Below are 227,436 nucleotides of genomic sequence, written 5' to 3'. Positions count from 1 at the left end.
AGAGCGTTGCGATAATCACTTTATCGGCGTTAAAAAATGCCGTCACGGTGTCGCCCGGGGCAAGCTCTGCGGCATTGGCAACCGGCACCGTCGCGCACAACGTCTGACTGTCCGGCAGAGTCATCAGCACTTCGCACTGCTCGGTACCGCGTTCAATATGATGAATCGTCCCCTTAAGCTGATTATCCGCCGCCCGCGCCACGGCCTCATCCTGGGTAAGGCCGACCCACGGCGCTTTCAGCAAAACGAGCACCTCTTTGCCCTCGTTAAGCCCCAGGCGCTCGCCGCTTTGCGCGGTAATCGCCGCCTTCAGCCGGGTTTCGCCATCGGCCAGCAGCACCTCAATATGCTGCTGTACCTGGTCGCGATCGCGGGCGGTGACCGTACCGAACCACTGGTTACGGGCGCTGGTTTGCAAAGAAAAACGGGAAATGGCGGCCAGCAGACTATTCAGCGGTAACGCGTCGTCGTCGCTCAGCACGTCGAACGCTTTTTGCTGGATTTGCGCCAGCAGATCGTAGAGCTGGATCAGACGCTGGCCGTAACGGGTTAACACCGCGCCGCCGCCGCCCTTGCCGCCGGTCGCGCGTTCCACCAGCGTCTGCTCGCTGAGCTGATTCATTTCGTTAATCGCGTCCCAGGCGCTTTTATAGCTGATGCCCGCGTCTTTTGCGCCCTGACTTATGGAGCCGGAAAGCGCGATATGCTTGAGCAAAGAGATGCGTCGGGGGTCGGCGAACAGTTTCTGCTGGAGTTTCAGGGTCAGAAGGATTTCGGCTTGCATAACAAGATCCTGGTAAAAAGACTATTGTGACGGAAAACCCGGCGTGCGCAAAGCCGACCGCACAAAAGGGGAGTGCTTTTCTCCGGGATGCCGTTAGAATACTAAAAGAACTGAATCAGGAGATGACCATGTTAGAGTTATTGAAAAGTCTGGTATTCGCCGTAATCATGGTACCCGTGGTGATGGCCATTATCCTGGGGCTGATTTACGGTCTGGGTGAAGTGTTTAACCTTTTTTCCGGCATCGGTCAGAAAGACCGATCCAGGCAGAACCATTAATTTCCCTGAATGCCCGCACAGTCGGGCGTTTTCTTCTCTACATTCTTCCGGACAGCCACACGCCATCGCGTATTGTTGCTCAAGTTCCCGCGTTTCCTGCCGATAATTTCCAGCGTCCGCCCGAATGGGTAACATTAAGCGCTGGGAAATGCCTCGAATAATCGTTATATTATTGCCTACATAACGATACTCACAGGAGCATTACAATGGCACGTTCATGGCTACGCCTGTTTGCCGGGGCAACACTTTCTCTAACGCTCGCCGGACACGCTCTGGCGCAGGAGACAAAAATCACCGTTTTTGCGGCGGCGTCGCTGACCAATGCGATGCAGGATATCGCCGCCGCCTACAAAAAAGAGGCGAACGTTGATGTTGTTTCTTCCTTTGCCTCTTCGTCTACGCTGGCGCGCCAGATAGAGGCTGGCGCGCCGGCGGATCTGTTTATTTCTGCTGACCAGAAATGGATGGATTACGCGGCGGATAAAAAAGCGATCGACGCCGGTTCGCGTCAGACACTGCTGGGTAACAGTCTGGTGGTGGTGGCGCCGAAAGCGAGCGCGCAGCAGGATTTCAACATCGATGCAAAAACCAACTGGACCCGCCTGCTGAACGGCGGACGTCTGGCGGTGGGCGACCCGGAGCACGTTCCGGCAGGCATTTACGCCAAAGAAGCCCTGCAAAAGCTGGGGGCGTGGGAAACGCTGTCGCCGAAGCTTGCGCCTGCCGAAGATGTGCGCGGCGCGCTGGCGCTGGTGGAGCGTAACGAAGCGCCGCTGGGCATCGTTTACGGTTCCGACGCCGTCGCCAGTAAGGGCGTGAAGGTGGTGGCGACCTTCCCTGAAGATTCGCACAAGAAAGTGGAATACCCCATCGCCATTGTCGATGGACATAAAAATGCGACGGTTAGCGCCTTTTATGATTATCTGAAAGGGCCGCAGGCCGCCGGGATATTTAAACGTTACGGATTTACGACCAAGTCATGATATTGACCGATCCTGAATGGCAGGCTGTTCTGCTGAGCCTGAAAGTGTCTTCCCTGGCTGTGCTGTTTAGTCTGCCGTTTGGGATCTTTTTTGCCTGGCTGCTGGTGCGCTGCCGGTTTCCGGGTAAAGCGCTGCTGGACAGCGTTCTGCATCTGCCGCTGGTACTGCCGCCGGTCGTGGTGGGGTATCTGCTGCTGATCTCAATGGGACGGCGGGGAGCTATCGGTCAGTGGTTGTACGACTGGTTTGGCGTCACCTTTGCCTTCAACTGGCGCGGCGCGGTGCTGGCGGCGGCGGTGATGTCCTTCCCCCTGATGGTGCGCGCCATCCGTCTGGCGCTGGAAGGCGTGGACATGAAGCTGGAGCAGGCCGCCCGTACGCTCGGCGCCGGACGCTGGCGCGTGTTTTTCACCATCACCCTACCGCTGACGCTGCCGGGAATCATTGTCGGCACCGTGCTGGCGTTTGCCCGCTCGCTCGGCGAGTTTGGCGCCACCATTACCTTCGTTTCCAATATTCCTGGTGAAACGCGAACCATACCTTCGGCGATGTACACCCTGATCCAGACCCCCGGCGGCGAAAGCGCGGCGGCGCGGCTGTGCGTCATCTCCATTGTGCTGGCGCTGATTTCATTGCTGATTTCTGAATGGCTGGCGCGCGTCAGCCGCGCGCGGACGGGGCGATAAACATGCTGGAACTTCATTTTAGCCAGACGCTGGGCGCCCACTGCCTGACAATCGACGAAACGCTGCCCGCCAGCGGGATCACCGCCATTTTTGGCGTTTCCGGCGCCGGGAAAACATCGCTGATTAACGCCATCAGCGGCCTGACGAAGCCGCAAAAAGGGCGCATCGTGCTTAACGGGCGGGTGCTCAATGATGCGGAAAACGGCATCTGCCTGACGCCGGAAAAGCGGCGGGTGGGCTACGTTTTTCAGGATGCGCGTCTGTTTCCGCACTATAAAGTGCGCGGCAATCTGCGCTACGGCATGGCGAAAAGCATGGTCAGCCAGTTCGATAAGCTGGTGGCGCTGCTGGGCATTGAGCCGCTGCTCGACAGGCTGCCGGGCGGTCTCTCCGGCGGCGAAAAACAGCGGGTGGCGATTGGTCGCGCGCTGCTGACCGCCCCGGAACTGCTGTTGCTCGACGAACCGTTAGCCTCGTTAGATATTCCACGCAAACGCGAGCTGCTGCCCTATCTGCAACGGCTGGCGCGGGAAATCAATATTCCGATGCTCTATGTCAGCCACTCGCTGGATGAAATCCTCCACCTGGCGGATAAAGTTATGGTGCTGGAGAACGGGCAGGTTAAAGCGTTCGGCGCGCTGGAGGAGGTCTGGGGCAGCAGCGTGATGCATCCGTGGCTGCCGAAGGAGCAGCAGAGCAGCATTCTGAAGGTCAGCGTACTGGAACACCATCCGCATTATGCGATGACGGCGCTGGCGCTGGGCGATCAGCACGTATGGGTCAATAAGCTTGATGAGCCGTTGCACACCGCGCTGCGCATCCGCATTCAGGCATCAGACGTCTCGCTGGTGCTCCAGCCGCCGCAGCAGAGCAGCATTCGTAACGTTTTGCGCGCTAAAGTGGCGAACTGCTATGACGTTGACGGCCAGGTTGAGGTCCAGCTTGAGGTCGGCGGGAAAACCCTGTGGGCGCGGATCAGCCCGTGGGCCAGGGATGAACTGACCATCAAGCCCGGCCTCTGGCTGTACGCGCAAATCAAGAGCGTATCGATAACCGCCTGACTACAGCAGGTGGGTATAGATAAAGCGGGCGATGCTGTCGGTGGTGTTGTCGCCAATCACAACGTTAGCGTGGGCTTTTACCGCCTCGTCGGCATTGCCCATCGCCACGCCGGTGCCCGCCGCTTCCAGCATACTGATGTCGTTGTAGTTATCGCCAAAAGCAATAACATTTTCCATCGATCCGCCCTGTGATTCGATCCACTGCTTCAGGCGCTTGCCTTTGCTGTTGCCCCGACGGGCGATGTCGACCTGATCGTGCCACGACCATTCACACTCCAGCCCCAGCTCAAGGTCAACCTGCCTGCTGAACTGCTGGAGCCGGGTAATATTTTCATCCGTCAGCGCAAACTTCCATACCGCGTTGACCTCACGCGCCGCCTGCGCCAGTGAAGGCACCTGGGTAAAGACCGGACGCTGCTCCGGCGGCAGCGTTTGCGCCCAGTTGGCGGTGCGGATCACGTGTCCGGTCGGGCGTTCATACAGCATGGCCTCATCAACGTACATCAAGCCGTGGATCTGCTGTTCATCCAGCATGTCGATCAGTTGCAGCGCCTGATCGACGGGCATCGGGTCGGCTTCGATGACGCTTTTTGCATGATAATTATACAAATAGGTGCCATTACAGCAAATTGCAGGTGTATCCAGCGCCAGCGCCTGATAAAAAGGATGAATCGCAACGTGATGACGTCCTGTGACGATGATAAGTTGATAGCCCGCGTCTCTGGCCCGTGAGAGCGCTTCAAGAGAAGAGGGGAGCAGAGTTTTTTGCGGAGTCAGTAAGGTTCCATCTAAATCAAGGGCAATTACGCGCGCAGTCATAAACTTATCCAGATAAATGTTGAGAATGTCGTCTGCCCGAATGGTACACCGGGACGGGAAGCGGACAAATTAATTCAGCATTTCCTGACAAAACCGACTACGTTGGTAAATTGCAGACGTTGCCAAAAGCCAAGGAGTATTCATGAAGCAAACAGTTTATACCGCCAGCCCTGAAAGCCAGCAGATCCACGTCTGGAGCCTCAGTCATGACGGCGCGCTGACGCTGGTTCAGGTTGTGGATGTCCCCGGACAGGTTCAGCCAATGGTGGTCAGCCCGGATAAACGTTATCTGTACGTTGGCGTGCGTCCTGAGTTCCGCGTGCTGGCCTATCGTATCGCTCCGGATGACGGCGCGCTGACCTTCGCCGCCGAATCCCCGCTGCCGGGGAGTCCGACCCATATCTCAACCGATCGTCATGGCCGTTTTGTTTTTGTCGGCTCGTATAACGCGGGCAACGTCAGCGTCACGCGTCTGGAGGAGGGGCTGCCCGTCGGCGTTGTGGAGGTGATTGAAGGGCTGGAAGGGTGTCATTCGGCCAATATTGCGCCGGACAATCGCACCCTGTGGGTGCCCGCGCTGAAGCAGGATCGCATCTGCCTGTTTACCCTCAGCGATGACGGCAGGCTGCAGGCGCAGGAGCCAGCGGAAGTCATCACCGTAGAGGGCGCCGGTCCGCGCCATATGGTGTTCCATCCAAACCAGCAGTATGCCTACTGCATAAATGAGCTGAACAGCTCCGTTGACGTCTGGGAGCTGAAAGATCCGCATGGCAAAATTGAGTGCGTCCAGACGCTGGATATGATGCCCGCCGATTTCGCCGATACCCGCTGGGCGGCGGACATTCACATTACGCCGGACGGTCGTCACCTGTATGCCTGTGACCGTACCGCCAGCATTATCACCGTGTTCAACGTTTCAGAAGATGGCAGCGTTCTGAGCAAAGAGGGCTTCCAGCCCACTGAAACGCAGCCGCGCGGCTTTAACATCGATCACAGCGGTAAATACCTGATTGCCGCCGGGCAGAAATCGCACCATATCGCGGTATATGAAATTAGCGGCGCGCAGGGATTATTAACCGAAAAAGGGCGCTATGCGGTAGGCCAGGGTCCGATGTGGGTCGTGGTTAACGCGTTTTAAGCCGCGTAAACGGGCCGGGAGGGACTTTCCTGGCCGAATAAACGCGACAATGCGGAGTGGATTGGGCGCTGCCGCCATCCGGCAGGGGCGCTCACTCCGAAACCGGACGCCATAGCAGATCGCTCTGGTCGGTCCATAAGTTCAGCAGCAGGGTAAAAAAGCGCTCCGCAGGCGGCGAGAGAACCGCGTCTTTACGGCGAATGATGCCCAGCGTGCGACGGATGACCGGTTCGACCAGCGGAATGCCGAGCAGCGTCGGGTGCGGCATCTGCGGCATCGCCAGCCCCGGCAGTGCCGACACGCCAAGCCCCGCTTCGACCAGACCGAGCGAGGTGGACAGATGGCGAACCTCATAAAACCACTCCAGCTTCCAGGGCTTGTCCGCCAGCTGTTGCTCTATCAGCAGCCGGTTTCCGCTCGACGAGCGCACGCCGATCAGCGTGTGATTCACCAGTTCCTGCCATTCAACCAGCTGTCTGCTGGCGAGGGGATGATCGCGCCGACATGCCAGGACGAACGGTTCGTTCACCAGCGGGGTAAAGTCTATCGATGAATTTGTGATGTTGTTCATGTTTATGCCGAAGTCAGCCTCATTGCAAAGAACGGACTCCATGCAATTATGCGTACCCTGTTCCATAATGCGCACATTAATATTGGGGTATAACTCATTAAATTTCCCTATGGCCTGCGGCAAAAAATAGAACACCGCCGTCGGAATACAGGACAGGGTGATTCTGCCTCGCTGATGTGTATTCATTTCGCGAATATTAAATAACATTTCATCAAGTTTTTTAATTATCTCCCGCGCTTCCGGTAACAGCATTTTGCCCGCTTTTGTTAACGTAACTTTACGCGTTGTCCGTTCAAAAAGAATTACCTGTAAATCTTCTTCCATCTTTTTTATTCTGCGCGTTAATGCAGGTTGCGTAATATTAAGTAATTTTGCAGCATTGTTAAAAGATTCTGACTCTGCCAGCGTGACAAACGCTTTCATACTTGATAGTTCGTGTTTCATTGCCACTCCACAAATAAAAAAGCCGGCGTCGCCAGCCCGGGAACAGGCCTCAGTTTACCTTTAGTCCACGCAGGATGATTAATAAATAAAAGTCACTAATAGGAAAATCAAAGTCATTAGCCAGGCCGTTTTTCACGTGTAATTCTGTTTTGCGTAATAATTATTGAGGACACTGACGTGAAAAAAATACCCTGCGTAATGATGCGTGGAGGAACCTCGCGCGGCGCATTTTTACGGGCTGAGGATCTGCCTGAGGATACGGCTCAACGCGACGCGGTATTAATATCGATTATGGGATCGGGAAATGAGCTGGAGATTGACGGTATCGGCGGGGGAAATCCCCTGACCAGCAAGGTTGCCATCGTCAGCCGCTCCGCCGCCCCTGATGCCGATATCGATTACCTGTTTGCTCAGGTGCTGGTCCATGAGCAGCGCGTCGATACCACGCCAAACTGCGGCAACATGCTCTGCGCCGTCGGCGCATTTGCTATAGAGCAAGGGCTGGTTGCCGCCAGTACCCCTGTTACCCGGATACGCATCCGCAACGTGAATACCCATACCCTTATTGAAGCGGACGTACAGACGCCGAACGGCGCGGTGAATTATGAAGGAACGGTCAGAATCGACGGCGTACCGGGAACCGCGGCCCCCGTCGCGCTGACTTTCCTCAATGCCGCCGGGGCGAAAACCGGCAGGCTTTTCCCGACCGGTCAGCCGCTTAACTATTTTGACGCGGTGCCGACCACCTGCATCGATATGGCGATGCCGGTAGTGATGATTCCCGCCGACTATTTAGGTAAAACCGGCTATGAAACGGCGGCGGAGCTGGACGGCGATGCGCAGCTTCTGGCGCGAATCGAGTCTATTCGTCTGCAGGCAGGGCTGGCGATGGGGCTGGGCGATGTCGCGGATAAGGTGATTCCGAAACCCGTATTAATTTCTCCACCACAAAAAGGCGGCACCCTGAATGTGCGTTATTTCATGCCGCACGCCTGCCATAAAGCGCTGGCGATAACCGGCGCGATTGCTATCGCCAGCAGCTGCGCGATTGCCGGTACCGTAACCCGTCAGATCATTCCGTTCCCCGGCCACGGCAAAATTACCCTCGAGCATCCGGGCGGCAGCCTCGATATTCAGTTAAGCAATGAAAGTGACGATCCAACAACGCTTCGCGCTTCCGTTATTCGCACCGCAAGGAAAATATTTTCCGGAGACGTTTATCTTCCGTAAGTGCCAAAACACATTTCGTTGTGATTAAGGAAAGTCGAACAGACAGCTGTCTATTTCTGTACAGATCCATCAGGACATAAAAATGAATGTGAAATCATTATGGAAGCTAATAACGATATTAGCGATCCCTTGCGTGATAGGTTTACTGCCTGCGCCTGCCGGTTTAAGCGAGCTGGCCTGGGTGCTGTTTGGCATTTATCTGGCGGCGATCGTCGGGCTGGTCATTAAACCTTTCCCGGAGCCAGTTGTGTTATTGATGGCCGTTGCGGCATCAATGGTGGTGGTCGGCAATTTAGGCGCCGGTCAGTTTAAGACCAGCAGCGTGCTGAGCGGTTATGCCTCCGGCACGACGTGGCTGGTGTTCTCCGCCTTTACCCTGAGCGCCGCTTTTGTCACTACCGGGCTGGGTAAACGCATCGCCTACATCCTGATCGGTAAAATCGGCAACACCACGCTGGGGTTGGGCTACGTCACTGTTTTTCTCGACCTGGTGCTCGCTCCGGCGACTCCGTCAAATACGGCGCGGGCAGGGGGGATTGTCCTGCCCATTATCAACAGCGTGGCGGTGGCGCTGGGATCGGAACCTGATAAAAGTCCGCGTCGCGTCGGGCATTACCTGATGATGACGGTATATATGGTGACCAAGACCACCAGCTATATGTTTTTTACCGCGATGGCGGGAAATATTCTGGCGCTAAAAATGATCAACGACATCTGTCACCTGCAGATCAGTTGGGGCGGATGGGCGCTGGCAGCTTTGCTGCCTGGGATAGTAATGTTGCTGTTAGCGCCGCTGGTTATCTATTTCATGTACCCGCCGGAAATTAAGAAAGTAGATAATAAAACCATCGCCCGGGCGGGACTGGAGAATTTAGGGCCGATGAAAGTGCGTGAAAAAATGCTGCTGGGCATTTTCGTTCTCGCACTGCTGGGATGGATCTTCAGTAAAAGTCTCGGTATTGATGAATCCACGGTGGCTATCGTGGTGATGGGGGCGATGCTTCTGCTGGGCGTGGTGAGCTGGGACGACGTGGTCAAAAATAAAGGCGGCTGGAATACCTTAATCTGGTACGGCGGCATTATTGGTCTGAGTTCATTATTATCGAAAGTGAAATTTTTTGACTGGCTGGCCGAGCTTTTCAAAAATAATATTTCCTTTGATAACCACAGCAATATCGCATTTTTTATCATTCTGTTTCTCAGCATTATCGTGCGTTATTTCTTTGCCTCCGGCAGCGCCTATATTGTGGCGATGATGCCGGTCTTCGCCATGCTGGCAAACGTTTCTGGCGCGCCATTAATGTTAACCGCGCTGGCGCTGCTTTTTTCCAACTCCTACGGCGGCATGGTAACCCATTACGGCGGCGCTGCCGGCCCGGTTATTTTCGGCGTGGGATATAACGACATTAAATCGTGGTGGCTGGTTGGCGCCATGCTGACATTCTTCACTTTCCTGGTTCATATCACGCTGGGCGTCTGGTGGTGGAACCTGCTTATCGGCTGGAACATGCTGTAATCACTAATAGCGGTACGGAGTTTGTAATGATTAAGTTATATGAGAAAGGGATCTATCTCAGCGACAATAACGCGATAATTGCTGAAGAACACTATTCCGGCGCAGTCCGTAAAGACGATGCTAAAAAAGGCACTATCGCCTGGTCGATCCTGGCGGCGCATAATACCTCCGGCGACATGCGCAAGCTCAAAATTAAATTTGATGCGCTCACCTCTCATGATATTACCTTTGTCGGCATTATTCAGACGGCGAAGGCCTCCGGTATGGAGCGGTTTCCACTGCCCTATGTTCTGACCAACTGCCATAATTCACTGTGCGCCGTCGGGGGGACGATAAACGGCGACGATCACCAGTTTGGCCTGTCGGCGGCGCAGCGTTATGGCGGTATTTTTGTGCCGCCGCACATCGCGGTCATCCATCAGTACATGCGCGAAATGATGGCCGGCGGCGGGAAGATGATCCTCGGTTCAGACAGCCATACCCGCTATGGCGCGCTGGGGACGATGGCCATTGGTGAAGGGGGCGGCGAACTGGTTAAACAGCTGTTGAATGACACCTGGGACTGCGATTATCCGGGCGTGGTGGCGGTCTGGCTGACCGGTAAACCGGCGCCGGGCGTCGGCCCGCAGGACGTGGCGCTGGCGATTATTGGCGCGGTGTTCAAAAACGGCTACGTTAAAAATAAAGTGATGGAGTTTGTCGGGCCGGGCATCCGCAACCTCTCCGCAGATTTCCGTAACAGCGTCGACGTCATGACCACGGAAACGACCTGTCTCAGCTCCGTCTGGCAGACCGATGAAGAAATTCAGCAGTGGCTGGCCCTGCACGGACGCGAAGAGGCCTATCGGCCGCTGGCGCCGCAGCCGCTTGCCTATTATGACGGCTGCATCTCGGTGGATCTGAGCGCTATCAGACCAATGATTGCCTTGCCTTTCCATCCGAGCAACGTCTATGAAATAGCAACGTTGCAGGAGAACTTAAGCGATATTCTGCACCAGGTTGAAGTTGACGCGCAGCGCATTGCGCAAGGGAAGGCCGGGCTTTCGCTGCTTGATAAAATCGAAAACGGTCGTCTGAAGGTGCAGCAGGGGATCATTGCCGGCTGTTCCGGCGGCAACTATGAGAATGTGGTGGCTGCCGCCAACGCGCTGCGCGGACATTCATGCGGGGACGACGCCTTCTCGCTGTCCGTTTATCCCTCCTCACAGCCGGTATTTATGGCGCTGGCGAAGCAGGGGATGGTCAGCGATCTGATGGGCGCAGGCGCGATTATTCGCACCGCCTTCTGCGGCCCCTGCTTTGGTGCGGGCGACACGCCGGTGAATAACGGACTCAGCATTCGTCATACCACGCGTAACTTCCCCAACCGCGAGGGCTCGAAACCGGGCAACGGTCAGATGTCCGCCGTCGCGCTGATGGACGCACGTTCCGTGGCCGCCACCGCGGCGAACGGCGGCGTGCTCACCGCCGCAACGGAGCTGGACTGCTGGGATAACGTACCGGCCTACCGCTTCGATCCTGCGCCCTACCAGAATCGCGTCTATCAGGGCTTTGTGAAAGGCGCCACCGCGCAGCCATTGATCTACGGGCCGAACATCAAAGACTGGCCGGAAATGGGCGCGCTGACCGACAATATTCTGCTGAAGGTGTGCGCGAAAATCCTCGACGAAGTCACCACTACCGATGAGCTTATTCCGTCCGGCGAAACCTCTTCTTATCGTTCAAATCCGGTGGGGCTGGCGGAATTTACCCTGTCGCGCCGCGTCCCGGAGTATGTGGGCAGAAGCAAAGCGGTCGCCGCGCTGGAGAAACGGCGGCGGGCGGGAGAGACGGACGAGCTGGCCCCGGTATTTGCGGGTATACGGCAAATCGCCGGTCAGGAGCGGGTGGTTGCGGCTGAAACCGGTATTGGCAGCGTGATTTATGCCGTGAAGCCCGGCGATGGCTCTGCGCGCGAGCAGGCGGCAAGCTGTCAGCGCGTGATTGGCGGGCTGGCGAATATTGCGCAGGAATATGCCACCAAACGCTATCGCTCAAATGTGATTAACTGGGGAATGCTGCCGCTGCAAATGGCGGAAGCGCCGTTGTTTGAGGTGGACGACTATATTTATATCCCCGGCATTCGCGCGGCGCTGGAGCGCTGCGGCGAAAAAATGACGGCATGGGTCATTCGTGATGGTGCGCCGGTGGGCGAAATCAGTCTGTATATGGAAAGTCTCACCGCCGAGGAGCGCGAAATCATCAAAGCCGGCAGCCTGATTAATTTCAACCGGGCGCGTCTGACGCCATGATGTGAAAACGGGTCGTCACGGTAAGGTGACGACCCGCAGGTCTGCTATGCGTAGCGTCATCAGGCCGGTCTTATCCGGCCTGCGTTTTTACTGCTTTGGCTCCGCCAGTACTTTGCTGCCCACGCCGCGGTTATTGTATTCCCACATGCGGTTAAAGCTGGCGTCGTTCAGATTACGCTGAATCTCGCCTTTCTCATCCTGCGTACCGGTGTTACCGGCGAACGGACGGCCAGAAATCACTGCGTCCGCCCACGGCTTCGCCAGGTTAAAGCCTTCGTTGATCACGCTGTCGCGGATAACCACCTGGCCGTTGGTATTGCTGTCGACATCCAGCGAGCGGCCCAGCTGCGCGACGCCATCGCCAGCGGCGGTAAAGCGGCTGTTGGTGGCGAGGAAACCGTAATAGATGTTCGACAGCGTTGCCGGGGCGAACACATACGCTTCCTGCTGAGTACGGGAGTTGACCACGCGGAAATCGGTGTTATCAAACACCACTGCGCCGCGACCGGAAACGATATCGACATCGCCTTCGATATAGCTGTTGGTCACCAGAGTGCGCGTCTGGCGATCGTTCACCAGACGGTTCTGCACGCCGCTGTTGGTGACAAAGAAGGTGTTCTGGCGACCGAGGATATTGACGTTGTTGATCTGCACTTTGTCGCCATCGCTGCGCAGCGCTACCGCCGGATGGTTGCCGGCGTCCACGCTGTCGCCCAGATTGTTTTCAACGGTCAGGTTCTGCAATTGCAGGCCGTTATTCTGCGACCACAGCACCGCGGAACACATCATGCCGATGCTGGCGCTGCGTTTACTCTGGCAGCTGTCGAACATATACCAGGCCGGTTTGCCAGGCATATATTTCCCGCCGGGATTCACCACCCGACGCCAGTCAGAAGTCCCCATCTGACCATCAATCGCCGCGCCAATTTTCACATCCAGCGGCTTATCGCCGGTGCCGTACAGCGTCAGACTGCCCGGCGCAGCGGGGATATACACGGTACCCGGATATTCGCCCGGCATAATCGCAATATACAGACGTCTGTTGGTGCGGGTGGTGATTGCCGCGTCTACCGCAGCCTGAATAGTGGTATGGGTCACCCCCGACGTCCCGGCCGGGCCGACGACAAAATCAGGCTGCGCAGGCAGATTAATCGCCGATGGCGTCCACGGCGCGGTATTCGGCGTCAGCGAGGAAAAATAGTGCTTCGCGACAAAATTCTGCGCTTCGCTGGCCGACAAAATCGGGCGCGAGGCAGTACCCGGCGCGGTCTGATCGGACGGAATTTGATCCGGCGGGGTTGAGCTACAGGCGGTCAGCGTCACGCCAAAAGCCAGTGCCAGCGCCAGACGGGAAACTGATGATGTGTTCACGAGTTGCTCCGGGCTAAGAAAGTGTTCCATTAAAGCCTGCTTTTTTATACTAAGTTGAGCGAAACGGGAAGGCGTAAAGCCAAAAAGTTGTTTTTTAACTCAGCATTAGCAGACTCTTCGCGTTTCAGCGTCACAATTAAATAACATTTTTGCCGTTACGCATTGACTTCACCCGCCCGATCTCAAATAAATGTCTATACAACCTAAGACAAGTGGGGAAAGTATGCCGCAACTGTTACCCGACGATACGGTCTGGCGAAATATTCGCCTGGCTACCCTGAATCCGGACATCACCGTGCCGTATGGCCTGCTTGAGGATCACGCGCTGGTGGTTCGCGGCGAAACGATCGTCGCCGTTGTCCCGCAGGCGCAACTGCCGACAAGCCACGCGAATACGCGCGATATGCAGGGACGGCTGGTGACCCCCGGCCTGATTGACTGCCATACGCATCTGATTTTTGGCGGCAACCGCGCCAGCGAATGGGAGCAGCGACTGAACGGCGTCTCCTATCAGCAGATCAGCGCGCAGGGCGGCGGCATCAACGCCAGCGTGTCAGCGACCCGGAAGGCTTCAGAAGATGAACTCTACCGCATCGCCAGACCAAGAATGCAGCGCCTGGCAGGCGAAGGCGTGACGCTGCTGGAGGTGAAATCCGGTTACGGCCTGAATGTGGCGAACGAAGAGAAAATGCTGCGCGTCGCCGCCCGGCTGGCCGCAGAGAACGTCATGGAAATCAGTCCCACGCTGCTGGCCGCTCACGCCACGCCGACAGAGTATCGTGACGATCCGGACGGTTATCTCTCCCTTGTCTGCGACACCCTGTTGCCGCAGCTGTGGGAAAAAGGGCTGTTTGAAACGGTCGATCTGTTCTGCGAGAGCGTCGGCTTTAGCGTGGCGCAGAGCGAACGCGTCTTTCGCGCGGCGCAGGCGCTGGGCATCCCGGTTAAAGGGCACGTCGAACAGCTGTCGCTGCTCGGCGGGGCGCAGCTGGTCAGTCGCTATCGCGGACGTTCTGCGGACCACATTGAGTATCTGGACGAGGCGGGGGTGGCGGCGATGAGCCGCAGCGGCACCGTTGGCGTGCTGCTGCCAGGGGCGTTTTATTTCCTCAGAGAGAAACAGACGCCGCCCATCGATCTGCTTCGCCGCTACCGGGTGCCGATGGCGGTTGCTACCGATTTTAACCCCGGCACCAGTCCGTTTATCAGCCTGCATCTGGCAATGAATATGGCCTGCGTGCAGTTTGGCCTGACGCCGGAAGAGGCCTGGGCGGGCGTGACGCGCCATGCCGCATGCGCTCTGGGGCGCGAGGCAACGCACGGTCAACTGGCGGCGGGCTATGTCGCAGATTTTAACGTCTGGGAGGCGGCGCATCCGGTGGAGATCGTTTACGAACCGGGCCGCAACCCGCTGTATCAACGCATTTATCGGGGGCAGGCAGGATGACGCAATGGCAGGCCGTTTCTCCTGAACTCTGGCAGGGGCGTGACGACAGCGCCGAGGCCGCCAGCGCGCGGCGTCTGTTTCAGACTGTCGCCGTCAGCAGCGCTTTCGCCCCTGAAGATTATCGCGACAGGATAGCCCTGCTGGGCTTTGCCTGTGATGAAGGCGTAAAGCGTAATCACGGACGCCCCGGCGCGGCGGCGGGGCCGGACGCGCTGCGTAAGGCGCTGGCGAATCTTGCCAGCCATGCCGGGCACGATCGGCTGGTGGATCTCGGCAACCTGCTGGCGCCATCGCCGGATCTGGAAGGCGCGCAGCAGGCGCTGCGTCAGGCGGCGCAGCGCTGTCTTGAGGCCAGCGTGCGCACCTTTGTGCTCGGCGGTGGACATGAGACGGCGTTCGGTCATGGCGCAGGCGTGCTCGATGCCTTCCCGTCCGCCCGGGTCGGCATTATTAACTGCGATGCGCATCTGGATCTGCGTTATGCCGAACGCGCCACCTCCGGTACGCCGTTTCGTCAGCTGGCGCAGCTCTGCGAGCAGCAGCAGCGCGAGTTTCATTACGCCTGTCTGGGCGTCAGCCGGGCGGCGAACACTCTGGCGCTGTGGGAGGAGGCGGCAAGGCGCAGAGTGACGATTGTCGAAGATCTGCACTGCGATAACGCGCAGGCTGCGCTGGCGGCGTTTATCGGGCGGGTGGATAAACTCTATCTGACCGTCGATCTCGACGTGTTGCCTGCCGCGGAGATGCCAGCGGTGTCGGCGCCCGCTGCGCCAGGCGTGCCGCTGTTAACGCTGCTGCGGCTTATTGAACCGGTTTGTCGCAGCGGCAAGCTTCAGGCAGTGGATATGGTTGAATTTAATCCACGCTTTGATAATGATGGCAGAGCGGCGCGCGTTGCGGCGCGGCTTGCCTGGCAGATAATTCACTGGTGGCAATAACGCGCCCGGTCAGCGGCGAACGTAGGCCGGATCGGTCGCCTGCGACGCCATCCGGCGCACCTGGTTTGACGAAAAGGGAAATGTACGCATGACACTCCTTCGATCCCGTTCCGCCCCCGCGCCGTTTTATGAGACGGTGAAACGGGAGATCAGCGAAAAAATCGCCAGCGGCGTCTGGCAGCCGCACGACAGGATCCCGTCGGAGGCGGAGCTGGTGGCGCAGTATGGCTTCAGCCGGATGACCATTAACCGCGCGCTGCGCGAACTGACCGATGAAGGCCTGCTGGTGCGGCTTCAGGGCGTCGGCACCTTCGTCGCCGAGCCGAAGGGCCAGTCCGCGCTGTTTGAAATTCGCAGCATCGCCGACGAGATCGCCTCCCGTTCCCATCAGCATCACTGCGAAGTGCTGGCGCTGGAGAAAACCCGCGCTAACGTCATGCAGGCGGCGGCGCTTGGCGTGCCGGAAGGAACGGCCATTTTTCACTCCGTGATGGTGCATTTTGAAAATGCGCTGCCGGTACAGATTGAAGATCGCTGCGTGAATGCGCAGAGCGTGCCGGATTATCTGGCCCAGGATTACAGCCAGACCACGCCGCACGCCTGGCTGTCGCAGGCGGCGCCGCTTTCGGAAGGGGAGCACATTGTCGAAGCGGTCCGCGCCACGGCGCAAGAGTGCGCGTTACTGGACATCAATGAGAACGAACCGTGTCTGTTGATTCGCCGCACCACCTGGTCCGCCGGGCAGATTGTCTCCCACGCGCGGCTGCTCTATCCCGGCTCCCGCTACCGGTTGCAGGGACATTTCACCTCCTGATTCCAGCTGGCGAAAAGCGTGATTGCTGACGCAATATAACAAAAATGTATCTTTTTTGTTAAATGCATCCTTGTTATGTCTTGTATAGACAAGTATATGTTTACTCCTCATCTCAATCATTCCGCAGATCGGATAAGCGACAGCGCCATCCGGCATTCCAGTGAGGAGCGATTATTATGTCACATAGCAAGTACCGCCAGCAGACGATCCGCGCCCCGCGTGGTCCTGGCTTAACTGCCAAAAGCTGGCTGACCGAAGCGCCGCTGCGTATGTTTTTAAACAACCTTGATCCCGATGTCGCAGAAAATCCGCATGAGCTGGTGGTATACGGCGGAATTGGCCGCGCCGCCCGCAACTGGGAATGCTTCGACGCCATTGTTAAGGCGCTGACCGGGCTTGAAGATGATGAAACGCTGCTGGTGCAGTCCGGCAAACCGGTTGGCGTGTTTAAGACCCACAGCAACGCGCCGCGGGTGCTGATCGCCAACTCCAATCTGGTGCCGCGCTGGGCGACCTGGGAACATTTTAACGAACTGGATGCGAAAGGGCTGGCGATGTACGGCCAGATGACCGCCGGTAGCTGGATCTACATCGGCAGCCAGGGAATCGTGCAGGGCACTTATGAAACGTTTGTCGAGGCGGGACGCCAGCATTATCACGGCGATCTGCGCGGACGCTGGGTGCTGACCGCCGGGCTCGGCGGCATGGGCGGCGCCCAGCCGCTGGCGGCGACGCTGGCGGGGGCCTGTTCGCTGAACATTGAATGCCAGCAGAGCCGTATCGATTTTCGTCTGCGCACCCGCTATGTCGATGAGCAGGCCGCCTCGCTGGACGACGCGCTGGCGCGTATTGAAAAGTACACAGGCGAAGGCCGGGCGGTATCTGTCGCTCTGTGCGCCAACGCCGCGGATATTCTGCCGGAGCTGGTAAAACGCGGCGTGCGTCCGGATCTGGTCACTGACCAGACCAGCGCCCACGATCCGCTGCACGGCTATCTACCCTCCGGCTGGCGCTGGGAAGAGTATCAGCAGAAGGCCGTTACCGATCCGCAGGGCGTCACAGAGGCCGCGAAACGTTCGATGGCGAAGCACGTGCAGGCGATGCTGGCGTTTCATCAGATGGGCGTGCCGACCTTTGACTACGGCAACAATATCCGTCAGATGGCGCAAGAGATGGGCGTGGAGAACGCCTTTGCCTTTCCCGGCTTTGTACCGGCCTATATTCGCCCGCTGTTCTGCCGCGGCATTGGCCCGTTCCGCTGGGTGGCGCTCTCCGGCGACCCGCAGGATATATATAAAACCGACGCCAAAGTGAAAGAGATTGTCGCCGACGATCCGCATCTTCATCGCTGGCTGGATATGGCCCGCGAGCGGATCAGCTTTCAGGGGCTTCCGGCGCGAATCTGCTGGGTGGGCCTGGGGTTGCGGCAAAAGCTCGGGCTGGCGTTCAACGAGATGGTGCGCAGCGGCGAACTTTCGGCGCCGATTGTCATTGGCCGCGATCACCTTGACTCCGGCTCCGTCGCCAGTCCGAACCGTGAAACCGAAGCGATGCGCGACGGCTCAGACGCGGTGTCCGACTGGCCTTTGCTGAATGCGCTGCTTAATACTGCCAGCGGTGCGACCTGGGTTTCGCTGCATCACGGCGGCGGCGTCGGGATGGGCTTTTCGCAACATGCCGGGATGGTGATCGTCTGCGACGGCAGCGATGACGCGGCGGCGCGGATTGCCCGCGTGCTGCACAACGATCCGGCGACGGGGGTGATGCGCCATGCCGATGCCGGTTATGACATTGCCGTGGAGTGCGCGGTTGAACATCACCTTAACCTGCCGATGGTCGCGGCTACTCAGGGGAAACGCTGATATGAACACCATGACCTTAATGCCCGGCCATCTGAACTTCACCCAGCTGCGCGAGGTCTGGCAACAGCCTGTCAGACTGCGGCTGGATGCCAGCGCTATCGACGGCATTAACGCCAGCGTGGCCTGCGTGGAAACCATTGTCGCCGAAGGGCGTACCGCCTACGGTATTAACACCGGCTTTGGCCTGCTGGCGCAGACGCGCATCGCCAATGAAGACCTGCAAAATCTTCAGCGCTCGCTGGTGCTTTCCCATGCCGCAGGGGTTGGCGAACCGCTGGATGAGGCGATGGTGCGCCTGATTATGGTGCTGAAGATCAATAGCCTGGCGCGCGGCTATTCCGGCATTCGCCTTAGCGTGATTGAAGCGCTGATCGCCCTGGTGAATGCCGACGTCTATCCGTATATCCCGGCCAAAGGTTCGGTGGGCGCTTCCGGTGATTTAGCGCCGCTGGCGCATATGTCGCTGACCTTACTCGGCGAGGGGCTGGCGCGCTGGCAGGGGGAATGGCTCCCGGCGAAAGCGGCATTGCAGAAAGCCGGGCTGACGCCGATCGCTCTGGCGGCGAAAGAGGGGCTGGCGCTGCTTAACGGCACTCAGGCGTCGACGGCCTTTGCGCTGCGCGGCCTGTTTGAGGCGCAGGAGCTGTTTGCCTCCGCCGTGGTCTGCGGGGCGTTGACCACCGAAGCGGTGCTGGGATCGCGCCGTCCGTTTGACGCGCGCATTCATGCCGCACGCGGCCAGCGCGGGCAGATTGATGCGGCGGCGCTGTACCGGCATCTGCTGACGGACACCAGCGCGCTGGCGCAGTCGCATCGTAACTGCGATAAAGTGCAGGACCCTTACTCGCTGCGCTGTCAGCCGCAGGTCATGGGCGCCTGTCTGACCCAGATGCGGCAGGTACAGGAGGTGCTGCTGGCGGAAGCGAATGCCGTATCCGATAACCCGCTGGTCTTTGCGGCGCAGGGCGAAGTGATCTCCGGCGGCAACTTCCACGCCGAGCCGGTGGCGATGGCGGCGGATAATCTGGCGCTGGCGATTGCCGAAATCGGTTCGCTCTCCGAACGACGGATAGCGCTGATGATGGATAAACATATGTCTCAGCTGCCGCCTTTCCTGGTGAAAAACGGCGGCGTGAATTCCGGCTTTATGATAGCCCAGGTGACGGCGGCGGCGCTGGCCAGCGAAAACAAGGCGCTGGCGCATCCGCACAGCGTCGACAGCCTACCGACCTCGGCGAATCAGGAAGATCATGTGTCGATGGCGCCAGCGGCGGGGCGCAGGCTGTGGGAGATGGCGGCGAATACCCGCGGCGTGGTTGCCGTCGAGTGGCTGGCGGCCTGTCAGGGGATTGATTTACGTGAAGGGTTAACGTCCAGCCCGCTGCTTGAGCAGGCGCGGGCGACGTTACGCGAACGGGTGAGCCATTACAGCGACGATCGTTTTTTCGCCCCGGATATTGCATGCGCCACCGAACTGCTGGCGCAGGGCGCGCTGCTGCGCTTAGTACCGGCGTTTTTGTGAGTATTGCCGGACGGCGACGCGAATGCGACTTATCCGGCTTACAGACTAATTCCTGTTTTGCAGGCCGGGCAGGGCGTTTTACGTCGCCACCCGGCACAGAACAGATTAACTGAACATCGCGGTTAACGATGCGCTGGCCAGCGAATGAAAATGGACGTTGAAGCCGACCATCGCGCCGCTGGACTCCTCATCGACCTCAATGCGTTCCACGTCCAGCGCATGCACGGTGAAGATATAGCGATGGGTTTCCCCTCTCGGCGGCGCCGCGCCGCCGTAGCCCGCTTTGCCGAAGTCGGTGCGCGTTTGCACCACGCCGTCCGGTACGGCCACCAGACCGGAACCGAAGCCCTGAGTCAGCACGCGGGTATCGGCGGGCAGATTCGCCACCACCCAGTGCCACCAGCCGGATCCGGTTGGCGCGTCGGGGTCGAAGCAGGTGACGACAAAACTTTTGGTTCCCGCCGGAACCTCATCCCAGGCCAGATGCGGCGAAATGTTGTCGCCCTCGTAGCCCATACCGTTAAAAACGTGGCGCAGCGGAAGTTTATCCCCGTCGCGCAGATCGTTGCTGATTAGTTTCATGCGCTCTCCTTCATTAACGTAAAAAGTGTAGCGATAAAGCGTACAGCTTACCGCTGTTTAAACGCTAAAAAATGTTTCCTCGCGCACAGCTTCATTGACGGCCTGCGTCAGACGGCGCAGCTGTTCCGGTTGGATGATGTAGGGCGGCATCAGGTAGATAAGCTTGCCGAACGGGCGGACCCAGACGCCCTGGCGGACAAAGAACTGTTGCAGCGCCGCTATGTTTACCGGACGGGTAGTTTCCACCACGCCGATAGCCCCCAGCACCCGCACGTCCGCCACCTGGGGCGAATCTGCCGCGGGAGCTAATTCTTCGCGCAGTTGCGCTTCAATCGCCGCCACCTGCCGCCGCCAGTCGCCGGATTCCAGCAGCGTCAGGCTGGCGTTCGCGACGGCGCAGGCCAGCGGGTTGCCCATAAACGTCGGGCCGTGCATAAAGCATCCGGCTTCGCCGTTGCTGATGGTTTCCGCTACCTGGCGGCTGGTGAGGGTGGCGGAAAGGGTCATCGTGCCGCCGGTGAGCGCCTTGCCCAGACAGAGAATATCCGGCGCAATCCCGGCGTGCTCGCAGGCAAACAGCCTGCCGGTACGGCCAAAGCCGGTGGCGATCTCATCGGCGATCAGCAGAATTCCCTCCCGGTCGCACATCTGGCGGATGCGCTGCAGCCACTGAGGATGGTAGATGCGCATTCCGCCCGCCCCCTGGACGATTGGCTCAAGGATCACCGCCGCGATCTCATGGCGGTGAGCGGCCATCAGGCGGGCAAAGGCGACCATATCGCGCTCATCCCATTCGCCGCCCATCCGGCTTTGCGGCGCAGGGGCAAACAGATTTTCCGCCAGATAGCCTTTCCACAGGCTGTGCATTGAATTGTGCGGATCGCAGACCGACATCGCGCCGAAGGTATCGCCGTGATAACCGTTACGAAACGTCAGGAAACGCTGACGGGATTCGCCTTTCGCCTGCCAGTACTGCAAGGCCATTTTCATCGCCACTTCCACCGCCACCGAGCCGGAATCGGCAAGGAATACGCACTCCAGCGGCGCGGGCGTCATCGCCACCAGCTTCCGGCACAGCTCAATGGCCGGCGCATGGGTGATGCCGCCAAACATCACGTGCGACATGGCGTCAATCTGCGTTTTCATCGCCGCGTTGAGCTGCGGATGATTGTAGCCATGAATTGCCGCCCACCACGACGACATGCCGTCAACCAGGCGTTCGCCGCCGGATAAAATCAGTTCGCAGCCTTCCGCGCGCTCGACCGGAAAGACCGGCAGCGGCGAGGTCATGGAGGTGTAAGGGTGCCAGATATGGCGCCGATCGAATGCGAGATCGTCCGTTGTCATAATCGACTTGTAAACCAAATTAAAAACATTTAGGTTTACGAGTCTACACGGTTCTCACAACAAAACGTAGAAAATTATGACCAATCATTCTCGCTGGACGCTGTCGCAAGTCACCGAATTATTTGAAAAACCACTGCTGGAACTGCTGTTTGAAGCCCAGCAGATCCACCGCCAGCACTTCGACCCGCGTCAGGTGCAGGTCAGTACCTTGCTGTCGATTAAAACCGGCGCCTGTCCGGAAGACTGCAAATACTGCCCGCAAAGCGCGCGCTATAAAACCGGGCTGGAGGCCGAGCGGCTGATGGAGGTGGAGCAGGTGCTGGATTCGGCGCGCAAAGCAAAAAACGCCGGTTCGACCCGTTTCTGTATGGGGGCGGCGTGGAAAAATCCCCACGAGCGCGATATGCCCTTTCTCGAGCAGATGGTGCAGGGGGTGAAAGCGATGGGACTGGAGGCCTGCATGACTCTCGGCGCCCTGAGCGAATCACAGGCGCAGCGGCTGGCGGCGGCCGGACTGGATTACTACAACCACAATCTCGATACCTCGCCGGAGTTCTACGGCAATATCATCACCACCCGCACCTATCAGGAGCGGCTCGACACGCTGGATAAGGTGCGCGACGCCGGGATCAAGGTCTGCTCCGGGGGCATTGTCGGACTTGGCGAAACGGTGAAAGATCGCGCCGGATTGCTGCTACAGCTGGCAAATCTGCCGACGCCGCCGGAAAGCGTGCCGATCAACATGCTGGTGAAGGTCAAGGGCACGCCGCTGGCGGATAACGACGATGTTGATGCTTTCGATTTTATCCGCACCATCGCCGTGGCGCGCATCATGATGCCCGCCTCGTATGTGCGTCTCTCCGCCGGTCGCGAGCAGATGAATGAACAAACCCAGGCGATGTGCTTTATGGCCGGCGCGAACTCCATCTTTTACGGCTGCAAGCTGTTGACCACGCCGAACCCGGAAGAGGACAACGATCTCCGGCTGTTCCGCAAGCTGGGGCTGAATCCGCAGCAGACCGCCGTGCTGGCGGGAGATAACGAACAGCAGCAGCGGCTGGAGCAGGCGTTGAGGACTCCGGACACCGACGCTTACTACAACGCGGCAGCAGTATGAGCTGGCAGCAGAAGATCGACGATGCGCTGGCCGCGCGTCGCGCGGCGGATGCCCTGCGCCATCGCTGTACGGTGGAACAGGGGACCGGACGCTGGCTGATTGCCGGTCAACGCCGCTTTCTCAATTTTTCCAGCAACGACTATCTGGGCTTAAGCCGCCATCCGCATATTATCCGCGCCTGGCAGCAGGGAGCAGAACGTTTTGGCGTCGGCAGCGGCGGTTCCGGCCACGTCAGCGGCTACAGCGTGGCCCATCAGCGGCTGGAAGCGGCGCTTGCGGACTGGCTGGGCTACCCGCGCGCGCTGCTGTTTATCTCCGGCTTTGCCGCCAATCAGGCGGTGATTGCCGCGCTGATGGCGAAGGATGACCGCATCGTCGCCGATCGCCTGAGCCACGCCTCGCTGCTGGAGGCGGCAAACCTCAGCCCGGCGCAGCTTCGCCGTTTTACGCATAACGACCCGCAGCATCTGGCGCGCCTGCTTGACGCCCCCTGCGCCGGACAGCAGCTGGCGATCACCGAAGGGGTGTTCAGCATGGATGGCGACAGCGCGCCGCTGGCGGCGATTCATCGCGCCGCCGGGCAGCGCAACGCCTGGCTGCTGGTGGATGACGCCCACGGGATAGGCGTCTGCGGCGAAGAAGGGCGCGGAAGCTGCTGGCGACAGCAGGTTAAACCCGAACTGCTGGTGGTGACCTTCGGTAAAGGCTTTGGCGTCAGCGGCGCGGCGGTTTTGTGCGCGGAGAGCGTGGCGGATTACCTGTTGCAGTTCGCCCGGCATCTGATTTACAGCACCAGTATGCCGCCCGCCCAGGCGCAGGCGCTGAGCGCCGCGCTGGCGGTGATTCGCGGCGAGGAAGGCGATGCGCGCAGGGCCAGGCTTTCGGCGCTGATCGCGCGTTTTCGCCGCGGCGTCGACCATAGTCGCTTCCGGCTGGCGGAATCAGACAGCGCCATTCAGCCGCTGATAGTAGGTGATAACGCGCGGGCGCTACAGCTGGCGGATGCCCTGCGCGGCAAAGGGTTCTGGGTGACGGCCATCCGTCCGCCGACGGTGCCGACGGGCACCGCGCGTCTGCGCCTGACCCTCACCGAAGCGCATCAGCCTGCTGACATTGACCGTCTGCTGGAGGCGCTGCATGACGCAGGTGAATAAACAGGCCATTGCGGCGGCGTTTGGCCGCGCGGCAGGTCAGTATGAGCAACATGCGCAGCTCCAGCGCCTGAGCGCGGAAGCGCTGCTGGCGCTGTTACCGCAGCGAACCTATGAGCAGGTGCTGGACGCCGGATGCGGCCCCGGTCTTCTGAGCCGCTACTGGCGCGCGCGGGGAAGCATGGTCGCCGCGCTGGATTTGTCATCGCAGATGCTGAATGAAGCGCGTCGACAGAACAGGGCGCATTACTATCTTGCCGGGGATATCGAGTCGCTGCCGCTGGCGGAGGCGACCTTCGATCTGGCATGGAGCAATCTTGCCGTCCAGTGGTGTAACGATTTGCGCGGCGCGCTGAGCGAGCTTTACCGGGTGGCGCGGCCCGGCGGCAAGGTGGCGTTTACCACACTGGCGAACGGATCGCTGCCGGAGCTGCGCCAGGCGTGGCGGGCGGTGGATAACCAGCATCATGCGAATCGCTTTTTGCCGCAGACGGCGCTGCACGATGCCCTGCGCGGCTGGCGCAGCGAGAGCCGTTTGCAGTCGATCACCCTGTGGTTTGACGACCCGCTCAGCGCCATGCGGTCGCTGAAAGGCATTGGGGCGACCCATCTTCATGGCGGACGGGAAGCGCGCGTCCTGAGCCGCGCGCAGCTGCAAACGCTGCGGCTGGCCTGGCCGCAGAGGCAGGGGAAATATCCGCTCACTTACCATTTTTTTGCAGGAGTCATTGAACGTGACTGAACGCTATTTTGTTACCGGAACCGACACCGAGGTCGGAAAAACCGTCGTCAGCTGCGCCTTGCTGCAGGCGGCAGGGCGAGCAGGACTGTGCACGGCGGGCTATAAGCCGGTCGCTTCCGGCAGCGACATGACGCCGCTGGGGCAGCGCAATAGCGACGCCCTTGCGCTCCAGCGCCGCAGCAGCCTGCCGCTGGAGTACGCAGCGGTGAATCCTTATACCTTCGCCGAGCCGACCTCGCCGCACATTGTCAGCGCCGAAGAGGGCAGGCCCATCGAGGCGGGCGTGATGTCGGCGGGGCTGCGCGCGCTGGAAACGCAGGCGGAGTGGGTGCTGGTGGAGGGGGCGGGCGGCTGGTTCACCCCGCTGGCGGCGAACTTTACCTTCGCCGACTGGGTGCAGGCGGAACAGTTGCCGGTAATACTGGTGGTCGGCGTGAAGCTGGGCTGCATCAACCATGCTCTGCTGACCGCGCAGGCCGTCCGCCAGGCGGGGCTAACTCTTGCTGGCTGGGTCGCTAATAATCTCCAGCCGCCGGGAAAACGCCACCGTGAGTACATGGCGGCGCTCAGCCAGATGATACCTGCGCCCCTGTTGGGCGAAATCCCGTGGCTTGCGGTCAATGCGGAAAGCGCCGCCACAGGACAATATCTCGATCTTAGCCGTCTGAGCGGCAAATAAAAGGCGAAATTGCGAGCCAGCTCTCGCCTCAGCGGACCGTTTCGTTAGCTGATTAAAATCAAAAATTAGTGATAATTTTTTTTTATCGCCGCCGAAATGCTCTGCGGGGCGAAATTGCCAGGCGGCGGGGCATACGGGCTGGAAGCAGTTATCCACTATTCCTGTGGATAACCTTGTGTATTAGAGTTAGAAAACGCAGGGTAAGCGAGAGAACACGCGGCTTCCAGCCAAATTGACGCGAAAGACGCCTTTGTTAAATATTATTTAAATTTCAATTGGTTAAATAAAATCAATGGCTGTCAAGAAACCGTCATTGAGTGCAATAAAAGTTTCATGACAGGACTTGACAATGTTAATGAAACAATTGGTCTGGGGATAACCCCGCTGACCAGTGTATTATCTTGTTGGCGCTGAAATTTTATCCGCCTTCAGTTTGCGGTGTCGGCGCGTAACACAAATTCGCCCATGCGCTACTGTTTTTTCATCCAGTATTTTTTACTGGCAATATTATCCTCTGCGAGTAAAATTACAATCCTGCCCGCCCATTGCTTCAGGTAGCCGCTCATGAGTAAACCGTTCAAACTGAATTCCGCATTTAAACCGTCAGGCGATCAGCCCGAGGCGATCCGCCGCCTGAAAGAGGGGCTGGAGGATGGTCTGGCGCATCAGACGCTGCTTGGCGTAACGGGATCGGGGAAAACGTTCACTATCGCCAACGTGATCGCGGATCTCCAGCGTCCGACGATGGTGCTGGCGCCGAACAAAACCCTGGCGGCGCAGCTGTACGGCGAGATGAAAGAGTTCTTCCCGGATAACGCCGTCGAGTACTTCGTCTCCTACTACGACTATTACCAGCCGGAAGCTTACGTGCCCAGCTCCGATACCTTCATCGAAAAAGATGCGTCGGTAAACGAGCATATTGAGCAGATGCGCCTGTCGGCGACCAAAGCGCTGCTGGAACGTCGCGACGTGGTGGTGGTGGCCTCGGTGTCGGCGATCTACGGCCTGGGCGATCCGGACCTGTATCTGAAGATGATGCTGCACCTGACGGTGGGGATGATTATCGACCAGCGCGCCATCCTGCGCCGTCTGGCCGAACTGCAATATACCCGTAACGATCAGGCTTTCCAGCGCGGCACCTTCCGCGTGCGCGGCGAGGTGATTGATATCTTCCCGGCGGAATCCGACGACATCGCGCTGCGCGTGGAGCTGTTTGACGAAGAGGTGGAGCGGCTGTCGCTGTTTGACCCGCTGACCGGGCATGTGGAAGGCACCGTTCCGCGCTATACCATCTATCCCAAAACGCACTATGTGACGCCGCGCGAGCGCATTTTGCAGGCGATGGAAGAGATTAAAGACGAACTGGGCGAGCGGCGGAAAAGCCTGCTGGCGAATAACAAGCTGCTGGAAGAACAGCGCCTGAGCCAGCGTACCCAGTTTGATCTTGAGATGATGAACGAGCTCGGCTACTGCTCGGGGATTGAAAACTACTCGCGCTATCTCTCCGGGCGCGGGCCGGGCGAGCCGCCGCCGACGCTGTTTGACTACCTGCCGGCGGACGGCCTGTTAGTCGTTGATGAATCGCACGTGACCATTCCGCAGATTGGCGGTATGTACCGCGGCGACCGGGCGCGTAAAGAGACGCTGGTGGAGTACGGTTTCCGTCTGCCCTCCGCGCTGGATAACCGTCCGCTGAAGTTCGAGGAGTTTGAGGCGCTGGCGCCGCAGACTATTTACGTCTCCGCGACGCCGGGGAACTATGAGCTGGAGAAATCGGGCGGCGACGTGGTGGATCAGGTTGTACGTCCGACCGGCCTGCTGGATCCGGTGATCGAGGTGCGTCCAGTGGCGACCCAGGTGGACGATCTGCTCTCTGAAATCCGCGCCCGCGCGTCAATCAACGAGCGCGTGCTGGTCACCACCCTGACCAAACGGATGGCGGAAGATCTCACCGAGTATCTGGAGGAGCACGGCGAGCGGGTGCGTTATCTGCACTCGGACATCGATACCGTTGAGCGGATGGAAATTATTCGCGACCTGCGCCTGGGCGAGTTTGACGTGCTGGTGGGGATCAACCTGCTGCGGGAAGGTCTCGACATGCCGGAGGTGTCGCTGGTAGCGATTCTTGACGCCGATAAAGAAGGGTTCCTGCGTTCCGAACGTTCGCTGATTCAGACCATTGGCCGTGCGGCGCGTAACGTTAACGGTAAAGCGATTCTGTATGGTGATAAGATCACCGCGTCGATGGCGAAGGCGATTAGCGAGACCGAGCGTCGTCGGGAGAAACAGCAGCAGTACAACGCCGAACACGGTATTACGCCGCAGGGGCTGAACAAGAAAGTGGTCGATATTCTGGCGCTGGGGCAGAACATCGCGAAGACCAAAGCGAAGGGCAGGGGCAAGTCACGCTCTACGGCGAAGGCGGATAGCGTCGAGATGGATATGTCGCCGAAGGCGCTGCAGCAGAAGATCCACGAGCTGGAGGGGCAGATGATGCAGCATGCGCAAAACCTCGAGTTCGAAGAAGCGGCGCAGATCCGCGACCAGCTGCATCAGCTACGCGAGCTGTTTATCGCGGCCTCGTAATCAGTTGTTTCGCAGGAGTATCAGGAAAAGCCCGGCGAGGCACATGCCGGATGGCGGGGTAAACCCCCTTATCCGGCCTACGGCCTGATATCTGGCATCGTGCACCGCCGGATGGCGGGGTAAACCCCTTATCCGGCCTACGGTCTGATACCTGGCATCGTGCACCGCCGGATGGCGGGGTAAACCCCTTATCCGGCCAGCCGTAAATCATTAACTCATACGATTAACCCAGCGCCTGGACCGCTTTTTCCAGCGCGCTGTGCAATAGCTGGCGATCGTGGCGATAGGGAATGTCGCTGGCTTCGAGCACCGCCTGAATCACCACTCTGTCGCTGACCGCGGATACATCCACCTTCGGCCCGACCACTACGGCATCAATGACGCGCTTACCTACGTACTGCTCCATAATCGCCAGCTTATCGGCCAGCGTCAGGCTGGCTGCCGGCAAGCTCAGTTCGCGTCCCAGATTGCCGATATAGACCATCGGCGCCTGGGTACGGCGCAGCGCCTGCGCCAGATCGCTTACCAGCAGGATCGGCATCAGGCTGGTATAAAAACTGCCGGGACCAATCAGGATTAAATCCGCTTCGTTAATCGCCTGCACCGCTTCCCGCGTTGCAGGCACGTTTGGCGACAGCATCAGCTCCTGCGGCCGGGCAGTCAGCTGATCGATATTCACCTCGCCGTAGACTTCATGTCCCTGGTCGTCAATGGCCATCAGGTCAACCGGCAGCTCCGACATCGGAATTAAATGCGCGTCCACCTTCAGCAGATTGCGAATTAAATTGATTGCCTCCAGAGGCCGCACGCTCAGATGGTCCAGCGCCTTTAACATCAAATTTCCGAGGTTATGGCCGGAAAGTTCGCCGTTACCGCCAAAACGGTACTCAAACATCGCCGAGGGGACGCTCGGTTCGGTGATCAGCTGGTTAAGACAGTTGCGCATATCGCCCCAGGCGATGCCGCCTTCCGCGCGGCGAATGCGTCCGGTGGAGCCGCCGTTATCGGTGGTGGTGACAATACCGGTCAGGCGTGAGCTCAGTGAAGAAAGAGAGGAGAGAACGCGTCCTAATCCATGCCCTCCGCCGAGAGCGACGACACGATCCAGGTCAGCCAGCGTACGATTGCGCATAAAATTTCCTGAAGTCAGATTTACCCCGCTACAGTAGCGCAAATCGCCGGTTTGCAGCAATTCACACACGACGGGGAAGGAAAATAAATTCTTTCCGACTACCTCTTTAGGATGAAATGCGGGTTACGCTGAGATGATGTATATCAATGCAAAAATGCGATTTTCGCTTATTCTGTAGCGAAATAGCACGATCGTGACGCTATATATAAGTTTATATAGCGTAAGGCGTAAATGGCAAAGTGGTCGTTTACGCGCTAGTATCGGCTTATAATTTAAAAACACTCTAGCCTCTGCACCTGGGTCAACTGATACGGTGCTTTGGCCGTGGCGGCGCAAAGGCGCTGTCACCAGGGTGCAGGAAGAAATGACTGCGCCTCCCGTACTGGAAAGGTGTACATGGCCTCACAACTGACCGATGCTTTTGCGCGCAAGTTTTACTACCTGCGCCTGTCAATTACCGACGTGTGTAACTTTCGTTGCACCTACTGCCTGCCGGATGGCTACAAGCCCGGCGGCGTCACCAATAACGGTTTTCTCTCCGTCGATGAAATTCGCCGGGTTACCCGCGCTTTTGCTAACCTCGGCACTGAGAAAGTTCGCCTCACCGGCGGTGAACCCTCACTGCGTCGCGACTTTACCGATATCATCGCCGCCGTGCGCGAAAATGCGGCGATCCGCCAGATAGCCGTCACCACCAACGGCTATCGCCTGGCGCGCGATGCCGCGCACTGGCGCGACGCCGGACTGACCGGCATCAACGTCAGCGTTGACAGCCTCGATGCCCGCCAGTTTCACGCCATTACCGGGCAGGATAAATTTCAGCAGGTAATGGCGGGTATTGACGCCGCTTTTGACGCCGGTTTCGATAAGGTCAAAGTCAACACCGTGCTGATGCGCGACGTAAATCATCATCAGCTCGACACCTTCCTCAACTGGATCCAGACGCGACCCATTCAGCTGCGCTTCATCGAACTGATGGAAACCGGCCAGGGCAGCGAGCTGTTCCGCAAACATCATATCTCCGGCCAGGTCCTGCGCGATGAGCTGCTTAAGCGCGGCTGGATCCACCAGCTGCGCCAGCGCAGCGACGGACCGGCGCAGGTCTTTTGCCACCCCGACTATGTGGGTGAAATCGGCCTTATCATGCCGTATGAAAAAGATTTCTGCGCCACCTGCAACCGTCTGCGCGTCTCCTCCGTCGGCAAACTGCACCTGTGTCTGTTCGGCGACGGCGGCATAAGCCTGCGCGATCTGCTGGTTGAAGATAACCAGCAGGCTGCGCTGGAAGCGCGTATCGCTCTGGCGCTGCGTGAGAAAAAGCAGACCCATTTCCTGCATCAGAACAATACCGGTATTACGCAAAACTTATCGTACATTGGCGGATGATCGCTAAAGGAGTTTTCCATGAGTCAGGTAAGCGCTGAATTTATCCCGACCCGTATCGCTATTCTTACGGTTTCGAATCGTCGCGGCGAAGAGGATGACACCTCCGGCCATTTTCTGCGTGACGCCGCGCAGGAGGCAGGCCATCAGGTGGTGGATAAAGCCATCGTTAAAGAGAACCGCTACGCCATTCGCGCCCGGGTGTCCGCCTGGATTGCCAGTGAAAATGTGCAGGTGGTGCTGATCACCGGCGGAACGGGGCTGACGGAAGGCGATCAGGCGCCGGAAGCGCTGCTGCCGCTGTTCGACCGCGAAGTTGAAGGCTTTGGCGAAGTGTTCCGAATGCTGTCATTCGAGGAGATTGGCACCGCGACGCTACAGTCGCGCGCGGTTGCCGGCGTCGCCAATAAGACGCTGATTTTCGCCATGCCGGGCTCGACCAAAGCCTGTCGGACTGCCTGGGAGAATATCATCGCGCCGCAGCTTGACGCGCGCACGCGTCCGTGTAATTTCCACCCTCATCTGAAGAAATAACCATGTCGCAACTGACCCACATTAACGCCGCCGGCGAAGCGCATATGGTAGACGTTTCCGCGAAAGCGGAAACCGTCCGCGAAGCGCGCGCCGAGGCTTTTGTCACCATGCGCAGCGAAACGCTGGCGATGATTATTGACGGCAGCCACCATAAAGGCGACGTGTTCGCCACCGCGCGCATTGCCGGTATCCAGGCGGCGAAACGTACCTGGGAGCTGATCCCGCTGTGTCATCCGCTGCTGCTGAGCAAAGTTGAAGTGCAGCTACAGGCCGAGCCTGAGCACAACCGCGTGCGCATTGAATCGCTGTGTCGCCTGACGGGAAAAACCGGCGTAGAGATGGAGGCATTAACGGCGGCATCCGTCGCCGCGCTGACCATTTACGACATGTGTAAAGCGGTACAGAAGGATATGGTGATTGGCCCGGTTCGCCTGCTGGCGAAAAGCGGCGGCAAATCCGGTGATTTTAAGGCGGACGCTGATGATTAAGGTTCTTTTTTTCGCCCAGGTTCGTGAACTGGTGGGTACTGATACGCTGGAAGTAGCGGACGATTTTCCGACGGTTAGCGCGCTGCGTCAGCATCTGGCGGCCAACGGCGGGCGCTGGGCGCTGGCGCTGGAGGATGGCAAGCTGCTGGCGGCGGTTAATCAGACGCTGGTCAGTTTCGATCATCCGCTGTCGGCAGGGGATGAAGTGGCCTTCTTCCCGCCGGTGACAGGGGGCTGAGATGGCGGAGACAAAAATTGTTGTCGATCCTGCGCCGTTCAGCGTTGGGGAAGAGTACCCGTGGCTGGCGGAGCGTGACGAAGACGGCGCGGTGGTGACGTTTACCGGAAAAGTGCGCAACCATAATCTTGGCGACAACGTAAAGGCGCTGACGCTGGAGCACTATCCGGGGATGACCGAGAAAGCGCTCGGCGAAATCGTTACCGAAGCCCGCGCCCGCTGGCCGCTGGGACGCGTGACGGTGATTCATCGCATCGGTGAACTGTGGCCGGGCGATGAGATCGTCTTTGTCGGCGTCACCAGCGCGCATCGCAGCAGCGCCTTTGAAGCCGGACAGTTTATTATGGATTATCTGAAAACCCGCGCGCCGTTCTGGAAGCGCGAGGCGACGCCGGAGGGCGAGCGCTGGGTGGAAGCGCGTGACAGCGATCGGCAGGCAGCAAAACGCTGGTAGCAGAATGTGATACGCTTATAATAGTGTCACTTTTTAACCAGGAGATTATCATGGACAGATTTCCACGATCCGATTCAATCGTGCAGACGCGTTCCGGTCTGCAAACTTATATGGCGCAGGTATACGGCTGGATGACCGTCGGACTGCTGCTGACGGCGTTTATTGCATGGTATGCGTCGCATTCCGCTGCTTTTATAGAATTACTTTATACCAACAGGCTCTTTTTCTTTGGCCTGGTCATTGCCCAGCTTGCCGTCGTCTTTGTACTGTCCGGTCTGATTAACCGGCTCAGTGCCGGAGTGATGACCACGCTGTTTATGCTTTACTCGGCGCTGACCGGGCTTACGCTCTCCAGCATTTTTATCATCTATACCGCATCCTCTATTGCCAGCACCTTTGTGGTGAGCGGCGGAATGTTCGGCGTGATGAGCCTGTGGGGTTATACCACCAAACGCGACCTGAGCAGCTGGGGGAATATCCTGTTTATGGCGCTGATCGGCATCATTCTGGCGTCGCTGGTTAACTTCTGGCTGAAGAGTGAAGCGCTGATGTGGGCGGTGACCTATATCGGGGTGGTGGTGTTTGTGGCGCTGACCGCCTATGACACCCAGAAGCTGAAAAATATCGGCGAGCAGATTGACGTGCGCGACAGTTCTAACCTGCGCAAATACTCCATTCTCGGGGCGTTAACGCTGTATCTGGACTTTATCAACCTGTTCCTGATGCTGCTGCGCATTTTCGGCAACCGACGTTAACCGTGCAGCGCCGGATGGCGGTTGCGCCTTATCGGCCTGCGGGTTGTCATGATGCCGGATGCCGGATGCCGGATGCCGGATGCCGGATGCCGGATGCCGGATGCCGGATGGCGGCTACGCCTTATCCGGTCTACAGATTTTCATGTTGAAAGATGGCGTGTAGGCCTGATAAGCGAAGCGCCATCAGGCAATGCAATGCGAATGCATACTACTTCGCCATCGCCTTCTCGTTTTTCGCCCGCAGCTTCTTCGCCCGACTCTCCAGCACCAGATAGCAAATCAGCGCCAGCAGCAGCGGAATGAAATAATAGAGCACGCGATAGGCGAGCAGGGCGGCGATAATGGTTCCCTGTGAGGTACGCTCGCCCGCCAGCAGCGCGATGAATACCGCTTCCAGCACGCCAATCCCCGCCGGAATATGGACGATTACCCCGGCGATACTGCTGACCAACAGTACTCCCAGCACAAAGAAATAGTTTACGCCCTGGCCCATCAGCAGCCAGATAATCAGCCCCATCGCCATCCAGTTGGCGCTGGATATAACCATCTGCACCAGCGCGAACTTCCAGGACGGCAGCACCAGCTTTTGCCCTTTAATGGTCATATGCCGACGTTTGGCAAAGGCGCAGAACCACAAATAGACGGCGATCATCAACAGCAGCACGACGCCGAGAATACGCAGTGTGCTTTCGTCGATGTACCAGTGGGCGGGCAACTGGACAACGCCAAAGGTAAAGATGATGCCACCCAACAGAATATAGCCCAGCCAGTTAGTGGTGATGCTCAGCGAGAAGATGCGGGTGATGGTGCTCCCCGGCAGGCCGAGGCGCGAGTAGAGACGGTAGCGCATCCCAATACCGCCGACCCAGGTGCTGAGCGTCAGGTTAAAGGCGTAGCAGATAAACGATACCAGCATTACCTGGCGCTTCGCCAGCTTATGGCCGCAGTAGGCGCGTCCCAGCAGGTCATAGCAGCCGTAAAGCAGATAGCTGACGATCACCAGGGCGACCACGCTCAGCAGCGCGGTCCGGTTATAATCGCGAATAACCGTCCAGACATCTTCCCAGTTAACCTTTTTGGCATAAATGACCAACAGGACAATCACGGCAATAAAAAACAGCCAGGTGAGGATCTTTTTTGCCAGCCGCCAGCGTGGATGTGATTTCGCCATCAGGATTTTGCTCCGGTATCTTGCGCTTCAACGCGGTCCTGCGTTTCCATTTCGGGCTGCGCCGGCGGGTCAACCTGCGCCAGTCGCGGGGTATGCGCCGGCAGCCAGCCTACCAGCGCCGGGAAATGGCGTAAAAAGTGGAACGCCAGCACGCTCTTGGTGAGGTTCCACCAGGTGCGTTTGGGCAGCATCGTCTCATCCACCTGCTTACAGTCCTGGCGGATGATGGCGTTGAGGTTGTCGCGCAGGGTCTGGTTAAACTGGCGATCGTGGATAATCAGGTTAGCTTCCAGATTGAGCGACAGGCTGAGCGGATCGAGGTTGCTCGACCCTACCGTCGCCCAGTGATCGTCCATCAGCGCGACTTTGCCATGCAGCGGTTTGCGCCGGTATTCGTACACCTGCACGCCGCCTTTCACCAGATAGTTATACAGCAGGCGCGCGCCCACCTTCACAATCGGCATATCCGGTTCGCCCTGCACAATCAGCTTCACGCGCACGCCGCGACGCGCCGCGTTGCGCATGGCGTGGAGCAGACGATAGCCGGGGAAGAAATAGGCGTTGGCGATAATCACCTCCCGCCGCGCCTGGGTGAGCATTTTCAGGTAGTGGCGTTCAATGTCATCGCGATGTTCTTCGTTATCACGCCAGACAAACAGCACCTGCGCTTCGCCTGGCTGGTGGTTCTCCACCGCCTGATGGTATCGCTTCCACCAGCGCCGCGTTGCGCTCTGGCCGGGCAGATTTTCCACCTCAAACTGCAAAATATCGGCCACAATCGGCCCTTCGACGCGCACCGCGTAATCCTGCTTGGCCTCCGGACCATAGTCGGACATATGTTCGTCGGAGTAGTTAATGCCGCCGACAAACGCCACTTTGCCGTCTATCACCACAATTTTGCGGTGCATACGGCGAAAGACGTTGGTGCGCATGCCAAAAACCCTGGCGCGCGGATCGTAATAGCGGAACACTACGCCCGCTGCGGTCAGTTCGCCGACAAATTCGTCGCTCAGATCCGGCGAACCGTAACCGTCAAGCAGCACTTCCGCCTGCACGCCGCGTTTCGCCGCCTTCAGCAGCGCCGCATGCAGCTGTTTGCCGACGTTGTCCTCAAACCAGATAAAGGATTCCAGAATGATCCTCTGCTCGGCTTCAGCAATGGCTTCAAATACGGCGGGATAAAATTGATCGCCGTTTTCCAGTAGTTGGATCTGGTTACCTTCACGCCAGCCACATTTCATAGATGGATCTCCGCGCTAAGGGGGGCATGATCGGAAAGATGTCGCCAGCTGCGCAGCGGCAGCACCGTGGGCGAACTGGTGTTGGCATTTTTTACGTAAATGCGATCGAGAGGGAGCAGCGGCAGGCTGACCGGAAAAGTCCGTGCCGGACGACCGTGGGCGTGGGTAAAGATCTCATCCAGTCCGGCCGTCTTTTTCAGCGGCAGGCTGGCCTTCTGCCGCCAGTCGTTAAAGTCGCCCGCCACCACGACCGGTTCGCCGTCGGGCAGGGCGTTTACCCAGTCCGCCAGCATTTTGAGCTGCGCCTGGCGATGCGCTTCGCGCAGGCCAAGATGCACGCACATTACATGAATCGGACGGTCAAGCTGCGGCGGCACAATCCGGCAATAGAGCACGCCGCGCTTTTCGCCGCCTGCCACTGACACATCGCGATTCTCATAATGTTCAATGGGATAGCGCGACAGCACCGCGTTTCCGTGGTGCCCTTCCGGGTAGACTGCGTTGCGTCCGTAGGCGTAGTCGCTCCACATGGTATCGGCGAGAAACTCGTAGTGCGTGGTATCCGGCCAGTTCTCGACGTGCAGCGGATGCACTTCATGCGCGCCGAGTACCTCCTGCAGACAGACGATGTCAGCGCCGACGGTGCGCACGGCGTCGCGCAGCTCCGGTAAAATGAAGCGCTTATTAAAGGCGGTAAACCCCTTGTGCGTATTTATGGTGAGCACTTTGAATGAAAATCGCTGCGTTTGACCGGTCATAGTTCTCCTGTCGGCGTCACTATCCTGTGTAAATAGTGTAGTCGTCGTCACAAAAAGGTGCGTTGTTACGGAATTTTCCGTAAAGTTCGGTACTCTGAGTTATTAGACAAAAATCCTTCAGGAGAAGAGCCATGAAGTGGCAACAACGAATTCGTGTCGCAACGGGATTAAGTTGCTGGCAGATAATGTTGCATTTACTGGTAGTGGCGATGCTGGTAATGGGCTGGATGAGCGGCACGCTGGTGCGCGTCGGCCTCGGATTATGCGTGGTGTACGGCGTTACCGTACTGCTGATGCTGGCGTTGCAGCGTCATCATGAACAGCGCTGGCGGGATGTCGCCGACGTACTGGAAGAGCTCACCACCACCTGGTATTTCGGCGCGTCGCTGATTGTGCTGTGGCTGCTGTCCCGCGTGTTGCAGAACAATTTCCTGCTGGCGTTAGCGGGCGTCGTCATCCTTGCCGGGCCCGCTGTGGTATCGCTGCTGGCGAAAGACAAAAAGCTACATGACTTTGCGTCTAAACATCGCATACGCCGCTGATCCTGTCGTGGCCGCTATCACCAGCAGCGGCCACAAACTTCCCCAGACAATCGACAAACTCGCATCCTTCAGATAGATCTGCTTGGTGATATCGGTAAAGTGGCGAATCGGGTTTATCCACGTCAGGTTCTGCAACCATACCGGCATATTTTCCACCGGCGAGACGTAACCCGAAAGCAAAATCGCGGGCATCATAAAGACAAACACGCCGATAAACGCCTGCTGTTGCGTTGCGCAGAGTGAGGATATCAGCAGTCCAAAGCCGACCAGCGACAGCCCGTAAATCACCATCGTGAAGTAGAACAGCGCCAGCGACCCGGCAAACGGGATCTGATACGCCCAGATGCCAATGCCCAGCACGATAGTCGCCTGAAAGGTGGCGACAATCAGCGCCGGTACCGCTTTACCGACAAAGATTTGCCAGGTGGTGAGCGGGGAAACCAGCAGCTGATCGAGCGTGCCCTGTTCGCGCTCGCGCGCCACCGAGAGCGAGGTGACGATCATCACCCCGATAGTGGTGATCATCGCGATCAGCGACGGCACCACAAACCATTTATAGTCGAGGTTCGGGTTATACCAGTTGCGCACCACCAGCTCGCTATTGTTCGGCTGCGGTTTACCCTCCATCAGCTCCTGCTGGTAAACCTTGATGATTTGCTGGAGATAGTTGGCGGCGATCTGCGCGCTGTTGGAGTTGCGCCCGTCAAGGATTAACTGCATCGGCGCGGGCTGGAAGGTGTCCAGATTGCGGGAAAAATCCGCCGGGAAGCGCACCAGCAGCAGCGCTTTTTGCGTGTCGATGGTCGGCTGAATCTCCTGCGGGCTGTTCAGCAGCAGCACATGGGTAAAGGCTTTGGCGCGGGCGAAGCGCTGGGTCAGCTCCACCGCATGTTTACCGTTGTCTTCGTTATACACGGCGATGGTGGCGTTGGTCACCTCCAGCGTGGCGGCAAACGGAAACAAAATGACCTGAATCAGCACCGGCAAAATTAAAATTGCGCGCGTCTGCGGCTCGCGCAGCAGCGACTGTAGTTCTTTGCGGATCAATGTCCATAAGCGATGAAACATCTTGTTATCCTCATGCCGGACGAAACCTGGAAAACTAATCCAGCCGACGTTTGGTTTTCATCCACGTCAGGCCGATAAACATCACCGCCGAAGCGATAAGAAACAGCACGTTCACCAGCAGCACTACCGGAATATTCCCCGCCAGAAACAGGCTTTGCAGGGTGCTGACGAAATAGCGCGCCGGAATAATGTAAGTCACCGCGCGGATCACCGCGGGCATACTGTCGATCTGGAAAATAAACCCGGACAGCATAATCGACGGCAAAAAGGCGGCGTTTAGCGCCACCTGGGCGGCGTTAAACTGGTTGCGGGTGATGGTGGAGATAAGCAGCCCCATCCCCAGCGTACTGAGCAAAAACAGACTGGTGATTAAAAACAGCAGCAGCAGCGAGCCGCGGTAGGGCACGCCGAGAATAAAGACCGACACCAGCATACAGAGCAGCATCGCCAGCATTCCCAAAAAGTAATAGGGAATCAGCTTGCACAGCAGCAGCTCCAGGCGGGTTACTTCGGTGGAGAGCAGCGCTTCCATCGTTCCGCGCTCCCACTCGCGCGCCACCACCAGCGAGGTGAGAATCGCGCCAATGACCGTCATGATGATGGTCACCGCGCCGGGAATGATAAAGTGCTGGCTGATGGCCGCCGGGTTAAACCAGTAGCGGGTCTGCACGTCAATTAACGGCTCGAAGGTTTCACCTCTGTCTTCGGCGCGCTGCATTTGCCAGATCTGCCAGATGCCCTCCACATAGCCCTGTACAAAGTTGGCGGTGTTGGGTTCGCTGCCGTCGGCGATCACCTGAATCGGCGCCGTATCATCGGCGCGCGCCATCTTTTCCGCAAAATCCACCGGGATCACCACCAGACCGCGAATGCGTCCGGCCTGCATTTTTTCGATCAGCTCATGGCGGTTATCGCTGATGGTGGCGTCGATGTACGGCGAACCGGTCAGCGTGTGGGTAAAATCCAGCGCCTCCTTACTTTGCTGTTCGAGCAAAATGCCTACCCGCAGCCGACTGGAGTCAAGGTTAATGCCGTAGCCGAAGATAAACAGCAGCAGCAGTGGGATCACCACCGCAATCAGCCAACTGCTGGGATCGCGGACGATCTGCCGCGTCTCTTTTACGCACAGGGCGCGCACCCGGCGCCAGGAGAGAAGAGAATTACCCATGCCCGTGCTCCTTATCCCAGTCGTGAATCAGGGTGATAAAGGCCTGCTCCATCGTCGGATCCGGCGTCTGGTCATCGGCGGCCTGCGCTTTCAGGTCGTCCGGGGTGCCGCTGGCGATCAGTTTGCCGCGATACACCAGCCCGATGCGATCGCAATACTCCGCTTCGTCCATAAAGTGGGTGGTGACCATTACCGTCACGCCTTTTTCCACCATGCTGTTTATATGCAGCCAGAACTCGCGGCGGGTGATGGGGTCGACGCCGGAGGTCGGTTCGTCAAGAAACAGGATGTCCGGCTCGTGCATCAGCGAACAGGCCAGCGCCAGACGCTGCTTAAAGCCCAACGGCAGCGCGTCGGTGGCCTGGGAGGCGATGCTCTTCAGGCCAAACGCCTCGCTCATGCGGGCGATTTTTTCGTTCTGCGCCCGCCCGCGCAGGCCGTATACGCCGGAGAAGAAGCGCAGGTTCTGCTCGACCGTCAGGTTGCCGTAGAGCGAGAATTTCTGCGCCATATAGCCAAGATGCTGGCGCGCCTTGCCGGAGCTGACCTTCAGGTCCATGTCCAGCACCAGCGCTTTGCCCGAGGTGGGCACCAGCAGGCCGCACATCATTTTAAAGGTGGTCGATTTGCCCGCGCCGTTTGGTCCCAGCAATCCAAAAATCTCTCCGCGCCGCACGCTGAAGTTAACGTTATCGGTAGCGGCAAAGTCGCCGAATTTTTTGGTCAGCGCTTTCGCTTCAATCACCGTTTCGCCGGGTGTGCCTTCCACGGTGTGCAGAATTGCGCCCAGCGGCGACTCAGACGTCGCAGCGCCGCCCAGCAGATCGATAAACGCATCTTCAAAGCACGGGGCGGTTTCGTTGATCCCGATTTCCGGCATACCGTCGCCGCGACGAATATCCTCCGCCGTCGCCTCTTTTTTGACGATCAGGCGAACCGATCTGCCCTGGATCATACCGTCGCTCACCTGCGGCAGCTTCAGCGCCCGCTGAAGCAGTTTGCGGTTGCCCTCCTGCGGGCTATGCATCAGAAAACTGCGTCCGGCCATGGTTTTAGTCAGCTGCGTCGGATCGCCCTGGTAGAGCAGTTCGCCTTCGTTCATCAGCAGCACGTCGCGGCACTGCTCGGCTTCGTCGAGATAGGAGGTGCTCCAGAGGATCAGCATCCCGTCGCCCGCCAGTTCGTGCACCATCTGCCAGAGTTCGCGCCGCGAAATCGGGTCCACGCCGACGCCCGGCTCATCCAGCAGCAGCACTTTCGGCTCGCCGACCAGCGTACAGGCCAGCCCCAGTTTCTGCTTCATGCCGCCGGAAAGCTTACCCGCCAGCCGTTCCGTAAATGGCCCCAGCGCGGTGAACTCCAGCAGGCGGGCGAAGGTTTTTTCCCGCGCTTCGCCGGTGACGCTGCGCAGATCGGCATACAGATTGAGGTTCTCCATCACCGTGAGATCCTCATACAGGCCAAACTTTTGTGGCATATAGCCGAGCACCGCGTGCAGCGCACTGTCGTTTTTGATCGGATCGCAGCCGATCACCGTCGCGCTGCCGTCATCGGCTTTCAGCAGCCCTGCCAGCATACGCATCAGGGTGGTTTTACCCGCGCCGTCCGGCCCGACCAGTCCGGTCACGTAACCGGCGTGGATAGTGCAGTCGAGCGGGGCGACGGCAGGCTTATCCATTCCCGCAAAGCGCTTCGTCAGTCCTTTCAGCGTAATGACGGCGTCATTCATGTCCTGCCTCGTCGCTGAACCGCAGCGTTACCGGCATCCCCTGACGCAGCGCGTCGTCGGCGTCGGTTACCACGATGCGCAGGCGGTAGACCAGATCGGTGCGCAGGTCCGGGGTCTCCACCGTTTTCGGGGTGAATTCCGCGGTGGGGGAGACAAAGCCGATTTTGCCGTGATACGGCTTATCCGGACGGCCATCGGTATAGAGCAGGATTTCGCGACCTGGTCGCGCCTGGTTCAGGTTGCGCTCATCAACGTAAGCGCGCACCCACACCGGACGGGTGAGCGAGAGCGTCAATACGGTACTGCCCGCATTAAGCATACTGCCGGGTTCCACCGCGCGGGTCAGCAGGGTGCCGCTGGACGGCGCCACTAGGGTGGTGTCCTGAAGATCGAGTTCGGCCTGCGCCAGCTGCGCCTGTGCCTGCTCGAGGCTGGCCTTAGCCTGAGCGATATCCTGTTCACGGTTACCGGAGCGGTACTGGTTCAGTTTATCCTGCGCCGATTTGAGCGTCGCCAGCGCCTGGTCGCGCGAAGAGCGGGCATTTTCCAGATCGTTGGCGGAGATAGTGCGGCTTTTCCACAGGCCCTGCTGGCGGTTGTAGAAGTTTTGCGCATAGTCATACGCCGCCTGCGCCTGTCGCACCGAGGCGGCGGCCTGGGCAATCTCTTCTTCGCGGTAGCCCGCCAGCATCAGGTCATACTGGGCCTTCGCGACTGAGACACCTGCTTTCGCCTGCATCAGCGCGTTTTGATAGGGCGCATGATCCAGTTCGCCTAATATCTGTCCGGCCCTGATGGCGTCGCCTTCATCCACGGTCAGGGAGGCGAGCCGCCCGCCGACGCGGAAGCTCATATTGACGGTGCGGATATCGACGTTGCCGTAGAGGGTCAGACCGTTATCCTGCCGACTCTGATACCACCAGGTTCCACCGGCAATCACGGCGATCAGCGCCGCGACAGCCAGCCCGATAACAACAGGTTTTTTCATCAGTCCAGACTCCTTTGCGATAAACCTTGCAGAATAAGATCGATATGGCAGGTCACCGTCCCGGCGATCAGCGCCGCTTTTTCGTCGTCAAACTGTGACCAGCCGGTACGTAACAGGATGGTTTCTTTACCGATGCGAAATGCCAGCACTTCGCCGAGCAGGGCGTGGCTGTGCAGAATAGTGCGCGTGTCGTCGGCGTCGCAGCCGGTAAAGGCGGCGATCAGGCGCGTCAGATGCCGGTGCAACGGGTCGATCACCTGGGTGTGCACCAGCTGATAGGCGGCGGTTGGCGAGAGCTGTTCACGGGAAATAAACTTGCTCAGGTTAACCGTATCGTCCTGGGTCAGCAGCATGATCATATTGTTGCAGGCGCGGTGGATCAGCTCGCGTATCGCCGCACGATCCGGCGTTGGTTGTGCAAGCAGCAGCTCCGCCTCTTCGGCAAGGGGACGAAACTGTTCACCGATAAAATCGGCGATCCACTGGGCGCAGGCGAGGTAGAGATCCTCTTTCGAGCCAAAGTAGTAGGTGATGGCGGCAATATTCTGCCCGGCCTGCGCCGCAATGTCGCGGGTAGTGGCGTGCAGCCCGTACTCGCCGAACTGCGCCAGCGCCGCGGCGATCAGCTGGCTTTTCGCCTGCTCGCCCTTGCTGGTCATCGTGGGGGTATTCATCGCGCGACCCATTTTTTAATCAATCGATTGATTAAAAATAGTCTGCAGCTCCGGTTCTGTCCAGCGCCGGTTTAAATCTGGAAACCTGCGGCGTCGAGTTCCTCAGAGATCCACGCGATAAAGGCTTTCACTTTCGCTTTTTGCTCGCTGGTGTGCGGCATCACCAGATGGTGGGCATTCACCGACATGCTGACATCGTCGGCAAAGACTGGCCGCAGGTGCTGCTTGCGCAAGCTTTCGCCAGCCAGCAGATTACTTTCAAGGATCACGCCCAGTCCCATCCTTGCAGCTTCGATGCTCATATACGAGCGGTCAAAATTAAAAATAAAATTTTTATTGAAGCCGCGCACCTTGTGCCACGAGAACCAGTTGTTCCAGTTAATCAGGGTGCTGTCTGAGTGGATCAGATCGCATGACAGCAGATCTTCCGGGGTTTGCAGCGGATGGCTTTCCAGCCAGGCCTGGGAGGTGTAAGGAAGCATTCTTTCATTGCGAATGGTTTTGACCACCAGCGTCGGCCATTGCGCCAGGCCGTGGCGAATGTCGATATCAATATTGTCGCGGGAAAACTGGATGCTCTCATAGGAGCAGGTCAGGCTGATTTTCAGCTCAGGCCACGCCTGGCGAAAGCGGTCAAGCCGCGGCATCAGCCAGAGCAGGCCAAAGCTGGGCGCGGAGTGGATGCGTAAATAATCCTGATGAATGTCATGAATCACCTGGTTAGTGGCCTGGCCAATCATATTTAGCGCGCCAGACACTTCTTTCAGGTAGCGTTCGCCGATGGTGGTCAGCTTTACGCCTTTACTGCTGCGGGAAAATAATTTTTTGCCCAGAAAATTCTCCAGACTCGCAATCTGATGGCTGACGGCGGAAGCGGTAATGTTGAGATTTTCCGCGGCAGTATTAAGGCTGCCCGTATCGGCCACTTCAATAAATGCCTGGATGTTGCGTAGTGACGGAACCGGCAACATTTTATTAGGAACGGGAGTGGGCATGACGCAATTCCTGAAAAAGCCAGTGGGAAGAACAGCAAAACAGCAACGCAACGATTAATCAAATTTTATTGGGTAATACCCCTTTTATCAGCAAGTTAAAACAATGAAATGTGAGGCTTGTCGCATTTTAATCCAGCGAATCTGGCGCTTTCAATAAGCCGCTAATTTGAATGCAGTCACGAATCAAAATTTTCTCAACGTGAATTGAGGTTATTTAAATTCTATTTTTAGAACGCGTTGTTATATTCGCAACCGAAGGACTGAAAAAGCGTGTTGCGACGATGTTCGCGAAAAAGATAAAACAATAAAGAGGATACCCTATGTCACGTATAGATACCGTTGTCTGTACCGACACCAGGAAAACGAAGTATCGTTTTGTCGTTTTAACGATGATTTTTCTGGTTTATGCCATCAATTATGCCGATCGCACCAATATTGGCGCGGGTACTGCCGTTTATCATTGATGAGTTCCATATCAATAATTTTGAAGCTGGCGCCATTGCCAGTATGTTCTTTCTGGGCTACGCCGTAAGCCAAATCCCGGCAGGCTTTTTTATTGCGAAGCGCGGAACGCGCGGGCTGGTTTCATTATCTATTTTTGGCTTTTCCGCGTTTACCTGGCTGATGGGCACCGTCAGTTCGGTGTTCGGCTTAAAGCTGGTGCGGCTTGGCCTCGGCCTGAGCGAAGGTCCCTGTCCGGTAGGGCTGGCTTCGACGATCAACAGCTGGTTTCCGCCGAAAGAGAAGGCCACGGCGACGGGCGTCTATATCGCCGCCACCATGTTCGCGCCGATCATCGTCCCGCCTTTAGCGGTATGGATTGCGGTAACCTGGGGCTGGCGCTGGGTATTCTTCTCTTTCGCCATTCCGGGTCTGGTGGCGGCGATCGCCTGGTATGTGCTGGTGAAAACCAAACCTTCCGAGAGCCGTTTTGTTTCGGCAAGCGAACTGGAGGACATTCATGCCGGTCATCATGATCATACCGGCAAACGAGAAAATATCGTTATTGACGATAAATTTCGCTGGCTGGATAAAATTATCCGGGTCAGAAAACGGGCGCCGGTTGATACGGCGAAAGGATTATTTACCTCTAAAAATATCCTCGGCGATTGCCTGGCCTATTTTATGATGGTCAGCGTACTGTACGGTCTGCTGACCTGGATCCCGCTTTATCTGGTAAAAGAAAAAGGCTTCGACTTTATGAGTATGGGGCTGGTCGCCAGTATGCCGTGCATCGGCGGATTTGTCGGCGCGATCGGCGGTGGCTATATTTCCGATAAATTATTGGGGCGCCGACGCAAGCCGACAATGATTTTTACGGCGATCTCTACCGTTATTATGATGCTTATTATGCTGAATATTCCGGCCAGCACCGCGGCGGTTTGTACGGGATTATTTTTTGTCGGCCTGTGCCTGAATATTGGCTGGCCTGCCTTTACCGCTTACGGTATGGCGGTTTCCGACGCCAGAACCTATCCCATTGCCTCCTCCATTATTAACAGCGGCGGCAATCTGGGCGGATTTGTTTCCCCGATGGTGGCCGGTTTTTTACTTGATAATACCGGCAGCTTTAATTCCGTGTTTACCTATTTTGGTATCTGCGCAGCAATTGGATTAGTGGTGATTCTTTTTATTGATGAACCACAGTAAGAAATAATTATCCCGTCAAATAATATGACGTAATGTCATGGAGTAAAAATATGTTATTAAAAAATAAAGTCGCTATTGTGACTGGCGCGGCTTCCGTACGTGGTTTAGGTTTCGCCACCGCGAAGTTATTTGCCGAAAACGGCGCAAAGGTTGTGATTATCGATCTGAATAAAGAGGCCAGCGCGGCGGCGGCGAAGTCGTTAGGCGACGAGCATCTTGGGCTGGCGGCAAACGTTGCGGATGAAGCGCAGGTAAGCGCCGCGATGGAGCAAATTGTGGCGAAATATGGCCGCGTGGATGTGCTGGTCAATAACGCCGGTATCACGCAGCCGATTAAATTAATGGATATTAAACGCGAAAATTACGACGCGGTGCTGGATGTCAGCCTGCGCGGTACGCTGCTGATGTCGCAGGCGGTTATTCCGCTGATGCGTAAGCAGAAATCCGGCAGCATCGTTTGTATCTCCTCCGTCTCCGCCCAGCGTGGCGGCGGTATTTTCGGCGGTCCGCACTACAGCGCGGCGAAGGCCGGGGTGCTGGGGCTGGCGCGGGCAATGGCGCGCGAGCTGGGGCCGGATAACGTGCGCGTGAACTGCATTACTCCCGGCCTTATCCAGACCGATATCACCGCCGGAAAACTGACCGATGAAATGACCGCCAACATCCTGGCAGGCATTCCGATGAACCGTCTCGGCGACGCCGTGGATATTGCGCGCGCCGCGCTGTTCCTCGGCAGCGACCTCTCTTCCTACTCCACCGGCATCACTCTGGATGTTAACGGCGGCATGTTAATCCACTAAGCGAGGGCAGTCTGATGAATATGACAGAAGTTCAGAAAGTGGCGGCGGCGGCCTGGCGCATTCGTCGCTATGCCCTGCGCATGGGGGAAGTTCAGGGGCAGGGGTACATCGGTCAGGCGCTGGGCTACGCCGATGTGCTGGCGACCGCTTTCAGCCACGCGATGACCTGGCGCGCGCAGGATGCGGAGTGGGAAGGGCGCGATCGCTTCCTGCTGTCTCACGGTCACTATGCCATCGCCTACTATGCGGCGCTGCTGGAGGCCGGGATCATTCCTGAGGCGGAGCTGGAAACCTATGGGTCGGACGACAGCCGTCTGCCAATGTCCGGCATGGCGACCTATACGCCGGGGATGGAGATGTCCGGCGGTTCGTTGGGGCAGGGGCTGTCTATTGCGGTAGGGATAGCGCTGGGGCTGAGGCAGAAACAGAGCCCGTCATGGGTGTATAACTCGATGTCAGATGGCGAACTGGATGAAGGTTCCACCTGGGAAGCGGCGATGTCGGCGGCGCACTACGGGCTGACCAACCTGATCAACATCGTTGATGTGAACAGGCAGCAGGCCGACGGCGATTCGCGCAAAATCCTCGGCTTTGAGCCGCTGCACGAAAAATGGGCGGCTTTCGGCTGGTACGTGCAGCGCATCGACGGCAACGACGTCGCCGCCGTGGTCAATGCGTTTGATAACGCGAAAAATCATCGCGGCGAACAGCCTCGGGTCATTATCTGCGACACGCTGATGGGTAAAGGCGTTCCGTTCCTCGAAACGCGCGATAAGAACCATTTTATTCGTGTTGATGCTGACGAATGGCAGAAAGCGATAGCCGTGCTCGATGCCAACAAACCGGAAGGAGTGCTGTAATGAGCCAGACAACCCCAAAAACCCGTTTAAAAACGTCAGCGATGATTGCCTCCATTGCTGATGAAGGCCAGGTCACCGTACCGGCGCCTTTTGGCGTCGCGCTGGCGAAACTGGCGGCGCAGCGCCCGGAAATCGTCGGTATGACCGCCGACCTGTCGAAGTACACCGATCTACATATTTTTGCCCAGGCGTTCCCGGATCGCTTTTTCCAGATGGGGATGGCGGAACAGCTGCTGATGGGCGCGGCGGGCGGAATGGCAAAAGAGGGTTTTATTCCGTTCGCCACCACCTACGCCGTTTTTGCCACCCGTCGCGCCTATGACTTTATTCATCAGGTTATTGCCGAAGAGCATCTCAACGTGAAGATCTGCGCGGCGCTGCCGGGTCTGACTACCGGCTACGGCCCCAGCCATCAGGCGACGGAAGATCTGGCGATTATGCGCGGCATTCCCGGCATGACCATCATCGATCCGTGCGATGCGCTGGAAATCGAACAGGCGGTACCGGCGATGGCCGATCATAACGGTCCGGTGTATATGCGTCTGCTGCGCGGCAAGGTGCCGCTGGTGCTGGACAAATATGACTATAAGTTTGAGCTGGGCAAGGCGAAGCTGCTGGAGGACGGCAACGATGTGTTGATTATCTCTTCCGGGCTGATGACCATGCGCGCGCTGGAAACCGTGGAAAAACTGCGCGCCGACAACATCAGCGCCGCGGTGTTGCACGTGCCGACCATTAAGCCGCTGGATGAGAAAACCATCGTTGAACAGGCGTCGAAGCCGGGGCGTTTAGTGATCACCGCGGAAAACCACACCTGCATCGGCGGACTTGGCGAAGCGGTTGCCGCGCTGTTGATGCGTAAAGGCGTGCGCTGTGAACTGGACACCATCGGCCTGCCGGATGAGTTCCTGCTGGCCGGGGCGTTGCCAACCCTGCACGAACGCTACGGCATTTCGACCGCGATGATGGTCGAGAAAATCAAAAATCGCCTGCGTTAAAGGCTTTCGCCGTCGCGTTCTGCGGCGGCGCTTTTCACTTTCTGTTTGAGGTTTCCATGTCGATTAATTCCATTGAAGAATTAAACGCGCTGGTGGCGCGCGTCAAAAAAGCCCAGCGTGAATATGCCAGTTTCAGTCAGGAGCAGGTCGATAAAATCTTCCGCGCCGCCGCTCTGGCCGCGGCAGATGCCCGCATCCCTCTCGCTAAGATGGCCGTTGCCGAATCCGGTATGGGTATCGTTGAAGATAAAGTGATCAAAAACCACTTTGCTTCCGAATACATCTATAACGCTTATAAAGATGAAAAGACCTGCGGCGTGCTGTCCGAGGACGACACCTTCGGGACCATCACCATTGCTGAACCAATCGGTATCATCTGCGGTATCGTTCCGACCACTAACCCGACCTCCACGGCTATCTTCAAATCGCTGATCAGCCTGAAGACCCGTAACGCCATCATCTTCTCTCCGCACCCGCGTGCTAAAGAGGCCACCAACAAAGCGGCTGACATCGTACTGCAGGCGGCTATCGCTGCCGGCGCGCCGAAAGATCTGATCGGCTGGATCGATCAACCTTCCGTTGAGCTCTCCAACGCCCTGATGCATCACCCGGATATCAACCTGATCCTCGCGACAGGCGGCCCGGGCATGGTGAAAGCGGCCTACAGCTCCGGTAAACCGGCGATCGGCGTGGGCGCAGGCAACACCCCGGTGGTCATCGACGAAACTGCCGATATCAAACGTGCCGTCGCGTCCGTGCTGATGTCCAAAACCTTCGATAACGGCGTTATTTGCGCATCTGAACAGTCGGTGATTGTTGTAGATGCCATTTATGATGCGGTAAAAGCGCGTTTCGCCAAAAGCGGCGCTGTTATTCTCAATAAGAAAGAGAAAAGGGCGACAGGCGACATTCTTCTGAAAAATGGCGCGCTGAACGCCGCTATCGTGGGTCAGCCGGCGTATAAGATCGCTGAACTGGCGGGCTTCTCCGTGCCGGAAAACACCAAGATCCTGATTGGCGAAGTCACCGTTGTTGATGACAGCGAGCCGTTTGCTCACGAAAAACTCTCCCCGACGCTGGCGATGTACCGCGCGAAAGATTTCGAGGACGCGGTCAGCAAAGCCGAGAAGCTGGTGGCGATGGGCGGTATCGGCCACACCTCCTGCCTGTACACCGACCAGGACAACCAGCCGGAGCGCGTCGCTTACTTCGGCCAGATGATGAAAACCGCGCGTATCCTGATCAACACCCCGGCTTCCCAGGGCGGTATCGGTGACCTCTACAACTTCAAGCTGGCCCCTTCCCTGACGCTGGGTTGCGGCTCCTGGGGCGGTAACTCCATCTCTGAAAACGTCGGTCCGAAGCACCTGATCAACAAGAAAACCGTTGCTAAGCGAGCTGAAAACATGTTGTGGCACAAACTTCCGAAATCCATCTACTTCCGCCGCGGCTCCCTGCCTGTCGCGCTGGACGAAGTGATTACCGACGGCCACAAACGTGCGCTCATTGTGACCGACCGTTTCCTGTTCAACAACGGTTACGCTGACCAGATCACCTCCGTGCTGAAAGCGGCCGGCGTTGAAACCGAAGTGTTCTTTGAAGTGGAAGCCGACCCGACCCTTTCCGTGGTGCGTAAGGGCGCTGAGCTGGCGAACTCCTTCAAACCGGACGTGATCATCGCGCTGGGCGGCGGTTCCCCGATGGACGCCGCGAAAATCATGTGGGTGATGTACGAACATCCGGAAACCCACTTCGAGGAGCTGGCGCTGCGCTTTATGGATATCCGTAAGCGTATCTACAAGTTCCCGAAAATGGGCGTGAAAGCGAAGATGATCGCCGTCACCACCACTTCCGGCACCGGTTCCGAAGTCACGCCGTTTGCGGTGGTCACCGACGATGCAACCGGGCAGAAATACCCGCTGGCAGATTATGCGCTGACGCCGGATATGGCGATTGTTGACGCCAACCTCGTGATGGACATGCCGAAGTCGCTGTGTGCGTTCGGTGGTCTGGATGCGGTCACCCACGCGCTGGAAGCCTACGTTTCCGTACTGGCCTCCGAGTTCTCTGACGGCCAGGCGCTGCAGGCGCTGAAACTGCTGAAAGAAAACCTGCCGGCGTCCTACAACGAAGGGGCGAAAAACCCGGTAGCCCGTGAGCGCGTGCACAGCGCGGCCACCATCGCCGGTATCGCGTTTGCCAACGCCTTCCTCGGCGTCTGCCACTCGATGGCGCACAAGCTGGGCTCGCAGTTCCACATTCCGCACGGCCTGGCGAACGCCCTGCTGATCAGTAACGTGATCCGCTATAACGCCAACGACAACCCGACCAAGCAGACGGCATTCAGCCAGTACGACCGTCCGCAGGCGCGCCGTCGCTACGCGGAAATTGCCGACCATCTGGGTCTGAGCGCGCCGGGCGACCGCACCGCGGCGAAGATTGAGAAGCTGCTGGCGTGGCTGGAAAGCCTGAAAGCCGAGCTGGGTATTCCGAAGTCCATCCGTGAAGCTGGCGTGCAGGAAGCGGACTTCCTGGCCCACGTTGACAAGCTGTCTGAAGATGCTTTCGATGACCAGTGCACCGGCGCCAACCCGCGCTACCCGCTGGTATCGGAACTGCGTCAGCTACTGCTGGCCAGTTATTATGGCAAGGAATTCAGCGAAGGCTAAACCCGGGATCCCCGTTCGCGGGGATCTGTTGCACAGGCGCAGAGGCATCCCGAAAACCCGCGCAGTGGGATAATTTATGCGCTCTGTCACAAAAAATGCTACACTCCGCCCCTTCATGACATTGTGGTTTTTGTCATCCCCAAATTGTATGTATCTCCCTGAAAACGACACCGGGAACGGTCGGGGCGGTTCGGAGTAGTTATGTCTTTTGATTCTCTGGGTTTGAACCCTGAAATTCTGCGCGCCATTGCCGAGCAGGGTTACCGTGAACCTACCCCTGTCCAGCAGCAGGCGATCCCTGCGGTGCTGGAAGGCCGTGACCTGATGGCGAGTGCGCAGACCGGCACCGGTAAAACCGCGGGCTTTACGCTGCCGCTGTTACAGCACCTCATCACTCAGCAACCTCATGCGAAGGGGCGTCGTCCGGTACGGGCGCTGATCCTGACCCCGACCCGCGAACTGGCGGCGCAGATTGGTGAAAACGTCCGCGATTACAGCAAGTATCTGAACATTCGTTCGCTGGTGGTGTTCGGCGGCGTAAGCATTAATCCGCAGATGATGAAACTGCGCGGCGGCGTGGATGTGCTGGTGGCGACGCCGGGACGTCTGCTGGATCTGGAACACCAGAACGCGGTGAAGCTGGATCAGATTGAAATTCTGGTGCTCGACGAAGCTGACCGGATGCTGGATATGGGCTTTATTCACGACATCCGTCGCGTGCTGGCGAAGCTGCCGGCGAAGCGGCAGAACCTGCTGTTTTCCGCCACCTTCTCTGACGACATTAAGCGGCTTGCCGAAAAGCTGCTGCATAATCCGCTGGAGATTGAAGTAGCACGCCGCAATACCGCCTCTGAGCAGGTGACGCAGCACGTCCATTTCGTCGACAAAAAACGCAAACGCGAGCTGCTGTCGCAGATGATCGGCCAGGGCAACTGGCAGCAGGTGCTGGTATTCACCCGCACCAAGCACGGCGCTAACCATCTGGCGGAGCAGCTGAATAAAGACGGCATTCGCAGCGCGGCGATCCACGGCAATAAAAGCCAGGGGGCGCGTACCCGCGCGCTGGCCGACTTTAAATCCGGCGATATTCGCGTGCTGGTGGCGACCGACATCGCGGCGCGCGGCCTGGACATCGAAGAGCTGCCGCACGTGGTGAACTATGAGCTGCCAAACGTGCCGGAAGATTACGTACACCGTATCGGGCGTACCGGCCGCGCTGCGGCGACCGGCGAGGCGCTGTCGCTGGTCTGCGTTGATGAGCACAAGCTGCTGCGTGATATTGAAAAGCTGCTGAAGAAAGAGATCCCGCGCATGACCACGCCGGGCTACGAGCCGGACCCGTCAATCAAAGCGGAGCCGATTCAGAACGGTCGCCAGCAGCGCAGCGGCGGCGGTGGTCGCGGTCAGGGGCAAGGACAGGGCGCAGGTCGTGGCCAGCAGTCGCGTCGCCAGGACGGCGGCGCGCCGAAAGCCAAACCGCGTAGCGGCGAAGGTAAACCGGCGGGCGATAAACCGCGTCCACCGCGCCGTCCACGCCGCATCACCCCGGCGCAGTAATTTTCTTTACCGAATGGCGGCTGCGCCTTATCCAGGCTGCATGAGCTGTAGCCTGATAAGCGCAGCCGCCATCAGGCATTACCCCTGCATCCATATTGCGAGCCGTTTTCCAGAACCGGCAAAAAAGGTACTGCCAGCACCTGAAATGTGACACAATAGTGGCTGTTTATACAGTGTTTCAGGTTTTCTCATGGCATTAACCGCCGCGCTGAAAGCGCAAATCGCCGCCTGGTATAAGGCGCTTCAGGAACCGATCCCCGACTTTATTCCCCGCGCGCCCCAGCGGCAGATGATTGCGGATGTCGCAAAAACGCTGAGTGGGGAAGAGGGACGGCACCTGGCGATCGAAGCGCCCACCGGGGTGGGGAAAACCCTCTCTTATCTTATTCCCGGCATCGCCATTGCCCGCGAGGATCAAAAAACGCTGGTGGTCAGTACCGCTAACGTGGCGCTGCAGGATCAGATCTACAGCAAAGACCTGCCGCTGTTGCGCAAAATTATTCCCGATCTGCGCTTTACCGCCGCGTTTGGCCGTGGCCGCTACGTCTGTCCGCGCAACCTGGCCGCGCTTGCCAGCAGCGAACCCAGCCAGCAGGATCTGCTGGCCTTTCTCGACGATGAGCTGACGCCCAACAGCCAGGAAGAACAAAAGCGCTGCGCAACGCTTAAAGCCTCTCTCGACAGCTACCGCTGGGACGGCCTGCGCGACCATACGGATATCGCCATTGACGACGATCTCTGGCGGCGGTTAAGCACCGACAAAGCCAGTTGTCTGAACCGCAACTGCCACTACTACCGCGAATGTCCGTTCTTTGTCGCGCGCCGCGAAATCCAGGAAGCGGAAGTGGTGGTGGCAAACCATGCGCTGGTGATGGCGGCGCTGGAAAGCGAGGCGGTGCTGCCTGAACCGAAAAACCTGCTGCTGGTGCTGGATGAAGGACACCATCTGCCGGATGTCGCCCGCGACGCGCTGGAGATGAGCGCGGAAATTACCGCCCCCTGGTATCGGCTGCAGCTGGATCTGTTCACCAAACTGGTGGCGACCTGCATGGAGCAGTTTCGCCCCAAAACCACGCCGCCGCTGGCAAATCCCGAGCGCCTGAACGCCCACTGCGAAGAGCTGTATGAGCTTATCGCCTCGCTGAATAACATTCTTAATCTCTATATGCCAGCTGCCCAGGAGGCGGAACACCGCTTTGCGATGGGCGAGCTGCCGGATGAAGTGATGGAGATATGTCAGCGGCTGGCGAAGCTGACCGAAACGCTGCGCGGGCTGGCGGAGCTGTTCTTAAACGATCTCAGCGAGAAAACCGGCAGCCACGATGTGGTTCGCCTGCACCGGGTGATTTTGCAGATGAACCGCGCGCAGGGGATGTTTGAAGCACAAAGCAAACTGTGGCGGCTGGCGTCGCTGGCGCAGTCTTCCGGCGCGCCGGTCACCAAATGGGCCACGCGGGAGGTTCGCGACGGACAGATCCACGTCTGGTTTCACTGCGTCGGCATTCGCGTGAGCGACCAGCTTGAACGGCTGCTGTGGCGCAGCGTGCCGCATATTATCGTCACCTCCGCCACCCTGCGTTCGCTGAACAGCTTTTCACGGCTCCAGGAGATGAGCGGACTGAAAGAGAAAGCCGGCGACCGCTTTGTCGCGCTTGATTCCCCGTTTAACCACGTTGAACAGGGAAAAATCGTCATTCCGCAGATGCGCTATGAGCCGTTAATCGATAACGAAGAGCAGCATATTGCCGAGATGGCGGCCTACTTTCGGGAGCAGGTCGAAAGCAAAAAGCATCTCGGCATGCTGGTGCTGTTTGCCAGCGGCAGGGCGATGCAGCGCTTTCTTGACTATGTCGCCGACCTGCGTTTACTGCTGCTGGTGCAGGGCGACCAGCCTCGTTACCGGCTGGTGGAGCTGCATCGTAAGCGGGTGGCAGGCGGCGAGCGCAGCGTGCTGATCGGCCTGCAATCTTTTGCCGAAGGGCTCGATCTGAAAGGCGACTTACTCAGCCAGGTGCATATCCACAAGATAGCCTTTCCCCCCATCGACAGCCCGGTGGTCATTACCGAAGGGGAGTGGTTAAAAAGCCTTAATCGCTACCCGTTTGAAGTGCAAAGTCTGCCGGCGGCGTCGTTTAATCTTATTCAGCAGGTGGGGCGACTCATTCGCAGCCATCAGTGCTGGGGCGAAATCGTTATCTACGATAAGCGCCTGTTGACCAAAAGCTACGGCAAGCGTTTACTGAATGCGCTGCCGATATTTCCCATTGAGCAGCCTGCGGTGCCAGAGGTTATCGTCAAAGCGAAAGAAAAAGCAAAACCCACGCGCCGTCGTCGGCGTTCATGATGTAAGCACGAGGCAAGGAGTTTTCGATGGATTATCGCAAAATTATCAAAGAGATTGGCCGCGGTAAAAACCATGCCCGCGATCTTGATCAGGATACCGCGCGCGGCCTGTACAGCCAGATGCTGAGTGGCGAAGTGCCGGAGCTGGAGATGGGCGGCATTTTGATTGCGCTGCGCATAAAAGGGGAAGGCGAGGCCGAGATGCGCGGCTTCTATGAGGCGATGCGAAACCACACGATTACGCTTACCCCGCCAGCGGCGAAGCCGATGCCTGTCGTCATTCCCAGCTATAACGGCGCGCGCAAACAGGCCAATCTGACGCCGCTGCTGGCAATCCTGCTGCATAAGCTGGGCTTTCCGGTGGTGGTGCACGGCGTCAGCGAAGATCCCACCCGCGTACTGACGGAAACCATTTTTGAACTGATGGGTATTGAGCCGGTGCGTCACGCCGGACAGGCGCAGGCAAAGCTCGACAACCATCAACCGCTATTTATTCCGGTGGGCACGCTCTGCCCACCGCTGGAAACGCAGCTGGCGATGCGCTGGCGGCTTGGCGTGCGCAACAGCGCGCACACGCTGGCGAAGCTGGCGACGCCGTTTGCCGAAGACGCCGCGCTGCGTCTCTCCAGCGTCTCTCACCCGGAATATGTGCCGCGCGTGGCGACCTTCTTTAGCGAGATCGGCGGACGCGCTCTGCTGATGCACGGAACGGAGGGGGAAGTGTATGCCAGCCCGCAACGTTGTCCGCAAATCAGCCTGATTGACAGCGCAGGCGTGCGGGTATTGCAGGAGCGGCAAAGCGAGACGCCGGACCAACCGGTGCCGCTGCCAGCGGCAAAAGATGCGCCAACCACCGCGCACTGGATTGAACGCTGTCTTGCCGGCAGCGAGCCGGTGCCGACCTCGTTAAAGCTTCAGATGGCCTGTTGCCTGGTGGCAACCGCTGAGGTGGAGACGCTGGTGGAGGGGCTGGCGCGGGTTAACGCCACCTTTTAAACGCCGCGGATAAAAAAAAGCCCGTCCGGTGGCGGACGGGCAAATAAGGGTAACAATGGTTCAATGAGGGTCAGAGCAGTGTGTCTGTTGGCAAACAGACGGGGAAAACTTATTTGTAGATAACAGCGGTGCCGCTCATCTTGTTGTTATTGGTGGCGGAGGTGATGCTGTAACCGCTTGCGCCAGCTGCTGCGGCTTTTTCCGCCAGCTGTGCTTCCAGGCCGTCGAGCGTAGTAGCGCCATCAGCGGAAACGACACCCATTTTATTCATGGTTTGCGCCTGGGTCGCCGTAACGGGTTCGGCAGCGAAAGCGCCAAAAGAGAGAGCGGACAGGGCAACGGCAGCAACAGCGTATTTAATGTTTTTCATTATTTATTTCTCGCAGGTGATTTTTTAAGGGAGACGATGTTTCGTCGATGTGATGAGTATCACGCTTTTTGCCGAGAGATAAAATCGAATAGAATTGACCACATTCATCAAATAAATTGAATGACAAATAACTTATTGATTATTAATTAATTCAGCAGATGAATTTACGCTTTTGCGCCATTGCCTTTACAGAGCGGCGGTTAACGGCACAAATTGCCACGCAAAATGCCGTTTTTACGGCGCGTAAGCGAAACGGCGCGCCAGGACGGATAAGCGTAAGGAAAGGTTAACGTAACTGGCTGTCCTTGGAGCCTCTGCGGTTATAGCCTGCATGCCCTGAACTATGCGCATCTTTCTCCTGCTGGCAGGCGAGACATAATCTGACGCCGGGCACCGCTTTACGCCGCGCCTCAGGAATAGGTTCGCCGCACTCCGCACATTCATACAGGCTATCGCCGCGCGGAATTTCACCGCGAGCCCGGGCCACGGCGTCTTCAATCGTACTGTTGATCTGCTCGTTTACCGCGTCGTCATTTGCCCAACCGGAGGCCATATGCATTCCCCTTAGCGAGTTTTCATCCCTTCATTATAACGGCTATTGCCGCTACGGGCTGGCGGGAAGCACACTTATCGCCGTCACAACGCGCGCTTTTCCTTTAACACAGGTTTACCGCGCTGCGTTATGCGGGTATCTTACGCCGCTGTAAAAAGGAGAAAGCTATGTCCGCGTCCCCCCAGAAACCGGGTTTACACCCGCGTAATCGTCACCACAGCCGCTACGATCTGCCCGCGCTCTGCAAGGGCACGCCTGAATTGTCGCAATACCTTATCCGTACTCCGGCTGGGGAACAGAGCGTCGATTTTGCCAGCCCTCAAGCGGTCAGGGCGTTGAATAAAGCGCTGCTGGCGCATTTCTACGGGGTAGCGAACTGGGATATTCCTGACGGCTTTTTATGTCCGCCGGTGCCGGGGCGGGCGGATTATATTCACCATCTGGCCGATCTGCTTGCGGAAACCGCGGGTAGCGTGCCGACAAATGCCTCCATTCTGGATATTGGCGTCGGCGCTAACTGTATTTATCCGCTTATTGGCGTTCATGAATATGGCTGGCGCTTTACCGGCAGCGAGACGAACGAGCAGGCGTTAGCCAGCGCCCAGGCCATTATCAGTGCCAATCCTGGCCTGACGCGCGCGATTCGCCTGCGTCGTCAGAAAACGCCCGCGGCGATTTTTAACGGCATTATTCATAAAAATGAGCAGTATGACGCCACGCTGTGCAATCCGCCGTTCCACGATTCGGCGGCCTCCGCGCGCGCCGGCAGCGAGCGTAAACGCCGCAATCTCGGGCAGGATAAAGACGAGGCGCTGAATTTTGGCGGCCAGCAGCAGGAGCTGTGGTGCGAAGGCGGGGAAGTGGCCTTTATCAAAACCATGATTGCCGAAAGCCGCGCCTTTGGCCGCCAGGTGATGTGGTTTACCACCCTCGTATCACGCGGAGAAAACCTGCCGCCGCTGTACCGCGCGCTCACTGATATCGGCGCGGTAAAGGTGGTCAAAAAAGAGATGGCCCAGGGGCAAAAGCAGAGTCGCTTTATTGCCTGGACCTTTATGGATGACGACAAGCGTCGCCATTTTCAGGCGCGTAAACGCTATAGCGTCGGTTCGGCGGGCGGCTGCGGCGCTGGCGCGGAAGGTATCGTCGCTGAAAGCGTCGGCGCAGGCAGGAGCTGATACATTTGCACCGGCGCCCGGACTCCGGCCAGGTCGAAATGCTTTTTCACCTGGCTGTCCAGCGCGAAGCGTACCGTCCACTGCTTCAACGGCAGGGTGGTAAACGTCACGCGCAGCGTAAAGGCGTTGTTCGTCAGCCCGACAATCCCGGCAAAGTTCGGCTCGCCGATAATGAGTCCCCGTATCTCCTCGTTCTGCATCACGGCGGCAACGGCATCTTTCAGCGCCTGGTTGGCCTTGTCGGCGTCTTCCTGGCGATCCACATCGTAGTTGGCGACCACCGAACCAATACCGCGCACAAAGTTGGCGAAGGTGGTAATCGATGACCAGGGGATAATATGGTACGCCCCGGTATCCTGACGCACGCCAACGGAGCGAATTGACATCCGTTCCACCGTACCGGTCAGCGGCCCGATGGTCACCAGATCCCCGGTATTCATACCGTTTTCAAACTGAATAAACACCCCGGTAATAATATCTTTCACCAGCGTCTGCGAACCAAAGGAGATCGCCAGCCCCAGCGCGCCGGCACCGGCCAGCAGCGGGGCGATATTCACGCCGATCTCAGACAGCACGATCATGATGGTGATGGTGCTGATGATCACCGCCAGCGCATTGCGAAATAGCGTCAGCAGCGTACGGGTACGGGCGCTGGGCAGAGGGCGGCCATGAATATCCGACGCCAGCCGGTTTTCGATCAGGCTGGCGAGTATGGTCCAGCCCACCGCCGAGAAAAAGAGGATTAGCGCAATACGGATCAGGATATCCACCGTTTTTTCACCCGCGCCGTTATGCAGCCAGTTCCAGAAATCGAACAACCCCCAGGCGTTCAGCAACAGCATAATAGCGACGCATACCGTCAGGAAGCGCGCCACTTTCAGCGCGGTAGAGAGCCAGCCGTTGAGCCGCTTTTGCAGCTCGGGATAATTGCGCTGCGTATGCGGAGAGAGGGTGATCGTTTTTGCGATCCAGCGGGAAAACATACCGGAAACAAAAGCGGCAATGCCGATAATCGCCAGGCTATGCACCGTTGCCCCCATCATAAATTTGAGGCTGTTCCCCGGATCGAACAGGGAGAAGAAAAACAGCACGATAAAATAGGCGCTCGCCAGCCAGTGCCAGACCAGCGCGAAGGCGCGGATAAACAGGCTAAAAAAGGCCAGCGAGTGCTCCGCCAGGTTCAGCAGATGCTGGGTGATATCCTTTTTGTTGTGAAAGATCAGATACAGCGCCCAGACGGTAATGCCCAGCATGATAATCACATTGGCCATTGCGCCGACCTGCACATTGACCTGATTAGAGATGATGGGGACGGCGACGATCAGGCCGTAGCCAATCAGACTGCTCAGCGAGCTTAATCGCCGACTCCAGTAGTGCGCGTTCGCATCCTGGATGGTAAAGGGACGCAGTTCCGGGACGTTGGGGCAGAAAATCAGCCGCAGGATGGCTTTAAAGAATTCGATGAGCGCAAAGGCGTTGAGAAACAGCCCCTGCTGAAAGGCGATAGTCCGGCTATCGGCGTTCAGCCTGTCGCTCAATAGCTGGCCGAGGAACAGCGTCAGCGCCAGAAGCAGCAGATCGATGATAAATGCGCCGACGATCATCGCCGGAAGCTGAAGCCAGTTACGCCGTTCGCGGTTTTTTTTGCGCGCCCAGTTGCCCATTTTACGGTACAGCGGCAGCGCGCAGAGGCGTATCAGCCAGTAGAAGCCAAACACCGCAGCGGCAAGCATCAGGAAATGGGTAAGCGCATTGGTAAACGTGGTGCTGTTGAACGGCTTGTGCGGCGCGTCGGTAATATTGCGGTACAGCTGGGCAAAACGCTCAGCGAAGGCGGCGCCGTAGCGGCGGCTGACGTCGGTGACGTTTTCCAGCACCGTTTTCTCTTCCACCACCGCTGGCGGGACGATTTTCACCGCCGGCTGTGACGGCGGCGCGGCGGCGACGCTGCGCAGCTGGTCAATCAGCTCCTTGCGCGACGTTTCATTTTCCAGCACATCGGCCAGCGCGGCATAGGCCGCTTTCTTTTGTTCGGCGTCGGGCTCGGCGGCAGGTGTGGTTTTCGCCTCTGTCGCCGGGCTTGCGGTTACGCCGGGAATCTCCACCGCGTGGGCAGGCGCCCCCGCCAGGCAAACGAGGATAAACAGGATCCACCGCATGACTCCTCCAGTGAGAAAATTGAGCAAAAAGATAAGTATAGTTGCTGCAGGCGCGAGGATTCAGTTTGAGAGGAGTCGCAAAGAACCTCCCTTCCGGGCGGAAGGGAGGCAAGGGGTCAGGAAACGTGCTGCAAAAACTCCTGCAGGCGCTGGCTGGGCGGATTCTCAATCAGCGCCTGCGGGTTGCCGTCTTCGGCAACCCGACCTTTGTCGATGAAGATCAGGCGTGAGGCCACTTTCTCGGCGAAGCCGATTTCATGAGTGACGATAACCATCGTCATGCCTTCTTCCGCCAGATCCTGCATGACTTTCAGCACCTCATGGCGCAGTTCCGGGTCAAGCGCGGAGGTGGGTTCATCAAACAGCATCATTTTCGGCTTCACCGCCAGGGCGCGGGCAATCGCCACGCGCTGCTGCTGTCCGCCTGAAAGCTCAGAGGGATAGTGGTGCGCGCGTTCAGCGAGGCCGACTTTCGCCAGCAGCGCTTTGGCCTGTTTTTCCGCCTCTTGTTTGTTGGTCCCGCGCACGCGTAGCGGGCCAAACATCACGTTTTCCAGCGCGGTGAGGTGGGGGAACAGATAGAACTGCTGAAACACCATACCGGCTTCCTGGCGGATCAGGCGCTCATCGACCTTCGGATCGTTAACCTTCAGGCCGTCGACGATCAGCTCGCCGGCGGTGATCTCTTCCAGCTTATTAATGCAGCGCAACAGCGTTGACTTACCGGAGCCGGAAGGCCCGATAATCACCACCACTTCGCCCTGGTTAATCTTCAAATCGATGTTATGCAGCACCTGGGTTGGCCCGAAGTGCTTGGAGACGTTTTTAAATTCAATCACAGGATTTTCATCCTTCTTTCCAGACTGCGGAGCACAATGTTCAGAACCTGGGTGATGATCAGGTAGACCACGCCGACGGCGGTCCAGATTTCCAGCGCGCGGAAGTTACCGGCAATAATCTCCTGGCCGCTGCGGGTCAGTTCCGCCGCCCCGATCACGATGAACAGTGAGGTATCTTTAATGCTGATGATTAACTGGTTGCCGAGCGACGGCAGCATCCGGCGCAATGCCAGCGGCATAATGACGTGGCGAATGGTTTCACGGCGCGAGAGTCCGAGCGCCAGGCCAGCTTCGCTGAATCCTTTATGAATGGACAGCACGGAGCCGCGGGTGATTTCGGCGATATAGGCGCCGGAGTTGATCATGATGGTGATCACCGCCGCGCTGAAGGTGTCGATGCGCAGGTCCGGAAACGCCATCGGCAGCGCAAAATAGATATACATCACCTGCACAACGATAGGCGTGCCGCGGATGATTTCAATAAACACGAGGGCGACATGATTGGCGATCCAGCCGCCGTAGGTGCGGGCGAGCCCTGCCAGCAGGCCAATGACGATTCCGCCAGCCAGGCCGAGAATCGAGATCCACAGGGTCATCTTTGCGCCCTGAAGCAGGATCGGGATGGCGGGCCAGATGGCACTCCAGTCAAACTGCATATGATATTCCTGTTACCGTGGTGAAACAGCCGATCGGGCGATGGCTAAAATTGCAGGCCCGGTAAGCCTCTGCGCTACCGGGCGTGACAGTACCTGATTGTCAGGCGGATTTATTTCGGTTCAGTACCGAACCATTTTTTATAAATTTCGTTGTAGGTGCCGTTGTCGCGCAGGGTTTTCAGCGCGCCGTTAACTTTCTCACGCAGGTCGTCGCTGCCTTTCGGGAAGGCGATACCGTACTGCTGCGCTTCCAGCGACTCGCCAACCGCCTTAAACTGACCGTTGCCCGCCGTTTTAATAAAGTACAGGATGTTCGGCGTATCGTGCAGAACCGCATCGGCGCGATTCGTGCCCAGCTCCATATAGGCGTTATCGATGTTCGGGAACTGACGCAGATCTTTGGTTTTGATGTTCGCTTTCGCATAATCAACAGAACCGGTGCCGCTCTTTACCGCCAGCGTTTTACCGTCCAGATCCTTCACGCTTTTGATGTCGTTATTGTTCGCTTTGACCATCACTAACAGGCCGCTCTTGTAGTAGCCGTCGGAGAAATCAATCGCTTTTTTACGCTCGTCGGTAATGGTGATGCCAGCCAGCGCCAGGTCGACGTTTTTGGTTTGCAGCGCCGGGATAATGCCGCTGAAATCCATCGGTTTGAGTTCATAGTCCAGCTTCAGCTCTTTGGCGACAGCCGCCCACAGATCGATATCAAAACCGACGTATTTATCGCCCTGTTTGAATTCGAACGGAACGAACGCGGTATCAGTTGCGACAACCAGTTTCTTATCCGCGGCGTGAGAAGATACTGCAAAAGCCAGGGTAAGTGCAGCCAGTGAAACTTTTAATACAGACTTCATAGCATTTCCTTTTCTATCCACGGGGCGATCCCCTGCAAGAACACTAAGCGTAATGAAAAAAGCGTGCCAGTTTTGCAACCCCTTGTTTTCACAAGCAGCGCGGGCTTCTTCCTGCACCGTCAGCAGGGCAAAGAACGCCCATTGCTCCATAATGGGGCGCTGTTTTGGTGCAATGGCGACGCGGCACAAACGCTTTGCCTATTAAGCGCAAATATTGCTGAGAAAACAATCTTTCATTAACGATTGTGTGAGGTGATTATTACAAAAAATTTACTTTATCGCGGCGGGAAGAAAAGCTGTTGCACCACAAAAGTGCAAAACCCCCGCATAGCGTAATGCCGTTCACTTAAGCGGTGCGGCATTGCGTTTCACCGGATAACGGGTTTTTGATATCTTAACCGCCCTCGGCCTTGATGGTCGGGGGCGTTTTGTTATGAACACCGCTTCCAGAGCCCCCCGCAGATGCTCCAGCCGTTTCGGGATGGTCCCCGGTGACACCGTATTTCCCAGCACTATCATTTCTGTGGCGATAAACTGGAACGCGAACTTAAAGCTGATTTCCGACGCCGCTTTTTTGTGTTTCTCCGTTGCTTTTGTTGCCTCACGCCGTATCAGATTATAAGCCAGCAACATGCCCCACACCTCCTGTTCCAGCAACTCAACCTTCCGGCTTCTCAGTACCAGAGCGTTATTCAGCAGGCTGCTTTTCAGGTTTCTGAACCCGACTTCGATTTCCCATCTTGAGTGATAAAGCTCTGCCACCTCTCTGGCCTTATAACGGTCTGCCTGAAGTGACGTCAGGACCGTTTTTTCCACTCCGTTCAGTTCATAAGTTACCGCCCGCGCATACCAGTATTCCGGCAGCGAAGGATTCTTTTTCCTTGCCTGTGGTGACACTTTCAGTTTCAGAAGCCGGTCTCCGGGACCGTAACTTTCTTCCGTTTCTGCTGCGATATTCTTCCAGGCGGGCAGCAGACAGTGGCGGTTACAACCCTGCCGGTTCAGCGACAGCAACAGGTCTGCGCTGTAGAACAGCTTGTCAAACAGCGTAATGGAGTTATCCGGAATGGTGACGAGCATTGAGTGGGCCAGCAGGGTTTCGCTCCGTCGGTAAGGCGCGGTCGCGGCATCCAGCAGAATGTGACTACCCAGGTTCATTAAAGCCACCAGACGCATTACCGGGTATGCGCTTTGCCGCTCAGTGGATGTGTTGGCAGAGCCATAATGTTCACGCAGCTCAGGTTCATCAGGTGTCCTGAACTGTGCGCCATCGATGGCAAAAAGTTGCAGGCCATGCCAGTCATCTTTCTGGTAACGCTCAGTTCCCCATGTCTGCGCGGTCTGGCGGAAAAGCCATTCCACCGGTGCAGCACCCACGCGCTGACGCGCCTGGGTGACAGCGCTGCGGGCCAGCAGGTTCATCCCCGCTTCACCATCCGCGCTCAGGTTCAGACGACGAACCACATCGGTAATCGACTCATTACGGAAGAAGGCCATAGCCACGACCATCCAGATAACCATGTCGCCAGGTAAACGACGGCGGCGAACGGTCGCATGTGCAGAAAGAGTCAGGCAGTGTTGTATCCATTCGACGGGAAGATGCTGAGCAAACAGTTGTGCAGAAGGGGGCGGCATCAGCGGATGGTCGCTGAAATCGAGCAGGTCATTGAGAAGTGGCATAAGAAAACGGCTCCCTGTTGTGGAAGCCGTTATAGTGCCGCAGATTAAGGATCGGTCAACCGATCCTTAACTGATCGGCATTACCGCATAGCGAGGGTTTTCAGACGAAATCGCGATGACGCGATTATTCGATGTTGGACTCGATGAACCACAGGAATTTATCGAGATCGCGTGAGGCGGCGGTAAAGATATCAGCAGTATCTTCATCTTTCGCTTCGCCAATCGCTTTACGCACATCGTTTGCTACTACCGCATAACGATCCGCCAGCTCTTTCAGGTGATCCTGAACGCTGTGAATATCCAGCGGATAGCTTTTCAGCGGGGTTTTACTGTTAATGACCTGAGTTGTCCCTAATGCCACGCCACCCAGCTGAACGGCGCGTTCCGCCATCGTATCCAGGTGATCGGTTAACGCAGTACGGAAGCCATCCAGCATTTCATGTACGGCAATAAAATTAGCACCGCGCATGTTCCAGTGGGCCTGTTTGGTAATCAAAGACAGGTCGATAAACTGGATCACCTGACGATTCAGCAATTCAACCGTGGCTTTTTTATCGCTGTCGGAGACATCGTTGCGGGTATAAAGCAGATTGGACGCTTTTGTTTTTACCAATTTTGCGGTACTCATAATTTCATATCCTCTTGATGTTATGTCCCGGTAATTTACGCAACTAAGTATAGCACCGGTTATGATTCCTGCTTTTCTGGCTCTCCCTATCGCTTTAATAGCGCAGATCCATGCTGGCGAAAAATTGCATTATTATTCAGTATGTTGCTAATTTAGCGTGACAGGATAAAGCGCAGTTTAATTGTGGCGGAAAAACGTAACAGTTGGGCGAATTAAGATAAATCGGGGATAAGCAGCCAGGCAGAATAAACGCATGACAAAACTGGAAAATATTCTGCATGGTTATGCAGCGCCATGCAGAAATGTAAATTTAATTTACGTCGAGCTTTTTTATCTGGCTGTCGCGGCGAAGGGTTAACGTCGATCCCATCGACGCGGCGATAATCGCCCCGAGCGCCAGCAGCTGGATGAACGTCAGCGTTTCGCCGAGGAACAGGATCCCGGCCACCGCCGCCAGGGCCGGCTCCATACTCATCAGCGTGCCGAAGGTGCGCGTCGGCAGGCGGGTTAAGGCAATCATCTCCAGCGAGTAGGGCAGGGCGGTGGATAACACCGCGACGGCCAGCCCCAGCGGAATGACCGACCAGTGCCAGAGTGCTTCGCCAGCCTGCGCCGCGCCCAGCGGAACGAAAATAATGGCGGCAATGAGCGAGCCGACCGCAACGGTTGCCGGGCCGTGTTCCGCTCCGGCGCGCTGGCCGCAGAGAATATAGATAGCCCAGCAGGCGCCAGCGCCCAGCGCCATTGCGGCGCCCGCCAGATCGACGTGCGAGACGTCCTGACCCAGCGGCAACAGGAACCACAGCCCCAGCACCGCCAGCACCACCCAGATAAAATCGATTGGCCGCCGGGAAGCAAACAGCGCGACCGCCAGCGGCCCGGTAAATTCAAGGGCGACGGCGATCCCCAGCGGTACTGTCTGAATCGACAGATAGAACAGATAGTTCATGCCGCCCAGCGACAGGCCATAAAAGAGCAACGGCAGCCGCTGCTCTCTGGCGAAGCGCAGGCGCCAGGGTTTAAAAAAGATAACCAGAATAAGCGTGCCCAGCGCCAGGCGCAGCGCCGTAACGCCGGGTGCGCCCACCAGAGGAAACAGTGATTTTGCCAGCGAAGCGCCGCTCTGAATTGAGCACATGGCGATAAGTAAGACTAAAATAGGCAACCATACGGGAATTTTGCGTGACGACCCTGGCATCCGTTCTCCTGACAATGCATGTTCAGCCACTCAATGCCTGCGCCTGACTGTCCGCCAGTCTGTCGATTGAGTGTATAGAAAAGTAAAAGAGGCAGTGTAATGGAAATAACCCTTGCCGGTTGAGTATTTGTTGAAAAAAATTGCCGTAAAGCCGTAAAATGCCCCCGGATTGATGGATTAATAAGCTGTGTGATTAGGAATAATCTGGATGAATGTCCGTTGTTATGCGCGTAATAATGTGCTGAATCTCCGGAAAAGTGATGTTATATGAAAGAGATAGCGGGCTGTGGAAACGTTCTGTTACATGAAATGGCCCGTTAGACATCGCGAATCGCAAAGAGTTTCCCATCAATTTTTGATATATTTAAAACTTAGGACTTATTTGAAGCACATTTGAGGTGGTTATGAAAAAAATTGCATGTCTTTCAGCACTGGCCGCTGTTCTGGCTTTCACCGCAGGTTCCGCTACCGCTGCGACTTCTACCGTTTCCGGTGGTTATGCTCAGAGCGATGCTCAGGGCGTAGCGAACAAAATGAACGGTTTTAACCTGAAGTATCGCTATGAGCAGGACAACAACCCGCTGGGCGTAATCGGCTCCTTCACCTACACCGAAAAAGATCGTACTAACGGTGCGGGCGATTACAACAAATCTCAGTACTACGGCCTCACCGCTGGTCCGGCTTTCCGTCTGAACGACTGGGCAAGCATCTACGGTGTAGTGGGTGTTGGCTACGGTAAATTCCAGCAGACTAACTACCCTGGCTACAAAGATGACACCAGCGACTACGGTTTCTCTTACGGTGCGGGCCTGCAGTTCAACCCGATCGAAAACGTCGCTCTGGACTTCTCCTACGAGCAGAGCCGTATTCGTAACGTTGATGTTGGCACCTGGATTGCCGGCGTAGGTTACCGCTTCTAATCACTCCGGTGATGTAAAAAATCCGCCTTTCGGGGCGGATTTTTTTTATGCCTGTAGCCTGACTGCTGGGTTTACTTCGTCGAGAAAATGTCTGTCCCCAGATGGTTATAGTCCACCTGCTGCAATTTGAAGTTGGTGATGTAGACCGGCCCGGTTTTCTGTCCGGAAATAAAACGGTAGCGGTTCTTTATCTCTTTCGCGCGAATCCCCGTCCACTGTGAGAAAAAGCTCAGGAAGTCATTGGCTGAACGGCGGGCGTTAATCAACTTATGCGCTTTGTCATCGCTGGAGAGCACCATAAACGGCACCTGGAAATTTTGCTGGAACCGATCGTCGTGCGCCAGATATTGCACTTCCTTCCCGCGTTCTTTAAAGGCCAGACCGTGATCGGAGAAGTAGACCAGAGAAAAACTGTCTCCGCTGTTGCGTAACTGATCGTACAGCTGACGCAGCAGATCGTCGGTTTGCGTCATGGTGTAGAGATAGCATGAGGTTTCCTTCGACTGCACAAATGTCTCGTACTTCCCGTGCGTGCGGTCGCAGGCCTGCGGGTGAGAGCCCATTAAATGCAGGACAATCAGCTGCGGCTGGCTGCGTTCGCTCGCCAGCACTTGGGCGGTCAGTTTCAGCAGGGCGCTGTCTTCGGTATTCTTATCCGCTTCGAAATCGCCGCTTTTCAGGAACTGCACCTCGTCGGCGCGTCTGGCGATGCTGGCGATGGCGGTGTCATATTCGCCGATTTGTCCCTGATTGGAGAACCACCAGGTCTGGAAACCGGCGCGGTTTGCCAGCGTGACAAAGTTATCCTGATACTGCGGCTTGCCCTCCACCACCCGGTTGAGGGTCAGGTCCAGCGATTTTTGCGTGGAGCCGCTGGCGGCAACGTAGTCCATAAACAGGTATCCGTTGACGCTGCTGGCAAAGGGCGTGTTGTCCCAGTGGCCGCCAAAGGCCCCCAGCGCGTCGCGTCGGGCGCTTTCGCCAATCACTACCACATAGGTGTGATACTTCGGCTTCACGGCGGTGACGGTCCAGGTGTCTTTCATACCGGCGAGCATCGCCATGCGCGCCTGCTCATCAATCACTTCGTTGTTATTGACGATGATATCTTTTGCGAAGCGGAAGACCGGATAGCCGGTATCCTGCAGCTTGAACACGCCGCCCCACGCCAGATTCTGGATGGGGGCGACGAAAAAAGCGGCCACGCTGAACAGCAGGCACAGGCTGTCATACCGGTTCCAGCGCGGTTTTACCGCTTCCTGGCGACGGCGCACGGCAATAATCCCAAGCGCAAAGATGAACAGTCCCACCAGGTAGCTGTACCACGGGAAGATGGTGAGGATCTCCGTCGACTCCTCCATATTCGTCGAGTGCAGCGCCAGCAGGGTATTAAAGTTGGGCGCGCCGTAGGCCTGGCCGAACGGAAAATAGAGCGCCGCGGTAAGCGAACAGAGCCCCGTCAGCACTTTTTGCGCGCGAGGCGCGGTGCGCCACAGCAGCAGCAAAAGACAGGTAAAGGCGGCGGTATACAGCAGACTAAAGGGATAGCCCAGCGCCAGATTTATCAGTAACGACTGCAAAAAATAGAAACCAGTCCACGGGCTGATGGCCCGACTGCGCGCAATAAGGGATTCTTTGAGGGTTAAATTCATAAGCCACTATCACAAAAACGCCATGTGCTTACCCTGGCGCCAAGGGTCATCGCCTGCTGAGTGCGCGTAAAGAGGGAAAGAGGTCCGCATCTGCGAGCCGCAATATAGGCAGGGCTGCAAGAAGATAGAGCGTGTGAATGATTAGGTCAACCGGCAGTAATAATTTGTTTTGCGAAGAAGTCAGCAAATCCGACAAAAAGAAGGGCTATTCTGGCGCGCAGCGCCCGGTAAGCGGCAAAAATGACCGCCGGATGAAGCGGCGTCCCGCGACGCCGTGTTATTTTTCTGCCGGTTTATCCTGCTCGGGTTTGCTGTTGATCATATCGCACAGCATCGAGAGCAGCATTAACCTGACTTTAAAGGGAGAGTGACTGAACACGCGCATACACCTCTTGAACTCATTCATATTGACCTCCTGACATTCGATCCCTTCGATCCATGAAAGGCGCCTGCATTACATACAGATATAGCACAGGCTATATTATATAGCTATTGCTAAAACGTTAATTTTTTGTGCCACGACAACTCTGGTTTACAATAAACGCTCTCCAGAACGATGCGGTCAATGCGTCACAGGAATGAGGAAGCAGAATGAGTCGTCGCGCAGGTACGCCAACAACAAAAAAAGTGACGCAGTTAGTGAACGTTGAGGAACATGTCGAAGGGTTTCGTCAGGTCAGGGAGGCACACCGCCGCGAACTGATCGACGATTATGTGGAGTTAATTTCCGATTTAATTCGGGAGGTCGGCGAAGCGCGCCAGGTGGATATGGCGGCGCGTCTGGGCGTGTCCCAGCCCACGGTGGCGAAGATGCTTAAGCGGCTGGCCTCGGTGGGGCTAATCGAAATGATCCCCTGGCGCGGCGTCTTTTTAACCCCGGAAGGGGAGAAACTGGCGCAGGAGAGCCGTGAACGCCATCAGATTGTCGAAAACTTCCTGCTGGTGCTGGGCGTCAGTGCGGAAATCGCCCGTCGCGATGCGGAAGGGATGGAGCACCACGTGAGCCAGGAGACGCTGGACGCGTTCCGCGCGTTTACGCAGCAGCACGGAACGTTATCTGAATGAGCCTGCCTTTCTTTCGGGCGCTGAAACGCGACCGTTTTTTCCATCTGTTGCTCATTGTGGGCGCGGGATTAAGCCTGTTCGTTCCGTTCCGGCCGCAGAGCTGGCCCGCGGCGATTGACTGGCATACGATCATTACCCTGAGCGGCCTGATGTTGCTCACCAAAGGCGTGGAGCTGAGCGGTTATTTCGACGTGCTGGGGCGCAAAATGGTCCGCCGTTTTGCCAGCGAGCGCCGTCTGGCGATGTTTATGGTGCTGGCGGCGGCGCTGCTTTCCACCTTCCTGACCAATGACGTTGCGCTGTTTATCGTGGTTCCGCTCACCATCACTCTGAAGAAGCTGTGCGCCATTCCGGTCAACCGGCTGATTATCTTTGAGGCGCTGGCGGTTAACGCCGGTTCGCTGCTGACGCCCATCGGCAACCCGCAAAATATACTGCTGTGGGGGCGATCGGGGCTCTCCTTTGCGGCGTTTATCGCGCAGATGGCCCCGCTTGCCGCCGCCATGATGCTGACGCTGCTGATAATGTGCTGGCTGTGTTTCCCCGCTAAGCCGCTCGTCTATCATACCGGAACGCGCGCCCCGCAGTGGCAGCCGCGGCTGGTGTGGAGCTGCCTGGGGCTGTATATCGTCTTTCTGACGGCGCTGGAGCTGAAACAGGAGCTTGCCGGTCTGGCGATCGTGACGCTGGGCTTCCTGCTACTGGCGCGTCGCGTGGTGCTGAACGTGGACTGGACGCTGTTGCTGGTGTTTATGGCGATGTTTATCGACGTCCATTTGCTGATCCAGCTTCCGGCGTTGCAGGGCGCGTTAAATCAGGTTGGCGGGCTTACGCAACCGGAGCTGTGGCTGACGGCGATCGGCCTGTCGCAATTTATCAGCAACGTGCCTGGCACCATTTTACTGCTGAATTACGTTCCGCCGACCATGCTGCTGGCCTGGGCGGTCAACGTCGGCGGCTTTGGGTTGCTGCCCGGTTCACTGGCGAATCTGATTGCTCTGCGAATGGCGAACGATCGACGCATCTGGTGGCGCTTTCACCTTTATTCGCTGCCGATGCTGATATGGGTGGGGGTGGTAGGGTACGGACTGCTGCGGGTGCTGTGATTGGCGCTTATCGGGCCTGCTGTGCGGGTACTGCAGGCCGGGTAAGGCGTAAGCCGCTACCCGGCGCTGTCAGATAATCAGTTCAGACGAACCGGCATCCCGGAACGGCTCTGAATTGCCTGTTCCACTACGGCCTGGTCAACGTCGGCCTGATCGGTGACGCTCTTAACCGTTTTCGTCAGCGTAATCGGCACGATCTCGCCGCCTTCGAACTGTTCTTCAGTGGTCGACAGCGGGTTATGCACTTCAATGTAGCGGCTGCCATCCGGTTCGGTAGTGGCTTTTACCGGCTCATCGATAAACTGTACGCGGGTGCCGACAGGTACGTTTTCGAACAGGAACTTAATGTCATCATTACGCAGGCGCACGCAGCCGTGGCTTACGCGCAGGCCGATGCCGAAGTTCGCATTGGTGCCGTGAATCGCATACAGGCGGCCAATGTACAGCGCGTACAGACCCATCGGGTTATCCGGGCCTGCCGGAACCACTGCCGGCAGCGGTTCGCCTGCCGCCCGGTATTCAGCATGCATTTTCGCCGTTGGCGTCCAGGTCGGCCCCGCTTTCTTGCGCTCAACTTTGGTGGTCCAGTTAATCGGCGTGTCTTTGCCTAACTGACCGATACCGATCGGCAGGACGATAACGGTATTCGTCCCCTTCGGGTAGTAGTAAAGGCGCATCTCCGCGCTGTTGATAATGATGCCTTCATGCACGGTGTCCGGCAGGATCAACTGCTGCGGGATGTTCAGCACCGTACCGCCTTTCGGCAGAAAGGTGTCCACGCCCGGGTTGGCTTCCAGCATGTTGGACAGACCCATCTGGTATTCAGCGGCAAAATACTCCAGCGGCTGAGTGTTGCCTTCCGGGATGGTGATAACCTGGTTCTGGCCGATCAGACGGCTACCATCAGTTGGCAGAGGATAAGTAACGGCTGAGGCGCTGCTGCAAAAGCCTACTACAGCGAGAGCCGCTGCGAAAAACGTTGTTAATTTCATATTCATGTTATACGAGATTCATTGCCTGGCAGGCGTTGGGTTGAGAATTCTGTCATGTTGGGAGCGCATTATATGTGCATTCCCGTGCACAGGGAATTCAGATGTGTACGAAATCACATTTTTTGCTGACCCTGACCTGAGTCACAGTGTAGCCGTTTACCGCGGGACGGGATCTTATTTAAGACTTATGGCATAATAAGCGGTTTGTCACATCTTCTTTAGGATACGTCCGTGTTAGTTTCCAGCAACGTCACCATGCAGTTCGGCAGTAAGCCGCTGTTCGAAAATATTTCCGTCAAATTTGGCGGCGGCAACCGTTACGGCCTGATTGGCGCCAACGGTAGCGGTAAATCCACCTTTATGAAGATCCTCGGCGGCGATCTTGAGCCGACGCTGGGCAACGTTTCCCTCGATCCGAACGAGCGCATCGGTAAGCTGCGTCAGGATCAGTTCGCCTTTGAAGCGTTCTCCGTACTCGACACCGTCATCATGGGCCACAGCGAACTGTGGGAAGTGAAGCAGGAGCGCGATCGCATCTACAGCCTGCCGGAAATGAGCGAAGAAGACGGCTACAAAGTGGCCGATCTGGAAGTGAAATATGGCGAGATGGACGGCTATTCCGCCGAATCGCGCGCGGGCGAACTGCTGCTCGGCGTCGGCATTCCGGTGGAACAGCATTACGGCCCGATGAGCGAAGTCGCGCCCGGCTGGAAGCTGCGCGTGCTGCTGGCGCAGGCGCTGTTCTCCAATCCGGATATTCTGTTGCTCGACGAACCGACCAACAACCTCGACATTGATACCATTCGCTGGCTGGAGCAGGTGCTGAACGAACGTGACAGCACCATGATCATCATTTCGCACGACCGTCACTTCCTGAACATGGTCTGCACCCACATGGCGGATCTGGATTACGGCGAACTGCGCGTTTATCCGGGCAACTATGATGAATACATGACGGCGGCGACCCAGGCGCGTGAACGCCTGCTGGCCGATAACGCCAGGAAGAAAGCGCAGATTGCCGAGCTGCAATCCTTTGTCAGCCGCTTCAGCGCTAACGCCTCTAAATCGCGTCAGGCGACCTCCCGCGCGCGCCAGATCGACAAAATTAAACTCGACGAAGTTAAAGCGTCGAGCCGTCAGAACCCGTTCATCCGTTTCGAGCAGGACAAGAAACTGTTCCGTAATGCGCTGGAAGTGGAAGCCCTCAGCAAAGGTTTCGATAACGGTCCGCTGTTCAAAGGCGTTAACCTGCTGCTGGAAGTGGGTGAAAAACTGGCGGTGCTCGGGACCAACGGCGTCGGTAAATCGACGTTCCTGAAAACGCTGGTCGGCGATCTGCAAGCCGATAACGGCAGCGTGAAATGGTCTGAGAACGCGCGCATTGGTTACTACGCGCAGGATCACGAATATGAATTCGAAAATGACCTGACGGTGTTCGACTGGATGAGCCAGTGGAAGCAGGAAGGCGATGACGAACAGGCGGTGCGCAGCATTCTCGGACGCCTGCTGTTCAGCCAGGACGACATCAAAAAACCGGCGAAAGTGCTTTCCGGTGGCGAAAAGGGGCGGATGCTGTTTGGTAAACTAATGATGCAAAAGCCAAACATTCTGGTTATGGACGAACCGACCAACCATCTGGATATGGAATCTATCGAATCGCTGAATATGGCGCTGGAAATGTATCAGGGCACCCTGATCTTCGTTTCACACGACCGTGAATTCGTCAGCTCGCTGGCGACCCGCGTGCTGGAAATTACGCCGCAGCGCGTTATTGATTTCACCGGTAATTATGAAGATTATTTGCGCAGCAAAGGCATCGAATAGTTTTCCCGTCGTCTTTCACGCTACAGGCGCGTTGGCTGCGCCTGCTCACCCCGGTCACTTACTGATGTAAGCTCCCGGGGATTCTCAGCCTTGCTGTAACGCGAAATTTTCAGGGATAACTGCTTATTATCCCTGTAGCGGTTTTAATCTGAAAGAGAGTGAGTAGTGATGAAACTTAGACGCAATTGCGGCTAATATACTTCCGGTTTCTTTTAACAAGAACAGGGAAGAAAATATGCATCAGCCGGGAACGACCTCTTTAGCCAGTCTTAAAGCGCAGTTATTAAACCTGAATGCCAACAATCAATATCCTTTTATTCTTCGGGAAGAGGGCGATGAAATTATTGCCTCCTGGAATATCGTTGATGCCAGATGGCGGGAAATTTTAGGTAAAGCGGGCCTGAAGAAACAGTACGAGCTTCGGCTGTTTTTCGATGAAAGCAAAAAGCAGGTTCGCTATCACGAAAAATCTACCGACGTGGAATGGAGCGCCAGCCCCGGCGGCTTAAAATTCAGCAAGTCAGCGCGTCTCGGTAAGCAACTGGAATTCTCAACGGGCAGCGCCTGGGGCGCCAAAGATGATGGCAGCGTTGGCAAAATTTATGGTTATAAATTTGTCTCAACAGAAATAACCGATCCCGTTTTTGAGATTGTCCGCAATGCCGGTTGGCAGGTGCAGGGCATTCTGGCAGACAAGAAAAAAAGAAGACTTGCGATCGCTGGCGTAATTGGCGCTGCATTGATTATCATAGTCGGTATCGCTTCAATCCTCTTTGTTTCATTAGGCGGCGTAAAAAACGCAGCCCGCGCGGAAATAGAACTGTTGCGCAACGGGCAATATTCCGAAGCCTGGCGGGCGAGCGCCTATGCTATTCAGCGAAAAATGACGGAAGAGGAATTTATTCAGGCTACGAAGTTCCTTAACTTCCCTGAAATTGAGGACTATTCGTTTAATAACATCAGCGTTAAGAACAATGTCGGCACCTTATCGGGCAAAGTCACGTTCAAAAATGGCGCGCCGGGGAGGATTACCGTCACGATGTATAAAGAAAATGAGCAGTGGAAACTGGCAGGGGTTTCCGTCGATTAAGGAATATCCGGTTTTCTTTCTGCTGAAAGAAAACCGGAATAACTGGCGGCGGGCGTTACTCCATCCCCAGCGCCCGTCTGCCGTGGATGTTCAAATCAGCCATCGTAAAGCGTCCTTCCCAGTTTGCCTCGTAATCCTCCCGCGGAAAGTCCCCCGGCGACGCGCCTGTCTCCAGCGCGGCTTTCACCTTACGGGCGTAGGCCAGATTCTTCTCACACATCGGCGCGGCGGGAATGTACATCACGTTTCCCCAGCCCTGCTGATTTTCAACCGGCGCCACTGAGTGAATCACATCGCAATGCCACCAGACGGAATCGCCCGCTTCCAGCTGCGGAATACTGGTCAGCGCCTCTATTAACAGCGGATGCCACTGTTCTGAAACAGGTAACACTCTGCCCGGCGCCACGCCGCACAGCTCATCTTCCGGTACGTAGTCCAACAACGGTCGCAGTAATATATACGCCATCGCTTCCGGGATCGGTACAACGTGCAGTAGTCCCTGACCGGGCAGCATATCGGACAGCGCGGTCCAGCCCTGGAAGGTGCGGAACACCGAGCATTTGGTGGTGTTATCGACGCTGTACTCCTCCACTTCGTTACGGTGCGCCGCGTTCCACGGATCGTACTTCGTCAGATTACCGTTAAAGACATTTGCGAACACGCGCTGATAAGCCGGAAGCAGCCAGCGCTCCAGTGCGCCGGAATCGGTATGCGCGCCAAGCCCTTTCGATGTCGTTCCTGGCGGACGGCGGCGGATACGATCCGGGTAAATCACGCTGACGTCCGGGTTAAACCACTGTCTGCCTTCGCTTTCGAAGGTCCACAGGCGGTTAAGGAAAGACTGCACATTTGCCATCTCCTCGCTTTGCCGCGCCTGCATCTGCGCCTGCGACCAGTAGATGGGATAGATCTCGGGACGGGAGGCGGTTAGTGTGCCGAAGAAGTTATCGCCCGGCCCCTTGTAAACCGCGTCAAAGTGGTTGCGATCCAGATAGTCGAGCATAGACCGATCCCAGTCCAGCGCCTGCTGGCGGGGAAAATGGCCTTTGATAACCGCGCAGCCGCGGCGTTTGATCTCTTCGCGCTGCTGCGCCGTAATCCTGCCCGCGCGGATATCGGCATAGGAAAGTTCCGGCCACACCGCTTCTCCCTGGGCTTTCAGCGCATTGATTTCCGCCACCCTGGCAGCAATGGTCTCGCTAATCCGATCAAAAACGGCCTGCACATCCCCCAACTGGGCGCGCAGCTCCCGCTTCATCTGGCGGATCGCCGCTTTGTGATCGGCAGGCAATGTCTCGCTTGTGAAGGTAAAAACCATAACCACCTCGCATATCCTTCATTCGAAAGTTAACTTAATTACGAGTGATAATATAAGTTATAAATAAGTTAATGCAAGTTTAAAATTATGAGTACTGAAGCGACTGGGTGGGGGAATTGCTGCATTTGCGCAGATGCAGGAGGAAAACGCAGACGCTGCAAAACGGCCAGGCGTAGCTTTGTCCTAAATCTTGAGGGCGGGATGGTGTCGTGATATCAGTGCCGGATACTCCTCTCTATAATACGCAGCGAAACCATTCGCTGACGGATGGTTCGAACTTTTCACGATATGCAGGCGGTTATCCCAGGGAGGGGATGATGGAACAGAAAAAAATTTGGCGCCTTTTTATTATCCCTGTTTCGCTGGTTTGCTACGCGCTGTGGTTATGCGGGCGTGTTGCAAATACCTTTTATGACGCGGCATTCAGCGCCGTTACGCGCGGCTACCTGTCTGTTCTGGCCCTCGGTCTGGCCGGTGGGGCGCTCATCCTTACCGGCGCAGCCGTGACGATTTGCGTAACGAGCGCGCGAGCCTCACGCCAGTCGCAGGAGGCGCTGGTACAACGATTCAGCCTGTGTCGGCGTCTGCTGCCCGTTTTTATGGTGGCGCAGATTGTTTTGTGCGGTCTGTCGGTCATTTCCCTGGCGCTGGCCGAAGGTCTCTGGCTGGTGTTCGCTGTCGGCGGGGAAGCAATCATCAAATTTGTGATGATACTCCTCTTCTTTATCGGCGTGATTGTATGGATGTTGGTTAAAAGTCTCGCCTCCATCAGAAAATGTTTTGCGCTTTTCGAACCTGAAGACATGACCATCAGCGGCATCACTGTCAGTGAGGCGAAGGCGCCGCAGCTCTGGCAGTGGGTACGTGAACTGAATCAGGAGGGGCGGCTCATTGTGCCCGATAATATCGTGGCAGGCTTCTTCGATTGTTTTTACGTGACGGCAAACCCTGTTCAGATAAGCGCTGGCGAACGCCTTACGGGGAATACGCTTTATCTGCCGCTGACCTACATGGCCCTGCTGGAACGGAATGAAATCGCCGCCGTTCTCGGCCATGAATTGGCTCACTTTTCGGGCGCAGATACCCAGTACAGCTTACGTTTTTTGCCGCTGTATGCCGGGATGCAAAACAGTCTCGAAAGCATGGCGTGCAATTCGCAGGGCTATTCATGGCTTGATTACCTTGTGCTCAGACCCGCCCTGGAGATGGGGATGTGGTTTTTAAGCCAGTTTCACGAATCGGTCATCCACTGGGAGCGGATTCGTGAATACGCAGCCGATGCAGACGGGGCGAACGTCTCTTCTCCTGCCGCGCTGGCTTCGGGGCTGTTGCGTATGACGGTGCTTGAACCGGTAATCAACCGCCATCTGGAGGATATTTTTTACGGTCGTGTGGTGAGTGAAAACTGGATCGCCAGTCTGATAACCACAGTGCAGCCATTGGGTCGTTTCGCACGGCCTGACAGCATTAACAATGAAATGCCGCATCCGATGGATAGCCACCCGACGACTCTTCAGCGTATTAACGCGCTGAACGTGCCGCTTGATGATGAACTCTGGGCGCGCGCCCTGCGCCCTGTGGCGCAAGAGTATACGGCCTTTTTCGAAGCGCTGTTCGTCGATGCCGCTGAAGTCTGTTCATTCCTGTCACGGGACATCTCGGCGGAAACTGCGCCGCGACGGGAGGCGTATCGTCAGGAACTGGAGACTAAGGCAGCGGAGGGAAAGGCGTCTGTCGTTTTCTGGACGAGCAGGAAGACAGCCTGGTTTTGCGCGCCGGTGAGCCTGCTTCTGCTGGCAGGTGGCAGTTATCTTCTTATTGCTGAGTCGTTTAGCGCCTGGTTCTGGCTGTTGCCCGTTCTGGGTGTGATTGTCGGTATGGCCAGCGTTGTCACCGTTCAGCGTTCGCGACGGCCAATGTTTACGCTGAACGAAGATTTTTTGACCAGCCCGTGGGTGTCGCAGTCGTTGCCCCTGAAGCAGGTCGTCGATTACAGCCTGCTCAGTATCAACAGTTCGACGACCATAAAACTGGCGCTTGATGAGGCGTTTCAGCCGCAGATGACAACAAAGTGGTTTATGCAACCCGTCCGCTATAATCCCCGCCGGCACGAAGTGGTGATTATCATTTCGGGCGCGCTGTACCGTGAGCAGGAGGGCAGGAAAGTGAAACTGGAAATTGAACAGGTGGCCGAACTGATCGGGCAATATCTGGTTGCTGCCCATGCGCGCGCCGAACTGACTCAGTTTTAGCTACGCCCGGAATACCGGAGCAGGGCGCTCCGGTCGAAAACATCAGAGGTTAAACGGGGAGCGGTTATCCAGCACGGCCTGAATGACGTTCAGCGCGCCCTGATGATTATTGTCATCCGTGCGGAAGCGGGCAATCGCTTTGATCGCGTCGGCGGCGTTGGCCATCGCGAACGAGTAGCCCGCCATTTTCAGCATTTCAGCATCGTTACCGCTGTCGCCAATCGCCACCACATTCTTCGGCGAGAGATCCCAGCGCTTCAGCAGGCGGGTGATGCCGTTGGCTTTATGCAGTCCCGGAATAATCAAATCGATAAAGCCAAAGCCGCTGGTGACCGGCTTCATAATGCCGTCCAGCGAACGGAGCAGCGCCTCCATCACCAGCGGGATCTGTTCGTCCGGCAGGTTCAGCGAGATCTTAAACAGGACGTCGTCGATATCGTGATAGTTCTTCACTGGCTGAAGGCGGTGATAATGTTTCGCCATTAAGGCGACGAACTCCGCAGGCGCGCTTTCGCTGACGTAGGCGCTTTTAAGGCCACAGGCCACAAAGTTGAGCTGTTTGTCTTTCAATAACTCGCCAATAACCACCTGCGATTCATGACGGGTCAGCTCGCCGTGAAACAGCTGTTTGCCATGCTCAAATACCAGCGCGCCGTTTTCAGCAACGAAGGAGATTTCGTCTTTGAGTTCAGGGAAGAAGGAGATGAGCTGGTAATACTGATTGCCGCTGGCGACGACAAACTCAATATTGCGTTTTTTTAGTTCCTGATACTGCGCCATAAAGCGGGTACGATCGTACTTTTTGGCGTCATCAAGAAACGTACCGTCCATATCAGTGACGATAACGTTGACTGTCATATAAGTGCTCCTGGCTCAAAACTGCGACCAGAAACATTTTAATAACAATGTGACCTAAACCACAAATTTATTTCGAATGAAAGGGGACAGGCCGGATGGCGCTTGCACATATCCGGCCCGCAGGGGATTACAACATATGTTCGGTACGGGCGATGATATCGTCCTGCGCATCCGGTGAAAGCGCGGTAAAGAAGGCGGAATAGCCCGCCACGCGCACCACCAGGTCACGGTACTGATCCGGATGCTTTTTCGCTGCCAGCAGAGTTTCGCGGGAGACGATGTTGTACTGAATGTGCCAGCCTTTGTGATCCTCAAAGAAGGTGCGCAGCAGAATCATCAGCTTCTGCTTATCAGACGCATTCTCCAGCGTGGCCGGATTCAGCTTCTGGTTCAGCAATACGCCGCCGAGAATCGAACCGGTAGGCAGTTTGCCGACCGAACCAATGACCGCCGTTGGCCCAAGATGGTCCGTACCGGACGCCGGGCTTGCCCCTTCCGCCAGCGGCGTATGCGCTTTACGGCCATCCGGCGTCGCCATCGTCGCCGCGCCAAACGGCACGTTGGCCGAAATAGACGAGGTGCCCGCATAGTAATTGCCGCCGACCGGACCGCGGCCATAGCGCGGGTTATGGTACTGTTTCAGCTCGTCAATATAGGTCTGGTACGCCCGCGCCAGCAGGGTATCGACGGAATCATCATCATTGCCGTACTTCGGCGCGCCGTTGATTAACCGCTGGCGCAACTGCTCGTGGGTCAGGCCATCGAAATCCGCCGCCAGCGCCGCCGCAAGCTGCTGTTGACCAATTACGCCCTGTTCGAACACCAGCTTTTTCACCGCCGCCAGGCTGTTGCCGAGGTTGGCGATACCCACCTGCAAACCGGACACCCAGTCATATTTCGCGCCGCCTTGCTTGATGCTCTTTGCCCGCTCGATGCAGTCATCCACCAGCGCTGAGCAGAGAATATCGTGTACGTTCTCTTCCAGCATCGTATCGACGACATATTCAATTTCGATCGATTTACGCGTGTAGTAGCGGATCTGGGTATCCCAGGCCTCCAGCACCTCGTCAAAGCTGCTGAAATTACCGGCGGAGAGCGCTTTTTCCTGCGGCAGGAACACTTTCCCGCTGGTGGCGTCGCGGCCTCCTTCCAGCGCTGCCAGCATCACCCGGGCGAAGTTGATAAAGCTCATCCCGGTGCAGCGGTAGCCCCACTTGCCGCCGACCGCGGTTTCGATACAGCCAATAGCCGCGTAATCGTAAGCGTCCTGCGGTTCAATGCCGAGTTTGATAAATTCTGCAATGACAATTTCATCGTTGTTAAACGCGGGCATGCCGAAGCCGCAGCGGATCACCTGCACGCAGGCGTCCAGGAAATCATTGCTCATCCCGGCGTGATAACGCACGCTCAGGTTCGGCTGGGTGGAGCGCAGGCGGCCGCAGGATTCGAGGATCGCGTAAGAGAGCGGGTTTACCGCATCCATCGGCTGGCCGTTCACCAGATTCTGGCCGCCAATGGTGACGTTCTGGTACAGTGGGCTACCGGCTGAGGCCTTAGAATGCGAACCGGAGCGGATTTTGTTCACTTCCAGCAGCTTCAGCCAGCAGCTGTGCAGCAGTTCGATGGCGTGTTCGCGATCCAGCGACTGATCCAGCTCCACGTCGCGGCGGTAGTATGGGTAAAGATACTGGTCCATACGGCCAAACGATACCGAATGACCGTTAGACTCAATCTGCAGGATCAACTGGATGAAATAGCACAGCTGTAGCGCCTGCCAGAAAGTCTGCGGCGGCTGATGAGCGATGAGATCGCAGTTTTCCGCGATTGCCAGCAGTTCATCACGGCGGCTTTCCCGCGATTCTTCACCGGCCATTTTGCGCGCCAGCCCGGCGAAACGCGTAATATGGTCGCTGACCGCAGCCAGGACGATATCAATCGCCTTCAGGAACTGCTCGCCGTGCAGATCGTCAAGCACGGTCAGGTTAATGCGCGAACGGCGTTCCGCCACTTTTTCCCGCAGGCCGTCCAGCCCTTTGGTCAGCAGCAGCGGGAAGTTGACCGCCAGATGCGCATCGCCGGAGGTCATGTTGCCTTCGGCTTTGATAATGCCGGTTTCCAGCAGCGCTTTTTGTTCATCGGTAAACATACCGTAGCAGCGATCCTGTACCGTCTGGCCGCGCCACCAGGGGCAAATCTCATGCAGTACGCGCTTATTCTCTTCGCTGACCGCAAAGCCCGCCCCCGGCCTGTCCGCCAGAGAGTCGATCTCTTTTTCAATCCACGAGACGGTATACTCCGGGAAGATCGGCGCGGCGCGCACTTCGCTTGCCTGGTTGCCGACGATCAGCTCATCATGCTTGATCCAGATAGTGCGCTCCGCCAGATGGTGCGCCAGCGCCAGCGCGCGGCGTACCGGAATCGGTTTGTCGAGATGCTGCTTATACATCCTGGTATAGTGCTGCGCGCGTTCGGTACACACCGGCGGTTTGACAATATGCACCAGTGCAGTTTTGTGCGCTTTAATGCGTTCGCTGAGCGTATCCAGTTTCAGTTGCGTCATAAGTCTATCCTCGTAAAGTCGCGGTTAAACCTTTTGCGCAGGCGTACTGCTGGGCGAAAGCAAGCAGTTCTGGCGCATCCAGCGGTTTTTCCGGCGCGTGGTAGGGTTGATTGAGTAAGTGGTATTTATTTATGCCCAGCGTGTGATAGGGCAGGAAGTGGATCTCTGCGACGCGCAGTTCGTCGGCGGCAAAATCGGTAATCGCCCTGATGGCCTCTTCATCGGCGTTAAAGCCCTGAATCAGCGGGACGCGGATAATCATCTGCTTACCTGCCGCAGCGACTTTTTTCAGATTGCCGAGCACACGTGCGGCGCTGCCGTCGGTCCACTGTCTGAACGGCGCATCGGCGACGTGCTTCAGATCGGCAAGAAACAGGTCGATATAAGGCAGCGAAGGCGCAATATATTTCCACGGTACGTGCAGGCAGGTTTCGACTGCGGTATGTATTCCGGCCTCATGGCTGGCTTTAAACAGCGCCGCCGCCAGTTCCGGCTGCATAAAAGGCTCGCCGCCGGAGAGCGTAATACCGCCGCCGCTGCGGTCGTAAAAGGGTTTATCGCGCAGGACGGTGGACATGATTTCATCCACGTTCCGCACCTCGCCGCAGACGGTCAGCGCCTGAGTGGGGCAGCAGTCGGCCAGCGCGGAAAAATGACTTTCGGTGAGCTTCTCCCGGTGAATAAGAAGGCCGTTCAGCGCCCGTTCAATCACGTCGGGAGCGGCCTGCGCGCACAGCTCGCAACCCTCCAGACACAGCCGCGCATCAAACAGGATATCCTGTGTACGGGCGCGGCTTTCCGGATTCTGACACCAGCGGCAGCCGAGCGAGCATCCTTTAAGAAACACCACGGTACGGATACCAGGGCCATCATGTGTGGAGTAGCGCTGAATATTGAAAATCATTATCGGCCTCTCTTGTTTCGTATAAAGATTAAATAACCTTCGAATGAAAGTTGTGTTGATGTGCGTCAACTAACGAAGAGGTTTTGCCGTGATATCTTTATTTCATGCTGACGATTCGTTTTGAGGAATGTGTATGGAACTCTATCTGGATACCTCCGACGTTCAGGCCGTTAAGGCGCTGGCGCGGATTTTCCCGCTGGCGGGCGTGACCACCAACCCGAGTATTGTGGCGGCGGGTAAAAAGCCGCTGGAAGTGTTATTGCCTGAACTACGTGAGGCGATGGGCGGGCAGGGGCGTCTGTTTGCCCAGGTGATGGCGACGACGGCGGAAGGCATGGTCAGCGATGCGCGTAAACTGCGCGGGATAATCCCGGATATCGTCGTAAAAGTGCCGGTGACGGCGGAAGGGCTGGCGGCGATTAAATTGCTAAAAGTTGAGGGCATTCCCACTCTGGGAACGGCGGTGTACGGCGCGGCGCAAGGGCTGCTTGGCGCGCTGGCCGGGGCGGAGTATATCGCGCCTTACGTTAACCGCGTGGACGCGCAGGGCGGCGACGGGATTCAGACCGTCACCGATCTGCAAAAACTGCTGAAGATGCACGCCCCGCAGGCCAAAGTGCTGGCGGCTAGTTTTAAAACGCCGCGTCAGGCACTGGACTGTCTGCTGACCGGCTGTGAGGCCATCACCTTACCGCTGGATGTCGCGCAGCAAATGATCGCCTACCCGGCGGTGGATGCTGCGGTCGCCAGATTCGAGCACGACTGGCAGAGCGCGTTCGGTCACACGGCAATCTGATACCTGAGCCGGAGGGCGGCGTTGCGTTATCCGGCCTGCAAATTCCTTTCTTTTTTGCGTGGTGGTTTCCTGGGGAATGCAACGTCTTCAGCGACGGAGAATTAACCTGGAACAGCGCCCGCACCGTCAGAAATTCAGGGGTGCCCGTTAAGGCCTTTACGCATACAGTTCCGTCATCTTGAAAAAGGGTGACGGACTGCCATGACCACATCGACGCCGCATGATGCGATTTTCAAAACGTTTTTAACACATCCGGAAACCGCGCACGATTTTCTCTCGCTTCATCTTCCATCCGGCCTGCGCAAACTTTGTGATTTGCATACGCTGAAGCTGGAGTCCACCAGCTTTATTGAGGAGCGCCTGCAGGCTTATTACTCTGATGTTCTCTGGTCGCTGAAAACCACGGAGGGTGACGGCTATATTTACGTCGTGATTGAGCATCAGAGCCGCCCCGATGCGCATATGGCGTTTCGCCTGATGCGCTACGCCATCGCGGCCATGCAAAACCATCTTGATGCCGGACATAAAACGCTACCGCTGGTGGTGCCGATGCTGTTCTATCATGGTGCCGTCAGCCCTTATCCGTTTTCGCTGTGCTGGCTGGATGAATTTGCCAACCCGCTTATGGCGCGCCAGCTTTACAGCGCGGCGTTTCCCTTAGTGGATATTACCGTTGTGCCGGATGATGAAATTATGCAGCATCGCCGCATGGCGCTGCTTGAGTTCATCCAGAAGCATATCCGTCAGCGCAATCTGATGGGGCTGGTCGATAAGCTGGCTTCGCTGATTGTTAGCGGGAGCGCTAATGACAGCCAGCTGAAGGCGCTGTTTAATTACCTTCTGATACAGCACGGACATAAACCCCGATTCGGGCAGTTTGTCCGCGCAATTGCCAACCAGGTGCCGGAACACAAGGAGAGTTTTATGAACATTGTTGAAAAGATCCGTCGCGCAGGGCAGAGAAAAGGGAAGCGTGAAGGTATGCAGCTTGGGCTGGAACAAGGGTTACAGGAAGGGTTACAGAAGGGGCGGCGTGAAGAGGCGCTACGCATCGCCCGCGCAATGCTCGAAAATGGCGTGGAGCGGGAGTTTATTGTGCAGATGACCGGCCTTTCGCAGGATGAGATCGCCCTGCTGCGACATTAAGACGACGCCATCCCGGAGCGCCGCAGCGTACCGGGACGAGCGCTATTCTCCGCAGACTTCACAGTTAGGGTTACGCATCAGCTTCATTTCGCGGAACTGGCAGGTCATGGCATCGTAAATAACAATTTTACCGCGGGCGGGCTGCCCGTACTGCGCCAGCAGCTTGATCGCCTCCATTGCCTGGAGTGAGCCGATGACGCCGATCAGCGGCGCCATAACGCCCGCCTCCACGCAGGTCAGCGCGTTGTCGCCGAACAGGCGGCTCAGGCAGCGATAGCAGGGTTCGCCTTCCTGATAGGTGAACACGCTGATCTGGCCCTCCATGCGGATTGCTGCACCCGAAACCAGCGGAACTTTCGCTGCAAAGCACCCGGCGTTGAGCTGGTTGCGAACCGCGACGTTATCGGTGCAGTCCAGCACCAGATCGTGCTCAGCAATCAGCGCGGCAAGGGCGGCATCATCCAGCAGAGCGTTGACCGGCGTAATGGCGATATATGGGTTAATACGGCGCAGCGCGTCGCGCGCCGAGTCGACCTTGGCTTGGCCTACCGTTGTGTCGCTGTGCAGCGTCTGGCGCTGCAGATTAGACAGCGATACCGTGTCGAAATCGAGCAGCGTCAGCTGACCCACACCCGCGCTTGCCAGGTACTGCGAGGCGGCGCAGCCCAGCCCGCCGAGGCCGACAATCAGCACTTTCGCCGCTTTCAGCGCCTCCTGTCCGTCAAAATCGAAGCCGCGCAGGATGATTTGACGGTTGTAGCGCAGCATCTCCTGGTCGCTGAGTTCCGCCATTACAGGCCCCCAAACAGCGCGTTAAACGGTTCCACTTCCACCCATTCGCCCGCTTCCACGTTCCCGCGATCGCGCTCCAGCACGATAAAGCAGTTCCCCAGGCTGAAAGAACTGAAAATATGCGAACCCTGATGCCCGGTGGTGGTGACTTCCAGTTCGCCGTCAGCGGTACGCTGTAACACGCCGCGCTGGAAATCGAGACGTCCCGGCGTTTTTTTCAGGCGTGAGGCGGTGCGCACCCGCTGGCGCGGCGGCAGGCCGCTGGCGCGATTACCGCTCAGCTTCGCCAGCAGCGGCTGTACCAGCTGATAGAACGTCAGGGCCGCTGAAACCGGATTGCCCGGCAGGCCGCAGAACCAGCTGTTGCTGAGTTTACCGAAGGCGAACGGTTTACCGGGCTTGATCGCCAGCTTCCAGAAGGCGATTTCGCCGAGTTCTTCGAGGATGGTTTTGGTGTAATCCGCTTCGCCGACCGACACGCCGCCGGAGCTGATCACCACATCGGCCTGGCTGTCGGCTTCGATAAACGCCGCGCGCAGGGCGTGCGGGTCATCGCGAATAATGCCTAAGTTGATCACCTCACAGCCCAGCTGTTGCAGCATCAGATGAACGGTCAGACGATTAGTGTCATAAATCTGCCCTTCACCGAGCGGCTGGCCCGGCAGCTGTAGCTCATCGCCGGTGGAAAACAGCGCGACCCGCACTTTACGCACTACCGGCGCTTGCGCGATGCCGAGCGACGCCAGCACCGGCAGTTCAGCGGTAGTCAGACGCGTTCCGGCGGCAAAAACGACCGCGTTTTGCGTGATATCTTCCCCGCGCCGACGAATATTTTGCCCGGCTTTGACCTCTGCGGTGAAGCGCACGCCGCTTCCCGAGGTTTCCGTTTGCTCCTGCATTACTACCGCCTCGCAGCCTGCGGGCACCGGCGCGCCGGTCATAATGCGAATGCATGAACCGACAGGCCATTCCCCCTGGAACGGCTGACCGGCGAACGCTTTACCGGCGACCGGCAACGGCTGGCCGGAGGCGAGATCGGCCAGGCGTACCGCATAGCCGTCCATCGCGGAATTATCAAAGCCCGGCACGTCCAGCGGCGAAACGACATCATGCGCCAGAATACGACCAAAACACTGCGTTAACGGCAGCGTCTCAACGGCGGTTAGCGGGGTAACGCGCGACAGCATGTCGGTAAGCGCCGTTTCCAGCGGCATCAGTCCGGTGGTAAATTCCATCAATACACTCCTGCGGGGCAAAATCGAATCCGCCTATTATGTCAGAAAACGGCTGGGGACTGTATGCCACCTGTGACGTAGGCGACGAGCCGAACCTTTACATGCCTGACGCATCTTTCTATATTCAAAAATCGAATCAATAACTCTTCAGAATTCTGATATTTGTAGTGGACGGACGGCAAACATGGGTAAAGCAGTTATTGCAATTCACGGCGGTGCAGGCGCGATCGCCCGCGCACAGATGAGCCAGCAGCAGGCGTTACGCTATAGCCAGGCGCTGTCTGATATTGTCGGGGTCGGGCAAAAAATGCTGGAGGCGGGGGAGAGCGCGCTGGACGTCGTCACTGAGGCCGTGCGGCTGCTGGAGGAGTGTCCGCTGTTCAACGCCGGGATCGGTGCGGTCTATACCCGCGACGGAACCCATGAGCTGGATGCCTGTGTGATGGACGGCAATACCCTGAAAGCGGGGGCGGTGGCGGGCGTAAATCAACTGCGCAATCCGGTTCTCGCCGCCCGGCTGGTGATGGAGCGTAGCCCGCACGTCATGATGATTGGCCCCGGCGCGGAACAGTTTGCCTTCGACCAGGGAATGGAGCGGGTCTCGCCTGAGATTTTCTCCACGCCGGAACGTTATGCGCAACTGCTGGCGGCGCGCGCCAGCGGCGAGACGGTGCTCGATCACAGCGGCGCGCCGCTGGATGAAAGGAAAAAGATGGGCACCGTTGGCGCGGTGGCGCTGGATTTACAGGGCAATCTGGCGGCGGCGACTTCGACCGGCGGCATGACCAATAAGCTTCCAGGGCGCGTCGGCGACAGCCCGTTGGTGGGCGCGGGCTGCTATGCCAATAATGCCAGCGTGGCGGTCTCCTGTACCGGTACGGGGGAAGTCTTTATCCGCGCGCTGGCCGCCTATGATATCGCCGCGTTGATGGAGTATGGCGGTCTGAGTTTATCCGAAGCCTGCGAGCGGGTGGTCATGGAAAAATTACCGGCGCTGGGCGGCAGCGGCGGCCTTATCGCCGTCGATCATGAGGGTAATGTCGCTTTACCTTTTAACAGTGAAGGCATGTATCGCGCCTGGGGGTATGCCGGCGATACGCCAACCACCGGAATCTACCGGGAACAGGGGGACGCCGTTGCCACACAGTGATGAGCTTGACGCCAGCGATGTGCTGACGGTCAGCAATCTGAATATCGCTTTTCATCAGGATCGCCTGCGTTTTCCGGCGGTGCGAAACCTGTCGTTTCGCCTGAAGCGCGGAGAGACGCTGGCGATTGTCGGCGAATCGGGATCGGGAAAATCGGTTACCGCGCTGGCGCTGATGCGGCTGATTGAGCAGTCCGGCGGCGAAGTTCAGAGCGAGCGGATGCTGCTACGTCGGCGTAACCGCCAGGTGATTGAGCTGGGCGAGCAAAGCGCCTCGCAGCTGCAGCGTATTCGCGGCGCCGATATGGCGATGATTTTCCAGGAGCCAATGACCTCTCTTAATCCAGTATTTACCGTCGGCGAGCAGATTGCCGAGTCTGTCCGTCTGCATCAGGGGCTGGGGCGGGAAGAGGCGATGGCGCAAGCCAGACGAATGCTCGAACAGGTGCGCATTCCGGAAGCGAAAATGGTTTTGTCACGCTATCCGCACCAGCTTTCCGGCGGGATGCGCCAGCGGGTAATGATTGCGATGGCGCTCTCCTGTCGCCCGGCGGTGTTGATTGCCGATGAGCCCACCACCGCGCTGGATGTCACTATCCAGGCGCAGATCCTGCAACTGATTAATGTTCTGCAGCAGGAGATGTCGATGGGGGTGATCTTCATCACTCACGATATGGGCGTGGTGGCGGACGTCGCCGATCGCGTGCTGGTGATGTATCAGGGGGAAGCCGTGGAAACCGGCGACGTACAGCAAATCTTTCGCGCGCCGCAGCACCCCTACACCCGGGCGCTGCTGGCGGCGGTGCCGAAGCTGGGGGCGATGAAGGGGCTGCCTTATCCGCGCCGTTTTCCGCTGATTTCCCTTAATGAACCGGAAAAACGCGAGCCGCAGACGGATCAAAATACGGTGGTGGAGGGCGAGCCGATTTTGCAGGTGCGCAACCTGGTAACCCGTTTTCCGCTGCGCAGCGGCATTCTGAACCGGGTGACGCGGGAAGTGCATGCGGTAGAAAACGTCAGTTTCGATCTCTGGCCGGGCGAGACGCTGTCGCTGGTCGGCGAATCCGGCTGCGGCAAATCCACCACCGGACGGGCGCTGCTGCGGCTGGTGGACACCCAGGCTGGCGAGATTATCTTTCAGGGCCAGCGAATAGATAATCTGCCTGCCCGCCAGCTGCAGTCTTTACGGCGCGATATCCAGTTTATCTTTCAGGACCCTTATGCCTCGCTCGATCCGCGCCAGACGGTCGGCTATTCCATTATGGAACCGCTGCGGGTACACGGGCTGCTGAACGGTGACGCGGCGGCAAAAAGAGTGGCATGGCTGCTCGAGCGCGTCGGCTTACTCCCTGAACATGCGTGGCGCTATCCGCATGAGTTTTCCGGTGGTCAACGCCAGCGTATCTGTATCGCCCGCGCGCTGGCGCTGAATCCAAAAGTAATTATTGCCGATGAGGCGGTTTCTGCGCTGGACGTGTCGATTCGCGGGCAGATTATTAATCTGCTGCTCGACCTGCAGCGGGATCTCGGCATAGCGTATTTGTTTATTTCCCATGATATGGCGGTGGTTGAGCGCATCAGCCATCGCGTCGCGGTGATGAACCGGGGACGTATCGTCGAGATGGGACCGCGCGCCGCGCTGTTTGAGAATCCGCAGCATCCCTACACGCGTAAGTTAATGGCGGCGGTTCCGGTCGCCGATCCCGGACGGCCGCGCCCGCAGCGGGTGCTGTTATCGGACGAGCTTCCCGGCAATATTTACCGGCGTGGGGAAGCGGTGGCGCCGGTTTCATTGCAACAGGTCGGCCCCGGACACTATGTCGCACCAGCACAACAAGAGAATGCGCTGTCGCGCTTATAACATTCAGGCAGGGTACAGGAGAAAAAAGATGATAAAATTCGTTCCCCGACATGGGCTACTGGCGTTTGGCGCGGCCTGCGCGCTGGCGGCTTCCCCGGCATTTGCGGCAAAAGATGTGGTGGTGGCGGTAGGCTCCAGTTTCACCACCCTCGATCCTTACGATGCAAACGACACCCTGTCGCAGGCGGTGGCCAAATCGTTTTATCAGGGGCTGTTCGGCCTTGATAAAGAGATGAAGCTGAAAAACGTGCTGGCGGAAAGCTACACTGTCTCCGATGACGGTCTGGTCTATACCCTGAAACTGCGTCAGGGGGTAAAGTTTCAGGACGGCAGCGACTTTAACGCTGAGGCGGTTAAAGCGAACCTTGACCGCGCCAGCAATCCCGATAATCACCTCAAACGCTACAACCTGTACAAGAATATTGCGAAAACCGAGGCGGTCGATCCGGCTACCGTAAAAATCACCCTGAAGCAGCCGTTTTCGGCGTTTATCAACATTCTCGCGCATCCGGCAACCGCGATGATCTCGCCGACGGCGCTGAAGAAATACGGTAAAGAGATTGGCTTCCATCCGGTCGGCACCGGTCCGTACCAGTTGGAAACCTGGAACCAGACCGATTTTGTAAAGGTGAAAAAATTCGCCGGCTACTGGCAGCAGGGCCTGCCGAAACTGGACAGCATTACCTGGCGTCCGGTTGCCGATAACAACACTCGCGCGGCGATGTTGCAGACCGGCGAGGCGCAGTTCGCGTTCCCGATCCCTTATGAGCAGGCGAGCCTGCTGGCGAAAAATAAAAATCTGGCGCTGGTGACCAGTCCTTCGATCATGCAGCGTTATATCAGCATGAACGTGACGCAAAAACCGTTCGATAACCCGAAAGTGCGTGAAGCGCTGAACTATGCCATCAACCGTCAGGCGCTGGTGAAGGTGGCGTTTGCCGGCTATGCGACGCCTGCGGCCGGCGTGGTGCCGCCATCTATCGCCTGGGCGCAAACCTACAAGCCGTGGCCTTACGATCCGGCAAAAGCGCGTGAACTGCTGAAGGAGGCGGGTTATCCGGACGGCTTCAGCACCACGCTGTGGTCATCGCATAACCACAGTACCGCCCAGAAAGTATTGCAGTTTACCCAGCAGCAGCTGGCGCAGGTTGGTATTAAGGCGCAGGTGACGGCGATGGACGCCGGGCAGCGCGCCGCGGAAGTTGAAGGCAAGGGGCAAAAAGAGAGCGGAGTACGGATGTTCTATACCGGCTGGTCGGCGTCAACCGGGGAGGCGGACTGGGCGCTGGCGCCGCTGTTCGCCTCGCAAAACTGGCCGCCGACCCTGTTTAATACCGCCTTCTACAGCAACAAACAGGTTGACGACGATCTGGCGCAGGCGCTGAAAACTACCGATCCGCAGGAAAAGGCGCGCCTGTATAAAGCGGCCCAGGATACCATCTGGAAAGAGTCGCCGTGGATCCCGCTGGTGGTGGAAAAGCTGGTCTCGGCGCACAGCAAAAAGCTGACCGGCTTCTGGATTATGCCTGACACCGGCTTCAGCTTTGACGATGCCGATTTGCAATAAGCCATGCCGGGAGCCTGATGCTTAACTATATTCTTAAGCGCCTGCTGGGGTTAATTCCGACCCTGTTTATTGTGGCGGTGCTGGTGTTTTTATTCGTGCATCTGTTGCCGGGCGACCCGGCGCGGCTGATTGCCGGGCCGGAAGCCGATGCGCAGGTAATTGAACTTGTGCGCCAGCAGCTGGGACTCGACAGGCCGCTGCTGGTGCAGTTCTGGCACTACATCACCAGCGTCCTGCAGGGGGACTTTGGAATGTCGATGGTCTCCCGGCGGCCGGTTTCTGAAGAGATCGCCAGCCGTTTTATGCCGACGCTGTGGCTGACCCTGAGCAGTATGTTGTGGGCGGTTTTGTTCGGAATGGCGGCGGGTATTATCGCCGCCGTCTGGCGCAATCGCTGGCCTGACCGCCTCAGCATGACCATCGCCGTTACCGGCATCTCGTTTCCGGCCTTCGCGCTGGGGATGCTGCTGATGCAGGTTTTCTCCGTTCAGTTAGGCTGGCTGCCGACCGTGGGGGCGGACAGCTGGCAGCACTATATTCTGCCGTCGCTAACGCTTGGCGCGGCGGTGGCCTCGGTGATGGCGCGCTTTACCCGCGCCTCGTTTGTCGACGTGCTGGGTGAAGACTATATGCGTACCGCGCGGGCGAAAGGGGTAAGCGAAACGTGGGTGGTGCTTAAGCACGGACTGCGCAACGCGATGATCCCGGTCGTTACCATGATGGGTTTGCAGTTCGGCTTTCTGCTCGGCGGCTCAATCGTGGTGGAAAAGGTCTTTAACTGGCCGGGGCTGGGCCGACTGCTGGTGGACTCCGTCGAGATGCGCGACTATCCGGTGATTCAGGCCGAAGTGCTGTTGTTTTCACTGGAATTTATTCTTATCAATTTAGTGGTGGACGTCCTGTACGCCGCCATTAATCCGGCTATCAGGTACAAGTAAGGATGCGATTACTTAACTGGCGTCGCCAGGCGATATTAAATGCCATGCCCCTGGTTAAACCCGGGCGGGTGCGGACTCCGTGGTATGAGTTCTGGCGGCGCTTTCGTCGCCAGCATGCGGCGCTGATTGCCGGTATCTTCGTGCTGGCGCTGATTATAGTGGCGATCTTCGCCCGCTGGCTGGCCCCCTTCGATGCGGAAAACTATTTCGATTACGACAGGCTGAATGAAGGCCCGTCGGCGCAGCACTGGTTCGGCGTGGATTCGCTGGGCAGAGATATCTTCAGTCGGGTGCTGGTTGGCGCGCAGATTTCGCTGGCGGCGGGGGTTTTTGCGGTACTGATTGGCGCGGCTATCGGTACGCTGCTGGGGCTGCTGGCGGGCTACTATGAAGGCTGGTGGGACCGGCTGATTATGCGCGTCTGCGACGTGCTGTTTGCCTTTCCCGGCATTCTGCTGGCGATTGCGGTGGTGGCGGTGCTCGGCAGCGGTATCGCCAACGTGATTATCGCCGTGGCGATCTTTTCGATTCCGGCGTTCGCCCGCCTGGTGCGCGGCAATACGCTAGTGCTGAAGCAGCAGACCTTTATTGAGTCGGCGCGCAGCATCGGCGCCAGCGACGCCGCCATTATCTTTAACCATATTTTGCCGGGCACCGTTTCGTCGATCGTGGTGTTTTTCACCATGCGCATAGGCACTTCGATCATTTCCGCGGCAAGCCTGTCGTTTCTCGGCTTAGGCGCGCAGCCGCCGACCCCTGAGTGGGGGGCGATGCTCAATGAAGCGCGGGCGGATATGGTGATGGCGCCGCACGTGGCGCTGTTCCCGGCGGTGGCGATATTTCTGACGGTGCTGGCGTTTAATCTGCTGGGCGATGGATTGCGCGACGCGCTGGATCCGAAAATCAAAGGGTGAGCCGCAGGCCTGATAAGACGCGTCAGCGTCGTCATCAGGCATTGCCGGATGGGGCATAAATGCCCTGTCCGGCTGCGTGGCTGGGAGTTAAACGCGCGAACCCCACAGATCGTACTCGTCGGCGTTTTCCACCTTCACGCGGATCACGTCGCCGGGTTTGACCCTGGTCTCACCGTTCAGATAGACCGCGCCGTCAATTTCCGGCGCGTCCGCCATACTGCGGCCAATTGCTCCTTCTTCATCCACCTCATCGACGATGACCAGAATCTCGCGGCCCACTTTCTCCTGCAGCCGTTCGGCGGAGATCTGCTGCTGCAACTGCATAAAGCGGTTCCAGCGCTCTTCTTTCACCTCTTCCGGCACCTGATCCGGCAATTCGTTTGCGCCAGCGCCTTCCACCGGGCTGTACTTAAAACAGCCGACGCGGTCAAGACGCGCTTCTTTCAGGAAGTCGAGCAGCATCTGGAAATCTTCTTCGGTTTCACCCGGGAAGCCGACGATAAAGGTCGAGCGCAGGGTCAGTTCCGGACAGATCTCGCGCCACTGTTTGATACGCGCCAGCTGGCGATCCACAGAGCCCGGACGCTTCATCAGCTTGAGAATGCGCGGGCTGGCGTGCTGCAGCGGAATATCCAGGTACGGCAGGATTTTGCCTTCCGCCATCAGCGGGATAACGTCGTCGACGTGCGGATACGGATAGACGTAGTGCAGACGCGTCCAGATGCCGAGCTTAGACAGCTGTTCGCACAGGCTGACCATGCTGGTTTTCACCGGTTCGCCGTTGTAAAAGCCGGTACGGTGCTTCACGTCCACGCCGTAGGCGGAGGTGTCCTGCGAGATCACGAGGATCTCTTTTACGCCCGCATCCACCAGGCGTTTCGCCTCGCTCAGCACATCGCCGATCGGACGGCTGACCAGGTCGCCGCGCATCGACGGAATGATGCAGAAGGTGCAGCGATGGTTGCAGCCTTCGGAGATTTTCAGGTAGGCGTAGTGGCGCGGCGTCAGCTTAACGCCCTGTTCCGGCACCAGGCTCAGGAACGGATTGTGCTGTGGCTTGGGAACGTAATGGTGAACGTGTTCAAGCACCTGCTCATAGCTGTGCGGGCCGGTGATCTCCAGCACCTTCGGATGGACTTCGCGGATCTGATCCTCTTTCGCGCCCAGACAGCCTGTCACAATCACCTTGCCGTTTTCGCTCAGCGCTTCGCCAATGGCTTCCAGCGATTCCTGCACCGCGCTGTCGATAAATCCACAGGTGTTAACGATCACCATGTCTGCATCGTCATAGCTCGGGACGACGTTGTAACCTTCAGTACGCAGCTCGGTCAGGATGCGTTCAGAATCGACAAGGTTTTTCGGACAGCCAAGGGAAACGAAGCCGATTTTCGGCTGATGGGTTAGTGTTCTGGTTTGTGACATGCTGATTTACTCACATTGCATCAATGGCGCGGGATTTTAACGGCATAGCGGCGGAAATTATACAGGAATGTGTGCGTCCCGACAGATTAGTTGCCAGCGGCGGCGAAAAGGCCATAGCTCAGCGTTGCTGATGGAGTACAAATGAATTATTAACATTGTAAATAATGTTAATTCCCGGTGAATTATTGATCTTTGGCAGCTTTTTGTACAAAAAACGACCATACTATTAAATTGCACTATGGCTGTAAAAAAAGGAGGAACGAAGTATGTTCGTTGACAGACTGAGAACCGACCTGCTGAACAGGCTGATCGACGCCAGGATTGACCTCGCTGCGTATCTGCAGCTACGGAAGGCGAAAGGATACATGTCAGTCAGCGAGAATGATCATCTGCGTGAAAACTTTTTTGAACTGAACCGCGAGCTGCACGATGATTCGCTGCGCCTGAATCTGCATCTCGATCAGGAAGAGTGGGAGGCGCTGCACCGCGCTGAAGGGGCATTAGCCGCTGCGGCCGTATGCCTGATGAGCGGACATCACGACTGCCCGACATTCATTGCCGTCAACGCAGATAAGCTTGACGCCTGCCTGACAACCTTAACGCTGAGCATCCAGAGTCTGCAAGCGCATTCGTCGCTTGAACACGCCTGACACAAGGGGGAGAGCGCTCCCCCTTCATCTGATTAAGTTTGTGTAAAAATTCCGGCGTTGCGCCCCTCGCTGTCTACGCTTTAAGCCAGAGTCAACAAGGAGGCGTTATGCGTCGTGTGCTTATTCCGCTCGTCCCGCTGCTGTTGGCGTCACCGCTTGTTCAGGCTGAAACGGCGGCGGTGAATGTCGAAGTGCTGCAAACCAAACTGGATCATCCGTGGGCGCTGGCGTTTCTGCCGGACGACAACGGGATGCTGATCACCCTGAAAGGCGGGCAACTGCGCCACTGGCAGGTGGGGAGAGGGCTTTCCGATCCGCTTAGCGGCGTGCCGAAGGTCTGGGCGAATGGTCAGGGCGGCCTGCTGGACGTTGCGCTTGCGCCGGACTTTGCGCAGTCGCGGCGGGTCTGGCTGAGCTTTGCCGAAGCCGATGCCGAGGGGAAAGCGGGCACGGCGGTTGGCTATGGCCGACTTAGCGATGACCTGTCGCGGCTGGAAAACTTCCGCACCGTCTTTCGCCAGACGCCGAAACTCTCCACCGGCAACCACTTCGGCGGACGGCTGGTTTTTGACGGCAAGGGGTATCTGTTTATTGGCCTCGGCGAGAACAACCAGCGACCGACGGCGCAGGCGCTTGATAAGCTGCAGGGCAAAGTGGTGCGTCTGACCGACGAAGGGAAAATTCCGCCGGATAACCCTTTTGTGAACCGGGACGGGGCGCGACCGGAAATCTGGTCATACGGCATCCGCAACCCGCAGGGGATGGCGATGAATCCGTGGAGCGACGTGCTGTGGCTGAACGAGCACGGCCCGCGCGGCGGCGATGAAATCAATATTCCCGCAAAAGGTAAAAACTACGGCTGGCCGCTGGCGACATGGGGAATTAACTACAGCGGGCTTAAGATCCCGGAAGCGAAGGGCGGCGAGGTGGAGGGCACCGAGCAGCCGATCTTCTACTGGCAGAAGTCGCCTGCCGTCAGCGGAATGGCTTTTTATCACGCCAGCACCTTCCCACAGTGGCAGCAAAAACTGTTTATCGGCGCGCTGAAAGATAAGGACGTGATCGTAATGAACGTCAATGGCGACACGGTCAGCGAAGAGGGGCGTATTCTGGGCGAGCGCGGGCAGCGGATCCGCGACGTACGCGTCGGACCCGACGGTTATCTGTATGTCTTAACCGACGAGTCCGACGGCGAACTGCTGAAAGTCAGCCCGCGCCGTTAGCGCATAATGCGCCGCAGCACGCGGTTAGCCTGTTGCTCAAACTCGCTGGCCGCTTCATCGATTGTCGCTTTGCCGTGATCGATTTTCTCTCTGGCGGCGGTAAACAGGGCGATAATTTGCGGATCTTCCAGCCACGGCATAATGACCGAATGGTTCGGCAATGATGCCGATTGCTGTAAGCCTGTCACCACCGGATCGTCGTCTTTCAGTATCCCGGCTTCTCGCAGTATTTTCTCACCCGCGGCGCTGAGCGGAACGCCGCGTTCCAGCCCTGTCGCCAGCACGCCTTCCGGCTGACTCATCAGGAAATCAATCAGCATTGCCGATTCCTGCGGGTGCTTGCTGTGCTTGCTGATGGAGAACATCAGCGCGGTTTTATTAAATTGCCCGGCATCTTTCGCGCCGGCGTGCATCGGGTAGGGGCCCATCACCAGATCGGACGGCCTGGCCAGGTTTTGCGATTCCGCCGGGTACAGCACGTTCCAGTTGTAGATGCCGCCCCATTCGCCGTTGATCCACGGTTTCATCTCGTAAAGGACCCCTTTGCCATAGGCGGCGAGCTTTTTGGCGTCGGGGATCACGTGCTGTGTGGTCAGCTGCTTATAGAACGTTAACGCCTCCACCCATTCCGCGTGGCTCCAGGCGATTTTGCGCTGCTTCTCGTCAACCATCGGCTTTTGATATTTCTGGTACATATAGGAGCGCACCAGCAGCAGGGCGTCCTGCTCAGAGAGGATCAGCGGATAGTAGTTTTCGCCGAGCTTCTCTTTAAATATCGGCCCGGACTTTAACAATTCTTCCCAGGTGTTGGGAAACGCAACGCCCGCTTTTTTCCAGGTCGCCGCATTGTAGTAAAACAGCATGACGTTCGATGAGACGGGAATCGCGTTGATTTTGCCATTGACGGTGGTGGTAGCCAGCGCCGCCGGAGAAAACTGGTTCAGGCCGATCGGGCCGCTGACCTTTTTGAGATCGTAAAAGCCATCGCCGTTTTTCGACAGCAGCGTCAGCCAGTTCCAGTTGGTTTGCAGTACGTCGGCTTCCGTCCCGCTGTTCATCTGGGTGGTGAAACGCGAGTAGTAGCCATCCCAGCCGGTATACTCCGCTTTCACTTTGATATTCGGGTATTTGGCCTCAAAGGCTTCCAGCGCCTTCAGGGTTGCCTGGTTGCGCACTTTTCCGCCCCACCAGGAAAAACGAATCTCCACCGGATCGGCGGACCAGGCGCTGGTTGTGGCGCTCAGGCCGCAGCAGAGAAGCAGAAATAACAGTGATTTTTTCATCGCGGAAATCCTCCCTTATGATTTACGTCCGCTTATGACCCCGCAGAAGGCGATAGTCAGTCAGGTGTTTCACCAGCCGCATTTCATCGTCGCACCAGGGGGTGCCGTCCGCTTTCAGGACATCGTGAAACCACAGAGACTGCGGCTCGGGATGGGTTTTATTGACCCCCGGCCACGGAAGCCAGGTTTGCGTTTTGCCCTGCACCAGGCCCCAGTGGTAGCAGCCGCTATCGAAGGCGCAAAACAGCGGAAGCTGCTCGCTGAAAATAGAGTGGGTATGGCGGGACAGCCATTCGGTGCACAGCACCGGACGCGCAAAGCGGGAAAGGTCATGCAGAAGCCGGGCCTGCTTCGCCGCCGGCACGTAGGCGTGGTAGCTGACAATATCTGAAAGCTCAATGGCGGCGACGTCGATGGGATGTTCAAGCGTGCCCCAGACCTCATGATCCACATGCCACGCGGCGACGGTCAGCGGCTGGGAAGGGAAGACGCTACGCGCCCAGCTAAAGACGCAGCGCAACAGGCGTAAGGCATACTCTTCCAGCTCCCCGTCCACTTCGGCGTATTCGGTGGGAGAAACGAATACCCCCCGGTTGCCAGGCTCGTTGTACAGATCCCAGATGGCGATGCGGCGGTCATCGGCAAAACAAGTGATAATATCGCGCACATACTCTTCCACCTGCGGCCAGCGGGCGGGGTCCAGCACAATCTTTCTCCCCGGGCTGGCAGCGGCCTGGCTGTTATGCACGCCGGGCCGGGGCGCCTTTTGCGGGCCATACCACGGCTCGTCGCCGGAAAATCCGCAATCGTCCAGCAGGGTCAGCATGACCTGAATCCGGTGACGCGCGGCGACGTCAAGAAAGGCGTCGATACGTTGCAGTAACCCGTCCCGGTCATGTAGCCAGACGACGAAGGGCAGATTGGTGCGCAGCGCGTTATAACCATAACTTTCCGCCCAGCCAAGTTCCTCTTCAATCACCGCTAAATCAAAGGTGTCGGCCTGCCACATTTCGGTCCAGTTGACCGCCGTTCGCGGCAGATAGTTGAATCCGCAGGCCCAGCCATGATGTTCGTACCATGCCTGCGCCTGCGGGATAGTCCATTGTTGTTGCATGATTTTTCTCCTTGCTAATAATATTAGCTAATTTTCATTAGCTTCAGAATTGATGCAATGGAAAAACGAGGAAACTGTAAAGGCGTTCACAAATTAACGGTGCGGGGAGTGTGGTATAGTCTGGCGAGGCAGAAGGAGTTGATATGCAAAAGAAGAATAAGATAACCATGAGTGATATTGCCCGCGAAGCCGGGGTGTCGCAGGCGACGGTTTCGCTGGTGCTGAATAACAGCCGCACGATTCGCTTAAGCGACGCCACGCGGGAGCGGGTCTTCCAGGCCGCGCAACAGCTGGGGTATCAGAAAATGATCGTCGCGCACCGTCTGGAAGGACAGGAAGAAATTGCGCTACTGGTCAGCGGGATGCCGGGCTACGATCCTTTTGTCGATGCGCTGAGCGAGGCCAGCAGTACCGCCTGGCATCACGACATGCTGCTGTCGGTTTATGACTATAGCGATGATATCGAACTGGCGCGGCTTATTCTGCAACAGCTTGCCCAGCGTCACTGCGCCGGGGTTATCTTTGCCAGCCCGGTGACGCGGATCTTTGACTTTTCAGCGCTGGAAAACGCAGTCCGGATGCCGGTGGTGCTGCTCAACCAGTACGATCCGACGCGTCCGCTATTGCCGACCTTTTTGCCCGACGATAAAGCCAACGCCAGCCAGGTCACCCGCCATCTGCTCGATCAGGGCGTGACGCGCATTGCGCATATTATGGGCGATGAGTGGATGGACGCCAGCCGTATGCGTCTGGAAGGCTATCAGGAAACGCTCCTTGCGGCGGGGATCGCGCCGGATGAACGGCTGATTCGTCAGACCGACTGGTCGCTGAACGCGACCTACCGCGCGACACAGGAACTGATGCAGTTGTCCGAGCCGCCGGAGGCGATTTTTTGCGCCAGCGACTGGATGACGCTGGGCTGCTATCAGGCGCTGGCCGCCGCCGGGGTGCGTATTCCGCAGGATGTGCTGGTGTGCGGTTATGACGATCAGCGCATTTCGCATCAGCTGACGCCGCAGCTTACCAGCATCCAGCTGGCCTATAACGAACTGGGCAAAATGGCGGTTGAGTATCTGTGCCAGGGCGATGATAACGCGACGCACTGTAAGCTGGTGGGCAAGCTGCAGGCGCGCGGCAGTAGCCAGCGCGCCTGATGGATGGCCGGACGGCGCAGCAACGCCGGTTCCGGCCCGAGGGCGATTAGCTGACCGGGATCATCACTATTTTGCGAAACGCCGGGCGTTCGGTAAGCTGCTGATACCAGCGTGTCAGATGCGGACGCGGGGTCCAGCTCAGGCCAACGTTAAACAGGTTATAGATGAACGGCGCGATAGCGATATCCGCCGTGCCGAACTCTTTCCCGGAAAACCAGGGCTGATTTGCCAGTTCAGCGTCGAGAATGGCAAACAGCTCATCGCAGCGTCTGGCTCCGGCGTCGATAGCGGCCTGGTCGCGCTGTTCCGGCGGGGTGCGCACCAGTCCCAGCAGGATGACGCGATGCGCCGGGCTTAAGGTCTGGTTGGCCCAGTCCATCCATTTTTCGCCTTCAGCGCGGCGCGCCGGTGACTCGATCCACAGGCGCTTCTGACCATACTGCGCCGCCAGAAAACGCACGATAGCGTTCGACTCCCATAGTACAAGGTTGTTCTCATCATCACGCAGTAGCGGCACCAGCCCGTTTGGATTCATCGCCAGGTAATCGGCGTCCTGATTGCCTCCGTACTGACCGCCCGCCAGGATATGTTTAAACGGCAGTTCCAGTTCTTCGAGCGTCCACAGCACTTTCTTCACGTTGGTTGAGTTATTCCGGCCCCATAGCGTAATCATCGTTCCTCCCAAAAAAATGGACAGCCTCAGGCTGCGTTCACCTGACATGGTGAGATAAAGCTGACTTTTACGCAACAGGGAACAAAAAAAAGCGGCTGCCTGCAGCGTAGCGGGGCGTTATTGCATAAACTTTAAAAACTTTACCAACATACGGTTCCCATACGCATCTTAGTGCGTTATTACTCACCGCACTTATTATACGGTGGTAAAACGTATATTTTTTGAATGGATACTCGGGTGGCATTTATGACGCATTTCTCTACTTCCCTTCGTAATATCGCAGCGGGTTCAGCACTGTTATTTCTTTTCGCGCCGGCGGTCATGGCGGCGGAGCAAACCATCGCCGCGCCGGCGGTGGAGGCGCGCGCATGGATTTTAATGGATTACGCCAGCGGTAAAGTGCTGGCGGAAGGTAACGCTGATGAGAAGCTGGACCCGGCCAGTCTGACGAAAATCATGACCAGCTACGTTGTGGGGCAGGCGCTGAAAGCGGATAAGATTAAGCTGACCGACATGGTAACCATCGGTAAAGATGCCTGGGCGACCGGCAATCCGGCGCTGCGCGGTTCGTCGGTCATGTTCCTTAAGCCCGGCGATCGGGTGGCGGTTGCCGATCTGAACAAAGGGGTAATCATTCAGTCCGGTAACGATGCCTGTATCGCGCTGGCCGACTACGTTGCCGGAAGCCAGGAGTCCTTTATTGGCCTGATGAACGGCTACGCGAAAAAGCTGGGGCTGACCAACACCACCTTCCGTACGGTTCACGGCCTTGATGCCCCCGGTCAGTACAGCACCGCGCGCGATATGGCGCTGCTCGGCAAGGCGCTGATTCATGACGTGCCGGAAGAGTATGCCATCCATAAAGAAAAAGAGTTTACCTTCAACAAGATCCGTCAGCCTAACCGTAACCGACTGCTGTGGAGTTCGAATATCAACGTCGACGGCATGAAAACCGGCACCACGGCGGGGGCGGGCTATAACCTGGTCGCCTCGGCCACGCAGGGCGATATGCGTCTGATATCCGTGGTGCTGGGGGCTAAAACCGATCGCATTCGCTTTAACGAATCGGAAAAACTGCTCACCTGGGGCTTCCGCTTCTATGAAACCGTTACGCCGATCAAACCGGACGCCACCTTTGTCACCCAGCGCGTCTGGTTCGGCGACAAGAGCGAAGTGAATCTGGGCGCGGGCGAAGCCGGTTCAGTGACCATTCCTCGCGGCCAGTTGAAAAACCTGAAGGCCAGCTTCACGCTGAGCGAACCGCAGCTGACCGCGCCGCTGAAAAAAGGCCAGGTCGTCGGCACCATTGACTTCCAGCTTAACGGCAAATCGATTGAGCAACGTCCGCTGATGGTAATGGAAAACGTCGAAGAGGGCGGCTTTTTCAGCCGGATGTGGGATTTCGTGATGTTGAAATTCCATCAGTGGTTCGGCGGCTGGTTCTCTTAAGCTGTCAGGGCGCCGGAGGGCGGAAATACCGTCTCCGGCCAGCTTCAATACATCAATTTGATGTCCTGCGCTTTGGCGAAGTCGACAAACTCATCGTCCGGGCAACGGTCGCTGATCACCGCGTCAAAGCGCGTTAAGTCGCCCATCCGCGCCGGGCGCACTTTGCCGAATTTGCTGTGATCCGCCACCAGCGCATGATACTGCGCCCGCGCCATCGCCCAGTGCTTCACCGGTAACTCTTCGAGATTAAAGCAGGTCGCGCCTTTGCTGAGGTGAATGCCCGCGGCGGAATAAAAGGCGATATCCGGGCAGATATGGCTGAGCGTTTCTTGGGTATCGAGCGGTTTGAAAATCGCGTTGCTGGCGTGAAATTCGCCGCCGGAGAGAATGGCCCGGCACAGCGGTTTTTCCTGCAAGGCCAGAAATGTATTCAGGGAGTAACACACCGCGGTGAAGGGCATATCATTATCGATCGCTTCGATGATCCACGGCGTGGTGGTGCCGCAGTCAAAAAACAGCGTCTGATGCGGCTGCACCAGCGTGGCCGCCAGCTGCGCGGCGCGACGTTTCTCTTCGACCAGGCGGGACTTCTGGTCGCTTAACAGATAGTGGCTGGCGCCGCGCGGCTCCAGTACGATGTAGCCCCCCAACAGTACCACCGGCGCGCTGTGGCTATTCAGGTCGCGACGAATGGTCATTTCAGAGACGCCGAGCAGGGCCGCTGCCTCTTTCAGATGGAGTTTATCGCTGCGCTTCAGCGCCTGCAGCAGTTGACCAATACGCTCATCGCGACGAGTTTCCATAGTTCCCCTGGACGAATAAATAAGCCTTCTGCACACCGCAGAGCGCTTAATATTACTCTTTTTTCCTCGGGTTAGTCACGCACCCAGCCTTTACGAATCGGCAGGGCGAAGCAGATGCGATAGGCGCTTTGCAGGCCGCGATAGAGCGGGGCTCCCAGTTTTTGCCAGAACATCTGCGCGCTCAGACAGCCGATCATCGCCGCCAGCAGGCCGCCAAGCATATCAAGCGGCCAGTGAACGCCGAGATAGACCCGCGACCAGGCGATAATCAGCGCCAGCGCCAGCAGAATGAGGCCGGACCACAAGCGATACCAGCATAAAAATGCCAGCGCGAAGGTGAAGATAACCGTGCCGTGATCGCTCGGATAGGAATCATCCGCCGCATGGGGAAGATAGTTATAGCCCACGCCTGCGGCAAACGGTCGCTGATGGGGGAACAGGTGCCCCATCAGCCAGGAAACCAGTAGGCTGACCACCAGCGCGATCGCCATTTTGACAATCAGCTGGCGTTGGGCGCAGAGGCGATCGCGTGGCCCCCACAGCCAGAGCGCAACCGCCAGCGTCGGTACGATAAAGATCATGTCCCTGGCGATAAAAATCGCGAGGGAAATCATCCATGACGCCGAGTCCGGCGTAGCGTTAAGTAAAGCGAATAGCGAAAAGTTAATATTTTCCAGCATAACATCCAGACTCAGTGCGAGATTTAATGCCCCGTGCAGAGGCGAGAGTAAAATCGCCGCGCCTGCGGGTAAAGCGGCATTGTCTTATTCACCTGTTAAATGAGACGTTTTAAGACAAAAAACCTTATTCCGCTAATCCTACTGTCGGCAATGTAGACTAACCTTAAACCAGATGCGGCCGTTATCGTAAGAATGTAAAAATGTGCGCATTTTCCTTTCACAACACATAATTCGCTATCTCAGACGACGCAGTTTCATTACACTTTGCGCGTTTTTTTACTGGCGATGAAATTGCATGCAAAACCGATTACAACAGGGCGCCCGGCTTGGACGTCAGGCGTTGCTATTCCCTCTCTGTCTGGTGCTTTACGAATTCTCAACCTATATCGGCAACGATATGATCCAGCCCGGTATGCTGGCGGTGGTGGAGCAGTATCAGGCGGGCATCGACTGGGTGCCGACCTCCATGACCGCTTATCTGGCGGGCGGTATGTTTTTACAGTGGCTGTTAGGCCCGCTGTCGGACCGCATCGACGCCGCCCGGTCATGCTGGCGGGCGTGGCGTGGTTTATCGTCACCTGTCTCGCCACGCTGCTGGCGCAAACCATTGAACAGTTTACCCTGTTGCGCTTTTTGCAGGGGATCAGCCTCTGCTTTATTGGCGCCGTTGGCTACGCGGCGATACAGGAGTCATTTGAAGAGGCGGTATGCATCAAGATCACCGCCTTAATGGCAAACGTCGCGCTGATTGCGCCGCTGCTGGGTCCGCTGGTCGGCGCGGCCTGGGTACATGTGCTGCCGTGGGAAGGGATGTTCGTGCTGTTTGCGGCGCTGGCGGCGATTGCTTTCTTCGGCCTGCTGCGCGCGATGCCTGAAACGGCGACGCGCATTGGCGAAACGCTGTCGCTGAAAACGCTCGCAGTCGACTACCGGGCGGTGATGAAAAATGGTCGTTTTGTCGCCGGCGCGCTGGCGCTCGGTTTTATCAGCCTGCCGCTGCTGGCCTGGATCGCCCAGTCGCCGATTATCATCATCAGCGGCGAACAGCTCAGTAGCTATGAGTATGGTCTGCTTCAGGTGCCGATTTTCCGCGCGCTGATTGCCGGTAACCTGGTGCTGGCGCGGCTGACCTCCCGCCGTACGGTGCGTTCATTGATTATTATGGGCGGCTGGCCGATTGTGCTGGGGCTGATTCTCGCCGCCGCGGCGACGGTGGTTTCTTCTCATGCTTATCTGTGGATGACCGCCGGGCTGAGCGTGTATGCGTTTGGTATTGGCCTTGCGAACGCCGGACTGGTGCGTCTGACGCTGTTTGCCAGCGACATGAGCAAAGGCACGGTTTCCGCCGCGATGGGGATGCTTCAGATGCTGATTTTTACCGTTGGCATTGAGCTGAGCAAACATGCTTACCTGAGCGGCGGCAACGGGCTGTTCAGCCTGTTTAACCTCGCCAACGGCGTTCTGTGGCTGCTGCTGATGTTTATCTTCCTGAAGGATAAGCGGGTCGGGAATACGCGGGAAGGGTAAACTATATTGCCGCCATCCGGCGCTATGGCGCCTGATGGCGGCCTGTCATCAGGCATTAATGGAACGGCGCCTCGTTGTTTAAGACCTTATCGATAACATCCAGTACGCCTTCTTCATTATTCGAACCCGCGCGATATTTGGCGGTGGCAACCACCACGTCAGCCGCATGATCCATCGCAAAGCTATAGCCCGCCTGACGCAGCATTTCGATATCGTTGCCGCCGTCGCCGAAGGCCACTACTTCGTCATCGCTAATGCCCCAGCGCGCCTGAAGCAGCCGCAGGCCGTTGGCTTTATGCACGCCAGGAATAATTAAATCGATGCTGCCGTAGCCGGTATGAACAGGCACCATAATATCGCCGATAGCCGCATGCAGCGCGCGCTGGACTTCCGGAATCCGATCGTCCGAAATATTCAGCCCGAACTTAAAGAAGATATCGTTGATATTGTCGAAGTTGTCGACAAATTCGAGGCGATGGTAATACATACCCGCAACCGCCTTCATTTCGTCGCTGTAGGTTTTCAGGGTGTAGGCGCTGTTTTTACCGCAGGCGATAATCTCTACCTCCGGGCGGGTCAGCAGATGATCGACGATGGCGGCAAAATCGCTTTTCGTCAGTTCGCCGTTAAAAATATCTTCACCTTCGCTGACCACCCAACCGCCGTTCTCGGCGACGAAAGCAATCTCATGGGCAATTTCAGGAAAGAAGGAGATAAGCTGGTAATACTGGTTGCCGCTGGCGACGGCAAAACGTATTCCCCGCGCCTTCATCTGTGCGTACTGCGCCAGAAAACGTTCGCGATTATAGCTTTTCCGATCGCTCAGAAAGGTGCCGTCCATATCCACAGCAATTAATTTAATAGCCATTTATCCCTTCTCCATTGCAGTTTGCGTTGTTGATTCCGGTCTGGCAACGGCCCGGGCGACAACGGCCGCCAGCAGCACCAGCGCCAGCACTACCAGCATGGCGCTGCGCAGTCCGTAATGCTCGCCGAGGTAGCCTAACAGCGGCGGTCCGACGAGGAACGCCAGGTAGCCGGTGGTCGCCACCACGCTGACCCGCGTTGGCGCGTCGGGACCGGTATCGCTGGCGGCGGAGATGGTTAACGGGAAGCCGAGCGACGCGCCGAGGCCCCAGAGGATAACCGACACGCCCGCCACCCAGGCGCTGTCGACAAAAATGATTAGCCCGATGCCGAGCGCGCCCATCAGCGCGCTGGCGCGCACCACCGCCACACGGCTGTAGCGATCGATGAACCAACCGCCGGCGAAGCGTCCGACGGTCATGCCGAGGGTGAAACCGGCGTAGATCAGCGAACCGGAAGTCGGGCTGAAGCCGTGACCGTCGACCATCAGCAGTGGCAGCCAGTCGTTCGCGGAGCCTTCGGCAAAAGCCATCGCCAGCACCACCACGCCTATCAGCATAAGCTGCAGATCGCGCCAGAAGGGCAGACCTTTTTCATGCTTTTGCGAACCGTCGTTGACGTTTTTACCGGTGCCCTCGGGAATGGCCCGGATGGCGATAAAAATCGGCGCAATGACCACCAGCGCGGCCAGCAAAATATGGCTGGTCGCCGCCACTCCGAAGGCGGTTAACGCCATTCCCACCCCAGCGCCTGCCAGCGTGCCGAGGCTGTAAAATCCATGCATCATCGGCAGTACGGTTTTGTTCATTTCACGTTCCACCGCGGCGCCTTCAACGTTAATGGCGACTTCCGCAGAGCCAAAGCTGGCGCCGAATACGCCTAATCCCAGGGCGAACAGCCAGGGCGAGGCGAGCCACAGCGCAAGGCAGAGCACCAGCATTCCGAGGACCGCGAAAGACATGGTAGTGCGGATCACCTTTCGGGTGCCAAATCGTTTCACCAGCCAGGCCGAGCAAAGGATACCGCTCATCGAACCGATGGACAGGCCGAACAGCACCGCCCCCATTTCCGCCGTCGAGACGGAGAGCGTGTCGCGAATCGCAGGCGTACGCGTGGCCCAGGAGGCCATCAGCAGTCCGGGGATGAAGAAGAACATAAACAGCGCCCCGATACGTCGCTGCAGAGCTTTACGTGAAGAGTTGGCAGTCATAAATCCAGGTCTGCGTAAAGGAGAAGAAGACAACAGTAGCAAGTTTGTGTACATTTGTACATAAACCCGTTCAGAGGAATTAATGTGCGACGCGCCAACGACCCGCAGCGGCGAGAGAAGATCATCACCGCCACGCTTGAAGCGGTAAAAGAGCACGGCATCCACGCGGTCACTCATCGCAAAATTGCGGCGATTGCCGATGTGCCGCTCGGTTCGCTGACCTACTATTTTTCCGGCATCGACGAGCTGCTCAGCGAAGCGTTCAACTGCTTTACCGACGTTATGTCCGCGCAGTATCAGGCTTTTTTTAGCGGCGTGACGGACGCGCAGGGCGCGTGCCAGGCGATCGCTGAGATGATCGACAGCTCACAGGTGACCACGCCGGAAAACATGGCGTTGATGTATCAGCTTTACGCCTTCGCCAGCCGCAAACCGGCGTTAAAAACCGTTATGCAAAACTGGATGCAGCGCAGCCAGCAAACGCTGGAGCAGTGGTTCGACCCCGGCACCGCCCGCGCGCTGGATGCGTTTATCGAAGGGATGACCCTGCACTTCGTCACCGACCGCGCGCCGCTTTCGCGAGAAGAGATACTGCTGATGGTGCGGCGGGTGGCGGGGGAAGAAGTAAGAGAATCTGACTGTTTAACGTCAAGCTTTCAGCAATAACTCAGCTAAAATGTATTAGCTCAGACTTAATCTGGTATTTTTAATATTCTGAACCTGGGCTTAGCATGTCAGTAGGTTGTCAATCGTTACGGGATATACTTTGGATTACACTCGTAGCCCATCCACACTTAATTGCGGCAGACTTATCACTGTTTTAATGCATGTCTCGATGCAGTTAATGATGGATTCGCGTGGCCCGTAGCGCCAGTCAGTGCTCGCGTAGAAGGCATCAAGAACAGCATTCATATTTTCAGCACTTTCAAAAGCTCGAATGAGATAGTAGCAGTCGAGATCGTGCAGAGAATTACCAAACGACACAACATCGATTCCGTGGCGTTGATGAAGGGGAACGCTGATTTCCTGCATGATGGCGTGGAAATCAGCACCGGTGCCTTTGCGCAATGTGTATTGTAGTATCTCGACTGTTTTTTTCATAAATATTAATCCAATGTTGGCTTTCCGTAAAAAGCCAGTTGTCCGATTTTATCGTGTAAGAACGTAGGCAAAACAGCATCTGTACAACGCAATCGCCAATTTGTCGCCATCGAACGAGGGTTCCTGATATAAGTCATTATTTGTTAAGTATAAAATAAAAGACAACAAAAAACCCATCAACCTTGAACCGAAACGGCGGGGTTGATGGGCTCCACAAAATGGGGACATCAAAGAAAAGCAGTGGCACTAGTTATGACTGACGTCCGGCAGAAAAGTTCTGTCGCAGTGCAAAAAATTTTCATTTAGGGCGCAACTTCAGTTTTATCCGAGTCCCGGCCAGACAATAACGATCAGCGTCCCCGCCAGCGTCAGCAGTACGTTTGCGATGGCGTAGGTGCCGGCATAGCCAAGCGCCGGAATGTTGCTGCGCGCGGTATCGCTGATGATCTCCATCGCCGGGGCGCAGGTGCGCGCGCCCATCATCGCGCCAAACAGCAGCGCACGGTTCATGCGCAGAACATACGCGCCGAACAGGAAGCAGATGATGACCGGCACCAGGCTAACGATCAGCCCGGCGAGCAGCATCTGTCCGCCAATGGCGCCCAGACCGTTGCCGATGCCGCTGCCCGCGCTTAAGCCGACGCCCGCCATAAAGACCATCAGGCCGAACTCTTTCACCATATTCAGCGCGCCCTGCGGAATATAGCCAAACGTGGGATGGTTGGCGCGCAGAAAGCCGAGCATAATGCCGGCGAACAGCAGCCCGGCGGCGTTACCGATGCCAAAGCTGAAGTTGCTGAACTGGAAGGTGATCATGCCGATCATCAGGCCGATAATAAAGAACGCGCAGAACGCTAACAGATCGGTCACCTGGCTGTGAATCGAGATAAAGCCAATGCGGTCGGCGATGGTTTTTACCCGCCGCGCGTCGCCGCTGACCTGCAGCACATCGCCTTTATTGAGCACCACGTTGTCGTCGATAGGCATCTCAATCTGCGAGCGGATAACGCGGTTCAGGAAGCAGCCGTGGTCGGTGAGCTTCAGCTGGGCGAGACGGCGTCCGACCGCGTTGTGGTTTTTCACCACAATTTCTTCGGTGACGATGCGCATGTCGAGCAGATCGCGATCGAACACCTCTTTTCCGTTACGAAAACTTGGGTCGAGGCGGGCGTGCGCATCCGGATAGCCTACCAGCGCGATCTCATCGCCCATTTGCAAAACCGCGTCGCCGTCCGGATTCGCAAGGATGCCGTTACGACGGATCCGCTCGATATAGCACCCCGTCTGGCGGTAGATGCCCAGCTCGCGCAGGTTCTTCCCGTCAGTCCACGCCACCAGTTCCGGGCCAACCCGGTAAGCGCGAATCACCGGCAGGTAAACCTTACGGTTGCTGTCGGCGTCAAGGCCGCGCTCGCGGGCAATCTGCTGGGCACAGGTCTGCAGATCCTGATGCTGTAGCTTCGGCAAATAGCGCGCGCCGACGATCAGGCTGACCAGGCCGATAAGATAGGTCAGGGCATAGCCCAGACTGAGGTTATCCAGCGCGCGGGAAAGATCTGCGCTCGCCATGCCGAAATGGCGCAGCGTATCGCCAGCGCCGACCAGCACCGGCGTCGAGGTCATCGAGCCGGCCAGCATACCGGCCGTCAGGCCAATGTCCCAGCCGAACAGCTTACCCAGTCCCAGCGCTATCAGCAGCGCGCTGCCGACCATCACCAGAGCCAGCATCAGGTAATTTTTCCCGTCGCGAAAAAAAATGGAAAAAAAGTTTGGCCCTGCTTCGACGCCGACACAAAAAATAAACAGCATGAAGCCCAGATTGAGGGCGTCGGTGTTAATACTGAAATGCTGCTGCCCTAATAACAGAGATACCACTAAAACACCAATGGAATTACCCAGTTGGATGGGACCCAGGCGCAATTTACCGAGGCACAGGCCGAGAGCCAGTACCACAAATAATAACAGGATGTAATTCCCATTTAACAAATCAGCGACGTTTATATTCACGGAGACTAACTTCTTGTTTACGAGTAAGCTGTTGAAAGAAATGATAATTTACGCTACTGTTTTTGCTATTAAATAAGGGTGAACGCGTCATATTCATCACCTATATATAAACAGCGCAACAATATATTTGGCTAGTTTAATCTCATTACGTACTAACGGCTATAAGAATCGTGTGGGCGTAATTTTGCATGGAATGCTGATCGGCTTTATCTGACTGGACGCCAACGGCGAAAAGTGTGTTCGATAGAGACAGTGTCAGGAGAAACGATTGAAACATAAACGAGGTTGGGCAGGCGTGGTCTGCTGCTTTGTGCTCTTTGTGGTGGTCTGTCTTTTTTTGACGATGGATATGAAAGGAGCATTTCGGGCTGCCGGTTATCCTGAAGTTGGGCTACTGTTTTTTACGCTGCCAGGTGCTGTCGCCAGCTTTTGTTCTCACCGTCGGGAGGTCATCAGGCCGCTCCTCGGCGCAATGCTTGCCGCACCCTGTTGTCTGGTGCTGATGCGCCTTTTCTTTACCCCCACCCGTTCGCTGTGGCAGGAGCTGGCTTGGCTGTTCAGCGCCGTATTCTGGTGCGCGCTGGGGGCCTTGTGCTTTTTGTTTATCAGCAGCCTGTTTCGTCCGCGGCAGCGCAAAAAACAGTAACGCCCTCGCGAAGAGGGCGTTTCACATCAATCAGCCTTTATGCCGCCGTCAGGCGAACAGATTCAGGTTCTCTTTCGCCCAGGCTTCGAAATCGGTGTAGCCGCCGATATGCTGCTGATCGACGAAGATCTGCGGGACGGTTTCCACCGGCTTACCCACGGTCTTTTCCAGATCCGCTTTGGTGATGCCTTCGGCGTGGATATCGATATAACGGTAATTGAAATCATCGCGCTCGTTGCTGAGCTTCTCTGCCAGCTCTTTCGCGCGTACGCAGTAAGGGCAACCCGGGCGACCAAAAATAACGGTGAACATCTGTTTCTCCTTCAACTTTGAGCCTGACGGCGAATAGTCGCTATGATGCCGTTTATTCTTCTTTCTGAACAGTAGTCAGCGCCTTTTGCTTTAATATCTCTAAGCTATATCTGTTAAGCGCACCGAATCACAACGCGTTACACTAGGCTTTATCACGCTTATTTCCGTTCAGACAGAGAAAAACGTAATGACTCCAACTATTGACCTGCTACGCGCTCACCGTTCCATTCGCCATTATACCGACCAGCCGATTACCCGCGAGCAGCGGGAGGCGATCCTCGCCAGCGCCCGGGCGACCTCCAGCTCCAGCTTTTTGCAGTGCACCTCTATTATCCGCATCACCGATACGTCGCTGCGCGAAGCGCTGGTGCCGTTAACCGGTGGGCAACAGCACGTTGCCGACGCCGCTGAGTTTTGGGTTTTCTGCGCCGATTTCAACCGTCACCTGCAAATCTGCCCGGATGCCCAGCTTGGCCTCGCGGAACAGCTGCTGCTGGGCGTTGTCGATACGGCGATGATGGCGCAGAACGCGCTGACGGCGGCGGAATCGCTGGGGCTGGGCGGCGTCTATATCGGCGGACTGCGTAACAATATTGAGGCGGTGACCGATCTGCTGAAGCTGCCCAGACACGTTCTGCCGCTGTTTGGCCTGTGCCTGGGCTGGCCTGCGGATAACCCGGATCTGAAGCCGCGCCTGCCGACGGCAATTATCATGCACGAAAACGCTTATCAGCCGCTCGACCAGCAGGCGCTGGCCGACTATGACGAACAGCTCGCGCACTATTACCTCACCCGCGGCAGCAACAACCGCCGCGATACCTGGAGCGATCACATTCGCCGCACCCTGATCAAAGAAAATCGTCCGTTCATTCTGCAATATTTGCACAAACAGGGGTGGGCCACGCGCTAAACCGCTCGCCGCTGTGTATGATACACGGGGTTTTGATCGGGTTTTGCAAAGAGGTACAGGGTGAAGATTGCCATATTGTCCCGCGATGGAACGCTCTATTCGTGCAAACGCCTGCGTGAAGCGGCAATGAAGCGCGGTCATCTGGTTGAAATTCTCGATCCGCTCTCCTGTTATATGAATATCAATCCGGCGGCCTCCTCAATCCACTATAAAGGCCGTCGGCTGCCGCATTTTGATGCGGTCATTCCGCGTATTGGTTCTGCTATCACCTTTTATGGCACCGCGGCGCTGCGCCAGTTTGAACTGCTGGGCAGCTATCCGCTGAACGAATCGGTGGCGATCACCCGCGCGCGCGACAAACTGCGTTCGCTACAGCTGCTGGCGCGTCAGGGCATCGATCTGCCGGTGACCGGCATTGCCCACTCGCCGGACGATACCAGCGATCTGATCGACATGGTCGGCGGCGCGCCGCTGGTGGTGAAGCTGGTGGAAGGGACCCAGGGGATAGGCGTGGTGCTGGCGGAAACCCGTCAGGCGGCGGAAAGCGTGGTGGACGCCTTTCGCGGACTGAACGCCCATATTCTGGTGCAGGAGTACATCAAAGAGGCCAAAGGCCGCGATATTCGCTGTCTGGTGGTGGGTAATGAGGTGGTTGCCGCCATCGAACGGCGGGCGAAGGAGGGCGATTTTCGCTCTAACCTGCATCGCGGCGGGGTGGCCTGCATTGCCAGCATTACGGCGCGGGAACGGGAGATTGCGGTGAAGGCGGCGCAGACGCTGGGCCTTGACGTGGCGGGGGTGGATATCTTACGTGCCGATCGCGGCCCGCTGGTGATGGAAGTGAACGCCTCGCCGGGGCTGGAGGGGATAGAGAAGACCACCGGCGTGGATATCGCCGGGCGAATGATCCAGTGGATCGAGCGTCACGCCACACCAGAATTTAGCCTGAAATCCGGCGGCTAATCTTATTATCGCCGATGATCGTGGCATGCCGTGCACTTTTTGCGTAAGCTGTGCCGGTAATTTTTATCGTAAGAGGTAGCACATTATTATGACATCACTGGTCGTTCCCACTCTGGATACGTTGCGTCAATGGCTTGACGACCTGGGCATGAGTTTTTTTGAATGTGATACCTGTCAGGCGCTGCATTTACCCCACATGCAAAATTTTGACGGCATCTACGATGCAAAATTAGATCTGGTGGATAATACGCTGCTGTTCTCCGCGATGGCGGAAGTCCGGCCTTCAGCGCTGCTGCCGCTGGCTGCGGATCTGTCGGCCATTAACGCCAGCTCTCTTACCGTCAAAGCCTTTCTCGATATGCAGGACGACAATCTGCCAAAGCTGGTGGTTTGCCAGTCTTTATCCGTAATGCGCGGCGTGAGTTATGAACAGTTTGAATGGTTCGTGCGCCAGAGCGAAGAGCAAATTTCGATGGTCATTCTTGAAGCGGGCGCGCACCAGATGCTGTTTACCGCCGAAGAGGATGCGCAAAAAAACAACGGTGAAATCCACTTTCTGCATTAATTTCCCTTCACGGAATGCTGCGTAAAGCGCAGTCGCTGCCAGCGCGGCTGCTTATTTCAGACATTCCTGCTGGTTTTAACCTTTCATTAAAGAGCTATTCACCTCCTTTCCCGCCAATTCGCTTTATCACATAGACATAAATTGCATAAAAAATTGATAAAAGGCGTTTTTTAATCTGGGCTATGGCCTGAAATCCTGGCTAAAGTTATTCTTGCGATGCGCTGTAACATCGAGCAATAACGGCCAGGTTTCGCTGTGTGTGCCGGGTGACAAAGTATGCACGATTATTGCATAGCTTTGAGTGCAACTTTTTTGGTTCATTTGTTAACGAACCCCTATAAGGAAAGAGATTATGACCGCCTTAAATAAAAAATGGCTATCGGGTCTGGTTGCGGGTGCTCTGATGGCCGTCTCTGTCGGCACGCTTGCAGCGGAACAAAAAACGCTCCACGTTTATAACTGGTCTGATTATATCGCCCCGGATACGGTGGCGAATTTCGAAAAAGAGACCGGGATTAAAGTGGTCTATGACGTGTTTGATTCTAACGAAGTGCTGGAAGGCAAACTGATGGCGGGCAGCACCGGGTTTGACGTGGTCGTGCCGTCGGCCAGCTTTCTGGAACGTCAGCTGACCGCTGGCGTTTTCCAGCCGCTGGATAAAAGCAAACTGTCGGGCTGGAAAAACCTCGATCCGGAACTGCTGAAGCTGGTCGCTAAGCACGATCCGGACAATAAGTTCGCCATGCCCTATATGTGGGCGACTACCGGCATCGGCTATAACGTCGATAAGGTCAAAGCGGTGCTTGGCGCGGACGCGCCGGTGGACAGCTGGGATCTGATTCTGAAACCGGAAAATCTGGAAAAACTGAAAAGCTGCGGCGTCTCTTTCCTCGACGCGCCGGAAGAGGTTTTTGCTACCGTACTGAACTACCTGGGCAAAGACCCGAACAGTACGGATGCGAAGGACTACACCGGGCCGGCAACCGATCTGCTGCTGAAGCTGCGGCCGAATATCCGCTATTTCCACTCCTCGCAGTACATTAACGATCTGGCTAACGGCGACACCTGCGTGGCGATTGGCTGGGCCGGGGACGTCTGGCAGGCGGCGAACCGCGCGAAAGAGGCGAAGAATGGCATCAACATCTCTTTCTCCATTCCGAAGGAAGGGGCGATGGCGTTCTTTGATGTCTTTGCGATGCCTGCCGATGCGAAGAACAAAGAAGAGGCTTATCAGTTCCTCAACTATCTGCTGCGTCCGGACGTTATCGCCCATATCTCCGATCATGTGTTCTATGCCAACGCCAACAAAGAGGCCACGGCGCTGGTGAGCGCGGAAGTACGGGATAACCCTGGCATCTATCCGCCGGCTGAGGTGCGCGCGAAAATGTTCACGCTGAAGGTTCAGGAGCCGAAAATTGACCGCGTGCGTACCCGCGCATGGACGAAGGTGAAGAGCGGTAAATAACCTTTCGTCAGTCTGACTGAGGCCGGGCTGGCGTGCGCCGCCCGGCTACAGACGCACCGAAAGGGGGCGTCTGCACGATTTTTGTTTTATGCCGGAGAGCACCCCGTGAATGATGCCACACCTCGCCCGCAGGCGAAAACCCGCAAAGCGCTGACGCCGCTGCTGGAAATCCGTAACCTGACCAAATCTTTTGACGGTCAACACGCGGTGGATGATGTCAGTCTGACAATTTACAAAGGCGAAATTTTTGCCCTGCTGGGCGCATCCGGCTGCGGAAAATCGACGCTGCTGCGTATGCTGGCTGGCTTCGAACAGCCTACCAGCGGGCAGATTATGCTCGATGGCGTCGATCTGGCCCACGTTCCGCCCTATCTGCGTCCCATCAATATGATGTTTCAGTCCTACGCGCTGTTTCCCCATATGACGGTGGAACAGAATATCGCCTTTGGTCTGAAGCAGGACAAACTGCCGAAAGCGGAAATCGCCAGCCGGGTCGAGGAGATGCTGGGGCTGGTGCATATGCAGGAGTTCGCCAGACGCAAGCCGCACCAGCTTTCCGGCGGCCAGCGTCAGCGCGTGGCGCTGGCGCGAAGCCTGGCGAAACGGCCAAAACTCCTGCTGCTCGACGAACCGATGGGCGCGCTGGATAAAAAGCTGCGCGACCGGATGCAGCTAGAAGTGGTGGATATTCTGGAGCGCGTGGGCGCGACCTGCGTCATGGTGACTCACGATCAGGAAGAAGCCATGACGATGGCCGGGCGCATTGCGATCATGAATCGCGGCAAGTTTGTGCAGATTGGCGAGCCGGAAGAGATTTACGAGCATCCGACGACCCGTTACAGCGCGGAGTTTATCGGTTCGGTCAACGTTTTTGAAGGCGTACTGAAAGAGCGCCAGGAGGACGGGTTGGTGCTCTATTCGCCGGGGCTGGTGCATCCGCTGAAGGTCGATCCGGATGCGTCGGTGATGGACAACGTGCCGGTATATGTGGCGCTGCGTCCGGAAAAGATCGAGCTCTGTGAGGAACCGCCCGCCGATGGCTTTAACTTTGCCATCGGGGAAGTGGTGCATATCGCCTATCTTGGCGATCTCTCCATTTACCACGTTCGCCTGAAAAGTGGGCAGATGATCAGCGCCCAGCTACAGAACGCCCATCGCTACCGTAAAGGGCTGCCTACCTGGGGCGATGAGGTGCGGTTGTGCTGGGATGCCGACAGCTGTGTGGTGTTGACGGTTTAAGGAGCGAAAATGAGTACACCTGAACCTTCGATGCGCGGAGTCACAGCGGGCGGTTTCCGGCTGTGGCTGGCGCGCGCGCAGATGAAGCACGGACGCAAGCTGGTCATCGCCTTACCCTACGTCTGGCTTATCCTGCTGTTTCTGCTGCCGTTTTTGATTGTCTTTAAAATCAGTCTGGCGGAGATGGCGCGGGCGATCCCGCCGTACAGCGAGCTCATGTCCTGGGCCGACGGCCAGCTGGCGCTTACCCTCAATCTCAATAATTTTCTGCAACTCACCGACGATCCGCTCTATTTCGAGGCCTATTTACAGTCGCTACAGGTGGCGGGGATCTCCACGTTATGCTGCTTACTGCTGGGCTATCCGCTGGCCTGGGCGGTGGCGCACAGCAAGCCGTCGACGCGCAATATTCTGCTGCTGCTGGTGATCCTGCCGTCGTGGACTTCGTTTCTTATTCGCGTGTATGCCTGGATGGGGATCCTGAAAAATAACGGCGTGCTGAATAATTTTCTGCTGTGGCTGGGGGTCATCGACCAGCCGCTGACCATTCTGCATACCAACCTGGCGGTCTATATCGGTATTGTTTATGCCTATCTGCCGTTTATGGTGCTGCCGATTTACACCGCGCTGACGCGAATCGACTACTCGCTGGTGGAAGCGTCGCTTGACCTCGGCGCGCGTCCGCTGAAAACCTTCTTCACCGTGATCGTGCCGTTGACTAAAGGCGGTATCATCGCCGGTTCGATGCTGGTGTTTATTCCGGCGGTAGGGGAGTTTGTGATCCCGGAACTGCTCGGCGGGCCGGACAGCATCATGATTGGCCGCGTACTGTGGCAGGAGTTCTTTAATAACCGCGACTGGCCGGTGGCCTCGGCGGTGGCGATTGTCATGCTGCTGCTGCTGATCGTCCCGATCATGTGGTTCCATAAGCATCAGCAGAAAAGTGGAGGAGCGCACGGATGAACAACTTACCGGTAATACGCTCGCCCTGGCGCATCGCGATCCTGGTGGCGGGCTTCACCTTTCTCTATGCGCCGATGCTGATGCTGGTAATCTACTCTTTCAACAGTTCTAAACTGGTGACGGTATGGGCGGGTTGGTCGACGCGCTGGTACGGCGAACTGTTTCGCGACGATGCGATGATGAGCGCCGTCGGCTTAAGCCTGACGATTGCCGCCTGTGCGGCGACGATGGCGGCGATCCTCGGCACCATTGCGGCGGTGGTGATGGTGCGCTTTGGCCGTTTTCGCGGCGCTAACGGCTTTGCGTTTATGATCACCGCGCCGCTGGTTATGCCGGACGTCATCACCGGTCTTTCCCTGCTGCTGCTGTTTGTCGCGCTCGGTCATGTCATTGGCTGGCCGTCGGATCGCGGCATGTTGACCATCTGGCTGGCGCACGTCACCTTCTGTACGGCGTATGTGGCGGTGGTGATCTCCTCGCGCTTGCGCGAACTGGATAGCTCTATCGAAGAGGCAGCGATGGATCTGGGCGCCACGCCGCTGAAGGTGTTCTTTGTGATTACCTTGCCAATGATTATGCCGGCGATTATTTCCGGCTGGCTGCTGGCGTTTACCCTGTCGCTTGACGATCTGGTGATTGCCAGCTTTGTTTCCGGTCCCGGCGCGACCACGCTGCCGATGCTGGTCTTCTCCAGCGTGCGGATGGGCGTGAACCCGGAAATCAACGCCCTCGCCACGCTGATCCTCGGCGTAGTCGGTATTGTCGGTTTTATCGCCTGGTATCTGATGGCGCGTACGGAAAAGCAGCGAATCCGTGATATCCAGCGTGCAAGACGCGGATGAAGCAATTACACTTTCCGGTGAAGTGCCGCGCCTGACGCAGCACTGTTTTTCAGGGAAGTATGACAGTGGGATTGTTAAAGAAAACACATCATTCGCACGCACGACCTAACGTCCCTGCGCTGGTGCAGGTGGCGGCGCTCGCCATTATCATGATCCGCTGTCTCGACGTGCTGATGATCGTCAACACGCTCGGCGCCCGCGGTTTAGGCGAGTTCATTTACCGCAGCGTACAGACATGGAGCCTGACGCTGGTGTTTCTCAGCAGCCTGGCGCTGGTGTTTATCGAAATCTGGTGCGCCTTTTCGCTGGTGAAAGGGCGCAACTGGGCGCGCTGGATTTATCTGCTGACTCAGGTTACCGCGGCGGGCTATTTATGGGCGGCCTCGCTGGGCTACGGTTATCCGGAGCTGTTCAGCATCGCCGGAGAGTCGAAGCGCGAGATACTGCATTCGCTGGCGATGCAAAAGCTGCCGGACGCGCTGGTGCTGTGTCTGCTGTTTGTCCCCGCCGCGAGCCGCCGGTTTTTTCAGCTTCAGTAACGCTGACGTAATGGGCCGGACGGCAGTGTGTATGCCTTATCCGGCCTGCAAAAGCGCGAATAATGTGTATAATCGTCGCCCCGATCGTTTCAAGGTTTTTGTATGCATTGCGCACTTTATGACGCTGGCCGCTGCCGCTCCTGCCAGTGGCTCACGCAGCCGCCAGGCGAGCAGCTCTCCGCTAAAATGGCCGATCTTCACCATCTGCTTGCCGGTTTCCCGGTGGCGGAGTGGTGCGCGCCGGTCAGCGGCCCGGAGCGGGCCTTTCGCAATAAAGCGAAAATGGTGGTCAGCGGCAGCGTAGAAAAACCGCTGCTCGGGATGCTGCATCGCGACGGAACGCCGGAGGATCTGTGCGACTGTCCGCTGTATCCCGCGTCCTTTGCTCCTGTTTTTGCCGCGCTGAAGCCGTTTATCGCCCGTGCGGGGTTAACGCCTTATAACGTGGCGCGCAGACGCGGCGAGCTGAAGTATCTTCTGCTGACCGAAAGCCAGCTGGATGGCGGGATGATGCTGCGCTTTGTTCTGCGCTCGGAAAATAAGCTTGCCCAACTGCGCGCCGCGCTGCCGTGGCTACAGGCGCAGCTACCGCAACTGAAGGTAATCAGCGTCAATTTGCAGCCGGTGCATATGGCGATTATGGAAGGGGAGAGAGAAATTTTCCTGACCGAACAGCAGGCGCTGGCGGAGCGTTTTAACAATGTGCCGCTGTGGATCCGCCCGCAAAGCTTCTTCCAGACCAACCCGACGGTGGCGAGTCGGCTGTACGCCACGGCGCGTGACTGGGTGCGTCAGCTGCCGGTTACGCATATGTGGGATCTGTTCTGCGGCGTCGGTGGCTTTGGTCTGCACTGCGCCACGCCGGAGATGCGGCTAACCGGCATTGAGATCTCCCCCGAGGCGATTGCCTGCGCGACGCAATCTGCCGCTGAACTGGGATTAACAAATTTGCAGTTTCAGGCGCTGGACTCCACCCGGTTCGCCACCGCGCAGGAAAGCGTGCCGCAGCTGGTGCTGGTTAATCCGCCGCGTCGCGGCATCGGCAAAGCGCTGTGCGACTATCTCGGTAAAATGGCGCCGCAATTTATTATTTATTCCAGCTGCAATGCGCAGACGATGGCAAAAGATATCGCCAGTTTGGCGGGCTATCGCATCGAACGCGTTCAGCTTTTCGATATGTTCCCCCATACCGCGCATTATGAAGTATTGACGCTGTTGATCAGAAACTAATACACCTCGCAAATACAACCTTCCCGACTATTCAGATCTAATAATAATCATGATCGATCGGTGAAAATATCCGATCGATCATGATTATATATTGCTCTATTTTTGCAAATGAAATCACAAATAAGCAATAAAAATCTTTTAATGACATAATTTGATTATTAGAGTGCAGTAACAGCAGCGACACGGAAATATTAACGCACAGGAAAAAGGGCTTTCACGAAGCAGTCAGACATTTCAGCAAAGGGCATATGAATTGACGATAAGAAATTTCGCTTACGGAGGGCGAGGGGATAATGTTTGCTAAAATTATAGATGTCATCCAAGACGTTTTTAACGGAACCTGCAATATTAATTGGTCTACTGGTGGGTATCGGCTATACCCTCGATAAAAAATCGCCCATCAAGATAATTACCGGTATGGTCAGCGCAATGGTCGGCCTGATGATGGTTTTATTTGGCGGGTTTCAATTTTCCGCCACGTTTAAACCTGTTGCCGAAGCGGTAAGCAAAGCGTATGGCGTTCATGGTTATTTAATGGATTCCTATGCCATGAAAGCAGCGACGCAAATTGCCCTCGGCGATAATTTTGGCTATGTCGGCTACGTTTTTGTCCTGGCCTTTTTTACCAATCTCTTACTCGTTTTATTCGGCAGGTTTACCGGAGCGAAAGGGATATTCTTAACCGGCAATACTGGCGTGTCGCATTCTCAGGCGGTGCTGTGGCTGATTGTCTTCTGGCTCGGTTTTGGCTGGGTACAGTCGATTATTATCGCCGGTATCCTCACCGGACTATTCTGGGCGTTTGCCACCACGCTTATTGCCGGTCCTGTGGCGAAAATTACCAATAATGCGGGGTTTACAATCGCCCATAACCAGATGCTTGGATTATGGTTTTTTTCAAAATTCGCGCATAAATTTGGCGATCCGCAAAAGCACGACGCGGAAAATTTAAAGCTGCCGGGCTGGTTAGCAATCTTTAACCATAATGTCACGGCTATCGCTATTGTTATGACCCTGTTTGTCGGCGGTTTTCTGCTGTCCACCGGGACGGATAACGTTCAACTGATGGCGAAAGGGAAACCCTGGTACATCTACATTATCAACCTCGGCCTGCAGTTCTCAATGTATATGGTTATTCTGCTGCAGGGCGTACGCATGATGGTGGGTGAAATCAACGGCTCCTTTAAAGGCTGGCAGGATCGCTTTATTCCCAATGCGATACCCGCCGTTGACGTCGCGGCCTTACTGCCGTTTTCACCGAATGCAGCCACGCTGGGCTTCGTTTTTTGTACCTTCGGTACGATTTTCTCGATGGGAATATTGTTGCTGGTCCATAGCCCGATTATGGTGTTGCCGGGTTTCGTTCCGCTCTTCTTTTCCGGTGGCCCCATTGGCGTGTTAGCGAATCGTCTCGGCGGTTATCGCTCCGTTATTATCTGTACTTTTCTGTTAGGTATTATTCAGACGTTTGGAACGGTTTGGGCTATTCCGTTGAGCGGACTGGCTAAAGACGGTGTCGGCTGGACCGGTATTTTCGACTGGGCAACGCTATGGCCAGCCGTATGCGAAGTGCTGAAGTTTATTGCCTCAACTTTCCAGCTTGGGCCTTTTGCGGGCTAATTCACGCGATTAATTATTAAGGAATGAAAATGAAAGATAATATCAATGTTTTATTTGTCTGCGGTTATGGAGTTGGCAGCAGCGTGATGCTACAGACGGTAGTGAAAAAAGCGCTGGCGAAATATGACTTTAAATGCGATATGGAACATACGGCAGCAGGCGAAGTGGGTGGTTTTACCGACTGGGCTGATATTTATGCCATTTCGAAAAAACTTTTAGACGTGGTCAGTCTGGACCCGAAGCAGGGGCAATATCTTATTCCCATTGAAAATATTATGGACGGAGAAAAAATCGCTCAGCAAATTTATGATGTGGTAAAGGTGCATTTTCCTCATCTGATAAAAAGTTAAGGTTAACGCATGAAAGCCATAATTCTTTTATTTGATAGTCTGAATAAAAAATACTTACCTGCCTATGGCGACAGATTAACGGTTGCGCCAAATTTTCAGCGTCTGGCGGAGCATTGCGTAACGTTTGAAAATAGCTATGTTGGCAGTATGCCTTGTATGCCCGCCCGGCGGGAAATACACACCGGGCGCTATAATTTTTTACACCGGGAATGGGGGCCGCTGGAGCCTTTTGATGATTCAATGCCGGAGCAATTGAAGCAAGCCGGAATCTATACGCATTTGATCAGCGATCATCTGCATTACTGGGAAGATGGCGGCGGTAATTATCATAACCGCTACAGCTCATGGGAAATTATTCGAGGTCAGGAGGGGGACCACTGGCAGGCTAGCGTCGCGGAGCCGCCTGTTCCACCCGTGTTGCGGGTGCCGCAAAAGCAAACCGGCGGCGGCGTCTCCGGGCTGTGGCGGCATGACTGGGCGAACCGCGAATGTATTCAGCAGGAGGCAGATTTTCCGCAGACCAGAGTGTTTGACGCAGGTTGTGCTTTTCTGGAAAAAAATCATGGCGAGGATAACTGGCTGCTGCAGGTGGAAACCTTCGACCCGCATGAGCCGTTTTATGCTCCGCAGGCGTACCTTTCGCTTTATGAAGATAGCTGGCAGGGGCCGCACTACGACTGGCCACGAGGTAAAGTATGCGAGAGTGAAGAGGCGGTTGAACATATCCGTTGTTGCTATCGCGCGCTGGTTTCGATGTGCGACCGAAATTTAGGGCGCATTCTCGATCTGATGGACAGGTACGATCTCTGGCGCGACACCCTGCTTATTGTCGGTACGGACCACGGCTTTTTGCTGGGCGAGCATGGCTGGTGGGCGAAAAACCAGATGCCGTATTATAACGAGGTGGCTAACAATCCGCTGTTTATCTGGGATCCACGCAGCGCGGCGCAGGGCGAACGCCGACAGGCGCTGGTGCAGATGATTGACTGGGCGCCGATGCTGTATGATTTCTTTCAGCAGCCGATTCCCCCTGATGTACAGGGACATTCTCTTGCCGCAACGTTTGCCAGCGACAGGCCCGTGCGCGACGCGGCGCTGTTCGGCGTATTCAGCGGGCATGTGAACGTTACTGACGGGCGCTACGTTTATATGCGCGCGGCGCTGCCGGGGCGCGAGCATAGCATAGCGAACTACACCCTGATGCCCACTAAAATGAACAGCCGCTATTCGATTGAGGAGTTGAAAGTGCTGGCGCTTGCTCCGCCTTTTCGCTTTACCAGGGGGCTACCGATATTGCGCATCCCTGCCAGAGAAAAATATCAGGGCGTTAACGAGGTCGGCCATCTGCTGTTCGATCTGCACAACGATCCTCAGCAACTCAATCCCATTAAGGATGAGGCAATTGAGGCCAGAATGATCGCGCGACTTATTCAGCTAATGAAGGAGAGTGATGCCCCTGAAGAACAGTATTACCGCTTAGGGCTGGAGATGGCGTAAAAGAATCGCCTGCGGATGCAGGCGATATATTGCTTACTGCGGGAACCACTGGTCGTTGATTTTCTGCCAGGTGCCGTCAGCTTTAATGGCCGCCAGCGCGCTGTTCAGCTTCTCTAACAGCGCCTTGTTATCCGGGCGCACCGCAATGCCCAGGCCGGTGCCGAAATATTGCGGATCGGTCACTTTCTCTGTCGCCGCGCCCAGCTGGGGGTTGGTTTTTAACCATTCGTTGACCACGGCGGTATCGCCGAACACGCCATCAATACGGCCATTTTTCAGGTCGATAATCGCATTCTGATAGCTGTCATAAGCCACGGTTTGTACTTCCGGATGCTTATCATGCAAATATTTCTGGTGCGTGGTGCCGTTTTCCATCCCGATGCGTTTACCTTTCAGGTCGGCAAAGGTTTTATAGGCGTCTTTTTTGGCAATCACCAGCGCGGAGTTAGCGTAATACGGGTTGGTAAAGGCGACCTGCTTGCTCCGCTCCGGGGTGATATCCATACCGGAAATGACCGCGTCATATTTTTTGAATTTCAGCGCCGGGATCAGGCTGTCGAAAGCATGGTTAGTAAATGTACATTCTGCCTGCATCTGTTTGCACAGGGCTTTTGCCAGATCGAGGTCGAAGCCGACGATCTGGTTACTGGCGTCCAGTGATTCAAACGGCGGATAGGTGGCGGAAACGCCGAAGCTGATTTTTTCTGCGGCAGAGGCGCCGACAGCAAAAGAGGCAAGTAATGCGGCCAGAACTAACTTTTTCATGATTTGACTCCCGTTATGATTAGGCGCCGTTTCTGCGGCATGGGTTAACAATGCCAGTAAATGAATTTATATGCAATAAAAATGATTAAATATTAGTTATCGACCTAAAAAAAACGGACAAGTGAGTGGCTTGTCCGTTTCCGCTATTGGATGTTATGCATTCGCAGGCCGGTTAATTCCGCCGCTCGAAGGCCAGCGCTTTACGCTCTATCAAACGCATCATCAGCGTCAGCAGCCCGTTGACGATCAGGTAAATCACCCCTGCCGCGCCGAACACCATCACGTCGTACGTGCGGCCATACAGCAGCTGACCGTAACCCATCACCTCCATCAACGTGATGGTGTAGGCCAGCGAGGTGCTCTTGAACACCAGCACCACTTCGTTGGAGTAAGAGGAGAGGGCGCGCTTAAACGCATACGGCAGCAGAATCGCCAGCGTGTCTTTTTTGCTCATCCCCAGCGCGCCGCAGGACTGCCACTGGCCTTCCGGAATAGCGCGAATCGCGCCGTAGAACAGCTGAGTGGTGTAGGCGGCGCTGTTCAGCGACAGCGCAATCAATGCGCACAGCCACGGCTCAGAGAGCAGGTGCCACAGCACCGGATACTCCTGCAACGTCGGGAACTGCCCCGGCCCGTAGTAGATCAGGAAGATCTGCACCAGCAGCGGCGTCCCGGTAAACAGCGTAATGTATCCGCGCACCAGCCAGACCACGCCCGGCGTTTTCAGCGTCAGAATGATAGTGAAAATCAGCGACAGAATGAGGGCAACGACAATTGAGGCCACCGTCAGCGTCAGGCTGGTATGCAGCCCTTTCAACAGTTCAGGTAAATACTCAAGCATCAGCCTGGTCTCCGCTCAAAACGTGTCGCGCGCAGGTCAATGCGTCTGAGGATGTACTGGCTGATCAGGGTTATCACCAGATAGATCGCCGCAGCGATGATGTACCAGTTAAACGGCTCCTGGGTACGCGTGGCAATGCTTTTGGTTTGCAGCATCAGATCGTTAACGCTGATCAGACTCACCAGCGCGGTGTCTTTCAGCAGCACCAGCCACTGGTTGCCTAAACCGGGCAGCGCGTGGCGCCACATCTGCGGCATCACCAGGCGAAAGAAGATTGCCGTTTTCGACAGCCCCAGCGCCTGGCCCGATTCCCACTGGCCCACCGGCACCGCTTTCAGCGCGCCACGCAGGGTTTGCGACGCATACGCCGCATAGAGCAGGGAGAGGGCAATCACGCCGCACAGAAACGGGCTGACGTCGAAGTTTTCGATCGTCATCTGTACCGGGATCTGTACCACGCCCAGATTAATGGTAAAGCCATCAGAGAGCAGCAGCAGAAGCTGCGAGGAGCCGAAATAGATAAACAGCACCACCAGAATCTCCGGCAGGCCGCGTAAAATCGTCACCAGCGCTGAACCGGCCCATGCCACCGGACGCCATTTTACCGACTCCCAGACGGCAAAAAGCATCGCCAGCGCCAGGCCGAGGATCAGCGCGCAAACGGCAAGGCCGACGGTCATCCCGGCGGCGCTTGCCAGAGGAAAGAATTCGTTCATCAAGGCTTACTTCTGGAACCATTTGTTATAGATGGTTTCGTAAGTGCCATCCTTCTTCACTTTTTCCAGCGCCGCATTGAATTTCTGTTGTAGCTCGGTGTTGCCCTGACGGACGGCGATGCCCAGACCGGTGCCGAAGTAGTCTTTATCCGTTACTTTATCGCCCACCGGCGCCAGCTTCGGATTATCTTTCAGCCACTCCGTCACCACCGCGGTATCGCCGAATACGCCGTCAATACGGCCATTCTGCAGATCCAGCTTCGCGTTCTGATAGCTGTCGTACGGAACGGTGGTGATTTCCGGATGTTTATCCATGATGAATTTCTGGTGGGTGGTGCCGTTCTGCACGCCCACTTTCTTGCCTTTCAGTTGCTCAACGCTGGTGAATTTGCCCTGCTGGCCGATAAACAGCGCCGAGTTGTCATAGTACGGAGTGGTGAACAGCACCTGTTTTTCACGCTCAGGGGTGATGTCCATCCCGGCCATTACCGCGTCGAAACGACGAAATTTCAGGCTGGGGATCAGGCTGTCAAACGCCTGGTTGGTGAAGGTGCAGGTGGCGTCGATCTCTTTACACAGCGCGTTAGCCAGGTCGACGTCAAAGCCAACAATTTTGTTGTTCGCGTCCATTGATTCAAACGGAGGATAGGACGCTTCGGTCGCAAAACGAATGGTCTGTGCTGCTGTAGCAGAAAGGCTAAAGCCAGCGATAAGCGCGGCAATCAGAACTTTTTTCATTGTCGTTGTCCCGAATCTTAGTGAGAGAGATAGTTTTTAAACGCTTCGGTTTGCGGGTTGGCAAAGCAACCTGCATCGCCAAGCTCGACGATATGACCGTTTTCCATATACACGACGCGGCTGGCGGTTTTACGCGCCACTTCGACTTCGTGGGTGACGATCACCTGAGTAATATTGGTTTCCGCCAGTTCACGGATAATGCTGACGATTTGCGCGGTGATTTCCGGATCCAGCGCGGCGGTCGGTTCGTCAAACAGCAGCACCTGCGGTTCCATCATCAGCGCGCGGGCGATGGCGACACGCTGCTGCTGGCCGCCGGAAAGATGAAGAGGGTAGCGATCGCTGTAGGGCTTCAGACGCAGACGCTCCAGCAGCTTTTCCGCACGGGCCAGCGCCTGATCTCTCGACAGGCCCAGTACGCGGCAGGGCGCTTCGATCAGGTTTTGCTGCACGGTCAGGTGCGGCCACAGGTTGTATTGCTGAAAGACCATGCCGACGTTCTGACGCAGGTCGCGAATGGCTTTGTCGGACGGCGTTTTACGGAAGTCAAAATGGTTGCCCGCAATATCCAGCGTACCGGAACGCGGCATCTCGAGCAGATTAAGTACGCGCAGCAGCGAGCTTTTTCCCGCCCCACTTGGGCCAAGCAACACCAGCGTTTCGCCCTGCGGGCAATCCAGCGTGATATCGAACAGCGCCTGATGCGCGCCGTAGAAGCAGTTAATGCCGTTTAATTGAATACTCATTGATACTCGTATACTGGCCGTCTGATAGCTATTGAAGCCGCAGATAGTACCTTTGGCAGAATAGTTATGCAATATTTATGCTTTAAAAGTTAAATATAGCGCGCATTTACCGTTAAACATAGCACAAAATAACGAGGGTAATTGGGGGTAAGCATGATTGTCGGCATCCTGGAGAGAACGCCGGACAATTTACGGGAAAGAAGCAGGCCCGATAAGGCGCTTGCGCCGCCATCCGGCATGTCGGGCGGCGCTTCGCTTATCCGGCCTGGGAGTAAATTAACGGTTTTCCACCGACTGGCGCAGGGTGCCTGCCGGGGCGTGTACGCTGCCGCCGAGGTAGCGCACGTCGTCAATCACCCAGCACTGGCCTTCGTGGATCATTAACACTTCATCCTGCCAGCGTTGCTCACCCTGTTTCAGCTCCACGCGCAGCGGAATATTACGCGCGTCTCTGTTGGGAATGGTTGAAGCGCTGGCGACGCTGGCGCTGTCCGGCAGAGTGGCGCGGCTGGAGAAAGGATCGCTGCTCAACAGCTGGCGCTGCTGACCGTCGCGGCTGGCGTCAGCCAGCAGTTTTGCCAGTTTGTCGCTCAGATAAGGGCGCAGGGCCGTAAGATCATTGCTGCGATTCTGGATGCGGTAGTCATAAAATTGTTGTGCCACGCTGTCCGGGCCGCCCTCTACGCAGGCGCCAGCGCGCGGGCCATTGTCTTTATAGGCTGGCGTGACGGTGGTGCAGGCGCTGAGCAGCAGCGCGCAGGGGGCAAGCAGGGAGAGTTTCGAATAGCGCATAGTGATTTCCTTATAAGCTTGTGGCAATAGTCTTCTACATTATTCGGTTATAACCTTTCAATGATAGTGTATCGGTCCGATAATGCTTTAACGATCGTGCGCTTATCCCTGTCATACTTCGGCTTGCCTGCAAGGCAATGATTCGGGATACAGGCCCGCGATCCCCTGTGATTTTGCGTATCGCTCAACAAAGGAGAGTCAACGTGCAATATTCAACCACCCCTACTCTTGAAGGACAAAGCATCGTGGAATACTGCGGTGTGGTCACCGGCGAAGCTATCCTGGGCGCTAACATCTTCCGCGACTTCTTTGCCGGTATCCGCGACATTGTCGGTGGTCGTTCCGGCTCTTATGAAAAAGAGCTGCGCAAAGCGCGGGAGATCGCCTTTGAAGAACTGGGCGATCAGGCGAAAGCGCTGGGCGCGGATGCGGTGGTCGGCATTGATATCGACTACGAAACCGTTGGTAAAGACGGCAGCATGCTGATGGTCAGCGTGAGCGGCACGGCGGTGAAAACACGGCGATGAGAGCGTTGCTATGGCTGGTGGCCGCTGCGCTGCTGCTGACGGGCTGCGCGGGCGAACAGGGGATTATTGACAAACCGGAATACCAGCTCGACACCCGTCATCAGGCGCAGGCGGCCTGGCCGCGAATCAAGGTGTTAGTTATCCACTATACGGCGGATGATTTCGACACCTCGCTGGCGACCCTGACGGGAAAAAACGTCAGTTCGCACTACCTGATCCCGGCGGTGCCGCCATTGCACCGCGGCAAACCGCGCATCTGGCAGTTGGTGCCGGAAGAGGAGCTGGCCTGGCATGCCGGGGCCAGCGACTGGCGCGGCGCGACGCGAATCAACGATACCTCGATTGGCATTGAGCTGGAGAATCGCGGCTGGCGGAAATCGGCGGGCGAGAAATATTTTGCGCCGTTCGAACCGGCGCAGATCCAGGCGCTGATCCCGCTGGCGAAAGAGATTGTTGCCCGTTATCAGATTAAACCGCAGAACGTGGTGGCGCATGCCGATATCGCCCCGCAGCGTAAGGACGATCCGGGGCCGCTGTTTCCCTGGAAGCAGCTTGCGCAGCAGGGGATTGGCGCCTGGCCGGACGCACAGCGGGTAAACTTTTATCTCGCCGGACGCGCGCCGCATACGCCGGTTGCGCGCGAGTCGGTGCTGGATCTGCTGTCGCGCTATGGCTATGAGGTCAAAGCTGACATGAGCGAACGCGAGCAGCAGCGGGTGATCATGGCTTTCCAGATGCATTTCCGCCCCGCGCTATGGAACGGCGTTGCGGATGCGCAGACGCAGGCGATCGCCGAGGCGTTGCTGGAAAAGTACGGCCAGGAGAGGTAGTGCGGGGAAGGCGCAGCCGCCCTCCGGCCAACGGTCATGCTAGCGAAGCAGCGTTCCGTGATCGCGCAGCCAGGCGGCGGTTTTGATAATCCCTTCATCCAGCGTCACGACCGGCTTATAACCCAGCTCATTTTCGGCCCGCGTGATATCCAGCGTAAAATCGAAATTCAGTTTCGACACGCCGTAATGGGTCAGCGCGGGCTCTTTGGCGGATTTGTTGCCAAAACGCTCCATACTGCGGGCGATCATATCCAGCATCGGGTAGGGAACGGAGCGGATCCGGCAATGGATGTTCAGTTCATCAATGAGTTTCTGCACGATGCTGCGCAGGGTTTTCGGTTCGCCGTTGGTGATGTTGTAGGCCCGCCCGGACGGCAGATTGTCGCAGCTTTCCTGGCTGGCCAGCCACATCGCATGGATGGCGTTTTCGTAGTAGGTCATATCGACCAGCGCGCTGCCGCCGTGCGGCAACAGGACGCTGCCGTAGTGGTGCATCATATGTGCCAGTCGGGGAATAAACACCTTGTCGTGCGGGCCAAACAGGCTCTGCGGACGCAATACCGTAAAGCGCGTCTGCGGGTTCGCCTGCGCCAGCAGACTAATCACCTCTTCACCCGCCGCCTTGCTGCGGGCAAACTCATTGGCGAAGCGGTGAGGGCGGAACTCCTCTTTGATAGCGCGATGGTGGTGATAATCGAAATAGAGCGACGGGGATGAGATATGAATAAAATTACGCACGCCCCAGGCCACCGCCCATTCGCCCAGCCGACGGGTTGCGCGGACGTTGGCCAGATCAAAGGCTTCCTGGGTGCCCCACGGCGAGGTAAAGCTCGAGCAGTGCCACAGCGTGTCGATGCCAGCCAGCATGACTTTCGCCTGCGACGAGACCAGCTCGGTCAGATCCGCATGGACAAATTCAGCGCCCATTTTTTCGAGCAGCTTCCCCATCGCCTCATTGCGACCGGTGGCCCTGACGCTGATGCCTTTGTTGCGCAAAAACTCAACCGCGTTTCGACCTAAGCCGCTGGTTGCGCCGGTAACCAGTACCTTCATATCAATCCACTGTATTTATAAAACGTCTCGCGCATTCTTCCGTGAATTACGTCGGTATGCAATGGGAAACGTGAGACAATACAGCAAGTTTTTACGAATTATCTGTGATTTGTTCTGCAAGGCTGGCGATTTTTTTCGCCATACCCCGGAAGATAAACAGGTGCGCCGGGATCATCAGCAGCCAGTAAAACAGGCCGGGCATCCCGTGCGGGTGCCACCAGGCGCGCACGTCAAGCTGCCGGTGGCTTCCTTTGTCTTCCAGCGTGAAGCTCAGACGACCAAGTCCCGGCGCCTTCATGCCAAACAGCAGCGTCAGCTGTTTTTCCGGCTCGACGATGATCACTTTCCAACTGTCTACCGTATCGCCGGGCTGAAGATAAGGATGGGCGGGACGGCCTTTCGCCAGCCGGTGACCGACCAGCAGATCCAGCGCCGCGCGGGTTTTCCACAGAACATTACCGAAGAAATAGCCCTCTTTGCCGCCGAGACGGTTAATCACCTGCCACAGCGCCTTGCGGCTGGCGGAAGTGTTGACGGTGAATCCGGCCTGTTTCGCGAAAAAACCGTATTCGGGACGCCAGCGGGCGAACGCCTGCGCGTCGTAACCCCAGTCGCTGGAGTTGACCAGCTTCTCTTCCTCCTTCAGCGTGCGGCGTACCGCATCGTCAAAGGCGATCAGCGTTTGCGGGATCAGTGCGCGCAGCTCCCGGTCGTCGGCCAGCAGATCGTGTTTCAGCCCCTGGATCAGCGCCTTTGCGGTGGTCGGTGGGACGGAGGTAATGACGTTTAAGAACCAGACCGAAATCCAGCGGGTCGGGAAGGGGATGGGGATCAGCGGACGGCGCTTGCCGCTGACCGCCATGAAGTGTTCAAACTGTTGCTGATAGCTGAGCACCTGCGGCCCGGCGGCTTCCAACACCCGATGCTCATGGGCAGGGTGATCCAGCAGCGCCACCAGATAGTGCAGCAGATTTTCCAGCGCGATGGGCGTGGTGCGCGAACGCACCCAGCGCGGCGGCGTCAGCACCGGCAGGTTATAGACCATATCACGCATCACTTCGAAGGCTGCGGAACCCGCTCCGACGATAATCCCGGCGCGCAGTTCGGTGAGCGGCACCCCGGACTCGCGCAGGGTGTCCGCCGTCAACTGCCGCGCGCGCAGGTGATCCGACTGCTCATGTTCCGGCGCCTGCAACGAACTGAGAAATATCAGCTGGCCGACCGGCGTTTCACGCAGGGCGTCGCGGACGTTCAGCGCCACCTGCCGTTCGTGGGCGATAAAATCACCGCCTTCGCCCATGCCGTGCACCAGATAGTACAGCGTATCCACCTGCTCCAGCAGGGCGGGCAGATTGTGCGGCCAGTTGAGATCGACCTTATGGCAGCTGACGTTCGCCAGCTGCATTTTTTCCAGCCGCTCCGTGCGCCGTGCCGCCGCCAGCACCCGATGCCCCCGCTGGCTGAGCGCCTGCACCAGGTGCTGACCAATGTAACCACTGGCGCCAAGAACCAGAATGCGTTGCGGCACGGTCATCTCCTTAGCGGGTCAGGAAGGCGCGCCAGTGGGCGACGACATCGGCAAGCTGTTCGCGCGAGACGTCCAGATGGGTGACCAGACGGACGACTGGCGAGGCGTTAATCAGCACGCGGCGCTCTTTGAGATACGCGCCCAGCGCGGCGGCGTTTTCTTCGCCAACGCGTACAAACAGCATATTGGTATCGTGGCGCATTACCTCCGCGCCCGCTTCACGCAGCTGCTGCGCCAGCCAGGCGGCGTTATCATGATCCTCCTGCAGACGCGCAACGTTATTTTTCAACGCATACAGCCCGGCTGCCGCGAGGATACCGGCCTGACGCATACCGCCGCCGGTCATTTTCCGCCAGCGCGTGGCGCGTTTGATGTAATCATGGCTGCCGACCAGCAGCGATCCGACCGGCGTTCCCAGCCCTTTCGACAGGCAGATGCTGAAAGAGTCGCAATACTGAGTAATTTCTTGCAGTTCGCAGCCGTAGGCGACGACGGCGTTAAAAATGCGCGCGCCGTCGACGTGCAGCGCCAGCCCGTGCTGGCGGGAGAAGGTCCACGCTTCTTTCAGATATTCGCGCGGCAGCACCTTGCCGTTATGGGTGTTTTCAAGGCTAAGCAGCTTCGTGCGGGCAAAATGGATATCGTCCGGCTTGATTTTCGCCGCCACCTTATCCAGCGGCAGCGTACCGTCAGTCGCCGCGTCGATCGGCTGTGGCTGAATGCTGCCAAGCACCGCCGCGCCGCCAGCTTCGTACAGATAGTTATGCGCCCCCTGGCCGACGATATACTCTTCGCCGCGCTCGCAGTGGCTGAGCAGCGCCACCAGATTTGCCTGGGTGCCGGTGGGTAAAAATAGCGCCGCCTCTTTGCCGCTCAGTTCCGCCGCATAGCGCTGGAGTTGGTTAACGGTGGGGTCATCGCCGTACACGTCATCCCCGACCGGGGCGGCCATCATCTCTTCGAGCATGGCGCGACCCGGTCGGGTAACGGTATCACTACGTAAATCAATCATTTCACATCCCTTTCATTTAAGAGGTAATGTGAGATGTTTTACCTGAGCCAGTTGGTTTTTGCCAGTTCGATCACTTCATCGCCGCGCCCGCTGATGATCGCGCGCAGCATATAGAGGCTGAACCCTTTGGCCTGCTCCAGCTTAATCTGCGGCGGGATTGCCAGCTCTTCTTTTGCGACCACCACATCCACCAGTACCGGGCCGTCGATGGCGAAGGCGCGCTGGAGCGCTTCATCAACGTCGGTGGCTTTTTCCACGCGAATTCCCGGAATGCCGCACGCTTCGGCAATCCGCGCAAAATTGGTGTCGTGCAGTTCGGTGCCGTCGGTAAGATAGCCGCCCGCCTTCATCTCCATCGCCACGAAACCGAGCACGCTGTTGTTAAAGACCACGATTTTCACCGGCAGCTTCATCTGCGCCACCGAGAGGAAATCGCCCATCAGCATACTGAACCCGCCGTCGCCGCACATCGCCACCACCTGACGGTCCGGCGCGGTGGCCTGGGCGCCCAGCGCCTGCGGCATGGCGTTAGCCATGGAGCCGTGGTTAAACGAGCCGAGCAGGCGCCGTTTGCCGTTCATCTTCAGATAGCGCGCCGCCCATACCGTCGGCGTGCCGACGTCGCAGGTGAAGATGGCGTCATCGGCGGCAAAGTGGCTGATCCGCTGCGCCAGATACTGCGGGTGTATCGCTTTGTCACTCGGTTTTGCCAGATCGTCCAGCCCCTTACGCGCGTCGCGGTAATCGCTGAGCGCTTTATCGAGGAATTTACGCTCGGTTTTTTCTTCCACCAGCGGCAGCAGCGCCGTCAGGGTCGCTTTAATATCGCCGACCAGCGCCATATCGACTTTACTGTGCGCGCCGATGCTCGCCGGGTTAATGTCGATCTGAATGATTTTGGCATCGGTGGGATAGAACGCGCGATAGGGGAACTGGGTGCCGAGCAGCACCAGCGTGTCGGCGTTCATCATGGTGTGGAAACCGGACGAGAAGCCGATAAGCCCGGTCATCCCCACGTCGTATGGGTTGTCGTACTCCACATGCTCTTTGCCGCGCAGAGCGTGGACGATGGGCGCTTTGATTTTGGCGGCGAATTCAACCAGCTCTTTATGCGCGCCCGCGCAGCCGCTGCCGCACATCAGGGCGATATTGCTGGAGTAGCGCAGCAGCTGCGCCAGTTTGCGTAACTCTTCTTCCGCGGGCGTGACTATCGGCAACGGCGCATGATACCAGTGGCTGCTGGCGCCTTCCGGCGCCGGTTTCAGCGCCACGTCGCCCGGCAGCACCACCACCGACACGCCGCGATTGAGCACCGCTTTGCGCATGGCGATCGCCAGCACCTGCGGGATCTGCTCGGGGCTGGAAACCAGCTCGCAATAGTGGCTGCATTCACGGAACAACTCTTGCGGGTGGGTCTCCTGGAAGTAACCGCTGCCGATCTCGCTGGAGGGAATATGCGCGGCGATGGCCAGCACCGGGACGTGGTTGCGGTGACAGTCAAACAGGCCGTTAATCAGATGGAGGTTGCCCGGTCCGCAGGAGCCGGCGCATACCGCCAGCTCGCCGGTTAACTGGGCTTCCGCTCCGGCGGCGAACGCCGCGACCTCTTCATGGCGGGTCGACATCCACTCAATCGTTCCCATGCGATTGAGACTGTCGCTCAGACCGTTCAGCGAATCGCCCGTCACGCCCCAGATCCGTTTCACGCCAGCCTGTTCCAGCGTTTTCGCAATAAAAGCGGCAACCGTTTGTTTCATGGTTCTCCATCTCCTTAACATTGTGATAACGGTTACAAGTCTAGTCGAAGATGATGGGGGCGTTTGTCACTTTGGGCTGCGGGGAAGAAAGGAAAAAGCCGGATAAGGCATATCACCGCCTTATCCGGCCAGAGGGTATTGTCAGGCCGGAGCGCTATCCGGCCAGGTCTTTACGCGAGCACCAGATCGCCCTGCGGATGGCAGGAGCAGGCCAGCACGTAGCCTTCGGCGATTTCCGCGTCGGTCAGCGTCATGGTGCTGCTGACCGTATACTCGCCGGATACCACTTTCGTTTTGCAGCAGCCGCAGACGCCAGCGCGACAGGCGACGGTCACCGGCACCTTGTTGCTTTCCAGCGCCTCCAGCAGCGTGGTGCCAACCGGGGCGTAAAACTCTTTGGCCGGTTGCAGTTTGGTGAACTTCAGCCCGCTGTTCGCCGCCGCGGCGACCGGGGTGAAGAACTTCTCTTTAAAGAAGCGCGTCACGCCCAGCGCTTTCACTTCCTGCTCGACCAGATCCATATACGGCGCGGGGCCGCAGGTCATTACGGTACGTGAGGCCAGATCGGGCACCTGCTGCAACAGTTCGCTGGTCAGGCGACCGGCGACAAAGCCGTGGCTGGCGTTGTTTTCCGCCACCAGCGTGACCGGATACTGCCGCCACTCCTGCGCGAAAATCACATCCTGCGGCGAGCGCACGTTATAGATCACCTGCACATCGGCCTGCGGGCGATACTTCGCCAACCAGCGACGCATCGACATGATCGGCGTGACGCCACAGCCGGCGGCCAGCATCAGGAACTTATCCTCTGCTTTATCGTCGCAGGTGAATTCGCCCATCGCATCGGACAGCCAGATATAGTCGCCGCGCTTCACGTCACGGGTTAACCACTGGGACCCGGCGCCTTCATCAATGCGGCGAACGGTCAGGGTAATGTACTCGCTGACGCCCGGCGTTGACGAAAGGGTGTAGGCGCGCAGCGTATCCGCTGAGTTACGCACGCTGACCAGTGCATACTGCCCGGCGCGATACGGATAATAGTCGTGGCACAGCAGCGCTATCGTCCATACATCCGGCGTCTCCTGATGGATGTGGTGTACCTGCATCCGCCACGGGCACTGATTGGTTGGCATTGTCATCGCTTTACTCCTTACGCGCTCAGCAGTTGCTTCATATCTTCTTCAACGGTGGTGACGGAACGCAGGCCGAATTTTTCGTTGAGGATCGCCAGCAGGTCAGGGGTGAAGAAGCCAGGGGCCGTCGGGCCGGTGACGATATTTTTCACGCCCAGCGAAAGCAGGGTCAGCAGAATGACAATCGCTTTCTGTTCGAACCAGGAGAGCACCAGCGACAGCGGCAGATCGTTGACGCCGCAGCCCAGTTTTTCCGCCAGCGTGACCGCCAGAATGATCGCGGAGTAGGCATCGTTACACTGTCCTGCATCCACCAGGCGCGGAAGACCTTCGATATCGCCGAACTCCAGCTTATTAAAGCGGTATTTACCGCAGGCCAGCGTGAGGATCAGGCAGTCGTCCGGTACGCTGGTGGCAAAGTCGGTGAAGTAGTTACGTTCGCCGCGCGCGCCGTCGCAGCCGCCGACCAGGAAGATGTGACGCAGTTTTTCGCGGCTCACCAGGTCAATCAGGGTATCCGCCGCGCCAAGCAGGGTCTGACGGCCAAAACCGACGGTGATCAGGTGCGGAATTTCGCTGTACGGGAAGCCCGCCATCTGCTGCGCCTGGGCGATTACCGGAGCAAAGTCGTCGCCTTCAAGATGGCTGACGCCCGGCCAGCCGACGATGCTGCGGGTCCAGATACGATCGTCATAGGCGCCGACCGTCGGGTCGATGATGCAGTTCGAGGTCATCACGACAGGGCCAGGGAAACGGGCGAATTCCACCTGCTGGTTCTGCCAGCCGCTGCCGTAGTTACCGACCAGATGTTTGAATTTACGCAGCTCCGGATAACCGTGCGCGGGCAGCATTTCTCCGTGGGTGTAGACGTTGACGCCGGTGCCTTCGGTCTGCTCAAGCAGATTGTAGAGATCTTTCAGGTCGTGGCCGGAGATCAGGATGCACTTCCCTTCGGTGGCTTTTACGTTAACCTGAGTTGGCGTCGGGTGACCGTATTTGGTGGTTTCACCGGCGTCCAGAATGCTCATTACCTTAAAGTTCATCTGGCCGATTTCCATCGCGCACTCGAGCAGCGCGTTCATATCGGAAGGCCAGGTGCCCAGCCACGCCATGATTTTATGGTACTGGGCGTAGATATCATTATCGTACTGGCCGAGGACGTGGGCGTGTTCCATATAGGCCGCCGCGCCTTTCAGACCGTACAGGCACAGCAGACGCAGGCCGAGGATGTTTTCGCCGATAGCGGCTTTATCTTTGTTCGGGGTGAACTCCGCCGCTTGGCGCTGAAGCTCGCCCAGATCGTCGCTTACCAGTTGCAGATCGGCCATCGGGTTAGCGACCCTGGCGCTGGCGTCCTGTTGCAGACACTGCGCTTTCAGCGCTTCACGCATGGCGATGGCTTCGCGGGCGTAGCCGACGATGCGCGGAGAATCGAAGTTGACGTTAGTCAGCGTGGAAAAGAACGCGCGCAGCGCAAAATTATCCACCTCATGGTTGATAATACCGTATTCGCGGGCTTTTACCGCCCATGCAGAGAGCCCCTGAAGGGAAGCAATCAGCAGATCCTGCAAATCGGAGGTTTCAGCCGTTTTACCGCACATACCCTGCGCATAAGAGCAGCCGTTTCCTGCCGGAGTACGGATGGTTTGTTCACATTGCACACAAAACATGGTCACACCTTTTAAAGTTATATTTAATATACATGTTTAAGGTTATGCCTCTGTGTAACCAGAGAAAAGGAATTTCTGCCACAACTTACAGGGAGATTGATTTAGCGCAATTTTGACGGCAGAAGCCTACCGCCAGAGAGGTATTATGCGGAGAAAAAGGCCATCAGAATCGGCACCAGCAGGCTAAGAACAAAACCGTGCACAATGGCGGCGGGGACTATCTCCAGCCCGCCCGTGCGTTGCAGCACCGGCAGGGTGAAATCCATAGAGGTCGCCCCGCACAGACCGAGCGCGGTGGAGCGGCTGCGGCGTACCAGGCCCGGAATCAGCATAATGGCCAGCAGTTCGCGCGCCAGATCGTTAAAGAACGCGGCGCTGCCAATCACCGGGCCAAACGATTCGGTGAGCAGAATACCGGAAAGGGAGTACCAGCCGAAGCCCGAGGCCATCGCCATCGCGGTTTTTATCGGCAGATCGAGAATAAAGGCGTTGATTATCCCGCCAGCCAGAGAGCTGACCACCACCACCACGGCGACAATCATCCCCCGGCGGTTGAGGACAATCTGCTTTAAGGTCATTCCGCTGTTACGCAGCTGAATACCGACCAGCAGCAGTAACAGAATCAGGGTATATTCGCTGGCTTCGGTGGCGTGTTGCAAAAGCGAAAAGCCGCTCAGCCCGAGCAGAAAACCGGCAACGACCACGCCGCACAGTTTCAGCGATTCAAGCGCCATCGCAATACGCGAAGGCAGTTTTTCCTGCTGATGATGGTGTTGCCAGGGCAGGGCACGCTCCAGCCACAGGAGCGCGGCAATATTACACAGTAAAATAACCGTAATGCTGACCGCGGAATAATGAAAAATTGCGAGCAGATTACTCGCCAGATTATCCAGAAAGGCCAGGCTGATCCCCATAAAAAAGAGAATCAGATAAACCATCCAGCTCAGTAGTTGATTGATGAGTTTTAATGCCGCGCGATGCCGGAGCGGAATAAGATAACCTGCAATCAGCGGAAGCAGGATGATAAGAAGTCCTGAAAACATGAACAGCCGGGTCCTTGTAAAAATGTGTTTGCCGTTAAAGACACTATCCAGAAAAGGCTGTCAGGTAAAGGAGTAAAAAAAAGGCCGGGTTATCCCGGCCTGTCTGCGCTACGGATATTGAGGTCGGGTAACGTGTAACCGCCACCCGACACCGGTTATTAATCGCGTTTTTCCAGCAGCGTGCGATAAATAAGCCCGCCGGCGATCCCGCCAATAATCGGCATCACCCAGAACAGCCACAGCTGTTCCAGCGCCCAGCCGCCCTGGAAAATAGCGACCGCGGTGCTGCGCGCCGGGTTGACGGAAGTATTGGTCACCGGGATGCTAATCAGGTGAATAAGGGTTAACGCCAGACCGATAGCAATGGGCGCGAAACCTGCGGGCGCGCGTTTATCAGTTGCGCCATGAATGACCAGCAGGAAACCAGCCGTCAGGATAATCTCAATGACAATGGCGGAGAGCATTGAATAACCGCCCGGCGAATGTTCGCCATAGCCGTTGGCGGCAAAACCGCTGGCCGCCGCGTCAAAGCCTGCTTTACCGCTGGCAATCAGATACAGCGCCGCTGCCGCAATAATACCGCCGATCACCTGTGCGATAATATAGCCAATGACCTCTTTCGTCGCAAAACGACCGCCAGCCCACAGGCCCAACGTTACCGCCGGGTTAAAATGACCGCCGGAAATATGCCCTACCGCGTAGGCCATGGTTAATACTGTCAGCCCGAATGCCAGCGCCACGCCCGCAAAGCCAATTCCCAGTTCCGGAAATGCTGCCGCCAGAACGGCGCTCCCGCAGCCACCAAAAACCAGCCAGAATGTACCAAAACATTCAGCTGCTAATTTTCTCAACATAACCACCTCTGATAACAAATAACCACAATCGTGGTCTCAACAATTATCGTCTACAGTACGACGACATAAATAAAGCGCGCTATTTTAAAAATGAACGTCGCCGTTTCTCCAGTTAAATAAATCCAGTTCGTTTGACTCAGGGCAAAGAGTTGCTATTCCTTGTTGAGATTGAACTTAATTCGAGTGTACCGAATTTTCAGCGACAATCGAGCATCCAAAATCCGAATTTCATGATTGAAAAATCTGTTTTTATGGCGCCGTGCAGGCGCGAAGCGTCGCGCGGGTTTGCTCAGCAATTATCCGCTTAACCGGCTGAATACTAACCCGGTCACGCCCGTCGCCGGGTTTTGCAGTTATACTGCGAGAAGTTAAAGGAAACGGAATGATTTTCTGGAGGAAACATGATTCTCGAACGCGTTGAGATTGTGGGTTTTCGCGGTATTAATCGGCTGTCGTTAATGCTTGAGCAAAACAACGTGCTGATTGGCGAAAACGCCTGGGGTAAATCCAGTTTACTCGACGCGTTAACCCTGCTGCTCTCCCCGGAAATCGAGCTGTACCATTTCCGGCGCGATGATTTCTGGTTCCCGCCGGGCGATGTCAACGGGCGCGAACACCACCTGCATATTGTGCTGACCTTTCGCGAATCGAAGCCCGGACGCCATCGGGGGCGCCGTTACCGGCCGCTGGAGGCGTGCTGGTCGCCGTGTCACGACGGCTATCGGCGTATCTTTTATCGTCTGGAAGGCGATTCTGCGGAAGATGGCAGCGTGATGACGCTGCGCAGTTTTCTCGACGGTGACGGGCATCCGCTGCCGGTTGACGATATTAACGATCTGGCGCGGCATCTGGTGCGCTTAATGCCGGTGCTGCGGCTGCGCGACGCGCGCTTTATGCGCCGCATCCGTAACGGTACGGTGCCGGAGGTGCCGGACGTGGAGGTCACCGCCCGGCAGCTGGATTTCCTCGCCCGAGAACTGGCGACGCGTCCGCAGAACCTGACGGACGGCCAGATTCGGCAGGGGCTTTCGGCAATGGTGCAACTGCTGGAGCACTATTTTACCGAGCAGGGAACCTCGGCGCACTCCCGCCACCGGCTCATGCGCCGCCGCTCGACGAACGAGCAGCGCAGCTGGCGCTACCTCGATATTATCAACCGGATGATCGACAAGCCCGGCGGACGCAGCCATCGGGTGATCCTGCTGGGTCTGTTCTCGACGCTGCTACAGGCGAAAGGCACCGTCCGGCTGCATAAAGACGCCAGGCCGCTGCTGCTGGTGGAGGATCCGGAAACGCGCCTGCATCCGATTATGCTGTCAGTGGCCTGGCAACTGCTGAACCTGCTGCCGCTTCAGCGCATCACCACCACCAATTCCGGCGAACTGCTGTCTTTAACCCCCGTCGAACATGTCTGCCGCCTGGTGCGGGACTCGTCGCGCGTGGCGGCCTGGCGGCTGGGGCCGGGAGGGCTGAGCGCCGAGGACGGGCGGCGGATTGCTTTTCATATCCGCTTTAACCGCGCCTCTTCGCTGTTCGCCCGCTGCTGGCTGCTGGTAGAGGGCGAGACGGAAACCTGGGTGATCAACGAGCTGGCGCGCCAGTGCGGCCATCACTTTGATGCGGAAGGGATTAAGGTTATCGAGTTCGCCCAGTCCGGACTGAAGCCGCTGGTGAAGTTCGCCCGGCGGATGGGCATCGAATGGCATGTGCTGGTTGACGGCGATGAGGCAGGCAAAAAATATGCCGCCACGGTGCGCAGCCTGCTGAATAACGACCGCGAGGAGGAGCGCGAGCACCTGACCGCGCTGCCTGCGCTGGATATGGAGCATTTTATGTACCGGCAGGGCTTCTCTGACGTTTTCCACCGGGTGGCGCAGATCCCGGAAAATGTGCCGATGAATACCCGTAAAATCATCACTAAGGCGATCCATCGCTCATCGAAGCCCGACCTGGCCATTGAGGTGGCGATGGAGGCCGGGCGGCGCGGGGTTGATGCGGTGCCGGTGCTGCTGCGCAAAATGTTTTCCCGCGTGCTGTGGCTGGCGCGCGGCAGAGCCGATTAATTTGTAAACTGCTGCGCGACCTGTTCCACCACGCTGTCGAGCAGCGCGTAGCGGCGGCGGTACTCTGCGCGCTTCTTGCTGGCGATCTCCGCTTCGCTTTTTCGCGCAATGGATAACGGCAGGGAGAAGTAATCGCCGTCGGTCTTTTCGCCGCCCAGCGACGCCCAGAATGCATCGTAGTCGGCATGCATCTGCGTTTTTTTGTCCATATAGCGCCAGCAGCGATAAACGTGTACCGCGTTGCTGACCGCCAGGATCTGTTCCGCCTGCGCCACCCGGGCAAACTGGCACAGCGCTTCCATCACAATCCTTTTCGGAAAGAGTCCATAACAGTTTTTTGTCGCCTGCTGTATAACCTCATGCGCAACATCATTCGCCGCGCCTTGTAAACCACCGATAAACAGCGTGCGCTTGCCGTGTAAATGGCAGAAGGTGAAGGTTATTTCCGCCAGAATACGTTTCTGCTCATCGCGAATAACGACCGTGCTCTCTCCCTCTTTATCCAGAGAAACCAGGCTGACTAAATCCAGCTGGAACGGCGTATCGTTTTTCGCCGTCATTTGCGCAAGGTTAAGGCCGTAATGGCTTAAATAACTCGCCTGCTGTTCCCGGCTTAACAGATTACGCATCGTTTCATAATGCGTACAGAGCGCGTTTAAGGCGGTGTCGCGTTTGATATTCACCGCCATATAGGGACGATGCAGACGAATTGGCAGGCGCGGCTGGCGCGTCAGGAGCGTATCCAGCTCCGGCCATTGGGTCAGATTACCAAGAAGCTGGCTGGTTGCCCGCGGCATTAATAGTGAACGAAGTAAAAACTTCCGCCGGAAGCTGGCCTTGCGCCAGAATTTACCCAGCAGTAGCTGGCCGCGCGCCAGACGCATAAATAATTGTAAAGGGGAGCCAACGTCAGACGTGTACCAGGTATTATCAGTAATCTGTGTCATGATCGAAATCCGCAACGCGATGTTTGCGAAAATTGAAACATGCCAAATCTTAACCAATCGTCAATGTCCGCCGCGCGCGTCTTTGCGTTTACGATTTGTTTAGTTAAGGTTGAATGTCGGCTGGAAATCTATCATCAGGATTAATATGGGTATCAAGGGAAATAAAATTAAAAAGCGCTATCTGCTGGTTATATTCATTCTTATCCTGGGGGGCGTTGCCCTCTGGCGGACGCTGAACGCGCCGCTGCCTAATTACCAGACGCTGATTGTGCGACCGGGCGATCTGCAACAGAGCGTACTCGCCACCGGTAAACTGGATGCGCTGCGTAAGGTTGACGTCGGCGCCCAGGTGAGCGGACAGCTGAAAACGCTGTCGGTGGCGATTGGCGATAAAGTGAAGAAAGACCAGCTGCTTGGCGTCATCGACCCGGAACAGGCGGAAAACCAGATCAAAGAGGTGGAAGCGACGCTGATGGAACTGCGGGCCCAGCGCCAGCAGGCCGAAGCCGAGCTGAAGCTGGCACGGGTCACATATGGCCGCCAGCAGCAGCTGGCGAAAACCCAGGCCGTTTCGCGCCAGGATCTGGATACCGCCGCGACGGAGATGGCGGTAAAACAGGCGCAAATCGGCACCATTGATGCGCAGATCAAGCGCAATCAGGCCTCACTGGATACCGCCCGTACCAACCTCGACTACACCCGCATCGTCGCGCCGATGGCTGGCGAAGTGACGCAAATCACCACTCTGCAAGGGCAGACGGTGATTGCGGCGCAGCAGGCACCGAATATTCTGACCCTGGCGGACATGAGCACCATGCTGGTGAAAGCGCAGGTTTCGGAAGCTGACGTAATCTATCTTAAGCCGGGGCTGAAGGCGTGGTTTACCGTGCTGGGCGACCCGCAGACCCGCTATGAAGGGGTACTGAAAGATGTGCTGCCAACGCCGGAAAAAGTGAACGACGCCATTTTCTATTACGCCCGTTTTGAAGTGCCGAACCCGAAGGGCATTCTGCGGCTGGATATGACCGCCCAGGTGCATATCCAGTTGACCGACGTGAAAAACGTCCTGACCATTCCGCTTTCCGCGCTGGGCGATCCGGTCGGCGATAACCGCTATAAAGTGACCCTGCTGCGTAACGGCGAAACCCGCGAGCGCGAAGTCGCCATCGGCGCGCGTAATGACACCGACGTCGAGATTGTTAAAGGACTGGAAGCGGGCGATGAAGTGGTTATCGGCGAAGGTAAACCGGGAGCGGCGCAATGACGGCGCTGCTTGATCTGAGTAATATCCGCCGCAGCTATCCCTCCGGAGAGGAGCAGGTCGAGGTGCTCAAAGGCATCAACCTGCAAATTAACGCCGGGGAGATGGTGGCGATTGTCGGCGCTTCCGGTTCCGGTAAATCGACGCTGATGAATATTCTCGGCTGTCTCGATAAACCCACCAGCGGCACCTACCGGGTGGCGGGGCGCGATGTCTCAACGCTCGACCGCGATGCGCTGGCGCAGCTGCGCCGGGAACATTTTGGCTTTATCTTCCAGCGCTATCATCTGTTGTCGCACCTGAGCGCGGCGCAGAACGTCGAGGTGCCGGCGGTATATGCTGGCGTCGAGCGTAAACAGCGGCTGGCGCGGGCGCAGGCGCTGCTCCAGCGTCTGGGGCTGGGAGAGCGCGTGGAGTATCACCCCTCGCAGCTTTCCGGCGGCCAGCAGCAGCGCGTCAGTATCGCCCGCGCGCTGATGAACGGCGGACAGGTGATCTTAGCCGATGAGCCGACCGGCGCGCTCGACAGCCGATCCGGCGAAGAGGTGATGGCGATCCTGCACCAGCTGCGCGATCGCGGTCATACGGTGATTATCGTCACCCACGATCCGCAGGTTGCCGCACAGGCTGAGCGGGTGATCGAAATTCATGACGGCGAGATCGTGCGTAATCCGCCGTCGCGGCCGGTCCCGCAGGGGAAAGGCATTCAGGAGCCGACGGTGACAACGGCGTCCGGCTGGAGCCAGTTCGTCAGCGGTTTTCGCGAGGCGCTGACCATGGCCTGGCTGGCAATGGCGGCGAATAAGATGCGCACCCTGCTGACCATGCTCGGGATCATTATCGGCATCGCGTCGGTGGTGTCGATTGTGGTGGTGGGCGATGCGGCGAAACAGCTGGTGCTGGCCGATATTCGCGCCATCGGCACTAACACCATTGATATCTATCCCGGCAAAGATTATGGCGATGACGATCCGCAGTATCAGCAGGCGCTGAAGTATGACGATCTCATCGCTATCCAGAAACAGCCGTGGGTAACGTCGGCGACGCCCGCCGTCTCGCAGAACCTGCGCCTGCGTTACGGCAATATCGATGTGGCGGCCAGCGCCAACGGCGTGAACGGCGACTATTTTAACGTCTACGGCATGACCTTCCGCGAAGGGAACACCTTCAACCGCGAGCAGCTTAACGGACGCGCGCAGGTGGTGGTGCTCGACAGCAATGCCCGGCGTCAGCTGTTTCCGCATAAGGCCAGCGTGACAGGCGAGGTGATCCTGGTCGGCAATATGCCCGCGACGGTGATTGGCGTGACGGAAGAGAAGCAGTCGATGTTCGGCAGCAGCAAAATTCTCCGCGTCTGGCTGCCTTACAGCACCATGTCGGGGCGCATCATGGGACAGTCCTGGCTGAATTCGATCACCGTGCGGGTGAAGGACGGCTTTGACAGCGCCCAGGCGGAGCAGCAGCTTACCCGCCTGTTAACCCTGCGGCACGGCAAAAAGGATTTCTTTACCTGGAATATGGACGAGGTCTTGAAAACGGCAGAAAAGACCACACGTACTCTTCAGCTGTTCCTGACGCTGGTGGCGGTGATTTCGCTGGTAGTCGGCGGGATTGGCGTTATGAATATTATGCTGGTGTCGGTGACCGAGCGGACGCGGGAGATCGGCATCCGCATGGCGGTCGGCGCGCGGGCCAGCGATGTGCTGCAACAGTTTCTGATTGAAGCGGTGCTGGTTTGTCTGGTGGGCGGGGCGCTGGGTATTGGCCTGTCGATGCTGATTGCCTTTACCCTGCAACTATTTCTGCCGGGCTGGGAGATTGGCTTCTCGCCGATGGCGCTGCTGACGGCGTTCCTGTGCTCGACCTTTACCGGGATTCTGTTCGGCTGGCTGCCGGCGCGTAACGCGGCGCGGCTGGACCCGGTCGACGCGCTGGCGCGGGAATAAGGCGCGCGCAGGCCGGATAAGGCGAAGCCGCTGTCCGGCATTGCCGGAGGTAAAACAGAAAATAAAAATGCCAGCCGATCGGGCTGGCATTTTGTCTGCGGGATGTACACAATGAGACAGTAGAGCTATGCAACAGCTTCTGCCTCGATGGGCACGATGACGCTGGCATGATTGCCTTTTGGCCCCTGGTGCACATCGAACTGGACAGGTTGTCCGGCTTTTAGCGTTCTGTAACCATCCATCTGAATGGTGGAATAGTGAGCGAAGATATCTTCGCCGCCGCCTTCAGGGCAGATGAATCCAAACCCTTTTGCATTGTTGAACCACTTAACAGTACCCGTTTCCATGCTTCGACATCCTTCGTGAATCTTATAAGTAAGATGGAATGAACCGGTGGTGGAGTGGGAGCTGTATAAAACCTCGCCAACTCTCAAAACTACAATTTAGAGAAATCAGGCAAGGCGTCAAGCGTTTGACGGGGGGGAGCGGGTAAAAATGAATCAAAAATTTGAAGCAGTTAACGCTATTTGCCGTAATGTGACAGATGTCGCGGATGCCAGTGATAGATGATAGTTATCTGTTAATTGAGGTAGATTGAATATGCAAATCTGCTCCCGTCAGCGGCAGCGCAGACTGCCGGTAACCGTAACCGAAGATGACGACTGACAATGGGTAAGACGAACGACTGGCTGGATTTTGACCAGCTGGCGGCAGATAAAGTGCGCGACGCGCTAAAACCGCCATCTATGTATAAAGTGATATTAGTCAATGATGATTACACTCCGATGGAGTTTGTTATTGACGTGTTACAGAAATTCTTTTCTTATGATGTAGAACGTGCAACGCAACTGATGCTTGCGGTTCACTATCAGGGTAAAGCCATCTGCGGCATCTTTACCGCAGAGGTCGCGGAGACCAAGGTGGCGATGGTGAACAAGTATGCGAGGGAGAACGAGCATCCGTTGCTGTGTACGCTGGAAAAAGCCTGAATGCAGGCATAAAAATTGGGGGAGGTGCCTATGCTCAATCAAGAACTGGAACTCAGTTTAAACATGGCTTTCGCCAGAGCGCGCGAGCACCGTCATGAGTTTATGACCGTCGAGCACTTGTTACTGGCGCTGCTCAGTAACCCCTCGGCCCGCGAAGCGCTGGAAGCGTGTTCCGTGGACCTTGTGGCGCTCCGTCAGGAACTCGAAGCCTTCATTGAACAAACCACACCCGTTCTGCCTGCCAGTGAAGAAGAACGCGACACGCAGCCGACGCTGAGCTTTCAGCGCGTTCTGCAACGCGCGGTTTTCCACGTACAGTCTTCCGGACGCAGTGAGGTGACTGGCGCTAATGTGCTGGTCGCTATCTTTAGCGAACAGGAGTCTCAGGCGGCCTATCTGCTGCGTAAGCATGAGGTCAGCCGTCTTGATGTGGTCAACTTTATCTCTCACGGCACGCGCAAAGATGAGCCGGGTCACGCTTCCGATCCGGGCAATCAGCCGGGCAACGAAGAACAAGCTGGCGGGGAGGAACGTATGGAGAACTTCACCACTAACCTGAACCAGCTTGCCCGCGTTGGCGGCATCGACCCGCTGATTGGCCGGGAAAAAGAGCTTGAGCGCGCCATTCAGGTGCTGTGCCGTCGGCGTAAAAATAACCCGCTGCTGGTGGGGGAATCCGGCGTCGGTAAAACGGCGATTGCCGAAGGGCTGGCCTGGCGCATCGTCCAGGGCGACGTGCCGGAGGTGATGGCCGACTGCACTATCTACTCGCTGGATATTGGTTCGCTGCTGGCGGGCACCAAATACCGCGGCGACTTCGAAAAACGGTTTAAAGCGCTGCTGAAACAGCTGGAGCAGGATACCAACAGCATCCTGTTCATTGATGAGATCCACACTATTATTGGCGCCGGCGCGGCATCGGGCGGCCAGGTGGATGCGGCGAATCTGATTAAACCGCTGCTCTCCAGCGGCAAGATCCGCGTGATTGGCTCCACTACCTATCAGGAGTTCAGTAATATTTTCGAAAAAGACCGCGCGCTGGCGCGCCGCTTCCAGAAAATCGATATTACGGAACCGTCGGTGGATGAAACCGTGCAGATCATCAACGGCCTGAAGCCGAAGTATGAAGCGCATCACGACGTTCGCTACACGGCGAAAGCGGTTCGTGCGGCGGTGGAGCTGGCGGTGAAATACATTAACGACCGTCACCTGCCGGATAAAGCGATCGACGTGATCGACGAAGCCGGCGCGCGTGCGCGGCTGATGCCGGTCAGCAAGCGTAAGAAAACCGTCAACGTGGCGGATATCGAATCGGTGGTGGCGCGGATCGCGCGGATCCCGGAGAAAAGCGTGTCGCAGAGCGATCGCGATACGCTGAAAAACCTCGGCGATCGGCTGAAAATGCTGGTCTTTGGTCAGGATAACGCCATTGAGGCGCTGACCGAAGCCATCAAGATGAGCCGCGCGGGGCTGGGGCACGAGCATAAGCCGGTCGGGTCGTTCCTGTTCGCCGGTCCAACCGGGGTCGGGAAAACCGAGGTGACGGTGCAGCTTTCGAAAGCGCTGGGTATTGAACTGCTGCGCTTTGATATGTCCGAGTATATGGAGCGCCATACCGTGAGCCGCCTGATTGGTGCGCCTCCGGGCTACGTGGGCTTCGATCAGGGCGGTCTGCTGACGGATGCGGTGATTAAGCATCCTCACGCGGTGCTGCTGCTTGACGAGATTGAAAAGGCGCACCCGGACGTCTTTAACCTGCTGCTGCAGGTCATGGACAACGGGACGCTGACCGATAATAACGGGCGCAAGGCCGATTTCCGCAACGTGGTGCTGGTGATGACCACTAACGCCGGCGTGCGTGAAACCGAGCGTAAATCAATTGGCCTGATTCATCAGGACAACAGCACCGACGCGATGGGTGAAATCAAGAAGGTGTTTACGCCGGAGTTCCGTAACCGTCTCGACAACATTATCTGGTTCGAGCACCTCTCTACCGAGGTGATCCATCAGGTTGTCGATAAGTTCATCGTCGAGCTGCAGGTTCAGCTGGATCAGAAGGGCGTTTCTCTGGAAGTCAGTCAGGAAGCGCGTAACTGGCTGGCTGAGAAGGGCTACGACCGGGCGATGGGCGCACGCCCAATGGCCCGCGTGATTCAGGATAACCTGAAGAAACCGCTGGCTAACGAACTGCTGTTCGGTTCGCTTGTCGATGGCGGACAGGTGACCGTCGCGCTGGATAAAGAGAAAAATGCGCTGACCTATGGCTTCCAGAGTGCGCAGAAGCACAAGCCGGAAGCGGCGCATTAATTCTCTTTTGCATAATGAATAACCGGGCGTGAAGCCCGGTTTTTTTCGTCTGCCTGAAGGCTGGTGGATTACCGCTCGCGCAGCGCCTCGCGGGCGCGGTTCAGCGGTTTGATTAAATATTCCATGATGGTTTTACTGCCGGTGTGGATGTCGGCGGTGGCGATCATGCCCGGATAGAGCGGGAACTGTTTGCCCAGCTGATTGGTCAGATAGTCCTTTTCGGTTCTGACATAGACCCGGTAATAGTACCGATCGCGGTGCACCTCATCCTGAATCGTATCCGGCGAGATAAAGACCACTTTGCCTTCCAGTCCGCCGTAGATGTGGTAGTCATAGGCGGTAAGCTTCACCTTCGCTCTCTGACCCGGCGTAATAAAGGCCACGTCGCGCGGCGAAATCTCCACCTCCACCAGCAGGCGATCGTCGATCGGCACGATCTCCATCACGTTGCCGCGCGGCTGTACGACGCCGCCGATGGTGTTGACCTCAATATTTTTGACGATCCCCTTCACCGGCGCGTACAGCGTGGTGCGCTTAAGCGAGTCGGCGCGACCGCGGATCACCGACTTCTGTTCTTCCACCTCGGCGGCGGCCTTCGCCAGCTCCTCGCGCGCCTTGACGATATACTGGTTGCGGGTGTCGTCAATCTTCGACTGCAGATCGTTGGCCTGGCGCCGCAGACGCAGTACTTCCACATCGCTCGCCGCCCCTTTAGCGACCAGCGACGCCGTCAGGCGCAGCTCTTTATTGACCAGCGCCAGCCCGTCCTGCAGGCCGCTCAGCGACGCCTTCAGGTTATTCTGCCGTGAATGGTACAGCGACGTTTCATCCTCCAGCAGCTGAGGAAATCCCTTCAGCTCCGGTGGAAACATTAGCGGCGTGCCATCCACTTCGGCGTGTAGGCGGGAGAACATCGCCAGCGCCGCGCGCAGCTTCCCTTGCGCCTCATCCACTCCCGCGCCCGCGATGGTCGGATCGAGCCGCGCCAGCACCTGGCCTGCCTGCACGATATCGCCTTCCTGTACCTTCATTTCGGTGAGGATCCCGCCTTCCAGCGACTGAATCAGCTGCTCGCGGGCGCTGGGGATAATTTTACCGGTGCCGGTGGTGACCTCGTCGAGACGAAACATGCAGGCCCACAGCCAGAACAGCCCCAGCAGCAGTACGCATAGCCAGATAACGCTCTGTCCCATGCCGAAAAAGTGTCGTCGCAGCCAGCGCAGTCCGCTGCCTACTTTGTCGAATCCGTTCATCACGCCACCTCCTGGGATTTCACCGTCGCCGGACGCGGCGATGGGCGCAGAATCTCCTCTCTACTGCCGTCGCGCATGATTTTGCCGTTATCGATAAACAGCACGCGCTCCGTCAGCTGCAATACCGCCGGGCGATGGGTGGCGACAATCAACGTGCGTTGTCCCAGCCACTGCTTCATCCCTTCGACGATGTGCTTCTCCATGCCATCGTCAAGCCAGGCCGTCGGTTCGTCCAGAATCAGAATCTGCGGATCGCGCAGCAGGGTACGGGCCAGCAACAGCTGCTGGCGCTGGCCGCCGGACAAGCCGCGCCCCCCTTCCATCAGCAGGTAGTCGAGCCCTTCCGGCAGGCTACGCACGCAGTGGATAGCGCCGCTCAGCTCCAGCGCGGCGAGGATCTGCTCATCGCTGGCGGTAGGCGCGCCGAGCAGCAGGTTCTGCTTGACGGTGCCGTAGAACAGCGCCGACTGTTGGCTGAGGTACGCCACGTCGCGGCGCACGCACTGCGGATCGATGGAGGCCATTTTCACTCCGTCGAGTAGCAGCGTGCCTTCACGCGGGTGCAGCAGACCGCAGAGCAGTTGCAGCAGCGTTGATTTGCCGGAGCCGTTGCGTCCGAGAACCGCCACCTTTTCGCCGGGGCGGATGGTCAGCGAGGCGATATCCAGCACGCTGGCCGACGACTCTTCGTCGTAGCGATAGCGCATATCTTTGATGACAAACTCGCCATGAATTTTGCTCAGGGCTATCTGGCTGCCGTTTTCAGGCGCGTCCACTTCGCTTTTCAGCAGACTTTCGACGCCTTCGCGGGCGACTTTAGCCTGCTGCCAGCGGGTCATCACCATCGCCAGCTGGGTGAGGGGGGTCATAATGCGCGACGCCAGCATGGAGCAGCCGATCAGCACCCCGGTGGAGATCTCCCCCTCCATCGCGAAAAAGGCGCCAATCAGGATCACCGTGACATAGGCGAGGGTCTGGACCTCGGCAGTCCAGTTGATCAGCAGGCCGCTGACGAAGCGCTGGCGGCGGGCGGTATCGCCAATGGTCGCGGTCAGGTGATTCCACTGGTTCTGAAAGTAGGGTTCGGCGCGCAGGGATTTAATGTCGTCCAGCGCCTGCGCCGACTCGACCAGAATCGCATTACGCAGCGCCGACTCGCGCATGGTTTCCCGTGACAGCTTCGCCAGCGCCGGCTGCAGCAGTTGTCCCGGCAGCACGATCAAGGGGATCGCCACCAGCGGCACCAGCGCAAGCCAGCCGCCCATCAGCCACAGCAGGGCGAGGAACAGCAGGGAAAAGGGCAGATCGGCTATCGCTCCGATGGTGGTGGAGGTAATAAGCTCGCGGATCTGCTCCAGTTCGCGGATCTGGGCAATAAAGGAGCCGGTTGATTTAGGCCGCGCTTCGCTGCGCAGCCGCAGGGCGTGGCCGAAGACGCGATCCGAGATGCGCACGTCGGCGCGCTTGCCGAGGGTATCGGAGATCCACGTCCGCGCCATGCGCATGACGTAGACGAAGGTCATCGCTATCGCCACGCCGCTGAACAGCACCCACAGCGTTGGCGTCGACTGGGCTGGGATCACCCGATCGTACACCTGCATTGAGAACAGCATCGCTGACAGGGTCAGCACGTTCGCCACCAGCGAAGCCGCCATCACGTTGATGTAGCCGGGCCACTCCTGAAGGATGGTGCGCCGCAGCCAGTTCTCTTCGTAAGGCTTAATGTAATCGTCGACGCGGGCATCCGGCACCGCCTTTTCCGGCTTGACCCGTACCACCCGTTTTGCCGCCTCGCAGACCTGCTGGCGGGTAAGGCGGGTCGCCAGCGGCGTTTCGCCGCTGAAGCGCACTTCGACCTCGCCGTCGGCGGAGATCGCCTCAATCACGCCCAGCCCCCGCTCGCCGAAATCGACGATCATCGGCAGCCGCCACGGGTCGAGCAGCCCTTCGTTAAAGCGATCGAAGATGGCGCACAGCCCAAGATGGCGAGCCATCATCTCCACCAGCGCCTCTTCCTTCATCTGCGTATGCCGCCATTCGGCTTCGCCGCGCACCCGCTCGGCGGAGCCGTCGATGCGGTAGAAGCGGGCGATCAGCAGCAGTAGTTCCAGCCAGTCGTTGTAGTGACGCGGCGGCGCGCCGCCGGCGTCCGTGCCAGCCTGTTTATGTGTCATATTTATCTCCTTTCTGGCTGCGCGGCTTCAATGGTAAAACCACCGAGGCTGCTGTTTTCCAGGCCGAAATAGCGCCTGGCTAATCCTGACGACGCCAGGTAGCCGATCTCCGCGCTCCACAGATCGTGGCGGGCGTTGATCAGATCCTGCTGCGAACTGCTGATTTCCTGCTCAGCGTTAAGCAGATCCAGCACGTTGCGCGTGCCGAGCGACAGGTACTGCATTTTGTAAAGCTCACGGGTGCGGGTGATGGTGTCCAGCCGCCCGTTGAGGATTTCAATATTGCGCTGGAGTCCGTCAATGCTGGTCAGGTAGCCGCGCTGCTCGTCGGCGATGCTGAGACGGACCTTTTCAACGTTAGTTTGCGCCGCGGCCAGCGCGCTGGCGCTGGCGTTCTGCTGCGCCTGCAGCGCGCCGCCCTGGTACAGTTTGCCGCTGACCGACACGTAGACGTTGTTATAGTGGTCGTGGCTCTGGTAGTTAGAAATATCGCCCAGATAGCGGTTGGAGTTCATCTCCAGCGAGACGGTGGGGTAGTTCTGCGCTTTGGCGTTGCGCAGTCCCGCCTGCGCTACCGCCAGCCCGGCCTGCGCTTTCAGCAGCGTCGGGTTGAGCGAGGCGTCGGCATCGGTCGGCAGCGCGCGGGTAAAGACCTCTGTCGGCGAGGGGATGGCCTGCGCCGGCTGGCGATAGCCGAGCAGAAACGCCAGGTGATCCTCCTGCTGTTGCAGCTTAATGGCCGCGTTGTGCGCTCCGGCCTGCGCCTCTTTCACCCGCGCTTCGGCCTGTACCGGATCGATACTGGAACTGGCGCCCGCTTCGGCGCGAAGTTGGGTCAATTGCCAGACGTCGTTTACCGCGAGCACGTGCTGTTCGGCAATGTCGAGCAGCTGGCGGTAGCGGTGCGCTTCGTTCAGCGCCAACGCAGTCTTACGCACGATGTCGTCAATTTGCTCCAGCACGCCGCTCTTTTGCTCGATGTACTTCGCCGTGGCCTCATCAACGGCGCTGCCGGTTTTCCCGAAGTCATAGAGCATTTGCGACAGGCCGACGGTGGCGATATGGCCGGAGGCTTCGTCCTGCTGGCGGTCGGAGGTAACGCCGGCGCTGAGCGTCGGCAGGTAACCGGCGGCCGCCACGTCAATATTAAATCCCGCCGCGTCGAGGGTGGCGATTTCGCTGCGAATCGACGGGTGATACATCACCGCATCGTGGATCATGCTCCACCATGCGTTATCATTTATGCCGTTATGCTGGTTGCCGATCCGGCGGGTTGCCGGTGTGCTGACCAGGCCGTCGTTATCCGGCGCGGTGACGGCTTTGCCGCCATCAGGCTGATAGTTATTAAACGCGCCCCAGAATCCGCTGGCGCCTTCGTTGGTACTGTTGATGTCCCGACTATATGCGCTGACGGAAAGCGTCAGCAAAGCGGCGATAAGCGTTATTTTATTTTTATTCATCACATCCACATTTAATGAGTGCACCGTGGCGCTTAAGACCACGGCGCTCGGTCAATACTCACGCTGAAAGAGGCTGGCCCGCAGGCCAGCCTTCTCAGGTTTAACGCTTAGCTAATGCCAACATCGTCGTTAATGTACAGCTGCACCTGCGAACCGTCGGTAGCGGTCGCGGTGTAGAGGTTGTAGCTGATGCCATTGACCAGTTGAACCCCCGACGACTGCCAGCTTCCGTTCAGCGTTACCGTGTCGCCGTTTCCACCGTCCACATAGAGGGTGTTTTGGCTGTCGGTGACGTTGAGCACGCTCTGGACGCTGACGTTCAGCGAATCATTCACGCTGTTGTCCAGCAGGTCGATCTTCTCGATATTCTTCACCTTCGCGGAGATGGTGCTGAGATCGAGAGGCTGACTGCTGTGCCAGCTCAGCGTGTCGCTGCCGTCATCGCCGTTGAGCATCACGAAGTCGGTGTCATAGACGTCGAACACATCGTCAGCCCGGGAGCCGTTGAAGACCAACTCGCCGCCTTCGCTACCGTCGACGTTAATGCCGGTGGTGAACGTCAGGGTCGACGTCGTCCCGTTGGAAAGCGTGTAGCTGTAGCTTTCCGATACGCCAGCGTGTTCCGCGGACGCGTTCGGGGTCCAGGCATAGTTACCGTTGCTGTCGATGGTGAAGGTGCCCCAGTTACCGGTGATGGTGGCGCCGTCGTTGCCGACGACGGTCTCCTCGCCGTTAAAGCTGACGGAGGCAACCGTGACATCGCTGCTGTTCGGCGTGACGTCGCCGGTGACGGCGTTAGCCACCTCGACGAAGGTCACGCCTCTCTCGACGTACAGGTTCACCACTGTGCCGTCCGGCTGGGTGTGGGTCCACAGCACGTAGTCGATGTTGTTCAGCGTCGTTTCGCCGTTGCGTTCCCAGACGCCCTGCAGCGCGATGGTGTCTTCGCTGCCGCCGCGCACATACAGCGTGTTGGCGTCATCGGTCACTCTGATGATGTCTTCCGCCGCCAGGGAGAGCGTTGCCGCGCTGCCGTTGTGCTGCAGATTAATCAACTCAATGTCGTGCACCCGGCTGGCGACCTCGTTGAGATTAAGGTTGCCGCTGCCGTTCCACACCAGCGCGTCGTGACCATCACCTCCTTTTACAACCTGGAAGTCGGTGTCGTAGATCGTAAAGCTGTCGTCGCCGACGGTGCCTTCAAGGATCAGCTCGCCGCCCTGTTTACCGTCTACCGCCACGCCCATCGTCAGCGTCAGGGTGTGGGAGCTGTTGTCAGACAGTACGTAGGTGAAGGTATCCTGGCTGCCGCTCAGCTTAATGGTCGAGTCGGCTTTCAGGGTGTAGGTATAGGTGCCGTCGTTATGCAACGTCAGCGTGCCGTAGGTCCCTTCCACGGAGGCGCCCGCCGCAGTGACGATCACGTAGCTGGCCGCACCGGTGACGATGCCTGCCGTCAGCGATTTCACCAGCAGCGAGTTGTCCGTGGCGTTGTCCATCACGCTACCGCCGATGCTGGAGCTGCTGGTCACCGTGTAGGCAGTGGTGCTGACGATGTTCGCCGAGACGTTGTAGTTCAGGCCGTTGTAGGCTGTCCACAATAAATTCTGGAAGCCGCTCTGGGTGGCATCGACTACCACCCGGTATTCGCCCGCGTTCAATCCGTTCAGGCTGACCGACAGGTCATTGCCGTCGGCGATCGCCTGCGTGCCGTCCTGCACCGTCTCCCACTGGTAGGTGACGGTGTTGTAGTGCTGCAGGGACCAGTTGACGTTAACGCTGTTAGCACCGTTGACGCCGCTGCCGCTGACATGGATGGTGATATCCTGCAGATCGCTCGCCGCGCCAACCGTAAAGGTATCGCTGGTGAACGAGCTGGTTGCCGCTGCCTCCAGCGCCCCGGCGTTAGCGATGCTGTCGTGTTGCAGCGTCACCTGGGCGGTGATGTCAGCATCGTTGGTTTCCGATGCGCTTTCGCTTCCGGTCGTGGTCAGTCGTCCCGCTACGATCGGAACATCGACGTACAGATTGACCGTCGTGCCGTCCGGCGCGGTGCTGGTGTAATGGGCGTAAGCGACGGTGTCGACTATCTCAACGCCCACCGCAAGCCATGTTCCGGAGAGCGTGATGGCGTCTGCGCTTTCGCCTCTCAGCCAGAGCGTGTTCTGCGCGTCGGTGATCGCCGCGACTGACGCCGCATCAATAATCACCATATCCGCCGCGCCGTCCTGACCAAGATCCAGCACCTCGATGTTCGACACCTTACCGGCGATATCCGCCAGCGTCAGAGTATCGCTGCCTTTCCATACCAGCGTATCCTGACCGTCGCCGCCGTCGATCTGCTTAAAGGCGGTATTGTTGACGTTAAAGACATCGTTAAGCTCACTGCCAACGGAGATGGCGTCGGTCACGACGTCAATACCCCCCGTCACGGTCTGCGGCGAATACATGAACGAGACGTCTTTCGGAATATTCAGCCAGACCTGCGTGCCGTCTTCAGTGGTGCTGACGTAGCGGTCGTAGAACACGCTGTCAATCACCTCCGTCGAGACGAAGGTCCAGTTACCGACCGTCGTCACGGTATCGTCGCTCTGGCCGCTAATGTACAGGCTGTTACTCTCGTTGGTGATTGCCGCAACCGATTCTGCGTCAACCACCACGTTGCGGGCAACGTCGTCCTGGCCGAGATCGATAGCTTCAATATTGCTGACCTTCTGCGCAACATCGCTCAGTACCAGATCCGTGCTGCCTTTCCACGCCAGAGTGTCATAGCCGTCCTTGCCGTCCATTGACGTGAAGGTGGCGTCATACACCTCAAACACGTCGTCAGCAATGTTGCCGTCGAACACCAGCGGGCCGCCGCTGACGCCTTCAATGGAGACGCCGAGGTTAATGGTGACGGTTGCTGTCACCACTACGCCGTTGGCGCCTTTCAGGGCATAGGTAAAGACATCCTGCGCGCCTTCAGACACCTGGGTCGCCGTCGGCTGATAGACATATTCGCCGTTGTTGTAGATGGTCAGCGTGCCGTACTGGCCCTCCACCTTTACGCCGCTCTCGGTGACCAGCGTGTAGTCCGTGAGGCTGGTATCGGCGGTGGTATCGCCCGCCTGGACATACATCAGCGTATAGATCGAACTCAGATGGTCGATGGTGCCGTCGGTTCCTTCATCGCTCAGCACGTTGCCGGTGGCTTCGGTGTAGCTTTTCACCACATAGTCTGTGGAGTTGACCACGGTGGCGTTCATGACTAAGTCGAGGCCTGCCGTCGCACCCACTAAGTTCCCCGTCTGCTCGGTGGTGATTGAGTAGCGGTAGGTGCCTTCGCTCAGGTTCAGCGTCGAAAGATCGATCGCCAGGACCTGGCCGCCGTCCATCGCAATGGCCGGGATCACCACGCTGTCGCTGTAGCGTGTGCCCCAGCTGCCATCCGCGTTCAGTTGTTGCAGAACGTAGTTGATGGTCATGGCGCTGGCGTTGACGGTGATCCACTCCGCGTAGGTTGACAGGGTCAACGAACCGGTAACGAAGTCGCCTGCGTCCACGGTGAAAGCGTCAGTGGTTGTGGGCGTTCCAACGCTAACGGTACCGGTAGTGTTGGTCGTTTCTGATTCAAAGGCCAGGGTGATAGTCGCATCCGCCTCGTTGCTGGATGCGGTATCCAGTATTGCGTTATCAGACGGTTCGAGATTATCCCACACCACCTCCAGATCGGCGTTGTCGCTATTGATATGGATGTAGAGGTTGGCCGAGTCGGTGTTGCCGGTGGCGGCATCGGTCAGCGTATAGGTAAAGCTGTCCGATTTACCGATGGCGGATTGATGCGCCGCGCGATAAATGCGCCCCAATCCGTGCGATAAATGGCATCGCTGCGGCGTTTCAAAAGCGGTAAAAGAATTACAATCCTGCCTTACCTCATCTCTCCGCCTCAACTGGAAAATATCGGTAAAGTGTCGATAGCCCCACATCATAGATAATAGATAGCTGCTTTCGGGTATGCCCCTTATCAAGCAAGCGGGCAATCTGCTCCCGTTCGTGGGGTTGTAACGCCTTTGGCCTTCCACCTGTGCGGCCTTTAGCCCTTGCTGCCGCAAGACCAGCCACAGTCCTTTCAACGATCAGCTCTCTTTCCATCTCAGCCAATGCCGACATCACATGGAAAAAGAAGCGCCCCATGGCACTGCTTGTATCAATACTGTCTGTTAAAGAGCGGAAATGGGCACCTCGCTCATGGAGTTCCGATATCAGCGATACCAGGTTCTTCACGCTTCGTCCCAACCTGTCCAGTTTCCACACAACCAGGGTGTCTCCGCTATTAATGCGCTTTAAAGCGCGTTTGAGGCCGGGACGGTTGGCCACCTTGCCACTCATTCGGTCTTCGAAAATATGGTCACAGTTTGCGCTGATGAGCGCGTTACGCTGTAAATCGCTGTTCTGGTCAATTGTTGATACCCGGATATAGCCAATAACGGCCATAGCAAATCCTCCTCTGTGTCTCAGGGGATGGATTTTTACAGATTCCTCTATGTGTAACAGCGTTACCAAAAACCTCGGTTTGGGAGAAGCGGCGAAACGGGATATTGGGACAGGGGCAAACCAGATACCCGATATGAGTGCATTCGCTTCTGGAGGTTCTTCGAACGCAAGGTATACGAAACTGCCTGATGGAACGGTTATTCAGCGTGGTAATGCATCAGTGCCGTATGGAGGAGCAACAATAACGTTACCAACCGCTTTCCCGTCCTCAAACGTAAGCGGCTCGCCAGAACCGTATTGATATTTACTGAGAGCTCAGATCAACTTTCCAGGGCAACAGATCGCGTACCCGATTTGCCGGCCAGTCCTGGATATGCTCAATGACGTAACGCAGCCATTTTTCTGGCTCCACATTGTTCAGACGGCATGTGCCGATCAGCGAGTACAACACCGCCGCATGTTCGCCACCGCTGTCAGAACCCGCGAACAGCCAGTTTTTCCGGCCTACGGCCACTCCCCTTAAGGCGTTCTCTGCGATGTTGTTGTCGATTTCCATCCAGCCATTACTGCAGTACACGTTCAGGCTATCCCACTGTTTCAGCAGGTATGCGAACGCTTTTGCCGTATCCGAGTGACGCGACAGTGTTTTCATCTGAGTCTGTATCCAGTCATACAGTGACTGCATCAGTGACGCAGCTCTGGCTTTTCTTGCCGCCAGACGCTGTTCTGCTGAACATCCCCGGACTTCTGCTTCGATGGCATACAGTTCACCGATACGCTGCAGGGCTTCCGTGGTGATATCGGTTGGCGCTCTTGCATGCACATCGTGGATTTTTCTCCGGGCATGGGCCATACACGCGGCTTCCGTTATTCTGCCGGATTCGTATAACGCCCGGTAGCCACCGTAAGCATCGGCCTGAAGCACTCCGCTGTAACCGGACAGGTGATTCTGTGGATGTATGCCTTTCCGGTCCGGGCTGTACGCGAACCAGACCGCCGGGGGCATCTGTGAACCGGCGTTACGGTCATCACGGACGTAGACCCACAGCCGGGCTGTCCGGGTTTTACCGCTGCCCGGCTCCTGGACCGGGACGGGGATATCATCAGCATGGACTTTACCGGGCATCAGCACATACTGGCGCAGGACGTCATACAGCGGCTCCAGCAGTTCAGCAACAGCACCTGTCCAGCGCCCCAGTGTGGCACGGCTCAGCTCCACTCCCTGACGACGGTATATTTCTGACTGGCGGTATAACGGCAGATGGTCTGCATATTTCCCGGTGACAACATGGGCCAGAAGCCCCGCTCCGGCATAACTGCGTGCAATGGGTTTTGAAGGTACTGGTGCCTGCACGATATGGTCGCACCGGCAACAGGCCAGTTTCGGACGTTGTGTTTCGATAACCTTAAAGGCGCTGCTGATAAGCTCCAGTTGCTCTGACACATCACATCCCAGAGAACTGAGTTCACCACCACAGGCAGGACAGCATTCCTCTTCCGGCCGGATAACCCGGGTTTCACGGGGAAGTGAGGCCGGTAACGGTTTACGGGCTGAAGACTGGCGCAGGGCGGATGGCAGTGCCGGGTCATATTGCTCACCCAGCGTTTCAGCCATTTCTTCCTGAAGTGCGCTGATTCTCTCCTGTGCATCCTGTATCTGCCGTTCGGTTTTTGCGCGAAGTTTTTCTGAGCTTTTACCGAACTGCATACGTTGCAGTTTCGCAACCAGCGCCTTCAGCCGGTTGATTTCGGAAGCATAAGCCGCCACCCGCTGTGAGAGCAGGCGGTTGTATTCGGCCATCTGGCGGATGGTGTCCTGTTGCGTCTGCAACAGTGCCCGCAGGCGGGCGTTCTCATGAGCAAGTGAGGTGTCCATATCCTCACTTTACAACGGGTTATATGCGGATTCCAGCGCGTTCCGTTCGTTTCGGGTGCTTCCAGTTGATACCTTCAAGAAGCATGGATAACTGAGCCGGAGTAAGGTGCACCTTGCCGTCACGGGTGACTGGCCAGATGAAGCGGCCCCGCTCCAGGCGTTTGGTGAAGAGGCACAGTCCGTCACTGTCAGCCCACAACACTTTTATCTGGTCACCCCGGCGTCCGCGGAAGATGAACAGGTGTCCGGAGAACGGGTCATCCTTCAGGACGTTCTGAACTTTTGATGCCAGGCCGTTAAAGCCATTTCGCATATCGGTGATACCTGCAACCAGCCAGATACGCGAACCTGCAGGGAGAGATATCATCAGTGGCTGCTCCCTTTTATTTCGCGGATAAGTGTCTGTAATAACGCCGGCGTCAGTTTACCTTTAAGCCTGAGAGTTCCGGCCGGCAGAACCAGCTCACAACACAGACTGTCGGACGGTGTATTTATCTGCTCTGGTTCCTGTGCGGGGGCCGGGATTTTATTATCCGGCTCCGGCGTTAACGTCACGGGAAGCAGTGCCGGCATATTTTTTCCGGAAGGCAGCAGGCCACCTTTCCGGTATTGATGGCGCCAGTTGAAGAGCAGGTTATCGTTGATTCCGTTTTCCCGGGCGATCTGCGCCACACAGGCTCCGGGCTGCAGTGACTGCTCCACTAAGGCGATTTTAAACTCATAAGGGAAGTTGGGCCGCCGGGGACGTTTTTTTACCACGGGGGTTTCGGATATAACGGTGCTTTCAGGACGTACGACTGGTACCGTGGAAAATTGTCCGTAAAGGCAGGCATCAAGTTCCTGCTCCGACATGCCTGCGGGCAAAGGCCACGAAAGGCCAGCTCTCCGAAAGCGCACGAACATACTACAAACTGTTGATTTTGGTACACCCAGGCGACGTCCGGCCACAACCCGAGGTAAATGTTCTTCGAAGTGAAGGCGTAAAGCTTCAGTAATCCAGGTCCGGTATTCCATACGATAGTGTCCACTAAAAATGATGGACATTATTTTTGTGGAGCCGGAGGAAACAGACCAGACGGTTTAAATGAGACGCTTACCCTCAAACTATATTATTGTCGCTATGGATCTGGACGGAACTGTGGGGAGCGGGGGTATGCTGGCAGGCTCCCCGTTGACCCCCACAACAATGCATTTGCATGGTATTAACTGGAATAATGGAACAACTAATGATGGCTCCCCTGGGGCTATGTGCTGGATGGCGGTATCACTATGAATAAAATTTATTTCTCTCAAGACCCGGTGGGTTTTTATATCGAAGGTGTGTCTGCGGTTCCCTCCAATGCTATTGAAGTTAGCGCGGATATTTATAATGAGTTTGCCGGAGTGGCGTGGCCTGATGGGAAAGTACTAGGTGCTGATGATTCAGGATATCCGACATGGATTGATGCTCCGCCACCCAGCCATGATGAATTGATTGCACAAGCGGAAGCCGAAAAACAACGGTTGATTGATGAGACCAACGTCTGGATAAACGGGCAGCAATGGCCGTCTAAATTAGCGCTGGGCCGCCTCTCTGAGGATGAAAAAGCGCAGTTTAACGAATGGCTGGACTATCTGGACGCGGTGAGTGCCGTAGACACCTCCACCGCGCCAGATATTGAGTGGCCTACGCCACCGGAGCAACCGGCCAGTTGATGTCCGGCGATGCATCGGTATCAACGGTTTGCAGCTCTTTGATATACGACAGCCAGCTAATCAGGCTGGCTTTGTCGTCATCACTGATAATGCCCAGCTGTAGCTCGGTTTGCCAGATGCTGATCGTGTCCTGGGCTGCTGCCAGCAGTGCGGTTTTCTGATGCTCTGCGGCGGCCACATCAGCGGCGTGCTGAGCGTCAGTATCGGTAACCCACTTTTCCCCGTCCCACTCATCATACGGCGTTGATGGGAACAGTGTAGTGGTGCCTGCCGGATAGTCTCCCGGTGCGGTGATTTCCACCGGCTCGCCATTCTCTATGCGATAGACGGTTTCACCGCGATGATCTGCGACAGATTCCCACCCATCACCGGCGGCGTTGCGACAAGTTGCCTTACCTTTCTTTTTAGCCGGTGGTTCATCCACAGCGGAGTTTGCCGGAATTCCCACACCCATTGCCAGATATTCAACCGATGACGAAATATATTCACGGGTGACACCGTCATAATTATAAACAGTGATGTTTCCCGCCTGCGTGGCAATATTATTTTTATCCAGAATAGCGTCGCTCATTATGCAGCCCTCACGATGTAATTAAATGCGATGTTTCTCGGTCGGGTTTCTGAGCCACCAACGGAAACAGTTGATCGGGTTGGCTGGTTAACTATTTTCCCGTTGATGTCCGCCGTAACAACATCGTAACCAGCAGTAGCATCAAAGTTTTCTAGCCCCCATGAGCGATCAAAATTATGGCTGTGGGACCTAAACGCATCTCCCTGACTGGACAGCAATGACCGCCCATTATCCGCACCGCGCCCGTCATCCCACCCACGAATAAACTCGCCTCGCAAATCCGGCAATTTCCCTGACGGGTATGCCAGCCCCAGTTTCGGATATAACGAGGATGAAAACGTAGCGCCATTGCATTTCAGCCATCCCTCCGGCGGTGTCGCTGACGGCCACGGAACAGGTACCCCAACCGGCAGCGCGGAGCCTTCTCCCAAACCGAGGTTTTTGACAAACGCCTCCGGGTCGGGAATATCCGCGCCGTTCTGCTCCTGTGACAGCTTGCCTGAGACAGTCTCAGTCAGTGCTGAGATGATTCTGGCCACAAACTCCGTCGTCGCCAGCTTCTTGCTGTTGTCGCTGCTGGCAGGCGTGGGCGCTGTCGGTGTACCTGTGAATGTAGGGCTTTCCTTCGGCGCGTACTGGGTATGTGGGTCGTCCGCCGCGATATGGTCAGCCAGGTCAGATACCCCTTGTTCCACCTGCTGCTTCAGGTACAGCGTCCTGCTGGCCAGTTGCTTGGCTGGACGGTTGGTAATCCCGTCAGGCCCGCCGAGAACGGGATCGGAGACCTCAATCTGGTAGATGCCATCTTCCCACTGCGGGGGTTCGGGTAGGTTTGCCATAATTAACTGCTCCCGTGGTTATAGCTGCCGTCATAGTTGACGGTGTTGTTGTAGCGAATGGCGACAGACTGATACTCCAGACTTGCAAGATGGCAGCGGGCCGGAGCAAAGGCGGCCAGCGTCTGACGTAACAATGCCGCCTGATCGTTAGTGATGGGTTGCCGGAGAATGACGCGGTAAACGGCCCACGACTCAGCGTCACCATGAACAAAAAGGCCGTTGTAACTGTGCTTGCCGTCGTAGCCGATCTGCCCGGTGCCCTCAATCAGATCCACTTCGCCGAAGCCGAAGCGGCGGATAATTTCCCGGATAGACCACGGCGTTCCTTTGTAGCGGTGCAGCTCGATGGCGGATTTAATCAGCGTGCGCCGCACATCATCTGACTCTGCCAGCTCCCAGCCATCGCCAAACAGCGAGAACTGCTCGCCCAGCCAGGGCAGCGCGGAACTGTCGACGATATCGACCAGATAGACCATCAGCACGCTCAGGTCGATGTTATCCAGCCGTCCGGCCAGCCTGCCCAGCGTTCTGAAGCTGATATCGCCCTCAAGCGGCGGCGGAAGCAACAACGGCTCAGTCATCAGATACCCCGGTCATGTTGAGGGTGATGCCAGAGCAGTTTGCCCACTCGTTTTCCGCCACCACGCGCAGCACCGGTGTCACCAGTTCGACCTGGTACACTCCGGCGACAGACAGCACGCTGATAATCTGGCTGGGAACGATATCGCGGCCCAGCGCGGCGGTACGGGATGCCACCCAGTTCTGTATGGCGCTGTTGGCCGCGTCCTTAACTGAGTTCGCGTCCTGGTCACGGTAGATCATAATGTTGGCTTCAATGGCGTAATCCACCTGCATAGGCGTTCTGGCCCGCACGGTATCCGTGAGCGGCCTGACTTTTTCATCCGAGCAGAAGCTCTCTACCAGCGTCAGAATGCTGTCATCCGGCAGACCGGTGCTGAGCAGCGGATACAGCTCTACGGTGCCCGGTACCGGGGACAGCACCGCGACATCGACGATATTGGGGTGGGCCTGCATGGCATGAAAGCGGTATGCCATACGGCTTCCGGCGTTGGTGAATGATTCCGGGGCCAGTTTGATACGCTCGCGGAGCCTGTCATTGTCCTCCTGCTCTGAACCGCCAGCGCTGGCCGCCAGATTGGTCACCTGCAGGTCGACGTTATCAATCTCATCGAGCAACTGGCTGACCTGTGCAGGCTGCCAGCCGTTGCCAGCGGCCCCCGGCTCGGTACAGGTGGCGGTGGTATTGACCAGCAGCAGCCCGGCCTTCAGCACCACGTCAGTATCGGTGGCAAAAATAATGCTGTCAGAGGCGCTGACGCGGGTACCCGCCGGAATCAGCACATCAATGGCCAGTGCCTCATCCACGGAGAACTGGAGCGTGGTGGTGGCCGGTTGCGCGGCCAGACGGTATACCCCGACCAGCTCACCGAGATAATCAATCATCGGCTCACGGGCAAAGGCGACCAGATTCTGTTTGGCTGTCTCCTGCGCCGCCACCCTGACCAGCATTTCACGGTAGGCCCACAGGTCAATCAGCAGGCGTTCAGCCTGTGCCGGGTACAGCGTTTTCCCTGTTGTTTTCTCATACCAGGCAATCATTTCAGCCGTAATTTTGTCGGCATCGCGTTCAATAAAATCGGGTTCTGTCAGCGCCATAGCAACTCCTGAGTCCGGGCCTGTCCGTCAGAGCCTTTCCAGCTCACCCGGAGCGTAAGATGTTCGCCGTCGACGACGGGTTTAACCGACATCAGCTGGCAGCGAGGCTCCCAGCGGCGGATGGCGTCGACGGATTCGCGCACCACATGCGGAATGGCCCGCTCGATGGGCCAGTCGATATAACGGTGCAGATTGCTGCCGAACTCCGGGCGATGCGGGTCGCTGCCACGAGGAGTACGCAGGATGATTTGAATGGCCTGCCAGATATCATCCAGCCCCCGGACGATTTCGCCGGGAGCCTGCAGGGCCGGTTGCCAGAATACTGAGGTCGTTTTCATGGGGGCAGTATTGCCCCCGGAAGGGAATGCCGATATTAAAGGCGTTTAAGAAGGTTCAGTGGGAGTGGTGATTGGAGTTCTGGCCATCGGCCAGGATGTTGCCCGCAGCGTGAGCGTTGCCGTTGATTTCCAGGTCACCATTGAGCGTCGTGTTGCCGTTGATCGTGGTATTTTCCGCTGTGAGGTCGATGTTTTTCCCTGTCAGCGAGATATCGGCGGCGACTTCCACCACAATACGCTCAATACCGCCCCTGACTGTCAGCGTATGGGTGGCGCGGTTATAGCTGAACTCTGCGCCGTCCGCGTATCTCGTGCCGCGAACGTCTTTGTCGCTGAACGGCGGTGTATCGACGTCCGAGTAAACCGCCCCCAGAATAACGCCGTCCTCGCCGTTGGCATCGAGCAACACTTCAACCTGCTCACCGACGTCGGGGAGCCAGTAGTCCTTATTGTCCTGGGTGTTGCGCTGCAGCACGCTGAGCCAGTTGGTACGCATGTTATCGCACTCAGGCAAACGAACGCGGGCCTGAACCCTGTCGGCGTCGATGGCGCTGACCGTACCGACCTGACGGGTGACGCCTGTCATTACTTCTTCTCCTTTATTACCGTTGATGTGCTGCCGTCCGGTTTATAGACGGTCAGCGTCTGTGTTTTGCCGGTCTTTTTGCCTTTCTTCGCCTTGCCCTGCGTGACCGGCCCCCGCGCCACCTCCAGCTCGGTGATGTAGCCGCCGTTACGATCAAACGTGTGCCGGGCCATGGTTATCAGCCACTGTCCCGACATCTGGCCAAAGCCCGCCAGCTCGATCTTGTTACCCGCCGTCAACTGCGGCGTCCCCATCAGCGTCAGGGAGCCGTTCTGCTGGTACTCGTTGTGTCTGGCCAGTGCCGAATCCGCCTTAATCCGGGCGCTGTCCGGGTCACTGACGCGGCTGTTGACCTTAAGAGAGTCGGCGCTGGTGACCTTACCGCCTTTGGCCTGTTTGTCGCTGTCGCTGGTACCTCCATCGGCTTCATAGACGATCAGCTTTTTACTGCTGCTCTTCTGGTGCTTCACTTTTGCAGACTTATAGACCCGGTTGATGGTATCGCGCAGGGAAAAGCTGGCCACGTCCTGTGGCGAAAGCTGCCTGACTGGCGCCTGGCTGCGAAGCGTGGCCAGATGGGAGAAAACCAGCTGGTCGCTGACAACCTTTACTGCATAACCGTACTCGCTGGCCAGGCGGCGCAGGAAGGCAACGTCTGTTTCGGCATACTGGGTCACCCGGTCTATTTTGATGGCCTCAATACTGCCTGCCAGCTTCAGCTTGTGCTTTTTGGCGATACGCCCGGCAATGGCCGCCAGCGTGGTGTTCTCAAAACCACGACTGGACTTTGTCCGCAGGGCATTATTGACCGAGGTGGCCACGCCCCGGATGGCGACCGCAGACGGCGGTGAACTGACCTCAATCTCATCGAGCGAGAACGTACCGCAGGAGAGCAACTTCTCTCCGCTGTAACCCAGTTTCAGCGTCAGCGTGTCCCCCTTGCCCGGATACCACTTATCCATCCAGCGGCCATCTGTGTCGTCCAGCTCCACCTCAATGGTATCGGACTCGCTCTTGATGTTATCGCTGTAAGTCACGCGGGTGACATACGGCGCAATATCGGTGGTGATATTCTTCTGCAGATACCACAGAGTGAATACCGGACTCAGCACATCGCTGACGCCGGTCAGCGATGATGCAGCCTGTGCGGTGCTGTTTATCTCAGCCATGGGGCGATATCCTCTTCTGTGGTGGCGTCGGCGGCCTCAATAACCGGAATCAGTAACAGCAGGCCGGAGGGCAGCACCGGCGTGATGGCCACGTGTGGATTAGCCGCGATAATCCGGGGATAGCCCAGCGGGTCGCCGTAATACTTCCATGCGAGGGAATCCCAGCGCTCCCCGTCACGGGTGACATGCTCAAGAAACATTACACGCTCCTTGCCAGTATTCTGGCGGCCATGGTGCTTAACCCCGGCGACATGCGGGTGAAGGTGGTACCAGCGGAATTCAGTTGCCCTGAAACGGCATCCAGCGCCGCTGCAATATTGCTGCTGTCCACATTGCTCAGTGACGACTGCGCCTGCTGTACATACGTGGCCGCCTCACTGGTGGCTCTGGCCAGACTGATGGCATCAGGCATGGATTTGGCCAGTGCATTGAACGCCGGAACGCTTTGTCCCAGCGCCCCGGACACGTTACCCAGACCACTCATCAGCCCCGGCACGCGGGTCAGTGCGACAGTGGGGTTATCCTTCATCTTCTGGGCAACCCGGACGGCACTGATGGTGGTCTGAAGAACGGACTGTGCCTGTTTGGCATAATTGACGCCGTCGCGGACGTACTTTGCCACCCCGGACGGCGAAGGAACGGCTCCGGAGACCGTGCCTGCGCCGGGTACCTGGGTGCGTATGGCGGGCGGCTGCAGCGGATTTTTGGGGTCGCCGATATACTCCCGGAGCGACACGGTGGCATTGACGGCCAGCACGTTACCGGTGCTGTCGGTCTGTTCGCTGGTTGCGGTCACGTCTGTAATCACAAACCAGCCGCGATAGTCACCATTACCGAAAACCAGCGCCAGCGCCTGATGGGCTTTCATGGCCGTTCGCAGGCGTGCCAGCTCCACGTCGGGCACACAATAATGCTGATGGAAGACCAGGCTAATCTGGATTTCGTCCAGCTTATCGCCAACGAACTGCAGACCGGGCTTACCCTCAATTCGGGGATGTTCAGCGTAATCGACGCCGAACGTCGCCTCGAAGCCGTCCCAATATGTAATCAGTTCAAACTCAATATCACCCAGAACCGCAAACATCAGCTGTACCTCCGGCGTTGTTGCTGTGCCAGCAGGCGCTCCAGCATTTTCTCAAGTTCATGCACGCTCATATTGAGCGCACCAGTCAGCCCGGCAGGCGTCGACGTCTCTTTACCGCTGAGGTAGAACTGAGGGTTGAAGTTCACCTGGATACCGCCAGACGCACCACCACTGGCTGCAGTACCGGCTCCACGTCCGCTATACCCTGCCGCCATAATCTCTGGTGGGGGAAGGCGAGGCACGTCCGGGGTCATTTCTTCAGCCAGTCGTTGCCCGGCGAGCGCCGCAAGTGGTGTGGTTCGCTGCAGGCCAATAGCAGCACCCTGCGCTATGTTGTCACCAAAGCCCATAAACACCCGGCTCGGCGAGTGGATACCCAGCTTTTCTTTAAACCAGCCGCCGACGCTGTCGCCCATATCGGTGACAGTGGTTTTGAGCGACTCCCATTTATTTTTGATGCCATTTATCAGCCCATCAATAAGATGACCACCGAAGTCAGTGAACTTCGCAGGCAGGTCAACGCCGAGATACTTCAGTGCAGCCGCAAAGGTTTTATAGAGCAGGCCCACCGGCGACCAGTTAATCAGCAGCCTGCTAATTCCTGCGATACCGCCGTTAAACGCCGTTTTAATATCAGCCCAGCGCTGCTTAAACCAGCTGCTGACCGCTCCCCAGTTGCGATAGATAAGATACGCCGCTGCGGCGATGGCGGTGATGGTCAGACCGATGGGGTTCATCATCAACGCCCGACCAATCCAGAGAACGGCTCGCCCGGCGAGCATGATGCCGCGAACCAGCCCACCCGACAACACGCTCCCCAGTGTTCTGGCTCCTTTAGCGACAGTGCTGAAGCCTGTTACCAGCCAGCGAAGCTTACCGCCTTCACCCAGTGCCAGCGTCAGGCGAAGCCAGCTGGACTGCAGGAGGACGATATTTTTCCAGACGCTGACGAAGGGAGAGATAAGCAGATTAATACTCAGCTTAAGACCAATGGTGGCCATCTTAAAGGCCAGTAAGGCACCGACTACTTTGATCGTACCGCTCACCAGTTGCGGGTTTGCTGTAATCCATTTACCAACGCTGTCCATTAACGGGATAAACGTTTCTCCCAGTTGGATCAACGCCGGGCGCAGGGATTCACCAATGCTGATAGCTGAATCATTAAAGCCGATCTGCGTTCTGCGCCAACGGCCTTCCAGCGTATCGTTCTGTTTCGCAGCATCCTTATCCAACGTGGACATTGCAGATGGCGTGTTCATTTCCTGCTTGTTGGAAAGATATTTATCCCATCCCTGACGCATCGATAGCAGGTGATTAACGGTCTGGATATCAGTGAACACCTCTGCCAGTCCAAAGGATTCCATCAGTTTCTGCTGGCCTTCCTGATCGCCTCTTGAACCTGCTGCTTTCCACTGCTGTAAAAACGCTTTACCTTTCCCGTCAATAAAGCGATTGGCAATCATCAGAGAAGATTCGTACTGGGAAAACCCCTGGGCGACATAGTTCTGCATCGACCCCTGGTAATCCACTCCGGCTTTGGCGTACTTCTGGATAGTGTCGCCACGCCCCATAGCCGCCAGCCAGTTGGACATATTGGTGACCGCTTCTTCAGCTGAGCCACTGCCCTTACCAACCTCCAGACTGGCTACGATCTGGGTAATGGCCTCCTTACCGTAAATCCCACGGGCCGCGAAGGCTTTGGCCATGCCGGGCAATGCTTTTGCCATATCCTTCAGCTCAAATGAACCCAGCTTGGCGCCCGTTGCCGCAATACCAAACGCCTGCTCCAGCTCTTTGGCGTCGGTAATTCTGAGCGCATCGCTGAAGGCATAGGTCATTTTTGCGAGATCGGTCATATCGGCTTTGGTCGCTGTAGCCGCTTTACCCAACAGTCCGGCAAATTTGGCCGCCTGCTCCGGGTTCATACCATCAGCAACCAGTTGACCGACACCGCCCAGCAAAGATTCCTGCAGTTGGTTAACTCTGAGCGACGCCTGGCGAATGGCAGTGCCGATAGCCTGCTCCTGCCGTGCATCCAGGTCACCGGTAATGCTGATATCGCGCAACTGAGACTCAAACGACGTGTACTGTCTGACGGAGTTCATAACCGGCGCACCCAGCGTTCGGGCGATGGCATAGGTCTCAGCCCCCTGGCCGTACAACGCCATACGGTTGGCTTTCAGTGCATCACTGGTGGCCGATACTGCCGATAGACGGCGCTGCTGGCGTTCAACGCGCTCCATCGTTCGACTGACCTGCAGCAGGTCGCTGTTCAGGCGCTGCATCCGGGAAGAACCCAGTTGGCCATAACGTTCAGTCGCACGGGTTAAGGTATTCTGGCGCTCCTGCAGGCGGCGTGAGGTATTGCTCAGGGAGTCGAGGGCGCGTCGGGTGCCGCTCATCGCTGAGCGGAAGGTGCTGCCAATCATACCGCCAATAACAACACCGACGGAAAAGTTACTGGCCACGGGATATCCTCCGGGTGGTATATAAAGGAAGAAAGCAGCCGTTACCGGCTGCTGTCATGTTCATCAGTTTCTGTCGCCGTCGCCATACTCGCTTTTGATTTGCTCTTCAGCCTGCTCCAGCCACATCTCCAGATCGTCAGTATCGAGCGCCTCAATCTCCCCCGGCTGGAACCGGAACCACCTCGCCAGCAGCCCCTGCGCCTTTGTCAGCGCTGTCATGTTTCTTACCCAACCCTGTGATTTTTTGAAATCGGTCCTGCAGCTCCAGATAGTCAGCCAGATCCATATTGTCCAGGTCTTCCGGCAACAGGCCGGTACTGCGGGAAATCAGCGGCTCATCCCAGTCTGTCGGGTTTTTGTGGGTCTTCTTGATCTGCTTGAGGTCTTTAACCGTCAGACGATTGAGCGTGAGTTGAGCGATCGAATTACCCGCTGCGGTGGTGAAGGGATATTTCAGTGTGAAGATTTCGGCTTCAGTTTGAGTCTGTGACATGTTCATGCTCCTGTGTAAGTTCAGGGCAGTATGTCTGGTGGAGAACGTGGCGGATATTAAAGGGGATTAAGAAGAAAGGGGCCGCAGCCCCTGTTATCAGTGGGTACGAAACCCCTTGCAGTTACGCAGGAAAGCGATGAGAAGTGCTTTTCCTTCAACTTTGCCGATGCCGGTGAACCAGTGCGGGGGTGGCTCCCATGCCTCAATCAGGTCGGCCAGCTTCCGGGCTTTGGCGCGGGTACAGTCAATCGGATCGTTGGTTTTCTGGGTGTTAAACAGCTTTTCCACCCCCGGAATATCCAGAATAGTGAACCAGGTAACATTTGCCATCCCGATGCCACCGCAGTTCCTGCCTTTGTCTTCAATCTCAACGGTCACCCTGGCTCTCCGTTGTCTGCTGCGACTTCAGCTTGTACCCCTCAAACTGCCACAGTGCTTCCGTGGCATTATGCTGCGCTTTGGCGATGGCCAGCTTCCTGCCAGTCTCTTCATCGAACAGTCCAGGATGCGCCGTTGCACTGAAACCGCTGCTGACCATGAAACCATCGGGCATCAGGGCAACGGCGATAGTCAGCGTGGTGCCCGGAAAGTGATGGGGCTGATAGTTCAGCGATGCCACCAGGTCGTCTACCGTTTTGCGATCAACTTTGGGTACCATCATGATTATCCCCCGATATTGATACGGAAGTCAGTCAGCTGGTCAACGCCACCGACGCGGAAGATGTTGGCCAGATAATCCAGCTCCAGCAGCTCTTCGCCGTCCAGCACCTGCTTGATGTACGTGCAGGTGAAGCTGCTGGAGAACTCGGCGTTCTCGTGCTGTTTGAACGACCCCAGCGGGTTCTTCTTGAACATGATCGTCAGGAAGGTGACCAGCGGAATCTCATCAATCAGTCCCTGCGAACTGTAGCGCTGGACGCTGGAGCGGCACTGCAGCGCCAGCGACTTATACGGGTTCGCGGCAGACAGCATCGCGTCGCGGTAAAAGCTGTTCCACTTGATCTCGCCCTCAAGCTTGTCGAAGCCTGCCGGGAGTTCCACCTTGCCCACCATCCCCAGTGCCTTATGCTCCTGCATGGTCATCGACACGTCAGGCAGTTTGACCTCCTCGGCCCGGCCCAGCAGGTTAGCACCATCCAGATAGATGTTGGCATTGGTGATGCGGTTGATCTCAATCTTGGCCATCAGCTATTCCCCTTCAGGGTTAACAGGTATTCCGAGGTGATCTCGGTCTCAAAGGTCAGTCGCTCCAGCGGCGGGGGCGGCGTGTATTTGTAGCTCAGCAACAGGTGACCGGCAGCCAGCTCAGTCTCTTCGTTACGGGCCGGGTCAAACCAGCAGCTGAAGCCCAGCAGCGCACCGTCGCCAATCAGTTTGCGTCCGTAGGCGTTGACCGATTCCGTCAGTGCATCAATCAGCGCCTGGGTGATGGGCTGGTCGATGTATTGCTGGCTGAAGTAGCGCAGGGACTCGTTGATCACATCGCCGGTGCGCCTGACGTTCTCAAAGTTGCGCATATGGGTGACCGTTGGCCAGGCCGCCATCCGGTTGCCCCACAGACGCAGGCCACTGCCGTAGCTGCTGAAGACCGTGGTGATGCCCTGTTCGTTGAGCAGGTTCACCTCACTCTGTGGGTCGTCAATCATCGCTGACAGCTGGCGCTCCACGCCGGTGATACCCAGAATCTCCTGATTGGAGGACGACCACCAGTAGCCCTTATCCAGGTCGACTTTGGCACGCAGACCTGCAGCCCGCTGGCTCAGCGGCTCCAGTCGCTCGCTATTGGTGGCCGCGTCGTACACTTTGACATGCGGATAGCACAGGCGGGCACGGTCAGAGCTGGTATTGAAGTTGATGGTGCCTTCCGGGCCACGCCCCGCCAGTGCCTGAGCAAAGGTGGTACCGATTGGGGCATCGATGTAGGTCACCGCACCCAGCTTTTCAGCCATGGCGATAAGCTCTACCGAGACGCTGTTCTGGGTACAGAACACCGGCGCAATCAGGATTTTGGCGAAATAGCCGAACAGGTTGAAGCTGTCGTTAAGCAGCTTCATGCCGGTACGGTTGCCTGCGGCGTTAACGGTACCGATGATATCAGCCGGAGTGACTTTGGTCGGATCGGCATAGTTATAGCTGGCCTTCACTGTTGCATCTGCAGCAATGCTCTTACCGAGGTTGGTAATCGCCCCTGTCTGTGCATCAAGCGAGTAGTCCTGACCTTCCACATAAGGCTGACCGTCGCTGTCCGGTTTCAGTACCAGTTGCGCGACCACCGGATTAGCCAGCTGTGCTTTGCCCGTCGCCTTGTCGAACGTTACGTCTTCATCGGCTACAGCGGTTTTATGCACAGCAGGATCAAGCACGTTAATGACCAGAACGGTGCCTGCGCCATGGTCGTAGATCGCATCCAGTGCCTGCGGAATGGTAAAGCCGGTGAGCTGGCTGCCAAACGCCGCTGCATCTTTCTCAGACAGGCACTGCACCAGCGTATTGACGTCGCCCATCGGGGCGGTACCAATCAGGCCAATGACGGCAGACTTCACCGTCTTAACCGGGCGGGCACCGTTTTCCACCTCAATAGTTTCGACACCATGCAGATAGTTAGCTGCCATGGGAGTCCTCCGTTTTCACATCGCTGTCGCCGCCGTTCCTGCGCTTTGGTGACTGCACAACCGGTGTGCTGGCGGGTTTAGTCTCTTCAGATACCGGCGTCAGATGCTTCAGCGCCACCAGTACCTTCACATAGTCATGTTCCTCTGGCAGGGAAACATTCTTCCCCGGCCAGAGCAGGATTTCGGTTCCGTCCGACAGCGTGACGCCGCTGGCCGGGCCGGAATAGCGGTATTGTTTCATCACTCGCTTTCCTCATAGTTCACTTCGGTTAACAGCGGGCCGGACGGTAAATCGCTGTCTTCGATAAAGACGCTTTCTGTCGCAAAGTCGAGGGCGTACTGCCACAGCCCCTTGACCTCACCGATAAACACTTCTCGGGTCAGCCAGATACGACGGCGGCAGTTCGGTGGGGTGTAGCCGCCGAGGATGCGGCGGACTGCATCCAGGACGTCTATCGCGCCTCTTTTGCCGTTGAGCTGGCGGAAGACCACCGTGACGCAGAGCTGGATGGTCTGGGGCTGAAGCACCGCGCCAATATCATCCGGTTTATCAAAGCGCGACCCGGCATAGCTCACCAGTAGCGCCCCCACAGAGTGATTCAGGCGGTATTCAGCCGGTTTCTCCGGGAAATATTCCACTGCCAGCGACGGGAGCTTTTCCCTGAGACGGGCTACAACCGCATCGATAACGGGCAGGACGTTCATCAGTATTTCTCCAGTAAGCCATCGCGCCCGCCAAAGGTGGGGCGGCGTGCCCGCGCCCGGATTTCACCGGACTCGGGCACATCTTTCTGAGTGGACTGCAGCCCCAGCGTGAGCTTTCCGTCACGGATGGCTTCCAGTTGACGGCGTGCCTCTTTATTGTCGTCCTTGACAGTGTCAGGCAGGTCGCCTTCAGGTCGACGAGCGTACAGGCGATAACGGGCCAGCGTGATGGCAATATCCCGCAGAACAGTCGGTACCTCCGCCAGCGGCAGGGTGTAGCGGCCACGCAGATGCGCATCAATCAACTCATCGGCGTAGCGAATGCAACTCTCAACCACGGCAGCGTTGACCGGGGGGGACTCATCAAAACCAACCGACTCATTGGTCAGCTCAATGAGCGTCCGCTCCGGCACCTGCTCCAGTAAGTCCGCCAGGGTGCAGTACATGTCACACCCCGCGCAGGATGCGGATAACGTCACCTGCAGCCAGTGCCTCATCCAGCGCAATCCCGGCAGAAACACCCGCCGGGGTGTCTTCCGTGGCGGCTGTCTGGGGCACGGCGCAGGCGTTAGCATCCGACTGAACGATCTGCCCTTTGGCAATGGCGGCTCCGACCTCGACGGCAACGATGCCCAGCACATTGACCGGGGTTAAATCACCGGCAGCGGCATCCACCTCCGCCACGCCGAGCGCCACGGCACCGGCCTGACAGGGCGCGTTATCGGCCCCGACAAAGCGCTGTTGCGTCAGCGCCGCGCTGGCCGTCACGGTAGTGGTCAGAATGACCTGCTGAGTTGTACCCATGACCATTTCCCCTTATTTAATGATGTTGGTGACGAGATACCCGGCATCGCCACCGACCACGGCGACTTTGTAGATATCGGTATAGCGGCAATACTTCACCTTGCCGCCGACGCCGTCGTATTTATCCGCTACCGGCATTCCTTTACGGCGCAGGGTATAGCCGAACGACGGCTCGTTTTCGTCGGCGCTGTCGGTGCCTGGCTGCGGCTTGCTGACGTAATGCAGCATCAGGTTGTCAGCCCAGATATCCGTCGGGACTTTGTCCTTGTTCTGCGCGTCTTTCATGGACGTCAGGGAGACCGGCTCGCCGACCACCACGTCGTCCATCTGGAAAAGGTCTTTCAGAATTTCCAGGGTGATGCGCTTACGCTCGTTGGCACCAATCGCTGCCTGAATCGCCGGATGGAACTTCAGAACCGACATCACGCTGGCCCCGATGGTCATCAGGTTGGGACGCAGGCCGGTGGCTTTACGTACCGCGTCAATCCCGCCTTCAATGATGCCAATCGGATCGCCCTTACCGCCGACCCAGCGTTCCGCAGCGGCCAGCGCTTTGACGTTAGCCGCCAGGTAGACGCTCTTGTCCTGGGCCAGTCGGGCCGCATACAGCTCACGCCGCAGATTGACACCACTGGTTGCACGACGGATGGCTTTGGCCTCTTCGTTGAACATCGACTCGGCCTGCTCGCGGTAGTCCACCGGCGCGGCCAGATCGTGCTCGTTGAGAACCAGATCCAGTTTGCCGGTTTTCTCACGCACCAGAACGTTACTGTCGGCCCCCACGGCACGTTCGGTGTCGTACTCCACAAAAGCGGACTTGCCAAAGGTCGGCACGCTGACGCCTTCCTTGTCGGTTTGTACGATGGGGAAGATTTTCTCGCCGATGAACGCGGCATTTTTATAGCCGCGAGCGATGCTGGTCAGCACCGGATCAACGACGCGCTTACCCTTTAAATAATCAGACATGCTCTCTCCTTAATCACAGGCAGCGTGCGACAGCAGCGTCATAGCTGATGCCTTCTTTTTTCGACAGTTCCTGCGCTTTCTGATGCAGCGCCAGACGTTCAGGATCGGACTCGGCAAACTCAGCCGGGGCCGATTTAACCGCAGGCACGTCAGCGCGGTCTTTGGTCGCGTGCTCGCTGAAATTCAGCACCGGCTCAGTGCTGTCCAGCAGCGTCCTGAATGCCGTGGCCAGCGGTGTGCGAATGTCGCCTTCAGCAAATTCGACGGGTTTATCGCCCGCAGAAACCGCGTCCAGAATGGCCACGACAACGGACTTCGCTTTGGGAGCCAGACGGCCATCGCCGACCAGTTTCTCGGCAAAGGAGACGTTTTCGGCATGCAGTTTGTCCTGCTTCGCCTTCGCTTCCTGCTCTGCACGCTGAGTGGCTTCCGCCTTCAGACGGGCGTTTTCCGCCTGAAGCGCTTTGATTTCTTCTTCAGTCATGGTGCTTTTCTCTTGTTGAGGGTTGGGATTGTCTTCACTGAATGCCGGTTCATCCTTGTCCGTGTCGCGGTACGCCTTCTCGCGCAGGGACTCGACCTGCCACGACGGGATCACCTTTTCCGTCTCATCCAGACCAAACTGGCCAATCAGAAAATCGCGCAGGCGGCCCCACAGAGTGGCATTGGTCACGTCGTTCCAGTCGGCGAACTCGACGACACCTTCTTCCTGCTCGCCGAACGACACCTGCTTCAGCCCCTTAATGGACGGCGGCTGTGCGCCCAGAAAGCCGACGTGACGCAGATAAAGCGTGCCGGGCTTCGGGTTGTTCGGGGAGTCAGGGAGATAGAACGAGGCCGAGACCTTCTTGAAGCGTCCGTTGTCCACCAGTTCGGCAAACTGCGGGTCAAGCTGATCAGGCTCCGCCAGCAGATCACCGCCGTTGAGAGACAGGGATTTCACCCAGCCCCATGCCGGGTCTTCCGTTTTGGGGTGACCGATGACGAGCGGTGCTTCGTGGATGGTCGGGTCGTAGGCTTTCACGCAGGCGGCCAGGTCGCTTTGCGTGAACGGCAACTTCTTGCCGTGCATATCGGTATGAGTACCGGCTTTAAAAATGTGAATGGCTGACATTTTGCTGTCCCGCGTTACGTTGTCGGGAACAGTGTGTGGAAAAGCCGCCAGCAGTGCTTTTAATCTGCTTTAGAAAAAATCGTGGGGGAGGAAAGACAGCGGAGGGAAACAGCGACGATTAAAGCGGCAAACGAGGGGGCTGTAAACCTTTATAAAGGCTCCGGGGCGGTTAACACGGTAAATCACCCGCCCCGGAGGGTAAAATTCAGCGACGGGCCGCAGATTCAAGATGCCGGACAACGGTATCCAGAACCGACTTTTCCGCCTCTGGCTGCAGTTCGCCATCGCCGGTGATGGGTAAATAAGGGCGGGCCTCCAGTTCAACGGATTCATTACGGCCAGTTTTGCCGCCGAACTGGTGAATGGCTCCGTAAACGACATTGGTACCTACCGCAGCCTGCCTGTCATCATAGTTTGTCGATACCGACCCCATCAGACGCCCGGTAAGCTGCAGCGTCTGGCCATCACGCTCTTCAGCCGCCAGCGAGGGTGTCCAGGCCGGGCGGCCCTCATCCATGAAGTTAAGCTGGGTCTCCGTCAGCAGGGTTCCGGCGATTTTACGCATCGCGGGTGTCAGGTCTGTCGCCGCCAGCTCCAGCGCATTCAGGCTCTGACGCAGCGATTTATCATTAATGGTGATATTGACCAGATTATCTGAAGCCATCGTTATCCTCTCAGTTCCTGCTGTGCCAGCGGTTTAAGGGTACCCTGATAGCGGGCAAGGTCGGGACGGTAAGCCGCGCCCGGCGCATAAGACCAGCCGACGTCGGTGGCCACCTTAGTGGTACCGGTGTTGAAGGTGGCGACGTTCTGCATCTCGCCGGTTTTCTCTGAGACCAGTTTCAGCTCCCACCCCATAGCATTGCTGGAGTTCACGACCTTCAGACCACGGGCGTGAACCTCCGCTGCACTCAGAGCAATCACCCCGCAGCGACAGCGCCAGCCGTTCGGTGGGTAGAACGCCTGCCAGAACGGGTCATCATAGCGCAGTACCAGACCATGCAGCGCCAGATGGCTCTTGCGGGTATGGCTGTCGTTGATGCCGGTATACATCCAGTACGGCCTGTCGTCGACGTTCTCCATCTGCTCAGCCCAGCGACCGGCGCTGTAGAGTACGGACATATTGGTGCGAAAGATGGTGTCGAGCCGCCACGGGCTGCCCTGCTGGATGGTGACCGGCTCGCCCGTTACCGGGTCGGTGGTGTCACGTGGCCCCCACCATCCCTTACGCTGCAGCTCCGGCTCCAGCTCCTGCCGGAACCAGCGGCCTGTTTTTCCTTCATCGACAGCCTGCTGCAGTGCCCCGCGAATATCTTCTAGGATATCCAGACGGGTCACTTTGGCGACGGTAAAGGCGCGGGCATGGGCATCCTGCCACATTTCCTCCCAGTCCCAGGTGATTTTGTAGCCCTTTGATCGCAGGTAAGCGATAGCCCGCTTTGGGGGTAATGTCATGCAGTAGGCCAGTTCAGTCGTGGTTACGCTCATGCAGACGCCCCCAGAGACTTGCAACAAAGATAACCCTGGCCAGCCGCTCCTGCAGATCTTCAGCGTTCATCTGCGGGTACAGCTCGGCCAGTTCGCCCAGCAGCTCAGACGGGTTGACGCCGTTTTCAACCCGCTTAAACAACGGTGCCAGTACCGGCTCCAGCGTGCCGTTTAACGAGCCTCCGTTCATCAGAATATCCAACGCGTCGTCCAGGGCCTGCTGAGCCTGAATATCGGCATCCACCGCCTCGGCGAACGACAGTGGCAGTCCGTTATTCTGGCGTTCTGACGGGGGTGTTTCGTCAATATCCCCGTCCTGGAGCTGGTACTCGCGCTTGAAGTATTGCGGGGTGAAGACCACACCGGCGCGGCTGAGCTTCTCGTCGCGGGTCGCCTGGGTATCGTCAACCGTTCCCTGCTCCCACATCTTCCAGACGGGGCTGGCCACATCCCCGAAGTTCAGCGACACCGCCATTTTGATGGCCTGATTCACCGCGCTTTCCACAATATCGGCATCCGCGTCTCGGATATCATCCGTAACCTCCAGCCCGGCCTGCGCGGAGGCGCGGTTACTGTTGGCCTCGGTGGTCTGGTTCTGCCCCAGCAGGGCGATGGAGATTTCACTGCGGGCCAGCGTAATCAGGTTCTGATAAATATCGCTACTGTCCGCTTTGCCTGCGGCCTCCTTGATTTCGATGGAGGAATCATCGGGGATGGCCGCCACCGCGTCTTCCACCATTGCCTCCATGGAATCCAGCAGCAGGTCAATCTCACCCTGAGCGGTACCGCGCGGATGCTTGCCGATAACCCACGGTGAGCCGTATTTCTCGGCAAAGCGCACCCAGAACTTCATGCCGCCTTTTTTGAAGGTCACGGGCCAGAAGCACATCGACAAATCAGGGAAGCCATACGGGTTGTCGTAGGTCGCATCCTGACGCGGTACCACGAACTTGTTCAGCGGTACCGGCTCGCCTTCCAGCCCGGCGTCTTTAGCACGAAAGCGCAGCAGGTTGTCATTGTCGAACTGGAACCATTCGGGCGGTTTCCCCACGATATCAGCGATAGCCCAGGACTTTACAGAGCGGCCCCACATGATTTCGCAGGGCTGATATCCGTAGAGAACGGCGTCGGTCATCTCGCCGATAATGCGGGAGATATCCAGATCGTCGAGCATATCCCGGATGAAGCTGAATACCCGCGCTGGGGCATGGCCACGCTCCAGACCCCGCTCCAGCGATTTAACCGCCGCCTTACGCCTGCGGATACAGCCACCGACCAGCGGGTCGGTACGCAGCTCGCGATAGATACGGATATCGCGGCCCTGAGACTTGAGAATAGGGTCGGGGTTGGGCAGGTACATCCCCAGCCCGAAGAAGTCGATGGAACGGCTGCGCGAGGCAATCTGCTCCGTCAGTGTTTTAGTGGGTTCAGCAAATTTGACGAACTCACTGGGTGAAACCCAGAGACCTCTGGCCATCAGTATCCCTCCAGCATACGGGCAGACTGGCGGCGACGGCGCGAACTCGCCTTCACCGGCCCTTTGTTAATTTCACGGCTGGCAAACCAGGCCAGTGCCACTGCAATGGCGGAGTCACCGTGGCGTTTACCGCCGTCAGATTTGGCTTTTGAGCGCTGTTCCGGTACGCGGGGGACGCCGTTTACCACCTGTACGGCCCGCAGATCGTCCAGCGTGTCTTCATCCTTTGGTAAATCCACCAGGTTACCGTCTTCCAGCGCAGCTTTAACCGGCGGCATATGCTCCCGGTACCAGCCCTCGGTTGGCATCACCTGCTTAACCCGGCTGGAGCCATAGCGCTGCATGGCATATTCAGCAAGGTAAGCGCCGTTGCCACGAGCGTCGAACGCGGCACCCAGCAGGCCGGGCAGGCCGTCCATCAGATACCAGGTGATTTGCTCCTGCTGTTTGAACGGCACGTTGCGCAGCTCCATCACGAACGGCACCCGGCGTACCAGGTTTTTCTCCTGCAGCAGGGGATAGTCCACCGACAGATCACCGCTGCGACCAAAGTCGCGCCCCAGGAAAGAGCGGGCATCAGCGGGTAGTGCCTCCAGCAGCGGCTTCAGATGTGTGTCCAGCCAGTCCTGCGTCTCGCTCCAGCGCACCTCGTCAGGCAACAGCTCGTAGCCCTCCGGACAGGTCAGACGCAACACCGGCGTATCAGCGGACATGCGGGACTCAATCAGGGCACGGGACAGCCAGGCGCCGCTTCCGTTGGCCGGGATACAGTCAAGCTCCTCGGATGCACCGGCACCGTAGAATTTGTACACCGACGCCATCCACGCCTGTTCAGCGGCCTCCGTCCATTCCTGCCCGGTGCGCAGACAGACGCGGTGGAACAGCCCTTCGGCCACGGCTTCTTTGAAGGTGATGCGTTGTACGCTACCGCCCTGACGCCCGGCGCGGATGTCGGTGATCGTCGTGTTAAATTCATTGTCATCACCGTCATGGGTGGAGATAACCCGCACCTTACCGCCCCAGATCAGCATCGCCATTGCCGCTTTCAGCAGCTCTTTCAGTTGCTCATGGAATGCGGCTTCATCAATGACGATAACGCCCTGACGGCCACGCAGGTTAGACGGGCGGCTGGAAAGCGCGACAACACGGAAGCTGGAGTCGGGAAACTTGATGGTGTAGGTCTTGATGTGTTTGTCTTCTTCCTCCTCTTCCCAGAAGCCTTCTTCGATTTCGCTGGCGGCATAGTTGAACGCCCGCGCCCACATGGCACAGGCCTGGATATATTCAACGGTCATGTCCTGGTTATAGGCGATGTAATACACGTTCATCCCGCCCGCAGCTGCCGAGGATGCGGCGGTCAGCACGTTATCGGAGGCTTCAGCCCAGGTGATACCGGTACGGCGACTTTTCTCCATAACCTTGAACGGCGATGTATCAGCCACCCAACGCTGCTGGTAGGGCAGCAGAACGGGAGGCGCGTCATAACCGGAGGTATCGGGTATTACTGGCGCAAGCTGACTCATGTGGCAATCCCCAGAATTTCACGGCGCAGCGCCTGTACCGCGTCGGCTGACAGGCCACCCTTGCGGGCAATTTTCTCGGCGTTGCTGGCCGCCTGTTGCGCTCTGGCGCGGACTTCAGTCTGGAACTTCTTCAGGTTGACGGACGCGCGGGACAGCGTGGCCACGTTCTTCGCCACCTTTGACAGCAGCGCCACGCGCTCTTTGGGGTCGACGTCGCCTTCTTCCGCTTCCTGCAACTGGACAATGCTCTCGAACAGCTCGGTCTGAATCAGGGCGATCACCGCCTCCGAACGCGCATCCTGATCGTCAGCCGCACCCTCGGTCAGCATCCGGGCTGCTTCTGTGGCCGCCCGGATGGCACCATAGCGGCGCTCAATCTTCTGGCCATAGCGATGAATGGCGGATTTGCTGATGACATACCCCTGCTCACGCAGCAGGGACTCCAGCTCGGTATACCCGCTGAAGCCGGATTCAGTCAGCGCCCGCTCCAGCCAGCGACGCACGTCTTCCGGCAGCTTTTCTATCGTGCTGCGTCTGGCCATCATTCACTCCAGTACTTTTCCGGGCGGGCGATGCCGGGGCCGCATTCCACGGTGTATTCCACCAGGTCAACGCCAAGGCGGGTCAGGTCAGCAAACCAGTCGCCGGAGGGCTTCTTCTCCAGATCAACCATCCTGCGGTCTGACAGATAATCCAGCTCCCGGCGCAGCTCCAGCGGCGTGGTATCCGGGTAGATGGCGAGGGCCACGTCCAGCAGCAGCGTTTCGCTGGCGGTATACGGACGGGTTTTGTTCAGGGCAACCAGCAGACTCCAGCGCAGGGACTCCCGGCGCACGCGGGCGATATCAACCATTGTGACCTCCTGTATGGCGGTACCCCTGTACCACTTCCAGTTTGTTATAGAGCGCGTCCAGCTTGGCCTCGATGACCGTCTGTCCCCGGATGTAGTCCTCGCGGCGGACGTAGTTCAGGGGCAGTTCAGCCCGGAAGCGCATGAACTCTTTCTCCAGTTCACCCCAGTTAGAGGTGGACTGTTGCAGCGACTGTTCAAGGGAGGCGAAACGCGCCGCCTGACGCTCCTCCGCCTTGCTGAACAGCCACTTCGCAATACCACCGACAAAGCTCATGAAGGTGATGAGAAAACCCACCACCGTCCAGAATTCAACCTGCAACGTCATTTCTGTAATCCTTCCCGTTCGTCCAGCAGCCGGTTTATCTGGCTGCGCCAGATGCGGCACTGCTTCGCGTTGTCGATGATGTTGGCGAGGACGTCACGCTGGGTGACGCCTGAGTCGCGTAACCAGGCACCAGTGGTTTCAGGCTGCCCGGGCGCTGCGCCAGTGCCGGTGCCAGCGGCGGCAGTTGTGTCTGAATGACCGGTGTCGACGGATGCGTCGTCATACCCGAGTGCGGCGTTGTACTGGCGCACGAAACCGCGAGTAAACACGCACTCAATGGGATGGCTCTTACCTTTTTCATCAATCCAGCGCTGTGTGACATCGTTAACCTGCCTCTGTAGTTGTTGGTTCCGGCTCTCCAGCCGGGCTATCTGCTCCAGGTAACCGGCTTCTGCTTGGTGCCCGGTTGCAACCTGTTCCTGATAACGCTGTGCCCAGGCCTTCAGCGCAGCGTTCTCACGCGTTGCCTGCTCCGCTTTGTACGTATCGAACGCTGACTGCAGCTGGCTTATCGCCTTATCTCCATCACGTGAGGCATTTTCATGCCCACTCCGGTAGCCCAGGTAATAAAGCCCAATCAGAAAGGCGTTTATGACTACCGCCAGCAGCAGACTGCGCCACGGCAGGTTTTTCAGCAGGCTAGTCCACACAGCTGCCGCCTCCCCAGGTGAGATAACGGGGAGCCAGCTCCCGCAGGATGCGCTGCGGGTAGTGGCGGTTCTCGCGCCAGTTGGCGGCGCTTCGCCCGGCATTAACCGTGGCGACATGACCGAACCAGCGGGTGCCATCCAGCCCCTGTTGCGTGGCCAGACGCTTGTCACGCTGCACCCAGCCCAGACCGCCGTTGTAGCCTGACATCGTCATGGCCATACGCTCGCAGTTGTCGGCGGCGCTGACGCGCTGCCACAGCCAGCGGTCATAGCTGACCAGCGCCCGAATAGCCCAGGCGGGGTTAAAGGGTTCACGGCTGTTAAGCCCTGGTACCAGTTGGCTTATCCAGTCGGCGGTGGCGGGCATAAACTGTGCCATTCCCTGAGCGCCCACCGGCGAGATGGCATCAGGTCGCCAGCCGCTTTCCTGATGCAGCTGTGCCGCGAAGTCCGCCACCGGCGCGGAGAGTCCCCATTCCAGCCGGGCATTGCGGATCACATCATCGCGATATTGCAGCGCGGCCTGCGGCGGCTGGGCGGCGCTGGCCTGACGGAAGAAACCACCACTCCAGAGCAACCCGGCCACAAGGGCTGTAGCAGACAATTGCCACCAGAAGCTGTGCTTCCCCGTGCGGGGCTGACCGTGACGGGCCAGCTCAATACCCAGTCCCAGTAGCACCATTACGGCCCAGATAACCTGGGGCCAGTACATGTAGAGAGTCATCATCACAGCCCCGTCGCTACGGCAAGACAGACCGCTGCAACAATCAGCGCCCGGCGGATCAGAGCCGCAGAAAACACCAGATGGAGGCCGGTCTGGACAGGGAAACGACCACTGGCCATCAGCTTTTCATCATGCTTCAGATACTGACCGGGGCGTGCCTTGGGGAACAGCGAACGGTCAAGCCAGTAACCGAGCACTGCCGCCAGCGTGATAAGCGACAGCTTGTACACCACCACCGGCAACTGTTGGGGCGAGACCAGACCGATGGTGCCGAGCAGCAGCACGGCAGTCAGCAGCCAGCCGCTGAGACGGGGCTTTTTAACAGGGGGAATGAATTTTTTAATGGTTTTCATGGTGCGTCTCCTTGTGTAGTGGAGACAGCATCACAAATGTCAGGGGAAAGGGATTTTAAACAGCGTTAATAGTGAGGCGATGGGTCAGCGCCGCATCATGGCTTTGAAAGAACGACCAGCCCGGTGCGGCGAACACCGGGCTGGTCATCAACCCACAGGTATACGCTGTGAGCCGACCAGGGTTCAGTCAGTCTCGCGAGACCGGACTAGCCTGCCATATTTTCATTGATTGCAAAAGGCTTACGGATAATGAAAGAACAATCTTTACCCATCGTTCCATGGATTGGCGGCAAACGCCGTCTGGCTAAGCATATTTTGCCGCTGTTCCCGGCCCATACCTGCTATGTGGAGCCGTTCTGCGGCGCAGCTGCGCTTTACTTTCTCAAGGCACCCAGCAAGACCGAAGTCATCAACGATATCAACGGGGAACTGGTGAACCTCTACCGGGTGGTGAAGCATCACCTGGAGGAGTTCGTCCGTCAGTTTAAATGGGCGCTGGTCAGCCGCCAGATTTACAAGTGGTTGCAGGACACCCCGGAAGAAACGCTCACTGACATTCAGCGGGCGGCCCGGTTCTACTATCTGCAGAAGCAGGCATTTGGCGGTAAGGTGGCCGATCACACCTTCGGAACCTCCACCACCAGTGCGCCGCGCTTTAACCTGCTGCGTATCGAAGAAGAACTGTCGATGGCGCACCTGCGCTTGTCCAGAACGCTGATAGAGCATCTGGACTGGAGCCAGTGTATCGAACGCTATGATCGCCCGCATACGCTGTTCTATTGCGACCCGCCATACTGGGGAACGGAAGGCTATGGCGTGGATTTTCCACCAGGCAATTATATCCGCATGGCAGCGCTGGCCCGGAGCATTAAAGGGAAGATGGTAATATCGGTGAACGATATCCCTGAAATGCGGCAGGCGTTCAACGGTCTGAACATTCAGACGGTGGATATCAGCTACAACCTGAAAGTGACTGGAAAAGCCACCCTGCGGAAAGAATTGGTGATTTGTAATTTTTGATGGGTAGATGGGGGTAGCTCAGGTGGAGCTGCTTATGCAGCACCACCTGAATGTTTAGCCCTGTCTCGGGCATGACCAATAGTCATTATCAGGCTCTGGCGAGAAAACTTTCAAACAACCTGTCCTCGGGGCTTTACCATCGGCGGTCATAGGCACATGTTCCTTGTCCAGTTTCACGGTCAGGTCTCCTCCGGGAACATCGGTTTTATCGAAAAAAACAGCCTGACATGCTGATTTAGATATTTTCACTTCATGGACACTATTTGATATGAACAAAAAACAATTATGGCCAGAGGCCATGTAATCACTCGGGATATTATTCTCATCTTTGATATGAAACTGAACCGTTGTCACCGAGCGTACGCTATCCTCAGATACTTCGAATTTTTCAAAGCTTCCCGCGTACTTATCTAAACCGGGAAGTTGTTGACGGATAAAAGGCAATTCACGCTTTACAACTGGATTATTAGTTTCAACGCTAAAAACCTGCTGCTCCTTAGCTGGAGTGGAGATATCAGTAGGATCAACATTATCTCCACACCCAGACAAGACAAATACCAACGGTAAAAATAATTTGCGCATAGTCATATCCTTATACCTTTAATGTTCTTAATGGGAACAGATTAACCCGTATTTTTCAGGCGTTCTAACTTGGCAGACAACTCCTTAAGCTGTCTTTCCATTTCAATTACTCGCTGTTTTTCTTCAGCGCCTCGCATAAGGTCTCGTCGAACCTCGGGATCTAACTGGTTAAGTAGCTCAAGCATTTTGAGGTCGGCTTGGCTTAGGTTTTGAGTAGCAGGTTCAGCTTCCTTCGATGTGTCATCCCCCTTGCCAGCGAGCAACCAATCTAAAGATACCCCTCTTTCCTCTGCGAGATTTACGCAAATTGAATAAGGCACAGAATCCCGCTTTCTCCAGCTGGCTAAAGTTTGTCTGTTAACGTTCAGTGCCCGAGCCAGCTCACTATCGTTATCGACCTGGAACAGTGACATGAGTCTCAGAAGCACGGCATCAACGGCCTTTTTATTCATTTTAAATAAACCTTGCTTGAGTTATTCATTCTGAATAAGTACACTTATTCATATTGAGTACATCATAACCTAACAGGAACACGGTGCATATGAACAAACAACAAGTTCGGGCACGTCTGATTGAACGCGGTAGTAGCCTGCGCCAGTTCGCGCTTAATGCAGGCTATGAACCGCGAACGGTAACCCAGGCGGTAAGTCGCTGGGCAGGCAAAAGCGAACTCCCCCGAGGTCGTCTGACCTATCGAATTTTGCGCGATCTCTCCGTCGTAATAGGAAAAGAAGTTACCCCTGGCATCCTGAAGGAGGCGTCATGAGTAAACCTAATACATCCAGTTCCGGCGCACGAATCTTGCGCGTCCTTAAAGCGCTGCGCGGTCACGCGCTGAACGGTGTTTCTAACGGTGAACTGGCATCGGCTCTGGGTGAATCCCCCGCCAACATCAACCGGGCGCTAAATACCCTTATCGAAGAAGGGCTGGCGATGAAGCTGGATAACGGGCGCTTTGCCCCTGGAGTACAGCTTTTACAAATCGCCATGGCACACAGCAACGAGATGGCGCGGGCGCAGGATCGTATCAATGAAATTAACCAGCGTGTTATGGCTGGCAGTCGTTAAGGAGTTGAAATGGGACGTACAAAATCACAACCAGCTGAATTCGTGGAAGATGCGCCGTTGAGCGATGGTCTTAATGTTAGTCTTAACGCCATGACCGAACATCGCCTTGAAATCATGCAGCAGTTTGGTGAGGGCCTGCCTTATGAACGCGATCGTATCGTTCATGAGACTCGTTTCTACATGGCACAGAGTGCTGAAGCTATGCTGGAAGCAGGTAAGCGACTGATTATCCTAAAAGAGAATGAACCTCACGGCGACTTTATCAATATTCTTGAGAATGATCTTGGCCTAGAACCTCGGGTTGCACGTCGCATGATGCAGGCCAGCGTAAAATTCTTGGGGAATAGTGATGAACCCCAAAAACGGACAGCGCTGACCGTTTTAGGCAAAACCAAGTTGTATGAGTTGATGGTTCTGGATGACGAAGAACTTGATGCTTTAGCGGATGGTGGAACCGTCGCCGGGGCAACACTTGACGATATTGATCGCATGACCAGCCGCGAACTTAAAGCCGCCCTGCGTGAAGCCCGAGAAACCAACGCAGCGCAGCAGCGTGTTCTTGCCGATAAAAACGAGAAAATCGACGCACTCTCCACAAAGCTGGAGAAAAAATCTCGTATCAAGCCCCCCAAACCAGATGAAGAGGTAAAGAAGATTCGGGCGGAAGTGACAGCAATAGCCACTGAAGCAGAGGCCGCCGTCATTGTCCATCTGTCCAATGCCTTCAGTACGCTTAGTGCCTATTGTGACGAGCATCAGTTGGATATCCCGAAAGACTTTATGTCCGGCCTGGTCTGTCAGGTGGAACGAGGTATTCATGCCCTGCGTGAAACATTCGATCTCGAAGCAGCTCCTACTGGCAACGCCGCCCCCTCATGGCTGACTGACCCAGAACCCCAAATTACCCATAACGCGGGGGAATAACGGATGAGTGCCGCCCTGACTGAACGACTGGTTTCTGTTGCCCGCGCGGCACGTGACGCGGGGCATGGTAAGCGCGGTGCGATATACAACGCCGCCTGCGCTGAACTGGGTATATCCCGCGCCACCCTGCTGCGCAAGCTGAAGGAGGTATCAGTGACTGACAAGCGTAAGAAACGCGCCGATGCCGGACGCAGTGCCCTGAACCGCGACGAAGCCGCGTTGATATCCGCCACGCTGCGCGAGGCCACCCGTAAGAACGGTAAGCGCCTGTATTCCATCGCCGACGCCGTGGAGACCCTGCGGTCAAACGGCTTTATCACAGCAGGAAGAACGGATGAGACGACAGGCGAGTTTTTCCCGTTATCGGAAGATGCCATCAGCCGCGCCCTGCGCAACTATGGTCTACACCCGGAACAGCTGGACGCACCGACCCCGTCCTGCGAAGTGGCCAGCCTGCACCCCAACCACGTCTGGGAAATCGACGCTTCACTTTGTACGTTGTACTACCTGAGCAACGGCCATAAAGGGCTGCAGGTGATGGACAGCGCGAAGTTCTACAAGAACAAGCCTGCCAATATCGCCCGTATCGCCAGTGACCGCGTGTGGAGTTACGAGATTACCGACCATACCAGTGGCTGGATTTACGTTGAGTACGTGATGGGGGCGGAATCAGGTGAAAACCTCTGTTCTGTTCTTATCAACGCCATGCAGGAACGCGGTGGTGCCGATGTGCTGCACGGTGTGCCGAAAATACTCTATCTCGATCCCGGTTCGGCGAACACCGCAGGCATGACGAAAAACATGTGTCGCTCGCTGGGCATCGACCTGATAGCACACAAGCCGCATAACGCCCGCGCCACCGGGCAGGTGGAAAAGGCCCGCGACATTATCGAACGTAAGCTGGAGCCAGGCCTGAAATTCCAGCCGGTTCACAGCCTGGACGAGCTGAACGCGCTGGCCGTTAAATGGCGCAGCCACTTTAACGCCACGGCTGTCCACAGCCGCCACGGTAAAACCCGCACCGATATCTGGCTGAAAATCACCGCTGAACAGCTGAAGAAAGCGCCATCCGTTGAGGTATGCCGAGAACTGGCGGTGGCTGCGCCGGAAAGCCGCAAGGTCACATCAAAACTGCGTGTACCGTTCCGGGGAACTGAATTTGATGTTTCGACGGTGCCGGGCGTACTGGTCGGCGAAAAACTGATGATTACCCGTAACCCATGGCGCAGCGATGTGGCGCAGGTGGTACTGACCGGCGAGGATGGCCACGAGACGTTCTTCCTGGTCGAAGAGGTCAGAAAGAACGAGTTCGGCTTTGCCGAAAGCGCAGCGGTGTTCGGCCAGAACTATAAGGCTCTGCCAGAAACTCCGGCGCAGACGGCGGCAAAAGAGATCGAAGAGCTGGTTACCGGTACGGATAACGCCGCTGACGCAGCTGCCGCACGTAAGGCGAAGGCGCTGCCGTTCGGCGGGCGACTTGATCCGTACAAACATATCGACGACACCACGCTTCCGACCTATATGCCGAAGCGCGGTCAGGCTTCAGACGTGCGCGGGCCACGTATTGAGCAGCGTCCACTGACCCATGTGGAGGCTGCGAAAGCCCTGCGTGAGAAGTTCAGCGCTAGCGGCCATACCTGGACGCCGGAACACTACCGCCAGTTGACAGCGCAATACCCGGATGGCGTACCTGAAGCCGCGCTGGACGACGTGATGACAGCGCTGGCTGGCCCGGCCCGTAACGGCATTATCAGCATCGTTAACGGCAACTGAGGAGGAAAACATGCTGGTACTGAAGCAGCAGCTTAAAGAGGCCCGCATCCCACAGGCGGTGGTGGCAAGAGCCGTCGCCGTCTCTGAGGCCACCCTGGCCCAGATTGTGAACCATAACGAGTGGCCCCGAACCAGCCCGGAGGATGTGCGCCAGCGTCTGGCGTCGTTTCTGGCAAGTAAGGGGATTGATACAGCGAAGAGTTTTGATGCTGCACAGGGCGCTGCCACGCCCCGTACAGCGGGTACTACCAACCTCAGTGAGGAAGAGAACATGTTACTTAAAAAGCAGGTGTTATTTCCAGCAACCAAAAAAGCGTTTGGCCTGTTCCGCGACCCGTTCGCCGATGACGCCATGCAGGGCGCGGACGATGTATTCACCACGCCGGATATCCGCTATGTGCGTGAGGCGTTATATCAGACGGCCCGCCATGGCGGCTTTATGGCGGTTATCGGTGAGTCCGGCGCGGGTAAATCCACGCTGCGCCGCGACCTGATTGAACGCATCAACCGCGAGAACGCGCCGGTGATTGTTATTGAGCCGTACATCATCGCCATGGAAGACAACGACGTGAAGGGCAAAACCCTGAAGGCTGCAGCCATCGCCGAAGCCATCATCAGCACCATCGCGCCACTGGAGAACATCAAGCGCAGCCAGGACGCCCGCTTCCGCCAGCTGCATCGCGTCCTGAAAGACAGCTGTCAGGCAGGCTTCAGTCACGTTCTGGTGATTGAAGAGGCCCACAGCCTGCCCATCCCGACACTGAAGCACCTCAAGCGCTTCTTTGAGCTGGAGTCCGGTTTTAAAAAGCTGCTGTCCATCGTGCTGATTGGCCAGCCCGAACTGGCCACCAAGCTGTCTGAACGCAACATGGAGGTGCGCGAAGTGGTACAGCGCTGTGAGGTGGTGGAACTGCTGCCGCTGGACAACAGTCTGGAAGAGTTTCTGACGTTCAAACTGCAACGCGTCGGTAAACAACTGGCCGACATCATGGACGCCAGTGCGGTGGATGCCATCCGCGCCCGCCTGAGTAACCCTGGCAGCAGCCGCAAGAATCTGGTCAGCCTGCTGTATCCGCTGGCCGTCAGTAACCTGGTGATAGCCGCCATGAATCTGGCCGCTGAAATCGGGGTTCCGCAGGTCAATGCTGACGTTGTTAAGGGAGTTTAACCATGAAATCTATCATCAATATCAACCAGCAGATGAGTAATGTTTGTTCCGCTATTGCGGCGCTTAACGCCATGAATACCACGGTGCAAAGCGTCATGATTGCGGGCAGTAAGCCGGTCATTCGTATTGCTCGCAACGGTTATTGCGCCCGCCTGCTGGAGCAGGGAAAAGCGAGTTATACCCATATGGGGCATGACGGTTCAGGGCGCTTTAAACAGGGCGTCTTCGAATTGCATGGCTGCCGTATTACCTGGTCAGAGTCATTACATTAACCATAAGGTGAACAGAGATGAGTGAAGTAAATAAAGAAGACTATATGAAAGACCGCAAGGGGCGCCTGGTGCCGGTTGACCAGGTGTCTGACTATGACCTTGCGATGGATACTTTCGTTAAGGAACAGGTTGCTGCTGCGAAGGCTAAACGCGATGAGCTTGCCTACTTCAAGCGCCGCGCCTTTGACGAGTGTTATGCCTGGCTTGACCTTGTGGCCGAGAAGTACGGCAGAACGCGTGGGGGTGCCAAAGGCAACGTGACCTTTAGCAGTTTCGACGGTAGCCAGCAGATCACCATTCGCGTACAGGAAACCCTGACCTTCGGGCCAGAGCTGCAGATTGCCAAAGACCTGATTGACGAGTGCGTCACTGAATGGTCTGAGGGCGCGAACGCTAACCTGCGGGCCATCATCAGCGATGCCTTCCAGGTGGATAAAGAGGGCCAGTTGAATACCGGGCGTATCCTTTCCCTGCGCCGGGTCAAAATCCAGGACGAACGCTGGAATAAAGCGATGGAGGCGATATCGGAATCACTGCAGGTAGCGATGTCCAAAACCTATATTAATTTCCGGGAGAAAGATAAAAACGGGAAGCTGGTAAATATTCCGTTAGATATCGCTGCCATCTAATTTTAATTCATTTTCGTTTTATTTCGGCGTCAGCGCCGTGGGCTTCTGCACGCCGAAAACAGCATTGAGGAATAAATCATGTCCATCAAATGTTCCAACTGCAAGAAAGGTATCACCACGCTGAAGTTCAGCGAAGCCAGCATCATCATCTCCGGGAAACAACATGTCCCGGCTGTCCTCATCACGCTGGTATGTCCGCACTGCAGCCAGCACTACTACTCAGAAGTTCCGGCAATGGAATTTATCCCCTGCGAGGCCAAGCAATGATTACTCCGAAGGAAGCCGAAAAGCGTACCCGTGAAATTGTCGCGGAATATATCAGTGTGTGTGGCTGTGAAAACCCAAACCATATTCGACAGGTGTTAATCAAATTAATCAGCATGGCTTCACATGCCATCGTCGCAACCAATGGTCTGGATCAGGCCATTTACGCTCTTCACGCAACCAGTGACCACCTGAGAAAACTACCGCCACTGTATGAACTGGAAATTACTGAGGAAGGCCACGTCAGGATCATCGGCGTATCACGCCATTAATACGGGGAAAGAAGATGAAAGGTATGAAGTTATACAACCGCTCAACGATCTACCATCTGGCCCTGAAAACCTTCGGGCCGGAGGCCCAGGCACTGAAGCTGATGGAAGAGTCTGCTGAACTGGCCGCTGCGGCGGCCCGTAATATGAACGGGCTGGGCAACGAGGTTGACCTGGCTGGTGAGATGGCAGACGTCGAGATCATGATCGAACAGTTCCGTATTAACGGAATGGATAAGCTCATTGACTTCCAGAAGCAGAAAAAGCTGGAACGTCTTGCCGAACGCCTGGGGGTAACTTATGCAGCAGAATAATGAGAAGGTGCTGGAGAAGTTAAAGAAACTGCTGGCGCTGGCTAAATCCGATAACCCCCACGAAGCAGCGCTGGCACTGCAACGCGCCCAGAAGCTGATGCTGGCGTATAACATCACCCAGGATGATTTGGCACTCAGTGATATTGATGAAAGCATCAGCGGCTACTGGGCCGCAGGTAGCGTTAATCCACCTCGTTACATGCTGGGCCTGCTGGGTATTATTCAGGATGCTTTCGGCGTTAAGTCTATTATTCATTCTGGTTTTAAACCCAGCGTCGGCTTTTACGGTAATAAAGACCGGGTTGAACTCGCGTCATATACATGGGAGGTACTGGCCAGACAATTAGTTTCAGCACGTAAAAACTATATCCGACAGCAGAATAAAAGAATCAAAAATACGACCAAAACCAGCCGTGGTGACAAATTTGCTGAAGGCTGGGTGCTGGCTGTAAGTAGAGAGGTTCACCTTTTCGCCATGTCACGGGAGGAGCAGGAACTGGCCAAATTATGGCTGTCCCAGAAATACCCTGATACAGAAACAACAACAGGCCGTAAAACCGGGAAATCCCGTGACTCGGACATGTCCCGCCACCTGGGTTACAAAGAGGGGAAAAACGTCCGACTGCATCAGCCGGTTAACGGCCAGGAACGGCAGAAACTGGGGGCGGCTTATGATGGCTGAAACTATTGTGTGTGGCCTGTTCTGGTATTGTTTTGTGGGCTGGTGTACGGCTGAATTGCACCGCCATACCGGCTTTTATTCACGATACAGCGGTGCCTGGTGCTGGATTAGTTGGGCCGTTATATTCCTGTGCTGGCCTGTAGCCCTTCCTCTGTATGTTGACTATATCGGTGGTACCGGTAAAAGGAGTGGCGATAATGAATAAACAGCGTCTTATCCAACTCATTCATATTGCCCGCAATGACCTCCAGATGGATGAGGACACCTACCGCCAGATGCTACAGGGCCTGACGGGAAAAGCCTCAACAAAGGGCATGGACATGACCCAGCTTAACCGCGTACTGGAATCCATGAAGAAGAAAGGGTTCCGTATTAAGCCTGCCGGGAAAGCGAAGTCCGGGATACCGCTGGATAGCCACCCTCAGTCGAAGAAAATCCGGGCGCTATGGCTGGAAATGGCCGACGCGGGGGTTATCCGTGACCGTTCGGAAAAGGCGCTGACGCTTTGGGTTAAACGGGAAACGGGCATCAACGCGTTACGCTGGCTCAACGCTGAGCAGGCCAGCAGCGTGATTGAAAAGCTGAAGAAGTGGCAACGCAGGGCTACGGGGGCAAAGCGATGAGCGACATGAGTCAGTTTCGTAGCAAGGGGCCAGAGCTGCTGGTTGAGCTGGCACAACACACCTCAGAGACCGTCCGCGAGATTATTGATATTGATCCCGCCGTTTCCGACCAGATTGGTCAGGCGGTTGCTAACCGCATGATGCAGGTCTGGGGCGGGCAGAACGTCTATTTTCCGATGGGGATGGTCTGGAAGGTCAGCCAGCGCGATCGGGAAATTTTCCAGGAGTTCGACGGGCGCAACCACCACGAGCTGGCCCGCAAGTATGGCGTTTCGCTGCAGTGGATTTACAGCGTGGTCAAGCGGGTAAAGAAAGAAGAACTGGATCGGATGCAGGGTAAGCTGTTTGATGGTGAACCTGATGCCGATACGGGGAAAAAGGGGTAACATCTGCAATCAGGCTGGTGCGAGTGCTGTTTTTTTCGGGCCGGTCTGATTTTCACATACTGTAAGGCTATTGCATAAACCATCCAGTCTCTTCCCACATCGACCCGGTTCTTCCCACAATTATCTCACTCGTTCCCTGTCATTTATCTCATGTCTAATCAGCGGATATCGCATAGTTCGGCTCATAAACGTAGTCACCGTTCGCTGAGATGGTCAGCTTACCGTACAGCCCATCAATCACCGTAGCGCCGGAGGCGTTAACCGCATAGCTGACGACGCTGCCGTCCGCGCCGGTAACCGAAACCGAGGTTACCAGGGTCTGCGCCGGATGCGGAACGCCGTCCTGGCCGGAGAGGGCGTCAACGTCATTCATCACATTGCCAGCGGCGGTTTTGTAAGTGGTAATGGTCGGTTCAGCCGCCAACTGGTAAATCGTCTCCTGGGTGGCGATACTCATGTTGGTGCCGAGGTTCAGGCCGCCAATGCTGAGCTCCAGACGGTAGTCGCCCGCCGTCAGGCCCGGCAGCGTAATGTCCGAGGTCTGCACGCCGAGGCCGAACATGCCGAACAGGTTGCTGGCGCCGTTAGAGGTGAGCGCTTCCCACTGTCCGGTGCTGGAGTTGTACTTACTCAGGGTCAGCGTGGTTGAGCTGAAGATGTTAAGCAGCGCGGAGCTGGTTGCCTGTACGTAGAGGTCGACAACGGTGCCGTCATTGACGTGGAAGGTGTGGGTACCGCTGTTAACCACGTTACCCTCAGCGCCTTGCTCCGTTGGCCAGGTAAAGCCGATCGCCGCTTCGGTATTGATGTTGTCCGCTGCGGCAAAGGTCACCGAAGCCACTTCCATTGTCAGGGATTCCGACGGGGCGCTGGTGTTGCCAGCCGCATCGGAAACGGTGAAGTGGATGTCGTGCCCGCCATCGCTTAACCCTTCCTCAGTGGTGAACTGCCAGGCGCCGTTCGCGTCCACGGTCGTTTGACCAATCACCCGATCGCCGTCGTAAACGGTAACCGTTGTGCCGGCTTCCAGCTTGTTGCCGCTGAAGGTCAGTACGCTGTCGGCCTGGGTCGCACTGGCGGTGACATCTTCGCCCGCTTCGTTGCTAATAACCACGCTGGAGAGATCGACGCCGTCTGGCGCAACGGTATCAACCGTTACCGCTACCGGTGCCGATTCTCCTCTGCTGTTGCCAGCGGCATCAGCCACTTCATAAGTCAGGCTGTGTTCACCTTCTGCCAGCGTTTTTGCCGGGGTGACGGTCCAGTTGCCCTGATCGTCCACCGTTACTCTGGCGATTTCGCTGCCTTTATCACGTACGATTACCGTACTTCCCGGCTCTGCATCGCTGCCGCTGAGCGTCGGCGTGGCGTCGTTGATTGGGCTACCGATATCAAGCGTCTCGCCCGCATCGTTAGTTATCACGACGTTGGCCGGATCGATCGCCTCTGGCGCATCGCTGTCGACCGTCAGCGTAACCGTTTCGGACTCGCCGCTACCGTTGCCTGCCGCATCCACCGCTTCCCAGGTCAGGCTGTGTTCGCCGTCGGTCAGTGGCTGTTCTGCGGTAACAGACCAGTTGCCGTTTTCATCCACCACGGTGGAAGCGATAACGTTGCCGTTATCACGCACGACTACCGTACTGCCTGGCTCAGCGTCGCTGCCGCTGAAGGTCGGCGTGGCGTCTTTGACCGGGCTGTCGGCATTGAGGGTTGTGCCGCTGTCATTGGTTATCGCGACTTTGGATGAATCAATTCCCACTGGCGCATCGGTATCAACCGTTATCGCAACCGGCGCAGATTGACCGCTACTGTTGCCTGCGGCATCAACCATTTCCAGGGTCAGGCTGTGCTCGCCGTCGGTCAGCGGTTGTTCCGGGGTGACGGACCAGTTGCCATTGCTATCCACCACGGCAGAGCCGATAGCGGTGCCGTTATCGTAAACGTTCACCGTGCTGCCCGGTTCAGCGCCGCTGCCGCTGAGTGTTGGGGTGGCATCGTTGATCGGGCTACCGGCATTAAGCGTATCGCCCGCGTCGTTGGTCATCACGACCGCAGACGAGTCGATACCTTCTGGCGCAGTGGTATCAATGTTAAGAGTAACATCGCTGCTGTTCAGCGAACCATCCGGACTGGTGATCTCAGTGGTGATGGTGTGCTCACCGTCGGCCAGCGGCTGCTCCGGTGTGACGGACCAGTTACCGTCCTCGTCGACAACAGCGGAACCGATAACGGTATTACCTTCCTTAATGACCACTTCCGCGCCCGGCTGCTCACCGCTGCCGCCGAAGGTCGGGGTGTTGTCATTCGTGGTGGCGCCGTCGGCGATGGGGTTGCCCTCATCGTCGGTCATCTGCGGCGGGGTAACCGGCTGCGGTTCAGCGCCGGTATCGACAACCAGGGTGGTGTCGCTGCTGGTCTGCGAGCCATCCGGACTGGTGATCTCGGTGGTGATGGTGTGTTCCCCGTCGGCCAGCGGTTGCTCCGGGGTTATGGACCAGTTGCCCTGATCGTCGACCACGGCCTCGCCGATGACGGTGTTGCCGTCCTTGATAACCACCTGCGCGCCCGGCTGCTCGCCGCTGCCGCCGAAGGTCGGGGTGTTGTCACTGGTGGTGGCGCCGTCGGCAATGGTGTTGCCCTCGTCGTCGGTCATCTGCGGCGGAGTGCCCGGCTCTGGTTGTGGCTCAGGTTCAGGTTGTGGCTCCGGCTGCGGTTCAGCGCTGGTATCGACAACCAGGGTGGTGTCGCTGCTGGTCTGCGAGCCGTCCGGACTGGTGATCTCGGTGGTGATGGTGTGCTCACCATCGGCCAGCGGCTGCTCCGGGGTGACGGACCAGTTGCCCTGGTCGTCGACCACGGCTTCGCCGATGACGGTGTTGCCGTCCTTGATAACCACCTGCGCACCCGGCTGCTCACCGCTGCCGCCGAAGGTCGGGGTGTTGTCACTGGTGGTGGCGCCGTCGGCGATGGGGTTGCCCTCATCGTCGGTCATCTGCGGCGGAGTGCCCGGCTCTGGCTGTGGCTCAGGTTCAGGCTGCGGTTCAGCGCTGGTATCGACAACCAGGGTGGTGTCGCTGCTGGTCTGGGAACCATCCGGGCTGGTGATCTCGGTGGTGATGGTGTGCTCACCGTCGGCCAGCGGCTGCTCCGGGGTGACGGACCAGTTGCCCTGGTCGTCGACCACGGCTTCGCCGATAACGGTGTTGCCGTCCTTGATAACCACTTCAGCGCCCGGCTGCTCGCCGCTGCCGCCGAAGGTCGGGGTGTTGTCATTCGTGGTGGCGCCGTCGGCGATGGTGTTGCCCTCGTCGTCGGTCATCTGCGGCGGAGTGCCCGGCTCTGGTTGTGGCTCAGGTTCCGGCTGCGGCTCGGGTTGAGGCTCCGGCTGCGGTTCAGCGCTGGTATCAACAACCAGGGTGGTGTCGCTGCTGGTCTGCGAGCCGTCCGGACTGGTGATCTCGGTGGTGATGGTGTGTTCCCCGTCGGCCAGCGGTTGCTCCGGGGTTATGGACCAGTTGCCCTGATCGTCGACCACGGCTTCGCCGATAACGGTGTTGCCGTCCTTGATAACCACCTGCGCACCCGGCTGCTCACCGCTGCCGCCGAAGGTCGGGGTGTTATCACTGGTGGTGGCGCCGTCGGCGATGGGGTTGCCCTCGTCGTCGGTCATCTGCGGCGGAGTGCCCGGCTCTGGTTGTGGCTCAGGTTCAGGCTGCGGCTCGGGTTGAGGCTGCGGCTGCGGTTCAGCGCTGGTATCGACAACCAGGGTGGTGTCGCTGCTGGTCTGGGATCCATCCGGACTGGTGATCTCGGTGGTGATGGTGTGTTCACCATCGGCCAGCGGCTGCTCCGGGTGACGGACCAGTTGCCCTGGTCGTCGACCACGGCCTCGCCGATGACGGTGTTGCCGTCCTTGATAACCACCTGCGCACCCGGCTGCTCGCCGCTGCCGCCGAAGGTCGGGGTGTTGTCATTCGTGGTGGCGCCGTCGGCGATAGGGTTGCCCTCATCGTCGGTCATCTGCGGCGGAGTGCCCGGCTCTGGTTGTGGCTCAGGTTCAGGCTGCGGCTCGGGTTGAGGCTCCGGCTGCGGTTCAGCGCTGGTATCGACAACCAGAGTGGTGTCGCTGCTGGTCTGCGAGCCGTCCGGACTGGTGATCTCGGTGGTGATGGTGTGCTCACCGTCGGCCAGCGGCTGCTCCGGTGTGATGGACCAGTTGCCCTGATCGTCGACCACGGCTTCGCCGATGACGGTGTTGCCGTCCTTGATAACCACCTGCGCACCCGGCTGCTCACCGCTGCCGTCGAAGGTAGGGGTGTTGTCACTGGTGGTGGCGCCGTCGGCAATGGTGTTGCCTTCATCGTCGGTCATCTGTGGAGGAGTGCCCGGCTGCGGTTCCGGCTCGGGTTGAGGTTCCGGCTGCGGTTCAGCGCCGGTATCGACAACCAGGGTGGTGTCGTTACTGGTCTGGGATCCATCCGGACTGGTGATCTCGGTGGTGATGGTGTGCTCACCGTCGGCCAGCGGCTGCTCCGGGGTGATGGACCAGTTGCCTTCGTCATCCACCACGGTTTCGCCGATCACGGTGTCGCCGTCCTTGATAACCACTTCAGCGCCCGGCTGCTCGCCGCTGCCGCCGAAGGTCGGGGTATTGTCACTGGTGGTGGCGCCGTCGGCGATAGGGTTGCCCTCATCGTCGGTCATCTGCGGCGGAGTGCCCGGCTGTGGCTCAGGCTGCGGTTCCGGCTGCGGTTCAGCGCCGGTATCGACAACCAGAGTGGTGTCGCTGTTGCTCTGCGAGCCGTCCGGATTGGTGATCTCGGTGGTAATGTTATGCTCGCCGTCGTCCAGCGGTTTCTCAGGGGTGATGCTCCAGTTGCCGTTCTCATCAACGATGGTTTCGCCGATGACGGTGTCGCCGTCCTTGATAACCACTTCAGCGCCCGGCTGCTCGCCGCTGCCGCTCAGCGTCGGGGTGTTGTCATTGGTGGTGGTGCCGTCGGCGATAGGGTTTCCTTCATCGTCGGTCATCTGCGGCGGAGTGCCCGGCTGTGGCTCAGGCTGCGGTTCCGGCTGTGGCTCAGCGCCGGTATCGACAACCAGAGTGGTGTCGCTGTTGCTCTGCGACCCGTCCGGATTGGTGATCTCGGTGGTAATGTCGTGCTGACCGTCGTCCAGCGGCTGCTCCGGGGTGATGCTCCAGTTGCCGTTCTCATCAACGATGGTTTCGCCGATGACGGTGTCGCCGTCCTTGATAACCACTTCAGCGCCCGGCTGCTCACCGCTGCCGCTCAGCGTCGGGGTATTGTCATTCGTGGTGGCACCGTCGGCGATGGTGTTGCCCTCATCGTCGGTCATCTGCGGCGGAGTGCCCGGCTCTGGTTGTGGCTCGGGTTCAGGCTGTGGCTCGGGTTCAGGCTGCGGCTCGGGTTCAGGCTGCGGCTCGGGTTCAGGCTGCGGCTCGGGTTCAGGCTGCGGCTCGGGTTCAGGCTGTGGCTCGGGTTCAGGCTGTGGCTCGGGTTCAGGTTGTGGCTCGGGTTTAGGTTGTGGCTCGGGTTCAGGCTGTGGCTCAGGTTCTGGTTGCGGCTGCGGTTTTTCGCCAGCGCCGGTATCGACAACAATCGTCGTATCGTTATTGCTCTGCGAGCCGTCCGGATTGGTGATCTCGGTGGTAATGGTATGCTCGCCGTCGTCCAGCGGTTTCTCAGGGGTGATACTCCAGTTGCCGTTCTCGTCAACGATGGTTTCGCCGATCACGGTGTCGCCGTCCTTGATAACCACTTCAGCGCCCGGCTGCTCGCCGCTGCCGCTCAGCGTCGGGGTGTTGTCATTGGTGGTGGCACCGTCGGCGACGGGGTTGCCGTTATTATCGGTCATCAGCGGCGGGGTGCCGTTATTGCCCGGTTTTACACCGGTTCCGGTATCAACATCAGAAGCGTTGTCTCTGTTGCTGTGCGAGTTATGACTTGAGTTAAGGGCAACGCCTGCTGATATGGCGCCCACCGCAACTGCGCCGATGCCAAGCAGCATATTGGTACTGCTTTCTGCCACCACGCTCTCTTCGACGAATCCGGGGAGGGAATAAACGCCGGTACTGGTATCCAGCGCATACGTATAGGTTCCCGTCTCACCCATGGTGGTGACGGGCGGCATTTGCTCCGGAGCCATATTTTCAATAACGACGTCATAGCTGACGCTGCCTTCATCGACAATATGAAGTTCTGTCGCATCACCAGCTTTCTGCGCCTTAAAATATTTAATGGTGCGGCCAGAGCTGTTTTGCAATTCAAAGGAGGTCCCGGGAGGAGGAGCATCTAAGTACAGAGGATGCTGTTTCTCTAACACATATTTTGAAACCAACTTCCCGTCGTGATCCTTAACGAGTAAAATGACTGACATATGTTATTCCTTGAGCTACTGTTTTGGTAAAATCTGCCTGAGTATTACCAATGGGATAAAGTGATGTGATGCAATCGTGCGACCTCACACTGAAGAGGCATTAACAGCTTTTTCAATTTGGCCAATATCCGCAAACGACTCGTCCTGGCCGATTGAGTTAATGAAGTTATATAGTCTTACATTTCCTTTTGTTCCTATTCTCTGCATTATCCGATACTTATGAGCATGAATGGTTTTGGCTGATACGTTCATCAATTTCGCAATACGTTGAACGTTATATCCTTGTCTCATGTACTGGATCACCTGTAGCTGTTTTTTGGATAACCGGCAGTGGCGACAGCTCAGATAATCCCCTGGAGTACAAGAGATATCCTCCATACTCACGGCCTTGATTGTTTGCTCCAGCCGTGTGCGAATGAGTCCGATAGGTTTTTTATGGTTGAGCAGCAGGACGCCGCTATTACAAGCGGCGCATGTGTGGGAGCGAAAGTTCGAATGCCTGTCATTGAAAACAATGACAAGGCTATGCGGCTGGCGAAAACGAAAGTTTGGTAAACACAAGCATGGCAGAGCTGGTGTCGAACTCATGATAATAATGTCTGCCCGCCGTACCCCGGATATAGAATAGTCTCCGCTAACAATAATATTTTTATCCGGTCCAAGGATGGTTTTCATCATCGTGACCAATCCATAGACAAAAAAGTAATTATTGTTGCGCAGTAAAATATGTATGTTCTTGTGATTATGCATGAGTTAATAGTGCCTCAAATTATCGTAGCTAATGTTGCTTTAAACCATCCCCATTCCGGAATCGACCGTTATCAAGTTTTAGTTCGCCCCGATCTTTTAGTTCTTTCAGGACCCGACAGATTGAGCTCCTGGAAAGCCAGGAGCTATTTTCAATAAGGTAAAGAGCTGAAAATCGTTTTTTTAAATGCGAAGGCAACCTTTGCCATCGTTCAATTAACGAAATGACCTGCTCGTACGAGCTGCTTTTGCTTGTCGTGATATAATTTAAGAGATCAGAGTAATGACCTGAAAGAATCGACATCGTATCATCAAGCAAATCCTTTTCTCGCACCAGTTGCCAAAATCTATCGTAACTAAGAGAGTGAACCCTACCGTAATCCACCCGTTCGAGATAAAGAGGAAGAGCGTCAAGTGCTGGAGTTACGTCAACCACATAGGGCGCAGACAGTATATTCAGCATTTTTTCTTCATTCTTAACTCGCATTTTTAGTAAAAAATCACCTTCCAGGATAAAAAAAATGCGTCGCGAATGCTCATGGCTCAAATTGTAGCGCCGCTTACCTCGAATGATGCTATCAGGTTGAGCCAATGTGGAATGCTCGCTTAAAGAGGTAATAATTTTGTCATGGTTTACTATTACTCTATGCACTCTCTGTGCTCCATATTTTCCGTCTTCTCTGAGCGAATAATAAAAAATGACCCATGCAACAAGATCGCCGTCCATACTCCATTAACGGTTAAATTGGGGGGTAATATTCACCATAACTGCCTGACCTGCTTATCGTTCCATTTTTAATTCCGGAGTCAGGAGCACACCACAAAATTAAGTTAAATTACGTATACCGACTTGGGTCATAGTAATAATCTGTAAATATATTTCAATATTTTAAGACGATCCCCTGGTGGGCTATAAATCCAGCGGATGAGAATTTTCCGAGATATATATCTGTGTTAATTGTTAAAAGCAATGCAATTCTCTGTTAAACAGAGGATGCGCTGGCATTCAAACTGTTTTACCTCTTCTCTGTTTTTTCATAACCATTATGGCACTAGTGTTATTGTTTTGTTTGTTTTTTGCGTAAAACGCCTCTTTTTAAGGCTAAATTTAATGTTTAAGAAACCTTGGTTCTCATAATGGAATCAATGTTGCTAAATAAGCTAAGTGTAAATTTTCTACAACTGTCGCACGTTGCAAAACGTATGGTCGTATTCCTGGTTAAAAACAGGATAAAAAATAACCCTGAATGTGATAGCTTCATCGTTACAATTCCTTATGTTTTCCTGTCATTCAAAGCCATATGAATGTCAAAGTTTATTCCCTTGCTATTGCGTCTTTTTTCTTTGGTGGGCGATATCCTTTTAAATATGACTATTAAGAATTTTCCATAGTATAGGTTCGTGTTAAGTAAACCATGAATAAACAAAGATGAGGTTTGGCAGGTCATGTTCAGGAATGTTTTAGGTTATATGATCTTATCCACGAAAAGGGGAGCGGCTCTAAAGCCCGCCCCCCGTCTGGCGCGGCAGAGGGCCTGAACAAAGTAGCCCGAATAAGGCGTTTTCGCCGCCATCCGGCAATAATCGCGGTGCATTTGGTGGAACGGCCTGATGGCGCTGCGCTGATCGGGCCAGGGAACGGGGAACTGTAGGGCTGACAGGTGATATTTGCGGGTAGGGTGTTGCTGCGTCCGGGGGGATTGACTCGCTGCGCTCGCCCTGCGGGCAGCCCACTCACTATGTTCGTGGTCTGTCCAACTGGCTTTGCCAGTTGTCGAACCCCGGTCGGGGCTTCTCATCCCCCCCAGTATGGGGCTATAAACAAAGAAGCCTGCACTTGCGTGCAGGCTTCTTTGTAGAAGATGGCGGTGAGGGGGGGATTGACTCGCTGCGCTCGCCCTGCGGGCAGCCCACTCACTGCGTTCGTGGTCTGTCCAACTGGCTGCGCCAGTTGTCGAACCCCGGTCGGGGCTTCTCATCCCCCCTGTCTTTGGGATGAAAAAAAAGCTCGTACTTTCGTACGAGCTTTTTCTCGAAGATGGCGGTGAGGGGGGGATTCGAACCCCCGATACGTTGCCGTATACACACTTTCCAGGCGTGCTCCTTCAGCCACTCGGACACCTCACCATATTGTATTGCTGCCTGACCGCTTGGGGGGCAACGGGGCGCTACTATAGGGAGTTGCGCGAATACGGTCAAGCAGTATTTACGCTTTACTTCTCGTTTGGTTACGCATTGAGCATCTTCCACGAACAGCTTCCGCGATTTGCTGTTTTGACTCCATCACAAACGGAACGTAACCCACGACAGGCTCATTGAGCGCTTCGCCTGGAAGCAGTCCGCAGGGGGATTATTTAACGGCGGAATATGCGGAATAGGGTAGGAGGGCGCAACAAAAAAGGCCGGATAAACCGACCTTTTATTATCTGTACGCCATTCGGGCGTGAAAACAATCAGCGACTACGGAAGACAATGCGGCCTTTGCTCAGGTCGTACGGGGTCAGCTCAACAGTCACTTTGTCGCCCGTCAGGATGCGGATGTAGTTTTTACGCATTTTACCGGAGATGTGTGCGGTAACCACGTGACCGTTTTCTAATTCTACGCGGAACATGGTGTTAGGCAACGTTTCGAGAACGGTACCTTGCATTTCAATATTGTCTTCTTTGGCCATCTAATCCTCTGGGGTATCACTACCGTAATTTGAACCGGCAAGATAATGCCGAAGTTCTTTAAATAAGTAAAGATTTGTACGTTTAAAACGCAGCAAACAAGTTTTAGCGCATTACGCCGTAACGCTTTCCACACACGCAGCAAAGCCGCACGTAAAGCGCATCGTATAAGGGAGCGAAGAGATAAACGATGGGGCGTTACCTGACGCGAATCGGTTCCTTAACGGCAGCGGGGTAATGGGCTAAACCAACTCTGCGACGCAATTATAACACCCTGACAAAAAATGTACCGAAAACATTCACTCCCGAGGCGAAAATAACGTCCGCGGCACCCAAAAATGGCTGGGTAAACGTCGCTGACGTAGGGCATCAAGATGATCCAGATACGTTCTGCGCGGAATTTCGACAGCGCCCAGCGATGCGGTATGATCGTTCAGCACCTGGCAATCCATCAGTTTGCCCCCCGCGCGGAGAAATTCTGCGCAGAAGACCAGCAGGGCGGTTTTTGAAGCGTTCTCCTGACGGCTGAACATCGACTCCCCGCAAAACAGAGCGCCTTGCGATACGCCATACATGCCGCCAACAAGCTCATCGTTGCGCCACACCTCAATCGAATGAGCGTGCCCCAGTTCATGCAGGCGGTGATACGCTTCCACTACCGCAGGCGTGATCCACGTCCCTTCATCACGATCGCTTGCGCAGCCTGCGATCGTTTGATCAAAGGTGTAGTTCAGCGTCACGCGATAGGGCGAGCGTTTGTGAAAACGCTTCATGCTGCGACTGATGTGAAAGGCGTCCGGCCAGAGCACCGCGCGGGGATCGGGCGACCACCACAGGATCGGGTCGCCAGGTGAAAACCACGGAAAAATGCCGCGCTGGTAGGCCATTAACAGGCGCGCCGGGCTGAGATCGCCGCCGAGCGCCAGCAGGCCGTTTGGTTCACGTAAAGCGCCTTCCGGGGAAGGGAAGGCCAGAGAGTGACGAGAAAGCTGGACCAGCCGCATGACAGCAGAACTCCACTACGCGTAAGATCGTTAAATAATAGCTTACAGACCTTGCTTAAACTGGTAATAACGACCCTGCATGGCTAACAGATCTGCGTGATTACCTTGCTCAATTATTTGCCCGTTGTCCATGACTATGATGCGATCGAATCGCGCGAGTCCGCGCAGGCGGTGCGTCACCATCAATACCGTTTTTTCACGCATAACCGCGGCCAGCAGTTCCAGCATCTGGCTTTCGGTTGTGGCGTCCAGTCCTTCCGTTGGTTCATCAAGCAGCATCAACGGCGCGTCGTGCAGCAGCGCGCGGGCGATGGCCAGACGACGCAGCTCGCCGCCGGACAGCTGGCGACCGCCTTCGCCGAGCCAGCTGTTAAGCCCGCCGTCGCTGAGCAGCTTCTCCAGTCCCACCCGACACAGGGTTTCGGTAAGCCTCTCGTCGCTGGCTTCCGGCGCGGCCAGCAGCAGGTTATCGCGCAGGGTGGCGCTGAACAGATGCACGCGCTGCGGCACGACGCCGATGGTTTTGCGCAAGGTTGATTCGTTAAATGCCGAAAGAGGATTATCGTTAAGCAGAATCTCACCTTGCTGCGGGTCCCAGGCGCGGGTCAGCAGTTGCAATAGGGTGGATTTACCGCAGCCGGTGCGGCCCAGAATGGCAATATGTTCGCCCGGACTCACCTGTAGCGAAAGCGAGTCCAGCGCTTTCTGCGCCTGTCCCGGATAGCTGAAAGAGAGATCCCGCAGAGTCAGCGCGACCCGTTTCGGGACGCTTAGCTCGCTGTCCGGAAAAGTCACTTCCGGCTTTTGCTCCGTCAGTTCGCTGATGCGCAGCGCAGAGGCGATGACCTGTCCGAGGTGCTGAAAAGCGCCGGTAACGGGGGCCAGGGCTTCAAACGCCGCCAGCGCGCAGAACACAAACAGGGCGATCAGCGCGCCGGGCTGTGAATTACCGCCCACGCCGCCGGATGCCATCCACAGCATCAGCAGGACAGCAACAGCGCCAGTCAGCAGCATTAGCGCCTGTGAAAGCGCGGTTAGTTCAGACTGACGGCGCTGCGCTTCGTGCCACTGCAATTCCGTGTTTTCCATCTGCGCGCGATAGCGGTCGCTTGCGCCGAAAATCGTCAGCTCGGCCTGGCCCTGGAGCCAGGCAGTGAGCTGCTGGCGATATTGTCCGCGCAGATGCGTCAGGTTCTGCCCGGTGGTTTTCCCGGCGCGATAAAAGACCGGCGGCATAATAAACAGCGTCAGCAGCATAATGCCGCCAAGCGTGCAGGCGAGCGTAAAATCAAACACGCTCAGGCCGAGGGTGACCACCATGATCACCACAAACGCGCCTGCCAGCGGAGAAATCACGCGCAGGTAGAGGTGATCCAGCGTATCAACATCCGCCACCACCCGGTTGAGCAATTCGCCCTGGCGATAGCGCGCAAGGCCAGCAGGGGAGAGCGGGAGCAGTTTGCTGAAAGTGTGAACGCGCAGATGTTGCAGTACCCTGAACGTGGCGTCGTGGCTGACCAGCCGCTCAAAGTAACGTCCGGCGGTACGGGCGATTGCCGCGCCGCGAACGCCAGCGGCAGGCAGCATATAGTTAAAGCTGTAAATCCCAGCCACGCCCGCCAGAGCGGAGGCGGAGAGGAACCAGCCGGAGAGCGTCAGCAGACCGATACTGGCGAGCAGGGTGAGGATCGCCAGCGCAATCCCCAGAGTTAACATCCATTTATGACGTTTATAGAGCGTCAGATAAGGCAGCAAAGCGCGCATTTAAATTTCCTCCTGACGGTGAGCCAGCAGGGTGGCAAATGCCCCCTGCGCCGCGCTGAGTTCGGCCCAGGAACCCTGTTCAATGATTTGTCCGTCCTGCATCACCAGAATGGTGTCCCAGTCGGCAAGGTCTTCCAGCTGGTGAGTCACCATCAGCGTCGTCTGGCGGGTCGATGCCGCTTTCAGCGCCTGCATGACCCGCTGTTCGCTATGGGCGTCGAGGCTGGCGGCCGGTTCGTCAAGCAGCAGCAGTTTGCAGGGATTCAGCAGGGCGCGGGCGACTGCTACGCGCTGCGCCTGACCGACGGAAAGGCGCGCGGCCTGATCGCCCAACGGCGTATCGACGCCCTGCGGCAACAGCGGCAGAAATTCGCTGACCCAGGCGCTGTCGAGCGCGGCGCGCAGTTCCTGCTCGCTCGCTTCGGGACGCGCCAGCAGAACGTTTTTGCGGATCGTCGCTGCCGGCAACTGTGGGTTTTGACCTACCCAGGAGAGCTGGCGACGCCATGCCTCCGGCGATAAATCGCGCAGCTCCACGCCGTTAATACGTAGCGATCCCTGATAGGAAAGGAAACCGGAAAGGACGTTCAGCAACGACGTTTTGCCTGAACCGCTGCGGCCTACCAGCACCGCGCGCTGACCGGCGGAAAGGGTAAAGTTAAGCGGACCCGCCAGCGGTTTACCTTCCGGCGAAGTAATGATCAGCTCTTCCGCCGTGATGGCGAGCGGATCTTTTGTGGTCAGTTCCGCCTCACCGCGCACCGGATGGGCGAGCGGCGTTTCCATAAACGTTTTCAGACTGTCAGCCGCGCCGACCGCCTGCGCTTTGGCATGATAAAAGGTGCCGAGATCGCGCAGTGGCTGGAAAAACTCCGGTGCCAGAATCAGGGCGAGAAAACCGGCGGTCAGCGTTACGCCCGTACCGTAATGACCGAAATTGAGTTCGCCGAGATAAGAAAAACCGAAGTAAACGGCGACCAGCGCAATAGAAAGCGAGGTGAAAAACTCCAGCACGCCCGACGATAAAAAGGCAAGACGCAGCACTTCCATTGTCCTCTGGCGAAAATCCTGCGATGCCGCGCGAATATTCTCCGTTTCCGCTGCGCCGCGGCCAAAGATGCGCAGAGTTTCCATACCGCGTAAGCGATCGAGAAAGTGCCCGCTCAGACGCGCCAGCGCCTGAAAGTTACGCCGGTTGGCATCGGCGGCGCCCATGCCGACCATTGCCATAAACAGTGGGATTAGCGGCGCGGTGCCGAGCAGAATGAGCGCCGCCGCCCAGTTAGCGGGGAAAATCGCGGCCACGATCAGTAACGGTACGCAGACCGCCAGCGCCATCTGCGGCAGATAGCGCGCGTAGTAATCATGCATGTCGTCAATTTGTTCCAGCACCAGCGTGGCCCAGCTTCCCGCCGGTTTGCCCTGGATCCACGCCGGGCCTGCCTGCTGCAGACGGTCGAGCACCTGACGGCGGATCTCAAAGCGGATATGCTGACCCGCATGGAAGCCGACGCGTTCCCGCAGCCAGACCACCCACGCGCGCAGGACAAAAACCAGCACCAGTATGACAAAAGGCGTCAGTAGCGCCTCGCGCGGGATGTTATCGACGATCATATGTTGCAGAATGCGCGCCATAAGCCAGGCCTGGGCGACGATCAGCACGCCGCTGACAAATCCCAGCAGACGGGAGATCATCAACCAGCGTTGGGAAATGACACTTTGCTGTTTTAACCAGCGGGTTAGCTCTTTTTGACGGGTTTTATTCATTGCGCGCTTTGCAGGTGAGTTGTCAGTATTTTTCGGCAGGGCAATGTTACAACGGGGCAAAAATAAAGGCGACCTATAGTCGCCTTATTTACTTTTGTTACTGATTTGTAAAAGTTATTTGCACGCGTCGGCTAAACCGTCGAGGTAGCGTTCCGCGTCGAGTGCAGCCATACATCCCGTGCCAGCAGAGGTAATGGCCTGGCGGTAAATGTGGTCCATAACGTCGCCAGCGGCGAAGACGCCAGGAACGCTGGTCTGCGTCGCGTTGCCGTGAATACCGGACTGCACTTTAATGTAGCCGTTTTCCAGCTCCAGCTGGCCTTCGAAGATTGCCGTGGTCGGGCTGTGACCGATAGCGACAAACAGACCCGCCACGTCCAGCGCTTCGATATTGTCGGCATTCTGCGTATCGCGCAGACGCAGACCCGTTACCCCCATCTGATCGCCGGTCACCTCTTCCAGCGTGCGGTGGGTGTGCAGCACGATATTGCCATTCTCTACTTTATCCATCAGACGCTTAATCAGGATTTTTTCGGCGCGGAAGGTATCGCGGCGGTGGATCAGGTGGACTTCAGAGGCGATGTTCGCCAGATACAGCGCTTCTTCTACCGCGGTGTTGCCGCCGCCGATGACCGCCACCTTCTGGTTGCGATAGAAAAAGCCGTCGCAGGTTGCGCAGGCGGAAACGCCGCGGCCTTTGAACGCCTCTTCAGAAGGCAGCCCCAGGTAGCGTGCGGAGGCGCCGGTCGCGATAATCAGCGCATCGCAGGTATATTCCGCGCTGTCGCCGGTCAGACGGAACGGACGGTTTTGCAGATCCACTTTATTAATGTGATCGAAAATAATTTCCGTTTCGAATTTGGTTGCATGTTCATGCATACGTTCCATCAGCAGCGGGCCGGTCAGGTCGTTCGGATCGCCAGGCCAGTTCTCCACTTCCGTCGTGGTGGTCAGTTGGCCGCCTTTCTCCATACCGGTGATGAGCACCGGCTGCAGGTTTGCGCGTGCGGCATAGACCGCTGCGGTGTATCCCGCCGGGCCGGAACCCAGGATAAGCAGTTTACTGTGTTTGGTCGTGCCCATGAGATCCTCATTGTTGTTGGCAGGCAATGGGCTGGATTGTAGGGAATTTACCGGCGTAAAAAAAGAGTACAGCGATTTTGTTAACAATTTGTGTAATAGGGGGCATCAATGGGCGAATAGAAATCGTCGCAGCGATATAAACAATTTTACTTAAAGCAGCTGAGTTATAAGGTGAGAAAATGACGATTTGACGCTGTTGGCAATGAATAACTGGCATGTTGTACTAAAAATCGATGTTTTGCTTTGACAATCACCTGTTGTTTTGCGAAAACATTCGAGGAAGAAAAAAACAGTGTTATCTGTGTGTCGCATAATCATGCATGTTAATACCATGTTTACCGGGCTAGCGAAATCTACGCATGGTGTGGACAGACGCCATTCGTGATGTCGATAGCTGCCGTCAGGCAACGGTCTTCTCACTATAGATCAGGCTTGCGCGCCGTGACCCCCTCTGGGATCGGTCTATTGTGATGGGCATCGACTCTGAACATGATGTTTATAGAGTCAGGCAGGAATAGGGAAGGAATAAAGAGAGACAATAATAATGGTAGATAGCAAGAAGCGCCCTGGCAAAGATCTCGACCGCATCGATCGCAACATTCTTAATGAGCTGCAAAAGGATGGGCGTATTTCCAACGTCGAGCTTTCTAAACGAGTAGGACTTTCCCCGACGCCATGCCTTGAGCGTGTGCGTCGTCTGGAAAGACAAGGGTTCATTCAGGGCTATACAGCACTGCTAAACCCGCATTATCTGGATGCGTCACTTCTGGTATTTGTTGAGATTACTCTGAATCGTGGCGCACCGGATGTGTTTGAACAATTTAACGCCGCCGTGCAAAAACTTGAAGAAATTCAGGAGTGTCATCTGGTTTCCGGTGATTTTGACTACCTGTTGAAAACGCGCGTACCGGATATGTCAGCGTACCGTAAGCTGCTGGGAGAAACCCTGCTGCGCCTGCCTGGCGTAAACGACACACGGACCTACGTCGTTATGGAAGAAGTCAAACAGAGCAATCGTCTGGTGATTAAGACGCGCTAATCGCTAATACGGAACAGGTGCAAAATCGGCGTATTTTGATTACACTCCTGTTAATCCATACAGCAACAGTGCCGGGGCAACCCGGTGCTGTTGTCCGTTTTAGCACCGGGCAGGAAAAGCCTGAAACCTGGAGAGCCTTTCTTGAGCCAGGAATATACTGAAGACAAAGAAGTCACATTGACAAAGTTAAGCAGCGGGCGCCGTCTTCTGGAGGCGTTGCTTATCCTTATCGCTCTTTTCGCCGTCTGGCTGATGGCAGCCTTACTTAGCTTTAACCCCTCGGATCCCAGCTGGTCGCAGACGGCCTGGCATGAGCCTATCCATAATCTGGGCGGCGCGCCCGGCGCGTGGCTGGCTGATACCCTGTTCTTTATCTTCGGGGTGATGGCGTACACCATCCCGGTGATTATCATCGGCGGATGCTGGTTTGCCTGGCGACATCAGGCGAACGATGACTATATCGACTATTTTGCCGTTTCCCTGCGTCTGATTGGCGTGCTGGCGCTCATTCTTACCTCCTGCGGCCTGGCCGCGATCAACGCCGATGATATCTGGTATTTCGCCTCTGGCGGCGTGATTGGCAGTCTGCTCAGCACCACGTTGCAGCCGTTGCTGCACAGCAGCGGCGGCACCATAACCCTGTTATGTATCTGGGCGGCAGGTCTGACCCTGTTTACCGGCTGGTCGTGGGTGACCATCGCGGAAAAAATCGGCGGCTGGCTGCTGAATATCCTGACCTTCGCCAGCAACCGCACCCGTCGTGACGACACCTGGGTGGAAGACGACGAATACGAAGACGACGACTACGAAGACGATGCAGACGGTGTGAAACGCGAATCCCGTCGGGCGCGTATTCTTCGCGGCGCGCTGGCGCGGCGTAAACGTCTGGCCGAGAAATTTATTAACCCGCATGGCCGCCAGACCGATGCGGCATTGTTCTCCGGCAAACGCATGGATGATGAAGATGACATTCTTCTGAGCGCCCGAGGCGTCGCCGCCGATCCGAACGATGTGCTGTTCTCGGGCCATCGCGCGACGCCATCGGAATATGATGAATACGATCCGTTGCTCAACGGTCATTCGGTCACCGAACCGGTAGCGGCCGCCGCAGCAGCTACTGCCGCGACTCAGGAGTGGGCGGCGCCCGCTGACCCTGTGATGCAAACGCCGCAGGTGCCGGGCGCAGAACCCATCCCGACGCAGCCAACCGTGGAATGGCAGGCTGTTCCCGGGCCGCAGACGGGAGAACCGGTAATTGCCCCTGCGCCGGACGGTTATCCGCCGCAGAATCACTACGCTGCGCAAACGGCGGCGCATTACGCGCAGCCGCAGCCCGTTCAGCCTGAGCCGCAGCCGCCATATTATGCGCCGCCGGTTACGGAAGCAGACAATGTGCAGCCTGCTCTGGCACAGCCTCAATGGCAATCTTCGCCACCCGCCGTGGAGCCATCGTGGCATGAGGAACCTGCCCTGCCACAGGAACCGGTACAACAGCCGACTTATTCGCAGAACCCAACATATCAACAACAGTCTGCCTTACAGCATGAGCAGACCTTCCAGCCGCAGCCTGCGTTTCAGCAGCCGGATGTCGCGCAACCTGCGGCAGAATCTCAACCCGTCGTGGAAGAGAGTAAACCTGCGCGTCCGCCGCTGTACTATTTCGAAGAGGTCGAAGAAAAGCGCGCGCGTGAACGCGAACAATTAGCCGCGTGGTATCAGCCGATCCCTGAGCCGGTAAAAGAGCCGCAGCCGGTTAAACCTGCCGTCTCCGCGCCGTCAGTTCCGCCGGTAGAAGCCGCCACCGTTACCCCCGATGCGGCGGGCGTAAAAGACGCTGCCTTATCAGCAGGCGCTGCGGCAGCCGCAGCTGCGCCGGTATTTAGCCTGGCGAACGGCGGCGCGCCGCGTCCGCAGGTGAAAGAGGGGATTGGTCCGCAGCTGCCGCGACCGAATCGCGTACGCGTTCCTACACGCCGTGAACTCGCCTCGTATGGTATTAAACTTCCTTCCCAGCGTATGGCTGAGGAGAGGGCGCGCCAGGCAGAGCAGCGCGATGCGCAATACAGCGATGAAGAGATCGATGCTATGCAGCAGGACGAACTGGCCCGTCAGTTCGCCCAGTCGCAGCAAAATCGTTATGGTGAGGCGTATCAGCATGACGTCCCGCAGGGCGAGCATGAAGATGCCGCTGCGGAAGCGGAACTGGCGCGCCAGTTTGCCGCGTCGCAGCAGCAGCGCTACTCCGGTGAACAGCCGGCAGGGGCGAATCCGTTCTCGCTGGATGATTTTGCCTTTTCTCCAGTGAAGGCGTTAGTTGATGATGGTCCCCATGAGCCGCTGTTTACGCCGGGCGTGATGCCGGAACCGACTCCGGTTCCGCAGCCGCAGCAGTATCAACAGCCGCAGCAGCCGGTCGCACCTCAGCCGCAGTATCAACAGCCGCAGCAGCCGGTTGCATCGCAGCCGCAGTATCAACAGCCGCAGCAGCCGGTCGCACCGCAGCAGTATCAACAGCCGCAACAGCCGGTCGCACCTCAGCCGCAGTATCAGCAACCGCAACAGCCGGTCGCGCCGCAGCAGGAAAGCCTGATTCATCCGCTGCTGATGCGTAACGGCGACAGCCGACCGCTGCAAAGGCCCACTACGCCGCTGCCGTCGCTGGATCTGCTGACGCCGCCGCCGAGCGAAGTCGAACCTGTCGATACCTTCGCGCTGGAGCAAATGGCGCGTCTGGTTGAGGCCCGCCTGGCTGATTTCCGCATCAAAGCTGACGTAGTGAACTACTCTCCGGGTCCGGTTATCACCCGCTTTGAGCTGAATCTGGCGCCGGGCGTCAAAGCGGCGCGTATTTCTAACCTCTCGCGTGACCTGGCGCGTTCGCTCTCTACCGTGGCGGTACGCGTGGTAGAAGTGATTCCGGGTAAACCTTACGTGGGCCTCGAACTGCCGAACAAAAAGCGTCAGACCGTCTACCTGCGTGAAGTGCTGGATAATGCGAAATTCCGCGAAAACCCCTCGCCGCTTACCGTGGTGCTCGGCAAAGATATCGCGGGCGATCCGGTAGTGGCGGACCTGGCGAAAATGCCGCACCTGCTGGTCGCGGGGACCACAGGTTCCGGTAAGTCGGTCGGCGTCAACGCCATGATCCTCAGTATGCTGTACAAAGCGCAGCCGGAAGACGTTCGCTTTATCATGATCGACCCGAAAATGCTTGAGCTGTCGGTCTATGAAGGCATACCGCATCTGCTGACCGAAGTGGTTACTGATATGAAGGACGCGGCCAATGCGCTGCGCTGGAGCGTGAACGAGATGGAGCGTCGCTACAAGCTGATGTCCGCGCTTGGCGTACGTAATCTGGCTGGCTACAACGAAAAAATCGCCGAAGCGGCGCGCATGGGCCGTCCGATTCCGGACCCGTACTGGAAACCGGGCGACAGTATGGATGCGCAACATCCGGTGCTGGAAAAACTGCCGTATATCGTGGTGCTGGTGGATGAGTTCGCCGACCTGATGATGACCGTCGGCAAGAAAGTTGAAGAGCTGATTGCCCGTCTGGCGCAGAAAGCGCGCGCGGCCGGTATTCATCTTGTGCTGGCGACGCAGCGTCCGTCGGTAGATGTGATTACCGGGCTTATTAAAGCCAACATCCCGACCCGTATCGCTTTTACCGTCTCCAGTAAAATTGACTCGCGCACCATCCTTGACCAGGGCGGCGCGGAATCCCTGCTGGGGATGGGGGATATGCTCTATTCCGGCCCGAACTCCACCATGCCGGTGCGCGTTCACGGCGCGTTTGTTCGCGATCAGGAAGTTCATGCCGTGGTGCAGGACTGGAAGGCGCGCGGTCGTCCGCAATATATTGACGGCATCACCTCCGACAGCGAAAGCGAAGGCGGCGGCGGTGGTTTTGACGGCGGCGAGGAGCTGGATCCGTTATTTGACCAGGCGGTTAATTTTGTCACGGAGAAACGCAAGGCCTCTATCTCCGGCGTTCAGCGTCAGTTCCGTATCGGCTACAACCGCGCGGCGCGTATTATCGAGCAGATGGAAGCTCAGGGCATCGTCAGCGAGCAGGGGCATAACGGTAACCGTGAGGTGCTGGCGCCGCCGCCGTTTGAATAAGCCCGGGGCCGGGCAGAGGGTAAACCGCTGTCCGGCTAAAAAAGAGAGAATTCAGTTTTATCTTCTTTTCTCACGCTGATTTTTGGCCTGGAATGAATAGCAGAGGGATCTCCCGCTCGGGAGTGACGTATTTTGAGGAATAACAATGAAAAAAATTGCCATCACCTGTGCTTTGCTCTCAGGGTTCGTCGTCAGTAGCGTTCAGGCGGATGCCGCGGGCGATCTGAAGAGTCGTCTGGATAAAGTCAGCAGCTTCCACGCCAGCTTCACCCAGAAAGTCACTGACGGCAGCGGCGCCGCGGTGCAGGAAGGACAGGGCGATCTGTGGGTTAAGCGCCCGAATCTGTTCAACTGGCATATGACGCAGCCTGACGAAAGCATCCTGGTGTCCGACGGGAAAACACTGTGGTTCTATAACCCGTTTGTCGAACAGGCCACCGCGACCTGGCTGAAAGACGCAACCGGCAATACGCCGTTTATGCTGATTGCCCGTAACCAGTCCAGCGACTGGCAGCAGTACAACATCAGGCAGAACGGTGATGACTTTGTGCTGACGCCAAAAACCGGCAACGGAAACCTGAAGCAGTTCACCATCAACGTGGGGCGCGACGGAACTATCCATCAGTTCAGCGCCGTGGAACAGGACGACCAGCGCAGCAGTTATCAGCTGAAATCTCAGCAAAATGGCGCGGTGGACGCAGCGAAATTTACCTTTACCCCACCGCAAGGCGTAACGGTAGACGACCAACGTAAGTAGAGGTCTGAGTGAGCAATCTGTCGCTCGATTTTTCTGATAATACCTTTCAGCCCCTGGCCGCGCGGATGCGGCCAGAAAATTTAGCGCAGTACATCGGCCAGCAGCATCTGCTGGCTGCGGGAAAACCGCTGCCGCGCGCTATTGAGGCCGGACACCTGCACTCCATGATTTTATGGGGGCCGCCGGGCACCGGTAAAACCACGCTGGCCGAAGTGATTGCCCGCTACGCCAACGCCGACGTCGAGCGGATCTCGGCGGTAACTTCCGGGGTGAAAGAGATCCGCGAAGCCATTGAGCGCGCCCGCCAGAACCGTAACGCCGGGCGGCGCACTATCCTGTTCGTTGATGAAGTCCATCGCTTCAATAAGAGCCAACAGGATGCCTTTCTGCCCCATATTGAAGACGGCACCATCACCTTTATCGGCGCGACCACTGAAAACCCGTCATTTGAGCTGAATTCCGCACTGCTGTCGCGCGCCCGCGTCTATTTACTCAAGTCGCTGACCGCTGAGGATATCGAACAGGTTCTCTCTCAGGCGATGGAGGATAAAACCCGCGGCTATGGCGACCAGGATATCGTGCTACCGGACGAAACGCGCAGGGCGATTGCCGAACTGGTGAACGGCGACGCCCGCCGGGCGCTGAACACGCTGGAAATGATGGCCGATATGGCGGAGGTGGACGACAGTGGCAAACGCGTGCTGTTGCCCGCCCTGTTGACCGAAATCGCCGGGGAGCGCAGCGCCCGGTTTGATAACAAAGGCGACCGCTTCTACGACCTTATCTCCGCGCTGCATAAGTCAGTACGCGGCAGCGCGCCGGATGCCGCGCTCTACTGGTATGCGCGCATCATTACCGCCGGGGGCGATCCGCTGTACGTCGCGCGCCGCTGTCTGGCCATTGCCTCGGAAGATGTCGGCAATGCCGACCCGCGAGCGATGCAGGTGGCGATCGCCGCCTGGGACTGCTTTACCCGCGTGGGGCCAGCCGAAGGCGAACGCGCGATTGCGCAGGCGATTGTCTATCTGGCCTGCGCGCCGAAAAGCAATGCGGTATACACTGCCTTCAAAGCGGCGATGTCAGACGCCCGCGAACGTCCGGATTACGATGTGCCAGTGCATCTGCGCAATGCGCCGACGAAGCTGATGAAGGAGATGGGCTACGGTCAGGAATATCGCTATGCCCACGATGAGCCCAATGCTTACGCCGCCGGTGAAGAGTATTTCCCCGAGGAAATGGCGCAGACGCGCTATTATCATCCGACCAACAGAGGTCTGGAAGGTAAGATTGGCGAAAAGCTCGCCTGGCTTGCCGGACAGGATCAAAATAGCCCCATAAAACGCTACCGTTAGCGCAGACGTTGCGGTAATGTTGGCACTGTATCCCTGTGACCGCAGGCTGTGGTCACATTTCCTCTTTTAATTCGATAAGCACAGGATAAGCATGCTCGATCCCAATCTGCTGCGTAATGAGCCAGACGCAGTCGCTGAAAAACTGGCACGCCGGGGCTTTAAGCTGGATGTAGATAAGCTGCGCGCTCTTGAAGAGCGTCGTAAGGTCTTGCAGGTTAATACGGAAAACCTGCAGGCAGAGCGTAATTCTCGATCGAAATCCATCGGCCAGGCGAAAGCGCGCGGGGAAGATATTGAGCCTTTACGCTTGGAAGTTAACAAGCTGGGCGAGGAGCTGGATGCGGCGAAAGCCGAGCTGGATGTACTGCAGGCTGAGATCCGCGACATCGCGCTGACCATTCCTAATCTGCCTGCTGACGATGTGCCGGTGGGAAAAGACGAGAACGACAACGTTGAAGTCAGCCGTTGGGGAACGCCCCGTCAGTTTGATTTCGAAGTCCGCGATCACGTGACGCTGGGCGAAATGCATACCGGCCTTGATTTTGCCGCCGCCGTGAAGCTGACGGGCTCTCGTTTTGTGGTGATGAAAGGGCAGATTGCCCGGATGCATCGCGCTCTTTCCCAGTTCATGCTGGATCTGCACACGGAGCAGCATGGCTACAGCGAAAATTACGTTCCGTACCTGGTCAACCATGACACCCTGTACGGCACCGGTCAGTTGCCGAAATTCGCCGGCGATCTGTTCCATACCCGTCCGCTCGAAGAAGAAGCCGACAGCAGCAATTATGCGCTGATCCCGACGGCGGAAGTGCCGCTGACCAACCTGGTACGCGACGAGATCATTGACGAAGATCTGCTGCCGATCAAAATGACTGCGCATACGCCATGCTTCCGTTCTGAAGCCGGTTCGTATGGCCGCGATACCCGTGGCCTGATTCGTATGCACCAGTTCGACAAAGTGGAAATGGTGCAGATCGTTCGTCCGGAAGATTCAATGGCGGCTCTGGAAGAGATGACCGGTCACGCCGAGAAAGTATTACAGCTGCTGGGCCTGCCGTACCGCAAGATTGTTTTGTGCACCGGCGACATGGGCTTTGGCGCCTGCAAAACTTACGATCTGGAAGTATGGATCCCGGCGCAGAATACCTATCGTGAAATTTCCTCCTGCTCGAACGTCTGGGATTTCCAGGCGCGCCGTATGCAGGCTCGCTGCCGCAGCAAGTCCGACAAGAAGACCCGTCTGGTTCACACCCTGAACGGTTCTGGTCTGGCGGTGGGACGTACGCTGGTTGCGGTGATGGAAAACTATCAGCAGGCGGATGGCCGTATTGAGGTGCCGGAAGTGCTGCGTCCGTATATGAACGGACTGGAATACATTGGCTGATTCAGCCTTTCATAAAAAAGCGCCTGCGGGCGCTTTTTTTGTGCCTGTTTGATACGGGACAATAATTGTTACTCCTTCAGGAGTAATACTACCCGCGAACGAAAATCAGCATCTTACGCTGTCTTCCTGCAAAATCGTTGTATCAATGACTATACAACGTCAAATTCATACTCAAATAATAATTTTTATTTTGCCTTTTACTGTGAGCAAGCAGAGTGAGCCATTATGAAAACTAAGATCTCCGATGCCGTGATGGCAACAGAGGTAAGTCGCCGTGGTTTGGTAAAAACAACGGCGATAGGCGGTCTGGCATTGGCCAGCAGCGCGTTTACCCTGCCATTCACCCGCATCGCGAACGCCGCGCAGGCCATCAGCCCGGCGCAGGCCAGTGAAAAAGTCATCTGGAGCGCGTGTACCGTCAACTGCGGCAGCCGCTGCCCGCTGCGTATGCACGTCGTGGATGGCGAAATCAAATATGTGGAAACAGACAATACCGGCGACGATAACTACGATGGCCTGCATCAGGTGCGCGCCTGTCTGCGCGGACGCTCCATGCGGCGTCGCGTCTATAATCCGGACCGCCTGAAATATCCGATGAAGCGCGTTGGCAAACGCGGCGAAGGAAAATTTGAGCGCATCAGCTGGGATGAAGCCTACGATATTATCGTCAGCAATATGCAACGGCTGATCAAAGAGTACGGTAACGAATCTATCTATCTCAACTATGGCACCGGCACGCTGGGCGGGACCTTAACCCGCTCCTGGCCGCCGGGAAAAACGCTGATCGCCCGCCTGATGAACTGCTGCGGCGGCTACCTCAACCATTACGGCGACTACTCTTCCGCCCAGATTGCCGCGGGTCTGAACTACACCTACGGCGGGTGGGCCGACGGCAACAGCCCATCCGACATTGAAAACAGTAAACTGGTTGTGCTGTTTGGCAATAACCCCGGCGAAACCCGTATGAGCGGCGGCGGGGTAACCTATTACCTTGAGCAGGCGCGACAGAAGTCTAACGCCCGGATGATTATTATCGATCCGCGCTATACCGATACTGGCGCAGGTCGCGAAGATGAGTGGATCCCGATTCGTCCGGGAACCGACGCCGCGCTGGTGAATGCGCTGGCGTATGTACTGATTACCGAAAACATGGTCGATCAGCCGTTCCTCGACACATACTGCGTGGGCTACGATGAAAAAACGCTGCCCGCCAGCGCGCCGAAAAACGGCCATTACAAAGCCTATATTTTGGGGGAAGGTAAAGACGGCATCGCCAAAACCCCTGAATGGGCGGCGCAGATCACCGGCATTCCGGCAGACCGCATCGTCAAACTGGCGCGTGAAATCGGCAGCGCTAAGCCTGCTTATATCAGCCAGGGGTGGGGGCCGCAGCGCCATGCGAACGGTGAAATCGCGACCCGTGCGATCTCCATGCTGGCGATCCTGACCGGTAACGTCGGCATTAACGGCGGCAACAGCGGCGCGCGCGAAGGCTCATACTCGCTGCCGTTTGAGCGGATGCCTACGCTGGAAAACCCGGTTGAAACCAGCATCTCCATGTTTATGTGGACCGATGCGATCGAACGTGGCCCGGAAATGACCGCGCTGCGTGACGGGGTGCGCGGCAAAGACAAGCTCGACGTGCCGATTAAAATGATCTGGAACTACGCGGGCAACTGCCTGATTAACCAGCACTCTGAAATCAACCGCACCCATGAAATCCTCCAGGATGACAAGAAGTGCGAAATGATTGTCGTCATTGACTGCCACATGACCTCATCGGCGAAATATGCCGATATTCTGCTGCCGGACTGCACCGCCTCTGAGCAGATGGACTTTGCGCTGGATGCCTCCTGCGGCAACATGTCCTACGTGATTTTTGCCGACCAGGCGATCAAACCGCACTTTGAGTGTAAAACCATCTATCAGATGACCAGCGAACTGGCGAAACGTCTGGGCGTTGAGCAGCAGTTTACCGAGGGGCGTAGCCAGGAAGAGTGGATGCGCCATCTGTACGAGCAGTCGCGTAAAGCTATCCCCGATCTGCCGACGTTTGAGGAATTCCGTAAGCAGGGCATCTTTAAACAGCGCGATCCGCAAGGGCATCACGTGGCCTATAAAGCCTTCCGCGACGATCCGCAGGCGAATCCGTTAACCACGCCGTCGGGCAGGATCGAAATCTACTCGCAGGAGCTGGCAGAGATTGCCGCCAGCTGGGAACTGCCGGAAGGGGATGTCATCGATCCGCTACCGATCTACACGCCGGGCTTTGAGAACTACAACGATCCGCTGACCAAAGACTATCCGCTGCAGCTGACCGGGTTCCACTACAAGTCTCGCGTCCACTCGACCTATGGCAACGTCGATGTCCTGAAAGCGGCCTGCCGCCAGGAGATGTGGATCAACCCGCTTGATGCGCAGAAGCGCGGGATCGCTAACGGCGATAAGGTGCGTATCTTTAACGGTCGTGGCGAACTGCACATCGAGGCGAAAGTCACGCCGCGTATGATGCCGGGCGTAGTGGCGCTAGGCGAGGGAGCCTGGTATGACCCGGATACGAAACGTATCGATCGGGGGGGCTGTATCAACGTTCTGACCACCCAGCGTCCGTCTCCTCTCGCCAAGGGGAACCCGTCACATACGAACCTTGTTCAGGTTGAGAAGGTGTAAGGAGTAACCGATGACAACCCAGTATGGATTTTTTATTGATTCCAGCCGTTGCACCGGTTGCAAAACCTGCGAACTGGCCTGTAAGGACTATAAAGATTTAACCCCGGACGTCAGCTTCCGCCGTATTTATGAGTATGCGGGGGGCGACTGGCAGGAGGACAACGGCGTCTGGCAGCAGAACGTTTTTGCCTATTATCTCTCCATTTCCTGCAACCATTGCGCTGATCCGGCCTGTACCAAAGTGTGCCCGAGCGGGGCGATGCATAAGCGGGAGGACGGCTTTGTGGTGGTGGATGAAGAGGTCTGCATCGGCTGCCGTTACTGCCATATGGCCTGCCCGTACGGCGCGCCGCAGTATAACGCCGCGAAGGGGCATATGACCAAATGCGACGGCTGCCACGATCGCGTTGCCGAGGGTAAGAAACCGATCTGCGTGGAATCCTGTCCGCTGCGCGCGCTGGACTTTGGCCCCATTGACGAACTGCGTAAAAAACATGGCGATCTGGCCGCCGTCGCCCCGCTGCCGGGCGCGCATTTCACCAGACCTAATATCGTTATTAAACCTAACGCCAACAGCCGCCCGACGGGAGACACCACGGGTTATCTGGCCAATCCGAAGGAGGTGTAAGATGGGAAGTGGATGGCATGAATGGCCGCTGATGATCTTCACGGTCTTTGGACAGTGCGTGGTGGGCGGCTTTATCGTTCTGGCGCTGGCGCTCATGAAGGGCGAACTGCGGGCGGAAACGCAGCAACGCGTTACAGTCTGTATGGTGGCGTTATGGGTGCTGATGGGGATCGGTTTTATCGCCTCGGTGCTGCACCTGGGGTCGCCGATGCGCGCGTTTAACTCGCTTAACCGCGTGGGTTCGTCGGCGCTGAGCAATGAAATCGCCAGCGGTTCGATTTTCTTCGCCGTTGGCGGTATCGGCTGGCTGCTGGCAGCGCTGAAAAAGCTCTCACCGGCGTTGCGTAACCTGTGGCTGATTGCCACGATGATTCTGGGCGTGCTTTTTGTCTGGATGATGGTGCGCGTGTATAACAGCATTGATACCGTGCCGACCTGGTACAGCGTCTGGACGCCGCTGGGCTTCTTCCTGACGCTGTTTCTGGGGGGACCGCTGCTTGGCTACCTGCTGCTGCGCGTGGCGGGCGTTGACGGCTGGGCCATGCGCCTGCTGCCGGCAATTTCTTTGCTGGCGCTGGTGGTGAGCGCCATTATGTCGGTGATGCAGGGTGCCGAGCTGGCGACGATTCATAGCTCCATACAGCAGGCGTCCGCGCTGGTGCCGGATTACGGCACGCTGATGGCCTGGCGCATTGTGGTGCTGGCGGTCGCGATGTGCTGCTGGATTGTCCCGCAGCTGAAAGGTTATCAGCCGGCGGTGCCGCTGCTGTCGGTGGCGTTCATTCTGTTGCTGGTGGGCGAACTGATTGGCCGCGGCGTGTTCTATGGCCTGCATATGACCGCAGGCGTGGCGGTAGCCAGCTAGCGTGCTGTTGATTGCCTGATGGCGATACGCTTATCAGGCCTACAGGATCTGCGTAACTTCTCCAGGCCGGATAAGGCGCTTGCGCCACCCTCCGGCAAAGAAAGATGGCCGGGGCGGTTGCCCCGGTTATTTACTTCTGTTTCGTCAGGGTATCGTAGCTGGTCATCAGGTTGCGGTAATCAGGGATATGGTTGGAGAACAGCGTCGCCAGCCCTTCAATATCATTACGCCAGTCGCGGTGAAGTTCACAGGCTACGCCAAACCACGTCATCAGCTGGGCGCCTGCCTGCGACATCCGATCCCACGCCGAATGGCGGGTTATTTCATTGAATGTGCCCGACGCATCGGTCACTACAAATACGTCAAAACCTTCTTCAATCGCTGAAAGCGCAGGGAACGCCACGCAAACTTCGGTGACCACGCCAGCAATAATCAGCTGTTTTTTTCCCGTCGCTTTGACGGCGTTGACAAAGTCTTCGTTATCCCAGGCGTTGATGTTGCCCGGCCTTGCGATGTAGGGAGCATCGGGAAACTGGGCCTTGAGTTCAGGCACCAGCGGACCGTTCGGACCCGTTTCGAAACTGGTCGTCAGAATGGTCGGGAGGTTGAAATATTTGGCTAAATCGCCGAGGGCAAGCACGTTATTTTTGAATTTATCGGGGTCGATGTCCCTGACCAGGGAGAGCAACCCGGCCTGGTGGTCCACCAGCAGAACCGCAGCATCATTTTTATCAAGACGAACATAAGGCCTGGCCATTTATTCTCCTTAAGAGAGTCAGCTAAGCACCCAACACCGATCGGGTGCGGAAGGGTCATTCAAAGCATAGAACGAAAAAAAATTGTCGGCAGGACTATGAGATTTTTCATCCAAACGAAACGCGCATATTTTTCGTGAGATCAATAAAAACAGGCACCTGAATTCGGTGATCTGCCGCTAATATATTTTCTTAATCAATAAATTGAATCGAAGTGGAAAAAGGGCCGCCGCGCCTCGGTTTCAGCCGATTGACAATGTTTTTGTTGGTGGCATGATGCGCGTGAAATTTTGAACTTCCTCACGGTTTATACTCATGTCCACCTATACCCGGCCCGTCCTGCTTTTGCTGTCTGGCCTGCTTTTGTTGACCCTGGCGATCGCGGTGCTGAACACGCTGGTCCCGCTCTGGCTCGCCCAGGAAAACCTGCCAACCTGGCAGGTGGGTATTGTCAGTTCGTCCTATTTCACCGGTAATCTGGTCGGCACGTTACTGACGGGATATTTAATTAAGCATCTCGGATTTAACCGCAGCTATTATCTGGCGTCGCTGATTTTTGCCGCGGGCTGCGTCGGGCTGGGCGTGATGGTGGGCTTCTGGAGCTGGATGGCCTGGCGCTTCGTCGCCGGCGTGGGCTGCGCGATGATCTGGGTAGTGGTCGAAAGCGCGCTGATGTGCAGCGGCACCTCGCGCAATCGCGGTCGCCTGCTGGCGGCCTATATGATGATCTACTACGTTGGCACCTTCCTCGGCCAGCTGCTGGTCAGCAAAGTCTCTACGGAGCTCATGAGCGTATTGCCGTGGGTCACTGCAATGGTATTGGCGGCGATTTTGCCGCTGCTCTTTGCCCGGATCCTGCACCAGAGCGAAGAGCAGAACACCACGCCGGTATCGTCGATGCTGAAACTGCGTCAGGCGCGGCTGGGCGTCAACGGCTGTATTATCTCCGGGATTGTGCTCGGCTCGCTGTATGGCCTGATGCCGCTGTACCTCAAACACCAGGGGATCGGCAATGCCAGCATCGGCTTCTGGATGGCGGTGCTGGTCAGCGCGGGCATCCTGGGGCAGTGGCCGATTGGTCGTCTGGCCGATAAATTTGGCCGACTGCTGGTGCTGCGCGTGCAGGTGTTCGTGGTAATTGTCGGCAGTATTGCGATGCTCAGCCAGGCGGCGATGGCGCCGGCGCTGTTTATTCTCGGCGCGGCGGGCTTTACGCTCTACCCGGTGGCGATGGCGTGGGCGTGTGAAAAAGTTGAACAACACCAGCTTGTCGCCATGAATCAGGCGCTGTTGCTGAGTTACACCGTGGGCAGCCTGTTGGGACCTTCTTTCACCGCGATGCTAATGCAGAATTATTCCGATAATCTGCTGTTTATTATGATTGCCAGCGTATCGTTTATTTATTTACTGATGCTGCTGCGTAATGCCGGGCATACGCCGGATCCAATTGCTCACGTTTAATACAGCGCAAACGGTAAGCACGCTTTTTTTGCATACCGTTTGCGTATATATGCGGGAAAATAATTAATTCCCCACCGTCTCTTCTGCCGCCTGAAAAATAAAATGTGCAGGCGGTTGGAGTTTTTCACTCCGCCAATATCGCTTTTCTCTTTTACCGCGCATAATCCTCCGCCTGATTTTTTAATATAAAAGCTTTCACGAAGGATTGCGTTATGGCGGGTGCACAGGAAAAACAGTTGCGATGGTACAACATTGCGCTGATGTCATTTATCACGGTCTGGGGTTTTGGCAACGTAGTGAATAACTATGCTAACCAGGGACTGGTGGTGGTTTTTTCATGGGTGTTTATTTTTGCTCTCTATTTTATTCCTTATGCCCTTATCGTCGGCCAGCTTGGGTCTACCTTTAAAGATGGCAAAGGCGGTGTCAGCACGTGGATAAAACATACGATGGGGCCGGGGCTGGCCTATCTCGCCGCCTGGACCTACTGGGTGGTGCATATTCCGTATCTGGCGCAAAAACCGCAGGCGATTTTAATCGCGCTGGGATGGGCGCTGAATGGCGATGGTTCGTTAATTAAAGAGTATACGGTTGTGGCGTTGCAGGGACTCACGCTGGTTCTGTTTGTTTTCTTCATGTGGGTGGCCTCCCGGGGGATGAAATCGCTGAAGATTGTCGGTTCAGTGGCGGGTATCGCGATGTTCGTGATGTCCATTCTTTATGTGGTAATGGCGGTAACGGCTCCGGCTATTACCCATGTGGAGATTGCGACAACCAACATCACCTGGCAAACGTTTATTCCGCATTTTGACTTCACCTATATTACAACCATTTCCATGCTGGTTTTTGCCGTCGGTGGAGCGGAAAAGATCTCGCCCTATGTTAATCAGACGCGAAATCCGGGAAGGGAATTTCCCAAAGGAATGCTGTTCCTGGCGGTAATGGTGGCCGTTTGCGCGATCCTTGGTTCTCTGGCGATGGGAATGATGTTCGATTCAGGAAATATCCCTGACGATCTGATGACCAATGGTCAATATTACGCCTTTCAGAAGTTAGGTGAATATTACCATATGGGTAATGTGCTGATGATTATTTACGCCGTTGCCAACACGTTAGGTCAGATTGCCGCGCTGGTATTCTCTATTGATGCGCCGCTGAAAGTGCTGCTGGGGGATGCGGACAGTAAATATATTCCGCAGCGTTTATGTCGGACTAATGCATCCGGGACGCCGGTAAACGGCTATATTCTGACGCTGGTGCTGGTGGCGATTTTGATAATGCTGCCCACGCTTGGTATTGGCGATATGAATAATCTTTATAAATGGCTGCTGAATCTGAATTCCGTGGTGATGCCGCTGCGCTACCTGTGGGTGTTTGTCGCCTTTATTGCCGTAATTCGTCTGGCGCAGAACTATCAGCCGGAGTATGTGTTTATCCGCAACCGGCCACTGGCGCTGACCGTCGGCATCTGGTGCTTCGGTTTTACCGCCTTTGCCTGCCTGACCGGCATCTTTCCCAAAATGGACGCTTTTACCCCTGAATGGACCTTCCAGCTGACGCTGAATATTGTGACGCCCTTTGTGCTGGTCGGTCTTGGGTTGATTTTCCCGCTGCTGGCGCGCAGAAAGGCCTTATGAACCGTGGGCGAAAAGCACGGCGTGTAGCTGCGCCGGGCTGCTGATTTGGGTTAATTGCGCCAGGCGCTCCGCTTTGTCCAGCCAGCATACCAGTCGTTGGATCGTAGCAATATGACCAGTGCTGTTGGCCGCCGCCAGCACGATGATCAACCGTATATCCGGGTGATCGGGAAAGTCGACTCCCTCCTGCAGGCTCAGCAACGAGAGGTGGGTTTCGTCGCAGATGACGCCTTCTTCCGGGCGGGCGTGCGGTAGCGCGAAACCGGGGCTGAGAATGTACCACGGCCCCAGTTTCTCCGTGGCGTTGACGATCTGATGGGCGTACAGCCCGTTAATCACGCCTTGCTCCGCAAGCGGCAGGCAGGCCAGCCTGACGGCCTGCTGCCAGCTATCGCACCGCTGCTGAAATTGCCAGGCGGAAAACAGGGAATGGGTCATCGTGTATCTCCTTTTACCGCAGGCAGGCCGTGAACGGCCTGCCTGATTCCCTTAGCGAAGCGCCTCAACCACCGCTGCAGCGCAAATGCCATATTTCTCTTTTAACTGACGGCTGTTGCCCGATTCGGTAAAAGTGTCGCGGGTGCCAAGGCGCGTCAGCCGGGCGCTCCCTCCCGTTTCCGCCAGCACTTCGGCAACTTGTCCGCCCAGCCCGCCGTTAATGGTATGGTTTTCGAGCGTAACGATGCGCGGGCAGTTGGCGATCAACTGCAGGAAAAGAATATGGTTAAACGGCTTCAGGGTGGCGACATGGATCAGCTTGCCGCGCTTGCCCTCCGCCAGCAGTTGCTCATAGCCGCTCGTCGCCTGTTCCAGCACGGTGCCTTCGTAGACAATGGCGAAATCGTCACCGGTATCGGCGACCGCAGCGATGTCGGTCACCCGGGGCACCGCCGATTTATCACGAACCGGCATGGGCTCGCGGGCGACACGGATATACACCGGGCCGATAATCTTTGCCGCCTGCTCAAACGCCGCTTCGATCTCTTCGGCGTCCGCCGGGGTTAAAATGGTGATCCCCGGCAGTACCCGCGTTAAGGCAAGATCTTCCAGCGCATGGTGCGACGCCCCGTCCGGGCCATCATCCATTCCGGGGTGACTACCCACCAGCTTGATGTTCACTTTGGCATAGCAGGCCTGGCGCAGCTGAGTCCACGCGGTGCCCGTGACAAACATGGCGAAGTTGACATAAAACGGGATGTTTCCCTCCAGCGCCTGGCCCACGGCGAAGCTCATGGCCGAACCTTCGGCGATACCCATTTCAAAAAATGCGTCAGGCCAGGCCTGCTGAAACTGATCTGTACGGGTGGAACTGGCCAGGTCGCTGTCGATGACAACAATAGGGTAGCCTTTTGCCTTCAGGGCGAGCAGGGCTTTACCGATCTCATCACGTGGTGCTTTCATTACTGAAGTTCCTCCATTGCCTGCTGATACTGTTCTGCACTGGGCGTTTTGGAATGCCACTCGCCGTTGTTTTCCATATAGCTGACGCCGCAGCCTTTGGTGGTGTGGGCGACGATTGCCACGGGGCTGCCTTTCAGGTGACGGGAGAGCATCAGCGTGTCGGCAACCTGGTGCATA

The 227,436-nt window shown here is 57.0% G+C and carries 212 protein-coding genes, 1 tRNA gene, 1 other RNA gene, 6 pseudogenes and 1 riboswitch (2 of these 221 only partly in view); of the genes and pseudogenes, 101 read left to right on the top strand and 119 right to left on the bottom strand.

Features of this window, described 5'->3' with window-relative positions; all coding sequences use genetic code 11:
- On the bottom strand, positions 1-784 hold the 5' portion of the coding sequence (gene modE, locus K7R23_RS22685) for a molybdenum-dependent transcriptional regulator (protein ID WP_012905086.1). Its footprint begins 5 nt before the window's first position; 784 of the gene's 789 nt are visible here — the first part of the coding sequence; the start codon lies at positions 782-784; its stop codon lies off the left edge, out of view.
- A 128-nt stretch (positions 785-912) separates the two neighbouring features.
- Here modE and K7R23_RS22680 point away from each other — a divergent pair, with 128 nt between their 5' ends.
- From K7R23_RS22680 to modC, 4 genes are all read left to right on the top strand, one after another.
- Positions 913-1,062, top strand: a complete 150-nt coding sequence (locus K7R23_RS22680; RefSeq protein WP_024132548.1) for an AcrZ family multidrug efflux pump-associated protein — start codon at positions 913-915, stop codon at positions 1,060-1,062.
- Positions 1,063-1,268: 206 nt separating this feature from the next.
- Complete coding sequence (gene modA / locus K7R23_RS22675) at positions 1,269-2,045, top strand: molybdate ABC transporter substrate-binding protein (RefSeq protein ID WP_012905088.1); 777 nt, start codon at positions 1,269-1,271, stop codon at positions 2,043-2,045.
- Complete coding sequence (modB, locus tag K7R23_RS22670; protein WP_012905089.1) at positions 2,042-2,731, top strand: molybdate ABC transporter permease subunit; 690 nt, start codon at positions 2,042-2,044, stop codon at positions 2,729-2,731. The genes modA and modB overlap by 4 nt, the downstream gene beginning before the upstream one ends.
- A 2-nt stretch (positions 2,732-2,733) precedes the next feature.
- Positions 2,734-3,792 (top strand): molybdenum ABC transporter ATP-binding protein ModC, encoded by a 1,059-nt coding sequence (modC, locus tag K7R23_RS22665; protein ID WP_012905090.1) that lies wholly within the window; start codon positions 2,734-2,736, stop codon positions 3,790-3,792.
- On the opposite strand, the gene K7R23_RS22660 is transcribed toward modC, so the two are convergent.
- Complete coding sequence (locus K7R23_RS22660) at positions 3,793-4,611, bottom strand: pyridoxal phosphatase (protein ID WP_012905091.1); 819 nt, start codon at positions 4,609-4,611, stop codon at positions 3,793-3,795. It lies immediately after the preceding gene.
- Between the two features lie 142 nt (positions 4,612-4,753).
- On the opposite strand from K7R23_RS22660, the gene pgl reads away from it, so the two are divergent.
- Entirely contained in the window at positions 4,754-5,749 is a 996-nt protein-coding gene (pgl, locus tag K7R23_RS22655; RefSeq protein ID WP_012905092.1) for a 6-phosphogluconolactonase, read from the top strand.
- 91 nt (positions 5,750-5,840) lie between these two features.
- Here pgl and K7R23_RS22650 read toward each other — a convergent pair whose 3' ends face one another.
- On the bottom strand, positions 5,841-6,764 hold the full coding sequence (locus K7R23_RS22650; protein WP_012905093.1) for a LysR family transcriptional regulator: 924 nt from the start codon (positions 6,762-6,764) through the stop codon (positions 5,841-5,843).
- A 177-nt stretch (positions 6,765-6,941) separates the two neighbouring features.
- Between K7R23_RS22650 and K7R23_RS22645 the strand changes: the two genes are divergently transcribed.
- The 3 genes from K7R23_RS22645 (at position 6,942) to K7R23_RS22635 (ending at position 11,801) form a co-directional block, all read left to right on the top strand.
- Complete coding sequence (locus tag K7R23_RS22645) at positions 6,942-7,994, top strand: 4-oxalomesaconate tautomerase (RefSeq protein ID WP_012905094.1); 1,053 nt, start codon at positions 6,942-6,944, stop codon at positions 7,992-7,994.
- An 82-nt stretch (positions 7,995-8,076) separates the two neighbouring features.
- A complete protein-coding gene (locus K7R23_RS22640; protein ID WP_012905095.1) occupies positions 8,077-9,510 on the top strand; it encodes an anion permease in 1,434 nt (477 codons plus the stop codon).
- Between the two features lie 26 nt (positions 9,511-9,536).
- Positions 9,537-11,801, top strand: a complete 2,265-nt coding sequence (locus tag K7R23_RS22635; RefSeq protein WP_012905096.1) for a hydratase — start codon at positions 9,537-9,539, stop codon at positions 11,799-11,801.
- Between the two features lie 87 nt (positions 11,802-11,888).
- Here K7R23_RS22635 and K7R23_RS22630 read toward each other — a convergent pair whose 3' ends face one another.
- Positions 11,889-13,172: a putative acyl-CoA thioester hydrolase gene (locus tag K7R23_RS22630; RefSeq protein WP_012905097.1), complete on the bottom strand. Its 1,284-nt coding sequence runs from the start codon at positions 13,170-13,172 to the stop codon at positions 11,889-11,891.
- A gap of 223 nt (positions 13,173-13,395) precedes the next feature.
- On the opposite strand from K7R23_RS22630, the gene hutI reads away from it, so the two are divergent.
- The 5 genes from hutI to hutH all read left to right on the top strand — a co-directional run bounded on the left by hutI (position 13,396) and on the right by hutH (position 19,755).
- Positions 13,396-14,619 carry an imidazolonepropionase gene (gene hutI, locus K7R23_RS22625; protein ID WP_012905098.1) on the top strand — a complete coding sequence of 408 codons (1,224 nt, stop codon included), beginning with the start codon at positions 13,396-13,398 and terminating at the stop codon, positions 14,617-14,619.
- Positions 14,616-15,557, top strand: a complete 942-nt coding sequence (gene hutG / locus K7R23_RS22620) for a formimidoylglutamase (protein ID WP_012905099.1) — start codon at positions 14,616-14,618, stop codon at positions 15,555-15,557. The genes hutI and hutG overlap by 4 nt, the downstream gene beginning before the upstream one ends.
- Positions 15,558-15,645: 88 nt before the next feature.
- On the top strand, positions 15,646-16,371 hold the full coding sequence (locus K7R23_RS22615) for a histidine utilization repressor (protein WP_012905100.1): 726 nt from the start codon (positions 15,646-15,648) through the stop codon (positions 16,369-16,371).
- A 176-nt stretch (positions 16,372-16,547) separates the two neighbouring features.
- Positions 16,548-18,233, top strand: a complete 1,686-nt coding sequence (hutU, locus tag K7R23_RS22610) for a urocanate hydratase (protein WP_012905101.1) — start codon at positions 16,548-16,550, stop codon at positions 18,231-18,233.
- A 1-nt stretch (position 18,234) separates the two neighbouring features.
- Positions 18,235-19,755: a histidine ammonia-lyase gene (hutH, locus tag K7R23_RS22605; protein WP_012905102.1), complete on the top strand. Its 1,521-nt coding sequence runs from the start codon at positions 18,235-18,237 to the stop codon at positions 19,753-19,755.
- A 105-nt stretch (positions 19,756-19,860) separates the two neighbouring features.
- Here the strand turns inward: hutH and K7R23_RS22600 are convergent, their stop codons facing one another.
- Together K7R23_RS22600 and bioA are read right to left on the bottom strand one after the other, a co-directional pair.
- Positions 19,861-20,337, bottom strand: coding sequence for a kinase inhibitor (locus K7R23_RS22600; protein WP_012905103.1), 477 nt, complete (start codon positions 20,335-20,337; stop codon positions 19,861-19,863).
- Positions 20,338-20,394: 57 nt separating this feature from the next.
- Entirely contained in the window at positions 20,395-21,684 is a 1,290-nt protein-coding gene (bioA, locus tag K7R23_RS22595; protein ID WP_012905104.1) for an adenosylmethionine--8-amino-7-oxononanoate transaminase, read from the bottom strand.
- Between the two features lie 76 nt (positions 21,685-21,760).
- Here bioA and bioB point away from each other — a divergent pair, with 76 nt between their 5' ends.
- The 5 genes from bioB to uvrB all read left to right on the top strand — a co-directional run bounded on the left by bioB (position 21,761) and on the right by uvrB (position 27,959).
- Positions 21,761-22,801 carry a biotin synthase BioB gene (gene bioB, locus K7R23_RS22590; RefSeq protein ID WP_012905105.1) on the top strand — a complete coding sequence of 347 codons (1,041 nt, stop codon included), beginning with the start codon at positions 21,761-21,763 and terminating at the stop codon, positions 22,799-22,801.
- On the top strand, positions 22,798-23,955 hold the full coding sequence (gene bioF / locus K7R23_RS22585) for an 8-amino-7-oxononanoate synthase (protein ID WP_012905106.1): 1,158 nt from the start codon (positions 22,798-22,800) through the stop codon (positions 23,953-23,955). Before bioB ends, bioF begins: the two co-directional genes overlap by 4 nt.
- Entirely contained in the window at positions 23,939-24,694 is a 756-nt protein-coding gene (bioC, locus tag K7R23_RS22580) for a malonyl-ACP O-methyltransferase BioC (protein ID WP_012905107.1), read from the top strand. Before bioF ends, bioC begins: the two co-directional genes overlap by 17 nt.
- The gene (bioD, locus tag K7R23_RS22575) at positions 24,687-25,373 is read left to right on the top strand and encodes a dethiobiotin synthase (protein WP_012905108.1); all 687 of its coding nucleotides are present in this window, start codon (positions 24,687-24,689) and stop codon (positions 25,371-25,373) included. The genes bioC and bioD overlap by 8 nt, the downstream gene beginning before the upstream one ends.
- 564 nt (positions 25,374-25,937) lie before the next feature.
- Positions 25,938-27,959 (top strand): excinuclease ABC subunit UvrB, encoded by a 2,022-nt coding sequence (gene uvrB / locus K7R23_RS22570; protein WP_012905109.1) that lies wholly within the window; start codon positions 25,938-25,940, stop codon positions 27,957-27,959.
- 223 nt (positions 27,960-28,182) lie between these two features.
- Here uvrB and yvcK read toward each other — a convergent pair whose 3' ends face one another.
- Positions 28,183-29,091 (bottom strand): uridine diphosphate-N-acetylglucosamine-binding protein YvcK, encoded by a 909-nt coding sequence (gene yvcK / locus K7R23_RS22565; protein ID WP_012905110.1) that lies wholly within the window; start codon positions 29,089-29,091, stop codon positions 28,183-28,185.
- 267 nt (positions 29,092-29,358) lie between these two features.
- A riboswitch (molybdenum cofactor riboswitch) is annotated at positions 29,359-29,500 on the top strand.
- Here yvcK and moaA point away from each other — a divergent pair.
- The 6 genes from moaA to K7R23_RS22535 all read left to right on the top strand — a co-directional run bounded on the left by moaA (position 29,488) and on the right by K7R23_RS22535 (position 32,943).
- Positions 29,488-30,477 (top strand): GTP 3',8-cyclase MoaA, encoded by a 990-nt coding sequence (gene moaA, locus K7R23_RS22560; protein WP_012905111.1) that lies wholly within the window; start codon positions 29,488-29,490, stop codon positions 30,475-30,477. It overlaps the preceding riboswitch by 13 nt.
- Before the next feature lie 18 nt (positions 30,478-30,495).
- Positions 30,496-31,008 (top strand): molybdenum cofactor biosynthesis protein B, encoded by a 513-nt coding sequence (moaB, locus tag K7R23_RS22555; protein ID WP_012905112.1) that lies wholly within the window; start codon positions 30,496-30,498, stop codon positions 31,006-31,008.
- Between the two features lie 2 nt (positions 31,009-31,010).
- Positions 31,011-31,496 (top strand): cyclic pyranopterin monophosphate synthase MoaC, encoded by a 486-nt coding sequence (moaC, locus tag K7R23_RS22550; RefSeq protein ID WP_012905113.1) that lies wholly within the window; start codon positions 31,011-31,013, stop codon positions 31,494-31,496.
- A complete protein-coding gene (gene moaD / locus K7R23_RS22545) occupies positions 31,489-31,734 on the top strand; it encodes a molybdopterin synthase sulfur carrier subunit (RefSeq protein ID WP_012905114.1) in 246 nt (81 codons plus the stop codon). Before moaC ends, moaD begins: the two co-directional genes overlap by 8 nt.
- A gap of 1 nt (position 31,735) precedes the next feature.
- Positions 31,736-32,188 carry a molybdopterin synthase catalytic subunit MoaE gene (gene moaE, locus K7R23_RS22540; protein WP_012905115.1) on the top strand — a complete coding sequence of 151 codons (453 nt, stop codon included), beginning with the start codon at positions 31,736-31,738 and terminating at the stop codon, positions 32,186-32,188.
- 50 nt (positions 32,189-32,238) lie between these two features.
- Entirely contained in the window at positions 32,239-32,943 is a 705-nt protein-coding gene (locus K7R23_RS22535) for a Bax inhibitor-1/YccA family protein (RefSeq protein WP_012905116.1), read from the top strand.
- A gap of 208 nt (positions 32,944-33,151) precedes the next feature.
- On the opposite strand, the gene K7R23_RS22530 is transcribed toward K7R23_RS22535, so the two are convergent.
- The 3 genes from K7R23_RS22530 to K7R23_RS22520 are packed head-to-tail and all read right to left on the bottom strand — an operon-like array spanning position 33,152 to position 36,113.
- On the bottom strand, positions 33,152-34,114 hold the full coding sequence (locus K7R23_RS22530) for a lysylphosphatidylglycerol synthase domain-containing protein (RefSeq protein WP_012905117.1): 963 nt from the start codon (positions 34,112-34,114) through the stop codon (positions 33,152-33,154).
- Entirely contained in the window at positions 34,114-35,355 is a 1,242-nt protein-coding gene (gene clsB / locus K7R23_RS22525; RefSeq protein ID WP_012905118.1) for a cardiolipin synthase ClsB, read from the bottom strand. The genes K7R23_RS22530 and clsB overlap by 1 nt, the downstream gene beginning before the upstream one ends.
- Positions 35,352-36,113: an endonuclease/exonuclease/phosphatase family protein gene (locus K7R23_RS22520; protein WP_012905119.1), complete on the bottom strand. Its 762-nt coding sequence runs from the start codon at positions 36,111-36,113 to the stop codon at positions 35,352-35,354. Before K7R23_RS22520 ends, clsB begins: the two co-directional genes overlap by 4 nt.
- A gap of 131 nt (positions 36,114-36,244) precedes the next feature.
- Here K7R23_RS22520 and K7R23_RS22515 point away from each other — a divergent pair, with 131 nt between their 5' ends.
- Positions 36,245-36,655 (top strand): YbhQ family protein, encoded by a 411-nt coding sequence (locus K7R23_RS22515; RefSeq protein WP_012905120.1) that lies wholly within the window; start codon positions 36,245-36,247, stop codon positions 36,653-36,655.
- Here the strand turns inward: K7R23_RS22515 and K7R23_RS22510 are convergent.
- The 6 genes from K7R23_RS22510 to K7R23_RS22485 all read right to left on the bottom strand — a co-directional run bounded on the left by K7R23_RS22510 (position 36,617) and on the right by K7R23_RS22485 (position 43,277).
- Positions 36,617-37,723 (bottom strand): ABC transporter permease, encoded by a 1,107-nt coding sequence (locus K7R23_RS22510; protein ID WP_012905121.1) that lies wholly within the window; start codon positions 37,721-37,723, stop codon positions 36,617-36,619. The two genes, K7R23_RS22515 and K7R23_RS22510, sit on opposite strands and share 39 nt — an antisense overlap.
- Positions 37,724-37,757: 34 nt before the next feature.
- Complete coding sequence (locus K7R23_RS22505) at positions 37,758-38,891, bottom strand: ABC transporter permease (protein WP_012905122.1); 1,134 nt, start codon at positions 38,889-38,891, stop codon at positions 37,758-37,760.
- Positions 38,884-40,620, bottom strand: a complete 1,737-nt coding sequence (locus K7R23_RS22500) for an ATP-binding cassette domain-containing protein (RefSeq protein WP_012905123.1) — start codon at positions 40,618-40,620, stop codon at positions 38,884-38,886. The genes K7R23_RS22505 and K7R23_RS22500 overlap by 8 nt, the downstream gene beginning before the upstream one ends.
- Positions 40,613-41,608: a secretion protein HlyD gene (hlyD, locus tag K7R23_RS22495; protein ID WP_012905124.1), complete on the bottom strand. Its 996-nt coding sequence runs from the start codon at positions 41,606-41,608 to the stop codon at positions 40,613-40,615. Before hlyD ends, K7R23_RS22500 begins: the two co-directional genes overlap by 8 nt.
- Positions 41,608-42,282 carry a transcriptional regulator CecR gene (gene cecR, locus K7R23_RS22490; RefSeq protein ID WP_012905125.1) on the bottom strand — a complete coding sequence of 225 codons (675 nt, stop codon included), beginning with the start codon at positions 42,280-42,282 and terminating at the stop codon, positions 41,608-41,610. Before cecR ends, hlyD begins: the two co-directional genes overlap by 1 nt.
- Before the next feature lie 71 nt (positions 42,283-42,353).
- Entirely contained in the window at positions 42,354-43,277 is a 924-nt protein-coding gene (locus tag K7R23_RS22485; protein WP_012905126.1) for a LysR substrate-binding domain-containing protein, read from the bottom strand.
- 320 nt (positions 43,278-43,597) lie between these two features.
- Here K7R23_RS22485 and K7R23_RS22480 point away from each other — a divergent pair.
- The 8 genes and pseudogenes from K7R23_RS22480 to ybiB all read left to right on the top strand — a co-directional run bounded on the left by K7R23_RS22480 (position 43,598) and on the right by ybiB (position 55,150).
- A pseudogene (locus K7R23_RS22480) lies at positions 43,598-44,927 on the top strand (MFS transporter).
- 50 nt (positions 44,928-44,977) lie between these two features.
- Positions 44,978-45,727, top strand: coding sequence for an SDR family NAD(P)-dependent oxidoreductase (locus K7R23_RS22475; protein ID WP_012905128.1), 750 nt, complete (start codon positions 44,978-44,980; stop codon positions 45,725-45,727).
- Between the two features lie 14 nt (positions 45,728-45,741).
- A complete protein-coding gene (locus tag K7R23_RS22470; RefSeq protein ID WP_012905129.1) occupies positions 45,742-46,587 on the top strand; it encodes a transketolase in 846 nt (281 codons plus the stop codon).
- Positions 46,587-47,585, top strand: coding sequence for a transketolase family protein (locus tag K7R23_RS22465; RefSeq protein ID WP_012905130.1), 999 nt, complete (start codon positions 46,587-46,589; stop codon positions 47,583-47,585). Before K7R23_RS22470 ends, K7R23_RS22465 begins: the two co-directional genes overlap by 1 nt.
- Before the next feature lie 56 nt (positions 47,586-47,641).
- A complete protein-coding gene (gene adhE, locus K7R23_RS22460) occupies positions 47,642-50,254 on the top strand; it encodes a bifunctional acetaldehyde-CoA/alcohol dehydrogenase (protein ID WP_012905131.1) in 2,613 nt (870 codons plus the stop codon).
- A gap of 201 nt (positions 50,255-50,455) precedes the next feature.
- A complete protein-coding gene (gene rhlE, locus K7R23_RS22455; RefSeq protein ID WP_012905132.1) occupies positions 50,456-51,811 on the top strand; it encodes an ATP-dependent RNA helicase RhlE in 1,356 nt (451 codons plus the stop codon).
- 190 nt (positions 51,812-52,001) lie between these two features.
- Entirely contained in the window at positions 52,002-54,155 is a 2,154-nt protein-coding gene (dinG, locus tag K7R23_RS22450; RefSeq protein ID WP_012905133.1) for an ATP-dependent DNA helicase DinG, read from the top strand.
- Between the two features lie 26 nt (positions 54,156-54,181).
- Positions 54,182-55,150, top strand: coding sequence for a DNA-binding protein YbiB (gene ybiB, locus K7R23_RS22445; protein WP_012905134.1), 969 nt, complete (start codon positions 54,182-54,184; stop codon positions 55,148-55,150).
- A 109-nt stretch (positions 55,151-55,259) separates the two neighbouring features.
- Here ybiB and ybiJ read toward each other — a convergent pair whose 3' ends face one another.
- Both ybiJ and K7R23_RS22435 read right to left on the bottom strand, forming a co-directional pair.
- Positions 55,260-55,520, bottom strand: a complete 261-nt coding sequence (ybiJ, locus tag K7R23_RS22440; protein ID WP_012905135.1) for a DUF1471 family protein YbiJ — start codon at positions 55,518-55,520, stop codon at positions 55,260-55,262.
- A 286-nt stretch (positions 55,521-55,806) separates the two neighbouring features.
- Entirely contained in the window at positions 55,807-56,073 is a 267-nt protein-coding gene (locus K7R23_RS22435) for a DksA/TraR family C4-type zinc finger protein (RefSeq protein WP_024132551.1), read from the bottom strand.
- 167 nt (positions 56,074-56,240) lie between these two features.
- On the opposite strand from K7R23_RS22435, the pseudogene rlmF reads away from it, so the two are divergent.
- Positions 56,241-57,170, top strand: a pseudogene (rlmF, locus tag K7R23_RS22430) (23S rRNA (adenine(1618)-N(6))-methyltransferase RlmF); the annotation flags it as partial.
- On the opposite strand, the gene ybiO reads toward rlmF, so the two are convergent.
- The 7 genes from ybiO to rhtA form a co-directional block, all read right to left on the bottom strand.
- Positions 57,170-59,410 carry a mechanosensitive channel protein gene (ybiO, locus tag K7R23_RS22425; protein ID WP_012905138.1) on the bottom strand — a complete coding sequence of 747 codons (2,241 nt, stop codon included), beginning with the start codon at positions 59,408-59,410 and terminating at the stop codon, positions 57,170-57,172. The pseudogene rlmF and the gene ybiO sit on opposite strands and share 1 nt — an antisense overlap.
- Positions 59,411-59,526: 116 nt before the next feature.
- Positions 59,527-60,249, bottom strand: coding sequence for a glutamine ABC transporter ATP-binding protein GlnQ (glnQ, locus tag K7R23_RS22420; protein ID WP_012905139.1), 723 nt, complete (start codon positions 60,247-60,249; stop codon positions 59,527-59,529).
- Positions 60,246-60,905, bottom strand: coding sequence for a glutamine ABC transporter permease GlnP (gene glnP / locus K7R23_RS22415; RefSeq protein WP_012905140.1), 660 nt, complete (start codon positions 60,903-60,905; stop codon positions 60,246-60,248). The genes glnQ and glnP overlap by 4 nt, the downstream gene beginning before the upstream one ends.
- A gap of 110 nt (positions 60,906-61,015) precedes the next feature.
- Complete coding sequence (gene glnH / locus K7R23_RS22410) at positions 61,016-61,762, bottom strand: glutamine ABC transporter substrate-binding protein GlnH (protein WP_012905141.1); 747 nt, start codon at positions 61,760-61,762, stop codon at positions 61,016-61,018.
- Between the two features lie 342 nt (positions 61,763-62,104).
- Positions 62,105-63,442, bottom strand: a complete 1,338-nt coding sequence (locus K7R23_RS22405) for an IS4-like element ISCro3 family transposase (protein ID WP_012905142.1) — start codon at positions 63,440-63,442, stop codon at positions 62,105-62,107.
- Positions 63,443-63,566: 124 nt separating this feature from the next.
- Positions 63,567-64,070, bottom strand: a complete 504-nt coding sequence (gene dps / locus K7R23_RS22400) for a DNA starvation/stationary phase protection protein Dps (RefSeq protein ID WP_012905143.1) — start codon at positions 64,068-64,070, stop codon at positions 63,567-63,569.
- Positions 64,071-64,380: 310 nt separating this feature from the next.
- A complete protein-coding gene (gene rhtA / locus K7R23_RS22395; RefSeq protein ID WP_012905144.1) occupies positions 64,381-65,268 on the bottom strand; it encodes a threonine/homoserine exporter RhtA in 888 nt (295 codons plus the stop codon).
- Between the two features lie 286 nt (positions 65,269-65,554).
- Here rhtA and K7R23_RS22390 point away from each other — a divergent pair.
- Positions 65,555-65,617, top strand: a pseudogene (locus tag K7R23_RS22390) (hypothetical protein); the annotation flags it as partial.
- A 55-nt stretch (positions 65,618-65,672) separates the two neighbouring features.
- Complete coding sequence (gene ompX / locus K7R23_RS22385; protein ID WP_012905145.1) at positions 65,673-66,188, top strand: outer membrane protein OmpX; 516 nt, start codon at positions 65,673-65,675, stop codon at positions 66,186-66,188.
- 71 nt (positions 66,189-66,259) lie between these two features.
- On the opposite strand, the gene K7R23_RS22380 is transcribed toward ompX, so the two are convergent.
- Positions 66,260-67,840, bottom strand: coding sequence for a phosphoethanolamine transferase (locus K7R23_RS22380; RefSeq protein ID WP_012905146.1), 1,581 nt, complete (start codon positions 67,838-67,840; stop codon positions 66,260-66,262).
- Positions 67,841-68,117: 277 nt separating this feature from the next.
- Positions 68,118-68,246, bottom strand: a complete 129-nt coding sequence (mntS, locus tag K7R23_RS22375) for a manganase accumulation protein MntS (RefSeq protein WP_042622870.1) — start codon at positions 68,244-68,246, stop codon at positions 68,118-68,120.
- A gap of 185 nt (positions 68,247-68,431) precedes the next feature.
- On the opposite strand from mntS, the gene mntR reads away from it, so the two are divergent.
- Both mntR and K7R23_RS22365 read left to right on the top strand, forming a co-directional pair.
- Positions 68,432-68,905: a manganese-binding transcriptional regulator MntR gene (gene mntR, locus K7R23_RS22370; protein ID WP_012905148.1), complete on the top strand. Its 474-nt coding sequence runs from the start codon at positions 68,432-68,434 to the stop codon at positions 68,903-68,905.
- Entirely contained in the window at positions 68,902-70,011 is a 1,110-nt protein-coding gene (locus K7R23_RS22365) for an anion transporter (RefSeq protein WP_012905149.1), read from the top strand. The genes mntR and K7R23_RS22365 overlap by 4 nt, the downstream gene beginning before the upstream one ends.
- 77 nt (positions 70,012-70,088) lie before the next feature.
- Here the strand turns inward: K7R23_RS22365 and ldtB are convergent, their stop codons facing one another.
- Positions 70,089-71,009: a L,D-transpeptidase gene (gene ldtB / locus K7R23_RS22360; RefSeq protein WP_012905150.1), complete on the bottom strand. Its 921-nt coding sequence runs from the start codon at positions 71,007-71,009 to the stop codon at positions 70,089-70,091.
- Between the two features lie 225 nt (positions 71,010-71,234).
- Between ldtB and K7R23_RS22355 the strand changes: the two genes are divergently transcribed.
- On the top strand, positions 71,235-72,827 hold the full coding sequence (locus K7R23_RS22355; protein WP_012905151.1) for an ABC-F family ATPase: 1,593 nt from the start codon (positions 71,235-71,237) through the stop codon (positions 72,825-72,827).
- A gap of 235 nt (positions 72,828-73,062) precedes the next feature.
- Positions 73,063-73,917, top strand: coding sequence for a membrane protein (locus K7R23_RS22350; protein ID WP_012905152.1), 855 nt, complete (start codon positions 73,063-73,065; stop codon positions 73,915-73,917).
- 55 nt (positions 73,918-73,972) lie between these two features.
- Here the strand turns inward: K7R23_RS22350 and K7R23_RS22345 are convergent, their stop codons facing one another.
- Positions 73,973-75,235: a DUF1479 domain-containing protein gene (locus K7R23_RS22345; RefSeq protein WP_012905153.1), complete on the bottom strand. Its 1,263-nt coding sequence runs from the start codon at positions 75,233-75,235 to the stop codon at positions 73,973-73,975.
- A 314-nt stretch (positions 75,236-75,549) separates the two neighbouring features.
- Here K7R23_RS22345 and K7R23_RS22340 point away from each other — a divergent pair, with 314 nt between their 5' ends.
- Complete coding sequence (locus K7R23_RS22340; RefSeq protein WP_012905154.1) at positions 75,550-77,487, top strand: M48 family metallopeptidase; 1,938 nt, start codon at positions 75,550-75,552, stop codon at positions 77,485-77,487.
- A gap of 42 nt (positions 77,488-77,529) precedes the next feature.
- On the opposite strand, the gene K7R23_RS22335 is transcribed toward K7R23_RS22340, so the two are convergent.
- The 3 genes from K7R23_RS22335 to K7R23_RS22325 all read right to left on the bottom strand — a co-directional run bounded on the left by K7R23_RS22335 (position 77,530) and on the right by K7R23_RS22325 (position 81,809).
- Positions 77,530-78,345 carry a Cof-type HAD-IIB family hydrolase gene (locus tag K7R23_RS22335; protein WP_012905155.1) on the bottom strand — a complete coding sequence of 272 codons (816 nt, stop codon included), beginning with the start codon at positions 78,343-78,345 and terminating at the stop codon, positions 77,530-77,532.
- Positions 78,346-78,472: 127 nt separating this feature from the next.
- Positions 78,473-80,905 (bottom strand): formate C-acetyltransferase/glycerol dehydratase family glycyl radical enzyme, encoded by a 2,433-nt coding sequence (locus K7R23_RS22330; RefSeq protein WP_012905156.1) that lies wholly within the window; start codon positions 80,903-80,905, stop codon positions 78,473-78,475.
- Positions 80,906-80,909: 4 nt separating this feature from the next.
- Positions 80,910-81,809 carry a glycyl-radical enzyme activating protein gene (locus K7R23_RS22325; RefSeq protein WP_012905157.1) on the bottom strand — a complete coding sequence of 300 codons (900 nt, stop codon included), beginning with the start codon at positions 81,807-81,809 and terminating at the stop codon, positions 80,910-80,912.
- 133 nt (positions 81,810-81,942) lie between these two features.
- Between K7R23_RS22325 and fsa the strand changes: the two genes are divergently transcribed.
- Together fsa and K7R23_RS22315 are read left to right on the top strand one after the other, a co-directional pair.
- Complete coding sequence (fsa, locus tag K7R23_RS22320; protein ID WP_012905158.1) at positions 81,943-82,605, top strand: fructose-6-phosphate aldolase; 663 nt, start codon at positions 81,943-81,945, stop codon at positions 82,603-82,605.
- A 201-nt stretch (positions 82,606-82,806) separates the two neighbouring features.
- Positions 82,807-83,751, top strand: a complete 945-nt coding sequence (locus K7R23_RS22315) for an Rpn family recombination-promoting nuclease/putative transposase (RefSeq protein ID WP_012905159.1) — start codon at positions 82,807-82,809, stop codon at positions 83,749-83,751.
- A 42-nt stretch (positions 83,752-83,793) separates the two neighbouring features.
- On the opposite strand, the gene moeB is transcribed toward K7R23_RS22315, so the two are convergent.
- Together moeB and moeA are read right to left on the bottom strand one after the other, a co-directional pair.
- A complete protein-coding gene (moeB, locus tag K7R23_RS22310) occupies positions 83,794-84,543 on the bottom strand; it encodes a molybdopterin-synthase adenylyltransferase MoeB (protein ID WP_012905160.1) in 750 nt (249 codons plus the stop codon).
- On the bottom strand, positions 84,543-85,778 hold the full coding sequence (gene moeA, locus K7R23_RS22305; RefSeq protein ID WP_012905161.1) for a molybdopterin molybdotransferase MoeA: 1,236 nt from the start codon (positions 85,776-85,778) through the stop codon (positions 84,543-84,545). Before moeA ends, moeB begins: the two co-directional genes overlap by 1 nt.
- Positions 85,779-85,962: 184 nt before the next feature.
- Between moeA and iaaA the strand changes: the two genes are divergently transcribed.
- The 5 genes from iaaA to gsiD are packed head-to-tail and all read left to right on the top strand — an operon-like array spanning position 85,963 to position 92,205.
- Positions 85,963-86,928: a beta-aspartyl-peptidase gene (gene iaaA / locus K7R23_RS22300; protein ID WP_012905162.1), complete on the top strand. Its 966-nt coding sequence runs from the start codon at positions 85,963-85,965 to the stop codon at positions 86,926-86,928.
- On the top strand, positions 86,915-88,786 hold the full coding sequence (gene gsiA, locus K7R23_RS22295; protein ID WP_024132554.1) for a glutathione ABC transporter ATP-binding protein GsiA: 1,872 nt from the start codon (positions 86,915-86,917) through the stop codon (positions 88,784-88,786). Before iaaA ends, gsiA begins: the two co-directional genes overlap by 14 nt.
- 28 nt (positions 88,787-88,814) lie before the next feature.
- Complete coding sequence (gene gsiB / locus K7R23_RS22290; RefSeq protein WP_024132555.1) at positions 88,815-90,353, top strand: glutathione ABC transporter substrate-binding protein GsiB; 1,539 nt, start codon at positions 88,815-88,817, stop codon at positions 90,351-90,353.
- Between the two features lie 17 nt (positions 90,354-90,370).
- Positions 90,371-91,291 (top strand): glutathione ABC transporter permease GsiC, encoded by a 921-nt coding sequence (gsiC, locus tag K7R23_RS22285; RefSeq protein WP_012905165.1) that lies wholly within the window; start codon positions 90,371-90,373, stop codon positions 91,289-91,291.
- Positions 91,292-91,293: 2 nt separating this feature from the next.
- Positions 91,294-92,205: a glutathione ABC transporter permease GsiD gene (gene gsiD / locus K7R23_RS22280; RefSeq protein ID WP_012905166.1), complete on the top strand. Its 912-nt coding sequence runs from the start codon at positions 91,294-91,296 to the stop codon at positions 92,203-92,205.
- Between the two features lie 87 nt (positions 92,206-92,292).
- Here the strand turns inward: gsiD and rimO are convergent, their stop codons facing one another.
- Positions 92,293-93,627, bottom strand: coding sequence for a 30S ribosomal protein S12 methylthiotransferase RimO (rimO, locus tag K7R23_RS22275; protein WP_012905167.1), 1,335 nt, complete (start codon positions 93,625-93,627; stop codon positions 92,293-92,295).
- Positions 93,628-93,893: 266 nt separating this feature from the next.
- Between rimO and bssR the strand changes: the two genes are divergently transcribed.
- Positions 93,894-94,277 (top strand): biofilm formation regulator BssR, encoded by a 384-nt coding sequence (gene bssR, locus K7R23_RS22270; protein WP_012905168.1) that lies wholly within the window; start codon positions 93,894-93,896, stop codon positions 94,275-94,277.
- A 107-nt stretch (positions 94,278-94,384) separates the two neighbouring features.
- On the top strand, positions 94,385-95,500 hold the full coding sequence (locus K7R23_RS22265; protein ID WP_012905169.1) for a PQQ-dependent sugar dehydrogenase: 1,116 nt from the start codon (positions 94,385-94,387) through the stop codon (positions 95,498-95,500).
- Here the strand turns inward: K7R23_RS22265 and K7R23_RS22260 are convergent.
- A complete protein-coding gene (locus K7R23_RS22260) occupies positions 95,497-96,783 on the bottom strand; it encodes an ABC transporter substrate-binding protein (RefSeq protein WP_012905170.1) in 1,287 nt (428 codons plus the stop codon). The two genes, K7R23_RS22265 and K7R23_RS22260, sit on opposite strands and share 4 nt — an antisense overlap.
- 22 nt (positions 96,784-96,805) lie before the next feature.
- Positions 96,806-97,897, bottom strand: coding sequence for a glycoside hydrolase 5 family protein (locus tag K7R23_RS22255; protein WP_012905171.1), 1,092 nt, complete (start codon positions 97,895-97,897; stop codon positions 96,806-96,808).
- A 143-nt stretch (positions 97,898-98,040) separates the two neighbouring features.
- On the opposite strand from K7R23_RS22255, the gene K7R23_RS22250 reads away from it, so the two are divergent.
- Positions 98,041-99,051 (top strand): LacI family DNA-binding transcriptional regulator, encoded by a 1,011-nt coding sequence (locus tag K7R23_RS22250; protein ID WP_012905172.1) that lies wholly within the window; start codon positions 98,041-98,043, stop codon positions 99,049-99,051.
- A gap of 46 nt (positions 99,052-99,097) precedes the next feature.
- Here the strand turns inward: K7R23_RS22250 and K7R23_RS22245 are convergent, their stop codons facing one another.
- Complete coding sequence (locus K7R23_RS22245) at positions 99,098-99,724, bottom strand: glutathione S-transferase family protein (RefSeq protein ID WP_012905173.1); 627 nt, start codon at positions 99,722-99,724, stop codon at positions 99,098-99,100.
- A gap of 246 nt (positions 99,725-99,970) precedes the next feature.
- On the opposite strand from K7R23_RS22245, the gene dacC reads away from it, so the two are divergent.
- Positions 99,971-101,173 (top strand): serine-type D-Ala-D-Ala carboxypeptidase, encoded by a 1,203-nt coding sequence (gene dacC, locus K7R23_RS22240; RefSeq protein ID WP_012905174.1) that lies wholly within the window; start codon positions 99,971-99,973, stop codon positions 101,171-101,173.
- A gap of 44 nt (positions 101,174-101,217) precedes the next feature.
- Here the strand turns inward: dacC and deoR are convergent, their stop codons facing one another.
- A complete protein-coding gene (gene deoR / locus K7R23_RS22235) occupies positions 101,218-101,976 on the bottom strand; it encodes a DNA-binding transcriptional repressor DeoR (protein WP_012905175.1) in 759 nt (252 codons plus the stop codon).
- A 71-nt stretch (positions 101,977-102,047) separates the two neighbouring features.
- A complete protein-coding gene (gene ybjG, locus K7R23_RS22230) occupies positions 102,048-102,656 on the bottom strand; it encodes an undecaprenyl-diphosphate phosphatase (RefSeq protein ID WP_012905176.1) in 609 nt (202 codons plus the stop codon).
- Positions 102,657-102,951: 295 nt separating this feature from the next.
- Between ybjG and K7R23_RS22225 the strand changes: the two are divergent.
- A pseudogene (locus tag K7R23_RS22225) lies at positions 102,952-104,183 on the top strand (MdfA family multidrug efflux MFS transporter).
- Positions 104,184-104,238: 55 nt separating this feature from the next.
- On the opposite strand, the gene K7R23_RS22220 reads toward K7R23_RS22225, so the two are convergent.
- Both K7R23_RS22220 and K7R23_RS22215 read right to left on the bottom strand, forming a co-directional pair.
- Entirely contained in the window at positions 104,239-105,051 is an 813-nt protein-coding gene (locus tag K7R23_RS22220; protein WP_012905177.1) for a Cof-type HAD-IIB family hydrolase, read from the bottom strand.
- Complete coding sequence (locus K7R23_RS22215) at positions 105,052-106,260, bottom strand: MFS transporter (RefSeq protein WP_012905178.1); 1,209 nt, start codon at positions 106,258-106,260, stop codon at positions 105,052-105,054.
- An 84-nt stretch (positions 106,261-106,344) separates the two neighbouring features.
- Between K7R23_RS22215 and K7R23_RS22210 the strand changes: the two genes are divergently transcribed.
- Entirely contained in the window at positions 106,345-106,926 is a 582-nt protein-coding gene (locus K7R23_RS22210; protein ID WP_012905179.1) for a TetR/AcrR family transcriptional regulator, read from the top strand.
- A gap of 105 nt (positions 106,927-107,031) precedes the next feature.
- Here K7R23_RS22210 and K7R23_RS22205 read toward each other — a convergent pair whose 3' ends face one another.
- Both K7R23_RS22205 and K7R23_RS22200 read right to left on the bottom strand, forming a co-directional pair.
- Entirely contained in the window at positions 107,032-107,361 is a 330-nt protein-coding gene (locus K7R23_RS22205; RefSeq protein ID WP_024132559.1) for an NIPSNAP family protein, read from the bottom strand.
- Positions 107,362-107,682: 321 nt separating this feature from the next.
- Entirely contained in the window at positions 107,683-109,368 is a 1,686-nt protein-coding gene (locus K7R23_RS22200) for an aspartate:alanine antiporter (protein ID WP_012905181.1), read from the bottom strand.
- 268 nt (positions 109,369-109,636) lie between these two features.
- Here K7R23_RS22200 and K7R23_RS22195 point away from each other — a divergent pair, with 268 nt between their 5' ends.
- The gene (locus tag K7R23_RS22195) at positions 109,637-110,014 is read left to right on the top strand and encodes an inner membrane protein YbjM (protein ID WP_012905182.1); all 378 of its coding nucleotides are present in this window, start codon (positions 109,637-109,639) and stop codon (positions 110,012-110,014) included.
- Positions 110,015-110,062: 48 nt separating this feature from the next.
- Here K7R23_RS22195 and K7R23_RS22190 read toward each other — a convergent pair whose 3' ends face one another.
- Positions 110,063-110,326 (bottom strand): GrxA family glutaredoxin, encoded by a 264-nt coding sequence (locus tag K7R23_RS22190; protein WP_024132560.1) that lies wholly within the window; start codon positions 110,324-110,326, stop codon positions 110,063-110,065.
- Positions 110,327-110,513: 187 nt separating this feature from the next.
- On the opposite strand from K7R23_RS22190, the gene nfsA reads away from it, so the two are divergent.
- The 12 genes and pseudogenes from nfsA to K7R23_RS22130 all read left to right on the top strand — a co-directional run bounded on the left by nfsA (position 110,514) and on the right by K7R23_RS22130 (position 122,509).
- Positions 110,514-111,236 (top strand): nitroreductase NfsA, encoded by a 723-nt coding sequence (gene nfsA, locus K7R23_RS22185; RefSeq protein ID WP_012905184.1) that lies wholly within the window; start codon positions 110,514-110,516, stop codon positions 111,234-111,236.
- A gap of 60 nt (positions 111,237-111,296) precedes the next feature.
- The gene (gene rimK, locus K7R23_RS22180) at positions 111,297-112,199 is read left to right on the top strand and encodes a 30S ribosomal protein S6--L-glutamate ligase (RefSeq protein WP_012905185.1); all 903 of its coding nucleotides are present in this window, start codon (positions 111,297-111,299) and stop codon (positions 112,197-112,199) included.
- 88 nt (positions 112,200-112,287) lie between these two features.
- Positions 112,288-112,764, top strand: a complete 477-nt coding sequence (locus K7R23_RS22175) for a YbjN domain-containing protein (protein ID WP_024132561.1) — start codon at positions 112,288-112,290, stop codon at positions 112,762-112,764.
- A 352-nt stretch (positions 112,765-113,116) separates the two neighbouring features.
- Complete coding sequence (gene potF / locus K7R23_RS22170) at positions 113,117-114,229, top strand: spermidine/putrescine ABC transporter substrate-binding protein PotF (RefSeq protein WP_012905187.1); 1,113 nt, start codon at positions 113,117-113,119, stop codon at positions 114,227-114,229.
- Between the two features lie 105 nt (positions 114,230-114,334).
- On the top strand, positions 114,335-115,468 hold the full coding sequence (gene potG / locus K7R23_RS22165; RefSeq protein WP_012905188.1) for a putrescine ABC transporter ATP-binding subunit PotG: 1,134 nt from the start codon (positions 114,335-114,337) through the stop codon (positions 115,466-115,468).
- A gap of 9 nt (positions 115,469-115,477) precedes the next feature.
- On the top strand, positions 115,478-116,431 hold the full coding sequence (potH, locus tag K7R23_RS22160) for a putrescine ABC transporter permease PotH (protein ID WP_012905189.1): 954 nt from the start codon (positions 115,478-115,480) through the stop codon (positions 116,429-116,431).
- Entirely contained in the window at positions 116,428-117,273 is an 846-nt protein-coding gene (gene potI, locus K7R23_RS22155) for a putrescine ABC transporter permease PotI (RefSeq protein WP_012905190.1), read from the top strand. Before potH ends, potI begins: the two co-directional genes overlap by 4 nt.
- A gap of 59 nt (positions 117,274-117,332) precedes the next feature.
- The gene (locus K7R23_RS22150; protein WP_042623184.1) at positions 117,333-117,812 is read left to right on the top strand and encodes a YbjO family protein; all 480 of its coding nucleotides are present in this window, start codon (positions 117,333-117,335) and stop codon (positions 117,810-117,812) included.
- Positions 117,813-117,914: 102 nt separating this feature from the next.
- On the top strand, positions 117,915-119,042 hold the full coding sequence (gene rlmC, locus K7R23_RS22145; protein ID WP_012905192.1) for a 23S rRNA (uracil(747)-C(5))-methyltransferase RlmC: 1,128 nt from the start codon (positions 117,915-117,917) through the stop codon (positions 119,040-119,042).
- Positions 119,043-119,335: 293 nt separating this feature from the next.
- Positions 119,336-120,662, top strand: a pseudogene (locus tag K7R23_RS22140) (PTS sugar transporter subunit IIC).
- Between the two features lie 29 nt (positions 120,663-120,691).
- The gene (locus tag K7R23_RS22135) at positions 120,692-121,012 is read left to right on the top strand and encodes a PTS sugar transporter subunit IIB (protein WP_012905195.1); all 321 of its coding nucleotides are present in this window, start codon (positions 120,692-120,694) and stop codon (positions 121,010-121,012) included.
- Positions 121,013-121,021: 9 nt separating this feature from the next.
- The gene (locus K7R23_RS22130; protein WP_012905196.1) at positions 121,022-122,509 is read left to right on the top strand and encodes a sulfatase; all 1,488 of its coding nucleotides are present in this window, start codon (positions 121,022-121,024) and stop codon (positions 122,507-122,509) included.
- Between the two features lie 33 nt (positions 122,510-122,542).
- Here K7R23_RS22130 and artJ read toward each other — a convergent pair whose 3' ends face one another.
- The 6 genes from artJ to K7R23_RS22100 form a co-directional block, all read right to left on the bottom strand.
- Positions 122,543-123,274, bottom strand: a complete 732-nt coding sequence (gene artJ, locus K7R23_RS22125; RefSeq protein ID WP_012905197.1) for an arginine ABC transporter substrate-binding protein ArtJ — start codon at positions 123,272-123,274, stop codon at positions 122,543-122,545.
- A gap of 172 nt (positions 123,275-123,446) precedes the next feature.
- A complete protein-coding gene (artM, locus tag K7R23_RS22120) occupies positions 123,447-124,115 on the bottom strand; it encodes an arginine ABC transporter permease ArtM (protein WP_012905198.1) in 669 nt (222 codons plus the stop codon).
- Positions 124,115-124,831 carry an arginine ABC transporter permease ArtQ gene (gene artQ, locus K7R23_RS22115; RefSeq protein WP_012905199.1) on the bottom strand — a complete coding sequence of 239 codons (717 nt, stop codon included), beginning with the start codon at positions 124,829-124,831 and terminating at the stop codon, positions 124,115-124,117. Before artQ ends, artM begins: the two co-directional genes overlap by 1 nt.
- A 6-nt stretch (positions 124,832-124,837) precedes the next feature.
- Positions 124,838-125,569, bottom strand: a complete 732-nt coding sequence (gene artI / locus K7R23_RS22110; RefSeq protein WP_012905200.1) for an arginine ABC transporter substrate-binding protein ArtI — start codon at positions 125,567-125,569, stop codon at positions 124,838-124,840.
- A 17-nt stretch (positions 125,570-125,586) separates the two neighbouring features.
- Positions 125,587-126,315 (bottom strand): arginine ABC transporter ATP-binding protein ArtP, encoded by a 729-nt coding sequence (artP, locus tag K7R23_RS22105; RefSeq protein WP_012905201.1) that lies wholly within the window; start codon positions 126,313-126,315, stop codon positions 125,587-125,589.
- A gap of 276 nt (positions 126,316-126,591) precedes the next feature.
- Complete coding sequence (locus tag K7R23_RS22100) at positions 126,592-127,107, bottom strand: lipoprotein (RefSeq protein WP_012905202.1); 516 nt, start codon at positions 127,105-127,107, stop codon at positions 126,592-126,594.
- A 203-nt stretch (positions 127,108-127,310) separates the two neighbouring features.
- On the opposite strand from K7R23_RS22100, the gene K7R23_RS22095 reads away from it, so the two are divergent.
- Together K7R23_RS22095 and K7R23_RS22090 are read left to right on the top strand one after the other, a co-directional pair.
- Positions 127,311-127,634, top strand: a complete 324-nt coding sequence (locus K7R23_RS22095; protein ID WP_024132562.1) for a heavy metal-binding domain-containing protein — start codon at positions 127,311-127,313, stop codon at positions 127,632-127,634.
- Positions 127,631-128,464: an N-acetylmuramoyl-L-alanine amidase gene (locus K7R23_RS22090; protein ID WP_012905204.1), complete on the top strand. Its 834-nt coding sequence runs from the start codon at positions 127,631-127,633 to the stop codon at positions 128,462-128,464. The genes K7R23_RS22095 and K7R23_RS22090 overlap by 4 nt, the downstream gene beginning before the upstream one ends.
- A gap of 39 nt (positions 128,465-128,503) precedes the next feature.
- Here the strand turns inward: K7R23_RS22090 and K7R23_RS22085 are convergent, their stop codons facing one another.
- The 8 genes from K7R23_RS22085 to aqpZ all read right to left on the bottom strand — a co-directional run bounded on the left by K7R23_RS22085 (position 128,504) and on the right by aqpZ (position 138,514).
- A complete protein-coding gene (locus tag K7R23_RS22085; RefSeq protein WP_012905205.1) occupies positions 128,504-129,517 on the bottom strand; it encodes an NAD-dependent epimerase/dehydratase family protein in 1,014 nt (337 codons plus the stop codon).
- Positions 129,518-129,608: 91 nt separating this feature from the next.
- Positions 129,609-131,045 (bottom strand): SDR family oxidoreductase, encoded by a 1,437-nt coding sequence (locus tag K7R23_RS22080; protein WP_012905206.1) that lies wholly within the window; start codon positions 131,043-131,045, stop codon positions 129,609-129,611.
- A gap of 10 nt (positions 131,046-131,055) precedes the next feature.
- Entirely contained in the window at positions 131,056-132,057 is a 1,002-nt protein-coding gene (gene ltaE, locus K7R23_RS22075) for a low-specificity L-threonine aldolase (RefSeq protein WP_012905207.1), read from the bottom strand.
- Between the two features lie 38 nt (positions 132,058-132,095).
- Complete coding sequence (gene poxB, locus K7R23_RS22070) at positions 132,096-133,814, bottom strand: ubiquinone-dependent pyruvate dehydrogenase (protein WP_012905208.1); 1,719 nt, start codon at positions 133,812-133,814, stop codon at positions 132,096-132,098.
- A 170-nt stretch (positions 133,815-133,984) separates the two neighbouring features.
- A complete protein-coding gene (hcr, locus tag K7R23_RS22065) occupies positions 133,985-134,953 on the bottom strand; it encodes an NADH oxidoreductase (protein ID WP_012905209.1) in 969 nt (322 codons plus the stop codon).
- 11 nt (positions 134,954-134,964) lie between these two features.
- Positions 134,965-136,617: a hydroxylamine reductase gene (gene hcp, locus K7R23_RS22060; RefSeq protein ID WP_012905210.1), complete on the bottom strand. Its 1,653-nt coding sequence runs from the start codon at positions 136,615-136,617 to the stop codon at positions 134,965-134,967.
- Between the two features lie 143 nt (positions 136,618-136,760).
- Positions 136,761-137,660, bottom strand: coding sequence for a LysO family transporter (locus tag K7R23_RS22055; protein WP_012905211.1), 900 nt, complete (start codon positions 137,658-137,660; stop codon positions 136,761-136,763).
- Between the two features lie 158 nt (positions 137,661-137,818).
- Positions 137,819-138,514: an aquaporin Z gene (aqpZ, locus tag K7R23_RS22050; protein WP_012905212.1), complete on the bottom strand. Its 696-nt coding sequence runs from the start codon at positions 138,512-138,514 to the stop codon at positions 137,819-137,821.
- Positions 138,515-138,915: 401 nt separating this feature from the next.
- Between aqpZ and K7R23_RS22045 the strand changes: the two genes are divergently transcribed.
- Positions 138,916-140,577 (top strand): ATP-dependent endonuclease, encoded by a 1,662-nt coding sequence (locus tag K7R23_RS22045; protein WP_012905213.1) that lies wholly within the window; start codon positions 138,916-138,918, stop codon positions 140,575-140,577.
- On the opposite strand, the gene K7R23_RS22040 is transcribed toward K7R23_RS22045, so the two are convergent.
- Positions 140,574-141,524, bottom strand: a complete 951-nt coding sequence (locus K7R23_RS22040) for a VirK/YbjX family protein (protein WP_012905214.1) — start codon at positions 141,522-141,524, stop codon at positions 140,574-140,576. The two genes, K7R23_RS22045 and K7R23_RS22040, sit on opposite strands and share 4 nt — an antisense overlap.
- A gap of 145 nt (positions 141,525-141,669) precedes the next feature.
- Between K7R23_RS22040 and macA the strand changes: the two genes are divergently transcribed.
- Positions 141,670-142,788, top strand: a complete 1,119-nt coding sequence (gene macA, locus K7R23_RS22035) for a macrolide transporter subunit MacA (RefSeq protein ID WP_012905215.1) — start codon at positions 141,670-141,672, stop codon at positions 142,786-142,788.
- The gene (gene macB / locus K7R23_RS22030; RefSeq protein ID WP_012905216.1) at positions 142,785-144,731 is read left to right on the top strand and encodes a macrolide ABC transporter ATP-binding protein/permease MacB; all 1,947 of its coding nucleotides are present in this window, start codon (positions 142,785-142,787) and stop codon (positions 144,729-144,731) included. The genes macA and macB overlap by 4 nt, the downstream gene beginning before the upstream one ends.
- A gap of 125 nt (positions 144,732-144,856) precedes the next feature.
- Here the strand turns inward: macB and cspD are convergent, their stop codons facing one another.
- Positions 144,857-145,078, bottom strand: coding sequence for a cold shock-like protein CspD (gene cspD, locus K7R23_RS22025; protein WP_012905217.1), 222 nt, complete (start codon positions 145,076-145,078; stop codon positions 144,857-144,859).
- A 148-nt stretch (positions 145,079-145,226) separates the two neighbouring features.
- Between cspD and K7R23_RS22020 the strand changes: the two genes are divergently transcribed.
- From K7R23_RS22020 to clpA, 3 genes are all read left to right on the top strand, one after another.
- The gene (locus K7R23_RS22020) at positions 145,227-145,301 is read left to right on the top strand and encodes a hypothetical protein (protein ID WP_217968143.1); all 75 of its coding nucleotides are present in this window, start codon (positions 145,227-145,229) and stop codon (positions 145,299-145,301) included.
- 98 nt (positions 145,302-145,399) lie between these two features.
- Positions 145,400-145,720 carry an ATP-dependent Clp protease adapter ClpS gene (gene clpS, locus K7R23_RS22015; protein ID WP_012905218.1) on the top strand — a complete coding sequence of 107 codons (321 nt, stop codon included), beginning with the start codon at positions 145,400-145,402 and terminating at the stop codon, positions 145,718-145,720.
- Between the two features lie 30 nt (positions 145,721-145,750).
- Positions 145,751-148,027: an ATP-dependent Clp protease ATP-binding subunit ClpA gene (gene clpA, locus K7R23_RS22010; protein WP_012905219.1), complete on the top strand. Its 2,277-nt coding sequence runs from the start codon at positions 145,751-145,753 to the stop codon at positions 148,025-148,027.
- 68 nt (positions 148,028-148,095) lie between these two features.
- Here the strand turns inward: clpA and K7R23_RS22005 are convergent, their stop codons facing one another.
- The 8 genes from K7R23_RS22005 to tnpA all read right to left on the bottom strand — a co-directional run bounded on the left by K7R23_RS22005 (position 148,096) and on the right by tnpA (position 160,310).
- Positions 148,096-149,280 carry an HlyD family type I secretion periplasmic adaptor subunit gene (locus K7R23_RS22005; protein WP_012905220.1) on the bottom strand — a complete coding sequence of 395 codons (1,185 nt, stop codon included), beginning with the start codon at positions 149,278-149,280 and terminating at the stop codon, positions 148,096-148,098.
- Positions 149,280-151,454: a type I secretion system permease/ATPase gene (locus K7R23_RS22000; protein ID WP_012905221.1), complete on the bottom strand. Its 2,175-nt coding sequence runs from the start codon at positions 151,452-151,454 to the stop codon at positions 149,280-149,282. The genes K7R23_RS22005 and K7R23_RS22000 overlap by 1 nt, the downstream gene beginning before the upstream one ends.
- Before the next feature lie 2 nt (positions 151,455-151,456).
- Positions 151,457-152,914 (bottom strand): TolC family protein, encoded by a 1,458-nt coding sequence (locus K7R23_RS21995; protein ID WP_024132564.1) that lies wholly within the window; start codon positions 152,912-152,914, stop codon positions 151,457-151,459.
- 107 nt (positions 152,915-153,021) lie between these two features.
- The gene (locus tag K7R23_RS21990; protein ID WP_024132565.1) at positions 153,022-156,762 is read right to left on the bottom strand and encodes a beta strand repeat-containing protein; all 3,741 of its coding nucleotides are present in this window, start codon (positions 156,760-156,762) and stop codon (positions 153,022-153,024) included.
- Between the two features lie 67 nt (positions 156,763-156,829).
- Positions 156,830-157,390 carry a recombinase family protein gene (locus K7R23_RS21985; RefSeq protein WP_012905223.1) on the bottom strand — a complete coding sequence of 187 codons (561 nt, stop codon included), beginning with the start codon at positions 157,388-157,390 and terminating at the stop codon, positions 156,830-156,832.
- A gap of 304 nt (positions 157,391-157,694) precedes the next feature.
- A complete protein-coding gene (locus tag K7R23_RS21980; RefSeq protein WP_012905224.1) occupies positions 157,695-159,266 on the bottom strand; it encodes an IS66-like element ISCro1 family transposase in 1,572 nt (523 codons plus the stop codon).
- A 19-nt stretch (positions 159,267-159,285) separates the two neighbouring features.
- Positions 159,286-159,633: an IS66 family insertion sequence element accessory protein TnpB gene (gene tnpB / locus K7R23_RS21975; RefSeq protein ID WP_012904570.1), complete on the bottom strand. Its 348-nt coding sequence runs from the start codon at positions 159,631-159,633 to the stop codon at positions 159,286-159,288.
- Complete coding sequence (tnpA, locus tag K7R23_RS21970) at positions 159,633-160,310, bottom strand: IS66-like element accessory protein TnpA (protein ID WP_012904569.1); 678 nt, start codon at positions 160,308-160,310, stop codon at positions 159,633-159,635. Before tnpA ends, tnpB begins: the two co-directional genes overlap by 1 nt.
- Before the next feature lie 225 nt (positions 160,311-160,535).
- Between tnpA and K7R23_RS21965 the strand changes: the two genes are divergently transcribed.
- A complete protein-coding gene (locus K7R23_RS21965; protein WP_012905225.1) occupies positions 160,536-160,961 on the top strand; it encodes a tail fiber assembly protein in 426 nt (141 codons plus the stop codon).
- On the opposite strand, the gene K7R23_RS21960 is transcribed toward K7R23_RS21965, so the two are convergent.
- From K7R23_RS21960 to K7R23_RS21810, 31 genes are all read right to left on the bottom strand, one after another.
- Positions 160,933-161,532, bottom strand: a complete 600-nt coding sequence (locus K7R23_RS21960) for a tail fiber assembly protein (protein WP_012905226.1) — start codon at positions 161,530-161,532, stop codon at positions 160,933-160,935. The genes K7R23_RS21965 and K7R23_RS21960 overlap by 29 nt on opposite strands.
- Positions 161,532-162,371: a tail fiber protein gene (locus tag K7R23_RS21955; RefSeq protein WP_012905227.1), complete on the bottom strand. Its 840-nt coding sequence runs from the start codon at positions 162,369-162,371 to the stop codon at positions 161,532-161,534. The genes K7R23_RS21960 and K7R23_RS21955 overlap by 1 nt, the downstream gene beginning before the upstream one ends.
- Before the next feature lie 2 nt (positions 162,372-162,373).
- The gene (locus tag K7R23_RS21950) at positions 162,374-162,952 is read right to left on the bottom strand and encodes a phage tail protein I (RefSeq protein WP_012905228.1); all 579 of its coding nucleotides are present in this window, start codon (positions 162,950-162,952) and stop codon (positions 162,374-162,376) included.
- On the bottom strand, positions 162,945-164,048 hold the full coding sequence (locus tag K7R23_RS21945) for a baseplate assembly protein (protein WP_012905229.1): 1,104 nt from the start codon (positions 164,046-164,048) through the stop codon (positions 162,945-162,947). The genes K7R23_RS21950 and K7R23_RS21945 overlap by 8 nt, the downstream gene beginning before the upstream one ends.
- The gene (locus tag K7R23_RS21940) at positions 164,039-164,386 is read right to left on the bottom strand and encodes a GPW/gp25 family protein (RefSeq protein WP_012905230.1); all 348 of its coding nucleotides are present in this window, start codon (positions 164,384-164,386) and stop codon (positions 164,039-164,041) included. The genes K7R23_RS21945 and K7R23_RS21940 overlap by 10 nt, the downstream gene beginning before the upstream one ends.
- 55 nt (positions 164,387-164,441) lie before the next feature.
- Entirely contained in the window at positions 164,442-164,972 is a 531-nt protein-coding gene (locus tag K7R23_RS21935; protein WP_012905231.1) for a phage baseplate assembly protein V, read from the bottom strand.
- Entirely contained in the window at positions 164,972-166,141 is a 1,170-nt protein-coding gene (locus K7R23_RS21930) for a phage late control D family protein (protein WP_012905232.1), read from the bottom strand. The genes K7R23_RS21935 and K7R23_RS21930 overlap by 1 nt, the downstream gene beginning before the upstream one ends.
- On the bottom strand, positions 166,129-166,341 hold the full coding sequence (locus tag K7R23_RS21925) for a tail protein X (RefSeq protein ID WP_012905233.1): 213 nt from the start codon (positions 166,339-166,341) through the stop codon (positions 166,129-166,131). Before K7R23_RS21925 ends, K7R23_RS21930 begins: the two co-directional genes overlap by 13 nt.
- On the bottom strand, positions 166,341-167,225 hold the full coding sequence (locus K7R23_RS21920) for a phage tail protein (protein ID WP_012905234.1): 885 nt from the start codon (positions 167,223-167,225) through the stop codon (positions 166,341-166,343). The genes K7R23_RS21925 and K7R23_RS21920 overlap by 1 nt, the downstream gene beginning before the upstream one ends.
- Positions 167,225-169,693, bottom strand: a complete 2,469-nt coding sequence (locus K7R23_RS21915; RefSeq protein WP_012905235.1) for a phage tail tape measure protein — start codon at positions 169,691-169,693, stop codon at positions 167,225-167,227. The genes K7R23_RS21920 and K7R23_RS21915 overlap by 1 nt, the downstream gene beginning before the upstream one ends.
- 151 nt (positions 169,694-169,844) lie before the next feature.
- On the bottom strand, positions 169,845-170,186 hold the full coding sequence (locus tag K7R23_RS21910) for a phage tail assembly protein (protein WP_012905236.1): 342 nt from the start codon (positions 170,184-170,186) through the stop codon (positions 169,845-169,847).
- A 96-nt stretch (positions 170,187-170,282) separates the two neighbouring features.
- The gene (locus K7R23_RS21905) at positions 170,283-170,564 is read right to left on the bottom strand and encodes a hypothetical protein (protein WP_024132568.1); all 282 of its coding nucleotides are present in this window, start codon (positions 170,562-170,564) and stop codon (positions 170,283-170,285) included.
- Entirely contained in the window at positions 170,554-170,847 is a 294-nt protein-coding gene (locus K7R23_RS21900; RefSeq protein WP_012905237.1) for a Gp49 family protein, read from the bottom strand. Before K7R23_RS21900 ends, K7R23_RS21905 begins: the two co-directional genes overlap by 11 nt.
- Before the next feature lie 2 nt (positions 170,848-170,849).
- On the bottom strand, positions 170,850-171,374 hold the full coding sequence (locus K7R23_RS21895) for a phage major tail tube protein (protein ID WP_167321450.1): 525 nt from the start codon (positions 171,372-171,374) through the stop codon (positions 170,850-170,852).
- Entirely contained in the window at positions 171,371-172,798 is a 1,428-nt protein-coding gene (locus tag K7R23_RS21890; RefSeq protein WP_012905239.1) for a phage tail sheath subtilisin-like domain-containing protein, read from the bottom strand. The genes K7R23_RS21895 and K7R23_RS21890 overlap by 4 nt, the downstream gene beginning before the upstream one ends.
- The gene (locus tag K7R23_RS21885; RefSeq protein ID WP_024132569.1) at positions 172,788-173,039 is read right to left on the bottom strand and encodes a hypothetical protein; all 252 of its coding nucleotides are present in this window, start codon (positions 173,037-173,039) and stop codon (positions 172,788-172,790) included. The genes K7R23_RS21890 and K7R23_RS21885 overlap by 11 nt, the downstream gene beginning before the upstream one ends.
- Positions 173,039-173,503 carry a Gp37 family protein gene (locus K7R23_RS21880; RefSeq protein ID WP_012905241.1) on the bottom strand — a complete coding sequence of 155 codons (465 nt, stop codon included), beginning with the start codon at positions 173,501-173,503 and terminating at the stop codon, positions 173,039-173,041. The genes K7R23_RS21885 and K7R23_RS21880 overlap by 1 nt, the downstream gene beginning before the upstream one ends.
- Complete coding sequence (locus K7R23_RS21875; RefSeq protein ID WP_012905242.1) at positions 173,503-173,949, bottom strand: gp436 family protein; 447 nt, start codon at positions 173,947-173,949, stop codon at positions 173,503-173,505. Before K7R23_RS21875 ends, K7R23_RS21880 begins: the two co-directional genes overlap by 1 nt.
- Before the next feature lies 1 nt (position 173,950).
- Complete coding sequence (locus K7R23_RS21870; RefSeq protein WP_012905243.1) at positions 173,951-174,307, bottom strand: DUF2190 family protein; 357 nt, start codon at positions 174,305-174,307, stop codon at positions 173,951-173,953.
- A 12-nt stretch (positions 174,308-174,319) separates the two neighbouring features.
- Positions 174,320-175,273: a hypothetical protein gene (locus tag K7R23_RS21865; protein WP_012905244.1), complete on the bottom strand. Its 954-nt coding sequence runs from the start codon at positions 175,271-175,273 to the stop codon at positions 174,320-174,322.
- 13 nt (positions 175,274-175,286) lie between these two features.
- Positions 175,287-176,387, bottom strand: coding sequence for a peptidase (locus K7R23_RS21860; protein WP_012905245.1), 1,101 nt, complete (start codon positions 176,385-176,387; stop codon positions 175,287-175,289).
- A gap of 205 nt (positions 176,388-176,592) precedes the next feature.
- Positions 176,593-177,051 carry a phage virion morphogenesis protein gene (locus K7R23_RS21855; RefSeq protein WP_012905246.1) on the bottom strand — a complete coding sequence of 153 codons (459 nt, stop codon included), beginning with the start codon at positions 177,049-177,051 and terminating at the stop codon, positions 176,593-176,595.
- 2 nt (positions 177,052-177,053) lie between these two features.
- On the bottom strand, positions 177,054-177,875 hold the full coding sequence (locus K7R23_RS21850) for a phage head morphogenesis protein (protein ID WP_012905247.1): 822 nt from the start codon (positions 177,873-177,875) through the stop codon (positions 177,054-177,056).
- On the bottom strand, positions 177,856-179,352 hold the full coding sequence (locus K7R23_RS21845) for a DUF935 domain-containing protein (RefSeq protein WP_012905248.1): 1,497 nt from the start codon (positions 179,350-179,352) through the stop codon (positions 177,856-177,858). The genes K7R23_RS21850 and K7R23_RS21845 overlap by 20 nt, the downstream gene beginning before the upstream one ends.
- Entirely contained in the window at positions 179,352-180,875 is a 1,524-nt protein-coding gene (locus K7R23_RS21840) for a terminase large subunit domain-containing protein (RefSeq protein ID WP_012905249.1), read from the bottom strand. Before K7R23_RS21840 ends, K7R23_RS21845 begins: the two co-directional genes overlap by 1 nt.
- Positions 180,872-181,417 carry a DUF3486 family protein gene (locus tag K7R23_RS21835; protein WP_012905250.1) on the bottom strand — a complete coding sequence of 182 codons (546 nt, stop codon included), beginning with the start codon at positions 181,415-181,417 and terminating at the stop codon, positions 180,872-180,874. The genes K7R23_RS21840 and K7R23_RS21835 overlap by 4 nt, the downstream gene beginning before the upstream one ends.
- The gene (locus K7R23_RS21830) at positions 181,417-181,728 is read right to left on the bottom strand and encodes a hypothetical protein (protein ID WP_012905251.1); all 312 of its coding nucleotides are present in this window, start codon (positions 181,726-181,728) and stop codon (positions 181,417-181,419) included. Before K7R23_RS21830 ends, K7R23_RS21835 begins: the two co-directional genes overlap by 1 nt.
- Entirely contained in the window at positions 181,721-182,053 is a 333-nt protein-coding gene (locus K7R23_RS21825) for a hypothetical protein (RefSeq protein ID WP_012905252.1), read from the bottom strand. The genes K7R23_RS21830 and K7R23_RS21825 overlap by 8 nt, the downstream gene beginning before the upstream one ends.
- Entirely contained in the window at positions 182,050-182,703 is a 654-nt protein-coding gene (locus K7R23_RS21820) for a hypothetical protein (protein ID WP_012905253.1), read from the bottom strand. The genes K7R23_RS21825 and K7R23_RS21820 overlap by 4 nt, the downstream gene beginning before the upstream one ends.
- On the bottom strand, positions 182,693-183,430 hold the full coding sequence (locus K7R23_RS21815) for a transglycosylase SLT domain-containing protein (RefSeq protein ID WP_012905254.1): 738 nt from the start codon (positions 183,428-183,430) through the stop codon (positions 182,693-182,695). Before K7R23_RS21815 ends, K7R23_RS21820 begins: the two co-directional genes overlap by 11 nt.
- A complete protein-coding gene (locus tag K7R23_RS21810; RefSeq protein WP_012905255.1) occupies positions 183,430-183,780 on the bottom strand; it encodes a putative holin in 351 nt (116 codons plus the stop codon). The genes K7R23_RS21815 and K7R23_RS21810 overlap by 1 nt, the downstream gene beginning before the upstream one ends.
- A gap of 249 nt (positions 183,781-184,029) precedes the next feature.
- On the opposite strand from K7R23_RS21810, the gene K7R23_RS21805 reads away from it, so the two are divergent.
- The gene (locus K7R23_RS21805; RefSeq protein ID WP_012905256.1) at positions 184,030-184,800 is read left to right on the top strand and encodes a DNA adenine methylase; all 771 of its coding nucleotides are present in this window, start codon (positions 184,030-184,032) and stop codon (positions 184,798-184,800) included.
- A 54-nt stretch (positions 184,801-184,854) separates the two neighbouring features.
- On the opposite strand, the gene K7R23_RS21800 is transcribed toward K7R23_RS21805, so the two are convergent.
- Positions 184,855-185,382 (bottom strand): hypothetical protein, encoded by a 528-nt coding sequence (locus K7R23_RS21800; RefSeq protein ID WP_231851602.1) that lies wholly within the window; start codon positions 185,380-185,382, stop codon positions 184,855-184,857.
- A gap of 41 nt (positions 185,383-185,423) precedes the next feature.
- Complete coding sequence (locus tag K7R23_RS21795) at positions 185,424-185,834, bottom strand: helix-turn-helix domain-containing protein (RefSeq protein ID WP_012905258.1); 411 nt, start codon at positions 185,832-185,834, stop codon at positions 185,424-185,426.
- 89 nt (positions 185,835-185,923) lie between these two features.
- On the opposite strand from K7R23_RS21795, the gene K7R23_RS21790 reads away from it, so the two are divergent.
- The 14 genes from K7R23_RS21790 (at position 185,924) to K7R23_RS21725 (ending at position 193,754) form a co-directional block, all read left to right on the top strand.
- Entirely contained in the window at positions 185,924-186,148 is a 225-nt protein-coding gene (locus tag K7R23_RS21790) for a helix-turn-helix domain-containing protein (protein ID WP_012905259.1), read from the top strand.
- Positions 186,145-186,450, top strand: coding sequence for a helix-turn-helix domain-containing protein (locus tag K7R23_RS21785; protein ID WP_012905260.1), 306 nt, complete (start codon positions 186,145-186,147; stop codon positions 186,448-186,450). Before K7R23_RS21790 ends, K7R23_RS21785 begins: the two co-directional genes overlap by 4 nt.
- Before the next feature lie 9 nt (positions 186,451-186,459).
- Entirely contained in the window at positions 186,460-187,374 is a 915-nt protein-coding gene (locus K7R23_RS21780) for a DUF3102 domain-containing protein (RefSeq protein WP_012905261.1), read from the top strand.
- Positions 187,375-187,377: 3 nt separating this feature from the next.
- Complete coding sequence (locus K7R23_RS21775) at positions 187,378-189,147, top strand: integrase catalytic domain-containing protein (protein WP_012905262.1); 1,770 nt, start codon at positions 187,378-187,380, stop codon at positions 189,145-189,147.
- Between the two features lie 10 nt (positions 189,148-189,157).
- On the top strand, positions 189,158-190,315 hold the full coding sequence (locus tag K7R23_RS21770; RefSeq protein ID WP_012905263.1) for an ExeA family protein: 1,158 nt from the start codon (positions 189,158-189,160) through the stop codon (positions 190,313-190,315).
- 2 nt (positions 190,316-190,317) lie between these two features.
- Positions 190,318-190,587 (top strand): hypothetical protein, encoded by a 270-nt coding sequence (locus tag K7R23_RS21765; RefSeq protein WP_012905264.1) that lies wholly within the window; start codon positions 190,318-190,320, stop codon positions 190,585-190,587.
- Positions 190,588-190,604: 17 nt separating this feature from the next.
- Positions 190,605-191,216, top strand: coding sequence for a DUF3164 family protein (locus K7R23_RS21760; protein WP_012905265.1), 612 nt, complete (start codon positions 190,605-190,607; stop codon positions 191,214-191,216).
- A gap of 78 nt (positions 191,217-191,294) precedes the next feature.
- Positions 191,295-191,483 (top strand): hypothetical protein, encoded by a 189-nt coding sequence (locus K7R23_RS21755; protein ID WP_024132571.1) that lies wholly within the window; start codon positions 191,295-191,297, stop codon positions 191,481-191,483.
- Complete coding sequence (locus K7R23_RS21750) at positions 191,480-191,752, top strand: hypothetical protein (RefSeq protein ID WP_024132572.1); 273 nt, start codon at positions 191,480-191,482, stop codon at positions 191,750-191,752. Before K7R23_RS21755 ends, K7R23_RS21750 begins: the two co-directional genes overlap by 4 nt.
- A 14-nt stretch (positions 191,753-191,766) precedes the next feature.
- Complete coding sequence (locus tag K7R23_RS21745) at positions 191,767-192,063, top strand: nucleoside triphosphate pyrophosphohydrolase family protein (protein ID WP_012905267.1); 297 nt, start codon at positions 191,767-191,769, stop codon at positions 192,061-192,063.
- Entirely contained in the window at positions 192,050-192,745 is a 696-nt protein-coding gene (locus K7R23_RS21740) for a DUF2786 domain-containing protein (RefSeq protein ID WP_012905268.1), read from the top strand. The genes K7R23_RS21745 and K7R23_RS21740 overlap by 14 nt, the downstream gene beginning before the upstream one ends.
- Positions 192,735-192,950 carry a hypothetical protein gene (locus K7R23_RS21735; protein WP_012905269.1) on the top strand — a complete coding sequence of 72 codons (216 nt, stop codon included), beginning with the start codon at positions 192,735-192,737 and terminating at the stop codon, positions 192,948-192,950. Before K7R23_RS21740 ends, K7R23_RS21735 begins: the two co-directional genes overlap by 11 nt.
- Positions 192,943-193,368, top strand: coding sequence for a gp16 family protein (locus K7R23_RS21730; RefSeq protein ID WP_012905270.1), 426 nt, complete (start codon positions 192,943-192,945; stop codon positions 193,366-193,368). Before K7R23_RS21735 ends, K7R23_RS21730 begins: the two co-directional genes overlap by 8 nt.
- Positions 193,365-193,754, top strand: a complete 390-nt coding sequence (locus tag K7R23_RS21725) for a Mor transcription activator family protein (protein ID WP_012905271.1) — start codon at positions 193,365-193,367, stop codon at positions 193,752-193,754. Before K7R23_RS21730 ends, K7R23_RS21725 begins: the two co-directional genes overlap by 4 nt.
- Positions 193,755-193,908: 154 nt before the next feature.
- On the opposite strand, the gene K7R23_RS21720 is transcribed toward K7R23_RS21725, so the two are convergent.
- From K7R23_RS21720 to K7R23_RS21660, 13 genes and pseudogenes are all read right to left on the bottom strand, one after another.
- Positions 193,909-197,424, bottom strand: coding sequence for an Ig-like domain-containing protein (locus K7R23_RS21720; protein ID WP_232796091.1), 3,516 nt, complete (start codon positions 197,422-197,424; stop codon positions 193,909-193,911).
- Positions 197,421-200,039: an Ig-like domain-containing protein gene (locus tag K7R23_RS21715; RefSeq protein WP_232796090.1), complete on the bottom strand. Its 2,619-nt coding sequence runs from the start codon at positions 200,037-200,039 to the stop codon at positions 197,421-197,423. Before K7R23_RS21715 ends, K7R23_RS21720 begins: the two co-directional genes overlap by 4 nt.
- 198 nt (positions 200,040-200,237) lie before the next feature.
- Positions 200,238-200,831 (bottom strand): helix-turn-helix transcriptional regulator, encoded by a 594-nt coding sequence (locus K7R23_RS21710; protein WP_158304841.1) that lies wholly within the window; start codon positions 200,829-200,831, stop codon positions 200,238-200,240.
- A 100-nt stretch (positions 200,832-200,931) separates the two neighbouring features.
- Positions 200,932-201,627: a helix-turn-helix domain-containing protein gene (locus K7R23_RS21705; RefSeq protein ID WP_012905273.1), complete on the bottom strand. Its 696-nt coding sequence runs from the start codon at positions 201,625-201,627 to the stop codon at positions 200,932-200,934.
- A 1,136-nt stretch (positions 201,628-202,763) separates the two neighbouring features.
- Positions 202,764-202,900, bottom strand: a non-coding RNA gene (locus K7R23_RS21700) — RtT sRNA.
- Positions 202,901-202,939: 39 nt separating this feature from the next.
- Positions 202,940-203,027, bottom strand: a tRNA-Ser gene (locus tag K7R23_RS21695).
- Between the two features lie 79 nt (positions 203,028-203,106).
- Positions 203,107-203,238, bottom strand: a pseudogene (locus tag K7R23_RS21690) (pirin-like C-terminal cupin domain-containing protein); the annotation flags it as partial.
- A gap of 115 nt (positions 203,239-203,353) precedes the next feature.
- The gene (gene infA, locus K7R23_RS21685; RefSeq protein ID WP_001040187.1) at positions 203,354-203,572 is read right to left on the bottom strand and encodes a translation initiation factor IF-1; all 219 of its coding nucleotides are present in this window, start codon (positions 203,570-203,572) and stop codon (positions 203,354-203,356) included.
- 297 nt (positions 203,573-203,869) lie between these two features.
- Complete coding sequence (aat, locus tag K7R23_RS21680; RefSeq protein ID WP_012905274.1) at positions 203,870-204,574, bottom strand: leucyl/phenylalanyl-tRNA--protein transferase; 705 nt, start codon at positions 204,572-204,574, stop codon at positions 203,870-203,872.
- Between the two features lie 42 nt (positions 204,575-204,616).
- Complete coding sequence (gene cydC / locus K7R23_RS21675; protein ID WP_012905275.1) at positions 204,617-206,338, bottom strand: heme ABC transporter ATP-binding protein/permease CydC; 1,722 nt, start codon at positions 206,336-206,338, stop codon at positions 204,617-204,619.
- Complete coding sequence (gene cydD / locus K7R23_RS21670; protein WP_012905276.1) at positions 206,339-208,105, bottom strand: heme ABC transporter permease/ATP-binding protein CydD; 1,767 nt, start codon at positions 208,103-208,105, stop codon at positions 206,339-206,341. It lies immediately after the preceding gene.
- Positions 208,106-208,219: 114 nt separating this feature from the next.
- Positions 208,220-209,188, bottom strand: coding sequence for a thioredoxin-disulfide reductase (gene trxB, locus K7R23_RS21665; RefSeq protein WP_012905277.1), 969 nt, complete (start codon positions 209,186-209,188; stop codon positions 208,220-208,222).
- 7 nt (positions 209,189-209,195) lie between these two features.
- The gene (locus K7R23_RS21660; RefSeq protein WP_148222071.1) at positions 209,196-209,405 is read right to left on the bottom strand and encodes a hypothetical protein; all 210 of its coding nucleotides are present in this window, start codon (positions 209,403-209,405) and stop codon (positions 209,196-209,198) included.
- A 327-nt stretch (positions 209,406-209,732) separates the two neighbouring features.
- Between K7R23_RS21660 and lrp the strand changes: the two genes are divergently transcribed.
- The 8 genes from lrp (at position 209,733) to K7R23_RS21620 (ending at position 222,005) form a co-directional block, all read left to right on the top strand.
- The gene (lrp, locus tag K7R23_RS21655; protein WP_000228469.1) at positions 209,733-210,227 is read left to right on the top strand and encodes a leucine-responsive transcriptional regulator Lrp; all 495 of its coding nucleotides are present in this window, start codon (positions 209,733-209,735) and stop codon (positions 210,225-210,227) included.
- 141 nt (positions 210,228-210,368) lie between these two features.
- Positions 210,369-214,349, top strand: coding sequence for a DNA translocase FtsK (gene ftsK, locus K7R23_RS21650; RefSeq protein ID WP_012905278.1), 3,981 nt, complete (start codon positions 210,369-210,371; stop codon positions 214,347-214,349).
- Between the two features lie 145 nt (positions 214,350-214,494).
- Entirely contained in the window at positions 214,495-215,106 is a 612-nt protein-coding gene (lolA, locus tag K7R23_RS21645) for an outer membrane lipoprotein periplasmic chaperone LolA (RefSeq protein ID WP_012905279.1), read from the top strand.
- An 8-nt stretch (positions 215,107-215,114) separates the two neighbouring features.
- On the top strand, positions 215,115-216,458 hold the full coding sequence (gene rarA / locus K7R23_RS21640) for a replication-associated recombination protein RarA (RefSeq protein WP_012905280.1): 1,344 nt from the start codon (positions 215,115-215,117) through the stop codon (positions 216,456-216,458).
- A 91-nt stretch (positions 216,459-216,549) separates the two neighbouring features.
- Positions 216,550-217,842 (top strand): serine--tRNA ligase, encoded by a 1,293-nt coding sequence (gene serS, locus K7R23_RS21635; RefSeq protein WP_012905281.1) that lies wholly within the window; start codon positions 216,550-216,552, stop codon positions 217,840-217,842.
- Between the two features lie 225 nt (positions 217,843-218,067).
- On the top strand, positions 218,068-220,512 hold the full coding sequence (gene dmsA / locus K7R23_RS21630) for a dimethylsulfoxide reductase subunit A (RefSeq protein ID WP_012905282.1): 2,445 nt from the start codon (positions 218,068-218,070) through the stop codon (positions 220,510-220,512).
- A 10-nt stretch (positions 220,513-220,522) separates the two neighbouring features.
- Positions 220,523-221,140, top strand: coding sequence for a dimethylsulfoxide reductase iron-sulfur subunit DmsB (dmsB, locus tag K7R23_RS21625; protein WP_012905283.1), 618 nt, complete (start codon positions 220,523-220,525; stop codon positions 221,138-221,140).
- A 1-nt stretch (position 221,141) separates the two neighbouring features.
- Positions 221,142-222,005 (top strand): dimethyl sulfoxide reductase anchor subunit family protein, encoded by an 864-nt coding sequence (locus K7R23_RS21620; RefSeq protein ID WP_012905284.1) that lies wholly within the window; start codon positions 221,142-221,144, stop codon positions 222,003-222,005.
- 130 nt (positions 222,006-222,135) lie between these two features.
- On the opposite strand, the gene ycaC is transcribed toward K7R23_RS21620, so the two are convergent.
- A complete protein-coding gene (ycaC, locus tag K7R23_RS21615; RefSeq protein WP_012905285.1) occupies positions 222,136-222,762 on the bottom strand; it encodes an isochorismate family cysteine hydrolase YcaC in 627 nt (208 codons plus the stop codon).
- 313 nt (positions 222,763-223,075) lie between these two features.
- Between ycaC and K7R23_RS21610 the strand changes: the two genes are divergently transcribed.
- Both K7R23_RS21610 and K7R23_RS21605 read left to right on the top strand, forming a co-directional pair.
- Positions 223,076-224,221, top strand: coding sequence for an MFS transporter (locus K7R23_RS21610; protein ID WP_012905286.1), 1,146 nt, complete (start codon positions 223,076-223,078; stop codon positions 224,219-224,221).
- A 212-nt stretch (positions 224,222-224,433) separates the two neighbouring features.
- The gene (locus K7R23_RS21605; protein ID WP_012905287.1) at positions 224,434-225,858 is read left to right on the top strand and encodes an APC family permease; all 1,425 of its coding nucleotides are present in this window, start codon (positions 224,434-224,436) and stop codon (positions 225,856-225,858) included.
- Here the strand turns inward: K7R23_RS21605 and K7R23_RS21600 are convergent.
- The 3 genes in view from K7R23_RS21600 to K7R23_RS21590 are tightly spaced (at most 51 nt apart) and all read right to left on the bottom strand, a layout consistent with a single transcriptional unit that may run on beyond the window.
- Entirely contained in the window at positions 225,853-226,296 is a 444-nt protein-coding gene (locus tag K7R23_RS21600; protein WP_012905288.1) for a PTS sugar transporter subunit IIA, read from the bottom strand. The two genes, K7R23_RS21605 and K7R23_RS21600, sit on opposite strands and share 6 nt — an antisense overlap.
- A 51-nt stretch (positions 226,297-226,347) precedes the next feature.
- The gene (locus tag K7R23_RS21595; RefSeq protein WP_012905289.1) at positions 226,348-227,259 is read right to left on the bottom strand and encodes a transketolase family protein; all 912 of its coding nucleotides are present in this window, start codon (positions 227,257-227,259) and stop codon (positions 226,348-226,350) included.
- Positions 227,259-227,436, bottom strand: partial view of a transketolase gene (locus K7R23_RS21590; protein WP_012905290.1) — the 3' portion only. It continues 620 nt past the right edge of the window; 178 of the gene's 798 nt are visible here — the last part of the coding sequence; its start codon lies off the right edge, out of view; it ends in the stop codon at positions 227,259-227,261. The genes K7R23_RS21595 and K7R23_RS21590 overlap by 1 nt, the downstream gene beginning before the upstream one ends.

Origin of the sequence: Citrobacter rodentium NBRC 105723 = DSM 16636 (genome assembly GCF_021278985.1) — a bacterium.
GTDB classification, from domain to species: domain Bacteria; phylum Pseudomonadota; class Gammaproteobacteria; order Enterobacterales; family Enterobacteriaceae; genus Citrobacter_A; species Citrobacter_A rodentium.
This window is presented reverse-complemented; position numbering and strand designations above follow the sequence as displayed.

What these genes read in the sequence shown, in the direction of transcription:
- K7R23_RS22535 (WP_012905116.1), top strand. Translation starts at nt 32,239, where the DNA reads ATGGACAGATTTCCACGATCCGATTCAATCGTGCAGACGCGTTCCGGT.
- dacC (WP_012905174.1), top strand. Translation starts at nt 99,971, where the DNA reads ATGACGCATTTCTCTACTTCCCTTCGTAATATCGCAGCGGGTTCAGCA.
- K7R23_RS22500 (WP_012905123.1), bottom strand. Translation starts at nt 40,620, where the DNA reads ATGAATGACGCCGTCATTACGCTGAAAGGACTGACGAAGCGCTTTGCG.
- K7R23_RS22350 (WP_012905152.1), top strand. Translation starts at nt 73,063, where the DNA reads ATGCATCAGCCGGGAACGACCTCTTTAGCCAGTCTTAAAGCGCAGTTA.
- K7R23_RS22045 (WP_012905213.1), top strand. Translation starts at nt 138,916, where the DNA reads ATGATTCTCGAACGCGTTGAGATTGTGGGTTTTCGCGGTATTAATCGG.
- K7R23_RS22000 (WP_012905221.1), bottom strand. Translation starts at nt 151,454, where the DNA reads ATGACACATAAACAGGCTGGCACGGACGCCGGCGGCGCGCCGCCGCGT.
- K7R23_RS21850 (WP_012905247.1), bottom strand. Translation starts at nt 177,875, where the DNA reads ATGAGCGTAACCACGACTGAACTGGCCTACTGCATGACATTACCCCCA.
- K7R23_RS22660 (WP_012905091.1), bottom strand. Translation starts at nt 4,611, where the DNA reads ATGACTGCGCGCGTAATTGCCCTTGATTTAGATGGAACCTTACTGACT.
- moaD (WP_012905114.1), top strand. Translation starts at nt 31,489, where the DNA reads ATGATTAAGGTTCTTTTTTTCGCCCAGGTTCGTGAACTGGTGGGTACT.
- K7R23_RS21825 (WP_012905252.1), bottom strand. Translation starts at nt 182,053, where the DNA reads ATGACGTTGCAGGTTGAATTCTGGACGGTGGTGGGTTTTCTCATCACC.
- ybiO (WP_012905138.1), bottom strand. Translation starts at nt 59,410, where the DNA reads ATGCGGTGGATCCTGTTTATCCTCGTTTGCCTGGCGGGGGCGCCTGCC.
- potH (WP_012905189.1), top strand. Translation starts at nt 115,478, where the DNA reads ATGAGTACACCTGAACCTTCGATGCGCGGAGTCACAGCGGGCGGTTTC.
- K7R23_RS22205 (WP_024132559.1), bottom strand. Translation starts at nt 107,361, where the DNA reads ATGAAAAAAACAGTCGAGATACTACAATACACATTGCGCAAAGGCACC.
- K7R23_RS22470 (WP_012905129.1), top strand. Translation starts at nt 45,742, where the DNA reads ATGAATATGACAGAAGTTCAGAAAGTGGCGGCGGCGGCCTGGCGCATT.
- K7R23_RS21765 (WP_012905264.1), top strand. Translation starts at nt 190,318, where the DNA reads ATGAAATCTATCATCAATATCAACCAGCAGATGAGTAATGTTTGTTCC.
- K7R23_RS22365 (WP_012905149.1), top strand. Translation starts at nt 68,902, where the DNA reads ATGAGCCTGCCTTTCTTTCGGGCGCTGAAACGCGACCGTTTTTTCCAT.
- rhtA (WP_012905144.1), bottom strand. Translation starts at nt 65,268, where the DNA reads ATGCCAGGGTCGTCACGCAAAATTCCCGTATGGTTGCCTATTTTAGTC.
- K7R23_RS22190 (WP_024132560.1), bottom strand. Translation starts at nt 110,326, where the DNA reads ATGTTCACCGTTATTTTTGGTCGCCCGGGTTGCCCTTACTGCGTACGC.
- K7R23_RS21920 (WP_012905234.1), bottom strand. Translation starts at nt 167,225, where the DNA reads ATGTTTGCGGTTCTGGGTGATATTGAGTTTGAACTGATTACATATTGG.
- K7R23_RS21955 (WP_012905227.1), bottom strand. Translation starts at nt 162,371, where the DNA reads ATGGCAAACCTACCCGAACCCCCGCAGTGGGAAGATGGCATCTACCAG.
- clpS (WP_012905218.1), top strand. Translation starts at nt 145,400, where the DNA reads ATGGGTAAGACGAACGACTGGCTGGATTTTGACCAGCTGGCGGCAGAT.
- K7R23_RS22510 (WP_012905121.1), bottom strand. Translation starts at nt 37,723, where the DNA reads ATGTTTCATCGCTTATGGACATTGATCCGCAAAGAACTACAGTCGCTG.
- K7R23_RS22635 (WP_012905096.1), top strand. Translation starts at nt 9,537, where the DNA reads ATGATTAAGTTATATGAGAAAGGGATCTATCTCAGCGACAATAACGCG.
- K7R23_RS22260 (WP_012905170.1), bottom strand. Translation starts at nt 96,783, where the DNA reads ATGAAAAAATCACTGTTATTTCTGCTTCTCTGCTGCGGCCTGAGCGCC.
- K7R23_RS21745 (WP_012905267.1), top strand. Translation starts at nt 191,767, where the DNA reads ATGAAAGGTATGAAGTTATACAACCGCTCAACGATCTACCATCTGGCC.
- uvrB (WP_012905109.1), top strand. Translation starts at nt 25,938, where the DNA reads ATGAGTAAACCGTTCAAACTGAATTCCGCATTTAAACCGTCAGGCGAT.
- infA (WP_001040187.1), bottom strand. Translation starts at nt 203,572, where the DNA reads ATGGCCAAAGAAGACAATATTGAAATGCAAGGTACCGTTCTCGAAACG.
- aqpZ (WP_012905212.1), bottom strand. Translation starts at nt 138,514, where the DNA reads ATGTTGAGAAAATTAGCAGCTGAATGTTTTGGTACATTCTGGCTGGTT.
- K7R23_RS22135 (WP_012905195.1), top strand. Translation starts at nt 120,692, where the DNA reads ATGAAAGATAATATCAATGTTTTATTTGTCTGCGGTTATGGAGTTGGC.
- K7R23_RS22130 (WP_012905196.1), top strand. Translation starts at nt 121,022, where the DNA reads ATGAAAGCCATAATTCTTTTATTTGATAGTCTGAATAAAAAATACTTA.
- K7R23_RS21870 (WP_012905243.1), bottom strand. Translation starts at nt 174,307, where the DNA reads ATGGGTACAACTCAGCAGGTCATTCTGACCACTACCGTGACGGCCAGC.
- glnH (WP_012905141.1), bottom strand. Translation starts at nt 61,762, where the DNA reads ATGAAGTCTGTATTAAAAGTTTCACTGGCTGCACTTACCCTGGCTTTT.
- dmsA (WP_012905282.1), top strand. Translation starts at nt 218,068, where the DNA reads ATGAAAACTAAGATCTCCGATGCCGTGATGGCAACAGAGGTAAGTCGC.
- K7R23_RS22315 (WP_012905159.1), top strand. Translation starts at nt 82,807, where the DNA reads ATGACCACATCGACGCCGCATGATGCGATTTTCAAAACGTTTTTAACA.
- K7R23_RS21930 (WP_012905232.1), bottom strand. Translation starts at nt 166,141, where the DNA reads ATGGCTGAGATAAACAGCACCGCACAGGCTGCATCATCGCTGACCGGC.
- glnP (WP_012905140.1), bottom strand. Translation starts at nt 60,905, where the DNA reads ATGCAGTTTGACTGGAGTGCCATCTGGCCCGCCATCCCGATCCTGCTT.
- mntS (WP_042622870.1), bottom strand. Translation starts at nt 68,246, where the DNA reads ATGAATGAGTTCAAGAGGTGTATGCGCGTGTTCAGTCACTCTCCCTTT.
- K7R23_RS21980 (WP_012905224.1), bottom strand. Translation starts at nt 159,266, where the DNA reads ATGGACACCTCACTTGCTCATGAGAACGCCCGCCTGCGGGCACTGTTG.
- K7R23_RS21830 (WP_012905251.1), bottom strand. Translation starts at nt 181,728, where the DNA reads ATGGTTGATATCGCCCGCGTGCGCCGGGAGTCCCTGCGCTGGAGTCTG.
- bioF (WP_012905106.1), top strand. Translation starts at nt 22,798, where the DNA reads ATGAGCTGGCAGCAGAAGATCGACGATGCGCTGGCCGCGCGTCGCGCG.
- bioA (WP_012905104.1), bottom strand. Translation starts at nt 21,684, where the DNA reads ATGACAACGGACGATCTCGCATTCGATCGGCGCCATATCTGGCACCCT.
- K7R23_RS22640 (WP_012905095.1), top strand. Translation starts at nt 8,077, where the DNA reads ATGAATGTGAAATCATTATGGAAGCTAATAACGATATTAGCGATCCCT.
- K7R23_RS21845 (WP_012905248.1), bottom strand. Translation starts at nt 179,352, where the DNA reads ATGGCCAGAGGTCTCTGGGTTTCACCCAGTGAGTTCGTCAAATTTGCT.
- K7R23_RS21735 (WP_012905269.1), top strand. Translation starts at nt 192,735, where the DNA reads ATGATGGCTGAAACTATTGTGTGTGGCCTGTTCTGGTATTGTTTTGTG.
- hcr (WP_012905209.1), bottom strand. Translation starts at nt 134,953, where the DNA reads ATGACAATGCCAACCAATCAGTGCCCGTGGCGGATGCAGGTACACCAC.
- K7R23_RS21840 (WP_012905249.1), bottom strand. Translation starts at nt 180,875, where the DNA reads ATGAGTCAGCTTGCGCCAGTAATACCCGATACCTCCGGTTATGACGCG.
- cydC (WP_012905275.1), bottom strand. Translation starts at nt 206,338, where the DNA reads ATGCGCGCTTTGCTGCCTTATCTGACGCTCTATAAACGTCATAAATGG.
- K7R23_RS21950 (WP_012905228.1), bottom strand. Translation starts at nt 162,952, where the DNA reads ATGACTGAGCCGTTGTTGCTTCCGCCGCCGCTTGAGGGCGATATCAGC.
- K7R23_RS21710 (WP_158304841.1), bottom strand. Translation starts at nt 200,831, where the DNA reads ATGATGAAAACCATCCTTGGACCGGATAAAAATATTATTGTTAGCGGA.
- K7R23_RS21750 (WP_024132572.1), top strand. Translation starts at nt 191,480, where the DNA reads ATGATTACTCCGAAGGAAGCCGAAAAGCGTACCCGTGAAATTGTCGCG.
- fsa (WP_012905158.1), top strand. Translation starts at nt 81,943, where the DNA reads ATGGAACTCTATCTGGATACCTCCGACGTTCAGGCCGTTAAGGCGCTG.
- K7R23_RS22220 (WP_012905177.1), bottom strand. Translation starts at nt 105,051, where the DNA reads ATGGCTATTAAATTAATTGCTGTGGATATGGACGGCACCTTTCTGAGC.
- dmsB (WP_012905283.1), top strand. Translation starts at nt 220,523, where the DNA reads ATGACAACCCAGTATGGATTTTTTATTGATTCCAGCCGTTGCACCGGT.
- hlyD (WP_012905124.1), bottom strand. Translation starts at nt 41,608, where the DNA reads ATGAAAAAACCTGTTGTTATCGGGCTGGCTGTCGCGGCGCTGATCGCC.
- K7R23_RS22475 (WP_012905128.1), top strand. Translation starts at nt 44,978, where the DNA reads ATGTTATTAAAAAATAAAGTCGCTATTGTGACTGGCGCGGCTTCCGTA.
- K7R23_RS21760 (WP_012905265.1), top strand. Translation starts at nt 190,605, where the DNA reads ATGAGTGAAGTAAATAAAGAAGACTATATGAAAGACCGCAAGGGGCGC.
- K7R23_RS21940 (WP_012905230.1), bottom strand. Translation starts at nt 164,386, where the DNA reads ATGAAAACGACCTCAGTATTCTGGCAACCGGCCCTGCAGGCTCCCGGC.
- artQ (WP_012905199.1), bottom strand. Translation starts at nt 124,831, where the DNA reads ATGAACGAATTCTTTCCTCTGGCAAGCGCCGCCGGGATGACCGTCGGC.
- K7R23_RS21800 (WP_231851602.1), bottom strand. Translation starts at nt 185,382, where the DNA reads ATGCGCAAATTATTTTTACCGTTGGTATTTGTCTTGTCTGGGTGTGGA.
- hutG (WP_012905099.1), top strand. Translation starts at nt 14,616, where the DNA reads ATGACGCAATGGCAGGCCGTTTCTCCTGAACTCTGGCAGGGGCGTGAC.
- K7R23_RS21985 (WP_012905223.1), bottom strand. Translation starts at nt 157,390, where the DNA reads ATGGCCGTTATTGGCTATATCCGGGTATCAACAATTGACCAGAACAGC.
- K7R23_RS21780 (WP_012905261.1), top strand. Translation starts at nt 186,460, where the DNA reads ATGGGACGTACAAAATCACAACCAGCTGAATTCGTGGAAGATGCGCCG.
- bioC (WP_012905107.1), top strand. Translation starts at nt 23,939, where the DNA reads ATGACGCAGGTGAATAAACAGGCCATTGCGGCGGCGTTTGGCCGCGCG.
- deoR (WP_012905175.1), bottom strand. Translation starts at nt 101,976, where the DNA reads ATGGAAACTCGTCGCGATGAGCGTATTGGTCAACTGCTGCAGGCGCTG.
- K7R23_RS22325 (WP_012905157.1), bottom strand. Translation starts at nt 81,809, where the DNA reads ATGATTTTCAATATTCAGCGCTACTCCACACATGATGGCCCTGGTATC.
- K7R23_RS21705 (WP_012905273.1), bottom strand. Translation starts at nt 201,627, where the DNA reads ATGGACGGCGATCTTGTTGCATGGGTCATTTTTTATTATTCGCTCAGA.
- macA (WP_012905215.1), top strand. Translation starts at nt 141,670, where the DNA reads ATGGGTATCAAGGGAAATAAAATTAAAAAGCGCTATCTGCTGGTTATA.
- K7R23_RS22505 (WP_012905122.1), bottom strand. Translation starts at nt 38,891, where the DNA reads ATGGGTAATTCTCTTCTCTCCTGGCGCCGGGTGCGCGCCCTGTGCGTA.
- K7R23_RS22600 (WP_012905103.1), bottom strand. Translation starts at nt 20,337, where the DNA reads ATGAAACTAATCAGCAACGATCTGCGCGACGGGGATAAACTTCCGCTG.
- modA (WP_012905088.1), top strand. Translation starts at nt 1,269, where the DNA reads ATGGCACGTTCATGGCTACGCCTGTTTGCCGGGGCAACACTTTCTCTA.
- K7R23_RS22100 (WP_012905202.1), bottom strand. Translation starts at nt 127,107, where the DNA reads ATGCGCTATTCGAAACTCTCCCTGCTTGCCCCCTGCGCGCTGCTGCTC.
- K7R23_RS22340 (WP_012905154.1), top strand. Translation starts at nt 75,550, where the DNA reads ATGATGGAACAGAAAAAAATTTGGCGCCTTTTTATTATCCCTGTTTCG.
- modC (WP_012905090.1), top strand. Translation starts at nt 2,734, where the DNA reads ATGCTGGAACTTCATTTTAGCCAGACGCTGGGCGCCCACTGCCTGACA.
- K7R23_RS22250 (WP_012905172.1), top strand. Translation starts at nt 98,041, where the DNA reads ATGCAAAAGAAGAATAAGATAACCATGAGTGATATTGCCCGCGAAGCC.
- poxB (WP_012905208.1), bottom strand. Translation starts at nt 133,814, where the DNA reads ATGAAACAAACGGTTGCCGCTTTTATTGCGAAAACGCTGGAACAGGCT.
- K7R23_RS22005 (WP_012905220.1), bottom strand. Translation starts at nt 149,280, where the DNA reads ATGAACGGATTCGACAAAGTAGGCAGCGGACTGCGCTGGCTGCGACGA.
- K7R23_RS21660 (WP_148222071.1), bottom strand. Translation starts at nt 209,405, where the DNA reads ATGCCAGTTATTCATTGCCAACAGCGTCAAATCGTCATTTTCTCACCT.
- K7R23_RS21740 (WP_012905268.1), top strand. Translation starts at nt 192,050, where the DNA reads ATGCAGCAGAATAATGAGAAGGTGCTGGAGAAGTTAAAGAAACTGCTG.
- gsiD (WP_012905166.1), top strand. Translation starts at nt 91,294, where the DNA reads ATGCGATTACTTAACTGGCGTCGCCAGGCGATATTAAATGCCATGCCC.
- K7R23_RS22055 (WP_012905211.1), bottom strand. Translation starts at nt 137,660, where the DNA reads ATGTTTTCAGGACTTCTTATCATCCTGCTTCCGCTGATTGCAGGTTAT.
- K7R23_RS22265 (WP_012905169.1), top strand. Translation starts at nt 94,385, where the DNA reads ATGCGTCGTGTGCTTATTCCGCTCGTCCCGCTGCTGTTGGCGTCACCG.
- ybiB (WP_012905134.1), top strand. Translation starts at nt 54,182, where the DNA reads ATGGATTATCGCAAAATTATCAAAGAGATTGGCCGCGGTAAAAACCAT.
- K7R23_RS21775 (WP_012905262.1), top strand. Translation starts at nt 187,378, where the DNA reads ATGAGTGCCGCCCTGACTGAACGACTGGTTTCTGTTGCCCGCGCGGCA.
- cydD (WP_012905276.1), bottom strand. Translation starts at nt 208,105, where the DNA reads ATGAATAAAACCCGTCAAAAAGAGCTAACCCGCTGGTTAAAACAGCAA.
- K7R23_RS22085 (WP_012905205.1), bottom strand. Translation starts at nt 129,517, where the DNA reads ATGAAGGTACTGGTTACCGGCGCAACCAGCGGCTTAGGTCGAAACGCG.
- serS (WP_012905281.1), top strand. Translation starts at nt 216,550, where the DNA reads ATGCTCGATCCCAATCTGCTGCGTAATGAGCCAGACGCAGTCGCTGAA.
- dps (WP_012905143.1), bottom strand. Translation starts at nt 64,070, where the DNA reads ATGAGTACCGCAAAATTGGTAAAAACAAAAGCGTCCAATCTGCTTTAT.
- K7R23_RS21600 (WP_012905288.1), bottom strand. Translation starts at nt 226,296, where the DNA reads ATGACCCATTCCCTGTTTTCCGCCTGGCAATTTCAGCAGCGGTGCGAT.
- gsiB (WP_024132555.1), top strand. Translation starts at nt 88,815, where the DNA reads ATGATAAAATTCGTTCCCCGACATGGGCTACTGGCGTTTGGCGCGGCC.
- cspD (WP_012905217.1), bottom strand. Translation starts at nt 145,078, where the DNA reads ATGGAAACGGGTACTGTTAAGTGGTTCAACAATGCAAAAGGGTTTGGA.
- K7R23_RS22530 (WP_012905117.1), bottom strand. Translation starts at nt 34,114, where the DNA reads ATGGCGAAATCACATCCACGCTGGCGGCTGGCAAAAAAGATCCTCACC.
- K7R23_RS22485 (WP_012905126.1), bottom strand. Translation starts at nt 43,277, where the DNA reads ATGCCCACTCCCGTTCCTAATAAAATGTTGCCGGTTCCGTCACTACGC.
- ompX (WP_012905145.1), top strand. Translation starts at nt 65,673, where the DNA reads ATGAAAAAAATTGCATGTCTTTCAGCACTGGCCGCTGTTCTGGCTTTC.
- K7R23_RS21810 (WP_012905255.1), bottom strand. Translation starts at nt 183,780, where the DNA reads ATGAAAACCATTAAAAAATTCATTCCCCCTGTTAAAAAGCCCCGTCTC.
- K7R23_RS21605 (WP_012905287.1), top strand. Translation starts at nt 224,434, where the DNA reads ATGGCGGGTGCACAGGAAAAACAGTTGCGATGGTACAACATTGCGCTG.
- K7R23_RS22150 (WP_042623184.1), top strand. Translation starts at nt 117,333, where the DNA reads ATGACAGTGGGATTGTTAAAGAAAACACATCATTCGCACGCACGACCT.
- rimO (WP_012905167.1), bottom strand. Translation starts at nt 93,627, where the DNA reads ATGTCACAAACCAGAACACTAACCCATCAGCCGAAAATCGGCTTCGTT.
- K7R23_RS21935 (WP_012905231.1), bottom strand. Translation starts at nt 164,972, where the DNA reads ATGACAGGCGTCACCCGTCAGGTCGGTACGGTCAGCGCCATCGACGCC.
- K7R23_RS21620 (WP_012905284.1), top strand. Translation starts at nt 221,142, where the DNA reads ATGGGAAGTGGATGGCATGAATGGCCGCTGATGATCTTCACGGTCTTT.
- K7R23_RS21995 (WP_024132564.1), bottom strand. Translation starts at nt 152,914, where the DNA reads ATGAATAAAAATAAAATAACGCTTATCGCCGCTTTGCTGACGCTTTCC.
- K7R23_RS22175 (WP_024132561.1), top strand. Translation starts at nt 112,288, where the DNA reads ATGACATCACTGGTCGTTCCCACTCTGGATACGTTGCGTCAATGGCTT.
- K7R23_RS21790 (WP_012905259.1), top strand. Translation starts at nt 185,924, where the DNA reads ATGAACAAACAACAAGTTCGGGCACGTCTGATTGAACGCGGTAGTAGC.
- K7R23_RS22330 (WP_012905156.1), bottom strand. Translation starts at nt 80,905, where the DNA reads ATGACGCAACTGAAACTGGATACGCTCAGCGAACGCATTAAAGCGCAC.
- K7R23_RS22380 (WP_012905146.1), bottom strand. Translation starts at nt 67,840, where the DNA reads ATGAATTTAACCCTCAAAGAATCCCTTATTGCGCGCAGTCGGGCCATC.
- K7R23_RS22405 (WP_012905142.1), bottom strand. Translation starts at nt 63,442, where the DNA reads ATGCCACTTCTCAATGACCTGCTCGATTTCAGCGACCATCCGCTGATG.
- K7R23_RS22680 (WP_024132548.1), top strand. Translation starts at nt 913, where the DNA reads ATGTTAGAGTTATTGAAAAGTCTGGTATTCGCCGTAATCATGGTACCC.
- K7R23_RS22650 (WP_012905093.1), bottom strand. Translation starts at nt 6,764, where the DNA reads ATGAAACACGAACTATCAAGTATGAAAGCGTTTGTCACGCTGGCAGAG.
- K7R23_RS21885 (WP_024132569.1), bottom strand. Translation starts at nt 173,039, where the DNA reads ATGAAACAATACCGCTATTCCGGCCCGGCCAGCGGCGTCACGCTGTCG.
- yvcK (WP_012905110.1), bottom strand. Translation starts at nt 29,091, where the DNA reads ATGCGCAATCGTACGCTGGCTGACCTGGATCGTGTCGTCGCTCTCGGC.
- hutH (WP_012905102.1), top strand. Translation starts at nt 18,235, where the DNA reads ATGAACACCATGACCTTAATGCCCGGCCATCTGAACTTCACCCAGCTG.
- K7R23_RS21610 (WP_012905286.1), top strand. Translation starts at nt 223,076, where the DNA reads ATGTCCACCTATACCCGGCCCGTCCTGCTTTTGCTGTCTGGCCTGCTT.
- K7R23_RS21855 (WP_012905246.1), bottom strand. Translation starts at nt 177,051, where the DNA reads ATGGCTTCAGATAATCTGGTCAATATCACCATTAATGATAAATCGCTG.
- potF (WP_012905187.1), top strand. Translation starts at nt 113,117, where the DNA reads ATGACCGCCTTAAATAAAAAATGGCTATCGGGTCTGGTTGCGGGTGCT.
- K7R23_RS21725 (WP_012905271.1), top strand. Translation starts at nt 193,365, where the DNA reads ATGAGCGACATGAGTCAGTTTCGTAGCAAGGGGCCAGAGCTGCTGGTT.
- pgl (WP_012905092.1), top strand. Translation starts at nt 4,754, where the DNA reads ATGAAGCAAACAGTTTATACCGCCAGCCCTGAAAGCCAGCAGATCCAC.
- hutU (WP_012905101.1), top strand. Translation starts at nt 16,548, where the DNA reads ATGTCACATAGCAAGTACCGCCAGCAGACGATCCGCGCCCCGCGTGGT.
- ybiJ (WP_012905135.1), bottom strand. Translation starts at nt 55,520, where the DNA reads ATGAAAAACATTAAATACGCTGTTGCTGCCGTTGCCCTGTCCGCTCTC.
- rlmC (WP_012905192.1), top strand. Translation starts at nt 117,915, where the DNA reads ATGCATTGCGCACTTTATGACGCTGGCCGCTGCCGCTCCTGCCAGTGG.
- mntR (WP_012905148.1), top strand. Translation starts at nt 68,432, where the DNA reads ATGAGTCGTCGCGCAGGTACGCCAACAACAAAAAAAGTGACGCAGTTA.
- K7R23_RS21880 (WP_012905241.1), bottom strand. Translation starts at nt 173,503, where the DNA reads ATGAACGTCCTGCCCGTTATCGATGCGGTTGTAGCCCGTCTCAGGGAA.
- iaaA (WP_012905162.1), top strand. Translation starts at nt 85,963, where the DNA reads ATGGGTAAAGCAGTTATTGCAATTCACGGCGGTGCAGGCGCGATCGCC.
- artM (WP_012905198.1), bottom strand. Translation starts at nt 124,115, where the DNA reads ATGCTTGAGTATTTACCTGAACTGTTGAAAGGGCTGCATACCAGCCTG.
- K7R23_RS21925 (WP_012905233.1), bottom strand. Translation starts at nt 166,341, where the DNA reads ATGTTTCTTGAGCATGTCACCCGTGACGGGGAGCGCTGGGATTCCCTC.
- bioB (WP_012905105.1), top strand. Translation starts at nt 21,761, where the DNA reads ATGACCAATCATTCTCGCTGGACGCTGTCGCAAGTCACCGAATTATTT.
- K7R23_RS22215 (WP_012905178.1), bottom strand. Translation starts at nt 106,260, where the DNA reads ATGACTGCCAACTCTTCACGTAAAGCTCTGCAGCGACGTATCGGGGCG.
- hcp (WP_012905210.1), bottom strand. Translation starts at nt 136,617, where the DNA reads ATGTTTTGTGTGCAATGTGAACAAACCATCCGTACTCCGGCAGGAAAC.
- K7R23_RS22435 (WP_024132551.1), bottom strand. Translation starts at nt 56,073, where the DNA reads ATGGCCTCCGGTTGGGCAAATGACGACGCGGTAAACGAGCAGATCAAC.
- bssR (WP_012905168.1), top strand. Translation starts at nt 93,894, where the DNA reads ATGTTCGTTGACAGACTGAGAACCGACCTGCTGAACAGGCTGATCGAC.
- K7R23_RS22515 (WP_012905120.1), top strand. Translation starts at nt 36,245, where the DNA reads ATGAAGTGGCAACAACGAATTCGTGTCGCAACGGGATTAAGTTGCTGG.
- moaE (WP_012905115.1), top strand. Translation starts at nt 31,736, where the DNA reads ATGGCGGAGACAAAAATTGTTGTCGATCCTGCGCCGTTCAGCGTTGGG.
- trxB (WP_012905277.1), bottom strand. Translation starts at nt 209,188, where the DNA reads ATGGGCACGACCAAACACAGTAAACTGCTTATCCTGGGTTCCGGCCCG.
- moeA (WP_012905161.1), bottom strand. Translation starts at nt 85,778, where the DNA reads ATGGAATTTACCACCGGACTGATGCCGCTGGAAACGGCGCTTACCGAC.
- K7R23_RS21755 (WP_024132571.1), top strand. Translation starts at nt 191,295, where the DNA reads ATGTCCATCAAATGTTCCAACTGCAAGAAAGGTATCACCACGCTGAAG.
- moaA (WP_012905111.1), top strand. Translation starts at nt 29,488, where the DNA reads ATGGCCTCACAACTGACCGATGCTTTTGCGCGCAAGTTTTACTACCTG.
- macB (WP_012905216.1), top strand. Translation starts at nt 142,785, where the DNA reads ATGACGGCGCTGCTTGATCTGAGTAATATCCGCCGCAGCTATCCCTCC.
- K7R23_RS21900 (WP_012905237.1), bottom strand. Translation starts at nt 170,847, where the DNA reads ATGATGGTACCCAAAGTTGATCGCAAAACGGTAGACGACCTGGTGGCA.
- K7R23_RS21815 (WP_012905254.1), bottom strand. Translation starts at nt 183,430, where the DNA reads ATGATGACTCTCTACATGTACTGGCCCCAGGTTATCTGGGCCGTAATG.
- rhlE (WP_012905132.1), top strand. Translation starts at nt 50,456, where the DNA reads ATGTCTTTTGATTCTCTGGGTTTGAACCCTGAAATTCTGCGCGCCATT.
- ycaC (WP_012905285.1), bottom strand. Translation starts at nt 222,762, where the DNA reads ATGGCCAGGCCTTATGTTCGTCTTGATAAAAATGATGCTGCGGTTCTG.
- K7R23_RS21805 (WP_012905256.1), top strand. Translation starts at nt 184,030, where the DNA reads ATGAAAGAACAATCTTTACCCATCGTTCCATGGATTGGCGGCAAACGC.
- nfsA (WP_012905184.1), top strand. Translation starts at nt 110,514, where the DNA reads ATGACTCCAACTATTGACCTGCTACGCGCTCACCGTTCCATTCGCCAT.
- K7R23_RS21945 (WP_012905229.1), bottom strand. Translation starts at nt 164,048, where the DNA reads ATGGCGCTGACAGAACCCGATTTTATTGAACGCGATGCCGACAAAATT.
- aat (WP_012905274.1), bottom strand. Translation starts at nt 204,574, where the DNA reads ATGCGGCTGGTCCAGCTTTCTCGTCACTCTCTGGCCTTCCCTTCCCCG.
- K7R23_RS21865 (WP_012905244.1), bottom strand. Translation starts at nt 175,273, where the DNA reads ATGTCTGATTATTTAAAGGGTAAGCGCGTCGTTGATCCGGTGCTGACC.
- K7R23_RS21795 (WP_012905258.1), bottom strand. Translation starts at nt 185,834, where the DNA reads ATGAATAAAAAGGCCGTTGATGCCGTGCTTCTGAGACTCATGTCACTG.
- K7R23_RS21965 (WP_012905225.1), top strand. Translation starts at nt 160,536, where the DNA reads ATGAATAAAATTTATTTCTCTCAAGACCCGGTGGGTTTTTATATCGAA.
- K7R23_RS22335 (WP_012905155.1), bottom strand. Translation starts at nt 78,345, where the DNA reads ATGACAGTCAACGTTATCGTCACTGATATGGACGGTACGTTTCTTGAT.
- K7R23_RS21730 (WP_012905270.1), top strand. Translation starts at nt 192,943, where the DNA reads ATGAATAAACAGCGTCTTATCCAACTCATTCATATTGCCCGCAATGAC.
- K7R23_RS22345 (WP_012905153.1), bottom strand. Translation starts at nt 75,235, where the DNA reads ATGGTTTTTACCTTCACAAGCGAGACATTGCCTGCCGATCACAAAGCG.
- adhE (WP_012905131.1), top strand. Translation starts at nt 47,642, where the DNA reads ATGTCGATTAATTCCATTGAAGAATTAAACGCGCTGGTGGCGCGCGTC.
- modB (WP_012905089.1), top strand. Translation starts at nt 2,042, where the DNA reads ATGATATTGACCGATCCTGAATGGCAGGCTGTTCTGCTGAGCCTGAAA.
- artP (WP_012905201.1), bottom strand. Translation starts at nt 126,315, where the DNA reads ATGAGTATTCAATTAAACGGCATTAACTGCTTCTACGGCGCGCATCAG.
- artI (WP_012905200.1), bottom strand. Translation starts at nt 125,569, where the DNA reads ATGAAAAAAGTTCTGATTGCCGCGCTTATCGCTGGCTTTAGCCTTTCT.
- clpA (WP_012905219.1), top strand. Translation starts at nt 145,751, where the DNA reads ATGCTCAATCAAGAACTGGAACTCAGTTTAAACATGGCTTTCGCCAGA.
- K7R23_RS21720 (WP_232796091.1), bottom strand. Translation starts at nt 197,424, where the DNA reads ATGACCGACGACGAGGGCAACCCCATCGCCGACGGCGCCACCACCAGT.
- K7R23_RS21595 (WP_012905289.1), bottom strand. Translation starts at nt 227,259, where the DNA reads ATGAAAGCACCACGTGATGAGATCGGTAAAGCCCTGCTCGCCCTGAAG.
- ybjG (WP_012905176.1), bottom strand. Translation starts at nt 102,656, where the DNA reads ATGCTGGAAAATATTAACTTTTCGCTATTCGCTTTACTTAACGCTACG.
- dinG (WP_012905133.1), top strand. Translation starts at nt 52,002, where the DNA reads ATGGCATTAACCGCCGCGCTGAAAGCGCAAATCGCCGCCTGGTATAAG.
- K7R23_RS21910 (WP_012905236.1), bottom strand. Translation starts at nt 170,186, where the DNA reads ATGTCACAGACTCAAACTGAAGCCGAAATCTTCACACTGAAATATCCC.
- K7R23_RS21960 (WP_012905226.1), bottom strand. Translation starts at nt 161,532, where the DNA reads ATGAGCGACGCTATTCTGGATAAAAATAATATTGCCACGCAGGCGGGA.
- K7R23_RS22520 (WP_012905119.1), bottom strand. Translation starts at nt 36,113, where the DNA reads ATGACCGGTCAAACGCAGCGATTTTCATTCAAAGTGCTCACCATAAAT.
- tnpA (WP_012904569.1), bottom strand. Translation starts at nt 160,310, where the DNA reads ATGTCCATCATTTTTAGTGGACACTATCGTATGGAATACCGGACCTGG.
- lrp (WP_000228469.1), top strand. Translation starts at nt 209,733, where the DNA reads ATGGTAGATAGCAAGAAGCGCCCTGGCAAAGATCTCGACCGCATCGAT.
- clsB (WP_012905118.1), bottom strand. Translation starts at nt 35,355, where the DNA reads ATGAAATGTGGCTGGCGTGAAGGTAACCAGATCCAACTACTGGAAAAC.
- lolA (WP_012905279.1), top strand. Translation starts at nt 214,495, where the DNA reads ATGAAAAAAATTGCCATCACCTGTGCTTTGCTCTCAGGGTTCGTCGTC.
- K7R23_RS21890 (WP_012905239.1), bottom strand. Translation starts at nt 172,798, where the DNA reads ATGGCAGCTAACTATCTGCATGGTGTCGAAACTATTGAGGTGGAAAAC.
- ldtB (WP_012905150.1), bottom strand. Translation starts at nt 71,009, where the DNA reads ATGAATATGAAATTAACAACGTTTTTCGCAGCGGCTCTCGCTGTAGTA.
- K7R23_RS21770 (WP_012905263.1), top strand. Translation starts at nt 189,158, where the DNA reads ATGCTGGTACTGAAGCAGCAGCTTAAAGAGGCCCGCATCCCACAGGCG.
- K7R23_RS22245 (WP_012905173.1), bottom strand. Translation starts at nt 99,724, where the DNA reads ATGATTACGCTATGGGGCCGGAATAACTCAACCAACGTGAAGAAAGTG.
- cecR (WP_012905125.1), bottom strand. Translation starts at nt 42,282, where the DNA reads ATGAATACCCCCACGATGACCAGCAAGGGCGAGCAGGCGAAAAGCCAG.
- K7R23_RS22615 (WP_012905100.1), top strand. Translation starts at nt 15,646, where the DNA reads ATGACACTCCTTCGATCCCGTTCCGCCCCCGCGCCGTTTTATGAGACG.
- K7R23_RS22040 (WP_012905214.1), bottom strand. Translation starts at nt 141,524, where the DNA reads ATGACACAGATTACTGATAATACCTGGTACACGTCTGACGTTGGCTCC.
- K7R23_RS22465 (WP_012905130.1), top strand. Translation starts at nt 46,587, where the DNA reads ATGAGCCAGACAACCCCAAAAACCCGTTTAAAAACGTCAGCGATGATT.
- K7R23_RS21875 (WP_012905242.1), bottom strand. Translation starts at nt 173,949, where the DNA reads ATGTACTGCACCCTGGCGGACTTACTGGAGCAGGTGCCGGAGCGGACG.
- artJ (WP_012905197.1), bottom strand. Translation starts at nt 123,274, where the DNA reads ATGAAAAAGTTAGTTCTGGCCGCATTACTTGCCTCTTTTGCTGTCGGC.
- K7R23_RS21835 (WP_012905250.1), bottom strand. Translation starts at nt 181,417, where the DNA reads ATGGCCAGACGCAGCACGATAGAAAAGCTGCCGGAAGACGTGCGTCGC.
- moaC (WP_012905113.1), top strand. Translation starts at nt 31,011, where the DNA reads ATGTCGCAACTGACCCACATTAACGCCGCCGGCGAAGCGCATATGGTA.
- hutI (WP_012905098.1), top strand. Translation starts at nt 13,396, where the DNA reads ATGCCGCAACTGTTACCCGACGATACGGTCTGGCGAAATATTCGCCTG.
- potI (WP_012905190.1), top strand. Translation starts at nt 116,428, where the DNA reads ATGAACAACTTACCGGTAATACGCTCGCCCTGGCGCATCGCGATCCTG.
- ltaE (WP_012905207.1), bottom strand. Translation starts at nt 132,057, where the DNA reads ATGATTGATTTACGTAGTGATACCGTTACCCGACCGGGTCGCGCCATG.
- tnpB (WP_012904570.1), bottom strand. Translation starts at nt 159,633, where the DNA reads ATGATATCTCTCCCTGCAGGTTCGCGTATCTGGCTGGTTGCAGGTATC.
- moaB (WP_012905112.1), top strand. Translation starts at nt 30,496, where the DNA reads ATGAGTCAGGTAAGCGCTGAATTTATCCCGACCCGTATCGCTATTCTT.
- K7R23_RS21785 (WP_012905260.1), top strand. Translation starts at nt 186,145, where the DNA reads ATGAGTAAACCTAATACATCCAGTTCCGGCGCACGAATCTTGCGCGTC.
- K7R23_RS22255 (WP_012905171.1), bottom strand. Translation starts at nt 97,897, where the DNA reads ATGCAACAACAATGGACTATCCCGCAGGCGCAGGCATGGTACGAACAT.
- K7R23_RS21860 (WP_012905245.1), bottom strand. Translation starts at nt 176,387, where the DNA reads ATGTCAGCCATTCACATTTTTAAAGCCGGTACTCATACCGATATGCAC.
- gsiC (WP_012905165.1), top strand. Translation starts at nt 90,371, where the DNA reads ATGCTTAACTATATTCTTAAGCGCCTGCTGGGGTTAATTCCGACCCTG.
- K7R23_RS22090 (WP_012905204.1), top strand. Translation starts at nt 127,631, where the DNA reads ATGAGAGCGTTGCTATGGCTGGTGGCCGCTGCGCTGCTGCTGACGGGC.
- moeB (WP_012905160.1), bottom strand. Translation starts at nt 84,543, where the DNA reads ATGGCGGAACTCAGCGACCAGGAGATGCTGCGCTACAACCGTCAAATC.